This is a genomic window from Arenimonas oryziterrae DSM 21050 = YC6267, from assembly GCF_000420545.1.
In the GTDB taxonomy this organism is placed as follows: domain Bacteria; phylum Pseudomonadota; class Gammaproteobacteria; order Xanthomonadales; family Xanthomonadaceae; genus Arenimonas; species Arenimonas oryziterrae.
The window spans coordinates 562,811-787,227 of record NZ_ATVD01000001.1; the positions used below are offsets into that span (position 1 = coordinate 562,811).

At 65.8% G+C, this 224,417-nt stretch carries 213 protein-coding genes, 1 tRNA gene, 4 pseudogenes and 1 riboswitch (2 of these 219 running past the window's edge); of the genes and pseudogenes, 115 read left to right on the forward strand and 103 right to left on the reverse strand.

Going from position 1 to position 224,417, the window contains the following annotated elements; genetic code table 11:
* Positions 1-44, reverse strand: the 5' portion of a protein-coding gene (locus G467_RS0102880) for a Pycsar system effector family protein (protein WP_022968223.1). The gene continues 517 nt to the left of window position 1, outside the view; only the first 44 of its 561 coding nucleotides appear in the window; it begins with the start codon at positions 42-44; the stop codon falls past the left edge of the window.
* A 37-nt stretch (positions 45-81) separates the two neighbouring features.
* Here G467_RS0102880 and G467_RS0102885 point away from each other — a divergent pair, with 37 nt between their 5' ends.
* Entirely contained in the window at positions 82-954 is an 873-nt protein-coding gene (locus tag G467_RS0102885; RefSeq protein WP_022968224.1) for an alpha/beta hydrolase, read from the forward strand.
* A 69-nt stretch (positions 955-1,023) separates the two neighbouring features.
* On the opposite strand, the gene G467_RS0102890 is transcribed toward G467_RS0102885, so the two are convergent.
* The 3 genes from G467_RS0102890 to G467_RS0102900 all read right to left on the reverse strand — a co-directional run bounded on the left by G467_RS0102890 (position 1,024) and on the right by G467_RS0102900 (position 5,059).
* Positions 1,024-3,690, reverse strand: coding sequence for a M1 family metallopeptidase (locus G467_RS0102890; RefSeq protein ID WP_022968225.1), 2,667 nt, complete (start codon positions 3,688-3,690; stop codon positions 1,024-1,026).
* 72 nt (positions 3,691-3,762) lie between these two features.
* Positions 3,763-4,317 (reverse strand): alkylhydroperoxidase, AhpD family, encoded by a 555-nt coding sequence (gene ahpD, locus G467_RS0102895; RefSeq protein ID WP_022968226.1) that lies wholly within the window; start codon positions 4,315-4,317, stop codon positions 3,763-3,765.
* Between the two features lie 202 nt (positions 4,318-4,519).
* Entirely contained in the window at positions 4,520-5,059 is a 540-nt protein-coding gene (locus G467_RS0102900; RefSeq protein WP_022968227.1) for a peroxiredoxin, read from the reverse strand.
* Between the two features lie 146 nt (positions 5,060-5,205).
* Between G467_RS0102900 and oxyR the strand changes: the two genes are divergently transcribed.
* From oxyR to G467_RS15150, 5 genes are all read left to right on the forward strand, one after another.
* A complete protein-coding gene (gene oxyR / locus G467_RS15135) occupies positions 5,206-6,204 on the forward strand; it encodes a DNA-binding transcriptional regulator OxyR (RefSeq protein ID WP_022968228.1) in 999 nt (332 codons plus the stop codon).
* 90 nt (positions 6,205-6,294) lie between these two features.
* Positions 6,295-6,717: a nucleoside diphosphate kinase regulator gene (rnk, locus tag G467_RS0102910; RefSeq protein ID WP_022968229.1), complete on the forward strand. Its 423-nt coding sequence runs from the start codon at positions 6,295-6,297 to the stop codon at positions 6,715-6,717.
* A gap of 80 nt (positions 6,718-6,797) precedes the next feature.
* Positions 6,798-7,466: a hypothetical protein gene (locus G467_RS15140; protein WP_022968230.1), complete on the forward strand. Its 669-nt coding sequence runs from the start codon at positions 6,798-6,800 to the stop codon at positions 7,464-7,466.
* Positions 7,467-7,499: 33 nt separating this feature from the next.
* Entirely contained in the window at positions 7,500-9,488 is a 1,989-nt protein-coding gene (locus G467_RS15145; protein WP_022968231.1) for an O-linked N-acetylglucosamine transferase, SPINDLY family protein, read from the forward strand.
* Positions 9,489-9,576: 88 nt separating this feature from the next.
* A complete protein-coding gene (locus G467_RS15150) occupies positions 9,577-9,873 on the forward strand; it encodes a hypothetical protein (RefSeq protein ID WP_022968232.1) in 297 nt (98 codons plus the stop codon).
* Between the two features lie 3 nt (positions 9,874-9,876).
* Here the strand turns inward: G467_RS15150 and G467_RS0102930 are convergent, their stop codons facing one another.
* From G467_RS0102930 to G467_RS0102940, 3 genes are all read right to left on the reverse strand, one after another.
* Positions 9,877-10,527, reverse strand: a complete 651-nt coding sequence (locus G467_RS0102930) for a glutathione S-transferase family protein (RefSeq protein ID WP_022968233.1) — start codon at positions 10,525-10,527, stop codon at positions 9,877-9,879.
* 81 nt (positions 10,528-10,608) lie between these two features.
* Complete coding sequence (locus G467_RS0102935; RefSeq protein WP_022968234.1) at positions 10,609-12,822, reverse strand: sensor domain-containing diguanylate cyclase; 2,214 nt, start codon at positions 12,820-12,822, stop codon at positions 10,609-10,611.
* A gap of 57 nt (positions 12,823-12,879) precedes the next feature.
* The gene (locus G467_RS0102940) at positions 12,880-13,140 is read right to left on the reverse strand and encodes a putative signal transducing protein (protein WP_022968235.1); all 261 of its coding nucleotides are present in this window, start codon (positions 13,138-13,140) and stop codon (positions 12,880-12,882) included.
* 98 nt (positions 13,141-13,238) lie between these two features.
* Between G467_RS0102940 and G467_RS0102945 the strand changes: the two genes are divergently transcribed.
* The 6 genes from G467_RS0102945 to G467_RS0102970 are packed head-to-tail and all read left to right on the forward strand — an operon-like array spanning position 13,239 to position 17,799.
* A complete protein-coding gene (locus tag G467_RS0102945) occupies positions 13,239-14,987 on the forward strand; it encodes a glutamine--tRNA ligase/YqeY domain fusion protein (protein ID WP_022968236.1) in 1,749 nt (582 codons plus the stop codon).
* Entirely contained in the window at positions 14,987-15,394 is a 408-nt protein-coding gene (locus G467_RS0102950; protein ID WP_022968237.1) for a GFA family protein, read from the forward strand. Before G467_RS0102945 ends, G467_RS0102950 begins: the two co-directional genes overlap by 1 nt.
* Entirely contained in the window at positions 15,378-15,812 is a 435-nt protein-coding gene (locus tag G467_RS0102955) for a hypothetical protein (RefSeq protein ID WP_022968238.1), read from the forward strand. The genes G467_RS0102950 and G467_RS0102955 overlap by 17 nt, the downstream gene beginning before the upstream one ends.
* Positions 15,812-16,369, forward strand: coding sequence for a nucleoside deaminase (locus G467_RS0102960; protein ID WP_022968239.1), 558 nt, complete (start codon positions 15,812-15,814; stop codon positions 16,367-16,369). Before G467_RS0102955 ends, G467_RS0102960 begins: the two co-directional genes overlap by 1 nt.
* Positions 16,370-16,402: 33 nt before the next feature.
* Positions 16,403-17,473 (forward strand): 23S rRNA (cytidine(2498)-2'-O)-methyltransferase RlmM, encoded by a 1,071-nt coding sequence (rlmM, locus tag G467_RS0102965; protein WP_022968240.1) that lies wholly within the window; start codon positions 16,403-16,405, stop codon positions 17,471-17,473.
* Complete coding sequence (locus tag G467_RS0102970) at positions 17,473-17,799, forward strand: EF-hand domain-containing protein (RefSeq protein ID WP_022968241.1); 327 nt, start codon at positions 17,473-17,475, stop codon at positions 17,797-17,799. Before rlmM ends, G467_RS0102970 begins: the two co-directional genes overlap by 1 nt.
* A gap of 4 nt (positions 17,800-17,803) precedes the next feature.
* Here G467_RS0102970 and G467_RS0102975 read toward each other — a convergent pair whose 3' ends face one another.
* Together G467_RS0102975 and ubiH are read right to left on the reverse strand one after the other, a co-directional pair.
* On the reverse strand, positions 17,804-18,985 hold the full coding sequence (locus tag G467_RS0102975) for an FAD-dependent oxidoreductase (protein ID WP_022968242.1): 1,182 nt from the start codon (positions 18,983-18,985) through the stop codon (positions 17,804-17,806).
* A gap of 44 nt (positions 18,986-19,029) precedes the next feature.
* Complete coding sequence (ubiH, locus tag G467_RS0102980; protein ID WP_022968243.1) at positions 19,030-20,217, reverse strand: 2-octaprenyl-6-methoxyphenyl hydroxylase; 1,188 nt, start codon at positions 20,215-20,217, stop codon at positions 19,030-19,032.
* A gap of 85 nt (positions 20,218-20,302) precedes the next feature.
* Between ubiH and G467_RS0102985 the strand changes: the two genes are divergently transcribed.
* The 9 genes and pseudogenes from G467_RS0102985 to G467_RS15160 all read left to right on the forward strand — a co-directional run.
* Positions 20,303-20,902, forward strand: a complete 600-nt coding sequence (locus G467_RS0102985) for a hypothetical protein (RefSeq protein WP_022968244.1) — start codon at positions 20,303-20,305, stop codon at positions 20,900-20,902.
* A gap of 12 nt (positions 20,903-20,914) precedes the next feature.
* Positions 20,915-21,469, forward strand: coding sequence for a cob(I)yrinic acid a,c-diamide adenosyltransferase (locus G467_RS0102990; RefSeq protein ID WP_022968245.1), 555 nt, complete (start codon positions 20,915-20,917; stop codon positions 21,467-21,469).
* Positions 21,470-21,474: 5 nt separating this feature from the next.
* Positions 21,475-22,398: a histone deacetylase family protein gene (locus tag G467_RS0102995; protein ID WP_022968246.1), complete on the forward strand. Its 924-nt coding sequence runs from the start codon at positions 21,475-21,477 to the stop codon at positions 22,396-22,398.
* 89 nt (positions 22,399-22,487) lie between these two features.
* Positions 22,488-24,704 (forward strand): LPS assembly protein LptD, encoded by a 2,217-nt coding sequence (lptD, locus tag G467_RS15155; RefSeq protein ID WP_022968247.1) that lies wholly within the window; start codon positions 22,488-22,490, stop codon positions 24,702-24,704.
* 41 nt (positions 24,705-24,745) lie between these two features.
* Complete coding sequence (locus tag G467_RS0103005) at positions 24,746-26,038, forward strand: peptidylprolyl isomerase (protein WP_022968248.1); 1,293 nt, start codon at positions 24,746-24,748, stop codon at positions 26,036-26,038.
* Positions 26,039-26,044: 6 nt separating this feature from the next.
* Positions 26,045-27,016, forward strand: a complete 972-nt coding sequence (gene pdxA, locus G467_RS0103010) for a 4-hydroxythreonine-4-phosphate dehydrogenase PdxA (RefSeq protein WP_022968249.1) — start codon at positions 26,045-26,047, stop codon at positions 27,014-27,016.
* Positions 27,013-27,822: a 16S rRNA (adenine(1518)-N(6)/adenine(1519)-N(6))-dimethyltransferase RsmA gene (rsmA, locus tag G467_RS0103015; RefSeq protein WP_022968250.1), complete on the forward strand. Its 810-nt coding sequence runs from the start codon at positions 27,013-27,015 to the stop codon at positions 27,820-27,822. The genes pdxA and rsmA overlap by 4 nt, the downstream gene beginning before the upstream one ends.
* Positions 27,823-27,831: 9 nt before the next feature.
* Positions 27,832-28,212: a Co2+/Mg2+ efflux protein ApaG gene (gene apaG, locus G467_RS0103020; protein WP_022968251.1), complete on the forward strand. Its 381-nt coding sequence runs from the start codon at positions 27,832-27,834 to the stop codon at positions 28,210-28,212.
* Positions 28,212-29,027: pseudogene (locus G467_RS15160) on the forward strand (symmetrical bis(5'-nucleosyl)-tetraphosphatase); the annotation flags it as partial. The gene apaG and the pseudogene G467_RS15160, both read left to right, overlap by 1 nt.
* A 23-nt stretch (positions 29,028-29,050) precedes the next feature.
* Here G467_RS15160 and G467_RS15165 read toward each other — a convergent pair.
* The 4 genes from G467_RS15165 to lgt are packed head-to-tail and all read right to left on the reverse strand — an operon-like array spanning position 29,051 to position 31,895.
* The gene (locus G467_RS15165) at positions 29,051-29,590 is read right to left on the reverse strand and encodes a dihydrofolate reductase (RefSeq protein WP_022968253.1); all 540 of its coding nucleotides are present in this window, start codon (positions 29,588-29,590) and stop codon (positions 29,051-29,053) included.
* A 2-nt stretch (positions 29,591-29,592) separates the two neighbouring features.
* Positions 29,593-30,198 (reverse strand): hypothetical protein, encoded by a 606-nt coding sequence (locus G467_RS0103035; RefSeq protein ID WP_022968254.1) that lies wholly within the window; start codon positions 30,196-30,198, stop codon positions 29,593-29,595.
* Positions 30,199-30,217: 19 nt separating this feature from the next.
* On the reverse strand, positions 30,218-31,012 hold the full coding sequence (locus G467_RS0103040; protein ID WP_022968255.1) for a thymidylate synthase: 795 nt from the start codon (positions 31,010-31,012) through the stop codon (positions 30,218-30,220).
* Between the two features lies 1 nt (position 31,013).
* A complete protein-coding gene (gene lgt / locus G467_RS17280) occupies positions 31,014-31,895 on the reverse strand; it encodes a prolipoprotein diacylglyceryl transferase (RefSeq protein ID WP_022968256.1) in 882 nt (293 codons plus the stop codon).
* Positions 31,896-32,051: 156 nt separating this feature from the next.
* On the opposite strand from lgt, the gene G467_RS0103050 reads away from it, so the two are divergent.
* Positions 32,052-34,085 (forward strand): thioredoxin domain-containing protein, encoded by a 2,034-nt coding sequence (locus G467_RS0103050; RefSeq protein WP_022968257.1) that lies wholly within the window; start codon positions 32,052-32,054, stop codon positions 34,083-34,085.
* Positions 34,086-34,107: 22 nt separating this feature from the next.
* Here G467_RS0103050 and G467_RS17990 read toward each other — a convergent pair whose 3' ends face one another.
* From G467_RS17990 to G467_RS0103075, 6 genes are all read right to left on the reverse strand, one after another.
* Complete coding sequence (locus tag G467_RS17990) at positions 34,108-34,524, reverse strand: hypothetical protein (RefSeq protein WP_155844813.1); 417 nt, start codon at positions 34,522-34,524, stop codon at positions 34,108-34,110.
* A 101-nt stretch (positions 34,525-34,625) separates the two neighbouring features.
* Positions 34,626-35,120: a TPM domain-containing protein gene (locus G467_RS0103055; RefSeq protein ID WP_022968258.1), complete on the reverse strand. Its 495-nt coding sequence runs from the start codon at positions 35,118-35,120 to the stop codon at positions 34,626-34,628.
* Positions 35,120-35,968, reverse strand: coding sequence for a TPM domain-containing protein (locus tag G467_RS0103060; protein ID WP_022968259.1), 849 nt, complete (start codon positions 35,966-35,968; stop codon positions 35,120-35,122). The genes G467_RS0103055 and G467_RS0103060 overlap by 1 nt, the downstream gene beginning before the upstream one ends.
* Positions 35,969-35,975: 7 nt before the next feature.
* On the reverse strand, positions 35,976-36,602 hold the full coding sequence (locus G467_RS0103065; protein ID WP_022968260.1) for a LemA family protein: 627 nt from the start codon (positions 36,600-36,602) through the stop codon (positions 35,976-35,978).
* 94 nt (positions 36,603-36,696) lie between these two features.
* On the reverse strand, positions 36,697-37,428 hold the full coding sequence (locus tag G467_RS0103070) for a TerC family protein (protein WP_022968261.1): 732 nt from the start codon (positions 37,426-37,428) through the stop codon (positions 36,697-36,699).
* A gap of 12 nt (positions 37,429-37,440) precedes the next feature.
* Positions 37,441-37,827, reverse strand: coding sequence for a diacylglycerol kinase (locus G467_RS0103075; RefSeq protein ID WP_022968262.1), 387 nt, complete (start codon positions 37,825-37,827; stop codon positions 37,441-37,443).
* 160 nt (positions 37,828-37,987) lie between these two features.
* Here G467_RS0103075 and G467_RS17285 point away from each other — a divergent pair, with 160 nt between their 5' ends.
* The 3 genes from G467_RS17285 to G467_RS17290 are packed head-to-tail and all read left to right on the forward strand — an operon-like array spanning position 37,988 to position 40,254.
* The gene (locus G467_RS17285) at positions 37,988-38,593 is read left to right on the forward strand and encodes a DUF533 domain-containing protein (protein ID WP_051130372.1); all 606 of its coding nucleotides are present in this window, start codon (positions 37,988-37,990) and stop codon (positions 38,591-38,593) included.
* A gap of 47 nt (positions 38,594-38,640) precedes the next feature.
* Positions 38,641-39,657 carry a TIGR00266 family protein gene (locus G467_RS0103085; protein WP_022968264.1) on the forward strand — a complete coding sequence of 339 codons (1,017 nt, stop codon included), beginning with the start codon at positions 38,641-38,643 and terminating at the stop codon, positions 39,655-39,657.
* Positions 39,658-40,254: a hypothetical protein gene (locus tag G467_RS17290; RefSeq protein ID WP_022968265.1), complete on the forward strand. Its 597-nt coding sequence runs from the start codon at positions 39,658-39,660 to the stop codon at positions 40,252-40,254.
* A gap of 579 nt (positions 40,255-40,833) precedes the next feature.
* Here G467_RS17290 and G467_RS0103095 read toward each other — a convergent pair.
* From G467_RS0103095 to G467_RS0103115, 5 genes are all read right to left on the reverse strand, one after another.
* A complete protein-coding gene (locus G467_RS0103095) occupies positions 40,834-42,069 on the reverse strand; it encodes an ABC transporter permease (protein ID WP_022968266.1) in 1,236 nt (411 codons plus the stop codon).
* Positions 42,066-42,761, reverse strand: a complete 696-nt coding sequence (locus tag G467_RS0103100; protein WP_022968267.1) for an ABC transporter ATP-binding protein — start codon at positions 42,759-42,761, stop codon at positions 42,066-42,068. The genes G467_RS0103095 and G467_RS0103100 overlap by 4 nt, the downstream gene beginning before the upstream one ends.
* Positions 42,758-44,284: an efflux RND transporter periplasmic adaptor subunit gene (locus tag G467_RS0103105; RefSeq protein WP_022968268.1), complete on the reverse strand. Its 1,527-nt coding sequence runs from the start codon at positions 44,282-44,284 to the stop codon at positions 42,758-42,760. Before G467_RS0103105 ends, G467_RS0103100 begins: the two co-directional genes overlap by 4 nt.
* Before the next feature lie 101 nt (positions 44,285-44,385).
* A complete protein-coding gene (locus G467_RS0103110) occupies positions 44,386-45,675 on the reverse strand; it encodes a sensor histidine kinase (protein ID WP_022968269.1) in 1,290 nt (429 codons plus the stop codon).
* On the reverse strand, positions 45,672-46,385 hold the full coding sequence (locus tag G467_RS0103115) for a response regulator transcription factor (RefSeq protein WP_022968270.1): 714 nt from the start codon (positions 46,383-46,385) through the stop codon (positions 45,672-45,674). Before G467_RS0103115 ends, G467_RS0103110 begins: the two co-directional genes overlap by 4 nt.
* A gap of 139 nt (positions 46,386-46,524) precedes the next feature.
* Between G467_RS0103115 and G467_RS0103120 the strand changes: the two genes are divergently transcribed.
* The gene (locus G467_RS0103120; RefSeq protein ID WP_022968271.1) at positions 46,525-46,875 is read left to right on the forward strand and encodes a DMT family protein; all 351 of its coding nucleotides are present in this window, start codon (positions 46,525-46,527) and stop codon (positions 46,873-46,875) included.
* A 3-nt stretch (positions 46,876-46,878) separates the two neighbouring features.
* On the opposite strand, the gene G467_RS0103125 is transcribed toward G467_RS0103120, so the two are convergent.
* Positions 46,879-47,181, reverse strand: a complete 303-nt coding sequence (locus tag G467_RS0103125) for an Mpo1-like protein (RefSeq protein ID WP_022968272.1) — start codon at positions 47,179-47,181, stop codon at positions 46,879-46,881.
* Positions 47,182-47,327: 146 nt separating this feature from the next.
* On the opposite strand from G467_RS0103125, the gene G467_RS0103130 reads away from it, so the two are divergent.
* On the forward strand, positions 47,328-49,391 hold the full coding sequence (locus tag G467_RS0103130) for a carbon starvation CstA family protein (RefSeq protein ID WP_022968273.1): 2,064 nt from the start codon (positions 47,328-47,330) through the stop codon (positions 49,389-49,391).
* A gap of 1 nt (position 49,392) precedes the next feature.
* A complete protein-coding gene (locus G467_RS0103135; protein WP_022968274.1) occupies positions 49,393-49,587 on the forward strand; it encodes a YbdD/YjiX family protein in 195 nt (64 codons plus the stop codon).
* 3 nt (positions 49,588-49,590) lie between these two features.
* On the opposite strand, the gene mazG is transcribed toward G467_RS0103135, so the two are convergent.
* Genes mazG through nudE form a run of 3 tightly spaced genes read right to left on the reverse strand, consistent with a single transcriptional unit; the run spans position 49,591 to position 51,744 of the window.
* Positions 49,591-50,400, reverse strand: coding sequence for a nucleoside triphosphate pyrophosphohydrolase (mazG, locus tag G467_RS0103140; protein WP_022968275.1), 810 nt, complete (start codon positions 50,398-50,400; stop codon positions 49,591-49,593).
* Between the two features lie 13 nt (positions 50,401-50,413).
* Positions 50,414-51,202, reverse strand: coding sequence for a 3'(2'),5'-bisphosphate nucleotidase CysQ (cysQ, locus tag G467_RS0103145; protein ID WP_022968276.1), 789 nt, complete (start codon positions 51,200-51,202; stop codon positions 50,414-50,416).
* The gene (gene nudE / locus G467_RS0103150) at positions 51,199-51,744 is read right to left on the reverse strand and encodes an ADP compounds hydrolase NudE (protein WP_022968277.1); all 546 of its coding nucleotides are present in this window, start codon (positions 51,742-51,744) and stop codon (positions 51,199-51,201) included. The genes cysQ and nudE overlap by 4 nt, the downstream gene beginning before the upstream one ends.
* Before the next feature lie 83 nt (positions 51,745-51,827).
* Between nudE and G467_RS0103155 the strand changes: the two genes are divergently transcribed.
* On the forward strand, positions 51,828-53,177 hold the full coding sequence (locus G467_RS0103155; protein WP_245559026.1) for an adenosylmethionine--8-amino-7-oxononanoate transaminase: 1,350 nt from the start codon (positions 51,828-51,830) through the stop codon (positions 53,175-53,177).
* Complete coding sequence (locus tag G467_RS0103160) at positions 53,177-53,911, forward strand: 16S rRNA (uracil(1498)-N(3))-methyltransferase (RefSeq protein WP_026802310.1); 735 nt, start codon at positions 53,177-53,179, stop codon at positions 53,909-53,911. The genes G467_RS0103155 and G467_RS0103160 overlap by 1 nt, the downstream gene beginning before the upstream one ends.
* Positions 53,912-53,953: 42 nt before the next feature.
* On the opposite strand, the gene G467_RS0103165 is transcribed toward G467_RS0103160, so the two are convergent.
* The 7 genes and pseudogenes from G467_RS0103165 to pilG form a co-directional block, all read right to left on the reverse strand.
* Positions 53,954-54,424 (reverse strand): chemotaxis protein CheW, encoded by a 471-nt coding sequence (locus tag G467_RS0103165; RefSeq protein ID WP_022968279.1) that lies wholly within the window; start codon positions 54,422-54,424, stop codon positions 53,954-53,956.
* A 30-nt stretch (positions 54,425-54,454) separates the two neighbouring features.
* Entirely contained in the window at positions 54,455-56,332 is a 1,878-nt protein-coding gene (locus G467_RS17295; protein ID WP_022968280.1) for a chemotaxis protein CheB, read from the reverse strand.
* Positions 56,325-59,141 (reverse strand): annotated as a pseudogene (locus tag G467_RS18475) (response regulator); the annotation flags it as partial. The gene G467_RS17295 and the pseudogene G467_RS18475, both read right to left, overlap by 8 nt.
* 1,470 nt (positions 59,142-60,611) lie before the next feature.
* Positions 60,612-62,945 (reverse strand): annotated as a pseudogene (locus G467_RS18480) (FimL-related protein); the annotation flags it as partial.
* Between the two features lie 116 nt (positions 62,946-63,061).
* Positions 63,062-65,107, reverse strand: coding sequence for a methyl-accepting chemotaxis protein (locus G467_RS0103180; protein ID WP_022968282.1), 2,046 nt, complete (start codon positions 65,105-65,107; stop codon positions 63,062-63,064).
* Between the two features lie 41 nt (positions 65,108-65,148).
* A complete protein-coding gene (locus G467_RS0103185) occupies positions 65,149-65,703 on the reverse strand; it encodes a chemotaxis protein CheW (protein WP_022968283.1) in 555 nt (184 codons plus the stop codon).
* A gap of 7 nt (positions 65,704-65,710) precedes the next feature.
* Positions 65,711-66,112, reverse strand: a complete 402-nt coding sequence (gene pilG / locus G467_RS0103190; RefSeq protein WP_155844815.1) for a twitching motility response regulator PilG — start codon at positions 66,110-66,112, stop codon at positions 65,711-65,713.
* Between the two features lie 177 nt (positions 66,113-66,289).
* Between pilG and gshB the strand changes: the two genes are divergently transcribed.
* Both gshB and G467_RS0103200 read left to right on the forward strand, forming a co-directional pair.
* Positions 66,290-67,243 (forward strand): glutathione synthase, encoded by a 954-nt coding sequence (gene gshB, locus G467_RS0103195; RefSeq protein WP_022968285.1) that lies wholly within the window; start codon positions 66,290-66,292, stop codon positions 67,241-67,243.
* A gap of 45 nt (positions 67,244-67,288) precedes the next feature.
* Entirely contained in the window at positions 67,289-68,167 is an 879-nt protein-coding gene (locus G467_RS0103200) for an energy transducer TonB (RefSeq protein ID WP_051130393.1), read from the forward strand.
* Positions 68,168-68,173: 6 nt separating this feature from the next.
* Here G467_RS0103200 and G467_RS0103205 read toward each other — a convergent pair whose 3' ends face one another.
* The 3 genes from G467_RS0103205 to G467_RS0103215 are packed head-to-tail and all read right to left on the reverse strand — an operon-like array spanning position 68,174 to position 70,156.
* A complete protein-coding gene (locus G467_RS0103205) occupies positions 68,174-69,133 on the reverse strand; it encodes an aspartate carbamoyltransferase catalytic subunit (protein WP_022968287.1) in 960 nt (319 codons plus the stop codon).
* Between the two features lie 7 nt (positions 69,134-69,140).
* On the reverse strand, positions 69,141-69,596 hold the full coding sequence (gene ruvX, locus G467_RS0103210; RefSeq protein ID WP_022968288.1) for a Holliday junction resolvase RuvX: 456 nt from the start codon (positions 69,594-69,596) through the stop codon (positions 69,141-69,143).
* A complete protein-coding gene (locus tag G467_RS0103215; protein ID WP_022968289.1) occupies positions 69,593-70,156 on the reverse strand; it encodes a YqgE/AlgH family protein in 564 nt (187 codons plus the stop codon). Before G467_RS0103215 ends, ruvX begins: the two co-directional genes overlap by 4 nt.
* 80 nt (positions 70,157-70,236) lie before the next feature.
* Between G467_RS0103215 and G467_RS0103220 the strand changes: the two genes are divergently transcribed.
* Complete coding sequence (locus tag G467_RS0103220) at positions 70,237-71,925, forward strand: dipeptidyl-peptidase 3 family protein (RefSeq protein ID WP_022968290.1); 1,689 nt, start codon at positions 70,237-70,239, stop codon at positions 71,923-71,925.
* 72 nt (positions 71,926-71,997) lie between these two features.
* On the opposite strand, the gene G467_RS0103225 is transcribed toward G467_RS0103220, so the two are convergent.
* The 3 genes from G467_RS0103225 to G467_RS0103235 all read right to left on the reverse strand — a co-directional run bounded on the left by G467_RS0103225 (position 71,998) and on the right by G467_RS0103235 (position 75,204).
* The gene (locus G467_RS0103225; protein WP_022968291.1) at positions 71,998-72,756 is read right to left on the reverse strand and encodes an outer membrane protein; all 759 of its coding nucleotides are present in this window, start codon (positions 72,754-72,756) and stop codon (positions 71,998-72,000) included.
* A gap of 205 nt (positions 72,757-72,961) precedes the next feature.
* Positions 72,962-74,092, reverse strand: coding sequence for a PilT/PilU family type 4a pilus ATPase (locus G467_RS0103230; protein WP_022968292.1), 1,131 nt, complete (start codon positions 74,090-74,092; stop codon positions 72,962-72,964).
* 74 nt (positions 74,093-74,166) lie between these two features.
* Positions 74,167-75,204, reverse strand: coding sequence for a type IV pilus twitching motility protein PilT (locus G467_RS0103235; protein ID WP_022968293.1), 1,038 nt, complete (start codon positions 75,202-75,204; stop codon positions 74,167-74,169).
* An 89-nt stretch (positions 75,205-75,293) separates the two neighbouring features.
* Between G467_RS0103235 and G467_RS0103240 the strand changes: the two genes are divergently transcribed.
* From G467_RS0103240 to G467_RS0103265, 6 genes are all read left to right on the forward strand, one after another.
* On the forward strand, positions 75,294-75,971 hold the full coding sequence (locus G467_RS0103240) for a YggS family pyridoxal phosphate-dependent enzyme (RefSeq protein ID WP_022968294.1): 678 nt from the start codon (positions 75,294-75,296) through the stop codon (positions 75,969-75,971).
* A 69-nt stretch (positions 75,972-76,040) separates the two neighbouring features.
* Complete coding sequence (proC, locus tag G467_RS0103245; RefSeq protein WP_022968295.1) at positions 76,041-76,883, forward strand: pyrroline-5-carboxylate reductase; 843 nt, start codon at positions 76,041-76,043, stop codon at positions 76,881-76,883.
* A gap of 94 nt (positions 76,884-76,977) precedes the next feature.
* The gene (locus tag G467_RS0103250) at positions 76,978-77,418 is read left to right on the forward strand and encodes a DUF4426 domain-containing protein (RefSeq protein WP_022968296.1); all 441 of its coding nucleotides are present in this window, start codon (positions 76,978-76,980) and stop codon (positions 77,416-77,418) included.
* Positions 77,415-78,098: a histidine phosphatase family protein gene (locus G467_RS0103255; RefSeq protein ID WP_022968297.1), complete on the forward strand. Its 684-nt coding sequence runs from the start codon at positions 77,415-77,417 to the stop codon at positions 78,096-78,098. The genes G467_RS0103250 and G467_RS0103255 overlap by 4 nt, the downstream gene beginning before the upstream one ends.
* Before the next feature lie 38 nt (positions 78,099-78,136).
* Positions 78,137-79,342, forward strand: coding sequence for an acyl-CoA dehydrogenase family protein (locus tag G467_RS0103260; RefSeq protein WP_022968298.1), 1,206 nt, complete (start codon positions 78,137-78,139; stop codon positions 79,340-79,342).
* A 40-nt stretch (positions 79,343-79,382) separates the two neighbouring features.
* Positions 79,383-80,405 (forward strand): phosphotransferase family protein, encoded by a 1,023-nt coding sequence (locus tag G467_RS0103265; protein ID WP_022968299.1) that lies wholly within the window; start codon positions 79,383-79,385, stop codon positions 80,403-80,405.
* Here G467_RS0103265 and G467_RS0103270 read toward each other — a convergent pair.
* The 4 genes from G467_RS0103270 to pdxH form a co-directional block, all read right to left on the reverse strand.
* Positions 80,402-81,409, reverse strand: a complete 1,008-nt coding sequence (locus G467_RS0103270; protein WP_022968300.1) for a lipase secretion chaperone — start codon at positions 81,407-81,409, stop codon at positions 80,402-80,404. The two genes, G467_RS0103265 and G467_RS0103270, sit on opposite strands and share 4 nt — an antisense overlap.
* A complete protein-coding gene (locus G467_RS0103275; protein ID WP_022968301.1) occupies positions 81,409-82,341 on the reverse strand; it encodes an esterase/lipase family protein in 933 nt (310 codons plus the stop codon). The genes G467_RS0103270 and G467_RS0103275 overlap by 1 nt, the downstream gene beginning before the upstream one ends.
* 117 nt (positions 82,342-82,458) lie before the next feature.
* Positions 82,459-83,256 carry an ABC transporter substrate-binding protein gene (locus G467_RS0103280; protein ID WP_022968302.1) on the reverse strand — a complete coding sequence of 266 codons (798 nt, stop codon included), beginning with the start codon at positions 83,254-83,256 and terminating at the stop codon, positions 82,459-82,461.
* A complete protein-coding gene (gene pdxH, locus G467_RS0103285; RefSeq protein ID WP_022968303.1) occupies positions 83,256-83,855 on the reverse strand; it encodes a pyridoxamine 5'-phosphate oxidase in 600 nt (199 codons plus the stop codon). Before pdxH ends, G467_RS0103280 begins: the two co-directional genes overlap by 1 nt.
* 32 nt (positions 83,856-83,887) lie before the next feature.
* On the opposite strand from pdxH, the gene G467_RS0103290 reads away from it, so the two are divergent.
* Positions 83,888-84,715, forward strand: coding sequence for a D-glycerate 3-kinase (locus tag G467_RS0103290; protein ID WP_022968304.1), 828 nt, complete (start codon positions 83,888-83,890; stop codon positions 84,713-84,715).
* Positions 84,716-84,755: 40 nt separating this feature from the next.
* Here the strand turns inward: G467_RS0103290 and G467_RS0103295 are convergent, their stop codons facing one another.
* Positions 84,756-84,962, reverse strand: coding sequence for a dodecin family protein (locus G467_RS0103295; protein ID WP_022968305.1), 207 nt, complete (start codon positions 84,960-84,962; stop codon positions 84,756-84,758).
* A 59-nt stretch (positions 84,963-85,021) separates the two neighbouring features.
* Positions 85,022-85,831 (reverse strand): NAD-dependent epimerase/dehydratase family protein, encoded by an 810-nt coding sequence (locus tag G467_RS0103300; protein ID WP_022968306.1) that lies wholly within the window; start codon positions 85,829-85,831, stop codon positions 85,022-85,024.
* Between the two features lie 53 nt (positions 85,832-85,884).
* Between G467_RS0103300 and G467_RS0103305 the strand changes: the two genes are divergently transcribed.
* From G467_RS0103305 to hemE, 4 genes are all read left to right on the forward strand, one after another.
* The gene (locus tag G467_RS0103305) at positions 85,885-86,424 is read left to right on the forward strand and encodes a shikimate kinase (RefSeq protein ID WP_022968307.1); all 540 of its coding nucleotides are present in this window, start codon (positions 85,885-85,887) and stop codon (positions 86,422-86,424) included.
* Positions 86,424-87,491 carry a 3-dehydroquinate synthase gene (gene aroB / locus G467_RS0103310; RefSeq protein ID WP_022968308.1) on the forward strand — a complete coding sequence of 356 codons (1,068 nt, stop codon included), beginning with the start codon at positions 86,424-86,426 and terminating at the stop codon, positions 87,489-87,491. The genes G467_RS0103305 and aroB overlap by 1 nt, the downstream gene beginning before the upstream one ends.
* Positions 87,492-87,572: 81 nt before the next feature.
* Complete coding sequence (locus tag G467_RS0103315; RefSeq protein ID WP_022968309.1) at positions 87,573-87,827, forward strand: WGR domain-containing protein; 255 nt, start codon at positions 87,573-87,575, stop codon at positions 87,825-87,827.
* Positions 87,828-87,872: 45 nt separating this feature from the next.
* Positions 87,873-88,928, forward strand: coding sequence for a uroporphyrinogen decarboxylase (gene hemE / locus G467_RS0103320; protein ID WP_022968310.1), 1,056 nt, complete (start codon positions 87,873-87,875; stop codon positions 88,926-88,928).
* A 16-nt stretch (positions 88,929-88,944) separates the two neighbouring features.
* On the opposite strand, the gene G467_RS0103325 is transcribed toward hemE, so the two are convergent.
* Positions 88,945-92,526, reverse strand: coding sequence for a hybrid sensor histidine kinase/response regulator (locus tag G467_RS0103325; RefSeq protein WP_155844816.1), 3,582 nt, complete (start codon positions 92,524-92,526; stop codon positions 88,945-88,947).
* Positions 92,527-92,744: 218 nt separating this feature from the next.
* Between G467_RS0103325 and G467_RS15190 the strand changes: the two genes are divergently transcribed.
* Genes G467_RS15190 through G467_RS15200 form a run of 3 tightly spaced genes read left to right on the forward strand, consistent with a single transcriptional unit; the run spans position 92,745 to position 94,525 of the window.
* A complete protein-coding gene (locus tag G467_RS15190; RefSeq protein ID WP_033397296.1) occupies positions 92,745-93,368 on the forward strand; it encodes a YceI family protein in 624 nt (207 codons plus the stop codon).
* A complete protein-coding gene (locus G467_RS15195; RefSeq protein WP_022968313.1) occupies positions 93,355-93,951 on the forward strand; it encodes a cytochrome b in 597 nt (198 codons plus the stop codon). The genes G467_RS15190 and G467_RS15195 overlap by 14 nt, the downstream gene beginning before the upstream one ends.
* A gap of 1 nt (position 93,952) precedes the next feature.
* On the forward strand, positions 93,953-94,525 hold the full coding sequence (locus G467_RS15200; RefSeq protein ID WP_022968314.1) for a YceI family protein: 573 nt from the start codon (positions 93,953-93,955) through the stop codon (positions 94,523-94,525).
* Here G467_RS15200 and G467_RS0103345 read toward each other — a convergent pair.
* Complete coding sequence (locus G467_RS0103345; RefSeq protein WP_026802316.1) at positions 94,515-94,745, reverse strand: glutaredoxin family protein; 231 nt, start codon at positions 94,743-94,745, stop codon at positions 94,515-94,517. The genes G467_RS15200 and G467_RS0103345 overlap by 11 nt on opposite strands.
* 78 nt (positions 94,746-94,823) lie before the next feature.
* On the opposite strand from G467_RS0103345, the gene G467_RS0103350 reads away from it, so the two are divergent.
* The 7 genes from G467_RS0103350 to trhA all read left to right on the forward strand — a co-directional run bounded on the left by G467_RS0103350 (position 94,824) and on the right by trhA (position 103,303).
* The gene (locus G467_RS0103350) at positions 94,824-96,206 is read left to right on the forward strand and encodes an L-serine ammonia-lyase (protein ID WP_022968315.1); all 1,383 of its coding nucleotides are present in this window, start codon (positions 94,824-94,826) and stop codon (positions 96,204-96,206) included.
* A 156-nt stretch (positions 96,207-96,362) separates the two neighbouring features.
* A complete protein-coding gene (locus G467_RS17300) occupies positions 96,363-98,546 on the forward strand; it encodes a bifunctional diguanylate cyclase/phosphodiesterase (protein ID WP_155844817.1) in 2,184 nt (727 codons plus the stop codon).
* A complete protein-coding gene (locus tag G467_RS0103360) occupies positions 98,543-99,451 on the forward strand; it encodes a peptidoglycan DD-metalloendopeptidase family protein (protein WP_022968317.1) in 909 nt (302 codons plus the stop codon). The genes G467_RS17300 and G467_RS0103360 overlap by 4 nt, the downstream gene beginning before the upstream one ends.
* 100 nt (positions 99,452-99,551) lie before the next feature.
* Complete coding sequence (locus tag G467_RS0103365; protein WP_022968318.1) at positions 99,552-101,156, forward strand: peptide chain release factor 3; 1,605 nt, start codon at positions 99,552-99,554, stop codon at positions 101,154-101,156.
* Positions 101,157-101,223: 67 nt separating this feature from the next.
* The gene (locus G467_RS0103370) at positions 101,224-101,610 is read left to right on the forward strand and encodes a hypothetical protein (protein ID WP_211214041.1); all 387 of its coding nucleotides are present in this window, start codon (positions 101,224-101,226) and stop codon (positions 101,608-101,610) included.
* Between the two features lie 21 nt (positions 101,611-101,631).
* Positions 101,632-102,588, forward strand: a complete 957-nt coding sequence (locus G467_RS15210) for a CPBP family intramembrane glutamic endopeptidase (RefSeq protein WP_022968320.1) — start codon at positions 101,632-101,634, stop codon at positions 102,586-102,588.
* 67 nt (positions 102,589-102,655) lie between these two features.
* Positions 102,656-103,303 carry a PAQR family membrane homeostasis protein TrhA gene (gene trhA / locus G467_RS0103380; protein ID WP_022968321.1) on the forward strand — a complete coding sequence of 216 codons (648 nt, stop codon included), beginning with the start codon at positions 102,656-102,658 and terminating at the stop codon, positions 103,301-103,303.
* 51 nt (positions 103,304-103,354) lie between these two features.
* Here the strand turns inward: trhA and G467_RS0103385 are convergent, their stop codons facing one another.
* Positions 103,355-103,783, reverse strand: coding sequence for a CBS domain-containing protein (locus G467_RS0103385; RefSeq protein ID WP_022968322.1), 429 nt, complete (start codon positions 103,781-103,783; stop codon positions 103,355-103,357).
* A 67-nt stretch (positions 103,784-103,850) separates the two neighbouring features.
* Positions 103,851-104,789 (reverse strand): glycosyltransferase family 2 protein, encoded by a 939-nt coding sequence (locus G467_RS15215; RefSeq protein WP_022968323.1) that lies wholly within the window; start codon positions 104,787-104,789, stop codon positions 103,851-103,853.
* A 65-nt stretch (positions 104,790-104,854) separates the two neighbouring features.
* Between G467_RS15215 and G467_RS0103395 the strand changes: the two genes are divergently transcribed.
* The 4 genes from G467_RS0103395 to G467_RS0103410 are packed head-to-tail and all read left to right on the forward strand — an operon-like array spanning position 104,855 to position 106,784.
* Positions 104,855-105,193 (forward strand): ArsR/SmtB family transcription factor, encoded by a 339-nt coding sequence (locus G467_RS0103395; protein ID WP_022968324.1) that lies wholly within the window; start codon positions 104,855-104,857, stop codon positions 105,191-105,193.
* On the forward strand, positions 105,193-105,681 hold the full coding sequence (locus G467_RS0103400) for an ArsI/CadI family heavy metal resistance metalloenzyme (protein WP_022968325.1): 489 nt from the start codon (positions 105,193-105,195) through the stop codon (positions 105,679-105,681). Before G467_RS0103395 ends, G467_RS0103400 begins: the two co-directional genes overlap by 1 nt.
* 36 nt (positions 105,682-105,717) lie before the next feature.
* Positions 105,718-106,110 (forward strand): arsenate reductase ArsC, encoded by a 393-nt coding sequence (locus G467_RS0103405; protein ID WP_026802318.1) that lies wholly within the window; start codon positions 105,718-105,720, stop codon positions 106,108-106,110.
* Positions 106,107-106,784, forward strand: a complete 678-nt coding sequence (locus G467_RS0103410) for an aquaporin (protein WP_022968327.1) — start codon at positions 106,107-106,109, stop codon at positions 106,782-106,784. The genes G467_RS0103405 and G467_RS0103410 overlap by 4 nt, the downstream gene beginning before the upstream one ends.
* Here G467_RS0103410 and mtgA read toward each other — a convergent pair.
* Complete coding sequence (gene mtgA, locus G467_RS0103415; protein ID WP_022968328.1) at positions 106,739-107,515, reverse strand: monofunctional biosynthetic peptidoglycan transglycosylase; 777 nt, start codon at positions 107,513-107,515, stop codon at positions 106,739-106,741. The two genes, G467_RS0103410 and mtgA, sit on opposite strands and share 46 nt — an antisense overlap.
* Entirely contained in the window at positions 107,516-108,364 is an 849-nt protein-coding gene (locus tag G467_RS17305; RefSeq protein WP_022968329.1) for a YybH family protein, read from the reverse strand.
* Between the two features lie 83 nt (positions 108,365-108,447).
* Between G467_RS17305 and hslO the strand changes: the two genes are divergently transcribed.
* The 7 genes from hslO (at position 108,448) to G467_RS0103455 (ending at position 116,889) form a co-directional block, all read left to right on the forward strand.
* Positions 108,448-109,338, forward strand: a complete 891-nt coding sequence (gene hslO, locus G467_RS0103425; RefSeq protein WP_026802319.1) for an Hsp33 family molecular chaperone HslO — start codon at positions 108,448-108,450, stop codon at positions 109,336-109,338.
* A gap of 123 nt (positions 109,339-109,461) precedes the next feature.
* Positions 109,462-110,433, forward strand: coding sequence for an XOO1806 family protein (locus G467_RS0103430; protein WP_022968331.1), 972 nt, complete (start codon positions 109,462-109,464; stop codon positions 110,431-110,433).
* Between the two features lie 94 nt (positions 110,434-110,527).
* The gene (locus G467_RS0103435) at positions 110,528-112,330 is read left to right on the forward strand and encodes an acyl-CoA dehydrogenase family protein (protein WP_022968332.1); all 1,803 of its coding nucleotides are present in this window, start codon (positions 110,528-110,530) and stop codon (positions 112,328-112,330) included.
* Between the two features lie 12 nt (positions 112,331-112,342).
* Positions 112,343-113,131, forward strand: a complete 789-nt coding sequence (locus tag G467_RS0103440) for a crotonase/enoyl-CoA hydratase family protein (RefSeq protein ID WP_022968333.1) — start codon at positions 112,343-112,345, stop codon at positions 113,129-113,131.
* Positions 113,132-113,150: 19 nt separating this feature from the next.
* Positions 113,151-114,557 carry a wax ester/triacylglycerol synthase family O-acyltransferase gene (locus tag G467_RS15225; RefSeq protein ID WP_022968334.1) on the forward strand — a complete coding sequence of 469 codons (1,407 nt, stop codon included), beginning with the start codon at positions 113,151-113,153 and terminating at the stop codon, positions 114,555-114,557.
* A 44-nt stretch (positions 114,558-114,601) separates the two neighbouring features.
* Positions 114,602-115,375: an esterase/lipase family protein gene (locus G467_RS0103450; RefSeq protein ID WP_022968335.1), complete on the forward strand. Its 774-nt coding sequence runs from the start codon at positions 114,602-114,604 to the stop codon at positions 115,373-115,375.
* A gap of 98 nt (positions 115,376-115,473) precedes the next feature.
* Positions 115,474-116,889: a sensor domain-containing diguanylate cyclase gene (locus G467_RS0103455; protein WP_022968336.1), complete on the forward strand. Its 1,416-nt coding sequence runs from the start codon at positions 115,474-115,476 to the stop codon at positions 116,887-116,889.
* A gap of 51 nt (positions 116,890-116,940) precedes the next feature.
* Here the strand turns inward: G467_RS0103455 and G467_RS15230 are convergent, their stop codons facing one another.
* Positions 116,941-117,207 carry a hypothetical protein gene (locus G467_RS15230; protein WP_022968337.1) on the reverse strand — a complete coding sequence of 89 codons (267 nt, stop codon included), beginning with the start codon at positions 117,205-117,207 and terminating at the stop codon, positions 116,941-116,943.
* 163 nt (positions 117,208-117,370) lie between these two features.
* Positions 117,371-120,553 (reverse strand): bifunctional proline dehydrogenase/L-glutamate gamma-semialdehyde dehydrogenase PutA, encoded by a 3,183-nt coding sequence (gene putA / locus G467_RS0103465; RefSeq protein WP_245559027.1) that lies wholly within the window; start codon positions 120,551-120,553, stop codon positions 117,371-117,373.
* A 470-nt stretch (positions 120,554-121,023) separates the two neighbouring features.
* Here putA and coxB point away from each other — a divergent pair, with 470 nt between their 5' ends.
* The 5 genes from coxB (at position 121,024) to G467_RS0103495 (ending at position 125,364) form a co-directional block, all read left to right on the forward strand.
* On the forward strand, positions 121,024-121,986 hold the full coding sequence (coxB, locus tag G467_RS0103475) for a cytochrome c oxidase subunit II (RefSeq protein WP_022968340.1): 963 nt from the start codon (positions 121,024-121,026) through the stop codon (positions 121,984-121,986).
* A gap of 72 nt (positions 121,987-122,058) precedes the next feature.
* Positions 122,059-123,696 carry a cytochrome c oxidase subunit I gene (ctaD, locus tag G467_RS0103480; RefSeq protein ID WP_022968341.1) on the forward strand — a complete coding sequence of 546 codons (1,638 nt, stop codon included), beginning with the start codon at positions 122,059-122,061 and terminating at the stop codon, positions 123,694-123,696.
* A 49-nt stretch (positions 123,697-123,745) separates the two neighbouring features.
* Entirely contained in the window at positions 123,746-123,877 is a 132-nt protein-coding gene (locus G467_RS18395; protein ID WP_022968342.1) for a hypothetical protein, read from the forward strand.
* A complete protein-coding gene (locus tag G467_RS0103490) occupies positions 123,874-124,455 on the forward strand; it encodes a cytochrome c oxidase assembly protein (protein WP_022968343.1) in 582 nt (193 codons plus the stop codon). The genes G467_RS18395 and G467_RS0103490 overlap by 4 nt, the downstream gene beginning before the upstream one ends.
* A 33-nt stretch (positions 124,456-124,488) precedes the next feature.
* Entirely contained in the window at positions 124,489-125,364 is an 876-nt protein-coding gene (locus tag G467_RS0103495) for a cytochrome c oxidase subunit 3 (protein WP_022968344.1), read from the forward strand.
* An 83-nt stretch (positions 125,365-125,447) separates the two neighbouring features.
* On the opposite strand, the gene G467_RS0103500 is transcribed toward G467_RS0103495, so the two are convergent.
* Positions 125,448-125,654: a twin transmembrane helix small protein gene (locus G467_RS0103500; RefSeq protein ID WP_425386817.1), complete on the reverse strand. Its 207-nt coding sequence runs from the start codon at positions 125,652-125,654 to the stop codon at positions 125,448-125,450.
* A gap of 54 nt (positions 125,655-125,708) precedes the next feature.
* Between G467_RS0103500 and G467_RS0103505 the strand changes: the two genes are divergently transcribed.
* From G467_RS0103505 to cyoE, 4 genes are read left to right on the forward strand one after another with little or no spacing between them, the layout of a single operon-like run.
* The gene (locus tag G467_RS0103505) at positions 125,709-126,419 is read left to right on the forward strand and encodes an SURF1 family protein (protein WP_022968345.1); all 711 of its coding nucleotides are present in this window, start codon (positions 125,709-125,711) and stop codon (positions 126,417-126,419) included.
* Positions 126,416-126,976 carry a hypothetical protein gene (locus tag G467_RS0103510; protein ID WP_022968346.1) on the forward strand — a complete coding sequence of 187 codons (561 nt, stop codon included), beginning with the start codon at positions 126,416-126,418 and terminating at the stop codon, positions 126,974-126,976. Before G467_RS0103505 ends, G467_RS0103510 begins: the two co-directional genes overlap by 4 nt.
* 27 nt (positions 126,977-127,003) lie before the next feature.
* The gene (locus tag G467_RS0103515) at positions 127,004-128,137 is read left to right on the forward strand and encodes a COX15/CtaA family protein (RefSeq protein WP_022968347.1); all 1,134 of its coding nucleotides are present in this window, start codon (positions 127,004-127,006) and stop codon (positions 128,135-128,137) included.
* An 18-nt stretch (positions 128,138-128,155) separates the two neighbouring features.
* Complete coding sequence (gene cyoE, locus G467_RS0103520) at positions 128,156-129,091, forward strand: heme o synthase (protein WP_022968348.1); 936 nt, start codon at positions 128,156-128,158, stop codon at positions 129,089-129,091.
* A gap of 16 nt (positions 129,092-129,107) precedes the next feature.
* On the opposite strand, the gene G467_RS0103525 is transcribed toward cyoE, so the two are convergent.
* The 4 genes from G467_RS0103525 to rpsU all read right to left on the reverse strand — a co-directional run bounded on the left by G467_RS0103525 (position 129,108) and on the right by rpsU (position 132,822).
* On the reverse strand, positions 129,108-130,169 hold the full coding sequence (locus G467_RS0103525; RefSeq protein WP_022968349.1) for an OmpA family protein: 1,062 nt from the start codon (positions 130,167-130,169) through the stop codon (positions 129,108-129,110).
* An 84-nt stretch (positions 130,170-130,253) separates the two neighbouring features.
* Positions 130,254-131,984, reverse strand: coding sequence for a DNA primase (gene dnaG / locus G467_RS0103530; RefSeq protein ID WP_022968350.1), 1,731 nt, complete (start codon positions 131,982-131,984; stop codon positions 130,254-130,256).
* Between the two features lie 42 nt (positions 131,985-132,026).
* Positions 132,027-132,473 carry a GatB/YqeY domain-containing protein gene (locus tag G467_RS0103535; RefSeq protein ID WP_022968351.1) on the reverse strand — a complete coding sequence of 149 codons (447 nt, stop codon included), beginning with the start codon at positions 132,471-132,473 and terminating at the stop codon, positions 132,027-132,029.
* 133 nt (positions 132,474-132,606) lie between these two features.
* Positions 132,607-132,822: a 30S ribosomal protein S21 gene (gene rpsU / locus G467_RS0103540; protein ID WP_002808376.1), complete on the reverse strand. Its 216-nt coding sequence runs from the start codon at positions 132,820-132,822 to the stop codon at positions 132,607-132,609.
* A gap of 159 nt (positions 132,823-132,981) precedes the next feature.
* Between rpsU and tsaD the strand changes: the two genes are divergently transcribed.
* The 4 genes from tsaD to G467_RS0103560 all read left to right on the forward strand — a co-directional run bounded on the left by tsaD (position 132,982) and on the right by G467_RS0103560 (position 135,801).
* Positions 132,982-133,995: a tRNA (adenosine(37)-N6)-threonylcarbamoyltransferase complex transferase subunit TsaD gene (tsaD, locus tag G467_RS0103545; RefSeq protein WP_022968352.1), complete on the forward strand. Its 1,014-nt coding sequence runs from the start codon at positions 132,982-132,984 to the stop codon at positions 133,993-133,995.
* Between the two features lie 9 nt (positions 133,996-134,004).
* A complete protein-coding gene (gene folB, locus G467_RS0103550; RefSeq protein WP_022968353.1) occupies positions 134,005-134,361 on the forward strand; it encodes a dihydroneopterin aldolase in 357 nt (118 codons plus the stop codon).
* 31 nt (positions 134,362-134,392) lie between these two features.
* On the forward strand, positions 134,393-134,875 hold the full coding sequence (gene folK / locus G467_RS0103555) for a 2-amino-4-hydroxy-6-hydroxymethyldihydropteridine diphosphokinase (RefSeq protein ID WP_022968354.1): 483 nt from the start codon (positions 134,393-134,395) through the stop codon (positions 134,873-134,875).
* 92 nt (positions 134,876-134,967) lie between these two features.
* Positions 134,968-135,801, forward strand: a complete 834-nt coding sequence (locus G467_RS0103560; RefSeq protein ID WP_022968355.1) for a DUF6159 family protein — start codon at positions 134,968-134,970, stop codon at positions 135,799-135,801.
* 81 nt (positions 135,802-135,882) lie between these two features.
* Here the strand turns inward: G467_RS0103560 and G467_RS0103565 are convergent, their stop codons facing one another.
* Positions 135,883-136,623, reverse strand: a complete 741-nt coding sequence (locus G467_RS0103565) for a pteridine reductase (RefSeq protein ID WP_022968356.1) — start codon at positions 136,621-136,623, stop codon at positions 135,883-135,885.
* Between the two features lie 77 nt (positions 136,624-136,700).
* Here G467_RS0103565 and G467_RS0103570 point away from each other — a divergent pair, with 77 nt between their 5' ends.
* From G467_RS0103570 to G467_RS0103580, 3 genes are all read left to right on the forward strand, one after another.
* The gene (locus tag G467_RS0103570) at positions 136,701-137,888 is read left to right on the forward strand and encodes a class I SAM-dependent methyltransferase (protein WP_022968357.1); all 1,188 of its coding nucleotides are present in this window, start codon (positions 136,701-136,703) and stop codon (positions 137,886-137,888) included.
* Positions 137,888-138,274, forward strand: coding sequence for a VanZ family protein (locus G467_RS0103575; RefSeq protein WP_022968358.1), 387 nt, complete (start codon positions 137,888-137,890; stop codon positions 138,272-138,274). Before G467_RS0103570 ends, G467_RS0103575 begins: the two co-directional genes overlap by 1 nt.
* Before the next feature lie 245 nt (positions 138,275-138,519).
* Positions 138,520-141,003: a TonB-dependent receptor plug domain-containing protein gene (locus G467_RS0103580; RefSeq protein WP_022968359.1), complete on the forward strand. Its 2,484-nt coding sequence runs from the start codon at positions 138,520-138,522 to the stop codon at positions 141,001-141,003.
* 68 nt (positions 141,004-141,071) lie between these two features.
* Here the strand turns inward: G467_RS0103580 and G467_RS0103585 are convergent, their stop codons facing one another.
* From G467_RS0103585 to G467_RS0103595, 3 genes are read right to left on the reverse strand one after another with little or no spacing between them, the layout of a single operon-like run.
* Positions 141,072-142,298: a multifunctional CCA addition/repair protein gene (locus G467_RS0103585; protein WP_022968360.1), complete on the reverse strand. Its 1,227-nt coding sequence runs from the start codon at positions 142,296-142,298 to the stop codon at positions 141,072-141,074.
* Positions 142,299-142,300: 2 nt separating this feature from the next.
* On the reverse strand, positions 142,301-143,242 hold the full coding sequence (locus tag G467_RS0103590; protein ID WP_022968361.1) for a complex I NDUFA9 subunit family protein: 942 nt from the start codon (positions 143,240-143,242) through the stop codon (positions 142,301-142,303).
* Entirely contained in the window at positions 143,239-145,206 is a 1,968-nt protein-coding gene (locus G467_RS0103595; RefSeq protein WP_022968362.1) for a transglycosylase SLT domain-containing protein, read from the reverse strand. The genes G467_RS0103590 and G467_RS0103595 overlap by 4 nt, the downstream gene beginning before the upstream one ends.
* Before the next feature lie 74 nt (positions 145,207-145,280).
* Here G467_RS0103595 and G467_RS0103600 point away from each other — a divergent pair, with 74 nt between their 5' ends.
* Entirely contained in the window at positions 145,281-146,072 is a 792-nt protein-coding gene (locus G467_RS0103600) for a sulfite exporter TauE/SafE family protein (RefSeq protein WP_022968363.1), read from the forward strand.
* A 69-nt stretch (positions 146,073-146,141) separates the two neighbouring features.
* On the opposite strand, the gene G467_RS0103605 is transcribed toward G467_RS0103600, so the two are convergent.
* The 9 genes from G467_RS0103605 to G467_RS0103645 all read right to left on the reverse strand — a co-directional run bounded on the left by G467_RS0103605 (position 146,142) and on the right by G467_RS0103645 (position 158,025).
* Complete coding sequence (locus G467_RS0103605) at positions 146,142-147,050, reverse strand: DUF4097 family beta strand repeat-containing protein (protein ID WP_022968364.1); 909 nt, start codon at positions 147,048-147,050, stop codon at positions 146,142-146,144.
* Between the two features lie 22 nt (positions 147,051-147,072).
* Entirely contained in the window at positions 147,073-147,546 is a 474-nt protein-coding gene (locus G467_RS17310) for a hypothetical protein (protein WP_022968365.1), read from the reverse strand.
* Positions 147,533-148,132, reverse strand: coding sequence for an RNA polymerase sigma factor (locus tag G467_RS0103615; protein WP_022968366.1), 600 nt, complete (start codon positions 148,130-148,132; stop codon positions 147,533-147,535). The genes G467_RS17310 and G467_RS0103615 overlap by 14 nt, the downstream gene beginning before the upstream one ends.
* Before the next feature lie 57 nt (positions 148,133-148,189).
* Positions 148,190-149,749 carry a tetratricopeptide repeat-containing sulfotransferase family protein gene (locus G467_RS0103620; RefSeq protein ID WP_022968367.1) on the reverse strand — a complete coding sequence of 520 codons (1,560 nt, stop codon included), beginning with the start codon at positions 149,747-149,749 and terminating at the stop codon, positions 148,190-148,192.
* Positions 149,746-151,341: a tetratricopeptide repeat-containing sulfotransferase family protein gene (locus tag G467_RS15240; protein WP_022968368.1), complete on the reverse strand. Its 1,596-nt coding sequence runs from the start codon at positions 151,339-151,341 to the stop codon at positions 149,746-149,748. The genes G467_RS0103620 and G467_RS15240 overlap by 4 nt, the downstream gene beginning before the upstream one ends.
* 178 nt (positions 151,342-151,519) lie before the next feature.
* Entirely contained in the window at positions 151,520-154,483 is a 2,964-nt protein-coding gene (locus tag G467_RS0103630; protein WP_022968369.1) for a TonB-dependent receptor, read from the reverse strand.
* Between the two features lie 171 nt (positions 154,484-154,654).
* The gene (locus tag G467_RS0103635; protein ID WP_022968370.1) at positions 154,655-155,563 is read right to left on the reverse strand and encodes a histone deacetylase family protein; all 909 of its coding nucleotides are present in this window, start codon (positions 155,561-155,563) and stop codon (positions 154,655-154,657) included.
* Between the two features lie 79 nt (positions 155,564-155,642).
* Positions 155,643-157,391, reverse strand: coding sequence for a phosphoenolpyruvate carboxykinase (GTP) (locus G467_RS0103640; RefSeq protein ID WP_026802327.1), 1,749 nt, complete (start codon positions 157,389-157,391; stop codon positions 155,643-155,645).
* A 64-nt stretch (positions 157,392-157,455) separates the two neighbouring features.
* On the reverse strand, positions 157,456-158,025 hold the full coding sequence (locus G467_RS0103645) for a TetR/AcrR family transcriptional regulator (RefSeq protein WP_245559029.1): 570 nt from the start codon (positions 158,023-158,025) through the stop codon (positions 157,456-157,458).
* 124 nt (positions 158,026-158,149) lie between these two features.
* Here G467_RS0103645 and G467_RS0103650 point away from each other — a divergent pair, with 124 nt between their 5' ends.
* The 3 genes from G467_RS0103650 to G467_RS0103660 all read left to right on the forward strand — a co-directional run bounded on the left by G467_RS0103650 (position 158,150) and on the right by G467_RS0103660 (position 162,097).
* Positions 158,150-159,088, forward strand: a complete 939-nt coding sequence (locus G467_RS0103650; RefSeq protein WP_022968373.1) for an alpha/beta fold hydrolase — start codon at positions 158,150-158,152, stop codon at positions 159,086-159,088.
* Positions 159,085-161,550, forward strand: coding sequence for an acyl-CoA dehydrogenase (locus tag G467_RS0103655; protein ID WP_022968374.1), 2,466 nt, complete (start codon positions 159,085-159,087; stop codon positions 161,548-161,550). The genes G467_RS0103650 and G467_RS0103655 overlap by 4 nt, the downstream gene beginning before the upstream one ends.
* A 76-nt stretch (positions 161,551-161,626) precedes the next feature.
* On the forward strand, positions 161,627-162,097 hold the full coding sequence (locus G467_RS0103660) for a hotdog fold domain-containing protein (protein ID WP_022968375.1): 471 nt from the start codon (positions 161,627-161,629) through the stop codon (positions 162,095-162,097).
* A 21-nt stretch (positions 162,098-162,118) separates the two neighbouring features.
* Here the strand turns inward: G467_RS0103660 and G467_RS0103665 are convergent, their stop codons facing one another.
* The 5 genes from G467_RS0103665 to G467_RS0103685 form a co-directional block, all read right to left on the reverse strand.
* Positions 162,119-162,469, reverse strand: a complete 351-nt coding sequence (locus G467_RS0103665) for a hypothetical protein (protein ID WP_022968376.1) — start codon at positions 162,467-162,469, stop codon at positions 162,119-162,121.
* Positions 162,470-162,601: 132 nt separating this feature from the next.
* Positions 162,602-163,678 (reverse strand): META domain-containing protein, encoded by a 1,077-nt coding sequence (locus G467_RS17315; RefSeq protein WP_081644549.1) that lies wholly within the window; start codon positions 163,676-163,678, stop codon positions 162,602-162,604.
* A 72-nt stretch (positions 163,679-163,750) separates the two neighbouring features.
* Positions 163,751-164,146, reverse strand: a complete 396-nt coding sequence (locus G467_RS15250; protein WP_022968378.1) for a DUF5329 family protein — start codon at positions 164,144-164,146, stop codon at positions 163,751-163,753.
* Between the two features lie 29 nt (positions 164,147-164,175).
* Complete coding sequence (locus tag G467_RS15255) at positions 164,176-165,063, reverse strand: metallophosphoesterase (RefSeq protein WP_022968379.1); 888 nt, start codon at positions 165,061-165,063, stop codon at positions 164,176-164,178.
* Positions 165,060-166,391, reverse strand: coding sequence for an NTP/NDP exchange transporter (locus tag G467_RS0103685; RefSeq protein ID WP_022968380.1), 1,332 nt, complete (start codon positions 166,389-166,391; stop codon positions 165,060-165,062). The genes G467_RS15255 and G467_RS0103685 overlap by 4 nt, the downstream gene beginning before the upstream one ends.
* A 128-nt stretch (positions 166,392-166,519) precedes the next feature.
* Between G467_RS0103685 and G467_RS0103690 the strand changes: the two genes are divergently transcribed.
* Positions 166,520-168,106, forward strand: coding sequence for a GMC family oxidoreductase (locus tag G467_RS0103690; RefSeq protein ID WP_022968381.1), 1,587 nt, complete (start codon positions 166,520-166,522; stop codon positions 168,104-168,106).
* Positions 168,107-168,130: 24 nt separating this feature from the next.
* On the opposite strand, the gene G467_RS0103695 is transcribed toward G467_RS0103690, so the two are convergent.
* Both G467_RS0103695 and G467_RS0103700 read right to left on the reverse strand, forming a co-directional pair.
* Positions 168,131-170,059, reverse strand: coding sequence for a M48 family metallopeptidase (locus G467_RS0103695; protein ID WP_022968382.1), 1,929 nt, complete (start codon positions 170,057-170,059; stop codon positions 168,131-168,133).
* 70 nt (positions 170,060-170,129) lie between these two features.
* Positions 170,130-170,717 carry a LemA family protein gene (locus G467_RS0103700; RefSeq protein WP_022968383.1) on the reverse strand — a complete coding sequence of 196 codons (588 nt, stop codon included), beginning with the start codon at positions 170,715-170,717 and terminating at the stop codon, positions 170,130-170,132.
* A 77-nt stretch (positions 170,718-170,794) separates the two neighbouring features.
* On the opposite strand from G467_RS0103700, the gene G467_RS15260 reads away from it, so the two are divergent.
* Positions 170,795-172,057 (forward strand): serine hydrolase domain-containing protein, encoded by a 1,263-nt coding sequence (locus G467_RS15260; RefSeq protein WP_022968384.1) that lies wholly within the window; start codon positions 170,795-170,797, stop codon positions 172,055-172,057.
* Between the two features lie 204 nt (positions 172,058-172,261).
* Here G467_RS15260 and G467_RS18275 read toward each other — a convergent pair.
* From G467_RS18275 to G467_RS0103735, 5 genes and pseudogenes are all read right to left on the reverse strand, one after another.
* Positions 172,262-172,342 (reverse strand): annotated as a pseudogene (locus G467_RS18275) (histone-like protein 2); the annotation flags it as partial.
* A 1,149-nt stretch (positions 172,343-173,491) separates the two neighbouring features.
* Entirely contained in the window at positions 173,492-173,887 is a 396-nt protein-coding gene (gene gcvH, locus G467_RS0103720; protein WP_022968387.1) for a glycine cleavage system protein GcvH, read from the reverse strand.
* A gap of 98 nt (positions 173,888-173,985) precedes the next feature.
* A complete protein-coding gene (gcvT, locus tag G467_RS0103725) occupies positions 173,986-175,071 on the reverse strand; it encodes a glycine cleavage system aminomethyltransferase GcvT (RefSeq protein WP_022968388.1) in 1,086 nt (361 codons plus the stop codon).
* A gap of 133 nt (positions 175,072-175,204) precedes the next feature.
* On the reverse strand, positions 175,205-175,636 hold the full coding sequence (locus tag G467_RS0103730; RefSeq protein WP_022968389.1) for an NfeD family protein: 432 nt from the start codon (positions 175,634-175,636) through the stop codon (positions 175,205-175,207).
* Between the two features lies 1 nt (position 175,637).
* Positions 175,638-176,591 (reverse strand): SPFH domain-containing protein, encoded by a 954-nt coding sequence (locus G467_RS0103735; RefSeq protein WP_026802330.1) that lies wholly within the window; start codon positions 176,589-176,591, stop codon positions 175,638-175,640.
* A 137-nt stretch (positions 176,592-176,728) separates the two neighbouring features.
* Between G467_RS0103735 and G467_RS0103740 the strand changes: the two genes are divergently transcribed.
* The 8 genes from G467_RS0103740 to dusB all read left to right on the forward strand — a co-directional run bounded on the left by G467_RS0103740 (position 176,729) and on the right by dusB (position 184,375).
* Entirely contained in the window at positions 176,729-177,271 is a 543-nt protein-coding gene (locus tag G467_RS0103740; protein WP_245559030.1) for an RNA polymerase sigma factor, read from the forward strand.
* Entirely contained in the window at positions 177,264-177,809 is a 546-nt protein-coding gene (locus G467_RS18145; RefSeq protein ID WP_022968392.1) for a hypothetical protein, read from the forward strand. The genes G467_RS0103740 and G467_RS18145 overlap by 8 nt, the downstream gene beginning before the upstream one ends.
* 53 nt (positions 177,810-177,862) lie before the next feature.
* Positions 177,863-179,155: a PDZ domain-containing protein gene (locus tag G467_RS18235; RefSeq protein WP_022968393.1), complete on the forward strand. Its 1,293-nt coding sequence runs from the start codon at positions 177,863-177,865 to the stop codon at positions 179,153-179,155.
* Between the two features lie 88 nt (positions 179,156-179,243).
* A complete protein-coding gene (locus G467_RS0103755; protein WP_022968394.1) occupies positions 179,244-179,810 on the forward strand; it encodes a TMEM165/GDT1 family protein in 567 nt (188 codons plus the stop codon).
* 58 nt (positions 179,811-179,868) lie between these two features.
* Positions 179,869-180,999: a GGDEF domain-containing protein gene (locus G467_RS17320; RefSeq protein WP_022968395.1), complete on the forward strand. Its 1,131-nt coding sequence runs from the start codon at positions 179,869-179,871 to the stop codon at positions 180,997-180,999.
* Positions 181,000-181,096: 97 nt separating this feature from the next.
* Positions 181,097-182,422, forward strand: coding sequence for a NupC/NupG family nucleoside CNT transporter (locus tag G467_RS0103765; RefSeq protein ID WP_022968396.1), 1,326 nt, complete (start codon positions 181,097-181,099; stop codon positions 182,420-182,422).
* A 15-nt stretch (positions 182,423-182,437) separates the two neighbouring features.
* On the forward strand, positions 182,438-183,379 hold the full coding sequence (locus tag G467_RS0103770; RefSeq protein WP_022968397.1) for a ribokinase: 942 nt from the start codon (positions 182,438-182,440) through the stop codon (positions 183,377-183,379).
* Positions 183,380-183,388: 9 nt separating this feature from the next.
* The gene (gene dusB, locus G467_RS0103775) at positions 183,389-184,375 is read left to right on the forward strand and encodes a tRNA dihydrouridine synthase DusB (RefSeq protein ID WP_022968398.1); all 987 of its coding nucleotides are present in this window, start codon (positions 183,389-183,391) and stop codon (positions 184,373-184,375) included.
* 15 nt (positions 184,376-184,390) lie between these two features.
* Here dusB and G467_RS0103780 read toward each other — a convergent pair whose 3' ends face one another.
* From G467_RS0103780 to olsF, 4 genes are all read right to left on the reverse strand, one after another.
* The gene (locus G467_RS0103780) at positions 184,391-184,729 is read right to left on the reverse strand and encodes a hypothetical protein (protein WP_022968399.1); all 339 of its coding nucleotides are present in this window, start codon (positions 184,727-184,729) and stop codon (positions 184,391-184,393) included.
* Positions 184,730-184,776: 47 nt separating this feature from the next.
* Positions 184,777-185,778 (reverse strand): metal-dependent hydrolase, encoded by a 1,002-nt coding sequence (locus G467_RS15275; RefSeq protein WP_022968400.1) that lies wholly within the window; start codon positions 185,776-185,778, stop codon positions 184,777-184,779.
* Between the two features lie 66 nt (positions 185,779-185,844).
* Positions 185,845-186,660, reverse strand: coding sequence for a UDP-2,3-diacylglucosamine diphosphatase (locus tag G467_RS0103790; RefSeq protein WP_022968401.1), 816 nt, complete (start codon positions 186,658-186,660; stop codon positions 185,845-185,847).
* A complete protein-coding gene (olsF, locus tag G467_RS0103795; RefSeq protein ID WP_022968402.1) occupies positions 186,657-188,384 on the reverse strand; it encodes a bifunctional ornithine lipid synthase OlsF in 1,728 nt (575 codons plus the stop codon). The genes G467_RS0103790 and olsF overlap by 4 nt, the downstream gene beginning before the upstream one ends.
* 236 nt (positions 188,385-188,620) lie before the next feature.
* On the opposite strand from olsF, the gene metK reads away from it, so the two are divergent.
* A complete protein-coding gene (metK, locus tag G467_RS0103800) occupies positions 188,621-189,841 on the forward strand; it encodes a methionine adenosyltransferase (RefSeq protein ID WP_022968403.1) in 1,221 nt (406 codons plus the stop codon).
* 100 nt (positions 189,842-189,941) lie between these two features.
* Here metK and G467_RS0103805 read toward each other — a convergent pair whose 3' ends face one another.
* Both G467_RS0103805 and G467_RS0103810 read right to left on the reverse strand, forming a co-directional pair.
* Positions 189,942-190,985: a GSU2403 family nucleotidyltransferase fold protein gene (locus G467_RS0103805; RefSeq protein ID WP_022968404.1), complete on the reverse strand. Its 1,044-nt coding sequence runs from the start codon at positions 190,983-190,985 to the stop codon at positions 189,942-189,944.
* Positions 190,986-191,193: 208 nt separating this feature from the next.
* Positions 191,194-191,937 (reverse strand): SDR family NAD(P)-dependent oxidoreductase, encoded by a 744-nt coding sequence (locus tag G467_RS0103810; RefSeq protein ID WP_022968405.1) that lies wholly within the window; start codon positions 191,935-191,937, stop codon positions 191,194-191,196.
* Between the two features lie 92 nt (positions 191,938-192,029).
* Between G467_RS0103810 and G467_RS15280 the strand changes: the two genes are divergently transcribed.
* The 11 genes from G467_RS15280 (at position 192,030) to G467_RS0103865 (ending at position 205,618) form a co-directional block, all read left to right on the forward strand.
* Complete coding sequence (locus G467_RS15280; RefSeq protein WP_022968406.1) at positions 192,030-192,974, forward strand: AraC family transcriptional regulator; 945 nt, start codon at positions 192,030-192,032, stop codon at positions 192,972-192,974.
* Positions 192,975-193,077: 103 nt separating this feature from the next.
* Entirely contained in the window at positions 193,078-196,086 is a 3,009-nt protein-coding gene (locus G467_RS0103820; protein WP_022968407.1) for a type I restriction endonuclease subunit R, read from the forward strand.
* Entirely contained in the window at positions 196,076-197,395 is a 1,320-nt protein-coding gene (locus G467_RS0103825; RefSeq protein ID WP_022968408.1) for a restriction endonuclease subunit S, read from the forward strand. The genes G467_RS0103820 and G467_RS0103825 overlap by 11 nt, the downstream gene beginning before the upstream one ends.
* Positions 197,392-198,534, forward strand: a complete 1,143-nt coding sequence (locus G467_RS0103830) for an AAA family ATPase (protein WP_022968409.1) — start codon at positions 197,392-197,394, stop codon at positions 198,532-198,534. The genes G467_RS0103825 and G467_RS0103830 overlap by 4 nt, the downstream gene beginning before the upstream one ends.
* Positions 198,531-200,138, forward strand: a complete 1,608-nt coding sequence (locus G467_RS0103835) for a type I restriction-modification system subunit M (RefSeq protein WP_022968410.1) — start codon at positions 198,531-198,533, stop codon at positions 200,136-200,138. Before G467_RS0103830 ends, G467_RS0103835 begins: the two co-directional genes overlap by 4 nt.
* A 173-nt stretch (positions 200,139-200,311) precedes the next feature.
* Positions 200,312-200,398: riboswitch (S-adenosyl-L-homocysteine riboswitch) on the forward strand.
* Between the two features lie 37 nt (positions 200,399-200,435).
* Positions 200,436-201,860: an adenosylhomocysteinase gene (ahcY, locus tag G467_RS0103840; protein WP_022968411.1), complete on the forward strand. Its 1,425-nt coding sequence runs from the start codon at positions 200,436-200,438 to the stop codon at positions 201,858-201,860.
* 115 nt (positions 201,861-201,975) lie between these two features.
* A complete protein-coding gene (locus G467_RS15285; protein WP_022968412.1) occupies positions 201,976-202,287 on the forward strand; it encodes a TA system antitoxin ParD family protein in 312 nt (103 codons plus the stop codon).
* Positions 202,284-203,090: a hypothetical protein gene (locus tag G467_RS0103850; protein WP_022968413.1), complete on the forward strand. Its 807-nt coding sequence runs from the start codon at positions 202,284-202,286 to the stop codon at positions 203,088-203,090. Before G467_RS15285 ends, G467_RS0103850 begins: the two co-directional genes overlap by 4 nt.
* A gap of 82 nt (positions 203,091-203,172) precedes the next feature.
* Complete coding sequence (gene metF, locus G467_RS0103855) at positions 203,173-203,997, forward strand: methylenetetrahydrofolate reductase [NAD(P)H] (protein WP_022968414.1); 825 nt, start codon at positions 203,173-203,175, stop codon at positions 203,995-203,997.
* Between the two features lie 20 nt (positions 203,998-204,017).
* The gene (locus G467_RS17325; RefSeq protein ID WP_022968415.1) at positions 204,018-204,647 is read left to right on the forward strand and encodes a DUF4124 domain-containing protein; all 630 of its coding nucleotides are present in this window, start codon (positions 204,018-204,020) and stop codon (positions 204,645-204,647) included.
* 59 nt (positions 204,648-204,706) lie between these two features.
* Entirely contained in the window at positions 204,707-205,618 is a 912-nt protein-coding gene (locus tag G467_RS0103865) for a branched-chain amino acid transaminase (RefSeq protein ID WP_022968416.1), read from the forward strand.
* 41 nt (positions 205,619-205,659) lie between these two features.
* Here the strand turns inward: G467_RS0103865 and G467_RS0103870 are convergent, their stop codons facing one another.
* The 5 genes from G467_RS0103870 to G467_RS0103890 form a co-directional block, all read right to left on the reverse strand.
* Positions 205,660-206,937, reverse strand: a complete 1,278-nt coding sequence (locus G467_RS0103870; RefSeq protein ID WP_022968417.1) for a sensor histidine kinase — start codon at positions 206,935-206,937, stop codon at positions 205,660-205,662.
* Positions 206,938-206,942: 5 nt separating this feature from the next.
* On the reverse strand, positions 206,943-207,623 hold the full coding sequence (locus G467_RS0103875) for a response regulator transcription factor (RefSeq protein ID WP_022968418.1): 681 nt from the start codon (positions 207,621-207,623) through the stop codon (positions 206,943-206,945).
* Positions 207,624-207,905: 282 nt separating this feature from the next.
* On the reverse strand, positions 207,906-208,835 hold the full coding sequence (rimK, locus tag G467_RS15295) for a 30S ribosomal protein S6--L-glutamate ligase (protein WP_022968419.1): 930 nt from the start codon (positions 208,833-208,835) through the stop codon (positions 207,906-207,908).
* A complete protein-coding gene (locus tag G467_RS0103885; protein ID WP_022968420.1) occupies positions 208,832-209,287 on the reverse strand; it encodes a putative ATP-dependent zinc protease in 456 nt (151 codons plus the stop codon). The genes rimK and G467_RS0103885 overlap by 4 nt, the downstream gene beginning before the upstream one ends.
* 48 nt (positions 209,288-209,335) lie before the next feature.
* Positions 209,336-209,409, reverse strand: a tRNA-Gly gene (locus G467_RS0103890).
* A gap of 57 nt (positions 209,410-209,466) precedes the next feature.
* Between G467_RS0103890 and thiS the strand changes: the two genes are divergently transcribed.
* The 4 genes from thiS (at position 209,467) to G467_RS0103910 (ending at position 213,098) form a co-directional block, all read left to right on the forward strand.
* The gene (gene thiS, locus G467_RS0103895; protein ID WP_022968421.1) at positions 209,467-209,667 is read left to right on the forward strand and encodes a sulfur carrier protein ThiS; all 201 of its coding nucleotides are present in this window, start codon (positions 209,467-209,469) and stop codon (positions 209,665-209,667) included.
* 64 nt (positions 209,668-209,731) lie between these two features.
* The gene (locus G467_RS0103900) at positions 209,732-210,529 is read left to right on the forward strand and encodes a thiazole synthase (RefSeq protein ID WP_022968422.1); all 798 of its coding nucleotides are present in this window, start codon (positions 209,732-209,734) and stop codon (positions 210,527-210,529) included.
* Between the two features lies 1 nt (position 210,530).
* Positions 210,531-211,244: a tRNA (guanosine(46)-N7)-methyltransferase TrmB gene (trmB, locus tag G467_RS0103905; RefSeq protein WP_022968423.1), complete on the forward strand. Its 714-nt coding sequence runs from the start codon at positions 210,531-210,533 to the stop codon at positions 211,242-211,244.
* A 15-nt stretch (positions 211,245-211,259) separates the two neighbouring features.
* On the forward strand, positions 211,260-213,098 hold the full coding sequence (locus tag G467_RS0103910) for an SLC13 family permease (protein ID WP_022968424.1): 1,839 nt from the start codon (positions 211,260-211,262) through the stop codon (positions 213,096-213,098).
* Here the strand turns inward: G467_RS0103910 and G467_RS15300 are convergent.
* Positions 213,082-213,426, reverse strand: coding sequence for a Rieske (2Fe-2S) protein (locus G467_RS15300; RefSeq protein ID WP_022968425.1), 345 nt, complete (start codon positions 213,424-213,426; stop codon positions 213,082-213,084). The two genes, G467_RS0103910 and G467_RS15300, sit on opposite strands and share 17 nt — an antisense overlap.
* A 63-nt stretch (positions 213,427-213,489) precedes the next feature.
* Between G467_RS15300 and G467_RS15305 the strand changes: the two genes are divergently transcribed.
* The 4 genes from G467_RS15305 (at position 213,490) to G467_RS0103935 (ending at position 216,461) form a co-directional block, all read left to right on the forward strand.
* Positions 213,490-213,768 (forward strand): hypothetical protein, encoded by a 279-nt coding sequence (locus G467_RS15305; RefSeq protein WP_022968426.1) that lies wholly within the window; start codon positions 213,490-213,492, stop codon positions 213,766-213,768.
* 46 nt (positions 213,769-213,814) lie between these two features.
* The gene (locus G467_RS0103925; protein WP_022968427.1) at positions 213,815-214,510 is read left to right on the forward strand and encodes a fumarylacetoacetate hydrolase family protein; all 696 of its coding nucleotides are present in this window, start codon (positions 213,815-213,817) and stop codon (positions 214,508-214,510) included.
* Positions 214,511-214,573: 63 nt separating this feature from the next.
* Positions 214,574-214,993, forward strand: a complete 420-nt coding sequence (gene mscL, locus G467_RS0103930) for a large-conductance mechanosensitive channel protein MscL (RefSeq protein ID WP_022968428.1) — start codon at positions 214,574-214,576, stop codon at positions 214,991-214,993.
* Between the two features lie 67 nt (positions 214,994-215,060).
* The gene (locus G467_RS0103935; RefSeq protein WP_033397327.1) at positions 215,061-216,461 is read left to right on the forward strand and encodes a M28 family peptidase; all 1,401 of its coding nucleotides are present in this window, start codon (positions 215,061-215,063) and stop codon (positions 216,459-216,461) included.
* Positions 216,462-216,517: 56 nt separating this feature from the next.
* On the opposite strand, the gene G467_RS15310 is transcribed toward G467_RS0103935, so the two are convergent.
* The 6 genes from G467_RS15310 to G467_RS15315 form a co-directional block, all read right to left on the reverse strand.
* Positions 216,518-217,450 carry a TrmH family RNA methyltransferase gene (locus G467_RS15310; protein WP_022968430.1) on the reverse strand — a complete coding sequence of 311 codons (933 nt, stop codon included), beginning with the start codon at positions 217,448-217,450 and terminating at the stop codon, positions 216,518-216,520.
* A gap of 56 nt (positions 217,451-217,506) precedes the next feature.
* Positions 217,507-220,638, reverse strand: a complete 3,132-nt coding sequence (locus tag G467_RS0103945; RefSeq protein WP_022968431.1) for an efflux RND transporter permease subunit — start codon at positions 220,636-220,638, stop codon at positions 217,507-217,509.
* A 3-nt stretch (positions 220,639-220,641) separates the two neighbouring features.
* A complete protein-coding gene (locus G467_RS0103950; RefSeq protein ID WP_022968432.1) occupies positions 220,642-221,730 on the reverse strand; it encodes an efflux RND transporter periplasmic adaptor subunit in 1,089 nt (362 codons plus the stop codon).
* Positions 221,730-221,963, reverse strand: coding sequence for a CDGSH iron-sulfur domain-containing protein (locus G467_RS0103955; RefSeq protein ID WP_022968433.1), 234 nt, complete (start codon positions 221,961-221,963; stop codon positions 221,730-221,732). The genes G467_RS0103950 and G467_RS0103955 overlap by 1 nt, the downstream gene beginning before the upstream one ends.
* 87 nt (positions 221,964-222,050) lie before the next feature.
* Positions 222,051-223,571: a DHA2 family efflux MFS transporter permease subunit gene (locus tag G467_RS0103960; RefSeq protein ID WP_022968434.1), complete on the reverse strand. Its 1,521-nt coding sequence runs from the start codon at positions 223,569-223,571 to the stop codon at positions 222,051-222,053.
* 19 nt (positions 223,572-223,590) lie between these two features.
* Positions 223,591-224,417, reverse strand: partial view of an HlyD family secretion protein gene (locus tag G467_RS15315; protein ID WP_022968435.1) — the 3' portion only. It continues 262 nt past the right edge of the window; the window shows 827 of its 1,089 coding nt (coding positions 263-1,089); its start codon lies off the right edge, out of view — the gene reads right to left on this strand; it ends in the stop codon at positions 223,591-223,593.

Here is a 224,417-nt window from a genome sequence, read left to right on the forward strand (position 1 = left end):
GCGGCGTAGCGTTGCTGCAATTCGCCGGGGTCGTTCGCGGCCATGACGTTTTCCTGACGGGCAGGAGGCAATGATAGCCCCATGAAACCTCAATCGATCGTCGCCCCCCGGGGCTTTCGCGCGGCCGCGTTCGCCGTCGCGCTGCTGCTGGCCGGCTGCCAGGCGCCCTACTTCTGGGCACTCAATGCCGGCGTGCCGGACCGTCCGACGATGAGCGCGGTGTTCGACGCCAAGCACGATCTCTCGCTCGACATCTATCGCCCCCTCACCGCCAAGCCCCGGGCCATCGTGGTGTTCTTCTACGGCGGCAGCTGGCGTAACGGTTACCGTGCCGATTACCGCTTCGTCGGGTCCGCCCTCGCACAGCGCGGCCTGCTGGTGATCATTCCCGACTACCGCAAGGCGCCGGCCGACACCTTTCCCGCCTTCATGGACGACGCCGCCGCCGCAGTCGCCTGGACGAAGGCGCATGCGGCCGACTTCGGCGCCGATCCGGCGCAGATTTATCTGATGGGCCATTCCGCAGGCGCACACATCGTCGCCCTGCTGGGCACCGACGGCAGCTATCTGCAGCAGGTCGGCATGAAGCCACGCGATCTCAAGGGCGTGATCGGACTGGCCGGACCCTATGATTTCCTGCCGATCACCAACCGCGGTGTCAAACAGGTTTTCGGCGCCCCAGACACCTGGCCGCGTTCGCAGCCGGTGAATTTCGTCAATGGCGACGAACCGCCCTTCCTGCTGCTGCACGGCGCCGACGACGGCAAGGTCTTTCCGCGCAACAGCGAGAGCCTCGCGGAAAAACTGCGAGCCGCCGGCGAGCCGGTCAGCCTGAAGATCATTCCCGACGTCGGCCACATCGGCCTGGTCAACGGCTTCCGGTCGCCGCGCCTGTCGCCGGTGCTCGCCGATACCGTGCAATGGATCGAAGCGCAGGACACCGCGACTCGCTGAGCGGCGCGGGCAAATTCCGGGCAAAAAAAAGCCGCCGGCAACGAGGCCGGCGGCGGTCTAGGCAAGGGGTCAGGGCAGCTGGACGCCGGCCCGGCTCTGCTGCGTCTTCAACGACGCACACAGTTTCACTTCTTCGACGGCCTGCGCGAGCGCGCGCGGTCCGCCTTCCAGGGTACTCATGCGCTGGCCGAACTTCGGCACAACACTATCGGCCTCGGCCACGCTGCACATGCCGCCCACGTAACCGTTGATCAGGGACGCGCCGCCCGGATTGACCTTGGCTTCGAGCGCGGCGAAGTTCGCGTCCAGCCAGGCGCGCGAGGCCTGGCGTGCCGCGTCATCGTCGCGGCCGCCGTAGATGACGGTGCGCAGTTCGTTGCGACGCAGCTTGCCCGGCTCCAGCGCCAGCGCCCGGGCGCGGGCGGCGAGCGCCGGATCCTTGGCACTGCCCAGGGCACCGAGCAGCTGGCCGCGCAGCACCGGATCCTGGCTGCTCGACAAGTGCGCGAGCAGCACATCGAACACGGCCGCATCGCCCTCTTCCATCGCCATGCGCAGCGCCAGACCACGCTGGTCGGTGGCGATCGCATCCAGATGCAGGGCGCCATCGCCGCCGATGCCGAGCACCGCGCGGCCCTTCGCCGCGAGATCGGCACGCAGCGCGGGTTGTTTGGCCGTGCCGGCCATCGTCGCGATCAGCGAATTGCGCAGCAGGCGATCGTCGTCGCTCTCGCCGGCCTTCGGCACGGTGCCCATGCGGGCCAGACGCGGGCCATAAATCCGGCCGACGAAATCGCGCAGCGACTGTTTCTCGGCGTCGTTGCGCGCCAGGTGCTGGATCATCCAGCCGATCGTATCCAGCGGCGCGGTCGCCGTCTGACGCACCGGCGCGTTGGCCAGGCGCGCAGCGGCACCGAGGAAGGTGCGCGAGTCGATCGCACCGGCCGCGTAGGCGGCTTCGACCGAATCGGCGAACGAGCGCTGCTCGCGCTCATTGAGCTTGTCGAAATTCGCTTCGAGATTGGCCTGGTCCGCCGGCGACATTGCAAAACGGTAGTAGCCCGCGCCATTGGCATTGGGCATCACGAAGCTCGGGCAGGCGTCGGTCTGCAGCTCGACGGTCGCCGACTTTCCGCCGACCAGGCCGCATTGCTCGTGCAGGCCGTTCTTGTCGCCGTAACGCACGCACAGCGGCAGCAGCCATTCGCCTGCCTTCGGCGCAACCGAACCCACCGGCAGATAGCGTTCCTGTTCGACCAGCAACAGCGGCTTGGGTCCATCGCACTTCGCGCCGACATGCACGATCGGCACGCCCGGCTGGTCGATGAAGCCGTTGAAGGCGGCGCGCACGCCGGCCGGATCGTCGCTGACCTCGGCGATGGCATTGATCAGGTCGGCGCTGGTGGCGTTGCCGCGCGCATGCTTGCGCAGGTAGGCGCGGATCGCGTCGCGGAATTTCTCTTCGCCGACATAGCGCTCGAACATCGCGAGCACGGCGCCACCCTTGGAATAGGTGATGCCATCGAACGCCGATTCGATGTCGGTGAATTCGTTGATCGGTTCATGCACGCGGCGGGTCGAGGCCAGGCTGTCTTCGCCCATGGCGCCGAGCGCGCTTTCCATCAGGCCGCGATCGGTGTGAAAACCCGGCTGCAGCTGACCGACGATCTTGTTGCCCATCCAGGTGGCGAACGCTTCGTTGAGCCACAGGTCGTCCCACCAGGGCATCGTGACCAGATCGCCGAACCACTGGTGCGCAAGCTCGTGCGAATGCGTGCCCCAGTAACCCTGGCGCGCGCGGACTTCGGATTTTTCATCGGCGAACATCAGGCTGTCGCGATACACGATCAGGCCGGCGTTCTCCATCGCACCGGCGGAAAAATCCGGAGCCGCGACGAGGTCGAGCTTGTCGAACGGATACGGGATATCGAAGTACGCTTCCTGCGCAGCCACGATGACGCCGGTATTGGCCAGCGCGTATTTCATGCGCGCGCCCTGGCCCTTGGCGGCAATGCCGCGCAGCTTGACCGGATAGTTGCGCACGGCATTGGGCGGCAGATCGGGGCCATCGACGATGTCCCAGGGACCGACCGCGAACGCGATCAGATAGCTCGGCAGATTTTCGGTCGTCGCGAACACATGCCGGGTCCAGCCTTCGCCGGCCTTCTCGCTGCGCAGTTCGCGGGTGTTGGCGACGGCGTTCTGGCCGTTGGGCACCACCAGGCTGATGTCCCAGGGCTGCTTGAAGCCGGGTTCGTCGAACCCGGGGAAGGTGTTACGCGCGCCGAGCGCTTCCATCTGCGTGACGACGTAGTCGTTGCCATCGGGCTTCACGCGATACGCGCCCTGCAGCTGGCCGAACGGCGCGTCGTAGACGATTTCGATCAGCGCTTCGCCGGCCTGGATGGGCTTGGGCACGGTGAGCTTGAGCACGCCGGAGACATCGGCTTCGGCGACGGTGAAATCCTGATTCGCGCCATTGCGCGGCATGATGCGGGCGCGACTGATCTTCAGGTCGCGACCGTGCATCCAGACCACGCGCGTGGCTTCGGCGACCTGCACATGCATGCGCACGGTGCCGGAAAAACGCGTCTGCGCCGGATCGATCTTCAGCTCCACCGCGACCTTGTCGGGCACCACGGTGCGCGGCAAGCGCCCGACCGGGACCTGATCCGCGGCCTGGGCATGGGACAGGCAAAGCAATGCCGCGATCGCGGCAGTGAAGGTCAGGCGCATGGTCTGGCTCCGAAGATTACTCGTCGAGCATAGCCCAGCGCCCGGACCCTCAACCCATGACCAAAGTCATGCTCACGCGGCCTGGGCGAGACCAATCTGTGAAACCGATTCCAAAGTCACGGCGACGGCATGCACGACCGACGCGATGCGCACGGCGCTTTGCACACCCTGCGCGGACACGCCGTGTTCGCGGATGACTTTCTCGTGCGAATCCACGCAACGGCTGCAGCCGTTGATCGCCGACACCGCGAGCGACGCCAGCTCGAAGGCCTGCTTTTCGATGCCCGGATTGGCCATGACGTTCATGCGCAGGCTGGTGCGCAGCGTCTCGTATTCCTTGTTCTCGGCGTTGTGCGTGAAACGGTAGTAGACATTGGTCATCGCCATCATCGCGGCCGCGGCCTTGGTACCGGCGATCTGCGTGGCGTCGAGCTGTTCGGCCGCGAACGATTCCACGGCCGCCGTCAGCGCGGGATGGCGCGAAGCGATCGCCGACGCCAGCGCAACGGCGCGGATTTGCAGGTCGCTCAGGCCCGGCGCACCGGTGGTCGCGAGTACGCTGTCGAGATTCAGGCGCAGGTCTTTCGCATAGTCGGGCAAGGCCGACTTGATGTCGTTGAGGTTCATCTGAGATCTCCAAATGGATGAGCAAACCCTTCTCCCTCCGGGAGAAGGTGCCCGCAGGGCGGATGAGGGCAACTCAAGTTGCGTGAAGAAGATGCCCGCAGGGCGGATGAGGGTCTTTCAAATTGCGTTGAGACTGCGAAGCAAGAACAGCCCCTCACCCCAACCCTCTCCCCGCGATGCGGGGAGAGGGAGCGGCCAGGCCTTACGCGACCTTGATGACGTCTTCGCCCTGCTTCCAGTTGCACGGGCACAGTTCGTCGGTCTGCAGTGCGTCGAGAACGCGCAGCACTTCCGCCGGGTTACGGCCGACCGAGAGGTCGGTGACGTACACGAAGCGGATGATGCCCTGCGGATCGACGATGAAGGTCGCGCGCTGGGCGACGCCTTCGTTCTTGTCGAGGATGCCCAGGGCCGAGGTCAGCTCGCGCTTCACATCGGCGAGCATCGGGAACGGCAGGCGGTTGAGATCCTTGTGGTGCGTGCGCCAGGCGTGGTGCACGAATTCCGAATCGGTCGAACCGGTGAGGATCTGCGCATCGCGGTCGACGAACTGCTCGTTCACTTCGGCGAAGCCGGTGATCTCGGTCGGGCAGACGAAGGTGAAGTCCTTCGGGTAGAAGAACACCACGAGCCACTTGCCCTTGTAGGTGTTGTTGTCGATATCGACGAAGGCGGTGTTCAGGTCGTTGGAAACGGTGGCCTTGACCTTGAACTGGGGAAACTTCTCGCCAACGGAAAGCATGGGAACTCCTTGTAGGGGGATGATCGGCAGGGACTATCGGAATGCGGGCGAACGCCCGACCCCGACAATTATGGGGATGCCGGCTTGATTTTCAAAGCCAATTGTCCTTATATGTTTAATAGTTACTCCCTATCACGGGACCGCCCATGAATTTGCGCGACCTGCGTTACCTCATCGCCCTGGCCGACCTGCGCCATTTCGGGCGCGCGGCCGACGCCTGCCACGTCAGTCAGCCGACGCTGTCGACCCAGATCCGCAAACTCGAGGACGAACTCGGCGTCGCCCTGGTCGAACGCGCACCGCGCCAGGTCATGCTCACGCCGGCGGGCAAGGACATCGTCGAGCGCGCGCGCCGCGTGCTCGCCGAAGTCGAACAAATGCGCGAGACCGCGCGCCGCACCGCCGATCCGGAAGCAGGCAGCGTGCGTCTGGGCATGTTCCCCACGCTCGGTCCGTATTTGCTGCCGCATGTCGTGTCCGACATCCGCCTGCGTTTTCCGCGCCTGGAGCTGCTGCTGGTCGAAGAGAAGACCGAAGTGCTGCTGACCATGCTGCGCGCTGGTCGCCTCGATGCGGCCGTGCTGGCGCTGCCGCTGCACGACGACGGACTGGAAATCGACTACCTGTTCGAAGAACCGTTCGTGCTCGCCCTGCCCAACGCGCATCCGCTCGCGAATCGCCACAACCTGCGTCTGGCCGACCTGTCCGACCAGCATCTGCTCTTGCTCGAAGACGGCCATTGCCTGCGCGATCAGGCGCTGGAAGTGTGTCAACTCGCTGGCGCCGGCGAGAAGGATGGCTTCCGCGCCACGAGCCTGGAAACCTTGCGGCAAATGGTTGCCGCCGGCGTGGGCCTGACCTTGTTGCCGATGCTCGCGGTGAAACCGCCGGTGCCGGTGTCCGAAAACATCCGGCTGCTTAATTTCCGGGATCCGCCGCCCTCGCGTCGCCTGGCGATGGTCTGGCGACGCAGTTCGGCGATGACGCCGTTCCTGCGCGATCTCGCCCAGTTGCTGCGCGAACTGCCGCCAACCCTGTTGAAACTCGAGACGCCGGCGGACGCCGATGCCGATGCCGATGCCGACAAAATGAATGCCAGCAGCAAAAAAGCGCGAAAAAGCCCGGAAAAATCCCTGCGCACTTGATAAGCGCGGCAACGCGGGCTATGGTCCACGAACAACCTCATCACACGGGCGGCGCGTTTTCGCGTCGCCCGTTTGCTTTTGGAGAAGCGCATGCACGCCGTTCAATCCGTTCCGCCGATCACCCTGTCCAGTTTCGATGTCCTGCGCCTGGAGAAGTTGCTGCAGTCGCCGGCCCTGCGCCGCACGCCTTCCGCGCTGGCCCTGGTCGAAGAACTCGATCGCGCGCGCGTGCTCGCCCCGGAAAACATGCCCGGCGACGTGGTCACCATGAACTCCACCGTCCTGTGCATCGACGAAATCAGCGGCGAGCAGCACGAGCTCACGCTGGTATTCCCGCCGGACGCGGACGTGCTGACGCGAAAGGTGTCGGTGCTCGCACCGGTCGGCAGCGCCCTGCTGGGCCTGGCGATCGGCCAGGTCATCGATTGGCAGGCCCCGGGCGGACGCCCCTTGCGGGTGCGCGTCACCGGTATCCGCTACCAGCCCGAAGCGGCCGGACACCGGCATCGCTGAGTACTGCCCGGTCGCGCGAGTTCGCCATGGAGTGGGCTAGGATGCTCGCCATGACCTCGTTCCTTCCCGTTTTCTAAGCCATGCCGCGCTGGCTGATTCTCGCCTTGGGCCTCGCCGTCGGCGCGCTGTGCCTGTTCGCCTGGGCCACGCGCCCTTCGGCGCCAGCCACCGTTGCCACCGCCCTGCCGGCCGCAGGCGGCGGCGGACAAAGTCCGGTCGGCTGCGCCTTGCCGCCGGCGTTCACCGATCCCAACCAGCCCCTGCAAAGTCCGGTCGACGGCCGCATGTCGCCGTTCCGTTTCGGGCCGGCGACGATCACGCCCCTGGCCGGCATCAGCCTGCAGGCGCGCGTGCTGTCGCGCGAGGATTACGCGTTCGGCACCGAAGCCGACTACTCGCCGACCGACCTCGCACTGGGCTGGGGCCCGATGGCGAATCCCGCCGCGTCCGACCGCCTGGACATTTCGCAGGGTGGCCGCTGGTATCGCTATCGCTGGGGACCGGAAGGGCCACCAATTCCGGTCGGCGACATCGTGCGCAGCAGCGCCAACATGCACATGATTCCCGCCGATGACGCCGTCGCCAACGCGCTGGGGCAGGTCCGCGCCGGCAACACCGTGCGCGTCAACGGCTGGCTGGTGCGCATCGATCGCGACGACGGTTGGCATTGGCAGAGTTCGCTCACCCGCGAAGACAGCGGCGGCGGCGCCTGCGAACTGATCTACGTGTGCTCCATTTCCGGCTACTGACCGGCCGCGAACGCCGCCCGCCAAGGATTCCCGATGTCGCTGACTGACCTGCTCAAGTCCATGCTGCGCGCGCGCGTGCCCGACCATCCGCTCGCGGCTCCGACGGCGAGCGCCGCGCCGGCAAAATCCGAGGCCTCGCGACAGGAGGCCACCCGCCTGCTCGATGCGGGCAACGTCGCCGAGAACGGCGGCAATCCGCAGGAGGCCTTTCGCCTCTACGAAGCTGCGCTGGCGCTGGCGCCGGACTTTCCGCGCGCACATCTGAACCGCGCCAACGTCCTGATGGCGCGCGGGGAGCTGGCGGACGCGATCGCTGGCTATGCGACCGCGATCGATCTGGATCCGAGCTATTTCGCGGCCCATTTCAACCTGGGCCTGGCCAGTCTTCCTGCCGGCGATCCGCAGCAAGCGCTCGCCTCTTTCGACAGGACGATCGCGCTCAAACCCGACTTCGTCGATGCGCATATCGCACGCGGCAATCTGCTGGAAGAACTCGGCCAGGTCGATGAAGCGATCGCCAGCTACCGGCTGGCCTTGCGATTGCGTCCGGATTTCGCCGAAGCGCACAACAACCTCGGCATCGCGCTGCTGCGTGCCGGCCGGATCGAGGAAGCCGTGACGGCGGGACGCCGTGCCGTCGAACTGCGACCCGACTATGCCGAGGGCTACGGCAATCTGGCGAACGCGTTGAAGGCCCTGGGTCGCATGGACGAGTCGCTGGCGCAGTACGAGCGCGCGCTGGCGATCAATCCCGACTACATCGAAGCCCGGTCGGGACGCTTGTTCGGACACAACTATCTTTCCAACCGCCCTGTCGCGCAGTCGCTCGACGACGCGCGGCGCTATGGCGCGCTCGTCGCCGGCCTCGCCCAGCCCGCAACAGCGTGGCGCAACGATGCCGATCCCGAACGCGTGCTGCGCGTCGGTTTCGTTTCCGGCGATCTGTACGATCATCCGGTCGGCTATTTCTTCGAAGCGGTGCTGGCCGCCCTGCATGCGCGTACGCCGGCAATGCTGGAACTGCATGTCTACGCCAACAATCTTCGCGAGGACGCCACGACCGCGCGCCTGCGCGCGTCCTGCCATGCCTGGCACATGATCGCCGGTCATGCCGACGAACAGGTGGCCGGCGCAATCCGCGACGACGGCATCGACATCCTCATCGATCTCTCGGGCCATACCGGCCTCAATCGCCTGCCTGTCTTCGCCTGGAAGCCGGCCCCTGTACAGGTCACCTGGCTCGGCTATTTCTCCACCACCGGCGTCGCGGCAATCGACTATGTGATCGCCGATCCCTGGGCGGTTCCCGAGGGCGCCGAAACGGAATTCACCGAAACCGTCTGGCGTCTGCCGGAAACGCGTCTGTGTTTCACGCCGCCCGGCGATGCCGGCGAGGTCGCACCGCTGCCGGCGCTGAGCGAAGGCGCGATCACCTTCGGTTGCTTCAGTCATCTGACCAAGGTCAACGACGGCGTGATCGCGCTTTGGGCCCGCGTCCTCGCCGCCGTGCCCGACAGTCGCCTGCTTTTGAAGGCGCCGCAGCTGACATCCTCCTCGGTGCGCGCTGCGCTGCTCGCACGCTTCGACGCCCAGGGCATCGGTGCCGATCGCCTGATCCTCGAAGGCCCGTCGCCGCGCGCCGACTACCTCGCCGCGTACGAGGACGTCGACATCATGCTCGACACCTTCCCGTATCCCGGCGGCACCACGACGGCCGAAGCCGTGTGGATGGGCGTCCCGGTGCTGTCGATGACCGGCGACACCTTCCTGTCGCGCCAGGGCGTGTCCCTGCTGACCAATGCCGGCTTGCCCGACTGGATCGCCGTCGACGGCGACGACTTCGTTGCGCGTGCCGTCGCGCAGGCCGGGGATCGCGACCGCCTCGCCGCCCTGCGTCGCGACCTGCGCCGGCGCGTGCGGGCCTCGCCGCTGTTCGACGCGCCGCGCTTCGCGGCGCACTTCGAACAGGCCCTGCGCGCGATGTGGCGCATGGACTGCGAAAAACGGCGACCGGGCCGCTGACCGCGGAGAGCGAGTGCCCGGAAATCGGGCATCATCACCCCTGGCCGCACGGCGCTGGCCGGGACAGGACTGAAAGGGAGTGGCGGGCATGGCGATGAGTTGGTTCGATGCACGCGAGGCCGAAGCGTTCGGCGTCACCCTGGCGAAGTTCTTCAGCGATCGCGTGCCGCCCGACGCGACCGATGACAGCAAGAAATCCTCGGCCCGACACCAGCAGGCCGTGCAAGGCATGCTGCAGTTGCGCGATCACTTCAAGACCCACCACAAGCTCAACATCTACAAGAAGGCCAAGCTCGCCAACGCCTTCAAATGGACCTTGCGCGAAGCCGGCTACGACGATGCGCTGATCGATCGTCTGACCATGGACGTCACGGTCCAGCTCTGACGTCTAGAACGCGTCGGTCGCTGCCAGCGCTTCCGGTTCAGCGGCAGCCGCGGCCAACCATTCGCGCATCGCCGGCAAGGCATAGATCGCATCGCGATAGCGCTGCGCGACGGCTTCCATCGGCACGCGATACGCGGTGAAGCGCACGCAGACCGGCGCGAACATCGCGTCGACGATGCCGAAGTCGCCGCACAGGAATTCCCCGCCGCCGCCGAAGCGCGTGCGCAAGTCGCGCCATAGCGCTTGCACGCGGTCGATGTCCTTCTGCGCCGCCGCGTCACCGCGATAGCCGTTGTCGGGGCGGCGGCAGTTCATCGGCAATTGCGTGCGCAGCGCCGAAAATCCGGAATGCATCTCCGCACTGGCGCAGCGCGCGGCGGCGCGTGCCCGCGCGTCGGCCGGCCAGCCGCGGCCGCCAAGCCAGCGTTCGTTGGCGACCTCGCAGATCGCCAACGAATCCCAGATCGTTTCGTCCTCGATGCGCAGCACCGGCACGCGGGCCGTTGGCGAGTAGTCGCCGATGCGCTGGTAGAACTCCGGCGTGTCCAACGGCAGCCGCACTTCCTCGAAAGCCAGGCCCGATTGCCGGAAGAACAGCCAGGGACGCAGGGACCAGGAGGAATAATTCTTGTTGCCGATGACCAGGGTGGGCATGAGAACTCCGGTAGCACGAACGGCGTCGCAACGACGCCCGGGAAGAAAGAAAGACCGATGCCCGCAGGCACCGGAAAGCGCTCAGACGGTGCCGCTGCTGACCGCCTGCGCCTGATTGCCGCCGTATTGCCGGCCTTTGGCCACGGCCTTGGCCACGCGCTCCATGAGCATCTGCGGGCCGCGCTCGCCCGGCTGCGTCGCCGACAGGCCGATCGTCAACGTGAACTTGCCGTCGGACGAAGGCGCCGGATGCGTCATTTTCAAGACGAGCTGGCACAGCCGGTCGGCCAGTTCGCGCGCCACGCCCAGTTGCCGTCCCGGCATCAGCACGAGGAATTCGTCATTGCCGTAGCGACCGATCACGTCGCCGTAGTCGACTTCTTCGCGCAACAGATCGGCCAGTTCGTGCATGACGGGTGCGACCGATGCCGGTGCGAGCATGCCGAACTGGTCGAGACCCACACGCATCGCCACCATCGGCTTGTGTTGGAGGAACGCTGCCTCATGCAGACGCCGCAGCGACTGGTCGATCAGCTCGCGTTTGTACACGCCCGATTCGGCATCGATCTCGGTTGCCTGCCGCTGCGCCATCGCCGCCGCCGCTTCGTCGCCCGCCGTCGTCGCCAGCGCGGCGAATTCCGCGCACAGATCCAGTTCGTCGTCGCTATAGCTGACATCGGCGTGTCGCTCGATCAGCAACGCGCCCCAGCCGGGTTTCGGAATCGGCAACGGAATCACCGCGAGCTGGACCTGCTCGAGCGGGCCGTCCGGACCGTCGAAATCGATCGCGATCTGTTGCGGCGCTTTCGAGCGGCTGAGGTTTTTCATCAGCTGCGCACGCTGGTCGAGCAACAACTGGTAGCGCGCTTCGGCCGATTTGGGTTCGACCAGCATCAGGTCTTCGTGGTGGTAGTTCATCGCCACCACGGCCGAGGCCAGCTGCGGCAGGACCGGCTTGAGTCCTTCGAGCAGGCGCCGGTAGGCGATCCATTCCAAATCGCCTTCCGCGGCATTCATCAACGCCGACTGCAGGCCGAGCATGAGCTGCTCGCGTGCGATCGCGATTTTTTCCTCGGTACTCTTTTCCGGCACCACTGCGCGCTTGCGAGCCGCGCGTGCCTGCAGTTTCTGTCGGATCCAGGGCAGGACCAGGTACAGCGCCAGCAGCACCGCCAGCAGCAACTCGTAACCGCGCCGGATCATCAGGGTGATCGGCAGCACCTGCTTCAGCGCGAGGATCTGCGCGACCAGCGCGGCAATCACGCCCAGACACACGAGCATCGGCCCCCAGCGCGACTGGCGCGGATCCAGCGACAGACCGACCACGCAGGTGAGCATGACCAGGGCGATCAGCACGATGGTCGCCAGTTGCAGCTGCGGCAGATAGAACAGCGGCACGAAGATCGCCGCGACCGCCAACGCAAGGAACGCGCCGCCGGCCAGACTGAAAACACGCTGCAGATCCGGCGAGCTCTTGCCCAGACCGGCGTAATAACTGCTCGTCCACAACAGCGGCGCGCAGGCGAGCAGCCACAGCGCCGGCACGACCTTGGGACCGATGCCCGCCAGCGCCGATCCGAGCGGCAGGGCTGTCAGGTGACCGTTGTTGGCCATGCAAGCGAGACCGACCGCGAGCGTGGCGAAGACCACCTTGTCCGCGCCGGTACCCGGGCGCTGGAAATGCCGGAATATCGCTGCGAGAAACACCAGCACCAACAAGCCGTACAGCGCGCCGTACAGCCGCTGGCTGGGCCGATCGCGCGCTTCGAGTTCGTCGGCGGGAATCAGTTCCGGGTGCAGGTTGAGGAAGCCCTCGCCATCGACTTCCAGATACAGCGCGGTGGGGCCTTGCAATTCCGGGGGCACGGGCAGCAGGAAGGCATCGGGCCACTCGGGGTCAGGCTCCGCAGCTTTGCCGCGTCCAGTCTCGGCGACCATTTGCACCGGTGGGCCGGGCACATGCAGACGCAAGGACTCGATCGCCTGGCGGTCCAGACGCAGCCACAGCCGGCGGCCGTCGCTCGGCAATTCGACGCGAAGGCGCAGCCAGATCGTCGTGCCGGGCTGACCGCGCGTACCAATGCCGCTTTCGAGAATCGGGGTGAAGCCGGGCTGGGCGCGGCCGCTGAGGATGTCCTCCAGGGGCGTGCCGGTCGGCGTTTCCATGATTGCCAGGCCCGAGGGCGGCGTACGCGGCGCCTCGGCCGCAGGCGCAGCCGGCTGCGCACTGCTCGCCTGCGCGAACAGGGCCAGCAACAGACTCAGCGCCCACGATCCCCGTTTCGCCATCGTCATCGGTCTCCCTACCCCGCTGAAGTTTGCCGCAAATTGCCCGGACGGTGCACCCGTCCTTCAGGCGAGCAGACCGTCGATCGCCGGATCGTCCCGGTCTTCGTCGGTCGCCGAGATCAGGCCCAGCGCCAGCAGACAGTCCCTGGCCTCGGGCCAGGCCGCCGAGGGCACACAGACCTGGACCAGGCCGGTCATGGGCAATTCCCCCATCGCACCGGTGAGGTATTCGCCGCGAATGAAGGCGGGAATGCCCGCCTCGTCGAGCGCGTGCTTCACCAGATGGGCATCGACCGTATTGGCCGCGTCGTAGATCACGCGCATCCCTGCCTCCGGGGTTTGTTCGACTTATACCGCAGTGCGGCCGTCACGGGGACGGGCGACCCGCTAAACTAACGCCCTTTCCGTTGTCTCCGGTCCCCATGAGCACTCCTTCGCATTCCGCCCCGCCCGCCGGCTCGCCCGTCGAGAAGAACGACTTCATCCGGCAGATCATTCGCGAGGACCTCGCCAGCGGCAAACACGCGACCATCCATACGCGTTTCCCGCCCGAGCCCAATGGCTACCTGCACATCGGCCACGCCAAGAGCATCTGTCTGAACTTCGGCATCGGCCTGGAATTCGCCGGCCCGTGCAACCTGCGCTTCGATGACACCAATCCGAGCAAGGAAGACCTCGAATACGTCGCCGCCATCCAGGACGACATCCGCTGGCTGGGCTTCGAATGGTCCGAGCTGCGCCACGCCTCCGATTATTTCGAAGTGTTCTACCGGTCGGCGCTCAAGCTCATCCGCGACGGCAAGGCCTTCGTCTGCGACCTCGACGCCGATCAGGTGCGCGCCTATCGCGGCACGCTGACCGAGCCGGGCCGCAACTCGCCGTTCCGCGAACGCAGCGTCGAGGAAAACCTCGACCTGTTCCAGCGCATGCGCGCCGGCGAATTCCCCGACGGCGCCCGCACCCTGCGCGCGAAGATCGACATGGGCAGCGGCAACATCAATCTGCGCGACCCGGCGATCTACCGCATCCGCCACGTCCATCACCAAAACACCGGCGACGCCTGGCCGATCTATCCGATGTACGACTACGCGCACTGCATCTCCGACGCGCTCGAGGGCATCACGCACTCGCTTTGCACGCTGGAATTCGAGGACCACCGTCCGCTGTATGACTGGTGCATCGACCAGATCGACCTGGGCGGTCATCCCGAGCTGTGGCAGCCGCTGGTCGAGGCCGGACTGAAGACCACGATCAGCAAGCCACGCCAGATCGAATTTTCGCGCCTGAACATCAATTACACCGTGATGAGCAAGCGCAAGCTCATGGCACTGGTCAACGAAGGCCTGGTCGCGGGCTGGGACGATCCGCGCATGCCGACCCTGCAGGGTCTGCGCCGTCGCGGTTACACACCGGCCAGCCTGCGCCTGCTCGCCGATCGCGTCGGCATCAGCAAGCAGAATTCGCTGATCGATTTCTCCATACTGGAGGGCTGCGTGCGCGAGGACCTCGACGCGAACGCGCCGCGGCGCATGGCGGTCATCGATCCGCTGAAGGTGGTCATCGACAACCTTGAGCCGCATCACGAGGAGACGCTGACCTTCGCCAACCATCCCAAGAACGAGACGTTCGGAACGCGCAGCGTGCCGTTCTCGCGCGAACTGTGGATCGAACGCGAGGACTTCATGGAAACGCCGCCTAAAGGCTTCCACCGTCTCGTGCCCGGCGGCGAAGTGCGCCTGCGCGGCGTCGGCATCGTCAAATGCGTGGACGTGGTCAAGGACGGCGAGACGGTGATCGAAGTGCATTGCACGCTCGATCCGGAATCGCGCGCGGGCATGCCCGGCGCCGATCGCAAGATCAAGGGCACGATCCACTGGGTCAGCGCGCGCCATGCCGCGCCGGCGGAGATCCGTCTTTACGATCGCCTGTTCGGCGTCGCCGACCCGGACAACGACGAAGGCGGCCGCGACTATCACGAATGCATCAATCCCGATTCGGTCCGGCATGTGCGCGGCTATCTCGAACCCGCTGCCGCGGGTGCCGATGCCGAGCAGAACCTGCAGTTCGAACGCCTGGGCTATTTCGTCGCCGATCGCCGCGATCATCGCGACGGCCACCCGGTGTTCAACCGCACGGTGACCCTGCGCGACAGCTGGGCGAAACCCGCCTGATGTCCGCGCGCGCTTCGCAGGGCGGTGCCTGTCTGTGCGGTGGCATTCGCTACCGCCTCGATGCCCCGCTGACCGACATCGCGCATTGTCATTGCTCGATGTGCCGGCGCAACAGCGGCGGCATCGTCACCACCTGGGTAACGGTGCCGCGTGCTGCATTCGTGGTCACGCGCGGCGAACTGCGCAGCTACCAGTCCAGCCGCATCACCACCCGGCATTTCTGCTCCGATTGCGGGGCGCTGATTGCGCTGTTCACCGAACAGTCGCCGGAATCGGTGGACGTGACCGTCGCGACGCTGGATCATCCCGAGGACCATCCGCCGGGCCGCCACATCTGGTTCGCCGATCGCCTGCCCTGGCTCAACCTCGACACGGAGCTGCCCCATGAAGATGGCGAGACTTACTGACGCAGTCCTGGCGCTGTCGCTGACCCTGATGCTCGCCGGCTGCCCCGCGCCGGAAAATCCGCCGCCGACCACTTCTGCCACGACGCCGCCGACCGCGCAGGCCGACGCGCCGCCGCCGCTCGACATCGCCGCCGCGATCACCTCGCCGGAAAAAGTCTCGGCCGAACCCGGCCAGGTCGACACCACCTGCAAGACCGATGCCGACTGCGCGATCAAGGACGTGGGCAACTGCTGCGGCGCCTATCCGGCCTGCGTCAACAAGGACAGCCCGACCTTCCCCGCGCAAGTGAAAGCGCAGTGCCAGAAAGAGGGCACGATGGCCGTCTGCGGTTTTCCGTCGATCAACGGCTGCCAATGCGTGCAGGGCAAGTGTGCGCCGCAGAACGGCGCGGCCACCTCGTCGGATTCATTGAAATAATGCTGTACGCCCAGGTCCACCTGACCCTGCCGCCGTGGGTGCACGACGAAGTCGATGCCACGCGTCTGTACCCCGATGCCGCCAGTCGCATCGCGCTCGCGATCGACCTGTCGCGGCGCAATGTCACGCACCGCAGCGGCGGTCCGTTCGGCGCCGCGGTGTTCAATGCCGGCGGCCGGCTGATCGGCATCGGCGTCAATCGCGTCGTGCCGTCGAACTGCTCGGCGGCACATGCCGAAGTCATGGCCCTCGCCACCAGCCAGCAACGGACGCAGCGTTTTCGTCTCAATGAAGACGGCGAGCGCATCACCCTGGCGACGTCTTCGCAGCCCTGCGCGATGTGCTACGGCGCGCTGATCTGGGGCGGCATCGACGAACTGCTGATCGCCGCGCGCGCCGACGACGTGCAGACGCTCGCCGGTTTCGACGAAGGCCCGCTGCCGGCGGACTGGTCGGGCGAGCTGGAAAAACGCGGCATCGCGGTGCAGCGCGACCTGATGCGCGAACATGCCTGCGACGTCCTGCGCACTTACGGCGAGAGCGGCGTTGTCTACTGATTCCTCCCGCGCCCACCACCCCAAGGATTCGACATGACCGCCGACGGCTTGCTCTGCTATTGCCGCCCCGGCTTCGAACCCGAACTCGCCGCGGAGCTGTCCGAACGCGCCGCCGAGGCTGGTTTTCCTGGCTATGCGCGCACCGAACGCAACAGCGGATACGTGCAGTTCCTCGGCGCCGAAGGCCTCGGCCTGACCCAGGCCCTGCCGCTGCACACGCTGATTTTCGCGCGACAGAAACTACGCCTGATCGCCGACCTGACCGGCATGGATCCCAAAGACCGCATCGCGCCGATTTTCGACGCGCTCGCCGGAGGCGGACGCTACGGCGACCTGCTGGTCGAACATCCCGATTCCGACGAAGCCAAGCCGCTCGCGGGCCTCGCGCGCGCGTTCGGCAATGCACTGCGTCCGGCCTTGCGCCAGCGCGGCCTGCTCACCGCCAAGGAAGATCCGCGCCTGCCGCGTTTGCACGTGTGTTTCCTCGACGGCGACCACGCCCTGCTGGCCGCCGGCGATGTCCGCGATAGTTCGCCCTGGCCCTCGGGCGTGCCGCGCCTGCGGCAATCGAGCGAAGCGCCGAGCCGGTCGGCGCTCAAGCTCGAAGAAGCCCTGCTGACCCTGCTCACGCCCGACGAACGCGAGCGCCTGATCAAGCCGGGCATGAATGCCGCCGATCTCGGTGCCGCGCCCGGCGGCTGGAGCTGGGTGCTCGCGCGGCAACACATCCGCGTGCTCGCCATCGACAACGGCCCGCTCGCCGAATCGGCGCTTGCGACCGGCATCATCGAACACATCCGCGCCGACGGTTTTCTCTGGACGCCGCCCAAGCCGATGGACTGGATGGTCTGCGACATGGTCGAGTCGCCGCGTCGCGTGGCCACGCGCATGGCCGAGTGGTTCGCCAACGACGGCTGCCAGCACTCGGTGTTCAATCTCAAGCTGCCGATGAAAAAGCGCTGGGACGAAACCCGCATGTGCCTGGACCTGTTCGAGCGCAAGGCCGGCAAACCGCTGGTCATCCGCGCCAAGCAGCTGTATCACGACCGCGAGGAGATCACCGTGTTCGCGACCAATCCCGAAGCGCGGGCGCGCGCACTGTGATGAAGCCCGCCGCCCTCGCCCTGCTGATGCTCGCGCTGTCGTCGCCGGCGGGTGCGCAGTCGCAATCCTCGTATTTCGCGTCTGCCGATCTCGATCACGACGGCAAGCTGTCGCTGCCCGAATTCCAGGATTGGATGAGCTATGCGTTCAAGCGCATGGACAGCAATGGCGACAACGTGCTCGATCCGGGCGAACAACATCTGCCGCGCGCCACGCGCCTGACGCTGGCGGATCACCACGCCCGCCTGGCCGAACAGTTCCGCCGTCAGGACAAGAACAGGGACGGCTGGCTCAGCCAGCGCGAGTTCCTCGCCCCACCGGGCTAAGCTCCTACAAGCCCGCGGCGCGACGCATGAAAAAATTCGCCAGCGGCGGCAGGCGCCCGGCCAGGCCGAGGGCGTGGCCACGCAGCAGGGTCGGCAGCAGCGCTTCGTTCGAGAACACAACATTGATCGCCTCGAACGAATACGCCGCAAGCGCGTTCTCGCTGTAGCGTTGCCGCGCCCAACGCGCGAGGCGATGCGGACTGGCGAAATCGCGACCGTCCGCGGCGGCATCGCGCACCAGGTCGCGCAATGCGGCGACATCGCGCAGCCCCAGGTTCACGCCCTGGCCTGCGAGCGGATGCACCGCATGGGCCGCATCGCCGATGAGCACGACGCGTCCCGACATCATCTGCGTCGCCAGCTGACGACGCAGCGGAAACGCCGCGCGCGCGGACACTTCCGTGACCTCGCCCAGGCGCGCATCGAACGCACGCGTGAGTTCGCGACGGAAACTGTCGTCGTCGACGGCGAGAAGACGGGCGGCATCGGCCTCGGGCAAGGTCCATACGATGGAGCTGCGGCCGTCGCCGCAAGGCAGGAAGGCCAGCGGACCGCTCGGCAGAAAACGCTGCCAGGCGGTGTCTTCATGCGGGCGTTCGGTGCGCACGTAGGCGACGAGCCCCCGCTGACCGTAGTCGCGCTCGTCCACCGGCAGCTCGAGCAAGGTACGCACGCGCGACGTCGCGCCGTCGGCGCCAAGCACGAGGCGCGCGCGCAGCGTGACACCGCTGGCCAGGGTCAACCGGGCGCCGTCTTCGTCCTGACTGAGTTCCTGCAACTTGTCCGGGCAATGGCGCGCGATGTTCGGTTCCGTCGCCAGTGCCGCCCACAGCCGATCGACGAGCAGGCCGTGCTCGACGATGTGTCCCAGCTCGCCACGACCCAGCGCCTCGGCGTCGAAGCGCAATTCTTCGCCGCCCGCGGCGTCCCAGACGCGCATGCGGCGATAGGGCTGCGCGCGCGCAGCCGCGACCGCCGGCCAGACGTCGAGCGATTCGAGCAGGGCCTGCGAATCGGGCGCGAAAGCGTACACGCGCAAGTCCGGCGCATCGGCCGACCACGCCGGCGGCACATGCGCTTCGACGATCGCCACGCGCAAGCCAGCGCGCGCCAACATCAGGGCCGCCGCCGCGCCAACGACGCCGGCGCCGACGATGGCGACATCGAGAATTTCGCGGCGAGTCATCGTGTCCTGCCTTCGAATGAGGAAATCATCTCCGTCGCTCCGCGTCAGCGCGCAAGCCGCGGCACACGACCGCGAAAGCCCATCGCGCCCGACACGACCGGCGCCGACAGACCAGGCGCGTTGCCGATGGCGAGCAAGCCCAGGGAACGCAGAACATGCATCGGGAAACTGTCGTTGGCGGTGATGCGCGCCAGTCCGTCGCTGAAGGCCAGCGTGCGCTCGCGGTCTTCGCGGCGCGCGTCGACATAGGCCGACAACGCGGCGTCGGCGCCCGGATCGCCGCCGTCGAGCAACTCGGCCAACGACAGGGCATCGCGCAAGCCCAGATTGAAGCCCTGCGCGCCGATCGGATGAATCGTCTGCGCGGCATTGCCCATGATCAGCGCGCGCGGCGCGCTCAGGCGCTCGGCCAGCACACGCGCCAGGGGATAGGCACTGCGTTTTCCGACGCGACGGATGCGCCCCGCGCGCCAGCCGAACCGCTGCTGGAAATGCGTCGCGAAACCGTCGTCGTCGAGGGCCTGCACGCGTGCCGCGTCGTCGCGGGCGACGGCGCAGATCGCGCCGAAATCGCGGCCCATCGGCAGCAGGGCCACCGGGCCCTGGTCGGTGAAGCGCTCGTAGGCGGTGCCGTCGTTGTCGCGATCGGTGGCCAGGCTGCAGACGAACAGGGTTTGCGCGTAGTCGTGCTCGATCGTGCCGATGCCGAGCGCCTGGCGAGAGAACGAACGCGTGCCGTCGGCGGCGACCAGCAGGCGCGTGCGAATCGTGCGCGGCTGCTCGCCTTCGCGAAGCGTCACCGTGATTGCATCGGCCGCCGGCGTCAGCGCCGTGACCGTCGCGGGGCGGTGGCGTTCCAGCGCCGTCAACTCCGCCAGGCGCGCCTCCAGGGCCAGCCCCAGTTCCCGTGCGAGCACCACGCCACCGAAACCCTCGCGACCGAAGTCGGCGGCGGCCAGACGGACGGCGCCGAAATCGCCGGCCCGGCTCACATGCAGGCGCCGGATCGGCGTCGGCAAGGTCGCGAGTTTGGGCAGGACACCGAGCGCAGCCAGCGCGTTCAGGCTGGCCGCGGACAGGGCCAGCTTGCGCTCGTCGAATCCCGGCGGACCCGCGGCGGGCGCGGCGGCCTCGACCAGGGCGACGCGATAGTCCCGGCCCTGCAGTGCGCAGGCCAGACTGGCGCCGACCAGGCCCGCGCCGACGATGAGGATGTCGACTTGTTCGCTCATGCCGCGATGATACCCGCCCGCCCGGGTCTCCCGCGCGCGTGAGTTCCGCTAGAATGCCGCGATGACAACTCCGGAAGCTCCGTCCATGACCCTGTCCACCCGCCAGCGCGCCGGAATCCTGCTTACGCTCGCCCTCGTGATGATGGCCACGCGCATCAACCATTTCTCTGCGATCCCGGACGCGTCCTGGGCGCTGTTCTTCCTCGGCGGTTTCTATCTGCGCGACATGGGTCGCTGGGCGTTTCCGGCCCTGATGGTTCTTGCCGTCGCCGTCGACTGGTACGTGATCAGCGCCAGCGGCATCAGCTTCTGGAATCACTACTGCGTTTCCGTCGCCTACTGGTTCCTCGTGCCGGCCTACCTGAGCCTTTGGATGGGCGGTCTGCTGCTGCAGCGCGTCTATGCGGGCGTCAGCCTGCGCAGCGGCGCGTGGCTGCTGCTGAGCTTCCTCGTCTCGGTCAGCGCCTGCTACCTGATCTCGAACGGCAGCTTCTACTGGCTCAGCGACAGCGTGAGCAACGCCAGCTTCGCCGGATGGATGAAGAACCTGTCCGACTGGTACCTGCCCTATCTGTACACGGCTTCGATGTACGTGGCCGGTGCCGCTGTCCTGCACGTGGCGATCGCGCAGATCGCCCGTCACCTGCCGGCCCGCACGCCGGCGACCCAGCGCGCCTCGCGCTGATCCACGCGCCGTATGGGCAACCGCCTATCCAAGATCTACACGCGCACCGGCGACGACGGCTCGACCGGGCTCGGCGACGGCTCGCGCGTGGCGAAGGATTCGGCGCGCGTCACCGCCTACGGCACGGTCGATGAGGCGAATTCGGCGATCGGACTGATTCTTGCCGGCGATATTCCCGACGATGTCCGCCGCGTGCTTGTTTCGGTGCAGCACCAGTTGTTCGATCTCGGCGGCGAGCTGTGCATTCCCGGCCATTCGGCGATCAACGACGCCGACATCGACCGTCTGGAAAAACAGCTCGATGCCTTCAATGCCGATTTGCCGGCGCTGAAGGATTTCATCCTGCCCGGCGGCGGCATCACTGCCGCGCATTGCCATCTCGCGCGCACGATCTGCCGGCGCGCCGAGCGTGAAGTCGTCACCCTCTCGCACCACGACGCCGTGCGTCCGGAAGCGATCCGCTACCTCAACCGCCTGTCCGACCTGCTGTTCGTGGTCGCCCGCGTGCTTGCGCGCGCCAGCGGTCATGGCGAGGTGCTCTGGAATCACGAGCGCCGCAAGGGCTGAGGCCGATGCGGGTCTACAGCCATCCCGCCTGCCTGTCGCACGAACCCGGCCCCGGGCATCCGGAATGCTCCGCCCGCCTGGAAGCGGTGATTTCAGCCCTGCGCAGCGCCCTGCCCACGCTCGACTGGCAGCAGGCGCCGGCGGCGACGCGCGAGCAGATCGCGCGCGTACACACCGCCGACCATATCGCCACGATTCTCGACACGGTGGTGACTGAAACCCTGCGCCTCGACGCCGACACCGCCCTGTCCGCCAGCTCCGCCGAAGCGGCCCTGCGCGCGGCCGGCGCCGGCATCGCCGCGGTGGACTGGGTGCTGACAGGAAAAAATCGGCGCGCGTTCTGCGCCGTGCGTCCGCCGGGCCACCACGCCACGCATCGCACGCCGATGGGGTTTTGCCTGTTCAATTCGGTCGCCGTCGCCGCCGCGCATGCGCTCAAGGCACACGGACTGGAACGCGTGAGCATCGTCGATTTCGACGTGCATCACGGCAACGGCACGCAGGACATTTTCCAGCGCGACCTGCGCGTGCAATACCTGAGCTCGCACCAGATTCCGCTGTATCCCAACACCGGCCGGTCCGACGAACACGGCGTCGGCAACATCCACAATGCCGAACTGCCGCCGGGCAGCGGCGCACCGGTGTTCCGCTCGGTGTGGTCGAACACCTTGCTGCCGATCATCGATGCCTTCGAGCCGCAGCTCATCCTGATTTCCGCCGGCTTCGATGCGCACCGCCTCGATCCACTCGCCGACCTGCGCCTGGAAGCCGAGGACTACGCATGGATCAGCACCGAACTCGGCCGCCTCGCCGATGCCCATAGCCAGGGCCGTCTCGTGTCCCTGCTCGAGGGCGGCTACAGCCTGACGGCGCTGCGCGAATGCAGCGTCGCCCACGTGCGCGCCCTCGCCAGCCCCGCGTCGCCGTAGGAGCCGGCTCGCCGGCGACCCGGACCCAGCCCGGAATCGGCTCCGCTCGGGCTAGAATGGCCGCTGTTGAGCCTCTCCAGGACTGCCCGGTGCGTCGATCCCGACTGCGTTTGCTGCCGCTCTGCCTCGCGATTTCCGGCGCCGTGCACGCCCAGGAAACGGCACCGCCGCCGACCTGGTTGCTGTGCGCGAATCCGCAGACCCTGCCCTGGTTCGTCGAGCCCGCGCCCGCCGCGGTCGACCGCGACCAGGCGCCCTCGGATGTCGTCGGCGACAGCCTGGACCTGAAGAAGGACGAACAGACCGCCTTCACCGGCAATGTCGTGCTCACCCACGGCGACCAGTGGCTGCATACCGATCGCCTCACTTACACGCATCCGAGCGAAACCTTCGTCACCGAAGGACCGGTGCAGTATCAGGACCATGCCGTGCGCCTGACCGCGGATAAAGCGGCAGGCGACCAGAAGGCCGATACGGTCAGCCTCGATGGCGTGACCTATCAGTTCAACCAGCAGCTGGGCAACGGCACGGCCGGACGCGCGGTCATGGCCGGCGAAGTCGGCGAACTCAGCACGGCGACCTATTCGACCTGCCCGCCCGACCAGCAGCAATGGCAGTTCTCCGCGAGCCGCATCAAGATCAACAACGAAACCTCCACCGGCGTGGCGACCAACGTCACCCTGCGCCTGGGCGGCATTCCGGTGATCTGGCTGCCAGTGATCAGTTTCCCGACCGACAACAAGCGCCGCACCGGCGTGCTGTCGCCGACGATCGGCCGCGACGACCGCAACGGCCTGGACATCAAGCTGCCGGTGTATCTGAACCTGGCGCCGAACTACGACGCAACACTGACGCCGCGCTGGCTGTCCAAGCGCGGCCTGATGCTCGACAGCGAGTTCCGCTACCTGTTCCCGAACTCGCACGGCGTCTTCCAGGGCACCTACCTGCCCAATGACGATGTCAGCGGCGACGATCGCAGCTACCTCAGCCTCGACCACATCACCACGCTGAACCGACACTGGTACGCCAGCGCCAACCTGCATCACGTCAGCGACGTCGATTATTTCGCCGACTTCGGCGATTCCATCGCGAATACCTCGATCTCCCTGATCGAAAGCCAGGTCGGCATCTACGGACGCGGCAAATACTGGTCGGCGAGCCTGAACGCGCAGCAATGGCAAATCGCCAACGCGCTCATCGCCCCCGGCGATGAACCCTACCGCCGCTTGCCGCGCCTGCAGGCCAATGCCCATCGTCCGTTCACGCACTGGCTCGAAGCCGGGTTGTCGGCCGAGGCGGTGCGCTTCAACCACGGCAGCCGCGATGCCAGCGGCAATCGTATCGACCTGCGTCCCTACCTGCGTTTCCCGCTCGGCGGCAGCGCCTGGTACATCACGCCGGAACTGGCCTGGCGCTACACCGCGTATTCGGTCAGCGACACCCTCGCCGACAGCGCGGGCGACACCTCGTTCACGCGCAGCCTGCCGATCGTCAGCGTCGATGCTGGCGCGTATTTCGAGCGCAACTTCGACTGGGGCGGCAAGGGTTATGTGCAGACCCTCGAGCCGCGCCTGTACTACCTGCGTGTGCCCTACCGCGACCAGGACGATCTGCCGCTGTTCGACACCGCCGAACTGACCTATGGCTGGACCTCGCTGTTCCGCGACAACCGCTTCGGCGGTGCCGACCGCCAGGCCGATGCGAACCAGGCCACCCTGGCCCTGGGCACGCGCATCCTGAGCAGCAGCGACGGCCGCGAGCGCCTGAGCGCGAGCATCGGCCGCATCACCTATTTCGACACGCCGCGGGTCACCCTGCCGGGCTCCCTGCCCCTATCCGACAACGGCAGCGCCTGGATCGCCACGACCGACCTGGCCCTGACCGACGGCTGGAACGTGGGCTTCACGCAGCAATGGGACCCGGACACGCGCAAGACCGACCTGTCCTCGGTCCGCAGCCAGGTGCGCTTCCGCGGCGGCGGCGTATTCAATGCCGCCTACCGCTATCGCCGCGATCTGCTGGAACAAACGGACCTGAGTTTTGTCGTACCCGTGAACCGCAACTGGAGCGTCTACGGCCGATGGAACTATTCCCTGCGCGACAACCAGACCCTCGAGGCCCTCGCCGGCTTCGAGCGGCGCGGCTGCTGCGTGGCGGTACGCCTGCTGGGGCGCCAGTACATACGCAGTTTCAACAGCCGCCAGAACCTCGGCCTCTACCTTGAAATCGAACTTACCGGCCTCGGAAGCTTCGGGCGCGACACGGCCCGCCTGCTCGATAATGCTATTCTTGGCTATACCCGCTGACCTGCCGCGCCCCTCTGGCGCGCACCGGAGTGTCTGAAACGATGAAACCCTATTTGCCCCTGTTCCTCGCCGCCCTGTTCGTCGCCAGCCCGGCGCCGAGCCATGCCCAGGCCGCCTCCTCGCAGTCGCTCGACGGCATCGTCGCGATCGTCGACGAAGACGTGATCCTGCGCAGCGAACTCGACCGTGCCGTCGCCAACATCACCGCCCAGTACGCCAGCCAGCCGGGCCAGCTGCCGCCGCGCGAGATCCTCGAAAAGCAGGTGCTCGAGCGCCTGGTGATGGTCCGCCTGCAGGTCGCCCGCGCGGCCGATTCGGGCATCCGCATCAGCGACGCCGAACTGCAGCAGGCGATGAACTCGGTCGCCAACCAGAACCGCATGACCCTCGACCAGCTGCGCGCGCGCTTGGCCAGCGAAGGCCTGTCGTTCGACGAATTCCGCGAGAACCTGCGCGACGAAGTCACCATCCAGCGTCTGCGCCAGCGCTACATCCAGGCCAAGGTCCAGGTCAGCGAAGCGGAAATCGACCAGCTCATCGCGACCCAGCAGATCGGCGGTCCGGAAATGCGCCTGGCCAACCTGCAGATCAACCTGCCAGAAGGCGCCACGCCGGACGAAATCGCCCGCGGGCGCGAGAAGATCGAGCAGATCAAAGGTCTGATCGAACGCGGCGAAACCACGTTCAATGCTGCGGCGATCCGCTATTCGCAGGCGCAGAACGCGCTGGATGGCGGCGAGCTCGGCTGGCGCAGCTACGATTCCATCCCGCCGCTGTTCGCCAACGTGCTGCGCGCGATGAAGCCCGGCCAGATCACCGATCCGGTGCGCGGTCCGAGCGGCTTCCAGATCGTGCAGCTCGAGGAAGTCCGCGAGGCGTCCGCGCAGAAAGTCACGCAGTACCGCGCGTCCGACATCATGATCCGCACCTCCGACCTGGTCAGCGCCGAAGTCGCGCGCCAGAAGATCCAGGCCCTGCGCGATCGCATCGCCGGTGGTGAGGACTTCGCCAAGGTCGCCAAGGAAGCCTCCGACGACACGCTCACGCGCAACGCCGGCGGTGATATGGGTTGGTTCCAGGCCGACCAGTGGGGCACCGCGATCGGCGCCCAGGTTCAGCAGCTCGCCGATGGCGGTCTGTCGCCGATCTTCCAGAGCGATGTCGGCTTCCACCTGATCAAGCGCACCGGCATGCGCGAGCAGGACGTCACCGAAGACAACCGCCGCAACAAGGCGCGTGAAATCATCGGCAACCGCAAGGCCGACGAAGAATTCGAACGCTTCCTGCGCCAGATGCGCGCCGAGGCTTATTTCGAATCGCGGCTGGGTGCCTGAACCGCCATGCGCCCGCGGCTAGCCCTGGTTCCGGGCGAGCCTGCGGGCGTCGGGCCCGAACTGTGCGTTCGTCTGGCCCAGGCTGACCGCGCCGCCGACCTGGTGGTTCTCGCCGATCCCGATACCCTGCTCGCCGCGGCCGAGGCCTTGTCGGTTCCGCTGCGCCTGCGCGCTGCCGATGCCGACTGCGGTCCCGGCGAACTCGCGCTGATGCCCCTGCCGCAGGCACGCCCCGTGCGCTTCGGCCATCCCGATCCGGACAACGCGCGCGCGGTCATCGATGCCCTGCTCGCCGGCGGACGCGGCTGTCTCGACGGCCGCTTCCATGGGCTGGTTACCGGCCCGGTGCACAAGGCCAGCATCAATGCCGGCGGCATCGTCTACACCGGCACCACCGAACTGCTCGCCGACCAGGCCGGTCGCGACGTCGTCATGATGCTCGCCAACCCGACCCTGCGCGTCGCGCTCGCCACCACGCATCTGCCCCTGCGTGCGGTGCCGGCGGCGATCACGCGCGAGGGCCTGACGCGCACCCTGCGCATCCTGCAGGCGTCCCTGCAGCACGAATTCGGCATCGCTGCGCCGCGCATCGCGGTGCTGGGCCTGAATCCGCATGCCGGCGAACAGGGCGTGCTTGGCGACGAGGAAATTGCCACGATCTCCCCCGTCATCGAACAACTGCGCGCCGACGGCCTGCAACTGATCGGACCGCTGCCGGCCGACACCGCCTTCCTGCCGCAGAAACTGCTCGGCTTCGACGCGGTGCTCGCGATGTACCACGACCAGGGCCTGCCCGTGCTCAAGCACGCCGGTTTCGAGCGCGCGGTGAACATCACGCTGGGCCTGCCATATCCGCGCGTGGCCGTCGATCACGGCACCGCGCTCGAACTCGCCGGCCATGGCAACGCCGATCCCTCCAGCCTCCACGCCGCCGTCGAGTTGTGCACGCGACTGGCCGAACACAGGATCCGCGCATGAGCCATTTCAAGGATCCCCCCAAGAAGCAGTTGGGCCAGCATTTCCTCACCGACCGCAACGTCATCGACCAGATCGTGCGCGCGGTGAATCCGCAGCCGGGCGACACCCTGGTGGAAATCGGCCCCGGCCAGGGCGCGATCACCTTCCCGCTACTGAAAAAGCATGGCGCGTTGACGGTGATCGAATTCGACCGCGACCTGATCACGCCGCTGATGGAAGTGTCCGAAGGCCACGGCGACCTCACCATCGTCCACAAGGACGTGCTCAAGGTCGATTTCGGCAAGCTCGCCGGCGAGGAGCGCATCCGCCTGGTCGGCAACCTGCCCTACAACATCTCCACGCCGATCCTGTTCCATGTGCTCGAGCACGCCGAGTCCGTGCGCGACATGCATTTCATGCTGCAGAAGGAAGTCGTCGACCGCATGGCCGCCGATCCGGGCAGCAAGGTGTTCGGCCGCCTCAGCGTGATGCTGCAGGCGACCTGCGAGGTCACGCCGCTGTTCGACATCGGGCCGCTGGCCTTCCGGCCGCCGCCGAAGGTCGATTCGGCCGTCGTACGCCTGGTGCCGAAGCCGGCGGGATCAATCGGCATCGACGATCCCGCGCTGTTCGAGAGCCTCGTGCGCAACGCCTTCGGACAACGGCGCAAGACCTTGCGCAATGCGGTGCAGCAACTGTGCACCGGCGACGAGATTCTCGCGGCCGGTTTGCGCCCGGAAGCGCGCGCCGAGCAACTGGAGGTCGCGCAGTTCATCGCGCTGGCCAATTATCTGGCTTCACGCCCCGCCCCGGCCGCAAGTTTGTAAGATGTCCGCATGAACTCGCCGCTGCACGCCATCGCCGTGGACGTCGCCACCCGCTTTCTCGCCGACCAGTCGGCGCCCGAAGACGGCCGCTACGTGTTCGCCTACACCATCCGCATCAGCAATCGCGGACAGGTGCCGGCGCGACTGATCAGCCGGCATTGGCTCATCACCGACGACAACGGCAAGGTGCAGGAAGTGCGCGGCGAAGGCGTGGTCGGCGAACAGCCCTGGCTGCGCCCGGGCGATGATTTCGAATACACCTCGGGCGCGGTGCTGGAGACGGCGCTGGGCACGATGGAAGGCAGCTATCAGATGCTCGCCGACGACGGCACGCATTACGACGCGCCGATCGCGGCGTTCACGCTGTCCGTGCCGCGGACGCTGCACTGATGAGCACCTACGCGATCGGCGACATCCAGGGCTGCTACGACGCCTTGCAGCGCCTGCTGGAAAAGATCCGTTTCGATCCGGTCAAGGACCGCCTGTGGTTCTGCGGCGACCTGGTCAACCGCGGCGGACAATCCCTGGAAACCCTGCGCCTGGTGCATTCGCTGGCGATCCACAGCACGATTGTGCTCGGCAATCACGATCTGTCCCTGCTCGCGATCGCGCAACGCCAGGAAGCGGAGCAGCGCAAGGTCAATCCGGATCTGGGCCGCATCCTGTTCGCCGACGACCGCGATGTGCTTATCGACTGGCTGCGCCAGCAGAAACTCCTGCACGTCGACCGCACGCTCGGCTTCGCCATGGTGCACGCGGGCCTGGCGCCGAAGTGGTCGATCAAGATCGCCGAAGCGCGCGCGCGCGAAGTCGAGGAACTGCTGCGCGGCGAGAGCCACCGCAAGCTGCTGCGCAACATGTACGGCGACAAGCCGGCATGGACGCCCAAGCTCACCGGTCCGGAACGCTTCCGCGCGATCGTCAACGTATTCACGCGTATGCGCTATTGCACGCCGGCCGGGCGCATCGGTTTCGATGACAAGGGCCGTCCGGGCACGCAGAAAGCCGGCCTGTATCCGTGGTTCGAAGTGCCAGGCCACCTGCCGCGCGAATTGCCCGTGGTTTGCGGCCACTGGTCCACGCTCGGCCTGTTCATGGGCCTGGGCATCTACAGCATCGATACCGGCGCGGTCTGGGGCGGCAAGCTCACCGCGCTCGAACTGGGCCCGGAATTGCGCCTGCACCAGGTCGATGGCCGCAAGATGGCAAGCGGCGAAAAAGCCGGCGACTAGTCCGCAGCGTCTTTTGTGGGAGCGGACCTGGCCGCGATGCCCTTGCGCTCGTAATCGACAAACTCGAACGCGAACGCGTGTTTCGCATCGACCGCGTGCGCTTCCCGCCGGGTCACGCGCCAGCCCGCCGGATCGAACGCCGGGAAGAAGGCATGCGCATCGACGACCTCGGTCTCGACATGCGTCAGATACAGATGCGTGGCGATCGGCAGTAGCAGCGCGTAGATCTCACCGCCACCGATGACCATCAGATCCGCGTCGCCGGCAAACCGGCGCGCCTCATCGATGGATGCCACCGCCTCCATGCCCTCGAACGGCACCTGACCCGACCGCGTCAGCACGAGATTGCGTCGTCCGGGCAAGGCACGACCCAGCGACAGCGCCGTCTTGCGTCCCATCAACACCGGTTTGCCGAGCGTCAAGGCCTTGAAGCGCTTGAGATCATCGGGCAATCGCCAAGGCAAATCGTTGTCGCGGCCGATCGCCAAATTACGATCGACCGCAGCGATCAATGCGACGTTTCGCGCATCGGTCATCGTCAGCCGGCGTCCGTTGCGGCGGCAGGCGCGGCAGGCGGCGCCGTCGTGCCGTTCTTGCAGGTGAAATCCATGGCCTCCAGGGCAAGCATCATCTGCGCGCCGATCGGATCGCCTTTCGGATACACCAGCTCGACGGTCGCCCAGGACTGCGGCAGGGAAACGATCCACACGACTGCGTCGGCACCGACCTGCCTGCGGCTGTCGCCGGAATAACGCGTCGTCTTCACTCCGCCGAGGGTGACCTCATCGAAGCGGGTGACCGAGACGCCGCCCAGCGCCGAGGTCTTGAGCCCGACGCGCATCATGTCGTTCAAGCCCGGGAAATCGGGTCGGCATACTTCCGACACGACGGCGACGGCGCGGGTGCCGTCGCTCTCGCGCACCAGCTCGTGCACGGAATATCCGGCGCGACGGGGCGCTCCGGACGCGTTCTCGTCGCCCAGGCGCACGTCCGTCGGCAGACGGTACGCCCCCGTGGCGCCGTGGACTTCGACCGGAGCGGCGGGTGCGGTAGCCACCGTCGGTTCGGCCGCAAAACTGCCGGTCACGACCACGCTCGCTGCGAACATCATCCCGCACAGGCGGGCGGGCGAAAACCATTTCATGTCTTGATCCTCGCGCAGATCACACCGCCACCGGGGCCTTGATCGCGGGATGCGGGTCGTAGCCCTCGATCGCGATGTCGTCGAAACCGAAGGCGAACAGATCGGTGATCGCGGGGTTGAGCACCAGCGTCGGCAAGGGCCGGGTCGAACGCGACAACTGTTCGCGCGCCTGGTCGAAGTGGTTCGAGTACACGTGCGCATCGCCGAGCGTGTGCACGAAATCGCCGACGCGCAGGCCGCAGACCTGCGCGATCATGTGCGTGAGCAGCGCGTAACTCGCGATGTTGAACGGCACGCCGAGGAAGATGTCGGCCGAACGCTGGTACAGCTGGCAGCTGAGCTTGCCGTCGGCAACATAGAACTGGAACAGCGCGTGGCAGGGCATCAGCGCCATCTTCGGCAGATCGGCGACGTTCCAGGCATTGACGATCAGCCGGCGCGAATCGGGATTGCGCTTGATTTCCTCGACGACCCAACGAATCTGATCGACTTCCACGCCATCGGCGCCGGCCCAGCTGCGCCACTGTTTGCCGTAGACGGGACCAAGTTCGCCGCGCTCGTCGGCCCACTCGTCCCAGATACTGACCTTGTTCTCTTTGAGGTAGGCGATATTGGTCTCGCCTTTGAGGAACCACAGCAGCTCATGGATGATCGAGCGCAGATGCAGCTTCTTGGTCGTGACCAGCGGAAAGCCTGCGGCCAGATCGAAACGCATCTGCCAACCAAACACCGAACGCGTGCCCGTGCCGGTGCGGTCGGATTTTTCCGCGCCGTGCTCCAGCACGTGGTTCAGCAGGTCGAGATAGGCGCGCATGTCATTCCCTCACAGGCTGCAGCGTCGGCGAGGTGTGCGACAGCCACAGCAGGCCCAGGCCCAGCGCGATCAGCGGCAGAGACAGCAGCTGGCCCATCGTCAGCCAGTCGAACGCGAGGTAGCCGATCTGCGCATCGGGCACGCGCACGAACTCGACCGCGAAACGGAACAGGCCGTACAGCAGCGCGAACAAGCCCGACACCGCGTAACGCGGACGCGGCTGGCGCGAGAAGAAATACAGCAGCGCGAACATCACCAGACCTTCGAGAAACGCCTGGTACAACTGGGACGGATGCCGCGCATAGGCATCGAGCGCACCGCTGGCGTGCAGCTCGCGCAGCTTGTCCATCGCCTGACCGGTGTAGGGTCCGAGGTCGCTGTGCGGAAAGATCACGCCCCAGCTGCCATCGGTGGGCTTGCCGTACAACTCGCCGCCGATGAAATTGCCCAGGCGCCCGAAGCCCAGGCCCGGCGGCACCAGCGGCGCGATGAAATCCAACGTGTCGAACACGTGCAGCTTGCGCCGCCAGGACCACCACGCCACCGCGATCATCACGCCCAGCAGGCCGCCATGAAAACTCATGCCGCCTTCGTTGATCTTGAACAGGAACCACGGATTGGCGAGGAAGTCGGAGAACGCATAGAACAGCACGTAGCCGATGCGTCCGCCAAACACCACGCCGAGCATGCCGTAGAAAAGCAGATCGCCGTAGGCATCGACATTGACCCCGGGCAGACGGCCCGCGCGGACGCGACGTGCGCCGAGCCACCAGGCCACACCGAAACCGAGCAGGTACATGATCCCGTACCAGTGGATGCCATGCGGCCAGAACGGCAGCGGCAGGGCGATGGGATTGATGTCGTGCAGAAGAGGTCCGGGCATGGACCTATTTTGCCTGACCGGGGCACCCAGCCCAAGCGACTTTCGGCGCGATCGCGCACGGAAGGTGCATTATCCGCAGGGTCGGGATCCCCCTGCCCGCCCGATGCCGGAATCCAACCCGCCGGCCGCCCGACGAATCGAATACGGCAAGCCCCCATGCCCAACGCCCTCGCCCGCGAATCCAGCCTGTATCTGCGCCAGCACGCCGACAACCCGGTCGACTGGCGCGCCTGGAACACAAGCGCACTGACCGAGGCACGCCGGGCCGACAAGCCGATCCTGCTGTCGATCGGCTACTCGGCCTGCCACTGGTGCCATGTGATGGCGCACGAGAGCTTCGAAGACGAGGCCACCGGCCGCTTGATGAACGGCTTGTTCGTCAACATCAAGGTCGATCGCGAGGAACGGCCCGATCTCGATCGCATCTATCAACTCGCGCATCAGGCGCTGACGCGGCGCGGCGGCGGCTGGCCGCTGACCCTGTTCCTGGATCCGCTTACCCTGGTGCCATTCTACGCGGGCACTTATTTCCCGAAGACCGCGCGCTACGGCATGCCTGCCTTTTCCGAGGTGCTGCAGGGCGCGCGGCAATGGTGGGACGGTCAGCGCGACCAGGTGCAGCAGCAGAATCAGGCCCTGCAAGGTTTTCTCGCCGACTACGGACGCGAGACGGCGCATGCCGGCGACCTGTCGACGGCCCCGCGCGAGGCGGCACGCGAGAAGATCCTCGCCCATCACGATTCGGTCAACGGCGGTCATCGCGGCGCACCCAAGTTTCCGCACGCGGGAGAGGTCGAAAGCTTGCTGTCCTGGGCGCGGCAGAGCGACCTGCGCGCCGGCGAAGCCGCCGCGACCACGCTCGCGCGCATGGCCAGTCGCGGCTTGCACGACCAGCTCGCCGGCGGTTTCTTCCGTTATTGCGTCGACGAACACTGGGACATTCCGCACTTCGAAAAGATGCTCTACGACAACGCGCAGTTGCTGCCCGTGTATGCAGAAGCGGCGACGCAGTTCGAATCGCCGCAGTTCCAGCAGGCAGCCGGCGGCATCGTCACCTGGCTGCAGGCGGAGATGCGTGCGGACGGGGGCGGTTTCTGTTCGGCACTCGATGCCGATTCCGAGGGCGTCGAAGGCAAGTTCTACCTGTGGACGCGCGCACAGGTCGATGCTGCGCTCGACACCGACCTGCGCGAGATCGTTCACGCCCACTACGGCCTGGACCGCGCGCCGAACTTCGAGAACGAGGCCTGGCATCTGCACGCAGCCAAGACCCCGGCGGAAATCGCTGCGGCCTCAGGGTCGGATGCCGCGGAAATTTCCAGACGCCTCGCGCGCACGCGCAGCGTGCTGCTGGCCAAGCGCGCCGAACGCATTCCGCCGGCCCGCGACGACAAGCGTTTGACGGCGTGGAACGCCTTGCTCGTGACCGGACTCGCACGCGCCGGCAAGGCCTTGCAGCGCGAAGACTGGCTCGATGAAGCCGAAACGGTGCTCGACATGCTCATCGCCGCGATGGATGTGCGCGGTCGGCTCCCCGCCGTGCTCGGCAGCACCGGGCCGGGGTTTCTCGACGATCACGCGTTCACGCTGCAGGCCGCGCTAACCGTGCTCGAAGCGCGCTGGTCGGTGCGCGCCCTGCGCGCGGCGACGCAACTGGCCGAAACCCTGCTCAGCGATTTCATCGATCGCGCCGAAGGCGGCTTCTTCTTCACCGCGCGCGATCACGAAGCGCTTCCGCAGCGCCCCAAACCCTGGCTCGACGAATCGACGCCTTCCGGCAATGCGGTCGCTGCGCGCTCGTTGCTGACCTTGGGTTGGCTGCTTGCCGAACCGCGCTATCTGGACGCGGCGGAAGCGACCCTGCGCGCCGCCTGGACGCCGATCGCAGAATTGCCGCAGGCCGCACCCGCGATGCTCTCCGCGCTGGCCGAATGGCAGCAGCCGACGCCCCTGGTCGTCATCCGCGGCGAACCCGGCGCGCTCGCGCTGTGGCGCTACGAACTGCGCCGGCTCTGGCCGCACCCGCTGAACGTCTACGCATTTTCCGATCACGGCACCGAACTGCCACCCGGCCTCGCCGAAAAACCCGAAACCGCCGCCGGCCGCGCCACCCTATGCCAAGGCACGCAATGCCTGGCCGCCTGCGACAGCGTCGAGGCGCTGGTGGCGCAGTTGCAGCGCCTCGCTTGAATACGCGAAGCGCCTCTGCGACTCAATTTCTGAACGAGCGCTCGCGGTAGTAGCTGCTTTCATCCATCTGCGCAACGCGCACAAATCTTTTCCCATCGAAGATGGACAGAGTGCATGTCGATGACTTGCAACCTCTGATGGCGCAAGGCCGCCTGTCACCCGAGTCGCAAACACGGTCAAATGCGGGCAAATAGCCCTCGACCCTCGTCGTGGAGAAAATAGGCGCCGAGCCTTCCGCGCGAGATTTCACGACAAAGCGCCCGGCAACTGCACAAGCTCGCGCATCGCAACTCCAGACCTGACAATCGCCGCCTTTGCAGGTGGCGATCAGACAATTGGCCGTGCAGTCCACGGGATTGACTTCCGCCATCGCCTGACGCGAATAACTGAAAATCAGCAGTCCAATAATTACAAGCGCTGTTGCAAAAAACGATTTCATCCGCCGCTCCCTGCGACTCCGATTCATGGAGAACTATGAGCGAGACTATCGTCAAGAAATCGCAGATCAAGCCGCAGTGCAACACAAGCAAATAAACCAACTCACAACACCACCGGATCATCCGGAACTTCGCGCGGATTGTCCGCGCTGGCGGGGAAGTGTTCGCTCAGCAAGATGTTGATGCCGGCGATGCAGGTCAGCACGGCGGCTTCGGGGTCGCCGTCGGCGATGTCGGCGGCGAAACGATCGCAGATACGCTGCCATTGCGCCGGCGCGACGCGCGCGGCGATGCCGCGGTCGGCGATGATTTCCACGCGTCGTTCGGCCAGCTGCAGATACAGCAACACGCCGCTGTTGTCCTGCGTGTCCCATACGCGCAGCAACGAGAATGCCGTGGCGGCGCGCTGACGCGGCTGCAAGCCCGACAGCACCGACCAGATCGAATAGCGGGGTTCGACCGCGAAGCACAGTTCGCCGGCGTGACCGAGTTCGCCGCGCGCAATTGCATCGCGGATGCGGATCATCGTCGCGGCCGGGAACCAGCGCGACAGACGGAACCAGCCGGCGAACAGATTCAGCAGCAATCGTCGCAACATCACCAGCCCCCCGACGCGCCGCCGCCACCGAACGAACCGCCGCCGCCCGACCAGCCGCCGCCACCACTGCTGCTGCCGCCGGACCATCCGCCGGAGCCGTGGCCGGAACTGAAACGTCCGCCGCCGCTGCCGCCGAATCCACCGCCACCAAGAAATGCACCGAATCCTGCGAACAGCATCGTCACCGGCACTGTCCAGATAACCCAGGCCAGTGCGGCGGCCGCGATGATTCCGCCAACCACACCGACACCGCGGCGGCGAATGATCAGCGTCGCGATGATGCCCACGACGATACCCATGAACAGCGCAATGCCCGGATTCACCGAGCGCGACTCTTCGACCATCGGTGCCGGCATCGGCTCGCCGTCGATGAGCTTGCTCAGGACATCGACCGCGGCGTCGATGCCGCCGTAATAATCGCCGTCGCGGAAATGCGGCGCGAGGTATTCACGAATCACCCGGCTGGCGATCGCATCGGGCACCGCACCTTCCAGGCCGTAGCCGACTTCGATGCGCGCCTTGCGGTCGTCTTTCGCGATCAGCAACAGCAGGCCGTCGTCGACCTTCTCGCGACCCAGACGGTTCTTCTCGGCGATGGCGAGCGAATATTCCTCGATGGGTTGCGCCCCGGTCGTGGCAACGACCAGCACGGCGACCTGACTGCCCTTGCGCTGCTCGAGCGCCGACAGCTTGGTCTCGAGTTGCGCGATCTGTGCGGCATCCAGCGTGCCCGTCTGATCGACGACATGCTGCGCCAGCGTCGGCACGGCCACTTCCTGGGCCAACGCCCAGGGCGCGCAAAAACCTGCCAGCAGCGCGATCGCCGCGAGGAACGGGCCGCGTTTCACAGAGGAATCAATTCTGCGGCGGTGCCGGCGCCGGCGTCGGCGTTGCGGGCGCGAATTCCACCGTCGGCGGCCGGGAAATCGCCGCCTCGTTTTCCACGGTGAAATTCGGCTTGACCGCATAGCCGAACATCTTTGCCGTGAGGTTCACCGGGAACTGGCGGATGTGCGTGTTGTATTCCTGCACGCTGGCGATGTAGCGGTTGCGCGCGACGGTGATGCGGTTCTCGGTGCCTTCGAGCTGGGCCTGCAGCTCCAGGAAGTTCTGGTTGGACTTGAGGTCGGGATAGTTCTCCGACACCACCAGCAGGCGCGAGAGCGCGCCGGACAGTTCGCCCTGGGCTTTCTGGAATTCGGCGAGCTTGGCCGGATCGGCCGCCTGCTCGGCGGAAAGATTGATGCCGCCGACACGCGCGCGGGCATTGGTGACTTCGGTCAGCACGCGCTCTTCCTGCGCGGCGTAACCCTTGACCGTATTGACCAGGTTGGGCACGAGATCGGCGCGGCGCTGGTACTGGTTGAGCACTTCCGACCATTGCGCCTTGACGGCTTCGTCCTGCTGCTGGATGCGGTTGTAGCCGCAACCGGCGAGCATCGGCAGCATCAGGGCGAGAAGAATCCAGCGAATATGGCGCATGGGGGCGGCTCCGTGGCGGGTCAGCGCATTGGAGCATCGCCGCGCGCGGGTGGCAATGGCGTGAATCCCGCCCCTGGCGGGCAGGCTGTGGACCTTACTGCGAGTTGGTATGCCGGCGCGCGCGCCGGCGCGACAGCAGGTTCAGGCCTTCGACGACGGCCGAGAACGCCATCGCGAAATACAGCAGCTTGCGTTCGATGTGGATCTCGAACCCGTCCGCGATCAAGGCCACGCCAACCAGGATGATGAACGCGAGCGCCAGCATCTTGACGGTCGGATGCCGGTCGATGAAATCGCCGATCGGGTTGGACGCGAAAATCATCACCGCGACCGCGATGATGATCGCCGCCGCCATGACCCAGACATTGCTGACCATGCCGACCGCGGTGATGACCGAGTCGAGCGAGAACACGATGTCGATGACGGCGATCTGCGCGATCACGTAACCGAACACCGCCGAGGGTTTGGTGTCGATATCCTCTTCCTCGCCGCGGCCTTCGACCGAGTCGTGGATTTCCATCGTGCCTTTCACCAGCAGGAACAGGCCGCCGCCGATCAGCACGAGGTCGCGGATCGAGAAGTTCTGCCCGAACAGGCTGAACAGGTTGTTCTGCATGCGCGCCAGGAAGGCCAGCGACACCAGCAGCATGATCCGCGTGACGCAGGCGAGCGCCAGGCCCAGGCGGCGCGCCGCGGGGCGGCGTTCCGGCGGCAGCTTGCTGACCGCGATCGAGATGAACACCAGGTTGTCGACGCCGAGCACGATTTCCAGCGTCGCCAGGGTGAACAGGGCGATCCAGATTTCGCTGCTGAAAATCCAATCCATGCGTGTTGCGCCTCAGGCCAGGTAACGCGGGCCGAGGATCAGACCCCAGCAAATCAGGACATTCATGTCCGACAAAAATACTGCCGCCGAGCCCATGTCCTTGGCGCGGCCGGCCAGTTCATTGTGCTCGCTGCCCCAGCGGTCGACGACTGCCTCGACCGCGGAGTTGAGCACTTCGATGATCAGCACCAGCATCATCGAACCGATCAGGATCGCGCGCTCCACGCCGTCCGGCGTCGCCCACAGCGCCAACGCGACCAGCGGGACGAACAGATAGACCTCGAGACGGAACGAGGACTCCACGTCCCAGGTCGCACGCAGGCCCTGCATCGACCACACGAAGGCCTGCCAGGCCCGGAACGGGCTGCGCGGGGCGTGGCTACCGCTGCTATCGGCCATCAGGTCGCAACCGCTGGCGGGTGGAGGACAACATGGCGCGGGCTCGGGAGGCAAAAACAGGGCGCCATATTGCCACAGGGCCGCGTCCGGGCGGCGTGACCTCCGGCACACGGGGCCTTACCCTGTGTCGGTCAAGATGAAGCCACCACCGGAGATGTCCATGTTCGATGCACAAAAGCTCTTGGGTCACGTCCTGCAGGGCGCCCTGGGCGGCGGTTTGGGCGGGTCCCGCCGGCGCCGGTCGCGCCGCAGCTCGGTCACGGGCCTGCCCCGGGGGATCGAAACCAAGGTCGGCATGGGTCTGATCGCCCTGGCCGTGGCCGCCTACGAGCATTTCACCCAGGCCAAGCCGGCCGCCGCCAGCGCGCCCGTCGCGGCGTCGGCGATGCCGCCGCCGCCACCGCCGGGCGTGCCCGATGCCCAGGCGCAATCCCTGCATGTGCTGCGCGCGATGATCGCGGCGGCCAACGCCGACGGAAGCATCGATGCCGAAGAACGCGAAGGCATCCTCGCCAATGCGCGCGACGCCGGCCTGTCCGATGCCGACGTGGCCGCGCTCGACAGCGAGTTCCGCACGCCTCTGTCGCTCGAGCGTCTGATCGCCGGCACGCCGGCCGACCTGCGCGACGAGGTCTATGTCGCCGCGCTCATCGGCATGACCGCCGACACCGACAGCGAACAGCGCTTCCTCGACCAGCTCGCCGCGGGCCTGAAGCTCGACGCCGCCGAACAGCAGCGCATCCGCCAGCAAGTCGGCTTGGCCTAGTCCGCTCCTACAACAACGACAACAAGATCCAACCCCAGGAGTACGCCATGCACCAGTGGTTCCTCAGCTACAACGGCCAGCAGAGTGGTCCGTTCGACACCGCCGCCGCGATCGCGCAGGCCGCGAAAAATCCCAACGGCCATTGCTGGCGCCAGGGCTTTGCCGAATGGCTGCCGATTGCCAGCTGCAGCGAACTGCGCGGCGAGTCCGCGCCCGGCCAGATCGCCGCGCCACCGCCGCCGGTGCCCTCGGGCGGCCAGCGCAGCGATGTCATCGATTACCGCATCTTCGGCGAGGACATGCAGTTCGTCGAAGTCGAACTCGATCCCGGCGAAAGCGCGGTCGCCGAAGCCGGCTCGCTGATGTACAAGGATTCGGTCGTGAAAATGGAGACCGTGTTCGGCGACGCCAGCGCGGCCTCGAGCGGCGGCGGCTTTCTCGACAAGCTCGTCGGCGCGGGCAAGCGCCTGATCACCGGCGAAAGCCTGTTCACCACCGTGTTCTCGCACGGCGGTCCGAGCGGCAAGGCGCGTGTCGCGTTCGCTGCGCCGTATCCAGGCACGATCGTGCCGATGACCCTGTCCAACTACGGCGGCAAGATCATCTGCCAGAAAGACAGCTTCCTGTGCGCGGCGCGCGGCGTCTCGATCGGTCTGTTCTTCCAGAAGAAGATCATGACCGCGCTATTCGGCGGCGAAGGTTTCATCATGCAGAAGCTCGAAGGCGACGGCCTGGTGTTCATTCACGCCGGCGGCACGATCGTCGAACGCGACCTCACGCCGGGCGAGCGCATCGATGTCGACACCGGCTGCGTGGTCGCGATGACCTCGACGGTGAATTTCGATATCCAAAGCGTGGGCAGCGTGAAGTCGGCCTTGTTCGGCGGCGAAGGCGTGTTCCTCGCGACGCTGACCGGTCCGGGCAAGGTCTGGATCCAGTCCCTGCCGTTCTCGCGACTGGCAGGGCGCATGTTCAGCGCGATGCCGCGTCAGGGCGGCGGCCGCGACGAAGGCTCGATCCTCGGCGGTCTGGGCACGATCATTGGCGGCGACCGGAACTTCTGATTGAACGCCCCCGCACCCGCGCGCGAACCGGCGGTGATGCGTTTCGCGCGCTGGGTGTCGATCCTCGGCCATCCGTTCGTGATGGCAGTGGTCATGGCGGTGGTTGCTGGTCTGCACTTCAGCGATGGCATGGGCGGCGCTCCGACCGCCTTGCTGACGACATTGCCGATCCTGCCTGTTGCGTGGCTGATGCGCCGGCAGGTGCGCGCGGGTGCGTGGGAGCACGTAGACGCAAGCCGGCGCAGCGAGCGACCGGTGCTCTATCTCGTCGCCACAGTGTCGTTCGCGGTGGTTCTTTTCGGACTGTGGTGGTGGCAGCCGCAGTCGTATCTGCTGCGTGGCGTCGTCGGCGGTCTGGCGCTGGTGCTTGCGTGTGCGCTTGTCAACCGCTGGATAAAAGTGTCACTGCACATGGCATTTGCTGCGCTCGCGGCGACGGTGCTCAGTCTGCTGCCGTCCGTCGTTGGCTTCGTCTTGCTGGCGGCGTTGCCGCTGATTGCGTGGTCGCGGTTGCGGCTGGCGCGGCATACGGGCGTCGAGGTGGTGCTTGGCGTGGTGCTGGGGGCTGTTGCGGGGTTGGCGATTCGGTTTGCGTGATACACACGAACTCAAGTCAAGACACCGGGCTGCGTTCTCAACGGCAACTGTAATTCGGATGAACTCCGAATCTCAGTTGCTTGCCTACCCTGGTCTCAACTGATTTCGGGTCGCCGAATTGAGCGTAAGTAATAAACCCTTGCAGCGTCCCGCTCGGCTCGATCCGATACATTTCGCAGGGACCCACGCAACTTGTCGAGAACCTAGGCTCCATTGCGGGTATCCGCTCGTCGCCCACGATCAAGATTGCGCGAGCCGCCCCGCCCGAGATACTTCCATAGCCATCCGGCCGTTGGTCTTGCTCAATGCAGAAAGATCGCGAATCGTTGGACCTCAGCTCCAAATCAAATCGCTGCTGCGATATGTTGTCTTTGATCTCAAGCACATAACTTGGCTCGGAAGTCGGAGCGGCCGGCAAGTTCCCGCAAGAGGCCAAAAGCAGAGACGTAGCCACAAGAAGGGAACAAGCTCGCATTTGATTGCCTTTGGGAACCCGGGCTCAGAGTACCTTTTTCACAACAAAAAAGACCGCCACGAAGGCGGTCTTTGGTCTTCACGCGCCTGATGCGGGGACGCCCCTCACCCCTGATGCCGCAAGGCCTCAATCGGATCCAGCTGCGAGGCTTTCCGCGCGGGATAGAAACCGAAGAACAGGCCGGTGCTCACCGAGCAGATGACAGCAAGGGCCACGACCTTCCAGTCTAGCTGCACGGGCAATGACCCGAACTTGCTGACCGCGAGTGCGCCTAACGTGCCGATCGTCGTGCCGATCGCGCCGCCGCCGAAAGAGATGAGCATGGCTTCGGCGAGGAATTGGCGCTGGATGTCGCCAGGGCCAGCGCCGACCGACATGCGCAGGCCGATTTCGCGAATGCGCTCGGTCACCGAGACCAGCATGATGTTCATGATGCCGATGCCGCCGACGATCAGCGAGATGCCGGCAACCGCACCGAGCAACAGGGACATGATGCGTGTCGTCGCGGTACGCGTGGCGACGATCTCGGCGATGTTGCGCACGTTGAAATCGTCCTCGGCCCCCGGTGCGATCTTGTGGCGCTCGCGCATGAGCGCCGCGATTTCTTCCTGCACATAGGACAGATCCTCGGCGCGCGTCACGCCGACCGCGATCTGCTGCACGGCACCGGGCGGACGCGCGGTCGACCCCGACAACCGGCGTCGCGCAGTCTCCAGCGGAACGATGACGATGTCGTCCTGGTCCTGGCCGAAACCACCCTGCCCCTTCGCCGCGAGCACGCCGACGACAGTGAACGGTACCTTGCCGATGCGGATGCTCTGACCGAGCGCATCGCCTTCGCCGAACAGGTTTAGACGCACGGTCTCGCCGATCACGACCGATTTCGCGGCCGAGCTGTAGTCCTGCACGCCGAGGCCTTCGCCCTGCGCGAGTTTCCAGCCGTTGATGTCGAAGAAATCCGGCTGCACGCCCTGCCAGCTAGTCGACCAGTTGTTCTCCGCATACACCAGCTGGCTGCCGCCGCGGATGCCGGCGGCGACGTACTGCACTTCCGGGATCTGCGCGCGGATCGCGGCCGCATCGCCATCGGTCAGGGTCCACTGCTGGCCCGCACCGATGCGGATGCCGCCCTGGTTGCCGGCGCCAGAGCTGATGTCGAGCCGGTTCGAGCCCAAGCCCGACACCATCTTGTTGATTTCCGCCTGCGTGCCCTGTCCGACCGAGACCATGACGATAACCGCGGCGATGCCGATGATCACGCCCAGGGAGGTCAGCGCGCTGCGCAGCCAGTTGCCGCGCAGCGCGAAGACGGCGGTGCGCAGAGTGTCGTTGAGGGTCATGCGCTCGCTCCGGCTTCGTGCAGCTCGCCGTCGCGCATCACGCAGGTGCGGTCGGCGTGTTCGGCGACGTGCGCGTCGTGGGTGATCAGCACGATGGTGTGGCCTTCGGTCTTCAGGCGCTTGAACAGCGCGAGGATCTCTTCGCCGGTTTTGGAATCGAGCGCACCGGTGGGTTCGTCGGCAAGGATGATCGGCGGCTTGTTGATCAGCGCACGCGCAATCGCCACGCGCTGCTGCTGGCCGCCGGACAGTTCGCCCGGGATGTGGTTCGCGCGTCCACCCAGGCCGACGGCTTCGAGCGCGGCACGCGCAAGCGGCTCGCGTTCGGCCAGCGGTACGCCGGCATAGGCCAGCGGCATCATGACGTTGTGCACCGCGTCCATGCGCGAGAGCAGGTTGAAGCCCTGGAATACGAAGCCGAGCTTCTGCAACCGCAGCTTCGCCAACGCCTCGCGATCGAGCGTGGCGACATCGACGCCATCGCACAGATAGCGGCCCGCGGTGGGCTGGTCGAGACAGCCGATGAGATTCATCAGCGTCGACTTGCCCGAGCCCGAGGGGCCCATGATCGCGACGAATTCGCCGGGACCGATCTTCAGGTCAACTTTGTTCAAGGCCACCACCTCGGCTTCGCTGCCGGGGTGATAGACCTTGCTCAGTGCCTGGGTTTCGATGACCAGGGCGGGATTCATGGCGTGGCGGTCGGTCGCGCGTTGCCGATGATGACCAGGTCGCCCTCGACCAGTCCCTCGCCCATGATTTCGGTGCGCGTGCCATCGGAACTGCCGATGCGCACAGTGACTTTCTCGGGCTTGCCGTCGACGAGCTTGTACACCGGCGCGCGCTTGGCGGTCGCCAGCGTGAGCAGTTCGGCATCCCAGCGCGCCTGCTGCTCGGCGGTGAGCGTGGCGCGGAACGGTGCGAACGCCTGCTTCATGCGCTCGCCCATGCGACGCGAGGCATCGCCGCTGTTGCCATTGCCGCCACCGGGACGCTGTCCGCCCGGCGGACCGCCGAACGTGCGCGAGGCCTGGCCATTGGCGGACGCGGCCGCCATCGCACTGCGCATCGCTTCAGCGCGCTGGCGCATCGCGGCCACGGCCTCGTCGAACGCGGCGCGCTGCGTCGCATCGAGCTTGAGGCCGTCGGCGACCTTGACCAGGCTTTCGGAAATCATCGCGCCGCTGCGCGCCTGACCGGCGGCGCCGGCCGTCGGTTCGTCGGTGGCGTCGGCGGGCTTGAAGCGCAGCGCGGCGTTGGCGACGCTGAGCACGTTTTGACGATTGCTGATCTCGATCTCGGCATTCGCCGTCATGCCCGGCAGCAGGGTCTGGTCGTTGTTCTCGACCTTGACCACGACCGGATAGGTGATCACGTTCGAGGTGTTGGTCGCGGCCAGACGCACCTGCTTGACCTCGCCGCGGAAGTTGCGATCCGGGAATGCGTCGACGGTGAACTTCACCGGCAGACCGTCCTTGACCTGGCCGATATCGGCCTCGTCGATGGCGAGCACGATTTCCATCTGCGACAGGTCGCCGGCGATCTTGAACAGCACCGGCGTCTGCAGACTGGCCGCGACGGTCTGGCCCGGTTCGACGGCACGTTGCAGGATCACGCCATCGACCGGCGAGCGGATCACGGTCTTTTCCAGATCCAGACGCGCGCTGTCGACATTCGCGACCTGCTGCTGCACCTGCGCATTGGCCGACACGATGCGGGCACGCGCCTGGTCGCGCGCGGCGAGGGCGGCGTCGGCATCGGTGCGCGACACCAGCTGACGCTTGGCCAGGTCGGCCTTGCGCGCGTAGTCGGCTTCGGCATTGCGGGCGCTGGCCTGGGCTTCGTTGAGACTGGCGCGGGCGCTGGCAAGCGAAGCGGCGGCCTGGTCCAGGCGTGCCTGGAAGGTGCTCGGATCGATGCGCGCGATGACCTGGTCTTTCTTGACGGCGTCGTTGTAGTCCACTTCGACCGACTGCAGGATGCCCGACACCTGCGTGCCGACATCGACGGTCGCGGTCGCGCTGAGCGTGCCAGTCGCGGAGATCGCGGTGCGGATTTCGCCGCGTTCGACGGCCGCCGTGCGATAGCCCAGGCCATCGTCGCCCTTGCTCCTGCCGAAGAACCAGCCGCCCAGGACGAGGATGGCCACGAGAATGATCAGCGGCCAGAGCCAGCGGCGCGGCGTAGAGGCGGATTTGCGAGCTTGGGACGACATTCCAGATCCTCGGAAAGATTCAATCGGCGATTTTAGCCCAGCGCATCGGCCGGACGGTCACGGGTTGGACCGCCGGCGCGCGATGAGGTTCGGTACTGAGCTCAGGATGCCGCGGGGAAGCGAATGGTCGCAGTCGTTCCGTGACCGGGTTCACTTTCGATGACGACGGGCCAGCCGTAGCGCTCGGACAGACGGCGGACGATCGACAGGCCGATGCCCTGCCCGTCCTTGCGCCGGTCGCCGCCGCGATAGAAGGGTTCGAACACCTTCGCCAGTTCTTCGCGGCTCATGCCCACGCCGGTATCGCGCACTTCGATGCTGCCGCGCTTGACCGTGACCAACACCTTGCCGTGGTCGGTGTAGTGACAAGCATTGCGCAGCAGGTTGCCGAGCAGCACCGACAACACGCGCGAGGGCGCGTGCAATTCGAAATCGGCTTCCTGCACGTGCTCGAGCTCGATTTCCTTGCCAGAGAGCAGCGGACGTACCTTTTCGATCTCGTCGCGCACGACGTCGCTGACCGGGAAATCCTCGTCGGGCAGGCCGGTATCGCCCTCGCGCGCGAGGATCAGGAAACTCTCGATCAGGGCCTCCATGTCGCGGCCGGCATTCTGGATGCGGCCCAGCGACCGGCGCGACAGCGGCGACAGACCTTCGTCGCCGGACATCATGTCGCTGGCCACGCGGATCACGGTCAAGGGCGTGCGCAATTCGTGCGAGGCATCGCGGGTGAAATTGCGCTCGCGCTCGACGAAGCTGCCGATGCGCGAACCGAATTCGTGCAGGGACGAGGCCAGGGCCAGGGCCTCGCCTTCGACATCGCCGGGCAGATTCTCCGGCTTGATCGCATCGACATCGGGATGGTCCGGGTCCCATTGCTGCACCTGGCTCGCCAGCCAGATGACCGGCGACACCGCACGTTTGGAGGCGCGATAGGTCGACCACGCGATCACGTATACGACCGCCAGCACCAGGGCCAGCGGCGCCATGCCGAACCAGAACGCGAGCGAGTCCACCTGCTCTTGTTTGAACAGCAGATACAGGCGCTGATCGCCGCGATCCTCGACCAGCACGAGCGACCCGCCCTGCGCGCGCGGCAGGCTGTGGAAGCCCGGGTCAAGCCGACGCAGCTGCGCCGGCAACACCGCGACGTGCCCCGACTGCACGAGATAGCCAGTCATGTTGTAGGTGTCGGGCACCTCGGCCTGCGGATCGGCGACGCGCCGGTCCCAGAAATGCACGGCTTCTTCCTGCAGCGCGCGCTGGATCAGCACGTGCTTGAGCACGGCCGAGGCGCCATAAACGCCCAAGACCGCCGCGAAACTGATCGCGGCGGCCTGCAGGATGAAGGCGACCCATATCTTGCGGCGCAGGCCGCTGCGTTCGGTCATGTCGACGAGGGATGGTCGAGGTCGGCGATGCGGTAGCCGGCGGTCTGCACGGTATGCAGCAGCTGTTTTTCGAAGGGACGATCGATCGCCTTGCGCAGGTTGTACAGATGGCTGCGCAGCGTGTCGGAATCGGGCAGACCATCGCCCCAGATCTCGCGCTCGATGTCGCGGCGGGTGACCACGCGCGGCGATTCACGCATGAGGATGCTCAGCAGGCGCAGACCGATCGGCGACAGCTGCAGATCGCGGCCTTCGCGCGTGACCCGCAGGCTGGCGGTGTCGAGCACGAGGTCACCGACCTTGAGCACTTCGGCGCTGACCTGGCGACGATCGCGGCGGATCAGGGCGCGCACGCGCGCTTCGAGTTCCTGGATCGCGAAGGGTTTGACGAGATAGTCGTCGGCGCCGGCATCGAGACCATTGACCTTGTCCGACAGCGTGTCGCGCGCCGTGAGCATGAGCACGGGCGTGGATTTTTTCGCCTCGTTGCGCAGCTTGCGGCAGACCTCGAGACCATCGAGTCGCGGCAGCATCAGGTCGAGCACGATGACGTCGTAACTGTTGTCGGCCGCAAGCCGGTAACCGTCCATGCCGTCGCCGGCGTAGTCGACACCGAAGCCCTTGGACTCCAGGTATTCGCCGACCATTTCGGACAGGCTGCGGTTGTCTTCGACCAACAGAATCAGACCGGCAGGATCGTCGCGTCGCATGGCTCACCTCGGGTGACGTGAAGAAGATGTCTTCAGCTTTGTGAAGATTACACGTCGACCCAGGTGATTCCCTTGTGAACACCCGGTCCCCGGGGGCGGGCCGCTAGGATGGGCGCTTTCCCGGAACCGGACCCCGACCATGCCCGCCACCTTTTCCAGCTACTTCCTGCCCGTGTTGTTGCTCGTGGGTTCGAACGTCTTCATGACCCTGGCCTGGTACGGCCACCTGAAATTCACCGACCGGCCGATCTGGACCGTCATCGCGGTCAGCTGGGGCATCGCTTTCTTCGAATATTGCCTGCAGGTGCCGGCCAACCGCCTGGGCCATGTCGTCTACAGCGCGCCGCAGCTCAAAGGCCTGCAGGAAGTGATCACCTTGGTGGTGTTCGCGGGGTTTTCGGTCTGGTACCTGGGCGAGCCGCTGAAGTGGAACCACGTCGCGGGCTTCGTGCTGATCGTGGTGGCGGCGTTCCTGATCTTTCTCGACTGATCGCTAAAAGCGGATCTTGCCGATCAGCATGTCCTTGTACATCACCCAGTCGCCGGCAAAGGAATAGAACGGGTGCTTGAACGTCGCCGGCTTGTTCTTCTCGAAAAAGAAATGCCCGACCCAGGCGAACCCGTAGCCACATAGCAAGGCGTACAGCAGCCACCACGGACTGCCCGTGCGCACCAGCATCACCACGCAGCCCAACACCAGCGAGCTGCCGACGAAGTGCAGGCGGCGGCAGGTGCGATCGCTGTGCTCGGACAGGTAGTACGGATAGAAATCGCTGAAGTTCGCGAACTGGCTCATGGCAGCACCCCGTCGGTTGCGGCCATTGTTCGCGACTTGCCCGGCACCGGCAAGCGCCGGGCCACCGGGTCCGCGGCGAACGACATTGACCGCGCCGCCGCGGACAGCGACCCTAGGCCCCTCGCTGCTTCCCGGGGAGGGGAAACATGGGCAAGACCGCCGCTCGGACGGGCTGGATCGCATTCGCACTGCTGGGCGCCGTCTGCCTGGCGCAACTGGCCCTGCACCGCGGCGAAAGCATCAATGCCGTCTGGCTGGTGACCGCGGCGATTTCGGTGCTGGCGATCGGCTATCGCTTCTACAGCCGCTACATCGCCGATCGCGTGCTCGGCCTCGACGCCCTGCGCGCCACACCGGCGCTGCGTCGCAATGACGGACTGGACTACGTACCGACCGATCGCTGGGTGGTGTTCGGCCATCATTTCGCAGCGATCGCCGGCGCCGGCCCCCTGGTCGGGCCCGTGCTCGCGGCGCAGATGGGCTATCTGCCCGGCACCTTGTGGATCCTGGTCGGCGTCGTGCTCGCAGGCGCCGTGCAGGACATGCTCGTGCTGTTCTTCTCGGTGCGCCGCGACGGCCGCTCGCTCGGCGAGATGATCCGCAGCGAACTGGGCAATGCCGCCGGCGCGATCGCGATGATCGGCATCCTGATGATCGTGCTGATCCTGCTGGCGGTGCTCGCGCTCGTCGTCGTCAAGGCGCTGGCGGCGAGTCCCTGGGGCACGTTCACGGTCGCGATGACGATTCCGATCGCGGTGTTCATGGGCGTGTACCTGCGCTATCTGCGCCCGGGACGCATCCTGGAGATATCGGCGATCGGCGTAGTGCTGCTGCTCGCGGCGATCTGGCTGGGCGGCGTGGTCGCGGCCGACCCGGCCTGGGCGCCGGTGTTCACGCTGGAAGGAAAAACGCTCGCGTGGCTGCTGATCGGCTACGGCTTCATCGCCGCCGTGTTGCCGGTGTGGCTGTTGCTCGCGCCACGCGACTATCTGTCGACCTTCCTGAAGATCGGCACGGTCGTCCTGCTCGCATTCGCGGTGTTCGTGGCGATGCCGGAACTGAAGATGCCCGCGCTCACGACCTACATCGACGGCACCGGCCCGGTGTTCACCGGCTCGCTGTTTCCGTTCCTGTTCATCACGATTGCCTGCGGGTCGGTCTCGGGTTTCCATGCCCTGGTCGCTTCGGGCACGACGCCGAAACTGCTCGCCGACGAATCCCAGGTGCGCCTGGTCGGTTACGGCGGCATGCTCATGGAAGCCTTCGTCGCGATCACTGCCCTGGTCGCGGCCTGCGCGCTGGACCCGGGCCTGTATTTCGCGATGAATTCGCCCGCCGCCCTGATCGGCACCGACGTCACCCAGGCGGCCAGCACGATCAGCAGTTGGGGTTTCCTGATCACGCCCGATCAGCTCAACCTCGCCGCGCAACAGATCGGCGAAACCACCCTGCTCTCGCGCACCGGCGGCGCACCCACGCTTGCCGTGGGCATGGCGCAGATCCTGCACGGCCTGGTGCCCGGCCAGGGCATGCTCGCGTTCTGGTACCACTACGCGATCCTGTTCGAAGCGCTGTTCATCCTGACCACGGTCGATGCCGGCACGCGTGTGGCGCGTTTCATGATCCAGGACCTCGCCGGCATGGCGTATGCGCCGCTGCAGCGCACGGACTCCTGGGCAGCGAACCTGTTTGCCACGGCGATCGCGGTCACCGGCTGGGGCTATTTCCTGTACCAGGGCGTCACCGATCCCTTGGGCGGCATCAACTCGCTCTGGCCGCTATTCGGCATCGCCAACCAGATGCTCGCCGGCATCGCGCTGAGTTTCTGCTGCGTGGTGCTGGTGAAGATGAAACGCGAACGCTACCTGTGGGTGCCGCTGCTGCCGACCGCCTGGTTGCTGGTCTGCACGCTGACGGCCGGTTGGCAGAAGCTCTTCCACGACGATCCGCGCATCGGCTTTCTCGCCGCGACGCGGAAATTCGGCGACGCCGCTGCCCGCGGTGAAGTCCTGGCACCGGCGAAATCCCTGGCCGACATGCAGCGCGTGGTCACCAACAACCAGGTCGACGCGGTGCTGTGCGTGCTGTTCATCGTCGTGCTGTTGACGGTCGTGGTGCTGGGTCTGCGCGCTGCCTGGCGTGCGCGCAGCAGTGCGCAATCCTGTGCCTGCGAAACGCCGTACGTCAGTGTTGCGCAGGCGGGAGGCTGAGATGATTCCGACGATTCGCAGCCTCGGCAGGAAGCTTGCACAAACGGCCCGCCTGGCCTGCGGCGTGCCCGACTACGACGCGTATCTCAAGCATCAGCGCGAGAAGCACCCCGATGCCGCACCGATGAGTTACGAGGCGTTTTTCGCCGATCGCCTGCAGGCGAGATATCGCCGCGGCGCCTCGCGCTGCTGCTGACTCCTACGGCTGGCGGTTCTTTTCTTCGGCTTTGGCGCGATTCCAGTACGCATCCTGGTCGTCGAGCGACAGCGCGGGCAGATCGACGCCTTCCTGCTCGGCCAGCACTTCCATACGCCGGTAACGACGCTCGAATTTCGCGTTGGCGCGACGCAGGGCATTGCCGAAATCGACCTTGCCATGACGCGCCAGGTTGGCGACAACGAACAGCACATCGCCGATCTCGTCTTCGAGTGCCTCGTGACCGACGCCCTCGCGAAATTCCGCACGCACTTCCTCGATTTCCTCGTGCAGCTTGTCGAACACCGGCTCGACGCTGGGCCAGTCGAAACCGACTGCCGCCGCGCGTTTCTGCAGTTTGGTCGCGCGCTGCCACTCGGGCAGACCGCGCGCGATCCCGGCCAGCGCACTCGTGTCGCTGCCGTTACGGGCTTCGCGTTCGCGCTTTTTCCCCGCTTCCCACTCCGCCGTTTGCGCTTCCAGATCGGCGACGCTCGCGCCAGCGAAAACATGCGGATGCCGGCGCACCATCTTGTCGCAGATCGCCGCGACGACATCGCCGAAGGCGAAATGCCCGGCCTCCTCGGCCATGCGCGAGTGAAACACGACCTGCAACAGCAGATCGCCGAGTTCGTCCTGGAGGTCGGCCATGTCGCCGCGATCGATCGCATCGGCGACCTCGTAGGCCTCCTCGATCGTGTACGGCGCGATCGTCGCGAAATTCTGTTTCACATCCCAGGGACAGCCGCCGTCGGGATCGCGCAACCGGGCCATGATCGTCAACAGTTCGGAAATATCGGATGAGCGGCTCATGGATGGCTCGACCTCAGGCATCGATCCAGTTTCGCCACGCCAGCGCCGAATCGCCCAGGGCGATGAAATCGGGATTGAGCAGCGAATCCTTGGTGTTGTAGCTGAGCACGCTGCCGTCCAGGCGCAGCACCACGCCGCCCGCGGCTTCGAGCACGGCCTGTCCAGCGGCGGTATCCCATTCCGAGGTCGGACCAAAACGCGGATACACGTCCAGCCGTCCCTCGGCCAGGCGACAGAATTTCAGCGACGACCCCAGACCCAGCGGTTCGACATCGCCCATGCGCGCGATCGCCGCGGCGGTGCGTGTGTCCATGTGCGAACGGCTGGCGGCGACGCGCAGCGGTGCGACCGCCGGCTGCCGCGCGAGCACAGGAACGTCCTCGTCGCCGCTGCGCACGAAGGCGCCGACGCCGCGTTGGCCATGGAGCATTTCATCGAGCGCGGGCGCGTACACGACACCGAACACCGGCTCGCCGTTTTCGATCAGGGCGATGTTGACGGTGAATTCGCCGTTCTTCTTGACGAACTCGCGCGTGCCGTCGAGCGGATCGACCAACCAGTAACGCTGCCAGGTCCGGCGTACGTCCCAGGGCACCGACGCCGACTCTTCCGACAGCACGGGGATATCGGGCGTCATCGCTTCCAGGCCGGCGACGATCAACCGATGCGAAGCCAGATCAGCCGCCGTCAGCGGCGAGCGATCGTCCTTGTGGTCGACCGCGAAATCCTGGGCATAGATCGTCATGATCGCGGCGCCGGCGTCGGCCGCCAGACGGATGACGGCGGCAAAATCGAGGCTCATCGACGGCCCGCCAGCACTTCGCGCACGACCAGCAGACCGGCCAACGACCGGCCTTCGGAGCAGTCCTCGCGCAGGACCAATTCATGCAAGGCATCGAGTTTCCAGGGCACGACCTCGAGCTCCTCGGGTTCGTCGCCGGGCAGGCGCTCGGGATACAGATCTTCGGCGAGTACGAGCTGGATTTCGTGGGTCATGTAGGTCGGCGCAAGGGTGATCGCACGCAGGTGCGTGAGCTTGCGCGCGCCGAAGCCGGTTTCCTCCTTGAGCTCGCGGTTCGCCGCTTCCAGGATCGTCTCGCCCGCGTCCATGCGGCCCTTGGGCAGGCCCAGTTCGTAGCGGTGCATGCCGGCGGCGTACTCGCGGATCAGCAGGATCGTGCCGGGTTCGGAAATCGCCGCGATCATCACCGCGCCGTGGCCGCGACTCTTGAGGCGTTCGTAGCGGCGGCGTTCGCCGTTGGAAAATTCCAGATCGAGGGTTTCGCGCCGGTACGGGCCGGATTCGACTTCCTCACGCGCGTGGATGATCGGCAGTGTCGGCATCACGCCGGCCTCCGCAGCGCGCCGAGGCCGGTCCGGCCGCCGAAAACGTGGACAGGAAGGCGGCAGGTCGGGATCATGGGCGCATGGTGAAAAGTGAAATCGATGCCCGGATGCTAGCAGAGGCCGATGCCATGCGGGCGCGCGACCTGGCCGTGTTGTGGCATCCGTGCACGCAGATGGCCGAACACCCCGACACCCTGCCGCTGGTGCCGATCCGGCGCGGTCGCGGTGTCTGGCTCGAAGGCGTGGATGGCCGGCGCTATCTCGATGCCGTCAGCAGCTGGTGGACGAACCTGTTCGGCCATGGCGAACCGCGCATCGCCGCGGCGATCGGCCAGCAGGCGCTGGAGCTCGAGCACGTGATCTACGCCGGCTTCGCGCACGAGCCGGGCCTGCGCCTGGCCGAGCAGCTGCTGGCGCTCGCCCCGCCCGGCCTGGCGCGCGTGTTCTATGCCGACAACGGGTCGGCGGCGATCGAAGTCGCGCTGAAGATGAGCTTCCACAGCTTCCTCAATCGCGGCCAGTCGCAGCGCCGGAAATTCGTCGCGCTGCGCAACGGCTATCACGGCGAAACCATCGGCGCCTTGTCGATGGGCGACATCCCCCTGTATCGCCGCGTCTATGCGCCGCTGCTGCTGGAACCGCTGTTCGCGCCCTCCCCCGATGCATTCGACGCCGAGCCAGGCGAGTCCGCCGAGCAATGCGCCCTGCGCCGTGCCGACGAACTCGACGCGGTCTTCGCCGCGCACGAAGGCGAGATCTGCGCGCTGGTGCTCGAGCCGCTGGTGCAATGCGCGGGCAGCATGCGTATGCACCATCCCGCCTACCTGCGCCGCGCACGCGAGATCTGCAATGCCCACGGCGCGCACCTGATCGCCGACGAGATCGCGGTTGGATTCGGACGCACCGGCACGTTTTTCGCCTGCGAACAGGCGGGAATCTCCCCGGATTTCCTGTGCCTTTCCAAGGGACTGACCGGCGGCTTCCTGCCGATGTCGGCCGTGCTCACGACCGCGCATGTCTACGAGGCCTTTCTCGGCGACAGCCGCGAGCGGGCCTTCCTGCACTCGCACAGCTACACCGGCAATCCGCTCGGCTGCGCAGCGGCCCTGGCCTCGCTGGCGATTTTCGCCGAGGAACCAATCCTGGCTCGCAACCGCGATACCGCGCGCCGGATGGCCGAGCTCGCGGCGCCACTGGCCGCCCACCCGCAAGTTCGCGACGTGCGTCAGACCGGCATGATTCTCGCGATCGAAATGGCACCCGGCGAACGCCGCGGCCTGCGTGCATACCGCTCCGCGCTCGCCAACGGCGTCGTGTTGCGCCCGCTCGGCGACGTGCTGTACTGGATGCCGCCGTATTGCATCGGCGAGGACGAGCTGCAGCATCTCGCCCGCGCCACGTTCGCCGCCATCGAGGAGGCCACGACCTGATGCGCACGCACCGCAGTTTCATCGACACGCCGCTCGCCGTCGGCCAGCGCCTGGCCCTCTCCGAGGCCGTGAGCGCACACCTGGTGAAAGTGCTGCGCCTGGAGGCTGGCGCGATCTGCCAGTTGTTCAATGGCGACGGTTTCGACTACGAGGCGCGGCTGGTGTCGCTGGAAAAACGCAGCACACAGGTCGAAGTGCTGTCGCGTCGGGACGTCGGCAATGAATCGCCGCTCGCGATCACGCTGGCGCAAGGCATCGCGCGCGGCGACAAGATGGACTGGATCCTGCAGAAGGCGACCGAGCTGGGCGTGGCGCGGATCGCACCGGTGCTCACCGAGCGCACCGAGGTCAAACTCGATGCCGAACGATCGGAAAAGAAGTCGCAGCATTGGCGCGGCGTGCTCGCTGCGGCCTGCGAGCAGAGCGGACGTGCGGTACTGCCCGAATTGCTGGCGCCGCAAGCGCTGGTGAAATTCGCCGCGGCCGACGGCAATACGCATCGGCTCGTGCTCGATCCCGAGGCGGGACAGTCGCTGGCCACGTTGTCCGTCGCCGCCGGCGATTCGATCACCCTGGTGATCGGCCCGGAAGGCGGCTTGTCGGATCGCGATCTCGCGGCCCTGCGTGTCGCGGGCTATACCGGCCTGCGTCTGGGTCCGCGCATCCTGCGCACGGAAACGGCGGGTATCGCGACGCTCGCGGCCTTGAATGCCTTGTTTGGGGATTGGCGTTAGGGACGTGGGGGTCGCCAGCAAGCTGGCTCCTACGTCCTTGGGTCAGGCCGCCTGGTTCAGGGCCTTGTCGATCAGCAGTTCGAGACTAAGCAGATCGGGCACGACCGCCGCGTCGTCGTTGAGCGTCACGCGCGAGTGGATGCCGAGCGGCAGTTCCTTGATGTCATGCGCCTCCGCCAGCGCCGAACGCGCCACCGTGACCAGGCGCGGGAAGCCCTGGGACAGCACGGCGAAATACGGCAGCTTCGGGTTGCCGCCGAGCGCCTTGAGCACGGCGACCTTGGCGCCGAGCTGGCCGTCTTCCTTGGACCAACCGGCGAAACGTGAGAACGACAGCAGCGGCAAGCGCCAACCGCGCCAGCGAATGCGTCCGAGCAGCCACTCCGGAGCGTTCTCGACCGGTTCCGGCTCGGAATAGGTGATGACCTCGGCCACCGAGGCGTTCGGCAGCAACAGCCGGCCCTCGTTGACGGTGATCATGACGCCTCGGATATCGCGCTGCGGAGCGTTCATTGCGTAGTTCCCTGATTCTGTGCCGCCGGGTCAGACCGACCAGCGGGTTGCGATTTTCTGCGCGAGCCCCAGCGCCGGATACGAGGGCGCGCCTTGACGCGTCATCACCTGCGGCGCGGCGGGATCGAAGCAGCTGTCGGGATCCTGCGCCATCGCGATGCCGCCGGCGCTTTGCAGGCGCATCACGGCAGGCACGAGATCGACGTCGGCGCCACTGAGCAGCACGACCACGCTTTCGGCCGGACGCAGCACCGAGATGAGCTCGGTCAGCGGACCGCTGGTGAAACGCAGGGCACCGTGTTCGTTCACTGCCGACAGACCTGCGGGCAGCACCGAAACCTTGCCCGGCTGCGCCTGCGCACCTTCTTCCGCGAGAACGACCGGCAGCTTGCTGATCTTGCCCAGCTGGTCGACGAGACGCTCGTGCTTGCCCGCTTCGAGATGCTGATAGAGCAGGACCGGCACCGGCATTTTTTCCGGCAGGCTGGACAGCATCTGGCGCACGGCATCGGGACCGCCGAGACCGGCGATGATGACGACCGCGCCAGCGACATAATTCTGATAGCCCTCGGCCGAGGCATCCATCGCGACGAGTTCGAGATTGGCCACGGAGCCGAGCAGGGACGAAGACGCTTCCACCTTGGCCGGCGCCGCAGGCGTGCTGTGGTCTTCGTCTTCGCCGAGCAGGGAAAGATTGCCGAAATCCACTTTCGCAGCGAGCTGCGAGGCCGACGACGGTGCGCCGCGCGAGGTTTCCTGCGCCGCACCGGCACTGCGCGGCGGCGGGGCCGCTTCGGTGTCGAAGTTAAGCGAGAAATCGGGGTCTTTCACTTCGCGACGGGTATCGGTCTTTTCGAAGGCCTCAAGCTGCGCAGCCAGCGCGGCGACATCGTCGTCCATGCCGGTCGCGACCTGCGCCGAATGATCTTCGTCGAAATTGGAGAAGCGGACGGGTTCGCCGCCGACATCGAGGTCAGCGAGCAAGGGTTCGTCTTCGCTGCCGCCGCCAAGCGAGGAGGCCGGCGTGTCGTCGACGAAATCGAGATCGTCGGCCGCCGGAATGCTGGCCAGGGAAAATTCGTCGGCCTCACCGGCCGCCGGTGCGGCGTCGATGAATTCCTCGGAGGCCACGACGGGCGCCGCCGCCTCGATGAAGCTGTCACCGAGGGTCGGCGCGCTGTCCGCGCCGGTGTCGAATTCGAAACTGAAATCGTCCAGCGAAGTCGGCGCCGCCGCCACACTGTCTTGCTCGGCTTGCGGCAGCGGTGTGTCGCGCGCGACGGTCGGGGCGTCGATGCCCTGCAGGGCGAGTTCGATGTCGCCGATATCCAGGTCGAGGGAAATTTCCTCCGCCTCGGCGATTTCCGGCGCGGGGGCCGGTTCTTCCGCCTGCGCAGGCGTTTCGGTCAGCGACGGATTGGTCGGCACCCAGTCGGCGAGATCGGGCGCGTCCTGCGCGTAGTCCTCGAGCTTTTCGGAGTCCATGAGCTGCGCCGGCGTCGGCGGCAGGCCGGGCACGGGCGTCATATCGAGTTCGGGCAGCGGATCGGATCCACCGGGCACCGGCGGCAGCGTGTCGCTGCCGAGCAGCTTGGCCGCGAGATGCCGCGCCCAGCGATTGAGATCCCAACCGTCGAGATCGCGCGTGACTTCGGCGTCGTCGTACATGACCTCGATGCCGGGCGTCGACAGCAAGGCGTCGAAACGATCGAGCGCCGGTTCGATCGCCGGCTCCAGGCTGACCAGCACCAACGTTGGCGACTGGCCGACGACGGTGCCCGGATCGAGCTCGGACGGATCGCCCTCGGCGACCAGGATCGCACCGAGCTCGGTCAACGCACGGTGCAACTGGTCGCGGGCATTGCCCGGACGGGCAAGCAGCGCGACGCGGACGGCGGACTCAGCCATTCACCGGCTCCAGGCCCAGCATCTCGAAGACATTGCGCATCAGTTCCGGCTCCTGGTACGGCTTGCCCAGATAGCGGTTGACGCCGATGTCCATCGCGCGCTGGCGGTGTTTGTCGCCGGTACGCGAGGTGATCATGATGATCGGAACATCCTTGAGACGGGGATCGGAGCGCATGTTCTGCGCCACTTCGTAACCGTCCATGCGCGGCATTTCGATGTCGAGCAACACGAGGTCGGGAACGCGCTCGGCCATCTTCTCCACGGCATCGACGCCGTCTTTGGCGGTGAGCACTTCCATGTTGTGGCGTTCGAGCACGCGACCGGTGACCTTGCGCATGGTGATCGAGTCGTCGACCACCATGACCACGGGCACGCGGCGCGCGGCGACGACGGGCACCGGCGTGACCGGCAGGGCGTCGCGTGCGATCGCGCTGTGGCGACGCACGAGCGGCGCGACGTCGAGGATCACGACGACACGGCCGTCGCCCATGATCGTGGCACCAAAGATGCCGGGCACCGAGTTGACCTGCGGACCGACGGGCTTCACCACGATTTCGCGGCTGCCCAGCACCTGGTCGATGCTGATCGCGGCGCGCAGCTCGCCCGAGCGGGCCAGCAGCAGCGGCATCTGCAAGCTTTCCTGCGCCTTCGCGGGCGCATGGCCGATCAGATGACCCAGATCGTGGATCGCATAGTCCTCGCCGGCGTAACTGAAGACCGGATGTTCGGTCGCCAGCTGCTTGTCGAGTTCGGCGCGCGAGATGCGGCCGACGCCCTGCACCGACGCGATCGGCACCGCGAAGCTGGTGTCGCCGATCTTGACGAACACCGCTTGCGTGACCGCGAGGGTGAACGGCAGGCGGATGATGAATTCGCTGCCCTTGCCTTCGGTGGAGTGGATGCCCAGCGTGCCGCCGAGCTGGCGGATTTCGCTGTAGACCACGTCCATGCCGACGCCGCGGCCGGACAGGCGCGTGACGGTTTCGGCCGTGGAGAAACCGCCCTCGAGTATGAGCGCGTAGGTGGCCTCTTCGCTGAGTTCGGCATCGGCGGCGATCAGGCCCTTCTCGATCGCCTTGCGGCGGATCGCATCCTTGTTCAGGCCGCGACCATCGTCGCTGACCTTGAGCACGACTTCGGAACCTTCACGTTGCACCGCGATACGGACGATGCCTTCTTCGGCCTTCTTGGCCTTGCGGCGTTCGTCCGGCGTTTCCAGGCCGTGCGCCATCGAGTTGCGCAGCATGTGTTCGAGCGGCGCGGTCATGCGCTCGAGCACGTTGCGATCCATTTCGCCGGACGCACCGTCGACCTTGAGCTGCACCTGCTTGCCGGTGTCGCTCGCCGCCTGACGCAGCACGCGGCGCAGACGCGGAACGAGCGCATCGAACGGCACCATGCGCGTGCGCATGAGGCCTTCCTGCAGATCCGAGCTCACGCGCGACTGCTGCAGCAGCAGGGTTTCGTACTGGCGGGTCAGATCGTCGAGGACCGTCTGCAGGTTCACCAAGTCGTTCGCCGACTCGGCCAGACCACGCGACAGCTGCTGCTGGTTGGTGAAGCGGTCGAGCTCGAGTGGATCGAAGTGCTGTTCCTTCTCGTCCTGCTCGCGGGCATAACGGGCGGAGATCTGCGCTTCGGTTTCGATGTCCAGACGACGCAGCTGCTCGCGCAGACGGGTGGTCGTCTGGTTGAGTTCGCCGAGGTTGGAACGGAACGCGCCGAGCTGCTGTTCGAGGCGGGCGCGGTAGATGGCCACCTCGCCGGCGTAGTTGACGAGACGGTCGAGCAGGTCGGCACGGATACGCACCTGTTCCTGCGGCGCGCGGACGCTGGCGAGTTCTTCCTCGTCGGCGAGCGCATCGAGCGGCGCCGACAAGGGCTTGAGCGGCGCGGCGGGGGCCGCCGGTGCCGAACTCGCTGCCTTGGCTTCGGGTGTGGCGACGGTGCCGGTGTCGACGCCGTCGGCCGATTCGGCGGCCAGGGCCGCGAGCGACTGGCCTCGCGCCAGGGCTTCGACCTGGGCGATCAGACCGGCGGGCAAGGCGATCGCCTTGCGTTCGCCGATGCGCGCGACCATGCCGTGCAGGCGATCGAAACCGCGTTCGAGCACGACCACGCCGCTGTCGTCGAGCTTCTGACGACCCTCGGCCACGGCTTCGAGCAGCGATTCCATCGCGTGGCCCAGATCGCCGACCGCGAAGATGCCGGCCATGCGCGCACCGCCCTTGAGCGTATGCAGATCGCGCTGCAGGCCGGTGACCAGCTCGCGATCACTGGTGTGTTCGCGCAGGTTCGCCAGCAGGCCGTCGGAATGGTCGAGGATGTCGTTGCTTTCCTCGAGGAAGATATCGAGCAGCTCGACATCGAGATCCGAGGTATCGAGATCGGTTTCCGGATCTTCCGGATCGTCGGCGACCGGCACGGTCGGACGCGAGGCACGGATGACTTCGACGACGGGCTCGGGCGCCGGCACGACGGCCGCCGCAGCGAGTTCTTCCGGATCGTCGGCGAAGACTTCTTCGACGTCCATCGCTTCTTCAGCGGCGGGAGCATCGGCAATGGTTTCTTCAACCACCGCTTCGTCGAACGTGATTTCTTCGGCGACGGGCTCGGGCGCGGATTCCACGACCGGCTCGGCCGACGCGACCGCCGCGACGTCCGCTTCCGGTGACGTGAGCGCTTCGAGTTCTTCCAGACTCATGCCGTAGTTGTCGTCTTCGACCGCGGCGGTCGGAGCTTCGACGACGGGCGCCGCCGCTTCGATCTCGTCCGGCGTCGCGAAGGCGTCGGCGGCGAGTTCCTGCGCGGGCTCTTGCACGTCGCTGGTGACGACATGGTCTTCGAACGCGATTTCCTCGACCTCGAAACCTTCGTCCGCCTCGGCTTCCGCCGGCGTTTCGCTGGCGGCCGCTTCGATCTCGACATCGGTAATTTCGAAGCTCGCCGCTTCGGCGGCCGCCGGCGCAGCCGCCACCACGGGCGCTTCGAGGGCATATGCGGCAATCATGGCGGCGAGCGCATCGTCGGCTTCGACGCCTGCGGGCACGGCAGCTTCGGCTGCGACCGGGGCATCGGCTGCGAAGGCAGCGACCTCCACGGACGCGGCTTCGGGCTCGGGTGCGGCTTCGTCGAACGAGAATGCCGGTGCGGCGGCATCCGGAGCCGGCGCCAGGAAATCTTCCAGCGACAGCATTTCGGTTGCCGGCGCTTGCTCCAGGGCGGAGGTCGCGGGCTCGTCGACGGACGGCTCGACGGTATCGGCGAATTCGATCGTCTCGAACGACGGCAGATCGTCGGCGGCATCGACCACGAGCGGCTCGGCCGCGGCGGCTTCCTCGACCAAGGACGCTGTTTCGACCGGCGCTTCCGGCGCGACGTCGTCGAAACTGATTTCTTCGAACGACACTGCGTCGGCTGCCGGCGTTTCCGCCTCGGCCGCGTCTTCGATCACCGGTGCATCGAACTGCACGGCGTCGAACTGCGCGGTCTGGAACTCGGGAATCGCGGAGATATCCGGCGTCTCCAGCGTGACGGCGCTGGGGAAATGCCCGGTCTCTTCGACGTCGGCATGCGGACTGACGCTGGGCAGCAGCGAGTCGGGCAACTGGTCGCGCAACGCTTCCGCACGCGCGGCGAGATCATCGAAGGTCGGCAAGGCCTGACGCGGACGCTCGAGCGCGATGATGGTCTGGCGGATCGCGGCGGCGGTATCGGCAATGACCGACACGCCTTCGGCGCTCGGTGTCTTGTGATGGGCGAGCGAACGCTTGATGTAGCCTTCCAGCGGCGCGGTGACGTCGGTGATCACCGAGACTTCGGTCATCGCGAACGCGCCGTTCATCGTATGCACGGAACGCAGCAACGGATCGGTGACCGGCTGCGGGCCGCGGGCTGCGCAGGCCGCCAGCCAGGCATCGATCGTTTCGAGGTGACCGTCGACTTCGGGCTTGAGAATTTCGAACAGCACGGGGTCGATCGCGAACGCAGTGCTGCCACCGTCTTCGGCGAGTTCGACGACTTCTTCGGGCTCGGGGATCGCTTCGACCACCGGTTCGGCGGACATCGCCACCGCTTCGGGCGCTTCGACTTCCGACGCCGGGCGATCGGCCAGGCCTCCGACGGGGATATCGGCGGCGACCGCAGCCAGGGGCGACATCTGATACGTCGCTTCCTCACCGGCGGACAGACGATCGGCGACCGCCTGGATGCCTTCGAGATCGGCGTACACGGTTTCGCCCTGCAGCGCGGCGCGCAGCAGCGGCAGATTGGTGAACGCCAGTTCGATCAACGCGACCACCGCCGGCGAGGCGGGGCGCGAGTTGTCGAGCACGCGGTTGAGCATGCTCTCCACTTTCCAGCTGAATTCGCCGAGCGTCTTCGCACCGACCAGGCGGCCGCTGCCTTTGAGCGTGTGGAACACGCGACGGATCGGGCGCAGCAATTCGCCACTGTTCGGCGAGGCGCGCCACGGCGGCAGCAACTGGTCGAGATTGCCGATTTCTTCCTCGAATTCCTCGAGGAAGACTTCGCGGATTTCGTCGTCGATCTCTTCGCTGCTCGCACCGTCGAAACCGGGAATCGGCGCCAGACCATGCGGTGCAGCGGATGCCGCCGTGACAGCAGTAGCGGCGGGGATCGCCGCCGCGGCAGCTGCGGCAACGGCAGAAATCGCGGCAACGGGAGCAATGACTTCGATCGGCGGCGTGAACGGCACAGGCGCCGGTTCAACGGCGGCCGGTGCTTCGATGACGGCCTCTGCAGGTGCTTCGACCAGATCGGCGGCGACCGGCGCCGCTTCGATGACGGGCTCGACGACCGGCGCCGGTTTCGGCGCTTCCACGACGGGCGCCGGCGCGGGCTTGGCCGCTTCGACGATCGGCGCGGCGGCATCTTCCGCCGGCAACGGCCAGTAACCGAGCGATTCCAGGCTCTGGCGCGCGACGTCGATGATCTGGTCGCGGTTCGGACGGCGATCGCGCAGGGCTTCGAGGTAGTACTCGAGGCTGGCGAGCGCGTCGGCGAGGCGATCCATCTGCTGGCCATTGGGCACGCGATGACGACGCAGCAACTCGTTTTCGGTGAAGCGACGCACGGCCGTCAGATAGTCGGACGGCGCCTGGATGTCGAGAATGCGCAAGGCGCCGGAAACTTCCTCGAGCAGACGCGGCACGTCGGTGAGCTGGGCATGATCCCAGTGCGTTTCCACGAACGCGACGAAGCACTGGCGTGCCTGCGCGAAGTTCGTGATCGCTTCCTTGATCAGTACTTCGAGCAGCTTGCGCGATTCGTTGGTCGGCATCGCCGGCGCCTGGCCGGCGGCCTGCGATTCGGCTTCCGCCTCGCCCTGGCCCAGACGTGCGACCTGGTCGTCGAGACTGGCTTCGACATACAGCAGCGCACCGGCGATATCGAGCAGGGTCGATTCGTCGTTCTTGCGCTGACCGGTGGTGACATCGTGGATCGCGGTGCGCTGTTCCTGCACCACGCGGCGCGGCACGCCCAGACCGAGCATGCCCAAGGTATCGGCGACGCGGTCGAGCGCTTCGACCTGCGCATTGAGTTCGGACGCCGGCGCATCGGGCGTACGCAGATGCAGATCCAGCGAATCCTTGACGCGCAGCAGGTCTTCCTTGATCGCACCGGCGACGGTTTCGAGCAGGGCGCGGTTGTGACCGGTGAGGCTGCCGCGCGCATGCGCGAGTTCAGCTTCGCTCGGGCCGCTGCCGCTGAGACCGAACACCTGGCGGATTTCGCCGATGCGGCCTTCGTCGCTGCCTTCATGCGCAACGAAGTACAGCAGGCTCTTGGTCAGTTCGATCGGCGGATCGGTACGGAATGCCGCATCGCCGCCCTCGGCCAGGCGCTTGATTTCGCGCTCGACCTTGGCCAGCGCCTGCTTGAGCGGCGTGCTGACCGGGAAGGCATTCTTGCCCAACGCATCAAGCGTGCCGGCGGCCACCCAGAACAGGCGACGCGCGGGCTCGGCGGTGGTGATCGGCACCAGTTGTTCGCAGACATCGGTGAGGTCGCGAACCGTGTTGGTGCTGTTGTCGTCTTTGAGCCAGCGCAACAGCGCGCCCTGATACAGGCCGCGCAGGGTTTCGGCGCGACGGCGCAATTCATCGTTGGGCAGCGGTTCGGCCGGGCCGTGCGCGTTGGCCGGCAACGGCCGCGACAGGTCGGGCGAGAACAGCACGCTTTCGCTCAGGCCCTTCTCGCCGCGCGCGGCGCGCAGCTGGTTGAGCACGGGCAACAGCACGATCGGGATGTCGCGGTGACCGCTTTGCAGACGTTCCAGGTAGTCGGGCAGCTGCACGATGCCCTGCATCAGCACGCCGTACGCGTCCTCGCGGTTCTCGACTTTTTCGTCGATCAGCGCCTTGGACAACTGCTCCATTTCCTCGGCAACCATCGCCGCGCCGTAAAGCTCGACCATGCGCAGCGTGCCTTGCACCTGGTGCAGCAAGCTGGCGCAGGAGCGCAGCTCACCGACATCGCCGCCGTCTTCGACGTAGGCTTGCAGGGCGTCCCGGGCTTGCTTGAGCGTCTCATCGAGCTCGGGCTTGACCCAGGTCAGCGTGGTGAAATCGATATTTTCGTGCAGCCTCATGCCGAGGTCCTGTCTATACGCTGACGCCGTTGCCGACGTCCTCGCCAAGCCAATGCCAATGCCACCTGATTGAATCAGACCAGTGATTCAGACCCTTTGCAGCGAACCGTCCGGGATCAGACTGCCGGCAGCTTGAAGTCGGCGACCGAACGACGCAGGTCGGCAGCGAGCTGCGCCAGGTTGCCGATCGACTCGGCCGTCTGGCTCGCACCCTGCGAGGTCTGCGTGGTGATTTCCTGAATGACGGACATCGTCGCGGTGATGTTGGTCGCCGCGGTGGACTGCTGGCGCGCTGCCGCGGAGATGTTCTGAATGAGGTCGGCAAGGTCGTTCGAGACCTTTTCGATCTCGCCCAGCGCCAAGCCTGCGTCCTCGGCAAGTCGGGCACCGGCCACCACTTCCGCGGTGGTCTGTTCCATCGAGCTGACCGCTTCGTTGGTATCGGACTGAATCGTCTGGACCAGCGCTTCGATTCGCTTGGTCGCGTTCGATGCGCGTTCCGCGAGTCGCTGCACTTCGTCGGCCACGACCGCGAAGCCTCGGCCCGCTTCACCGGCGGAGGCCGCCTGAATAGCGGCGTTAAGCGCCAGGATGTTCGTCTGTTCGGAGATGTCGTTAATCAGTTCGACGATCGAGCCGATTTCCTGCGAGCTTTCGCCCAGTCGCTTGATTCGCTTCGAGGTTTCCTGAATCTGGTCACGGATGTTGTCCATGCCCTGAATCGTCTGGCGCACCACGTCGGCGCCCTTCGCGGCGATTTGCACGGAGCGCTGGGCCACGTCGGCCGACTCGGCCGAGTTCTTCGACACCTGGTCGATGCTCGATGCGATCTCGTTGATCTGCGCCGAGGCGGAGGTGATCTGCTGCGCTTGGTGTTCCGCGGCTTCGGCGAGGTGCATGGCAGTCGCCTGCGTTTCCTGGGCAGCGGCAGCGACTTGCACGGCGGTTTCGTTAATCGTCGACACCAGGGATCGCAGCGCTTCGACCGCGAAGTTGATGGAGTCGGCGATCGCGCCGGTGATGTCTTCGGTCACCGTCGCCTTTACGGTCAAGTCACCTTCGGCGAGCGAGCCCATTTCATCGAGCAGTCGCAGAATGGCTTCCTGGTTACGCTGATTCAGCTCTTGCGTGCTGGCCAGTCGGCGACGCTGGTCGCGGCTGACGGTCCAGAGCAGACCGGCGATTGCGAGGATGGCGATGATGCCGGAGACGAGACCGATGATGTTGTTCGGGAACACGCGGGCCAGACTCGAGCCGAACGTGTTGAACAGCGCCTGGCTGTCTTCGAGCAGGACGTTGGAATCGCCGGAGATCGCGGTTGCGGCCTGCTGCACTTCGAACAGATCGGTCGAGGCCTGCAGGATGCCGTCGATTTCCTTCTGCGAATCGGCGTAAAGCTTTTCCACCTGGTCGACGGCGGCGCGCGCGGCCGGGCTGCTCACGGCATTGACGCCCATGTCGGCGTTGCCCTGCTTGAGACCGGTGAGCACCTGTCCGAATACCGCGGAGTCGCGCGAGAGCGCGTCGGCGGCCGTCACGGCGCGATCGCCACCGGCCAGGATTTCCGTCACGCGACGCGACATTCGGTCAGCGAGCACCATCTGGCGATTGGCCAGGTAGGTCTGCGAGGCCGGGGCACCGCTGTCGGCCATCGCGCGCACGACTTCGTCGAGTCGGGCGGAGAGCTGCGGAATACGGCCGGTGAAGCTGTTGGTCGTGTCGGTGAGGTTGAGGATCTGCTGCTGGCTCTTGGCGATGCGCTCGGCGTCCTGCGACATCTTGGTCCAGATGTCCGTCACCTTCTTGAGTGCGACGCCGACACCCTGTTCGCGGACGTTGCCTTCATAGGCCTCCACGTTCTGGGTCACGCTGCCCTTGCGCAGGGTCAGCACGATTTCGTCGATGCGCTTCTTGGTGGCGGTGAACTCACCGAAGGAGTCGGCGTTTCCTTCGACGGCCTCCTTGGAGTATTTCGCCAGCTGCTGCGAGAGCACCTGCAGTTCGGCCGTGAGGCTTCGTGCGTTGTTTTCCTGTCGGGACAAGTACGTGGCGTAACCGAAGTTGGCCAAGAACAGGGCGACGGAAACGATCAGGATGAACAACCAGGTCCTGAGACCGAAGTTGCTGACCTTGTCGGAAAACGAGCTAGCGTTGGTGCTCATATCTGGACCTCACCCCAAGTAGTGCTTTTTATCGGTCGCTTTTAAGCGGTGGCTTGCCGGAACTCAGGCGTGCGCGTCAGCGTTGCCATGCTGAACACACCCCAGGATGTATCTGCCAGGCGGTAGACCTGGTTGACGAAGTGGGCGTAACGCCCCTCGTCCTCGCCGGACAGTTCGGCCCGGTGCGAATCATTGAATGTGCGTTGTCCGAACAACTCGTCGATGATCACGGCGACGTTGCCGCCGGCCTGACGCACGACGAGGCAACGCTGGCCTTCGTGCACGACCGTGCGTTCGCCTTCCAGGAACTGCTTGAGATCGACGACCGGCAGCAGGCTGCCGCGGACGTTGGCGACGCCGAGCATCCACGGCTGCGCGCCGGGCACGGCCGTGACCTGCGGCAGATGCAGGATCTCCATGATCTCGTCGAACGACGACACCATGCGTCGTTGGCCCAGACGGAAACCCACGCCGCGCCAATGTCCCGGCGCTTCAATCATTTCGGGTCGGCCGGCGACGTGCGCCAGCGAGCGATCCTCGTAATCGAGCAGGGTGTCGAAGGAACTGGTGCGGGCGTTGGTGGTGGGCTTGGCCATGGCGTGATCAGTTACCGGGCACGTACTTGCGGATCGCCGTCAGCAATTCGTCGCGGGTGAACGGCTTGGTCAGGTATTGCTCCGAACCGACGATGCGGCCGCGCGCCTTGTCGAACAGGCCGTCCTTGGACGAAAGCATGATCACCGGCGTGCCCTTGAACATCTGATTGTTCTTGATCAGGGCGCAGGTCTGGTACCCGTCCAGACGCGGCATCATGATGTCCACGAAGATGATCTGCGGCTGGTGGTCGGCGATCTTGGCCAGGGCCTCGAAACCGTCGGTGGCCGTGACCACTTCGCAGCCTTCCTTCTTGAGGAGGGTTTCCGCTGTCCGCCGGATGGTCTTCGAATCATCGATGACCATCACGCGCAAGCCGTTGAGATTGCTTTCTTCCATCTGACTCCCCATGACATGGCCTCTGGGCACACCATCCACTGGCGTTTGGCCACGTAGCTTATATCCCAGCGCGAGCCAAATGTGTCAAGCGCAGGCCTTGTTGGTGCTGGATTCCGTGACACCCTGCACGATAGCGGGGCGGCCCTGCTAGGCTAACGCGCAGCACACTCGCCCCAGCGGATTTTACGCATGACTTTGAACGTGGCCGTGGTGATGGACCCGATCGGTGCCATCAAGATCGCCAAGGACACCAGCTTCGCGATGCTGCTCGAAGCCCAGCGTCGCGGCCACCGTCTGCATTACGTGCTGCCCGGCGGCCTCGGCATCGCCCAGGGTCGTGCTGTCGCGCGCATGGCTGCCCTGACCGTGACCGAAGACCCCGCCGGCTGGTACCAGCTCGGCGAGCCGCAGGTGGCTCCTTTGGCCGGAATGGACGTGGTGCTCATGCGCACCGACCCGCCGGTCGATGCCGAATACCTGCACGACACCCACGTCCTGTCCTTGGCCCAGGCCGAGGGCGTGCTGATCGTCAACGACCCCCAGGGGCTGCGCGATCTCAATGAAAAACTCGCCGCCCTGCTCTTTCCGCAGTGCTGCCCGCCGACGCTAATTAGCCGCAACGCCGGCGAACTGCGTGCCTTCGTCGCCGAACAGGGCCACTGCGTGCTCAAACCGCTGGACGGCATGGGCGGCCGCTCGATCTTCCAGGCCCGCGACGGCGACCCCAATCTCAACGTGATCCTGGAGACCCTGTGCGACGGCGGTCGCCACCTGGCCCTGGCACAACGCTACCTGCCGGAGATCCGGGACGGGGACAAACGCATCCTGCTGGTCGACGGCGAGCCGGTGCCCTATTGCCTGGCCCGCATTCCCCAGGGCAACGAATTCCGCGGCAACCTCGCCGCCGGCGGCCGCGGCGAAGGCCGGCCGCTGTCGGACCGGGACCGCTGGATCGCGGCCCAGGTCGGCCCCGAGCTCAAGCGGCGGGGCATGATCTTCGTCGGCCTGGACGTCATCGGCGACTACCTGACCGAAGTCAACGTCACCAGCCCGACCTGCGTGCGCGAACTCGACAAGCAGTTCGGCCTGAACATCGCCGGCACCCTGTTCGACGCGATCGAGGCCAGGCGCGCGACCGCATGAGGGCCTGACGTGAGTTCGCCGGCAAACCCGCGCCCCGATACCGACCTGCCCGCACCGGGCCCGACCCAGGGCCCGACGATCGGTCCGAGCGAGCGTCTGTCGGCGACGCTCGCCTTGTCGCTGATCGCGTTCGGCGTGGTGATCCTGGGCATCGGCTTCGCCCGCGAGGACGCCGCGCCGGTCGTCCCGACTCTCGACGTCATCCTGACCCAGACCACCACCCCCGAGCCGCCCAAGCAGGCCGACTTCATCGCCCAGGCCAACAACCAGGGCGGCGGCGACCGCGACAAAGCGATGCGCCCGCGCGACCCGCAGATGGGCCTGGACCCGAAACCGCAGCCCGGCGTCGCCCCACAGCCGATGACGGCGCAGGCGCCGCCGCCCGCTCCGGAACCCGAACAACGCATGCTGACCACCACCGTGCGCAGCGACCGTGCCGTGCCCCTGCCCGAAGAACAGCCCAACAGCCCGCCGGCCCCCTTGCCCACCGGCCGCGAACTCGTGCAGCGCAGCCTGGAACGCGCGCGCCTGGCCGCCGAGATGGAGCGCCAGCAGGAGCTCTATGCCAAGCGACCGAAGCGCAAGTTCATCTCGGCCAGCACGCAGCAGTACGAATACGCGGCCTACATGCGTGCCTGGGTGGAAAAGGTCGAGCGCGTGGGCAATCTCAACTGCCCCGCGAACGTCTGCACGCCCGGCCTGGTCGGCAGCCTGATCATGACGGTGGTCCTGCGCCCGGACGGCACGATCGCCGAAATCACCATCACCACCCCCAGCGGCATCAAGGCGCTGGATCAGGCGGCGATCAAGGCGGTGCGACTGGCACAACCGTTCGCGCCGATCCCGAAGACCGCCGAGCGCGTCGACGAACTGTTCATCACGCGCACCTGGCTGCTCAATGACGGCAGCCTGGACACGAAGTAACGCGGCTCAGCTCGCGAGTACCGCACGCAGCACGGCCATGCGCACGGCGACGCCGTTGCTGACCTGATCGAGGATCACCGACGCGGGACCATCAGCGACAGTCGGTGCGATTTCGACGCCGCGGTTCATCGGGCCCGGATGCATGACGATTGCATCGGGCGAGGCACAGGCGACACGCTCGGGCGTCAGGCCGTATTCGCGGAAATACTGTTCGAGCGAAGGCACCAGGCCTTCCTCCATGCGTTCGCGCTGCAGTCGCAGCATCATGATCGCGTCGACATCTTCGAGGGCCGCGTCGAGATGACGCATCACGCGGCAACCACGCAAGGTGTCGTCTTCGGGCAGTAGCAGGCGCGGCCCGCAGACGCGGATCTCGCCGGCACCGAGCGCGCGCAGGGCATGGATGTCCGAGCGCGCAACACGCGAATGCTTCACGTCGCCTACGATCAGCACCTTGAGCTTCGAGAAATCCGCACCCTTGCGCTGGCGCAAGGTCAGCATGTCCAGCAGTCCCTGGGTCGGGTGCGCGCTGCGGCCATCGCCGGCATTGATGAAGCGCGTCGCCGGTCGCGCGCCGCCGGCGAGCGCAGCGACCGCGCCGTTGTCGGCATGACGCACGATGAAGCAGTCCACGCCCATCGCTTCGAGATTGCGCATCGTGTCGAGCTCGGTCTCGCCCTTTTTCGCCGACGAGGCCATCACGTCGAAGCCGAGGATGTCTGCACCCAGTCGCGTCGCAGCGAGCTGGAAACTGCTGCGCGTGCGCGTCGACGGTTCGAAAAACAGGGTGCAGACCGTGCGTCCGGCCAGGGCGTCGCGCAGACCGGTGCCGCCCAGCGCCTGCTCGCGCAGCCCCTGTGCCTCGTCGAGCAGGCGCGTGATCACGTCGGCGGGCAGCCCGTCGAGCGTGAGCAGGTGACGCAGTCGGCCATCGGCCTGGAGTTGCGGGACGGGAAGATCGGTCATGCCTGTCTCAGTCGGAAGCAAGGGGAATGCGGGAATCGGGTTCGATCAGCCAGCGCTCCAGGATCACCACGGCGGCGAGCGCATCGAGTTGCGCGGCCTGGCTGCGCCGGCGCTGGCCGCTCGCGCGCCCGGCGGCGAAACGCTGCGCGGCCTCGATCGAGCTGGTGCGTTCGTCGACCTGTTCGACCGGCAAGCGGTAACGCTCGCCGAGCGTGCGCGCGAAGGCGCGTGCGCGTTTGCGGCTGGGCTGTTCGCCGCCGTCGAGCGTCGCGGGATCGCCGACCACCAGACGCTGCGGACGCCATTCGCGCACCCAGCGATCGAGCGCCGGCCAGTCGGGGCCGGCGTCGAGAACCTGCAGCACGCCGACTTCGCGCGCGCTCAGCGAAATGGTGTTGCCGACAGCGACACCGATGCGGCGCGCGCCCACGTCGAAGCCCAGCAAGGTCACGGCGTCCGTCATGCGTGGCCCACGCCATCGGTGAGGAAGGACAGGTCCACGCCGATCGATCGCGCGGCAGCGCGCCAGCGATCTTCCAGGGGTGTGGAAAACAGGATCGCCTGGTCGGCGGGCACGGCCAGCCAGGCATTTTCGGCGAGCTCTTCCTCGAGCTGACCGGCGGTCCAGCCGGCGTAGCCGAGCGTGATGAGGCTGCGTTCCGGACCTTCGCCGCGCGCCATCGCCGCGAGGATTTCGCGCGAGGTCGTGACCGCCAGGTTCTTGCCGAAGCGCAGGGTCGATCCCCAGTCGCGCGGATCGTCGTGCAACACGAAACCGCGGTCGGTCTGCACCGGTCCGCCCATCAGCACCGGCAGGTCGCCGAGCGCGGGATTTTGCGTGGCGATGTCCATCTGCCGCAGCACTTCGCCAAGCCTGTAGTCGGACAGGCGGTTGACCAGCAAGCCCATCGCGCCGCTGTCGTCGTGCTGGCACAGCAGGGTGACGCCGCGAGCGAAATTCGGATCGGCCAGCGAAGGCATCGCGATCAGAAAATGGTCGACGAGGTAGCGCGAGGCGTGCATCCCGCCATTCTACCGCGCCGCACCGGCCACGACCGGGGCCGGGCGCGCTAACATCCGGCCTCCTTGCTCCGGAGCCCACCATGCGTCTTCGCCCCCTGTCCGCCCTGATTCCCGTCCTCATGCTCGGCCTGGCCGCCGGCTGCAACCGCGCGCCCGAGCCAGCCGCGACGCCGGCTGCCCCCGTGGTCGCGGCGCCGTCCTATGCGTCCGAGCATGCCAACGACTACGTCAGCGTGCCGCTGAAGGCCGATCTGTCGGCGTTCGATGAACAGGATCGGCAGATGATCGCCCTGCTCGTTCAGGCCAGCGAAGTCATGAACGACATCTATTGGCAGCAGAGCTGGGGCAACAAAGCCGAGCTGATGGCCAAGATCACCGATCCGCAAACCCGCGAACTGGCCGAAATCAACTTCGGCCCCTGGGATCGCCTCAACGCCGACACGCCCTTCGTCGCCGGCATCGGTGCGCGGCCGCCGGGTGCGCAGTTCTATCCCGCCGACATGACCAAGGCCGAATTCGAGGCGGCCGCCCTGCCCGACAAGACCAGCTGGTACACCTTGCTGCGTCGCGACGCTGCCGGCCAGCTCGGCACCGTGCCTTTCCACGTGGCCTACGAGGCCGATCTGGCCAAGGCCGCCAGTCTGTTGCGCGGCGCCGCCAAGCTCAGCCGCGACGAAAGCTTCGGAAACTACCTGCGCATGCGCGCCGACGCGCTCGGTACCGACGACTTCCAGCCCAGCGACCTGGCCTGGATGGACATGAAAACCAATCCGGTCGATATCGTGATCGGCCCGATCGAGACCTACGAAGACCAGGTGTTCGGCTACAAGGCGAGCTACGAAGGCCTGGTGCTGATCAAGGACAAGGCCTGGAGCGAGCGCCTGGCGCGCTTCGCGAAATTCCTGCCCGAACTGCAGCGCGGCTTGCCGGTCGACGCGAAGTACAAGGCGGAAACGCCCGGTTCGGCCGCCGATCTCAACGCCTACAGCGCGATCTACTACGGCGGCAACGCCAACGTCGGCGCCAAGACCATCGCGATCAACCTGCCCAACGACGAGCAGGTGCAGCTCAAAAAGGGCACGCGCCGCCTGCAGCTGGAAAACGTCATCCACGCGAAGTTCGATCACATCCTGCTGCCGATCGCCAAGGTGCTGGTCGCCGAGGACCAGGTGAAAAACGTCACCTTCGACGCGTTCTTCGAAGACACGATGTTCCATGAAGTCGCGCATGGCCTGGGCATCAAGAACACGCTCGACGGCAAGGGCACGGTCAGCGATGCACTCAAGGAATATTCGTCGAGCTTCGAGGAAGGCAAGGCAGACATCCTCGGCCTGTACCTGATCACGCAACTGGCCGAGAAGGGCGAGCTCGACAAGAGCAAGCTCATGGACAGCTACGTCACCTTCATGGCCGGCATCCTGCGTTCGGTGCGCTTCGGCGCGTCCGACGCGCACGCGAAGGCGAACATGCTGCGCTTCAACTTCTTCCAGCAGCAGGGCGCGTTCACCCGTGATCCGGCCACCGGTCGCTATCGCGTGGAGTTCGACAAGATGACGGCGGCGATGAATGCGCTGTCGGCGAAACTGCTGACCGTGCAGGGCGACGGCGACTATGCAACCGCCAAGCGGATGACCGACACGATGGGCGTGGTCTCGCCCGAACTCGCGGCCGACCTCAAGCGCCTGGACACCGCGCATATCCCGGTCGACGTGCGCTTCGAGCAGGGCCTGGGCGTGCTCGGACTGACGGCTCCGCCCGCCGCCCACTGACCTTCCTCGGGATCGGGCAAAGAAAAAGGCCGGCTGCGAAGCCGGCCTTTCTCGTTGTGCCGCGTCGCGGGATCAGAAGTGGTAGTTCAGACCGATGCGGAACGCGTTGTACTCGGTGTCGCGGGTGAAGGTTTCGGTTGCGCCCATCGAGGTGCCGGTGCGATCGGCGAGACCGTAGCTGAAGTCACCGAGGTTCGCGCGGACGTACTCGAACTTCGCCGACCAGCGCGGGTTGAAGCGATGCTCGACGCCCACGCCCCAGGTGAAACCATTGACCGTCTTTTCCGCTTCGCCGTATTTGGAATAGTTCGAGATCGGAATGAACAGGTCGGTCTGGCTCTTGACCTTCAGGTAGCTGACGCCGGCGGTCGCGTACAGCAGGGTCTTGTTGTCGTTGACCGTGAAGCCGATGCGCGGACGCAGGCTGTAGGACGCGCCGGTATCGAACGCGTGGGTCGCCTGCAGCTGCGCCGGCGCCGTCGTCATCTGCACGGGGCCGACGCGGTCGAGCGCGTTTACGTTGGTCGTGCCGTAGTCGAGCTCGATGCCGACCACGACGCGGTCGAACTGGTGGTTGTAACCGCCCTGGATACCGCCCTGGAAACCGTTGCCGTCCTGGTCGATGGACCAGATGCGCACGAGTTCGGCGCGGTTGCCGTCGTAGGTCGGCTGCAGCCAGGTGCCGCCCAAGGTCGGTTCGCTGGTGGAGTCGACATTGCCGCGGCCGACGTTGGCGCCCAGGTACCAGCCCGTCCAGCTCGAATCATCGGCAGCGAAGGCGGAAGACGACAGCAAGGCCAGGGCAACGGAAGCAAGAATTTTATGACGCATGAGAATTCCTCAATGGATAGGACGCCCGAGCATCGAATCGATTTCACTGCGCTTCGTGTCGGGGCAATGTCAGAAACGACATTCTTCGCCGCGTGGGGACACGCTTCGTCGTTCGCACCGAATCGCCAGAAAACAGGCAAAAGTCGCACAAACGAAAGGCCGGGCTAAGCCCGGCCTTCGTTGATCGTCGAGATACTGTTTCCGTTCAGCGTACTTCGGAAATCTCCACGCCATCCATGCCCTGCGACAGGCTGCGGGCATCGCCGCCTTGGGCGAGCTTGATCTTCAGGCGCACTTCGTTGGCCGAGTCGGCGTAACGCAGCGCATCTTCGTAGCTGATCTCGCCGGCCTGATAGAGCTCGAACAAGGCCTGGTCGAAAGTCTTCATGCCCAGGTTGGTCGATTCCTTCATGACCTCCTTGATCTTGTGGATCTCGCCGTCGCGGATGTAGTCCTGCACCAGCGGCGTGCCCAGCAGGATTTCCATCGCCACGCGGCGCGCCTTGCCATCCGGCGTCGGAATGAGCTGCTGCGCGACGATGCCCTTGAGGTTCATCGACAAGTCCATCAGCAGCTGGCTGCGGCGGTCTTCCGGGAAGAAGTTGATCATGCGGTCCAGCGCCTGGTTGGCGTTGTTGGCATGCAGGGTGCAAAGCACCAGGTGACCGGTTTCGGCGAACGCGATCGCGTGGTCCATGCCCTCGCGGGTACGGATTTCGCCGATCATGATCACGTCGGGGGCCTGGCGCAGCGTGTTCTTCAGCGCCGCTTCCCAGCTGTCGGTATCGATGCCGACTTCGCGCTGGGTGATGATGCAGCCCTCGTGCTTGTGCACGAACTCGATCGGGTCCTCGATCGTGATGATGTGGCCCGAGGAATTCATGTTGCGGTAGCCGATCATCGCCGCGAGCGAGGTCGACTTGCCCGTGCCGGTCGCGCCGACGAACAGGATGATGCCGCGCTTGGTCATCGCCAGCGTCTTGATGATCGCCGGCAGGCTGAGCTCTTCCACGGTCGGGATGCGCGTCTCGATGCGACGCAGCACCATGCCGACCTGGTTGCGCTGGTAGAAGCAGCTGACGCGGAAACGGCCGACGCCCGAAACGCCGATGGCGAAGTTGCACTCGTGCGTTTTTTCGAACTCCTCGCGCTGCGAGGGGCTCATGACGTTCAGCACCAGATCGCGGCTTTGCTGCGGCGTCAGTGGATTCTGGGTGATCGGCGACAGCTTGCCGTTGACCTTCATGGAAGGCGGAACGCCCGCCGTGACGAACAGGTCGGACGCCTTCTTGTGCGCCATCAGCTTCAGAAACGAGGTGAAGTCGATGCTGCTCATCCGTGAAATCTCCCGAAAACCCTAGTATTCGCCCGCCATCGTGCACCTTTCCAAGGCCGGCGGGCAAGCATGGATCAATCGAACAGGCGCTTGTCCTTGGAGTATTCCCGGGCCTGCTGCTTGGTGACGAGGCCGCGCTTGACGATATCCTGCAGATTCTGGTCCAGGGTCTGCATGCCGTATTGCTGGCCGGTCTGGATCGAGGAATACATCTGCGCGACCTTGTCCTCGCGGATCAGGTTACGGATCGCGGGAATGCCGACCATGATCTCGTGGGCCGCCATGCGGCCGCCGCCGACCTTCTTGAGCAGCGACTGCGAAACGACCGCGCGCAGGGACTCCGACAGCATCGAGCGCACCATCGGCTTCTCGCCCGCGGGGAACACGTCGATGATGCGGTCGATGGTCTTGGCCGCCGAGCTCGTGTGCAGGGTGCCGAACACGAGATGGCCCGTTTCCGCGGCGGTCAGCGCCAGACGGATGGTTTCCAGGTCGCGCAGCTCGCCGACCAGGATGTAGTCGGGGTCTTCGCGCAGCGCCGAACGCAGGGCCTCGTTGAAGCCGTGGGTGTCGCGGTGCACTTCGCGCTGGTTGATCAGGCACTTCTGCGAGGTGTGCACGAACTCGATCGGGTCCTCGACGGTGAGGATGTGGCCGAATTCGTTCTTGTTCACATGGTCGACCATCGCCGCGAGCGTGGTGGACTTGCCCGAACCGGTCGGGCCGGTCACCAGGATCAGGCCCTGCGGCTGCTCGATGAGCTCCTGGAAGATCTTCGGGCACTGCAGTTCCTCGAGGCTGAGGATCTGGCTGGGAATGGTACGGAACACGGCGCCGGCGCCGCGGTTCTGGTTGAAGGCATTGACGCGGAAACGCGCCAGGCCGGGAATTTCGAAGCTGAAGTCGACCTCGAGGAATTCTTCGTAGTCGCGGCGCTGCTTGTCCGACATGATGTCGTAGACCAGCGAGTGCACCTGCTTGTGATCGAGCGCCGGGATGTTGATGCGGCGAACGTCGCCGTCGACACGGATCATCGGCGGCAGGCCGGCCGAGAGGTGCAGGTCGGATGCCTTGTTCTTGACCGAAAACGCCAACAGTTCTGCGATATCCATGTCTTCTCTCCCCCTGGTGCGCGCAACGGTAGGCGCGCGCGGCCTCTCGGGGCAGTATAGCGCTCCCGTCGAGGTCAACAATCCCGGCCATGAATCCCCAAAGCCAGGCCTTAACAGCCGTCTTGCAGACCCTTGAGAACGCATCCCGGTTGAACCGACGGCCACCGGCACGTCTGCTGGCGGTGTCCAAGACCAAACCGGCCGAGGCGGTCGCCGCACTGGCGACGCTGGGGCAGCGCGCTTTCGGCGAAAACTACGTGCTTGAAGGCGTCGCCAAGGCCCAGGCGCTCGCCGCATTGGGACTGGAGTGGCATCTGATCGGTCATCTGCAGTCGAACAAGTGCCGGGAAGCGGCGGAAACCTTCGACTGGGTGCAATCGCTGGACCGGGAGAAGCTGATCGCGCCGCTGAACCGCTTTCGCCCCGAATCGCGCCCCAGACTGAACGTATTAATTCAGGTGAATGTGGATGGCGAAGCGAGCAAATCCGGCTGCGAACCCGCCGATGTCGCCGCACTCGCCGATGCCGTGGCCGCCGCGCCGCGACTCCAGTTGCGCGGCGTCATGGCGATTCCGGAGCCGAGTCCGGATTTCGGCCGCCGCCGCGACGCTTTTCAGCGTGTGCGAGCGATCTACGAGGCGATGCGCACGCAGCATCCTGGCGTCGACACGCTCTCGATGGGCATGAGCGAGGACTACCTGCTGGCGGTCGAGGAAGGCGCGACGATGGTGCGGGTGGGTTCGCTGCTGTTCGGAAAACGCGGCTGACGAGGCCGCCATCCGCCTCTCCGGAACGGGGCGCTATCATCGCTCCTCCGACCCCGCGCGAATTCCGCCATGACCTCTTCCGACGCTCGTCCCGCCTCGCCCCGCATCGCCTTCATCGGCGGCGGCAACATGGCGCGCAGCCTGATCGGCGGCCTGGTCGCTCGCGGGCAGGCGGCGGACACGATCCAGGTGTCCGAACCCGCCGAGGCCTTGCGCGAGGCGCTCGCCCGCGACTTCGGCGTGCGCACGCATACCGACAACGCGCAGGCAGGCGCGGAAGCGACCATCTGGGTGTTCGCGGTCAAGCCGCAGGTGTTGAAGTCGGTCTGTGAGGCCTTGGCGCCGTTGGCGCAGGAACGGCGCCCGCTGATCGTCTCGATCGCTGCGGGCATCACCGGCGCGCAGCTGTCGCGCTGGCTCGGCGGCGGGGTCGCGGTGGTGCGCACGATGCCCAACACGCCCGCCCTGCTCGGTGCCGGTGCAACCGGCCTGTATGCGAACGCCGAGGTCTCTCCGGCGCAACGCGACCAGGCCGACGCCTTGCTGCAGGCGACCGGACTCACGGTCTGGATCGACAGCGAGGCCCAGATGGATGCCGTGACCGCCCTGTCGGGCAGCGGTCCGGCCTACATCTTTCTGCTCGCCGAAGCGATGCAGGCAGCCGGCCAGGCGCAGGGCCTGCCGGAAGACGCGGCGCGGCGGCTGGCCTTGCAGACGATTTTCGGCGCGGCCCGCATGCTCACCGAATCGGGCGAACCAGCCGATGTGCTGCGCCAGCGCGTGACCTCGCCCGGCGGCACCACCCAGGCAGCGCTGGAAAGTTTTGAGGCCGGCGGATTCCGGCAACTGGTCGACACGGCGATCGCAGCCGCGACGCGCCGCGGCCGCGAGCTGTCCGCCGCCAACGACTGAGCGCATCGCGGGCCCGACACCGTACGGATGACAGCCGCCCGACGCGGCGCGATGATGCGTTTCCGCTCCGTCGTCCGCTTCCAGGAGGTTCGCCATGCGCACCGTCCGTTTGTTCCTGATCCTGCTCGTCGCGCTGCTTGGTCTGCCCACGCTGGCCGGGGCGCAATCGGTGAGTTCGGGCGACATCACCGTGCATTACAGCGCCATCCCGACGACCACGCTGACGCCGGCGGTCGCGCGGCAGTACGGCATCACCCGGTCGGCGAGCCGTGCACTGGTCAACATCGCCGTACGCAAGGGCAAGCCCGGAGCTGACGTCGCCGTGCCCTCGCGGGTGACCGCGACCGTCACCAACCTCAATGGCCAGCGCCAGGAAATGACGCTGCGCGAGGTCAAGGAAGGTGATGCGGTCTATTACCTGGGTGAAACCCGGATCAACGGCAACGAGACGCTGACGTTCGAGATCGAGGTGCGCCCGCAAGGTCGCAGCGAACCGATCCGGGCCAGCTTCCGTCAGGAGTTCTTCGTCCATTGAGCCTGTTGCTGGTACGCCATGGACAGGCCAGCGCCGGCACGTCCGACTACGACCGTCTGTCCGAGCGCGGCATCGCGCAATCGCGTCGCCTCGGCGACTGGCTGACGCAGACCGGACACGGTTTCGATGCCGTCGTCGTCGGCGGCATGCGGCGTCACCGGCAGACCTACGACGCGATCGCCGAGGCGTATGCGCGCGCCGGTCTGCCGTTGCCCGAGCCCTCGACCGACCCCGGACTCGCAGAATTCGATCACCACGCCGTGTTCGACGGCTTTGTCGCCAAACAACCCGACCACCCCGCCGTGCAGGCCAGTCGCCAGGGCGGCCTGCCCGCGCTCGGCGCGCTGATCCACGCCGCACTCGGCGCGTGGGCGGACGACGGCATCGACGACCTTCCGGAAAGCTGGAGCATGTTCGGCGAACGCGTGCAGGCGGCAGGCGCGCGCCTGGCCGCGCTGGCAGCAAAAGGCGATGTGCTGGTGCTGAGCTCCGGCGGCGTGATTTCGCGCCTGGCGCAGGCCAGCCTCGGCGCCGACAAGCGCACGGCAATCGATCTGAACCTGTCGCTGCGCAACAGCGGCCTGTGCGAGTTTCACTCCCGCCCCTACGGATTGGCGCTCGGCAGCTGGAACGCCCTGCCGCACTTGCACGACGCGCGCGATCTGTGGACCTATTACTGACCGTGCCCGCGCCCACGAACACTCTCCCAGGATTTCCGATGAGCCAGCTGTTTCCGATGTCCGATCGCGTGCGCGAGCTCGATGCCCGCCTCGCTGAATTCATGAGCGCGCACGTCTACCCCGCGGAAAAGGAATTCGCCGCCTGGGACCACGACACTGGCAAGCGCTGGACGATTCCGCCGCTGCTTGAATCGCTGAAGGAGAAAGCGCGCGCTGCGGGCTTGTGGAACCTGTTCCTGCCCAATGCCGAGCATGGCCATGGCCTGAGCAACCTCGAATACGCCCGGCTCGCCGAGCGCATGGGCCGGTCCCTGATCGCCTCGGAAATCTTCAACTGCTCCGCGCCCGATACCGGCAACATGGAAGTCCTGCACATGTTCGGCACCGCCGAACAGAAATCGCAGTGGCTTACGCCCCTGCTGGCCGGACAGATCCGCTCGGCGTTCGCGATGACCGAGCCCGAGGTCGCGTCCAGCGATGCGACCAACATCGGCCTGCCGATCGTGCGCGACGGCGACGACTTCGTGCTCAATGGCCGCAAGTGGTGGACAACCGGCGCCGGCGATCCGCGCTGCCGGATCCTCATCGTCATGGGCGTCACCAGTCCCGACGCACCCGCGCACCGGCGCCAGTCGATGGTGCTGGTGCCGATGGCGACGCCGGGCGTGCGCGTCGTGCGCCCGCTGCAGGTGTTCGGCTACGACGATGCCCCGCATGGTCACGTCGAAATGGCCTTCGACAATGTGCGCGTGCCGGTCGTCAACCTCATCCATGCCGAAGGCGCGGGTTTCGAAATCGCCCAGGCACGCCTTGGCCCGGGACGCATCCACCACTGCATGCGCTCGATCGGATTGGCGCAGCGCGCGCTGGACATGATGCTCGAGCGCGCGCGCGAACGCGTCGCCTTCGGTCGGCCGATCGGCGAACACGGTATGGCCCAGGAAGCGATCGCGCTGTCGCGTTGCGAGATCGAGCAGGCGCGCCTGCTGACGCTGCAGGCCGCGGCGACCCTCGATGCCGTCGGCAACAAGGGCGCGAAGGATCTCATCGGCATGATCAAGATCGTCGCCCCGCGCATGGCCTGCGCCGTGCTCGATCGCGCGATGCAGGTGCATGGCGCCGGCGGCTTGTCGCAGGACCACTTCCTTGCCCAGGCGTACGCCGGCGCGCGCTCGCTGCGCCTGGCCGATGGCCCGGACGAAGTGCATATCGCTTCGCTGGCGCGGTCGATGCTGAAGGCATGATCCGAACTACCTCAGTCACACGCTTACTCGTGAGCCTTGCATGACTTCCGACCGCCTCGCCCTGCCCGACACTGCCCTCGCCGCGTATCTGGAACAACATGTCGCGGGCTTTCGCGGGCCGCTGACGTCGAGCAAGTTCAAGGGCGGTCAATCCAATCCGACCTATCTGATCGAAGCGGCAAGCGGGAAATACGTCTTGCGGCGCAAACCGCCGGGACAACTGCTGGCGTCCGCGCATGCCGTGGATCGCGAATTCCGCGTGCTTGAAGCCCTGCGCGGCAGCGCCGTCCCGGTAGCTGCACCGCTGCATCTGTGCCGCGACGAGAATGTCATCGGCTCGATGTTCTACCTGATGCAGTTCGTGGACGGCCGCATCTTCTGGGATCCTTCGCTGCCCGAGGTCGCGGTCGGTGACCGTGCGGCGTACTTCGACGCGATCATCGCGACCCTCGCCGCGCTGCATACCGTCGACCCCGCCGCGGTAGGCCTGGGCGACTACGGCAAGCCCGGCAATTATTTCGCGCGCCAGATCGCGCGCTGGAGCGAGCAGTACCGCGCCAGCGAAACGCAGCCGATCCCGGCCATGGAAGCGCTGATCGAACGACTGCCGGCACGCTGTCCGGCCGACGACGGCCGCGTCGCGCTCGCGCACGGCGATTTCCGCATCGACAATCTGATGTTCGATCCCGCCACGCCGCGCGTGATCGCGATCGTCGACTGGGAGCTGTCCACGCTGGGCCATCCGCTCGCGGACCTCGGCTATTTCTGCATGGCGCTGCGGCTGCCGCGCAATCCTGCGTTGCCCGGCCTGGGCGGACTGGATCGCGCCGCGCTGGGCATTCCCGACGAAGCGACGATACTCGCGCGCTACACCGAGCTCACCGGCCAGGCGATGCCGGCCGATTGGCCATTCGTGCTCGCTTTCAGTTTTTTCCGTCTTGCCGCGATCGCACAGGGCGTCGCCAAACGCGCGCAACAGGGCAATGCCTCGAGCGAACAGGCGATGCAGGCCGGACAGATGACGGCATTGCTTGCGCAGTTGGGACTCAAGGTCCTGGGCTAGTGCGGTAGGCGGTCCAGCCGCGCCAGGGCTTCCACGCGCAGGCGCTCGTTGCCGTTGAAACTCGTCGCCAGCAGGGACTGCAAGGCCTGTGTCCGCGCCGTGTCGTCGAGCGCGCGATCGGCGAGCAGCCGCTGGCGACGCTGGTTGTAGGCCGCAAGCCGCGCCTGCCATTGCGCATGCTCGCGATCGAGCGCCGCCAGCCGTTGCGCGGCATCGTGACCGTAGAGCCGCTCGCGTTCGGCGAATCGTTCCGCGGGTGCGGTGTTCGCCGCCGCAAAGGCCTCGGTCTGCGCGAGGGCGGCCGCCATCGTGTCGGTCGGCGCGCGTGCCACGCGCTGTGCCGGGTCGAGTGTCGCATCGAGCGCGGCCAGTGCCGCCGCCCGCTCGGAAGCCGAGAGCGACGCATCGGACATCACCGCTTGGCGATCCAAGGTGTTCTGCAGATAGCGTTCTTCGTCGCCGTACCAGGCTTCGGCGATCGCATCGCCTAGGCGTTGCCGGCGCAAGGCCTGCAGGCGAGCGAAGTCCGCGCGGGAGTCGCCGGTCGGCGCGAGCGCCGCCAACTCGCGGGTCAGGGCGACATAGGCATCGAACTGATCCATGACTTCGGCGACGGCCTCCGGCGACAGCCGCGTCGACAACTGGGCAGAGACATGGCGGGACACGTCGGCGCGGATCGCGGGCAAGCCGCGTTCGCCGAGGCGGGTGAGGAAATAGTCGAACAGACGGCGCAGGTCGCGATCGATCCTCGGCCGACCAGCCGGCGACAGATTCACCGCGCCATCGACCTCGGTATCGCGCAGGGAATCGGTTCCGGCCACGGCCAGGGTTTCCGCTGCGTCCTTCGGTGCGACGCGTCCGCCTTCGTCACCCGCCGGCACGTCCGCCGGCCGGGGCGTGGGCGCAGACACGCGCGTGTCTGCCGACCGCGACACGCCGGCCCACCAGACGAAGCCGGCCGCCAGCGTACTGACGACCAGCACGAGCATCGACCAGCGACGCATCACAGTCCCGCGTTCTTCAGCCGGTTGGCATGCGCACGCAGCACGCTGGCCGGACTGGACGAGAACAGCTGCCGCAGACCGAAGGCCTGGTTGACCTCGTCGAGGTGATTCCACGAATAGTCATCGCGCAGGACCACGCCCAGGTGACTGGAGCAGCGTCCGACCAGACCATCGTTGGCCTCGAAACCGAAGAACAGCGCGCCCGCGCCGAGCAGCGGATCGGAGACGTCGAACAGGTTGGTGAGTACCGACGTGCCACCCATCGAGTAGTAACGCACGCCGCCCACGACCGCTGCGCCCTGACCGCAGGACGTCACCGGCATGCCCTGCGGATAGCGCGCATTGAAACGCGCGGCACCGGCGGAGTTCAGCGATTCAAGTGCGCCGAGCGAATCCTGCGGATCATTGTCGCCCGAGGCGAATTCCAGAAACGTGCCGAGCGCGTTGACGAAACCCGCGACCAGCGGCCGCAAGGGCGACCCCGGCGGCAGCGTCGTCGCCAGGCCATCGGCGACCTTGCTGCCGGTATGCGGCGCGCCGACGCTGGTGACCGATGCGACCAGATCCGGCCGCACCGACGCGACGTAGCGAATGGTCGGGCCGCCATGACTGTGGCCGATCAGGTTGAAGCGTTGTTTGCCGGTGATGGCGCGCAGGTGTTCGAGATAGGCGATCAACTGCTCGCCGCGCACCTCGCTGTAATTGCTGGACGAGACATTGGCGACGTAGACCTGCGCCCCGCCGGACTGCAGCTCCGACGGAATTCCGTACCAGTAGTCGTAGACGCCGAACAGCGAATCGAAACCGAGCAGGCCGTGCACCAGCACGATCGGCGCCTTGGTCTGGGTGTACCCCGATTGCGCAAACGCCGGGAAAACCGCACACAGGCATAGCAGGGCGCCGCAAAGGCGCCCGATCAGGAATCGCGACATGTCTCCCTCCCAGGATGCGTCGTAACTCATTGTCCCGGCCGGAATACGGACGGTCCGACGCTTGTATACCCTGGCGTATGGAGTGACAAGTTGCAGCGCAGCAGCGCTGCGGGCGGTTCAGCCCGGGCGCTGGGCCCAGGCATGGATGATCGCGGCGATCTCGCGGACGCCCTCGGTCAAGGCCGCCGGGCCGGGCTGCAGGATGATCGGCGACTTGATCTCGTGCAGTTCGCCGTCGCGCACGGCGGGCATGTCCTGCCAGCCCGGCCGCGCGGCGACCTTGCCCGGCTGGAATTTTTTGCCGCACCACGAACCGAACACGATATCGGGGGCCCGCGCGAGGATGTCCTCGTCGTTGGCGAGGATGCGGTTCTTGGCCAGCGATTCGCTCGCCCGCTCGGGAAAGATGTCGTCGCCGCCGGCGAGGCGCACGAGTTCAGCCACCCACTGGATGCCGGTGATGCGCGGTTCGTCCCATTCCTCGAAATAGACTTTCGGGCGTCGCGGCAGGCGCGCCGACGCGGCGGCGATGTCGTCGAGCCCGCGCTGCAATTCGTCCGCGTAGTGATTGGCGCGATCGCTGGCGCCGACCAGTGCACCGAGGCGACGCACGTAGTCGATGATGCCGGCCACGCTGCGGTGGTTGCTGATCCAGACCTCGATGCCTTGTTTGATCAGCGCCTGGGCGATGTCGGCCTGGATATCGGAGAACCCGATGACGAAATCGGGAGAGAGCTTGAGAATCTCGCCGATCTTGGCGCTGGTGAACGCGCTGACTTTCGGCTTTTCCTTGCGTGCCCGCGGCGGTCGCACGGTGAAGCCGGAAATTCCCACGATGCGCGCCTGCTCGCCGAGCGCATAAAGCGTCTCGGTCGGCTCTTCCGTGAGGCAGACGATGCGTTGCGGGCCGCGCATCAGGGATAGAGCATCCGGCGATTCCAGACGCCGTCCACGCGCTCGTAGCGCTGACGCTCGTGCAGCCGGAACTTCGCGCCGTACCAGAATTCGATGAGCTCGGGCACCACGCGGAATCCCGACCAGTGCGGCGGACGCGGCACATCCCGGCCCTCGTATTCGCGATCGAAGGACGCGCAGCGCGCCTCGAAGGTCTCGCGCGAGTCCAGCGTCTGCGATTGCAGCGAGGCCCAGGCGCCGATCTGGCTCGGCCGTGGACGCGAAGCGAAATACGCATCTGCTTCGGCCGCGCTGACCGGCTCGACCGTGCCCTCGATCTTGACCTGCACATGCTCCTTGCCGCGCAGGCCCTTCCACAGAAACAGCAGGGCCGCCTGCGGATTGATCGCGAGCTGGCGGCCCTTGCGGCTTTCGAAGTTGGTGTAGAACACGAAGCCGCGCGCATCGAAGGCCTTGAGCAGTACCGTGCGCGCCGATGGCCGTCCGTTGCGCGCGACGGTGGCGAGGGTCATCGCCGTCGGCTCGGGATCGCCGGCGGCTTTGGCTTCGGCGAGCAAGCTCGTGAACGTGGTCAGGGCTTCGGTGTGCAGATCGGTCATGAGGGTCTTCCGGTTTGTCGTATTGTCGCCCGATGCCCGGCCGACCGCACCTGACATCGATCAAGGGATTTCCGCCCGACCTGGTCGCCGGCTTGCTGGCCGAGGCGCTGGCGGTTCCCGGCCAGACGCCCGTACTGGGCATCAGCGGCTTGCCGGGTAGCGGCAAGTCGACCCTGGCACGACAACTGGTCGCACTCGCGCGAACCCGTGGCCTGCACGTCGTTGCGTTGTCGCTCGACGACTTCTATCGCACGCGGCGTGAACGCCTCGCCTTGGCTCGCGAGGTGCATCCGCTGCTGGCCACGCGCGGCCCTCCGGGCAGCCACGACCTCGCGCTCGCCGGCGCGACGATCGATGGCTTGCGCCGCCTGCGCGGGCAACAGGCGCAGACGATTCCCCGCTTCGACAAGCTGACCGATCGTCGTGTGTCACCCTCGCGCTGGCCCCGCGTCGTCGGGCGGCCCGATCTGATCGTGCTCGAAGGCTGGTGCCTGGGTGTGCCGCCGGACGACGAGGCAGCCTTGCGCAAGCCGGTCAACCGGCTGGAGGCAGACGAAGACCGCGATGGCGTTTGGCGCCGTCATTGCAATCGCGCCCTCGCCGACTATGCCCCGCTCTGGCGACGCCTCGATCGCCTGGTTTTTCTGCAGCCGCCGAGCATCGACATCGTGCCGCGCTGGCGCGGGCAGCAGGAGCGGCAGATGCAGGCCGCGCGCCCGCAGCAGCAGACGATGACCCGCGCGGAGATCGTGCGTTTCCTGCAGTTGTTCGAACGGGTGGGCCGACGCGCGCTGGCGACCTTGCCTGCCCTCGCGGACCGGATCATCGCGCTCGACGCGCGACGTCGGCCGCGGACATGAAAACGGCGGCCGCAGCCGCCGTTTTCAGAAGATCGTCGGGTCAGGAAACGAGGAAGCTCACTTTCAGATCGACACGCCACTCGTCGATGCTGCCGTCGTCGTTGGTCACGACCTTGATGCCGTTGACCCAGGCGCCCTTGATGTTCTTCACGCTCTTGGAGACTTTCTTCAGGCCTCCGGCCACCGCATCTTCCAGACCCTTCTTCGATGCGGCGTTGATCTCGATGACTTTCACGACCGTGCTCATGGGTGACTCCTTGGGATGGATGGCCCCGAGGCCTCTCGCGATCCTCGCGGGTCGCCCGACTATACGCCCGGCAAGCTGAGCGAAAGGTAGCCGGACCGGAAGTCGGAATGCTGCGGCGCCCAGCCGGTATCGCGCAGACGCCGGTTGCGCACGCGTCGCCCGCTTTCAGCGGCATCGGCGACGGACAGCGGCGGCAGGCCTTCGCGCGCGCGCAGCCAGTTCAGTATCTCCGGCTCCTGCGTCGGCCGATCGTCGCTACCCAGATAGCAGGTCGCGCTATCGCGCAGCTCGAGCAAGTGCGCCAGCGCCGCGGCCGCATCGTCCACATGCACGCGATTGCTCCAGTGCGGTCGCGCGATCGTGGCCTCGCGCGCGCGCCGCAACAGCATCGTGCGACCAGGCCCGTACAAGCCCGACAAGCGCAGCACGATACCGCCCGGGTGCGCGCCGAGCTCGTGCTCGGCGTCGAGCAAGACGCGACCGTTGAAAGCCGGGGGCATCGCCGGGGTCAGTTCGTCGATCCACTCGCCGGCGTCCTCGCCATAGACGGCGGTCGAGGAAACGAAAATCACCCGCGGCGTGTCCACGGCATCGAGGACCCGACGCAGGCCGTCGACGAACAGGCGTCGATACGCGGGTTCGTCGCGCGCATCGGGAGCCGCGCAGAAAACCACGGCATCGGGTCGTCGCGGCAGTTGCGCCAGGCCTTCGCCGCCCGCCAGGTCCACGCGCAGTCCGCGGATGCCGGCGGACGGCGGTTGTTCGCGACGGCGCAGGGCGATGACGTAGTCGCCACGACCGGCACACAGGGCGGCCAGACGCCCGCCGACATCGCCTGCACCGGCGATCACCACACTGCGTCGGGACATCGGGGGCACGGACGGCTCCGGAAATCGGAAGCAGAATGCTAGCATCCGGCCTCATGAACCCCGCACCCAACCTCGTGCTCGTCGGGCCGATGGGCGCCGGCAAGACCTCGATCGGAAAGCGCCTCGCCCAGCGCCTGGGCCTGGCCTTCGTCGACGCCGACCAGCGTCTGGAAGAGGTCACCGGTGCCGCGGTTCCGCTGATTTTCGAACATGAAGGCGAAGCCGGCTTCCGGGCCCGCGAAGCGCAATTGATCGCCGAACTCATGCTCGGCTCCGCGCAGTTGCTCGCGACCGGCGGCGGCGCCGTGCTCTCAGCCGACAATCGCCGCCATCTTCGCGAGCGAGGCTTCGTGGTCTACCTCACCGTCGGCATCGAACAGCAACTCGAACGCCTCGCGCGCGACCGCAGCCGTCCCCTGCTGGCCGACGGCGACCGGCGCAGCAAGCTCGAGGCGCTCGCGGAAGTGCGCGCGCCGCTCTATCGGGACATCGCCGACCTGGTCTTCGACTCGGATGGTTTGGCGGTAGCGACGGCGGTCGATCGCCTCGTTCTGCAATTGCAGTCGCAGTGGCAACGGGCGGAGGCGGCGTAGTGCGCGAAGTGAAGGTAGAACTCGGCGAACGCGCCTATCCGATCCGTATCGGCGCTGGCCTGCTGCAAGACGGTGCGGCGCTGTCGGCGCTGGTGACCGGGCAACATGTACTGATCGTCACCGACGGCAATGTCGCGCCGCACTATCTGGCGCAGGTGCAACAGGCCTTGGCGGGCAAGACCACGAACGCCGTGATCCTGCCGCCCGGCGAACAGGAAAAAACCCTCGCACGTTTCGGCGACATCCTGGCCGCGCTCGCCGCGCTTGGTGCGAGCCGCGATGCCACGGTCGTCGCCCTCGGCGGCGGCGTGGTCGGCGATCTGGCCGGTTTCGCGGCGGCGTGCTGGATGCGCGGGGTGCGCTTCGTGCAATTGCCGACCACCTTGCTGGCCATGGTCGATTCCTCGGTCGGCGGCAAGACGGCGGTCGATCTGCCCAGCGGCAAGAACCTGGTCGGCGCGTTTCATCAGCCCGCCGCCGTGATCGCGGACACGCGCACGCTCGACACCCTGCCGCTGCGCGAATTGCGCGCGGGGCTGGCGGAAGTCGTCAAGTACGGTGCGATCGCCGATGCCGAGTTTTTCGCGTGGCTCGAAGGCCATGCCGAAGCCTTGATCGCACGCGATCCGGAGGCCCTGGCCGAGGCGATCGCGGTGAGTTGCCGGCAGAAGGCCGGCGTGGTCGCCCGCGACGAAACCGAGCAGGGCGAGCGCATGCTGCTCAATTTCGGTCATACCTTCGGTCATGCGATCGAAACCGAACAGGGCTACGGCGGCCTGTTGCATGGCGAGGCGATCGCGGTCGGCATGGTGCTGGCGGCGAAACTCTCGACGCAATTGGGTCGCGCCCCGGCGGCGGATGCCGACCGCCTGGCCGCATTGCTTGTACGCCTGGGCTTGCCGATCGCGCTTCCGCCAGGCCTCGGCGCGCCGGCGCTGCTGCAGCGAATGCGCCTGGACAAGAAAGCCGTTTCCGGCGCGCTGCGACTGATCCTGTGGCGCGGCCTGGGCCAGGCCGATGTCGTGCGCGACGTGCCCGACACCGAGATCCTGTCCCTCCTGAGGTAGGAACCAGCTCGCTGGCGACCGCTCCCCCAAAACGAGAAAGCTTCCGGCAAGCGCAGCCTCACCGGCTACAATGGCGCCCTCATGCGCCTCCTGCTCCAGCAAAAACCCAGTGCCGGCGAAGCGCCGAAGTATGTCCAGCTGATCCTTCAGCAGGATCTGCTCGGCGGTTGGTCGCTGCTGCGTGAGACCGGACATATCGGCGGCAAGGCCCAACTCAAGCGCGAGCAGTTCCTCGACCAGGACACCGCGCTCGCTGCCTTCGAGAAAGCCCGCGACGCCCAGGTGCGACGCGGATTCCTGGTGATGTTCGCGCAGGGCGTCGACGCGCCGCGCTGATCGACTGCTCCCATTCACGTCAAACACTTCGCCTTGAGGATTCCCGTGACCGCAACCAACGACCGCTTCCTGCGCGCGCTCCGCCGCGAACCCGTGGACGCCACGCCGGTGTGGTTGATGCGCCAGGCCGGCCGCTATCTGCCCGAGTACCGCGCGACGCGCGCGAAAGCCGGCAGCTTCATGGGTCTGGCGACGAATCCGGAGCTCGCCTGTGAGGTCACCTTGCAGCCGCTGGAGCGTTTCGATCTCGACGCCGCGATCCTGTTCTCCGACATCCTCACCATTCCCGATGCCATGGGCCTGGGCCTGACCTTTGCCGAAGGCGAAGGTCCGCGCTTCGCGCGACCGGTACGCACGGCGGCCGATATCGCCCGGCTCGCTGTACCCGACATGGGCGCCGAACTGCGCTATGTCACCGATGCCGTCTCGTTGATCCGCCGCGAGTTGGGCGGGCGCGTGCCGCTGATCGGTTTTTCCGGCAGCCCGTGGACTCTGGCCTGCTACATGGTCGAGGGCGGCGGCAGCGACAATTTCTCCAAGGTCAAATCGCTCGCCTTCAGCGAACCGGCCTTGATGCACCAGTTGCTCGAGGTCGTCACCGATTCGGTGATCGCCTATCTGTCAGCCCAACGCGCCGCCGGCGCGCAGGCGCTGATGGTGTTCGACACCTGGGGCGGCGTGCTAGCGCCGCATCACTACCGCGAGTTCTCGCTGCGTTATCTCACGCGCATCGCGCAGGAATTCGCGCGCGGCGACGGCGCCGAGCGCACGCCGCTGATCCTGTTCGGCAAGGGCAATGCGCCGTATCTCGAGGAGCTCGCCGCGAGCGGTGCCGAGGGTGTCGGCGTGGACTGGCTGGTGTCGCTCGACGAGGCCCGCCGACGCATCGGCGGCAAGGTCGCGCTCCAGGGCAACCTCGATCCGGTGACATTGTACGCCTCGCCCGATGCGATTCGCGCCGAGGTCAAGCGCACGCTGGAGAGCTATGGTCCGCATCCGGGCCACGTTTTCAACCTCGGTCACGGCCTGTCGCCGGACATGAATCCCGAACACGTGAAAGTTCTCGTCAACGCCGTGCACGATTTCAGTCGCGCGCGCTGAGCGGTTCGACGCTGCACTAGACCATCGCTTCCTTGATTGCACCGGTGAGGATGTCGCCGGTGACCGGCTTGCGCACGAAACCGAGCATGCCCGCCGCACGTGCCAGCGGTTCGGCGTGGGCGTCGGCCCGCGCAGTCAGCGCGACCAGGGGCAGCGCATGGCCCTGCGCTTGCATCAGGCGCGCGAGTTCGAAGCCGTCCAGGCCGGGCAGATCCAGATCGACGAAGGCGAGGTCGTAGCGCGATTCCTGTACCTGGGCCAGCGCCGACAAGGCTTGCGGCGCATGCGTGACCTCGTGCCCGAGCGACGTGAGCAGGCCGACGATGACTTCGGCAACGGTGGTGTCGTCTTCGACCACGAGCAATCGAAGCGGCGACAACGGCGCCTGTGCCGTCGGCAGGTCGCGGCCGGCCAATTCGCTTGCAGGTGCCGCGGCCAAGGGAAGAACTACCCGGAAGGTCGCGCCCAGACCGGGAAGACTCTGCGCTTCGATGCGCCCGCCCATCGCGGCAGCGAGTTCCTGGCTGATTGCCAGACCCAGCCCGCTACCGCCGTAGCGCCGCGCGGTGCTCGCCCCTTCGGCCTGTTCGAATCGGCGAAACAAACGCGCCTGCTGCTCGGCGCTCATGCCCGGTCCGGTATCGCTGACCTCCAGCACCAGGCCTTCGCTGGCGCTGGGCGCGCTGCGCACCGCGACCTCGCCATGATCGGTGAACTTGATCGCATTGGTGCCCAGGTTAAGCAGGATCTGACGTACGCGTCCGGCATCGCCGCGCACGACCCGCGGCGTTCCCGGTCCGCGCTGCAGCGCGAACGTGAGGCGCTTGACCTCGGCCAAGGGACGCAACAGCGCCGCGACTTCATCGAGCAGCACGTGCAGATCGAAGGGTTCGTCCTGCAGGGTGAGCTTGCCCGATTCGATGCGCGCCAGATCCAGCGCATCGTTGACCAGCCGCAGCAGATGCTGGCCAGCGCGCTGGATCGCGAGCACGCGATGGCGTTGCGCACCGTCGAGTTCGCCACCGAGCAGAAGCTCCGACATGCCCAGCACGCCGGTCATGGGCGTCCGTATCTCGTGTCCGAGTGTTGCCAGAAACCGACTTTTGGCTTCGGAACCCTGTTCGGCGAATTGTCGCCGTTGCTCGTGCAGGGACGCCTCGTGGCGTTCGCGCAAGCGCGACTGGTACGCCCGCGCGGTCAGCCCGAGCCCCATGACGACGATCATCAGCGCTGCCGCGATGGCCGGGGTCGTGCGCCACCACGGGGGATTGACCACGAGACGGAAGCCGCGCGGCGACGACCACAATCCTTCGGCATTCGCGGCCACGACCTCCAACCGGTAATCGCCCGGATCCAGACGCGAGAACACACGCTCGCCGCGCTCATCGACATTGACCCAGTCGCGATCGTAGCCGTGCAGCCAAAACCGGTAGCGATGCGCCTTCGGGTCGACGAACGACAGCAGTCGCGCGTTGACGCGAAGGTCGCGGTCTTCCGGACCGAGGGTCACCAGGCCTTGGTTGGCCGGAAGATTCAACACCGTGTCTTGGCGACGCAAACTGATCGCATCGATGGACAGTTTGGGGGCGATGCCAGCGCCGCGGATGCGGGCGGGATCGAAAATCACCAGGCCTTCGGCACTGGACGCCAACCCGAGTCCTCCGGGCGTCATCAACGGGGCGATCGGTTCGAACTCCTGACTGGGCAGGCCGTCGCGTACGCCGAATTGCCGAAGTCGTCCAGCCACCGGGTCGTAGCGCAGTAGCCCGCGCAACGTCGTCAGCCAAAGCGCGCCATTGCGATCGACCGCGATGCCGCCGGAGGCGACGGCGGGCAGGCCTTGTTCCGAGGTCAGCTGTCGGAATCGCTGTAGCTTCTCGCCGTCCCAACGGTAGCCTTCGAGCGCTGCCATACGATGCAGCCAGACGGTGTCGGGCGGCACGAAGGCCATGCCAAAAATAGTTTCCGTCGGCGCCCCATCGACGTTGACCAATCGGGACCGCATCGTGTCCCAGCGCTGCAATCCTCCGGGTCCGGCAACCCAAAGCGCACGATCAGGACCGATAGCCAGTTGTTTCACCTCGGGCGCGAGCAGTCCTTGTCCATCGTTGGGCTGGAGAGTGTGGACAACGTGGCCCGCGTCATCGCGAGCTTGCAATCCGCTGCCGTAGGACGCCATCCACAAGAGCCCGTCGTCGGTTTCCAAAAAACGGTTGATAAGACCGGACATCGCCGGATCTTTTTCTTGCTCGATACTCCAACTCTGCACACTACGGTCCCGAGCGTCATATCGCATCAGACCTTTGTAGCCAATCCAAAGTCTCCCGTCTTTTGTCTCGTAAACAGACCTCAGATTGAACAGCCTCAGTTTGTCGGTCGCACCTGGACCGCGATCGACGATGCCTTCAGAAACAGAAATACTCTCTACGACACCACTTATTCCAACCAGCCAAACTTTCTCACTTGAGCTGGAAGCCATACCCCTTACAAGACGATTCTTTAAAGAGCGTCGATCCGGACCGCGACTTACCACGGAGAAATTTCGCCAGCCAGCAGGCAGCTGAAAAATTCCGTCATTTGCCGACGCAAACCAGATCCCTCCTTCAATGTCAGCGAGGGATTGATAAAACATGGGTCCTCGTACAGGAGTCCCCGGAAAGCTTTCAACAATTCCTCTTTGCTCCCGCACCATACCTCGCTGCGTGGCCATCCATAGTCCACCCTCATCGTCCCTCGATGCCGACAACACGCCACCCACAGGCAACTGGCTTTGCCATTCGGGCACTTCGACTTGACCGTCCTTCTTCCGATGATTCAGACCTTGAGGTGTACCAATCCACAAGCTTCCGTCACGATCCGGCGAGAGGCTGAGGATGGTCGATCCACTGAGCAGCTCATCTGGAATCTTCTGCCAGCCGCTCGGTGTCCATTGAACGACGCCCTTGGTGGTCCCGACCCACAACTTTCCGGCTTGGTCGACGGCAAGGGCATAGACATTCTCGTCGGGCAAACTATGCACATTCCCTGCTTCCGGCAGAAACCGCGTCAGCTGCTCTCCGGATTCGCCGCCGTGGCGCAGTCGATACAGCCCGCCGGCATAGGTCCCGAACCAGATCGCGTGGTCGGGGGTCTGCGTGATGGCGAAGATGTCGTTGCTGCGGATTAGCGGTCGATTGCCGCGATTGAAATGCTGGAAGCCGCGACGATCCACGTCCAATACGCTGACACCTTCGCCTTCGACGCTGACCCAGATGCGATTGCGGTCATCGACCAACACCGTTTGCACGAAATTCCCGGGCAGCGTCGTCGGGTCGCCGGGCACGTGGCGAAAAATGCGATAGCCGACGCCGTCGTAGCGAGCGAGGCCGTCGCGCGTGGCGATCCATAGATAGCCGTCGCGATCGAGCGCGAGTGCATTGATACCGATCGAGGGCAGTCCGTCGGCGACGCCGATTTGTCGGAATACCGGGGCCGGATCGATCGCGGCCGAGCAGGCTGCGGACAAGAACAGGCACAACCACGCGACAAAGCAACGCATGCATTCCCCCGAATCTCCAAACACGCCCCGGAAACCGGAGAACGCGCGGACAAGTGCCACCAACGGACCCGACGCGCTCCGCGCCAGGTCCACGAATGCCGTGAGCCGAAAGGCCCGACCGCCGCTCCCCGCAAGCGAAAACGCACGCGGACAGGAGTCCCCGACGCATCCTCGCAACGATGCGTTGCCTTCACAAGGCACGAAGAAGGACCGTCGCACACTACAATCGCCCCGTTACTTCAGACTGGAGCTGGCTCATGGGCCGACGGCTGCCGCAGATGCTTTCCTGGACAGGTTTGCTAACCAGTTTTGCCTTGGCCTGGTCGACGGGCGTGCTCGCGGCGAAGACGCCGGAGAACTACGCCCTCGACCCGGTGCACACACGCGTCGCTTTCCAGGTCAGTCATGCCGGCTTTTCCAATCCGGTCGGCAGTTTTTCCGGCAGCCATGGCCACCTCGCGTTTGATGCCGAAGACTGGTCGACCGCCACCGTCGACGTGACCGTCCCCGTAACCAGCCTGAACCTGGGCGATGCCGACTGGCAGAAAAGGATTCTCGATCGCACCTTCTTTGACGCGAAGAAATTTCCCGAAGCGCATTTCGTCTCCACGCGCGTGGAAAAAACCGGCGACCACACCGGCCAGGTGCACGGCGAGCTGACGCTGCACGGCATCACGCGTCCGGTCACTCTGGCCGTCACGCTCAACGCACTCAAACGCCACCCGCTGACCTTGCGCCGGACCGTCGGGTTCTCCGCGACGGCCACGATCCACCGCAAGGATTTCGGCATGGATGCCTGGCCTAATGTGGTCGGCGACGAGATCCGTCTTATCATCGAAGCCGAAGCGATCCGATCTGACCGCCGCGCCGACGACCAGGAGCCAGCTCATGCCGATCCGTAACAAACCCGACCAGTGGGGCGTGGTCAGCATCGGTCTGCATTGGCTGACGTTCCTGATGATTCTCGGCCTGGCCACCGTGGGCCTGCTGATGACCGATCTGCCGACCGGCAGTTTCAAGGTCCAGGTTTATGCGCTGCACAAGAGTTTTGGGCTGACGGTGCTGGCGCTCACCCTGCTGCGTCTGGTCTGGCGCCTGCTGGCGTCGGCGCCGGAAGCAGTCGCCGGCACGCCGCGCTGGCAGGACCGTATCGCTAAGCTCACGCATGGCGCGATGTATGTGCTGTTGCTGCTGATTCCGCTGTCGGGCTGGCTGTTCAATTCCGCAGCAGGTTTCCCGCTGCGCTGGTTCAATCTCTTCAAGGTGCCCAAGCTCGGCGCCGGCTACGATCCGGACATCAAGGCGTTCGCGCACGAAGCGCACGAACTGCTTTTCTATGCGCTCGCCCTGCTGCTCGTGGCCCATGCGGCGGCGGCCTTGTTCCATCACTACCGCCTGCATGACCGCACACTGATGCGCATGTTGCCCTTCCTGAAACCGGCCGCCGTCGCGCCGGTCGCGCCACCGCCTTCCGAGGAGTCCTGAGATGCGTCTCGTCGTCCTGCTGTGTTTGTTGGTTTCTTCGTTCTGCGCGTCCGCGGCCGACTGGACGATGCAGGCCGGCTCGTCCCTGGGCTTCACCGCCACCTACCAGGGCGAGGCTTTCGAGGGCCGCTTCGGCAAGTTCACGCCAGCGATCCGTTTCGATCCGGCCAAACTCGCCGGCAGCCGGTTCGACGTGCGCATCGCGCTGGCGACGGCCGACACGCGCAACAGCGAACGCGACGAAATGTTGCGCGGCTCGGAATTTTTCGACGCCGCCAAACTGCCGGAAGCGCGCTTCGTGGCGACGCGATTCCGCGCCTTGGGCGGCAACAAATTCGCCGCCGACGGTGCGCTGAGCCTGCATGGCGTCACGCGTCCGGTGACCCTGGCGTTCACCTGGGTCGCCGGCGCCAAACCGGTGCTCGATGGTCAGGCGACACTCAAGCGCCTGGACTTCAAGATCGGCCTCGGCGATTGGGAAGACACCGACCTGTTGCCCAACGAGGTCAAGGTGAAGACGCATCTGGTGCTGGCACCGGCCGTCGCGACCGCGACGACGCCCGTCAAGAAGTAGCCAGAAACTGCCGGACCGCATCGGCCGCAAACGGCCAGTCGAGCTCGGCTGCCGTGTCCTCGCGACGAAGGACCGGGATGCGCATGCCATAAAGCGCCTCGAGCGCGGCGTCGCCGTCGATCCACACCGGATCGAAATCCGGCACGCCCGCTGCGACCAGGACCTCGTAGGCCAGATCGCACAGATGGCAATGGTCGCGCTGGAACAGGGTGAGTCGCATCGGGCTCAATTCGGCGGCGTACTGCGGCCGGCCTGGCGCGCAGGCATAGAATAGCCGTCTCCCACGGAAGACCTCCACATGGCCGTCAGCGTTTTCGACTTGTTCAAGATCGGCATCGGGCCGTCGTCGTCACACACCGTCGGTCCGATGCGCGCGGCCGCGCGCTTCGCCGGGAAGTGGCTGGAGGAAAACGGTGTGCTCGAACAATGCACGCGCGTGCGTGCGGAAATGTTCGGCTCGCTCGCCCTCACCGGCCGTGGACACGGCACGGACAAAGCCGTGCTCATGGGCCTGGAAGGACAGATGCCCAACCGCATCGATCCCGACATCATTCCCGCAGCGCTTGAACGCATTCGCGGCGACAAGATCCTGCGGCTGCTCGGCAAGCACGAGATCCGCTTCGACGAGAAGCAGGATCTGATCATGAACAAGCGGCAGAAACTGCCCTTCCACACCAATGGCATGCGCTTCACTGCCTTCGATGCGCAAGGCCGGGAACTGGCTACGCGCGACTACTATTCGGTCGGCGGTGGCTTCGTGGTGAACCAGGACGAAGCGGCGGAAGACCGCATCGTCGCTGACACCACCGAACTGCCGCATCCCTTCCATTCCGGCGACCAGCTGCTCAAGCAGGCCGCAGACCATGGCCTGAGCATCGCGGCGCTGATGTTCGCCAACGAACATGCCTGGCGCAGCGGTACCGAGATCCGCGCCGGCCTGCGCGAAATCTGGCAAGCGATGCAGGACTGCGTCGCCCGCGGCATCCGCGCCAGCGGCACCCTGCCCGGCGGCTTGCATGTCGCACGGCGCGCCCCGAGCATGCATGCCGAGCTGTCTTCGAAACCGGAAGCAGCCATGCGCGATCCGCTGACCGTGCTTGATTGGGTCAATCTCTACGCCCTGGCGGTGAACGAGGAAAATGCCGCCGGTGGCCGCGTGGTCACCGCGCCGACCAATGGCGCCGCCGGCATCATTCCGTCCGTGCTGCACTACTACGACCGCTTCATCCCGGGCGCGAACGAACAGGGCATCTTCGACTTCCTGCTCACCGCCGGCGCGGTCGGCATCCTGTACAAGGAAAACGCGTCGATCTCCGGCGCCGAAGTCGGTTGCCAGGGCGAGGTGGGCGTCGCCTGCTCGATGGCTGCCGCCGGCCTGACCGCCGCGCTCGGCGGCAGCGCCGGACAGATCGAGAATGCGGCCGAGATCGGTATGGAGCACAACCTCGGCCTGACCTGCGATCCGATCGGCGGCCTGGTGCAGATTCCCTGCATCGAGCGCAATGCGATGGGTGCGGTGAAGGCGATCAATGCCTCGCGCATGGCGCTGCGTGGCGACGGCAAGCACAAGGTGTCGCTGGACAAGGTCATCAAGACCATGCGCGACACCGGCCGCGACATGCAGGACAAGTACAAGGAAACCTCGCGCGGCGGCCTGGCGGTCAACGTCATCGAGTGCTGAGCGCGCACGGACCTGCGCTGCGGAACGAGACCGGAGCATCCGCTCACCCTGTGCCGGTAGCCCCGAACCACAGCGTCGTGCGGAAACGCGGCCCCCGTCGCAATTCCATTCGTGTCCAGGCGTACACTGCCTGAGGGGACACGGGGGCGCGAAGTGTTGCGATTCATCCTTCTGACAGCGCTCTACCTGCTGGGTGCCTGGTACGCGGAGGCCTTCATTCGCGCGCCCGGGCAGGTCGCCCTGTTCTGGCCGGCCTCGGGCCTGGCCTATGCCGCGGTCATCCGCTATGGCCCGCGCTGGGCCCTGTTCATTCCCGCGCCGGTGCTGCTGATGCACTGGATGACCAGCCCGGTGCCGGTCTCGTTCCTGCCCTATTCCGTGCTCAGCAATCTGCTCGGCGTGCTCGCCGGTATCGGGGTCGTGCGCCTGACCACGACGCGCACACGCATCAGCGTCGCCAGCGGCTTCGGATTGCTGCGCGGAGCGATGGTCATGGTTGCCGTGTCCGGACTCATCGGCACGACCGGCCTGGTCACGTCGGGAATGATCACCTCCGACGCCTTTTGGCCGGCGCTGGCGAAATGGTCCATGGGCGACCTGCTCGGCATCGCCTGCGTTGCGCCGAGCTTTCTGATCCTCACGGCGCCGCCATCGACCAATCCCGATTTGCCGCCCTGGCAGGACTATTCGGGCGGACGGGAGAAATCGCTTTGGGCCGCAGGCATGCTGCTGTCGTTCGCGGTCGTCTATCTGGGTGGCAACCGCAACAACTTGTATGCGCTGGGCATGGTCGCCCTGCCACTGAGTCTGCTGCTGTGGAGCGCGATTCGCTTCCAGCCGGTATGGACCGTGCTCGGCACGAGCGCGGTGACCGTCTTCCTGACCTCGCTGACGGGCCTGGGACTGGCGGGCTTCACGCCACCGGAGAAGCCGCTCGACTCGGCCTTGCTGCTCGGCTTCATGTGCCTGTTTTCGTTGATTCCTTTGGTGCTGGTCGCGTCGATCTTCGAGCAGCGCCTGGCCACGCGCAAAGTGCTGCGCCGGGCGATGACCGATGCGCCGACCGGATTGCCCAACCGCGCCGCGTTCGAGGAAGCCACGCAACAGGCGCTTGAACGCAAGGGCGGCGTCTGCGCCCTGGCCTATCTGGATCTCGACCATTTCACGCTGATCAACGATACCGCCAGTCATGCGGCCGGCGACGCGCTGATCCATGGCATCGGCTCGCTGCTCAAGGCGCGCGTGCGCAACAGCGACCGCGTGTTCCGAATCGGCGGCGACGAATTCGCGCTGCTGCTCGATGGCGAAGGCGCCGGTTTCCAGGAACGCATGCAGGACCTGTTGCGCGCACTGGAGAACTACCGCGTCGGTTGGCGCGACCACGTGCTCAATATCACCGGCAGCATCGGCCTGGTGATCTTCGAGCCGGGGCAACTGGAATTCGCGCGCCTGCTGTCGCTGGCCGACGCCGCCTGCTTCACGGCCAAGGAACTGGGCGGCAACCGGGTCTGCCTCGCCAGCCGGGAACCGGGCGAAATGCAGGAACGCACCGAAGCCATGCGCTGGGCCGTGCGCATCCGCGAGGCCCTGGACCGCGGCCTGTTCGAACTCGACTGCCAGGCGATCACCTCGCTGCACGACCAGCCCACCGAAGGCCGGCACTTCGAGGTGTTGTTGCGCATGCGCGATCCGATGACCGGACAGCGTCTGGAACCGGGCCATTTCATTCCCGCTGCCGAACGTTTCCAGCTCGGCGTGGCCTTGGACCGGCATGTGGTTGAACTGACGCTGCGCTGGCTGGAAGCGCGACCGGACGCGGCCGCACAGGTGCATTCCTGCGCCATCAATCTCACGGCCGCGTCGCTGGTCGACGAGGGATTCCGGCAGTTCCTGTTCGATCGGGTGCGTAACAGCAAGATTCCCGCCAACAAACTGTGTTTCGAGATCACCGAGACCAGCGCCGTGCGCGACCTGGCACGGGCCCAGGGCCTGATCACGCAGATGCGCACGCTCGGCTGCGCCTTCTCGCTGGACGATTTCGGCACCGGATTCTGTTCATTTAACTACCTGCGCTCGCTCGACGTGGACTATTTCAAGATCGACGGCAGCTTCGTCCGCGACCTCGACAGCTCCTCGCTGTCGACCGCGGTGATACGCGCCATTACCGACATCGCCCACGTCCTGGACAAGCAGACGATCGCCGAACATACGGAAAACGAGGCGGTCTGTTCAGTTTTGCGAGAGCTCGGCGTGGACTTCGCGCAGGGCTACGGCATTCACAAACCCCAGCCAATTGAACAATACTTCGCACTGGCATCCTCCCGGCCGGCGTTTAGATGATCCTGCGACTCCTGATTTACCCCCTGCTCGCGCTCGCCATTGCCGCCGTTGCCCTTGCCGACGACACCGTCTATCGCTGGGTCGACGGCAAAGGCACGCTCCACTATGGCGACAATGCCCATGGCGCAGCGCGCGCGGCACCGGCACGGGCGCTGCCGGCGGATTCGAGCGGCATCGCCGACCTGCAGATGGTGCGCAACGGCGAAGCAACCGATGTCTATGTCGCCAATCGCCTCGGCGGACCGATCGAACTCGACTTGTCCTTCACCGCCGCGCACAACGTGCAGTCCCTGCCCTCGCTGCCGCTGCGGCAGGTGATCGCCGCGAACAAGCGCGTGCTGATCAGCCGCATCGAAGCGAGTGCGCCCGGGCTGCCCTCGAGCTATGCCGTCGGCCTGCTGGCGATGCCGGGCGACCCGCGCGCGATGCCGGACGACCGCACGTATTCGCTGCCGATCGACGAGAACAGCGACTGGGAGCTCGGGCAGCTTTTCCATGGCGGCTTCTCCCACACCGACGAACAGAACCTGTATGCCGTCGACCTGATCGTGCCGGTCGGTACGCCAGTGCTCGCCGCGCGCGACGGCGTAGTCATGCAGGTGATGTCGGGTTTCAACAGCGCCGGTCTCAATCAGGCGCAGTACGCCGAGCGCGCAAACATCATCCGTATCCTGCATGACGATGGCAGCATGGCGGTGTACGCGCATCTGCAGGAAAACGGCGCCCTGGTGAAGGTGGGTCAGCGCGTGACCGTCGGCGAGCAGATCGCCTTCAGCGGCAACACCGGCTATTCCAGTGGCCCGCACCTGCATTTCTGCCTGCAGGTCAATCGCGGCATGCGCTTGGTTTCGGTGCCTTTCCGCATGGTCGGACCCGAGGGCTTCCTGCCCCTGCCGGGAAGCTAGGGCGCTCGGACCCGCGTTCCGGCCGGAGGCTCGGCAGCCGGCTGGTATACTCGCCGCCCTTCTTCCGACCCCCGCCGCGGCCCGCCGTGGCGATCGCCCCATGTCCGAACACCTGCGTGAAACCCACCGCCGCCGCACCTTCGCCATCGTCTCGCACCCCGACGCCGGCAAGACCACGCTGACCGAGAAACTGCTGCTGTTCGGCGGCGCGATCCAGATGGCGGGCTCGGTCAAATCACGCAAGGCGGCACGCCACGCGACCTCCGACTGGATGGCGCTGGAAAAGGAACGCGGCATCTCGGTCACCTCGTCGGTGATGCAGTTCCCGTACGAGGATCGCATCGTCAACCTGCTCGACACGCCCGGCCATGCCGACTTCTCGGAAGACACCTATCGCGTGCTGACGGCGGTGGATTCGGCACTCATGGTCATCGACTGCGCAAAGGGCGTCGAGGAACGCACGATCAAGCTCATGGAAGTCTGCCGCCTGCGCGACACGCCGATCATGACCTTCATCAACAAGCTTGACCGCGAAGGCCGGTCGCCGATCGACCTGCTCGACGAAGTCGAATCCGTCCTGGGTATCCAGTGCGCGCCGGTCATCTGGCCGATCGGCATGGGCTCGCGTCTGAAGGGCGTCGTGCACCTGCTCTCGGGCGAAGTGCACCTGTTCGAAAGCGGCCGCAATTTCACCCGCCAGGATTCGACGATTTTCGCCTCGCTGGACGATCCGCAGCTGGAGGCGCGCATCGGCGCCGAGATGCTGCGCGAACTGCGCGACGAACTCGAACTCGTCGAAGGCGCGTCGCATCCCTTCGACAAGGCCAAATACCTCGCCGGCCAGCAGACGCCGGTGTTCTTCGGCTCGGCGGTCAACAACTTCGGCGTGCAGCTGCTGCTCGACTTCTTCGTCGAACACGCGCCGGCGCCGAAGCCGCGTGCGACGACCTCGCGGGAAATCGCGCCGGAGGAAGAAGCGTTCTCCGGTTTCGTCTTCAAGATCCAGGCCAATATGGATCCGCAGCATCGCGACCGCGTCGCGTTTCTGCGCGTGTGTTCCGGCCGTTTCGACGCGGGCATGAAGGCGTTCCACGTGCGCAGCGGCAAGGACCAGAAACTCGCGAACGCGCTGACCTTCATGGCCAGCGATCGCGAGATCGTCGAGACCGCCTATCCGGGCGACGTGATCGGCCTGCACAATCACGGCACCATCTCGATCGGCGACACGTTCACCAGCGGCGAGAAGCTTAGCTTCACCGGCATCCCGAACTTCGCGCCGGAGCTGTTCCGCCGCGCGCGCCTGCGCGACCCGCTCAAGCTCAAGCAGTTGCAGAAGGGCCTCGCGCAGCTGTCCGAAGAAGGCGCGACCCAGTTCTTCCGCCCGATGATGTCCAACGACCTGATTCTCGGCGCGGTCGGCACGCTGCAGTTCGACGTGGTCGCCTATCGCTTGAAGGACGAGTACAGCGTCGATGCGATCTTCGAGCCGGTCACGGTGTCGACCGCGCGCTGGGTGCGCGGCGGCACGGCGAAGAAGATGGAGGAGTTCCGCGAGAAGGCTGCCATGAACCTCGCCATCGACGCCGCCGGCGAGCTGGTCTACCTCGCCCCCACCCGCGTGAACCTGCAACTCACGCAGGAACGCTGGCCGGACCTGACCTTCGCGGCCACGCGCGAACATGCGCACGCGCTCGCCGTCGACTGAGCGCTCGCGTTGCAGCCCGCGACCTGATTAACTGCTGCCGGCCGCGCCGTGGCCGGCGACCCGGGTAATGGCTCCGATGGCGAAGAAAAAACCTTTCCTGCAGTTCGAGCGTCGACACGAAGCCCTGCTGGCCTGGCCGGCGTTTTTCCGGCGGCTCATGCTCAGCGCCGCGATCGGATTCGGCCTCATCCTCGTCTCGCTTGCGGTCGGCATGCTCGGCTACCACGGCACCGAAGGCCTGGATTGGCTCGACAGTTTCCTCAATGCCTCGATGATCCTGTCCGGCATGGGCCCGCTGTGGGATCCCCGCACCGACGGCGGCAAGATCTTCGCAGGTATCTACGCGCTGTATTCGGGACTGATGGTGCTGGCGATCGCCGGCGTCACCTTCGCGCCGATGATCCATCGCGTGCTGCACGCCTTCCACGCCGAAAGCGACAACGACCCTTCCTGACCCGGACCCGACGACGACGCCATGACCACTCAGACCGCGAAATCCGCCGCGCCGCTTTGGCTGCGCATCCTGCGCCATCCGATCGTGCGCATCGTGCTGTTCACCGTCATGTTGGTGCTGTTTAGCAAACTCATGAGCGCGCTGATTCCGCCCAAGGGGCTCACGCCGACGCAAAGCCTGCAGGTTTCCGGCGCCGACTTGTGGCTGGGCGCCCTGCGGTCGCTGGTGCCGGTATCGCTGGCGTACTGGCTGCTGGTGCGCGGCATCGAAGGCCGGAAAGTCGCCGAACTGGCACCGCGCAAACTGCTTCCGCAGGCGGGCATCGGCTGGTTGGTCGGCATGGGCATCATGCTTGCAACGGCAGCCCTGATGGCGGCGTTCGGCGCGTACCGGATCCATGGCGTGAACGACGCGGTGAATCTGCTCACGCCGCTGCTGGTGCTAGGCCTGCTGCCCGGCATCACCGAAGAAATCCTGTTCCGTGGCGTGCTGTTCCGCGTGGTCGAGGACGGCCTCGGCACCTGGATCGCGATCGCATTTTCCGGCCTGTTGTTCGGCGCCGCGCACCTGGCCAATCCCAACGCGACCTGGTGGAGTTCGCTGGCAATCGCCATCGAAGCCGGACTTCTGCTCGGCATGGCTTATGCGTGGACGCGCTCGCTGTGGTTCTGCATGGGCCTGCATGCGGCCTGGAACTTCACCCAGGGGCCCTTGCTCGGTATTCCGGTCTCGGGCATCGAGCTCAAGGGCTGGTTGAACGCGAGCACGCAGGGTCCGCTGCTCATCAGCGGCGGCGAATTCGGCGCCGAGGCCTCGTTGCTGACGGTCGTGCTGTGCGTATCGCTCGCGGTGTTCTTCACGCGCCAGGCCATGGCCCAGGGCAATATCCGGCCCCCGTTCTGGCGGCGACCGGCGCCGGTCGCGACACCCGATGCCGCCGACGTCGTCGCGCCAACCTCCATCACGAGCGCGGATTAGGTTGCCGGCTCGGCCCCGAGCCCTCAGGCTGAGGCCGACCCGGACGCTGCGTCCGGCAGGACCCGAGATGATCGACGACGACATCCACGACTGGCGCGAGGAAATCTGGAACGCGCTCACGCACGGTTTCGGATTCCTGCTCAGCCTCGTCGCGAGCGCCGTGCTGATCACGCTCGCCGCGCTGCGCGGCGATGGCTGGCAGCTGGCCGGTGCGATCGTGTTCGGCATTTCCCTGGTGCTGCTGTATTGCTCGTCGACGCTGTATCACGCCATCCCGCACCCGGTCGCCAAGGCGCGGCTGAAGGTGTTCGACCATTGCGCGATTTTCGTGCTGATCGCCGGCACCTACACGCCGTTCACCCTCATCGGTCTGCGCGGACACGGCGGCGAATGGCTGCTGGCCGCGGTATGGACGCTGGCGGTGCTGGGCGTGGTGTTCAAGCTGTTCTACACCGGGCGCTTCAAGGGCGTGTCCACGCTGATCTACATCGGCATGGGCTGGATGGTGGTGACGGCGATCAAGCCGTTTCTGCAGATGGTGCCGCTGTCGACGCTGCTGTGGCTGTTCGCCGGCGGCCTGGCCTACACCCTGGGCACGCTGTTCTACATGAGCAAGCGCGTGTACATGCACGCCGTCTGGCATGGCTTCGTCTTGATGGGCAGCATCTGTCATTTCGTCGCGGTGTCGATGCAGGTGCTGACGATTCCCGTCTAGCCCTGTTCTTTCGCCCGGCACTTCGGCGCGCGGGCGATTTGTCGCCGAACCTCAGCTCGTGATGTATTGCTGCAACTGGCTGATTTCGAGCTGCTGGTCTTCGATGACCGTGCGGACCAGATCGCCGATCGAGATCATGCCAACGATCTGCTCGCCGTCCTTCACCGGCAGATGTCGGATCTTGCGGTCGGTCATGATGCCCATGCAGGCCGGCACGCTGTCGTCGGGAGACACGCAGACAACCGGGCTGGACATGATCGCGCTGACCGGCGTGTCGGCCGAAGAACGGCCCTGCAGGATGACCTTGCGCGCGTAGTCGCGTTCGGTGGCGATGCCGATGACTTCCGGACCGCGCACCACCAGAACCGAGCCGATGTGGTGTTCGGCCATGAGGCGGATCACTTCGAGTACCGGCGCTTCCTGCGGCACCGAAACCACGCGGCTGCCCTTGGTTTCGAGGATGTGGCTGACCTTGCGCATGCCCCCTCCGATCACTGGATGTGCGTCCCAATCATAGTCCTTCCCGATGAGGGAATGAACATGGATTTCAGTCCCGCGGCCAGCGCTCGCGAACGAGGTAGAGCGGGCGCTGTTTGGCTTCCAGATACAGACGGCCGAGGTATTCGCCGATGATTCCCAGGGCGACCAGTTGCACGCCGCCGAGGAAGAGCATCACCGCCATCGTCGTCGGCCAGCCTTGCACCGGATCGCCCCATAGCAGGGTCTTGGCGATCACCCAGCCACCGTAGGCGAATGCGCTCAGTGCGGTCGCCAGCCCCAGGTACGTCGCCGCGCGCAGTGGCACGGTGGAGAATCCGGTGATGCCTTCCAGCGCGAGATTCCACAGGCGCCAGTAGTTGTACTTGCTGCCGCCGGCGATGCGCGGACCGCGCTCGTAGAGAATCGCCGCCTGCGGGTAGCCGACCCAGGCGAACAGCCCCTTCATGAAACGCTGGCGTTCGCGCAACTGCCGCAGTCCGTCGAGCGCGCGGCGCGACAGCAGGCGGAAGTCGCCGGTGTCGGTCGGGATCGGCGTGTCGGACAGACGGTTGATGACCCGATAGAACGCATTCGCCGTCGCCCGCTTGAGCCAGCTCTCGCCGGCGCGGGCGCTGCGAGTGCCATAGACGACATCGAAACCTTCGCGCCATTTCTCCACGAAGGCCGGAATCAGTTCCGGCGGATCCTGGCCATCGGCATCGAGCACGAGCGCGGCATCGGTCTCGACCAGATCCAGACCCGCGGTCAACGCCAGTTCCTTGCCGAAATTGCGCGACAGGCGCAGCAGGCTCACGCGCGGATCCGATTCGGCGAGGCGCTGCAGCGCGTCCCAGGTGCCGTCGCGGCTGCCGTCGTCGACGTACAGGATGCGCGCGTCGACGGGCGTGCCGGCCAGCGCCTGGACCAGGCGCGGATGCAGCAGCGGCAGGGCTTCGGACTCGTTGTAGGCCGCGATGACGACGGTCAGGCTGGGCGGGATAGGCATGCCGGGATAGTAGCGGCTCCGTTCCCCGGCTTGACACGATTCCATATTTCCGGAAATATGGAACTATGGAAACCGACCTCGCTCTCGAAGCTCTGCGCGCCCTCGGCCACGAGTCCCGGCTCGCGGCATTCCGGCAGCTCGTCCAGGCCGGTGCCGACGGCCTCTCCGTTGGCGAGTTGCGCGAACGCCTGCAACTGCCGCCCGCCACGCTGAGCGCACATCTGAACGTGTTGCGCGCCGCTGGCTTAGTCGGCGACGTGCGCGAGGGACGCGTGATCCGCGTGCGCGCCGACTACACGCGCATGAACGATCTGCTTGCCTATCTCACCGAGAACTGCTGTCAGGGCGCCGCCTGCGGCCCCGACCTGTCCTGCCCGCCACGAAAAACGCCCGGAGTGCGCTGATGAAACGTTTTCATGTCCATCTCAATGTCGCCGACCTGCCGACCAGCGTGCGCTTCTATTCCGCGTTGTTCGCCAGTTCGCCCGATGTACTCAAGCCCGACTACGCCAAATGGATGCTCGACGAGCCGCGAGTGAATTTCGCGATTTCCAACACCGGCCGGGCGCCGGGCATCGATCATCTCGGCATCCAGGCCGAATCGAGCGAAGAACTGGCCGAACTCGGTGTCCGGCTGGATGCCGCAGGCGGAAGCGTGGTACCGGAGGAAGCCGCTGTGTGTTGCTACGCGCGCTCGGACAAGGCCTGGACCGAAGACCCGCAGGGCACGCGCTGGGAGACCTTCCACACGCAGGGCGAAGCAACCACCTACTACGCCGGCGAAAAGGCCTGTGCCACCGACGGCGCCACCTGCACACCCGAGCCTCAAGCGATGAAGCCGCGCCTCGTCGCCGGTGCGTCCTGCTGCGCGCCGCAGTCGGGCTGCTGCTGAGCGCCTGGAATCCATCCGTACCAAAAGGGAATGATCGTGAGCGAGAAGAAACGCGTGCTGTTCGTCTGCGTGGAAAACGCCAACCGCAGCCAGATGGCGGAGGCGTTCGCGCATCTGCACGGCGGCGACGCGGTGGAAGCGCTTAGCGCCGGCTCGCGGCCCTCGGGCGTGATCAATCCGAAGGCGATCCGGTTCATGGCCGAAGTCGGCTATGACCTCGCGGCGCATGCGTCGAAATCCCTGGACGAGATCGACGGCGAATTCGATGCGGTCATCACGATGGGCTGTGGCGACAGCTGCCCCTGGGTGCCGGCGCGCCGCCGCGAGGACTGGGCCCTGCCCGACCCCAAGCACATGGACGACGCCGACTACCGACGCGTGCGCGACGAGATTTCCACGCGCGTGAAAACACTGCTGGCATCCCTATGATTTCGCTATCGCGCCGCCTGCTCGCCGAATTCCTTGGCACCGCCCTGTTGCTGTCCACCGTGGTCGGCTCGGGAATCATGGGCGTGGCGCTGTCGGATGGAAACGACGGCCTCGCCCTGCTCGCCAACGCCGCAGCGACGGCGGGCATGCTGTACGTGCTGATCGTGCTGCTCGGCCCGGTGTCCGGTGCGCACTTCAATCCGCTGGTGAGCTTGACGCTGCGTCTGCGCGGCGAGCTGTCATCGCGCGACCTGCTCGCTTATGTCGTCGTACAGATCGTCGCGGCCGGCGTCGGCGTCGTGCTCGCGCATGCGATGTTCGATCTGCCCTGGCTGCAACCGGGCACGCACGCGCGTCATGGCGGCGGACAATGGCTGAGTGAAGCAGTCGCCAGTTTCGGTTTGCTGTTGACGATCCTGCTCGGCGGCGAGCATCGCCCGAAAGCCATTCCGGCCCTGGTCGCGAGCTATATCTTCGCCGCGTACTGGTTCACGGCCAGCACCTCGTTCGCGAATCCGGCGGTGACGTTGGCTCGCGCGCTCACACAAACGTTCGCGGGCATCCGACCGCAGGACGTGACCGGCTTCGTCATGGCCCAGTTGCTCGGCACGGCCTTGGCCTGGATCGCCTACCGCTTGCTTTCTTCTTCCGCGACGACCGGCGCCGTCAAATAGGACGCCCCGCCCAGGTGGCGCACCTGGCGCTCGATCCAGCGCGCGCGCCGTTGCACATAGGTTCCCGGCTTGCGCACGCTGTATTTTTTCGGGTTAGGTAGCACCGCCGCCAACCGCGCGCTTTCCGACGGCGACAGGCGCGCGGCGGACTTGCCGAAAAAGGTTTTCGCCGCCGCTTCCGCACCGTACACGCCATCGCCGAATTCGGCGATGTTGGCGTAGACCTCGAGAATGCGCTGCTTGGGCCAGAACAATTCGATGAGCACGGTGTACCAGGCTTCCAAGCCCTTGCGCAGGTAGCTGCGCCCGCTCCACAGGAACAGGTTTTTCGCGACCTGCTGGCTGATCGTGCTCGCGCCGCGCACTTTCCGGCTGCGCTGGTTGTACGCGAGCGCCTTGTCGATCGCTTCGAAATCGAAGCCGCTGTGCTCGGGGAATTTCTGGTCTTCGGCGGCGACGAGCGCGATCGGCAGGTTGCTGGACAAATTTTCCCAGGCGCGCCATTCGTAGTGCGGCCGGTACGACCAGTCGCCCGCTGCGATGCCGTCGATCTGGCGACCGAGCATGAACGCGCTCGTGACCGGCGGCACCCAGCGCAGGATCAGCACCTGTCCGACGGTGATGACGACGAACCAGAACGGCAGCCAGAAAAATATCCGGCGCAGCCAGCGGCCCTTGCGACGGGAGGGGGCGGCGCCGCGCGCGGACGCCGTGACAGAAGCTGCGGACATTTATTCTTTCGGTGGCGGCGGGGGCGCGGCCCGACTGACGTCCACCGCAAGCCGCCATCCTAAACCAGGTGCATCGCCGGCCGTAGGCCGACGCCAGACCCGCAGCCAACTCGGATTGCCGGCGCCGCCGCCCCAGGTAACGGCCATATCGCCAGCCGGCGCGATGTATTGCCCGGCGTCGAGCCGGCCGCCGACCGTGAAATCGAACGCCGCGCCTTCCGAGCGTCCATCCGGCAGATGGCCGTCGCGCAGGCGCAGGAAATCGCCCGACACCATGCTCGCGGTCAACAGACCCGCCGGAGCGAGATCGGCCTTGCGCAACTCCGCCGCGCCCACCGGCCACAGCGGCGGCGCGCCTGCGCTCAAGCCGCCGCGGCGCTGCACGGTTTCGGCGAAGGGTGTCTGGACGTGGCGCACGCCGTGATCGGCAAGCACCTTCCACTTGCCGTCGGCTTGTTTGACCCAGACGGTGAAGTAATGACCGAACGCCACCGGCTTGTCCTCGCCTTCGGGGGTGTAGCGCCAGGGGCCGCCGGTATAGCCCATGTCGCCGCCTGCGCTGATCTCGGCGAATTCGGGCGTCCATTCGAGCTTGCCCTTGTCCTCGGGCTTGGCCAGCCAGGCCGCCTTGCCGGCGACCGGCCCGGGCTCGAAAACCACCGCGTCGTCGGCCAGCGAGGCGAGAAACGCCTCGCGTGTGCTGCGCGCGCTGGCGTCGGCGGCGAAGGCTTTTTCGGCGGCGACCAGATCGTCGAAGTCGCCGGCGATGGCGGGCACGGCCAGAAACTGCGATGCCCATAGGAGCATCGCGAAGATCGCTGCCTTGCGGATCGGGGCGGGCGTTACCATATCCATCTCCTCCAAGCCGGGCTTCCAGCATAGCCTCCCGGCTGCCCCGCATCCCCTTCGAGCCCCGCATGTCCGAAAGCCCGATCTCCGACCGCGACACGCTGACCCGTTTTCTGCTCGAACGCTCTGGCGTTCGCGGCGTCCTGGTGCATCTGGATGACGCCTGGCAGGCGGTCCGCGCCCGCACGTCCTATCCCGAGTCCGTGGCCGAGCGCCTGGGCGAGACCTGCGCCGCCGCCGCCCTGTTCACCGGCCATGTGAAGGTCGACGGCCGGCTCAGCGTGCAGATGCGTGGTACCGGCGCGCTGCGCACGCTGTTCGCCGAATGCACGTCTGAAGGCACCGTGCGCGGCATCGCCCACTATGCGGAACCGCTGCCGGTCCCCCTGACGCCACGTGCTTTCGGCGCCGGATCGGTGCTGGCGATCACGATCGAAAACCAGCCGGCGGGCGGCCAGGAAATGCAGCGCTACCAGGGCCTGGTCGATCTGGACGCCGACTACCTGTCGGAAGCCTTCGAGGGGTATTTCAGCCATTCCGAGCAATTGCCGACCCGCGTGCTGCTGGCGGCGAACGGCGATCGCGCCTCGGCGTTGATGCTGCAGCGGCTGCCGGAAGGCCCGGCCAGCGACCGGGAAAGCTGGGTGCGCTGCGGCGCCCTGTTCGACACGCTTAGCCCGGGCGAACTGCTGACGGTCTCGGTCGAAAGCCTGCTCTGGCGCTTGTTCCACGAGGAAGGAGTGCGGGTGCTCGGCCAGCGCCCCCTGAGCTTTGCCTGCTCCTGCTCGCAGGCACGGGTTGAGGACATGCTGCGCAGCCTGGGCGTCGAGGAGGCCCTGGCGGCCGCCGAGGCCGGCCAGGCCGAGATCCACTGCGACTTCTGCGGCCAGGGCTACGCCTTCAGCCCCGAGCAGATCCTGACCCTGTTCCAGGCCCCCCGCCCCAGTGCGCCGGGCTCGGAACGCCTGCAATAGGCCTTGGCGGGGCCGGGCGGGAGTGGTTAAATTCCCGTAAAGCGTTATAGTGACTCTGGGAACTTCGCCGGCTGTCCGGCGCTCTGTAACTGGCCCCCCGGCCCTTACAAAGGATCATCGACCGTGCAACTGCGCCTGACCGCCTGTCTCCTGCTCGCCTTCCTGGCGATGTCGGCGCATGCGCAAAACGCGCCGTACAAGCCCTTGGTCGATCAGAACCGCAATACGACGGTCTTGCCCGTGCTCGACAACGAGAACGGCCAGATCAAGGCGCTGCTGCTCATCGAACCTTCGTCGGTTCTGCCGCAATTGCCCTCGCAGCGCATCATCAAGCCCGCCAACGGCGCCGATCGCAGCCTGCTGCTGAACAACGGCCTGCAATTGCGTGCCGGCATTTCGCTCGATGCCAATCCGGGCGTGGGCGTGCTGTGCAATAGCCGCAGCGTGATCACGACGGTCGGTTCGCTGGCCGGCCACTGCCTGCTCGCCAACTTCAATTCCTCGTCCGACCTGGTCTTGCCCGGTCGGGGCTCGGTCAATGGCTCCCTGCAGGCGCGCCGCGGCGGCGCGCAGCTCACGGCCAGCCTGGGCATGGGACAGGACCTGCTCGACGGCAACGCCACCATGATCGGCGGCATTCCTGCGGATCGTCGCCTGCTGAGCTCCCTGCTCGGTCCGGGCAATGCCGGCATCGACGAACGCAACGCCAGCCTGGTCGGTCAGATCGCCGTCGGCGATCAGGGCTGGGTCCGCATCGGCGGCACGCTGGCCCGCGCGCGACTGATCCAAACCGCCGACCTTCCTGGCGGCCTGCCGCCCGAATGGCGGACGGGCAGCCTGAGTCTGGGTGGCGGCGTCGGCAGCATCGGCGGCGAAATCACCGGCCAGATGATCGAAGTTCCCGGCCAGCCGCAGCGCTTCAGCGCCCTGGGCGCGGGCGTGACCTGGCGGACGCCGTGGCGCGCCAAGCTGTCGGTCGGTGCCGAAAATATCGTCACGCGCGGCAAGAATCCGTTCGGCCTGCCCGATGCGCGCACCGACAGCGGCAGCGAAGAAGGCCGCGTGCCCTACGTCCGGTACCAGCAAGACCTGTAAACGCCTGCTCGGGAACAAATCTCCCGACTGCGACATCCCCACGCCGCGCCGCAGCCTGTAATGTCTGGGCTTCCCCTGCCTAGACCACGCGCGCATGAGTTCTCCGCTGATCGATTTCCGCCATCTGCGTTTCGTCACCGACGAGCTATGGCCGCTGTCCACCCTGCTGACCTACCCGCGCTACGCCGGTCACAGCCACGACACCTTCGCCGCGATCCTGGAGCAGTCGCACAAGCTGGCGATGGAAAAATTCGCGCCGCATAACCGACTTTCCGATGTGGATGAACCGCATCTGGTCGACGGCCGCGTGCACATCATTCCGGAAGTCAAAGTCGCCCTCGATGCGTATGCCGAGGCCGGTTTCATGGCCCTGCTCGGCGACGAGGAAGAAGGCGGGCTGCAGCTGCCCTACACCCTGGCCCTGCTCAGCGACGCGATGTTTCTTGCCGCCAACGTGTCGACCACGGGATACACCTTGCTCGCGCGCGGCGTCGCCAACCTGCTGCAGGCACACGGCACCGACGAGCAGAAGCGCCGCTATCGCCAGCCCATCCTCGAAGGGCGCTATTTCGGCACGATGTGCCTGAGCGAACCGCAGGCCGGTTCGTCCCTATCCGATATCGGCACGCGCGCCTACGTGCAGGCGGACGGCAGCTATCGTCTGGTCGGGCAGAAGATGTGGATTTCCGGCGGCGACCACGAACTGTCCGAAAACATCGTGCATCTGGTGCTCGCGAAAACCCCCGACGCGCCGCCCGGCGTCAAGGGCATCAGCCTGTTCATCGTGCCGCGCTTCCTGGTCAACGATGACGGCACGCTGGGCGCGCGCAACGACGTGCAACTCGCCGGCGTGAACCACAAACTCGGCCAGCGCGGCATCGTCAACACCTTCCTGAAATTCGGCGAGCGCGAGCAATGCGTCGGCTTCTTGGTCGGCACCGAACACCAGGGCCTCGCGCAGATGTTCCACATGATGAACGAGGCGCGCATCGGTGTAGGCATGGGCGCGATCATGCAAGGCATGGCCGGCTATCGGTATGCGCTGCAATACGCGAAAGAACGACGACAGGGCCGCCATCCCGAGCAGAAGGATCCGACGTCGAAGCCGGTTGCGCTGATCGAACATGCCGACGTCAAACGCATGTTGCTGCAGCAAAAATGCTACGTCGAAGGCGCGTTCGCGCTCGCGATCTACGGCGGCACGCTGATCGACCGGCAGGCACAGCACGCGGACGCCGCCGAGCGTCGCCTGGCTGCGCTCAAACTCGACCTGCTCACGCCGGTGATCAAGGCCTGGTCGGGCGAGTGGTGCACGAAAGCGAACGACCTGGCGATACAGGTGCTCGGCGGCTACGGCTACACGCGCGAATATCCGGTCGAACAGTTCTGGCGCGACAACCGGCTCAATCCGATCCACGAAGGCGCGAACGGCATCCAGGGCATCGACCTGCTTGGCCGCAAGGTCCTGATGGACGGCGGCGCGGCGCTGGAGGCGATACTCGCCGACTTGCTCGCGACCGCCGCGGAAGCGAAGACGCAGGCCGGTCTTGCCGAATACGCGCAGGCCTTGATGCGCACCGTCCAGCGCCTCGGCGAGACCACAAAAATCCTCGCCGCCTGCCTCAAGGAAGGGCGCGTACGTCTGGGCCTGGCCAATGCCTCGCACTATCTGACGGCGATGGGTCACACGCTCATTGCCTGGGTCTGGCTCAAGCAGGCGGTGATCGCGGCGAAGGCCTTGCCGCAGGCCACGGACGCGGACCGGGATTTCTACGAAGGAAAACTGTTCGCCTGCCGTTTTTTCTTCCGCCACGAGCTGCCCAGCGTCGAACCGCTGCTGACCTTGCTGCAAGCCCTCGACGACACGACCCTCGCGATGCGCAGCGAACACTTCTGACCGGGACACGCCATGACCGACACCAAACTCACTCTCGAACGCCGCGGCCACGTGCTGCTCATGGGCTTCAATCGCGCCGACAAGCGCAACGCGTTTGACGTCGACACTTATCGCGCGCTGGCCAGTGCCTATGGCGAACTGGACCGCGATCCGGATCTGCGCGTGGGCGTGCTGTTCGGCCATGGCGAACACTTCACCGCCGGTCTGGACCTGACGCAGTGGGCGCCGGTGTTGGCGCAGGGCCGGCTCGCCGAACTTCCCGAGGGCGGTATCGAGCCCTTCGGCCTCGACGAGGACCGGCGCTGCCGCAAGCCTGTCGTGGTCGCCGCCCAGGGCGTGAGTTTCACCGTGGCGATCGAACTGATGCTCGCCGCCGACATTCGTGTCGCCGCGACCGACGCGCGATTCGCGCAGATGGAAGTCCTGCGTGGCTTCTTTCCCTGCGGCGGCGCGACGGTACGGTTGATGCAGGAAATCGGCTGGGGCAATGCCCAGCGCTACATTCTGACCGGCGAAGAATTCGACGGGGCAGAGGCGTTCCGGCTCGGTCTGGTGCAGCAACTGGTGGCACCGGGGCAGCAGCTCGATGCCGCCGTGCAGATCGCGCAACGCATCGCCGCCGCCGCGCCGCTCGGTGTGCAGGCGGCGCTGGCGTCCTCACGCCTGGCACGCCGACAAGGCGAGCGTGCCGCCCTGGATGCGCTCATGCCCGCGTTGCCGGCCATGCTGCGGACCGAGGACATGCAGGAAGCCGTCCGCGCGTTCGGCGAACGCCGCCAGGCAGTATTCACGGGCCGCTGACCGGGAGTATCTTCGGTTCATGGCGAAACGACTCGCAGCGCTTTCCGGCCTCGATGCCGGCTTTCTCTATCTCGAGGCCGCGGGCACGCCGATGCAATTCGGCAGCGTGATGCTGATCGAACTGCCCAAGCGACGCGGCTACGATTTCCGCACTGCGCTCATTGCTCATCTGGCCGAACGCCTGCCGCGCGCGCCGGCGCTGCGCCGCGTGCTGCATGAGGCACCGCTAGATCTAGGCCATCCGATGTGGAGCGAAGCGCAGGACATCGACCTGCAGTCGCAGGTCAAACGCCGCAAGCTGCCTGGTACCGGCGGTCGCAAGAAGCTGATGTCCCTGGTCGGCAAATTGCATTCGGGCATGCTGCCGCGCGATCGGCCGATGTGGGAGTTCGTGGTCATCGACAATGTCGAGCCCGGCGTCGTCGCGCTGTATTCGCGCATCCACCACGCCCTGCTCGATGGCCAGGGCGGCATCGCGCTGGCACAGGCACTGCTCGACGTCGAAGCCAAACCTGCCGCACGACGCAAGAAGACGCCGGACGCGCCGACCCCGGCACGCCTGCGCAAACGCGATCTCGCGCGCGTCGCCACGCGGTCGACGGTGGGGCAATTCGCAAAGCTTCTGCGCGCCCTGCCCGCCACGCTCAAGCTCGCCGGCAGTGTCGGCCAGGCGGCCGGCATGCTCGGCAGCCTGCGCGAAAACCTGTTGCTGGCGCCGCGCACGGTGTTCAACCAGCAGATCGGACCGGATCGTAGCTACGCCGCCGTGTCCCTGCCGCTGGACGAGGTCAAGCGCGTCGCCCGCGGTTTCGGCGCAAGTCTCAACGACGTCGTGATGGCCGTGTGCGCCGGCGCCTTGCGCGACCTGCTGCTGTCATCGAAAAAACTGCCGGCGAAATCCCTGGTCGCGGCGATGCCGGTATCGCTGCGCGAGGCCGGCAACCAGGAGGTCAACAACCAGGTGTCGATGGTGCAGTGTTCGCTGGCGACGAACATCGCCGACCCGGTGGCGCGACTGCAGGCGATCCGCGCTTCGACCGCGCAGATCAAACAACGCGTCGCCGCCTTTAAGGACCTGATTCCGACCGACTTCCCTGGCCTTGCCGCACCGATCTGGGCCGCCGGGCTATCGCGATTGTGGGCGCGCGGCCGCATCGCCGAGCGCCTGCCGCCGCTGGCCAACGTGGCGATTTCCAACGTCCCCGGACCGCCGATTCCCTTGTATCTGGCCGGTGCGAAACTGAATCACTACTATCCGGTATCCATCGTCACGCACGGACTCGCGATCAACTTCACGGTTCAGAGCTATGCCGGCCAGCTAGAGTTTGGCCTGACCGCCTGCAAGGACATCGTGGCGCGGCCCGAACTCGTCGCCGACGCGATCGCTGACTCTTTCCACGAACTGTGCGAACGTCTGCCCGAATGAAAGCCAAACCCCCCGCGCGCAAGCGCCCCCGGACCCATCAACCGATGAAACCACCGTCGCCTCTGCTGCTCGCCATGGAAGGTCGTGCGATGTTCGAATGGGCTTCGTTCGCCCTTGCCTGGCCCTGGCTCAAGAACGCGCCCCGCGGCGATGGCCATCCGGTGCTCGTGCTGCCGGGCCTGGTTGCGGGAGACCACAGCACCTGGCCGTTGCGCCGGTTCCTGAGCCAGCTCGGCTACGCCGCCAGTCCCTGGGAACAGGGCCCGAATTTCGGGCCGCGCGATCACATCATCAAGGGACTCGTCGACAAGGTACGTTTTCTGCAGGACAAGCATGGCCAGAAAGTCAGTCTGGTCGGCTGGTCGCTCGGTGGCGCGATGGCCAATGCACTGGCCTTGCGCATGCCCGACCGCATCCGGCAAGTGGTCACGCTTGGCTCGCCGCTGACCGGACATCCCAAGGGCACCAATGTCTGGCGCATCTTCGAATTGGTCAGCGGATTCCGTCACGATGACCCGCGCTTGATGGAACTCGTCGACGGCAAACCCAGCGTGCCGACGACCTCGATCATGAGCAAGACCGATGGCATCGTGAACTGGCGCATGAGTCTGGCGCAGGAAACGCGCATCGCCGAGAACATCGAAGTGAGCGCGACTCACCTGGGCATGGGCGCGAACCCCGCCGTGCTCTGGGCGATCGCCGATCGCCTCGCGCAACCCGAAGGCAAGTGGAAACCCTTCGAGCGCAGCAGCGCCTGGCGGTCCCTGCTGTATCGCGATCCGCACGAATTCCGCCTCGCCGACCTGATCGCCCCCTGAAACCATCCCCGTCGATGACGGTCTGAAGTCTTCACTCCGTCTCTACGCCGCGGGCGTGTATTCAGAGTGAAGATAGAGACCATTCCACGAGGTTCCGCATGCGGCCTGCTGCCTTGCCGAGCAACGAAACCGACCGTCTGGCCGAACTCGACGAGCTGCGGCTGCTCGATACCTTGCCCGAGGCGGTTTACGACGACATCGCGCGCCTGGCCAGTGTGATCTGCGAAACGCCGATGGCGACGATCACCCTGGTCGATGCCGACCGCCAGTGGTTCAAGGCCAAACACGGCATCACCGACGACGAAACGCCGCGCAGCATGTCCTTCTGCGCGCATGCCATCCTGACGCCCGACGAGATCTTCGAAGTCCGCGATGCGCAGAGCGATCCGCGCTTTGCCGACTATCCCAACGTGACCGGCGATCCGCATATCCGCTACTACGCCGGCGTCCCGATCGTCACCGATGCCGGCAATGCCCTCGGCACGCTGTGCGTGATCGACCAGAAGCCGCGCATCCTGGCGCCCTGGCAACACGACATGCTGGACGTGTTGGCGCGGCAAGTACGCGCGCTGTTCGAACTTCACCGGCAACGTGCGACCGCCGAACGCGACCGCTATCGCCTGGAGCTGGCGCTGGACTCGGCCAGGATGGGCATGTGGGAGCACAACGTGCGCACCAACCGCGCCGAGCTCATGGGCAACTACGAAAAACTGCTCGGCTTTTCGATCGGCGAGTTCCCCGGCACCTTCGAATCGTTCCTGTCGCGCGTGCACGACGACGATCGCCAGATGGTGATGACCAAGCTGCAGCGTGCGATCGAACTCAACGACAACACGCCTTCCGAATTCCGCGTGGTCCGCTTTGGCGGCGAGATCGCCTGGATTCGCGCGACCAGCCGCCAGATCCTCGACGACTTCGGCAATGTCACGCACATCATCGGGCTCATCTCCGACTGCACGGAGCAGCGCATGGAGCAAGAGCGCCTGGCGACCTACCAGACCGAACTGCTGGACATGGCCACGCGCTACGAACAGCTGAGCCTGACCGACCCCCTGACCGGTCTGGGCAATCGCCGCGGACTCGACGAACAGATGGCCTCGCGCGTGGCGCATGCCGTGCGGCATCACGAAGCCGTCGCCGCCCTTGCGATCGATGTCGATCACTTCAAGAGCTACAACGACAGCTTTGGTCATGCCGCCGGCGACACTGCGCTCGAGCAGGTCGCCGCCTGCCTGCGCGAGTGCATACGCGGCGAGGACTACGCGGCGCGCCCCGGCGGCGAGGAATTCGTGGTGCTACTGTCGGACGTGGATGCCGAGGGCGCGCTCGCATTGGCCGAGCGCATCCGCCATGGCATCGAATCGGCGGCCTGGCCGCACCGCGCGGTGACCGCGAGCATCGGCGTGAGCGTGCTGACGGGCACGGCGGCGGAAGACGGTGATTTGCTGACGCTCGCCGATCAGGCGATGTATCGCGCCAAGGCCGATGGCCGCAATCGCGTCAGGACGCTCTGACGCATAAAAAAGCCCGGCCGAAGCCGGGCTTTCTACGCACGGTGGCTTCGATCAGGAAGTGGGCATCTGCTGCGCCGCCATCATGCCGGCGCCAGCACCCATGAAGATTCCCAGCACCATCACGACAATGCCCGCGATGCAGATGAGGAACGGCTTCTTGTTCTGTTCCCAATGCATGATCGCGAAGATCAGCGACACGAACGGAACGAACAGGGAGCCCAGGCCCCAGAGAATGCTCGTCTTGAAGGCATTGACCAGAATCCAGATGCCGCCGACGGCGGACAAGATGATGCCAATGAAATAAAGTGCGGTACCCATCGTTTTCCCCTTCCCCAGGTATGGCAATCGAGGGGCGCGGATGCGCCCGGACAGACAATAACCCGAGCTGTCCGTCGAGGGAATCCTGTCCCGGCCCGCCACGCCGGACCAAGCACTGGCGCGGCCCGGCAATGACACCCGCCGGGCCGTCCTGACGCGCGAATCAGTCGGCCAGGGTCAACAAGGACGCGTTGCCGCCGGCGGCCGTCGTGTTGACGGTGAGCGTGCGTTCGGAAGCGAACTTCAGCAGATAGTGCGGACCGCCGGCTTTCGGACCGGTGCCGCTGAGGCCTTCGCCGCCGAAAGGCTGCACGCCGACGACGGCGCCGATCTGGTTGCGATTCACGTAGCAATTGCCGACATGCACGTTGCGGGCGATGTGCTGCACGGTCGAGTCGATGCGCGAATGAATGCCCAGGGTCAGGCCGTAGCCGGTCGCATTGATCGCGGCGAGTACCTGGTCGAGTTCGTCGGCCTGGTAGCGGATCACGTGCAGCACCGGACCGAACACTTCGCGCGTCAGCTGCGACAGCGCGGTGAGTTCATACACGCGCGGCGCGAAGAAGCTGCCGTGCGCGCAAGCCGCGGGCAACGGGATTTCCTTGATGAGCTTGGCTTCCTTGGCCATGCGCTCGGCATGCGCAACCAGCAGAGCGCGCGCATCTTCGTCGATGACCGGACCGACGTCGGTCGACAGCAGCGCCGGATCGCCGACAACGAGTTCGTCCATCGCACCAGCGAGCATGTGGATGACCTTGTCGGCGATGTCGGCCTGCACGAACAGGATGCGCGCCGCCGAACAGCGCTGACCAGCCGAATCGAAGGCCGCGACCATCGCGTCCTTGACCAGTTGTTCGGGTAACGCGGACGAATCGGCGATGAGTGCGTTCTGGCCGCCGGTTTCGGCGATAAGCGTCGCGAGCGGCGCGTTGCGCGCGGCGAGCGCACGATTGATCGCCCAGGCGGTATCGGTCGAGCCGGTGAACACCACGCCGGCCACGCGCGGATCGCGGGTCAGCGCCGCACCGACGGTGGCGCCGTCGCCGGGCAGGAACTGCAGCACGTTTTCCGGCACGCCGGCTTCGTGCAACAGCTTCACCGCGAGATACGCGATCAGCGTGGTCTGCTCTGCAGGCTTGGCGATGACCGTATTGCCGGCGGCGAGCGCCGCGGCGATCTGGCCCATGAAAATCGCCAGCGGGAAATTCCACGGACTGATGCAGACGAAGACGCCGCGACCGTGCAACTGCAGTTCGTTCGATTCGCCGGTCGGTCCCGGCAGTTTCTCCGGCTGGCCGAACAGCTTGCGGCCCTGCACGGCGTAGTAGCGGCAGAAATCGACGGCTTCGCGTACTTCCGCGACCGAGGCCGACAGCGACTTGCCCGCTTCCTTCACGCACAGCGCGATCAACTCGGGCATACGCGCTTCCATGAGATCGGCAGCATGCTCGAGGATCTTCGCGCGGCTGGCGGCCGGGGTCAGATCCCAGCTGTTGAATGCGGCGCGGGCATTGATCAGCGCGCGCTCGACCTGCGCGGCATTGCTGGCCTGCCACTGGCCGACCTTGTCGCGGCGATCGGCCGGATTGGTAACGTCGTTCATCGCACCGCCGCCGCTTGCACCCGGCACCAGCGGCGCCGCGCTCCAGGACTTGATGGCCGCATTGATCCTGTCGGCGAGCGCCTGCAGGTCCTTGTCGTTGGCGAGATTGACGCCCATGGAATTCTTCCTCTCCTCGCCGAAGATGGCGAGTGGCTGCGGGATGCGGGGATGGGGTTTGCTGTCGAAAGCGGCGACGGTGGCGACCGGATCGGCGACGAGCTCTGACGGTGGCAAGGTCTCGTCGGTGATGCGGTTGACGAAGCTGGAGTTGGCGCCATTCTCGAGCAGGCGACGCACCAGGTAGGGCAACAGGTCTTCGTGCGAACCGACCGGCGCGTATACGCGGCAGGCGACGTCGAGCTGGTCCTTGCCGATCGTTTCGGCGTAAAGGTGATCGCCCATGCCATGCAGACGCTGGAATTCGAACGCCTTGCCCGCGCCCATGCGGTGGATTGCGGCGATGGTCTGCGCGTTGTGCGTGGCGAACATCGGATACAGCGCATCGCTGGCGGCAAGCATCTTGCGCGCACAGGCGAGATAGCTGACGTCGGTATTGGGCTTGCGCGTGAAGACCGGATAGCCGCCGAGGCCGTCCATCTGCGCTTTCTTGATTTCCGAATCCCAGTACGCGCCCTTGACCAGGCGCATCGGCATGCGCCGGCCAGCCTGGCGCGCGAGCGCGACCAGATAGTCGATCACGAACGGCGCGCGCTTCTGGTAAGCCTGCACGGCGAGGCCGTAGCCTTCCCAACCGTCGAGGGACGTGTCGAGGAAAGCGCCGCCGATGACGTCGAGCGACAGTTCCAGACGCTCCGATTCTTCGGCGTCGATCGTGAAGCCGATGCCCTGCGCCTTCGCCAGCTGCGCGAGTTCGAGCACGCGCGGCGTCAGTTCGGCCTGCACGCGGGCGCGCTTGGCCAGTTCGTAGCGCGGATGTAGCGCGGACAATTTCACCGAAATCGACGGCGCCGCGAACACGTCCGGATACGGGCCGCCGGAGCCGATCGCCTTGATCGCCTGACGGTAGGCTTCGAGGTAACGCGCGGCATCCTTGGCGGTGAACGCGCCTTCGCCGAGCATGTCGAAGGAATAGCGGTAGTGGGCGTTGTCGCCCTTGCGCGAGCGCTCCAGCGCTTCGCCGATGGTCCGGCCCATCACGAACTGATGGCCCATGATGCGCATCGCCTGACGCACGGCGAGCCGGATCGCGGGTTCGCCCATGCGGCCGATCAGGCGCTTGAAGGAACCGAACACGTCGCGCTGGATATCACCGGCCAGGTTGACCACGCGCCCGGTGAGCATCAGACCCCAGGTCGAGGCATTGACCAGCACCGAGCTCGACTGGCCGACATGCGAATCCCAGTCCGCATCGCCAAGCTTGTCGCGGATGAGCTTGTCGGCGGTCGCCTGGTCGGGAATGCGCAGCAGGGCCTCGGCCACGCACATCAGCAGCACGCCCTCTTCCGAACTCAGGTCGTATTCGCGCATGAAGGCTTCGACCATCGCCGGATCCGAGGCGCGCACCCGGGTGCGCTGCACCAGCGCGACGGCAGTGGCCTGCACGGCAGCCTGGTCGGCATCGGGGAGCCGGGCCTGCTCGAGCAATTCGGCCAGGTGCTCGGTCTCGTCGCGCAGATAGGCATCGGTGATGCGCTGCCGGAGCGGCGACACCGCCACGGGCAATTCGGGGCTGAGGATGGGCGTCACGGCGATCCCGTCGGAAGTGGGGCGGACGGCAGGCAAGGTCCGCGAAGCCGGTCATTCTAGTCGTCGGGGCGCAGGCCGGCAAAGCCGCGTCGCCTGCGCAGGACCGTCTGCCGGTGAAGACGAAACCCGCACCGTGAAGGCCGTACGTCGCCGTACTCGGCTTGCCCCGCAGCAGGGCCGGGGCGTAAAATTCGCGGGTTTCCGGCCATCGACATGCGCTTGGGGCCACTGCGACAGAGCCGCTCCCGTTGGCCCAGGCCGGCTGGACGTTCGGCTTCGCTGCGGCCCTGGCGTGCACGGAGCGTGCATCCGTCACGGGTGCGGCGGCCGCGGGGCAAGGAATCCGGACAGGCGCGAGGCGACACGCTCGCGTTGGGGAGGAGGTCGAAGTCGCGTCGTTCCTCGATCACGGGGAGCGCCAAGGCCTCGCCCATCGGTTGAAACAGTTGCTGGCCGGGGCCCGAGGGCACGACCAGCTTGCAGATCACAGCTTGAGGTAGGTTCCGATGAATGCAGCTTCGAAAGCCACACGCGCCCTGCGTTGCGCCATCGTCCTGATGGGCTTGTCCGCCCAGTCGGTACTGGCCGCCAGTACGGCGACCCACCCGACCGAGCCGCAGCGCTGGCAGCTAAACATGACGCCGGGCGTGACCCAGACGGCGCACAACGCCTACCAGGCGCACATGATCATGTTCTGGATCTGCGTGGTGATCGGCGTGATCGTGTTCGGCGCGATGGCCTACGCGATGTTCAAGTTCCGCCACTCCAAGGGCGCGGTGCCGGACAAGAACTTCACCCACAGCACGACGCTGGAATTGATCTGGACCACGATCCCCGTGCTGATCCTGATCGGCTCGGCGATCCCGGCGACCAAGCTGGTCATGGCCGAATACAACGCCAGCCACGATCCGACGCCGTCGGAAATGACCGTGAAGATCACCGGTTACCAGTGGATGTGGCGCTACGAATACGTCGACCAGGACGTGAGCTACATCAGCCGTCTCGACCGCGACTCCGACGCCCTGCGTCAGAACGCCGACGCGACCCAGGCCCAGATCGCCGCCAAGGACCACTACCTGCGCGACGTCGATCATCCGCTGGTGCTGCCGGCCGACACCCGCATCCGTTTCGTGATCACCGCCGACGACGTCATCCACGCCTGGTGGGTTCCGGCCCTCGGCTGGAAGCAGGACGCGATTCCGGGCGTGATCAACGAAGCCTGGACCGAAGTGAAGGAACCGGGCACTTACCGTGGCGTCTGCGCCGAGCTGTGCGGCAAGGACCATGGCTTCATGCCGATCGTGGTCAAGGTCGTGCCCAAGGCCGAATACCAGGCCTGGTTGGCCGCGCAGAAGCCGTCGCCGGCTCCCGCCGCCGCACCGGTCGCCGCGCCGGCCGAAACGCCTGCGGAAACCCCGGCCGCCGCGCCGGCGGCCGCCGACGCCGAGAAGGCCGCCAGCGCCGGCTGATGCCCGGCCGACGACGCGCTTTCGACGACCCGAACCGACACGACATACGAACGAACTACAGAGGCAAGCGACATGGCTAACCACAGCGCCGCCCACGACGACCACGGTCACGACCACGGTCACCAGCAGAGCTTCTTCCAGCGCTGGTTCAATTCCACCAACCACAAGGACATCGGCACGCTGTATCTGGTGTTCTCGCTGGTGATGTTCTTCATCGGCGGCGCGATGGCGATGCTGATCCGTGCCGAGCTGTTCCAGCCCGGCCTGCAGCTGATGTCGCCGGAATTCTTCAACCAGATGACGTCCACGCACGCGCTGGTGATGATCTTCGGCGCGGTCATGCCGGCCTTCGTCGGCCTGGCCAACTGGATGGTGCCGCTGATGATCGGCGCGCCCGACATGGCGCTGCCGCGCATGAACAACTGGTCCTTCTGGATCATGCCGTTCGCGTTCACCCTGCTGCTGATGCCGCTGATCCTCCAGGTCGCGTTCGGTATCGGCGGCGGCGGCCCGGCTGGCGGCTGGACGATGTACCCGCCGCTGTCGCTGCAGGGCGGCAACAACACCGCGTTCCTGATTTTCGCCGTGCATCTGATGGGTGTCAGCTCGATCATGGGCGCGATCAACATCATCGCGACCATCCTCAACATGCGCGCCCCGGGCGTGGACCTGCTGAAGATGCCGGTGTTCGTCTGGACCTGGCTGATCACCGCGTTCCTGCTGATCGCGGTCATGCCGGTGCTCGCCGGCGCGGTCACGATGCTGCTGACCGACAAGTTCTTTGGCACGAGCTTCTTCAATGCCGCCGGCGGCGGTGACCCGGTGATGTTCCAGCACATCTTCTGGTTCTTCGGTCACCCCGAGGTCTACATCATGATCCTGCCGGCGTTCGGCATCGTGTCGGAAATCATCCCGACCTTCGCTCGCAAGCCGCTGTTCGGCTACCAGGCCATGGTGTACGCGACCGCGTCGATCGCGTTCCTGTCCTTCATCGTCTGGGCGCACCACATGTTCACCGTCGGCATGCCGCTCGGCGGCGAGCTGTACTTCATGTACGCGACGATGCTGATCGCGGTGCCGACCGGCGTGAAGGTGTTCAACTGGGCGACCACGCTGTGGCGCGGCTCGATCAGCTTCGAAACGCCGATGCTGTTCGCGCTCGGCTTCGTGATCATGTTCACCATCGGCGGTTTCTCGGGCCTGATGCTGGCGATCGTGCCGGCCGACTTCCAGTACCACGACACCTATTTCGTCGTCGCGCACTTCCACTACGTGCTCGTCACCGGCGCGATCTTCGGCATCATGGCCGGCGTGTACTACTGGCTGCCGAAGTGGACCGGCCACATGTACAACGAGACGCTCGGCAAGTGGCACTTCTGGCTGAGCACGATCTTCGTGAACCTGCTGTTCTTCCCGCAGCACTTCCTGGGCCTGGCCGGCATGCAGCGTCGCGTGCCCGACTACAACCCGGCTTTCGCCGACTTCAACATGTGGTCGTCGATCGGCGGCTTCGGTTTCGGCATCAGCCAGTTGCTGTTCGCCTACATCGTCTGGAAGGCCGCTACCGGCGGCGTCAAGGCGGCCGACCGCTCCTGGGAAAATGCCCGCGGCCTGGAATGGACGGTGCCCTCGCCGGCTCCGCACCATACCTTCAGCACGCCGCCGGTTATCCGTGACGGCGATCTGGCCCACGGCGACATCACGCACTAAGCGAGCGCGCATCCCCGGTCCGCCGGGGATGCCTGCGTAAGGCCCCCGCATGAACGCCTCCCAATCTCCCGCCAACAACGATCCGCGCCGCAAGGCGATCCGCCGCACGGTGATGATCCTGATCGCCTGCGCGCTGACGTCCTACGGCGTTTTCCTGTTCTCTGTACTGAGCTCGAAATGACTCCCGAACTCGCCGGCACGCTCAAGCGCATCGCCTTGATCTCGGCGGGCTCGTTCGTGTTCGCGTTTTCGCTGGTGCCGCTCTACAACGTCGCCTGCGAAAAGGTGTTCGGCATCAAGCTCGAACGCGGCGCCGCCGGCCAGGAACAGCTGGCGGACGTGAAAATCGACGCTAATCGCACCGTGCGCGTGCAGTTCGACGGCACCGTGAATTCCAAGCTGCCCTGGGCCTTCCGTCCGCAGCTGTCGAGCATGGACGTGCATCCGGGCCAGCAGTACGAGGCCTTCTACGTCGCCCGCAATGAGTCGGCCGAGAACCTGGTCGGCAATGCTGCGCCTTCGATCGCGCCGGTGCAGGCATCGAGCTTCTTCAACAAGACCGAATGCTTCTGCTTCACCCAGCAGACCCTCAAGGCAGGCGAAGAACGTCTGATGCCGGTGCGTTTCATCGTCAATCCGTCCCTGCCCGGGGACGTTTCGACGATCACTCTGTCTTATACTTTCTACCTCAACGACACGGCCACGGCGCAGCTGAACGCGCCGGCGGCCCCGGTCGCGGCGGTCCGCACCGCGCCTTGACCGGCCAGACATCAGGAAACCCGGGGAATCCCCATGGCACAGACCCAGCACGACGCTAGCGCTTATTACGTTCCCCATCACAGTGGATGGCCCTTCCTGGGCTCGATCGCGCTGTTCACCACCATGATTGGCGTCGCCAACTGGATGAACGGTCACGACTGGGGCCAGAAGGTGTTCTTCGTCGGCATCGCGATGCTGCTGCTGGTGCTCGGCCGCTGGTTCGGCGACGTGATCGCGGAGTCGCTGCAGGGCAAGTACAACGCCCAGGTCGACACCTCGTTCCGCATGGGCATGATGTGGTTCATCTTTTCCGAGGTCATGTTCTTCGCGGCGTTCTTCGGTGCGCTGTTCTACGCCCGCCAGTTCGCGTTGCCGTGGCTTTCGGGCGTGGGCGACGGTGCGCTGACCAACGAATTCCTCTACAACGGCTACACCGCCGGCTGGCCGGCGAACGGCCCGGGCAACATCGGCGGCAGCTACGAGACGATTCCGGCCTGGGGCCTGCCCCTGCTCAACACGTTGATCCTGCTGACGTCGGGCGTGACGATCACGATGGCGCATCACGCGCTCAAGCAGGCGCACCGCAAGTCGCTGCTGGTCTGGCTGGGCGCGACGGTGCTGCTGGGCGCGCTGTTCCTGTACTTCCAGGCGACCGAATACCACGAGGCCTACACCGAGCTGAACCTGACCCTGGGTTCGGGCATCTACGGTTCGACCTTCTTCATGCTCACCGGTTTCCACGGCATGCACGTGACCCTGGGCGCGATCATGCTCGCGGTGATCTGGCTGCGCTGCGCGAAGGGCCATTTCAGCAACGACCACCATTTCGCGTTCGAAGCCGTGGCCTGGTACTGGCACTTCGTCGACGTGGTGTGGCTGGGCCTGTTCCTGTTCGTCTACGTTCTTTGACCGGACGCGCGGCGACGCGCGCGGTTCGATGGACAAGCAAAAGGCCGGCAATGCCGGCCTTTTGTTTCAATGCGAACGGATCGTTACTGGTAGATGCCGTGCGGCTTGATCCAACCCGTATAGATGCCCAGCGCCACCAGCAGGATGAGGCCGACGGACAGGCCGATGCGCCAGCTCAGCGATTTCACCGTGCGGTTGGTCGTGCCTTTGTCGACCATCATGTAATAGAGGCCTGCACCGAGGTTCCACAGGATCACGATCAGGAAAGCGATGATTAGCAACTTCTGCACGATGTTGTCCTGCCTTGCGACGATGCCGTCATTATCGGTGATATGGGGCCGCGGGTGAGGAAATCACCCGCCCTGCTGTGGCTGTTTGCGCTGGCTTTGATCGCCGGTTTCGCCCTGCTCGGCCGGTGGCAGCTGTCGCGTGCCGTGGAAAAGCAGGCGATGCTCGATGCCGTGAGCCGGGTGCTGGCCGAGCGTGCGGCGCAACCGCTCGCGGCGGCAAAAGACCTGCCCACAGACCAACCCTATGCCTGGACTCGCGGCAGCGGCCGCTTCCTGGAGGCCCCGGCCCTGCTGCTGGACAACCAGCGCCGCGGCGACGCCGTCGGCGTGCGGGTGTTCCGCGTGTTCCAGCCGCAGCCCGGGCAGGCCCTGCTGGTCGACCTGGGCTGGCTGCGCATGGACGGTCAGCGCGATCTGCCCGAGGTCTCGGCGATCCGGCAGTCCCTGGTCATCGAAGGCCTGCTGACGCCGCCGCCGGCCACCGGCCTGGCCCTGGGGCCGGCCTATGTCGAAGCGCAGCCTGATCGCTGGTTGCTGACCCGGGTGGATCTGCCGGCCCTGTCGAAGGCGCTGAAGGTCGAGCTGGCGCCGCGCGTGTTGCGCCTCGATCCGGAATTCCCGCTCGGCTACGCACGCGATCTCGACGTGCTGCCCAATACCCTGCCCCCGGAACGCCATCGCGGCTATGCCCTGCAATGGTTCGGCCTGGCTGCGGCCACTTTCGCTTTCGCCCTCTTCCTGAGCCTTCGTCGTCCCCGCCCATGAATCTTCCTGCTCCGACTTCCCAATGGCGTTCGCGCCTGACCTTGCTGCTCATCGTGGCGATGTTCTTCAGCTCGTTCGGCATCGCCGCCTTCCTGTTCTTCACCGGCTGGACGCCGGCGGGCAGCCGCAACTTCGGCGAACTGCTGCAACCGCCCAAACCCCTCGCCGGCATTCCGCTGCAGCGCGCCGACGGCCGTCCGTATGCCTGGGCGCCGGACAAACAACGCTGGCAGCTCGTGTTCGTGGCGCCGGCGAACTGCGGCGAGCCCTGCGCGCGCATGCTCGACACCCTGCATCGCGTCTGGTTCTCCGAAGGCCGCCAGGCGGACCGCATCGAACTGCTGTGGTTCGGCGAGGTGCCCGCGCAGAGCGAGCGCTTCCGCGCCCTGGTGCCGATGGCCGCGAATCCCGAGTTCGTCGCCGCCCTGCCCGATGTCGCGCGACCGGATTCGCTGCCGGTTTACCTGGTCGATCCCGACGGCTTCCTCGCCCTGCGCTATCCGCCCGGATTCAATCCGAGCGGCTTGCGCAAGGACTTGGGCCGCCTCCTGAAATAAACTGCCGCATTCCGCGCGGGACCGACGATGACCCCTACCTACCGCCATTTCCACCGCCTCGCCTGGGCGGCCGTGTTGCTGGCCTTCGCCATCGTGGTGTTCGGCGCTTTCGTGCGCCTGTCCAATGCCGGTCTGAGCTGCCCGGACTGGCCTACCTGCTACGGCCGCGCCACCTGGCCCGTGCACGAGCATGAGGTCGCGCAGGCGAATGCGGTATTCGATCGCGCCGTGGAATCGAGCAAGACCTGGCGCGAGCAGTTCCATCGCCATCTCGCGGCGACGCTCGGCCTGCTGATCCTGATCCTGAGCTTGATCGCGGCGCGACGCCGTCCGCAGGGCCTCGCGAGCATCGGCGTGGCCGCAGCGCTGGTCGCGATTTCCATCGTCGCCTACATCAAGCAGATGTACACACCGGCGGCCACGCTGGCGGTCAGCGGCGAGTTGATCCTGCTGATCAGCGCAATCCGCTGGTCGAACAACGACTATTCACGCCTGGCCACGGTCACGCTGATGGTGGTGATATTCCAGGCCATGCTCGGCATGTGGACGGTAACTTGGCTACTCAAGCCCGTCGTGGTCATGGCACATCTGCTCGGCGGCATGGCGACTTTCTCCCTGCTGACCTGGATGGCCTGGGGCTCGACGCCCGATACCGCCTTGGTGCAAGGCATCGCGCCCAAACTGCGGCGCCTGCTCTGGATCGGCCTGGCCCTGCTCGTGTTGCAGATCGCCCTCGGAGGCTGGACGAGTAGCAACTACGCCGCGCTCGCCTGCGGCAGCGAATTCCCGCGCTGCCTGGGGCAATGGTGGCCCGCGCACGATTTCCGCGAAGCCTTCGTGCTGTGGCGCGGTATCGGCGTGGACTACGAAGGCGGCGTGCTCGACGGTCCGGCGCGCGTGGCGATCCAGCTCGCGCACCGCGGCATGGCCGTGCTGGTGTTCGGACACCTGCTGATCGTGGCGATCCGCATGATCACCACGCACGGCCTGCGCTACTGGGGTGTCGTGCTCGCCGTGTTGCTGTGCGCCCAGGTCGCCCTCGGCATCAGCAACGTGATCTACAGCCTGCCCCTGTGGGTGGCGACGGCGCATACGGCGGGAGCGGCCCTGCTGCTGTTCGTCATCGTCGGCCTGCTCGCGCGCCTGCGTGCCCCCGAATGACCCCGGCCTCCTGACCTCATGACCATCGCATTCAGCCAGTACTGGCAACTGACCAAGCCGCGCGTTGTCGCGCTGATCGTGTTCACCGCGATCATCGGCATGTTTCTTGCCACGCCCGCGCCCGGCCTGCCCTCGTTCCTGCCGCCGTGGCGGGCGCTGGTGTTCGGCAGTCTCGGCATCTGGCTGGCGGCCGCGTCCGCAGCGGCGATCAATCACCTGCTCGACCAGCGCATCGATGCGCTCATGGCGCGCACCTCGCACCGGCCGTTGCCGACCGGCTCGCTGAGTTCGCGCCAGGTGCTGCTGTTCGCGATCGTGCTGGGCAGTGTGTCGATGCTGCTGCTGATCGTGTTCGTGAACGGCTTGTGCGCGCTGCTGACCTTCGCATCGTTGATTGGCTACGCAATCGTCTATACCGGCTGGCTCAAGCGCGCGACGCCGCAGAACATCGTCATCGGCGGTGCCGCCGGCGCGGCGCCGCCCGTGCTGGGCTGGGTCGCAGTGACGACGCATCACTACGAATACGCCCTGCTGCTGTTCCTGATCATCTTCGTGTGGACGCCGCCGCATTTCTGGGCGCTGGCGATTTTCCGGCGCGAAGACTACGCCCGCGCGATGATCCCGATGCTGCCGGTGACGCACGGCGTGCAATACACGCGCTGGCAGATCCTGTTCTACACCGTGCTGCTGGTGTTGGTGACCCTGCTGCCCTGGATCGCCGGCATGAGCGGCGTGTTCTATCTGGGCGGCGCGCTGGTACTCGGCGCGGTGTTTCTGTACTACGCGATCCGCCTGCTCAAGCCGCCGTCGGAAGCGTTCGCGATGCAGGTGTTCGGCTATTCAATCTGGTATCTGATGGCGCTGTTCGCTTTCCTGCTGGTCGACCACTGGCTGTTGCCGGGTCTGGCCGGGGCCGCGGCACCGGCCGGAATCGAATTCCAGCCGGTGCGCTGATCGCCGAAGCGCGCGACTACTTCTTCACCAGCTCCACGCGCCGGTTCTTGCCCCGGCCCGCGTCGTCGTCGTTGCTGGCGACGGGCGAGAGCATGCCGACACCGGCCGCTTCCATCTGGGCTCCACGCGCGCCGTACTGGCCAACGAGCGCCGCCACGACGGCGTTCGCGCGCCGCTTGGACAGGTCCAGATTCGCCGCCTGATTGCCGACGTTGTCGGTGTGGCCGACGATGTAGACCTTCAGCGCGGGATCGGATTTCAGCAGCGCGGCGATCTGTTCCAGCGCCGGGGTCGATTCGGGCTTGATATCGGTCTTGTTGGTGTCGAAGAAGATGCCGTACAGCGCGATGCGGCCGCTGGCGTTCAACGACTGCGCCATCTCCGCGGCACTGACGGTGACCATGCGCTGCTCGCGTGCCTTCGGTTCGATGACCACGACCATCGCGACGGTGTAGTTGTTGAGCGCCTTGCAGTACAGGTCGTCCTCGACCGAGTACACAAGCAGGGCGACATGCGCATCGCCGTTCGCGGTCGGCACCTTGAAGGCGACATAGCGCTGCTCGCTGATGTCCATGGTGCTGGCGCAATTGCCATTGGTGAAGTTCTGCGCCTTCACGCGCTCCTGCGGATACAGTTTCTCCAGCAGGCCCTGCGTGCCGCCGCCGTGATCATTGCCTTGCAGGTCGCCGCCGCAGTCGGTGTTCTTGCACGAATACAGCGCCGTGCCGCCGGCCGCGCGAATCTCGTCGACGTAATTGCGCACCACTTCCAGCGGCGAACGGCCGTCCGGCACGACGTACAGAAGTCGCGTGTAGCGGCCTTCGGCAACGACCTTCTTCTGCGGCTCGAGCACGCGGTTGTTCATGCGGTCGGTCTTGTCGGGCACCGGCTGCAACGTCGACAGCGGAATCACCAGCTGGTCGAAGGCCTTCTGTTCGTAGTTGACGATGAAGCTGCCCTCGTAGCGCTTGAGGAATGGCAGATCGCGCGCGCCGTCGACGTCCTTGTTCGGAACGGTCGCATCGGCCTGGGCCAGGACGGGCAAAAGGCAAAGCAGGGCAAACAGGAAACGACGCATGGCAGGGCTCCGGACAGTGACCCCGGAGACAACGGCAAGCCCGCGATGGGCCGGACACGTCCGGACGTCGTGAACCCACGGAAGCTAGCGGCGCGGGGAATGCAGTTCGCGCAGCTCGCTTTTTTCTGCGGGGGTCAGGCCGGTCATGCCGACCTCGTTGATGCGGGTCTTCAGTTCGTCCTCGCGCTGCTGGCGCGTCTGCCGGTCGAGCTGGGCCAGCGCGTCCAGGAATTCCTCGCGCCAGTGCGCCTCGTTGCCGGGCAGGGAGTGCACCGCGAGCTTCTGCAAAGCCGCCTGTTCTTCACGCCCGTCGAAATGATCGAGAATGCCGCCCGTGCCGATGTCCGGACGCTCGCGCACCAGGGCGATCAGTTCCACCAGCAGGGCCACGCCCGGCTGCCGCAGCACGCCGAACAGATACGGCGGTTCGATCGCCTGCGCCAGCGCCGGTTGCTGAAGCAACAGCGTGATCGCGGCACGGACGAGGCTTTGTTTGGGCGCCGGCGTCCCCCGGGAGGTGCGCGCCGGCGGCGGTGACGGTGTCGGCGCGGACGGTGCACGCGCGCCAACGCCGGTGATTTCGGTCAGGCGCTGCTGCATGAGATCGCGGAACGCGCCGTCGGGCACGTTCGCGAGATAGGGCTTCGCGCGTTCGGCCAGCCGCGCCTTGCCCTCGAGCGAATGCAGGTTCACGTCCTTGGACAGCTCGTTGAAGAAGAACTCGCTGAGCGAGGTCGCGTCATGCAGGCGTGCGTCGAAGCCCGCCGCCCCTTCGCTGCGTACGATCGTGTCGGGGTCTTCGCCGTCGGGCAGGAACAGGAAAAACGCCTGACGCCCGTCGCGCATGCGCGGCAGGATCGATTCGACCGCTTTCCAGGCCGCGCCACGGCCGGCCTTGTCGCCATCGAAACAGAAATACACATCGGCGGCATTACGAAACAGCAGCTCGGCATGATCGGGCGTCGTCGCCGTGCCCAAGGTCGCCACCGCCTGCGTCACGCCGTACTGGAACAGCGCGACCACATCCATGTAGCCCTCGACGACGATCAGTCGCGGGATCTTCGCGTGCGCCTGACGTACCTGCCACAGGCCATAGAGTTCGCGGCCCTTGTGGAACAGCGCGGTCTCGGGCGAATTGAGATACTTCGGGCCGTCGTCCTTTTCCAGCACGCGACCGCCGAATGCGATGACGCGGCCACGGCGATCGAAAATCGGGAACATGACGCGGTCGCGGAACTTGTCGTAGACCCGGCCGCTGTCGTTCTTGGACAGCATGCCGCTCTTGTCGAGCAGACGCAGGCGGCGCTCGTCGGTACCGAGCGCGTCCTTGAGGCCGTTGAATCCTTCCGGCGCATAGCCGATCGCGAAGCGCGCGCAATTCTCGGCATCGACGCCGCGACGCTCCAGATACGCCTGCGCCTTCGGATTCTGCGCCAGCTGCGTCTGGAAGAATTTCGCCGAGGCATCGAGCGCCGCGTACAGATCGCGGGATTCGCCGTCTTCGTTGCTCGCGCGCGTGTCACGCGGGACTTCGACGCCGACACGCTTGGCCAGTTCTTCGACGGCATCGAGAAACTCGAGCCGGTCGTAGTTCATCAGGAAGGAAATGGCGGTGCCGTGCGCGCCGCAACCGAAGCAGTGATAGAACTGCTTGGTCGGCGACACCGTGAAACTCGGCGAGCGTTCGTCGTGGAAGGGACAACGCGCGGAATACTCGCGCCCCTGGCGCTTGAGCGGCACGCGCGTGCCGATGATCTCGACGAGGTCGGTCCTCGCGAGCAGGTCATCGATGAAGGCGTCGGAGAGGCGGGCCATGGACGGCTAGGATGCCATGCAGCGGCGCCCCGACGGGAAACCTCAGCCGGCGAGCTTGGCCTTGACCAGGCCCGACAACGCGCCCATGTCGGCGCGACCGGCGACCTTCGGCTTGAGCACGGCCATGACCTTGCCCATGTCCTGCGGACCGGTGGCACCGGATTCGGCAATCGAGGCGACAACGGCGGCTTCGACTTCCGCCGTGCTCATCTGCGCCGGCAGATAGGCCTGGATGACGCTCAGCTCGTAGCGCTCGATGGCAGCGAGATCCTCGCGCGCGGCGGCTTCGAACTGCGAGATCGAATCCTTGCGCTGCTTGACCGCCTTTTCCAGGATCGCGAGCACGACCGCGTCGTCGGCCTCGATGCGCTCGTCGACTTCGCGCCGCTTGATGTCGGCCTGGACCAGGCGAATCACGCCCAGGCGATCCTTCTCGCCGGCCTTCATCGCGGTCTTCATGTCTTCAACGAGCTTGGCTTTCAGGGACATGATGGGATCTCCGGTGTTATTTGAAAGTCCGGCCAGGGATGGCCGGGCTCTTCAACAGGGACGTTGATACGCCCAGAAACACGAAAAGCCGGCGACGCTTGCGCGCGGCCGGCTTCTCGGCAAACGCAGCGGCTCAGTACAGGCGCTGGCGCTTGGTGACGTCGCGCGAGCTGCGACGCAGCTGACGCTTCACCGCGGCGGCGGCCTTGCGCTTGCGCTCTTGCGTCGGCTTCTCGTAGAACTCGCGCTTGCGGGTCTCGGCCAGAACACCGGCCTTCTCGCAGGTGCGCTTGAAGCGGCGCAGGGCAAACTCGAACGGCTCGTTTTCGCGGACTTTGACAGACGGCATGACAACTCCAAATCGCAGACTTTATTAGTTACAGCTGGCGCCTGGAACCGGACAAACCCGGACGGCGAGCCGCGTATGATACGCGTCTGACCCCGGCGACTGCAAGCCCGATCCACGATCGGCGGCAGGCCCGGAAACCGAGGGATTCCAAGGAGTTGCATGCGCGTCCTGGGCATCGAAACCAGCTGCGACGAGACCGGGGTGGCCGTTTACGACACCGAGACGGGCCTGCGCGCGCACGCGCTGTACAGCCAGATCGCCCTGCATGCCGAATACGGCGGTGTGGTGCCGGAACTGGCTAGCCGCGACCACGTACGCAAGCTGCTGCCCCTGATCCGCCAGACCTTGGGCGAAGCCGGGCTCGATATCGCAGACCTGGACGGCGTCGCCTACACGGCCGGCCCCGGCTTGGTCGGCGCCTTGATGGTAGGCGCGGCCGCCGGCCGGGCCCTGGCCTGGTCACTGGAGGTGCCAGCGATCGGCGTGCATCACATGGAAGGCCATCTGCTCGCCCCCCTGCTCGAAGATCCGTCGCTGCAGCCGCCCTTCGTGGCCCTGCTGGTGTCGGGCGGGCATACCCAGCTCGTGGCCGTCGAAGCGATCGGCGACTACCGCCTGCTCGGCGAAACCCTGGACGATGCCGCCGGCGAAGCCTTCGACAAGACCGCCAAACTCATGGGCCTGCCCTACCCCGGCGGCCCGGAGCTGGCGCGCCTGGCCGAATCGGGGCGTCCGGGCCTGTTCAAGTTCTCGCGGCCGATGACCGACCGCCCCGGCCTCGACTTCAGCTTTTCCGGACTCAAGACCCAGGTCTTGCTGGCCTGGCAGGCGTCCGATCGCAGCGATCAGACGCGTGCGGACATCGCGCGCGGTTTCGAGGACGCCGTCGTCGACACGCTCGCGATCAAATGCGAACGCGCGCTCAAGCAGTCCGGTGCGCGAACCCTGGTCATCGCCGGCGGCGTCGGCGCCAACCTGCGCCTGCGCGCGAAGCTTCAACAGATGACCGGCAAACTCGGCGGCCGCGCCTGTTTTCCGCGCCCGGCCTTCTGCACCGACAACGGCGCGATGATCGCCTTCGCCGGCGCCCTGCGCCTGCAGTCCGGGCAGCAGGCCGACGCGACCGTCACCGTGGCGCCACGCTGGGACATGGCAAGCTTGCCGCCGGTGTAAGGAGAATTCATGGACAAGGTTTTCATCGAGGCGCTGGAAATCGAATGCGTCATCGGCATCTACGACTGGGAGCGCAAGATCCGCCAGCCGATCGTGCTCGACATCGAGATGGATTCGGATAATCGCAAGCCGGCGGCCAGCGACAACATCGCCGACACGCTCGACTACAAGGCGATCAGCAAACGACTCATCGACTTCGTCGGACAATCGGAATTCGGATTGGTGGAAACGCTGGCGGAACGCTGCTGCGCGATCATCCTCGAGGAATTCGCGGTCACGCGCGTGCGCCTGAAGCTGAGCAAGGTCGGCGCGGTGCGCGGCGCGAAAGCCGTCGGCGTGATCCTCGAACGCACGCGCGCGGCCTGATCGCCGCCCAAGCCCGCCGAACGCCCGCCCGATGCCCCGCGCCTATCTCAGCCTCGGTTCGAACCAGGACGCCGCCCGCCATCTGCGCCGCGCCTTCGCCGAACTGCGCGAGCGCTTCGGCGTCGTACAGACGTCGCCGGTCTACCGGACGGCCGCGGTCGGATTCGACGGCGACGACTTCCTCAACGCCGCCGCGATCATCGAAACCGACCTGGCGCCGGCGACGCTGGACGCCTGGCTGCACGCGCTCGAGGATGCGCACGGACGACGTCGCGACGTGCCGCGTTTTTCCGACCGCCCGCTGGACATCGACATCGTTTTCTACGACGACCTGATCCTGCGCGGTCCCGGGCACCTGGAAATCCCGCGTCCGGAGCTGCAGCACGCATTCGTGCTCAAACCCCTGGCCGACCTCGCCCCGGACTTTCGCGATCCGCGTTCGGGCCGAAGCCTGGCCCAGCTGTGGGCCGAGCATCCGGCGCAGGCGTCGCCGCCGGTTGCCGTACCCGACTGAGCGTCTGCCGGCGCCGAGGTGACTTCCGGCGCTTGCCCCCGGCGGGACGATAGGCGGCATAATCGCGCCGTCATTCACCCGGAGTCGCCACGATGTTCGAGAAGTTCTCCCGCAGCTGGGAGCTGGTCAAGGCCAGCGCCGCCGTCCTGCGCTCCGACAAGGAGCTGATGCTGTTCCCGATCATCTCCAGCATCGCGACCTTGCTGGTGTTGGCGACCTTCGTGATTCCCGCTTTCGCGCTGCGTCTGTTCGACGGCGAAGGCACGCGCGTGTTCGGCATGATCTGGGGCTTCCTGTTCTATTTCTGCCAGTACGCCGTGATCATCTTCTTCAATTGCGCCCTGGTCGGCGCAGCGATGATCCGCCTCGACGGCGGCAACCCGACGCTGGCCGACGGCTTCGGCATCGCCAAATCGCGCATCGGCGCGATCCTCGGCTACGCGGCGATCGCCGCGACGGTCGGCATGCTGCTGCAGGCGATGAAAAACAAGGACAACAACTTCCTGGTCCGCCTGCTCGGCAGCGGTCTGGGTGCGGCCTGGACGCTGGCGACCTTCATGGTCGTGCCGGTGCTGGTCAGCCAGGAGATCGGTCCGATCGATGCGCTCAAGAAGAGCGTCTCCCTGCTCAAGCAGACCTGGGGCGAGAACGCCATCGGCAACATCGGCATCGGCGCCGCGTTCGGCGTGATCATGTTCGTGGTGATCCTGATCGGTGCGGTGCTCTCGGTCGGCGCGTTCTCGGTGTCGCCGACGCTGGGCATCATCGTCGCGGTGCTGGCGATCATCAGCGTGCTGATGCTCGGCGTGTACCAAGCGGCATTGAGCGGCATCTACTCAGCCGCGCTGTACCGTTACGCGACCGACGGCCAGGCTCCGGCCGGCTTCCAGGGCATCGCTCTGCAGAGCGCGTTCCGCGCGAACTGATCGCGTTCGGCAAACCCGGTCGTGGCGGCGGCGAGACGGCCCGCCACGACCCCATGAATCCGGGCACAAGGCGCCCGCGGCTCATATCGCCAGCACGCGCCCGCCGTCGACACGGATGATCTGTCCGGTGGTGTAGCGCGCATCGATCAACAACCAGCGAACCGCTTCGGCCACGTCGTCGGGACTGCCGCTGCGCTGCAAGGCGGTATTGGCGATCAGGGTTTGTTGATCGGCATAGGCCTTGCCTGCTTCAGGCCAGAGCACGGCGCCCGGCGCGACGCCGTTGACGCGCACCTCCGGCCCGAGCTCGCGCGCGAGCGACAAGGTCATCATCGCCAGGGCCGCCTTGGCCATGCAGTAGATCGTGTGTTCCTTCAGCGGACGCTCGGCATAGATATCGACGAGGTTGACGATGGCGCCGCCGGCCGCTTTCAGATGCGGCGCCGCCGCCTGCGAAAGAAAGAATGGCGCGCGGGCATTGGACGCAAACAGCGCATCCCACATCGCCGGCGTCGCCGTGCCCACGGGCGTGGGCGTGAACGCGCTCGCGTTGTTGACCAGGGCATCGAGGCGGCCGAAGCGGCCGATCACCTGCGCGATCATCTCGGGCAGGCGGTCGAAATGCGCCAGTTCCGCCTGCAGCACCAGGGTGCTGCCCGGGCGGGACAATTCCAGGTCGGCCTGCAATGCCGCGGCCTCGACCCCGGATTGGCGGTGATGGATCGCCAGGTCGTAGCCGGCGCCATGCAGGACGCGCGCGATGGTCGCGCCCACGCGCCGCGCAGCGCCGGTGACGAGGACAACGGGACGTGTTTCGGACATGCGGCCTCCCGGGCGGCACCTGCCGTGGACGACGGCAAAGCCGGTATCCTGCGCGTTGTCCGATCAAGATGTCATCCATGTCTGCGCACGTCCTTCCCGAGCCCGGCCCCGACGCCCAAGCCCACAGCGCTGCGCTGGTCAGCCTGATCCGGGCGCATATGCACCAGGCCGGCGGTGCGATTCCGTTCTCGCGTTTCATGGAGCTGGCCCTGTACGCGCCGGGCCTGGGCTACTACAGCGCAGGTTCGCGGAAATTCGGCGCCGAGGGCGATTTCGTCACCTCGCCGGAACTCGGCCCGACCTTCGCCGAATGCATCGCGCACGCGGTCGCGCCGGTCTTCGCGCAACTGGGCGACGATGCGGTGTTTTTCGAACTCGGTGGCGGCAGCGGCGCGTTTGCCGAGGCGGCGCTGCGCCATTTCGCGACCCTGGGCGTGCTGCCCACGCAGTACTGGTTGCTCGAACCCAGCGCCGACTTGCGCGAACGCCAGCAGGCGCGTCTGCGCGCGGCCTTGCCGGCGGCGCTGTTCGACCGCTGCGTGTGGCTCAACGCGCCGCCGGAAACCTCATGGCGCGGCGTGCTGTTCGCCAATGAAGTGCTCGATGCCCTGCCGACGCCGCGTTTCGTCATGCATGAGGGCGAGGTGTACGAGGAATGCGTGGTGCTCGATGCCGACGGCGAATTCCTGCGCGTGGACCAGCCCGCCGACGCCCTGCTGCGCGCCGCCGTGCGGCATATCGAACGCGATCTGGAAGTCCCTTTCCCGGACGGCTATCGCTCGGAAGTGTTGCCGCAACTGCCGTACTGGATCCAGGCGATCGGCGGCCTACTCGGCGAGGGCGCGATGCTGTTCGTCGACTACGGCTATCCGCGTCGCGAGTACTACCTGCCCGAGCGCAATGACGGCACGCTGGTCTGCCACTACCGTCATCACGCGCACGGCGACCCGTTTTTCCTGCCCGGACTGCAGGACCTCACCGCTTTCGTTGATTTCACCGCACTGGCCGAAGCCGGTATCCACGCTGGTTTCGACTTCGCCGGCTACTGCGCGCAAACCAGTTTCCTGATCAACAACGGCCTGACCGGACGACTCGAAGCCATCGAGGAGATCGGCGACGAGGTCGAGCGCTATCGCCGGCATCAGGAAGTGAAAAAGCTCACGCTGCCCGGCGAAATGGGCGAGCGCTTCCAGGTCATGGGCTTTCATCGGGGCGTGGACATCGGCGCGAGTTTCGCGATGGGCGATCTGAGGCGGAGGCTGTGATGCGGGAATTCTCCTGGCCGCGTCTGTGGCTTGGCGTCTGGATCTTCGGCTGGCTGCTGTGCATCACCTTGTCGCTGGTGCATCCGCCGCAAATGGATCTGGACCTGCCCGACAGCGACAAGATTGGCCACTGCCTGGCCTACGGCACGCTCTCGGCCTGGGCCGTGCTGATTTTCCGCACGCATCGCGCGCGCCTTGGCGCCGCGCTGTCTCTGATCGCCTTGGGCATCGCGATGGAATTCGCGCAGGGCCTGCTCACCGACTACCGCATGATGGATGCCCGCGATGCGCTCGCGAACACGCTCGGCGTGCTGCTGGGCCAGGCCCTGGCACTGACCTCGGCGCAGGATTGGCTGCAGCAATGGGACCGCCGCTGGGCGTCTTGAGCCCTCGCGGGTAAAAAGGTTAGCGCGGCTAACGTTTTGGCAACCGCCCGGTTTTTCCCGTGCCCGCCGCTGCATCGCAGCATCGTTGCGGCAATGGCAGAAACCCTGCCCCAGTGATTATCGATGTCATGGCGCGCGGGCATGTTGGCATGCCGCGAAATTCATTGCCGGGGCAAAAAAACTTTGTCATGTTCGGCCTTCGCCGTGGGGAGCGAAAACACCTTCCATCGCTTTGGGGATACCGCATGACCATTCGCAGCAACTCACTAGACGCGGCAAAACCGCGCAATCTTCTCGCCTTCGCCATTCTCGCCGCGCTCGCCGCCACACCGACCTACGCTCAGGACACCGCCGGGAAAGCGGAGACCGAGGTCAAGACGATCGATGCGATCAGTGTCATTGGCAGCCGCGCCAGCAGCCGCAGTGCGACCGAAACCGCGGTGCCGGTCGACATCATCACGCGTGAACAGATCGAAGCAACCGGCGCGACCGAAACCGGCCGCCTGCTGCAGAAGCTCGCGCCATCGTTCAACTTCCCGCAGAGCTTCGTCTCCGACGGTACCGACCTGATCTGGCCGGCCTCGCTGCGCGGCATGGGCCCGGACCAGGTGCTCGTGCTCGTCAACGGCAAGCGTCGTCACCAGCAGGCGCTGGTCAACGTGCAGCAGAGCATCGGCCGCGGTTCGGCCGGCACTGACATCAACTCGATTCCGGTCACTGCGATCGAGCGCATCGAGGTGCTGCGCGATGGCGCCTCGGCGCAATACGGTTCCGATGCGATCGCGGGCGTCATCAACATCATCCTCAAGAATCAGTCCGACGGCGGCTCGGTCAATGCCGAAATCGGCCAGACCTACGAGGGCGACGGCGAAACCTGGCGCGTGGGCGCCAATGCCGGCTTCAAGATCGGCGACGGTTTCCTGAACCTGACCGCCGAATATCTCGACCGCGGCGAAACCAACCGCGCCGGTCCCGACTCACTGCGTGTCTCGCCGCCGGCGGTGACCCAGCGTATCGGCGATGCCGATATGCAGAGCAAGGCGATCTGGTTCAACAGCGCCCTGCCCGTCGGCGCTGGCGAGCTGTACGCGTTCGGCGGCGTGTCGCGTCGCGACGCCAATTCTTCGGGCTTCTTCCGCACGCCCGGCGACGGCCGTACGATTCCGGCGCTGTATCCGCGCGGCTTCCTGCCAACGCTGCTGACCACCGCCGACGACTGGTCGCTGGCCGTCGGTCTGCGCGGCGACTTCAACGACAAGTGGAAATACGACGTCAGCGTCAACCACGGCTCGAGCAAGTTCAACTTCGGCTCGACCAACAGCGCCAACGTCAGCTGGTACTACGAACCGGCGCCGGGCGGCGGCATCTATGGCAGCACGCCGACCTCGGCGAACGACGGCACCCTGCGCTTCACCCAGACCACGTTCAATTTCGACGTGAAGGGCTCGGTGGACTGGGGCATCGGCAAGGAACCGCTGTATCTCGCCGCCGGCGTCGAGTGGCGCAGCGATGGGTTCGAAATCGAAGCCGGTGATCCGTGGTCGTATTCCTATGGCCGCACCAATAACCGCTCGGTCGTGATTCTCGACCAGAACGGCGGCGTCGCGGCGGCCGGCATCCAAGGCTTCCCGGGCTTCACGCCGGAAACCGCGATCGACGAAGACCGTCGCAGCTACGGTGTCTACGTCGACGGCGAGTCCTACCTGACCGACCGCTTCCTGCTCGGCGCCGCCTTGCGCTTCGAGCACTACAGCGATGCGGGCAGCAACACGACCGGCAAGCTCACGGCGCGTTTCAACTTCACCGATGATTTCGCGATTCGCGCTTCGGCCTCGACCGGTTTCCGCGCGCCGGGCATCCAGCAGGAAATGTTCAGCCAGGTGTCGACGACGCTCGGCGGCGCTGGCGTGCTGACCGACGTGGTCACCGCCCGCCAGGGCAGCGCGCTCGCGAATGCGTTCGGCATCCAGCCGCTGCAGGAAGAAACCTCGCGCAACTTCACCTTCGGTTTCGTCTATCACCCCGACAACGGCTTCAGCCTCACCGCCGACTGGTACCGCATCAACATCGAAGACCGCATCGTGTTCTCCAGCGAAATCGGTCCCGATGGCGCGCCCGGCTGCGTCAACCCGGCAGTCTGCCCGATTCGCGTGATCCTCGATTCGCAGAACGTCGGTGCCGCGACCTTCTTCACCAACGCCGCCGATACGCGGACCGAGGGCGTGGATATCGTCATGGGCTACACGACGGATCTGAGCAACGGCGCCGATTTCGGTTTCGATCTGGCCTACGGTTACAACAAGACCGAGGTCGATCGCATCAAGTCGCAGTCTTCGGTGATTCCGACCGACATGCTGTTCAGCGAAACCCAGGTCACCCTGATCGAGGAAGCGCTGCCCAACAGCCGCGTGTCCCTGGGCCTGAATTACAGCCAGAACAACTGGCGCGTCGGCCTGACCAACACCTACTACGGTTCGGTCAGCGGCCAGGGCTTTACCGGCGTCAAGCACAAGTGGCGCGGCAAGTGGCTGACGGACGTGAGCATCGGCTACAAGTTCAACGACAATTTCGATGTCTCGGTCGGCGGCAACAACGTGTTCGACGTGTATCCGGACGAATGGAAGAATGCGTTCCCGTTCCCGGAGCTGGGCTTCACCTACGGCTGGGAAACCCTGCCCTTCGGTTTGAACGGCGGTTACTACTACGCGCGCTTGAACTGGAAGTTCTGATCGGCAGTTCCGCGAAACAAAAAAAACCCCGGGTTTTCCCGGGGTTTTTCTTTGTGTCGATTCCGCTGCTACGACGCCGACAGCGCGTTCCTGATCGCGGCGATGCGTGCCTTGCGCAGCGCTTCGCCGATCTGCGGCCCGGCCAGACCGACGATGTCGATCTGCGCGACGGTCACGCCGAGCGCAACACGATGCAGGGCCACGAGTTTGGCCGCCTGCGGATAGACGCTGTCCTGCAGACCCAGGCGGCCGCGCTTGTCGGCTTCGCAAACCAAGGCAAGCTCGGCAATGACTTCAGGTTTCCGGAACCCATCGCAGCGCGCGATCAGGTCGTGCACCGTCTCGGGCCGCAATTCGTCGAGACGATGGACATTGAGATGTTCGCGGCAGGCCGTGAGCGCGAGGTCGCGGATGTCGTTGGGCAGTTTGTAGCGCGCGCAGACCGCCTGCACCGGCGCGAGGCCATGATGTTCGTGCATCAGGTGCTTGGGCAGCTGGTCGACCGGCGTCAGCGCCTTGCCCAGATCGTGGACCAACGCGGCGAAGCCGACCCGGACATTGCCCGGCGCCAGGCGCGCGGCCATGTCGCAGACCAGTTGCGTGTGGACACCGGTATCGATTTCGGGGTGATATTCGGCCCGTTGCGGAACGCCGAACAAGGCGTCTACTTCCGGCAACAGGCGCGCCAGGGCGCCGCAATCGCGCAACAGGCCGAGGAAGGCCGACGGTGTCGCTTCGGCGAGGGCGAGTTTCATTTCCTGCCACACGCGTTCGGGCACGAGGGCGTCGACTTCGCCGGCGTCGACCATCGCCCGCATCAGTGCCAGGGTTTCCGGCGCAATCGTGAAGCCCCAGGTTGCGAAGCGCGCGAGAAAGCGCGCGCCGCGCAGGATGCGCACCGGATCTTCGGCAAAGGCCGGAGACACGTGACGCAGGACGCGCCGTTCGATGTCGCCGGCGCCGTCGAACGGATCGATCAGGCGGCCGTCGTCGGCCTGCGCGATCGCGTTGATGGTGAAATCCCGGCGCGCCAGATCGTCTTCCAGCGTCACCGACGCATCGGCATGGAAAACGAAGCCGTGGTAACCCGGCGCGGTCTTGCGCTCGGTGCGCGCGAGCGCGTATTCCTCGCCGGTGGCTGGATGCAGGAACACCGGAAAATCCTTGCCGACCGGTTTGTAGCCGGCGGCCAGCATCGCCTCGGGTGTGGCGCCGACGACGACGAAATCGCGATCGCCGCCGCTGCGGCCGAGCAGCCGGTCTCGTACCGCGCCGCCGACCAGGTAGACCTGCATGCTCAGCGCATCGCCCGATAGCGATCCAGGCGCGCCTGGCGGTCTTCGCCATGGCCCAGGATGTCGGGCAGCACTTCCGACACGCGCGTGGGCTCGATGCCCAGGCGATGCAGGCCATCGATGCCGCCGACCGAATCGAGCAGCAGGGAACGATAGTTGTCGGAGGAGAACGGTTTGCCCGGTACGAAATCGCAGACCAGACCCTGCACGCGGCCGATCACGTCCGGCAAGGGCAGCACGAACCGGGTCAGGCCCATCTGCTTCGCGCTCAGGCGCACGATCTGCGCGAGCGAATACACCTCCGGCCCGTACAACTCATAGACCTCGCCGATCGTGCGCTTGTCGTCCAGGCTGCGTACGAAGGCTTCGACCACATCGCCGATATAGACGGGCGCGAACTTGCAGCGCGCACGCGCCAGAGGCACCACCGGCAGACGCTTGAGCAGCTGTCCGAAGCGCGTGAACAGGCCGTCGCCAACACCGAAGATCACCGACGGCTCGAAGATCGTCCATTGCAGGCCCGAGGCTTTCACCGCGGCCTCGGCGTCGCCGCGCGATTTCAGATAATGGCTGCTGCCGCGACCGGCATTGAGCGAACTCATCTGCAGCAGGCGCTTCACGCCAGTAGCCTGGCAGGCGGCGATCACGCGCTTGCTCAGGTCGACGTGCGCGCGCTGGAAACCGCGGCCGCTGTCGCCGGCTTCGTTGAGAATGCCGACCAGATTGATGACGGCATCGTTGCCTACGAAGGCGCTCTGCAGTTTGCCCTCGTCGTAGACATCGAGTTCGCGCAGACGCACGTTCGGCGGCACGAGGCGGTCGTAATGCGGACCGAGGTTGCGGCTGAGCAGGGTGATCTGATGACCGGCCTCGGCCAGACGTTTGACCAGGGCGCGACCGACGAAGCCGGTGCCGCCCAATACGGTGATGCGCAATTCGGTCATGGTCCGTTCGTCGTGATGGCGGTGGGGATGGGGCAGGCGAACGGACGCCGCTGGCGCGGGTCTTCGGCAAGGCGGCCGACGAGGCGGTCGCTGAGCGAAGCGGCGGTGCCGTTCAGGCGCCAATCGTAGACGACGCTGAAGGCGAGCACGCGCGCGACGTATTCGCGGGTTTCCTTGTACGGAATACTCTCCACGAAGAAATCCGGCTCCAGCTGCGGGCGCGCCTGCATCCAGCGCTGCACTGGCAGCGGTCCGGCGTTGTAGGCCGCGATCGCCAGGTACGGGAAACCGCTGAAGCGGTCGAGCATCTGGCGCATGTACGCCGTGCCCAGGGTGATGTTGGTGGTCGGCTCGTACAGGCTGTCGCCGCCCGCCCACGGCTGTCCGATGCGCTGCGCGGTCAACGCGCCGGTGCCGGGCAGCAACTGCATCAGCCCGCGGGCATCGGCGGAGGACCGCGCGCGCGGCATGAACGCGCTCTCGGCGCGCGTCTGGCCCGCGACCCAGGCCGGGTCGAGACCGTTGACGCGCGACTGCGCGCGGATGTCGGCTTCGTGGTGCAACGGGAATCGCAACGTGTAGTAACGCAGGTCTTCCGGCGTGCTGTTCATCGCGAACACTGCCCGGTCGTACCAGCCCTCGTCGATCGCGCGGCGCACGGCGAGACGGCGTTCGTCGTCGCTCATGGACTTGAGCGCGCTGCCCCATTCGCGCGCCGCGAGCGCCGGGCGTTCGATCGCGAACAGTTCCAGCGCGCGCTGGATGCCCGGATCGCCAGCCACGCGCTTGCGCAAGGCGACATCGGTCGGCGGTTCCAACGAGCACAGCGCATACGCTTGCTTGAGCCGGTCGGCCGCGAGCCATCCGTGGAAGCTCGCGCTCGCCGCGGCTTTTTGATACAGCGCACGCGCCGCGTCCGTCTGGCCCAGGCGTTCGCGCAGGCGCGCTTCGAAATATTGCCAGCGCGAATCGTTGCGCTGGGCATCGCCCATCTTCTCGATGCCGGCCAGCGCGGCCGCGTCGTCGCCGCGGCTGATCGCCTCGCGCACGCGCCACTCGTGCAGCTTTTCGTCGTAGGCCGCGGCCGGCACGGCATTGAGCCGCTCGGCCGAGGCCGGCAGATACGAGGCGACCGTCCACAACGCCGCTTCATACAAGACCTTGCCGCGCTGCGCCTCGTCCAGGCCGAGCGTCGGTGCCTGCTTGGCGACCAGGGCAGTCGCGCGATCGGGATCGCGTTTGGCCAGGCGCGCGAGCGCGGTGGCGACGACATTGCGGCTGCGCGCTGTCGTCGGCCAGCCCGCGGGCACTGTGTCGGTCGGCGCGTCGATGAAATTGGCGTAGGCCATCGCCAAGGCAGCTTCGCTAGCCGGCAGCGATTTGGCGACGGCGCGCATCACGCTGGTCTGCCCGGCAGCAGCGGCCAGGTCGATGCGCTGCCAGCGCAGGCCGTCGTCGAGTTTGCCCAGGGCCGACAAGCGTGAGAACGGCGCGTTGCAGGTATCGGGCAGCGAGGTCGCAGTCAGCCACAGCGATTGCGCATCGCCGACCCAGCGCGCATCGGTGCTGCTGGTGGCCAGACGGGCGGCGAGATCGGCGCAGCGCAGGCTCTTGTCGTCGCTGCCGCGATACGCGGCGCGAAAGCTGCTCCAGTCCTGGCGCTTGGCGAGCAGACCGAGCCAGGCTTCGCGCAGCCAGCGCGCGGCCGGCTGGTCGCCGTCGCGATCGAGCACGTCCTGCACCTGTGCGGGCGTGAGCACGTCGAGCTTCTTGCGGAGCACCGTAGCCCGCAGCCAGGGATACAAGGGATGATCGGCATAACGCGCCGCCTGCGCGGCATCGAGCTGACCGCGCTCGGCGGCATCGAACGCGGCCTGGATGCCGGCGCGCTGGTCGCGGATATCGGCCAACGCCGGACGGGTCGCCAGCAGGAGGGCGAGGAAGAGGATGTTCTTGATAGGCATGACGGGAGTTTATCCGATGGCAGGTAAAGCCAATGTGCTGCACGGGCCGACAGCGGTCCTCCAGGGGATAGCGCATGCCGATTGAATGGCTTCTGTACCCGCTGCTGGGCATCGTGGCGGGCGTTCTCGCCGGCCTGCTGGGCGTGGGCGGCGGACTGGTGCTGGTCGCCGCGCTCGCGTGGCTGCTGCCCTTGCAGGGCGTGCCCGAGGCGGCGGCCGTCCATGCGGCACTGGCGACGTCGCTGGCCAGCATCGTCCTGACGGCGGCCGCTTCGGCGCGGGCGCACCATGCCCGCGGCAGCGTGCTGTGGCCGACTGTCGCCTGGCTGCTGCCGGGTCTGTTGCTGGGCGGCTGGCTGGGCAGTGGCATCGCGACCACGATGAGCGGCGGCTTCCTGCGCTGGTTCGTGGTCGTGTACTGCCTGCTGGCGGCGATCCAGCTGACGATGGAATGGCCGCGGCCAGGGCCCGGAAAACCCGACAGCCCGCGCGGCCCCGGCCTCAGCGCCGCCGGCGTCGTGATCGGCGCGGTGTCGGCCCTGGTCGGCATTGGCGGCGGCTCGATGACGGTGCCGGTGCTGATCTGGCGGGGCGTGGTACCGGTGCGCGCCGTGGGAACCTCGAGTGCCTGCGGCATCGGCATCGGCTTGGCCAGCGCGAGCGGCTATGCCCTGCATGGCCCTGTCGCAGGCATGCCGGCAGGCAGCTGGGGCTATGTGTTCTTGCCGGCGGCGATCGGCATCGCCCTGGCTTCGGTGCTCGCAGCGCCCTACGGCACCCGGCTGGCGCATCGCATCAGTGGCCGCCGGCTCAAGCAGGTGTTCGCGAGCTTCCTGCTGCTCGTCGCGATCGCCATGGCTGTATAGAACATCGCCCCGAAAACGGGGCGATGGAAAAACCGAATCATTCGCACCGCAGGCGCGGTGCGCCAGACCTTATTTGACCTGCAACGTCACGTCGCCCGAGAACGACTCCAGCGAAATCCGACCCTGACCGCCGCCGAGGCGTGCGTTCAAGGATTTGCCCGGACCGAATTCCTCGGTCTGCACCGTGCCGACCGGACTGGTGATGTCGCCGCTGAAGGTTTCCACGTGCAGGTTGGCGGACGTTGCGGCCGGCAGCGTAAAGCCAAGATTGCCGCTGACGCTTTCGGCCTTGATCACGCCGGCATTCGCCAGCGCCAGCTGCAAGGTCGCGTCGCCGGACACCGTGCTGACGTCCAGGCGATTGAGGGCATTGGCGACCAGGCGCAGATTGCCCGACACCGATTCCATCGACACGTCGCCGCTCAGGCCGCCCTGCAGCGAGATGTCACCGCTGACGCTGTCCACACTCACCTTGTTGGTGGTGATGCGCAAGGTCGTGTCGCCGCTGACGTTTTCGAACGAGGCCTCGCCCGGCGAGGATGCCGTCACCACGACATTGCCGCTGACGCTGTCGACTGACAGCTTGCGACCGGCCATCTGCTGCACGTCGACATCAGCGCTGACCGAATCGATCTCCAGCGAGGCCCGCTGCGGCACCGTGACTTCGAGAATCGTCGGTTCGCTTTCGTCGCCGCGACCGCCCCAGCCGCCCCAGCCGTTCTTCTGTTCGGGATAGCGCACTTCGATGTGCAGCGACTGGCCGCTGCCTTCGACGACGAGCTTTTCAGCGCCCTTGCCGAGGGTGCCGGTGACGCGCACCTGCGGCTGCGCCCAGGTCCGCACGACGATGCGGCCCTTGATGTTTTCCACCGTCACCTGGCCGTCGGCGGACAGGGGACGGACTTCGTTGATCGGCGTGCCGGCGAAGGCCGGACCGGCGGCCATCAGGCCGAGGATGAGCAGAGTGCGGACAGACATGAGAGGTCTCCTTGAGTCGGGTTCAGCCGATCGCAGCGCGCTGGGTCAGCGCAAGGCGACGGGAATAGGTTTTGCGCAACTGCTGCAGCAGGTACACGGCATCGGGATCGCTGGCGATGGCATGGCGGATCTGCGCGGCACTGTGGTCGAGGGTGTGCAGATCGGCGCTGAGCGCCTCGGGCAGTGGCGCGCCATCGAACTGGCGCAGGGCCGATTCGTATTCGATCGTCATCGCCTGCGCTTCGCGCTTGACCAGGCTGGCGCGGAAATCCGGCGTCGGCGTCGCCGTCGTGCCGGGGGTCGGCGCGACGCGCCAGGCCAATCCGACCGCCAGCGCGAGCGATGCGGCGATCGCCAATCCGCTCAGCCAGCGCGGCGGCGTGGCGCGGCGGCGCGGCGCGGCGATGCGCTCGGCGATGCCGGGCCACAGGTCGTGGCTGGGTTCGATGTCGCGCGGCAATTGCCGCAGCTGCCAGCGCAGGTCAGTCTCGGTCATGATCTTCTCCCAATCTTGCGCGCAGCAACTTGCGCGCACGGTGCAACTGAGCTTTCGAACTTCCCACCGCCATGCCCAGCTCGGCGGAAATTTCTTCGTGTTTCCAACCTTCGATGTCGTGCAGCACGAGCACGGCGCGGGCGCGTTCGGGCAAGGTTGCCACGGCGCGTTCCAGATCGAGCTGTTCGCGCGTGCGCTGACCGGCGGTGTCGCGCGTCGGCACGAAATCGAGTGCCGCATCGTCGGTTTCCAGTTCTTCGGCACCGCTGCGGCTGCGGATCTCCATCAGCGCCGTATTCACCGCCAGGCGATGCAACCAGGTCGTGAAGGCGCTTTCGAAACGAAAATTGGGCAGGGCCTGCCAGGCGCGGACGAAGGCTTCCTGGACCAGATCCTCGGCGCGGGCCACTTGCCCGCCGCTCAAGCGCCAGACGACGCCGAAGACGCGTCGCGAATGCTTGCGGTACAGCGCCTCGAACGCCTTGGCATCGCCCAGACCCGCAGCGCGCACCAGCGCGTGATCACCGTCCGTCTCGAAGACAGGGTCGGCGGCGGCGGATTCGAGGGTCATGGCATGGCTGAGCATAGCGGCTCAGATGCCGGATCGGGGCCGCGGGGTTTAAAGCCGGACCAGGTTATCGGGTCAAATCAAGCCGTTTTCGGCCAACCGGGCCTGCAACCGCGTCAAATGCGGGGCGTAGCGACGCCAGGCCTCGACATTACGACGGTGGATCGGCTCGCGCACCTGCGCGCTGCTCGCCGTGTTGACCGCGCGCGTATTGCTGCCGACGTCGATGCAACCGGGCTGCCAGTCCAGTCCACAGAACGCCAGGATGCGCCGCGCCTGCCCTTCCGGATCGGCCGTGAGCTCTTCATAGGAGACATCGAGCACGTAGCCCGGCAGAGCCTGCTGCCAATGCGCGGTCAGCCGTCGGTACAACGAGAAATAATCGGCGAGCTCATCCTGGTCGTAGCTGTAGGCGCAGGCGTTCGAGAACAGTTCCTTGAGATTGGAGAAGCAGGTATCCATCGCATTGCGACGCATGTGCAGAATCTTTGCCTGCGGCAGCGCACGCTGCAGGTAGCCGGCGTTGATGAAATTCGAGGGCAGCTTGTCGACGAGGAAGGGCTTGCCGTTCGCGCGCCAGCGTACCTGGTCGAGATAGCGCTGACCGAGCGCGGGAAAATCGATGCTGTCGTACGCCTCGACGACCGCGATGTCGGACGGCCCGTTGAAATGCCGGCCGATCGCCCAGCGCAATTGCGCGGGGAAATCGTAGAGTTCGCCCGCCTCGGTCACTTCGCTGTGGTTGCCGAGGATGCGCTCGAGCAGGGTCGTGCCGGAACGGTGCATGCCGACGACGAAAATCGGTGTCGGGCCAGTCGTCGTCGGCAAAGCGAGCGCGAGGTCGGCACCGACGGGAAAGCGCGCGATCAATGCCTCGAACAAGACCCGCGAGTTGCCGGTGTCGTAGCTCAGGCTGCGGCGCTTGACCTCGCAGGCACGCGCCAAAGCGGTCCAGGCCTCGTCGACGCGATCGCGGCGGTCGAGATGATTGAACAAGGCGTACTGCAGGAAGGCTTCGTCGGGACTGTCGCGCAGCGGACCTTTCGCGAGCGCCTGGATCGCGGCGATATCCGCATCGGAGATGCTCGCTTTCGGCAATTTGCTCAGCGCCCAATGCGATTTCGCCACGCCCGGTTCCAGCTTCAGCGCCTGGCGCAGGTCGGCTTCGGCTTCGGCCATCTGTCCGCGATACAGACGCATCTGACTGCGGTTGTAGAGAACAGCACCATTGATGCCGGCCACGCGCGCGGCGCGATCGAGCAAAGCGCTGGCGATGGTCTGCTCGCCGACCATACTCACCAGGGCGGCGAGATCGGCTTCGGCGCCGACATGCCAGACCGGGCCCGCAAGCAGGCGTTTGGCCACGTCGACCAGAGCGCCGCTGAGATTGAAATACAGCAGTCGCTTGGCCAGTTCGATCAGTTCGCCCGGTTGCGCGGGCGGCCGTTTCGCCGCGTGCGCCGCTGTGCGTGCGGCATCCCGATAGCGGTCGAGCTTGAGGTACGCGGCGATCAGCAGCAGGTGTACCGCGAGCGGTGCCGGCCCGTTGCGCACGGCTTTTTCCGCGACGCGCGCGGCCTCGGCGACGTCGCCGCTGGCAAAGAGGGTCTGGACGCGACGCCATTCGTTGTTCATAGCCAGCCGCCGGCGCGCAGACGCGCCTCCAGCGGCGCCAAAGGCTGCGCGTAGTTGCGCCATTGCGAGACGGCACGCTGATGCACCGGTTCGCGCACCTGCACGCTGCTCGCCGTAGTGACCACACCGGTGCTGCCTTCGGTGCCGGCGCAGGCGGACTCCCAGGGCAAATCGCAGAATGCCAGCACCGAGCGCATCACGGCTTCGGGCTCGGCCACCAGCTGCTCGTAATGCACGTCCAGGATGCGTCCGGGCATCGCGCGCTGCCAATGCGCCATGAGCAGGCGGTAGTGCTCGTAGTAATCGGCGATGTCATCGAGCCGGTAGCTGTACGGATACATGCGCGTGAACAGCTCCTTGAGATTGGAGAAGCACGCGTCCATCGGCTCGCGCACCATGTGCACGATGCGCGCCTGCGGCAAGGCACGGTGGATGAACCCGATGTTGACGAAGTTCAGCGGCATCTTGTCGGTGAACCAGCGCCGGCCGCCGGCGCGCCAACGCGCGTGTTGCAGGTAGCGGTCGCCGAGTTCGGCGAAGTCCACGTTTTCCATCGCCGCGATCAGCGCCGGGTCCAGATAGCTGCGGGCGGGACGATTGGCGCACCAGCGCATCTGTGTGGCGAAATCGACCAGCTCTCCCGCTGCCGCCACGCCGGAATGACCGGCAAGCAGGCGTTCGAGCAAGGTCGTACCGGTGCGCGGCAAGCCGACGATGAAGATCGGCTGCGGACCCATGTCAGCGGACGCGGGCGGCGGCCTCGCATCCGATGAGAAGAAACCGGCGTCGGCAAGCTTGTGCAGGCGTGCGAACGCGGCGGCATCGTCCTGCGCGCGGTGCTCGAGCGTGGCGCGCTTGAGTTCGGCGCCGCGTTCGAGCGCACGCCAGGCGCGGCCGTGATCACCCAGGTCGTCGAGCTCCTTGAACAGAGCGAATTCCAGGTGGATGCGCTCCTCGTCCTGCGTAGCCTGAGTCAGTGCCGTCTGCAGGCGCTGGACGTGATCGTGCCCAGGGCGTTGCTGCCGCAGGCGCGACAGGGACCAATGTGCCTGCGCGAATTTTGGCGCGGTTGCCAGGCAACGCTCGTAGGCCAGCGTGGCTTCGTCGATGTCGCCACGAAAGGCGTGCACGGTGCCGCGCTGGTAGTAGGCCGTCGCCGTAACAGGCGCCAGGCGCGCCGCGCGGTCAAGGAAACGGAGGGCGAGATCCATGTCTTCGAGCAGGATCGCCAGCCCGGCCATTTCCTCCAGTCCCTGGATTTCCGGAAACGCATCGAACTCGGGGCGCGCGAGACAGCGCAGGGCCGCCTGGCTCTCGCCCTGGCGATGCAACAGGGACACCAGCAGGGCCAGCAGATACGGATCGGCCGGCGGCGTCTGCGCCAGGCTCAGGGCATGCATCGTCGCTTCGCGATAGCGGCCCTGGCTGCCGGCGATCGACGCCAGGCGCAGCCGCGCCAGCGGGTGCCGGGGTGCATCGGCCAGGATCGATTCGTAGGCGATGCGCGCGGCATCGGGATTGCGCTGCGCGAGATAGGCCTCCGCGCGGTTGAGGCGGCGCGCAAGGTGTTGGTCGCGCAAAGGGTCGGTCATTCGTCCAGCCTGTCGGGGAAGCATTGCGGCGTGCCGCAAGGGGGAGGCGCAGTTAAGCATCCGTCCTTCCCGCCCGCAATGCGTCCGCGCGCCGGACAAAAAAAACCGCCGGCACGAGGCCGGCGGTTCAAGCTTGCAAAGATCGGGCCGGAGGCCGGCCCGATCAGTCTGGAGCGACTTACTTGAAGTCGTATTCCAGGGTCAGACGGAACGAACGCGGCTGCTGAATCGACAGCGGCTGCTCGTAGTTCGGGCTGACGGTACCGGCAGCGCTTTCGCCACGCTCGTTGATCGAGGTGACCGTGCGCTCGTTGAACACGTTGAACACGTCCGCAGAGATACGCAGGCCTTCGGCCCAGGTCGGCTCATACGTGACCTGGAAGCTCAGCTCGCGGCTCCAATCCAGCGTGCCACGATCGCCACGCGAACCCAGAACGCGGTTGCAGTAGAACGAGCTCGCGCCGTAGCCGATGGCTTCCGGGTTGAACGTGCCGGAGTAGAAGCCCAGGCAGTTCTTCGGACGACCGGACTGCATGATGAAGTTACCACCAACGCGCCACTGGTCATTGATCTGGTACGCGCCGAAGACCTTCAGGCTGTGACGACGGTCGTTCGGCAGGTAGCCGTACGTGCCTTCGGTCAGACCCGGGTAGTCGAAGTCCTGCGTGATACCAGCGTCATCCTGGCCGATGTCCGACTTCACGTAACCTTCCGTGTTGCCGATGCTCTTGGCGAAGGTGTACGAACCCTGCATGTACCACTTGCCGTCCCACGCGCGCTCGAAGAAGAACTCGAGAGCCTTGTAGGTGCGCTTCGGATCCGGCAGGCCGAGGGCGGCCTTCGGGATCGTCACCGGGGTCAGCGTGCCCGAACCGAAGTCGACGTTGGCCGTCAGATCGGTACCCGGGTTCATCAGGAAGCAGTGATTGACCGTGCTCGCGATGGTGTCGGCATCAGCCGTGCTGTAACCCGCGCCGACCGCCCAGTTGTACGGGAAGTCGTAGGAGCAGTAGTCGTCCATGTTCGACTTGAGCGAACGGTAGATGGCGCGAACGCCAACCGCCCAGTCAGACGAAACCTGCTGCTGGAAGCCCAAGATGTATTCGTCCTGGAACAGCGGCTTCAGGTTCGGGTCGACGACGGTCAGCGGGTTCGGGGTCGAACCGTCGCTGGTCACGCGGACCGGACCCAGCTGCGCGCCGAGACCCGGACGCTGAGCGGCGTCACCAGCAAACGTACCGGTCCACTGGTAGTAGGTGGTGATGTCGGTCTCGGAGCCGGACAGACGGACGTTGGTGTTGGAGTACACCGGGATGTAGTAACGGCCAGCGGTACCGAAGATCTTGGTGCTGGAGTCACCGTGGACGTCCCACGAGAAGCCGAGGCGCGGAGCCCAGGTGTTCTTGATCTCGATGAACGGCAGACCGGCCGCATTGAGGTTGGTGAACGACTCGTTGCGGATACCCAGGTTGGCGATGAAGTTATCGGTCACCTGCCAGTTGTCTTCGATGTACCACGCCTTGTTCTCGGTGGAGAACGTGCCGCCGTTGTGGAACTCGCGAGCGTTCACGACAGCGATCGTCGAACCGCTGACGTTGGTGTAGCCGTTGGCCAGCGTGCCGCCGTTGGCGAGGTTGGTGATGATGTAACCGGTCTTCTCGGGACCCGAACGCTCCGTACCGTCGACCGAGTCGAAGGTTTCGTTGTCGAGACCGAAGCGGACGGTGTGGTCGCCAAGCGCCCACTCGCCATCGATTCGCCAGGCGGTACGCTTGTCGCCGGTGCCCTTCGGCACCCAGTTCGCGGCAACCCAGCAGCCGTAGCTCACGGCAACCGGAGCGCGCTGATCCTGCACAACCGGGCAGTCGTCACGGGCGCTGGTCGGATCCGGGGAGTCCTGACGGCTGTACTTGCCGACGCCGTAGAGGGCCGACAGGGTGAAGTTGTCGGTCAGGTAACCGGTCCACTTGCCGATGTAGTTCTCACCACCGCGGGTGTTGATGATGCCACCGACGCGGGTCGTGCGCGGGGTCTTGAAGGACTGCGGCGAACGATAGGTGGTGGTGACGGTTTCCGCTTCGTCGCTGAAGTAGGTCAGTTCGAAGTGGTGGCTGTCGGTGATGTTCCAGTCGATCTTGGCCAGGTACTGCGGCTGATCTTCGACGGCTTCGGTCTGCGTGGTGTTGCCGTAGGCCTTGGTCGTTGCATCCAGACCCTGGACGAGGGCGTAGAAGAACAGACGATCCTTCAGGATCGGACCGCTGGCGTAGATGTTGCCGATCGTGCGGTTCGCGTAGCCCGGGACCGGAACCAGGTTCCAGGTAGCGGTGCCGGCGTCGCGCAGCGAGCGCAGGGTCGGGGCGCGACCTTCATCCGGGGACCAGATGATGTTGCCGCCGAACTTCCAGTCGTTCGAGCCCTTCTTCGTGATGACGTTAGCAACGCCACCGAGCGAACGGCCGAACTCGGCGCCGTAGCCGCCGGTCTTGATCTGGATTTCCGAAACGGCTTCGAACGGCACTTCGTTGAAGGCCGTGCCGCTGAGGATGTTGGTGACGTTGAAGCCGTTGATGTAGTAGACGTTCTCGGCAACCGAGGCGCCACCGAACGAGGCCAGGGACTTCTCACCCATGCGGGCGTCGCCGCGGGTGGTACCCGGCGCCAGCAGCGCGAGGCTGGTGACGTTACGGCCGACCGGGATGCGGTCGATCTGGGCTTCGGTCAGGATCGTGTTCGACTCGACCGAGGACACGTCGATCGGGTTGACCGCGCCCGCACCGGACACTTCAACGGCGCCGATTTCGGTAGCGCTGTTGGCAGCGAAGTTCACCGGGGTGCCGGTGCCGACGTTGACAGCAACGTTGTCACGGGTGGAGGTCGTGCCGTCGGCGTGCTTGACGGTGACCTTGTAGGTACCGGTCGGCAGCGACGAAGCGCGGTAGCTGCCGTCGGAGCTGACGGAGATTTCGCGCTTGAAACCGGTCGAAGCGTTTTCGACGATGATGGTGTCGCCCGAAGTCGCCTGACCGAACACCGAACCATTGGTGTTGGACTGCGCCTGGACAGCACCCGCGAAGCACATACCGAGCGCGAGGCTCAGTGCGGTCCGCTTCAGACCCTTGTTAATGATCTTGGAAGCCATTTGTTAACCCTCGTTAGGGACAGTGGAACGGAAAAGAGACGTCAACGCACAGGGCATGACGGGCCGAATATAGCATGGAACGAATCTTTAACAATATAGAGTACGGTCACTAATTCCCTGTGTTTCCGGCTCTGCAGACGAGTTCACGTTTTCCTCGAAAAACCATATAAATCAGGTGGCTGCAAACGCCCCGGCAGCCAGTCTCACCGTGTTTGCGTGGATATCGACGATATCGGACACCTGGGCGGCATAGCCGCCGGCCATGCAGACGGCCACGGCGATGCCCTGTCGGCGGCAGGCCGCGAAAACCTGACGGTCGCGCTCGGCCAACCCGGCTTTTGTTAAGCGCAAGTGCCCCAGCCGGTCGCCCTCGAACGGGTCGGCGCCGGCCAGATAGATCACCGCGTCGGGCCGCGAGCGCGCGATGGCCTGCGGCAGGACGGCCGCGAGTGCGTCGAGGTACTCGGCATCGCCGGTCCCGTCGGCGAGCGCCACGTCGATATCCGACGCCGGCTTTACCGCCGGGTAATTGCGCGCCGCATGCAAGGACAGGGTGAAAACCGAATCGTCCCCGGCACAGAGCTCGGCAGTGCCATTGCCCTGATGCACGTCGAGATCGACCACGAGCAGCCGCTTTGCCAGGCCCCGATGCTGGACATGCCGAGCCGCAACCACCGCATCGTTGAACACGCAATAGCCGCCACCGCGATCGTAGCTGGCGTGATGCGTGCCGCCGGCGAGATTCACCGCCACGCCATCGCCGCTCAGCGCCGCGCTCAAGGCCGCCATCGTGGCACCCGAAGATCGCCGGGACCGTTCGACCATCTGCGCCGACCAGGGAAATCCGATGCGCCGCATTTCCGAGGCATCGGCCCGGCCCTCGCTCATGCGCTGCACATAGTCGGGGCAATGCGCCCGGCACAGATCCACGTCGCTGGCCGCCTCGGGCTCGATCAGCTCGATGCCCCAGGCGGCCGCGTTCTCGACGACCCGCTCGTGCAACAGCCGATATTTCGCCATCGGGAAGGAATGGCCTTCGGGCAAGGGCAGGACGAAGTGGTGGCAGCTGTAGGCCTTCATGCCGCCGTGCCCGCCGGCGCAAACGCAACGGGCCGGCAAAGGCCGGCCCGCGCACTGCTTATATATAGAGAGAGGCCGATCAGGACAGCGAGGCCGCGATACGCTGCTGTTCGGCCGCCAGCGGCGCCGGCGTGCGCTCGCCATAGCCGGCGAAGTACTCGCCGATTGCCTGCATCTCGGCCTGCCAACCGGCGCGATCGACCGCGAGCAGCTGGTCGAGGACGGCCGCCGGCAGATCCAGTCCTGCCGTATTGAGGTCGTCGGCCTTGGGTATGTGGCCGATCGGCGTTTCCACCGCACCGGCATCGCCGCCGACGCGCTTGAGCATCCACTCGAGCACGCGCAGGTTGTCGCCGAAGCCCGGCCACAGGAATTTGCCGTCGCTGCCCTTGCGGAACCAGTTGACGTGGAAAACCTTCGGCAATTTCGCGCCCGGTTTGTCGAACGACAGCCAGTGATTGAAGTAGTCGCCGAAGTTGTAGCCGGCGAACGGCTTCATCGCCATCGAGTCGCGCCGCACCACGCCGACCGCACCGGTCGCGGCAGCGGTGGTCTCCGATGCCATCGCCGCGCCGACGAGCACGCCGTGCGTCCAGTCGCGCGCTTCGAACACCAGCGGCACCAGCGATTCGCGCCGGCCACCGAACACGATCGCCGACAGCGGCACGCCCTGCGCATCTTCGGCGTGCGCGGTGTAACTCGGGCAATTCACCGCCGACACCGTGAAACGCGAATTGGGATGCGCTGCCGGGCCATTGGCCTTGTCGTAATCGCGGCCCTGCCAATCCTTGACCGGCACGCCTTCGGGAAGACCTTCCCACCAGGGCTGGTTGTCGGCGGTGACGCCGACATTGGTGAAGATTGCATCCTTGTTGAGCATCGCCAACGCATTGGGATTGGTCTTGGCGCTCGTGCCCGGCGCGACGCCGAAATAGCCCGCCTCCGGATTGATGGCGTACAGACGGCCGTCGCTGCCCGGACGCATCCAGCAGATGTCGTCACCGACCGTCCACACTTTCCAGCCGTCGCGACGATAGCCTTCCGGCGGAATCAGCATCGCCAGATTGGTCTTGCCGCAGGCACTCGGGAAAGCCGCGGCGACGTAATGGGTTTCGCCCTTCGGATTCTCGATGCCGACGATGAGCATGTGCTCAGCCAACCAGCCCTCGTTGCGTGCCTGATAGGACGCGATGCGCAGCGCATGGCATTTCTTGCCGAGCAGGGCGTTGCCGCCGTAGCCGGAACCGAAACTCTGGATCGCCAGCTCTTCCGGGAAATGCATGATGAAGCGGCGATCGGGATTGAGATCGCCGATCGAATGCAGGCCGCGCACGAAATTGGCCTCGCGCTCGATGCGCGCCAGCGCCGGTGCGCCCATGCGCGTCATGATGCGCATGTTGGCGACGACGTACGGAGAGTCGGTGATTTCAACGCCGCAACGCGCCAGCGGCGAATCGATCGGCCCCATGCAATACGGAACGACGTACATCGTGCGACCGCGCATGCAGCCGGCGTACAGCGCATCCATCTTCGCGTGCGCATCGGCAGGCGACATCCAGTGGTTGTTCGGACCGGCATCGACTTCCTTCGAGGTGCACACGAAGGTGAGATGTTCGACGCGCGCGACATCCGACGGGCTCGAACGGTGCAGATAGCAGTTGGGATGCGTTTTTTCGTTGAGCTTGATCAGGTCGCCGGTGGCGAGCATGAGGTCGATGAGCTTGGCGTTTTCGGCGTCGGAACCGTCGCACCAATGAATGGCCTGTGGCTGGGTCAGTCCGGCAACGGACTCGACCCACTGTTTGAGTGCGGCAAGCTGGGTGGGCATGGCATGGCTCGGGAAGGGAAAATGGCTCGCGCGCAAGTCGCGTGGAATGAGGCGATTCCGGAACTCACTCCGGAATCAGGGTCGTCATCACGTGGTTGACGTAGGCGTCGAACTCGTCGTGATGCAGGCGCGGCTGTCCCAACTGCAGCGACAGCTGCAGGAACCCGACATAGGCGGCATACAGGAGCCGGGCGCGGTTCTGCGCGTCGATGCGGCCGAGGCCGGCCTGGCGGAAACTCGCAGTGAGATAGTCCAGGCGGCGTTCCGACACGCGGCTCAGCACCGGCTTGACCACCGGATGATCGAGCGCCTTGAGCAACTCGCTATAGATGACGTGCGGCTTGAGCTCGTGCGCGACCAATTGGAATAGCGCGCGCAGACGCGCACGCGGCTCGGGAATGGCTTCGAGCTGACCGAACACGGTTTCCTGCTCGGTCTTTTCCCAACGCTCCAGCGCCGCGACCAGCAGGGCTTCACGGGACGGGAAATGCCAGTAGAAACTGCCCTTGGTCACGCCCAGTCGGCGCGCGAGCGGCTCGACGGCCACGGCCGCGAGCCCCTGTTCGGCGATCACGTCCAGGGCCGCAAGCGCCCAGTCTTCGGCACTGAGCCGGGTTTTTTCGAGTTTTTGCACGATGGCGACCATACGGTGGCGAGTTTAACGGTGATGACCGACGGATGAAACGTTGACCGGAAACCATGATGCACCATACGGGCAGGTATTGACAGCCATGGCCCCAGAAAACATACTATCGCGTATGGTCTCAGCCTGCTCTCCTTCCCGCCCCGCCAGTGCGCGCATCGCCTTTGTCGGCGATGCCGGCCTGCCCCTGCTCGGCGAGCGTCACCCCGGTGATCGCGCGCCGGTACTGCTGGCGCATGGCTTCGGCCAGACCCGGCAAAGCTGGTCCGCGACGCAGCGCGTTCTGGCCGAGCGCGGTCACGGCAGCTTCGCCTGGGACATGCGCGGCCATGGCGAATCGGGTCGCAACGACGCGCTGGACCGCTACCGCGCCGAGCAGTTTGTCGGCGACGTAGTTGCGGCGGCGGCGCAGCTGCCGGCCCTGCCCGTCCTGGTCGGTGCCTCCATGGGCGGTTTGACCGGGCTGATGGCCCAGGCCCTGCACCGGCCGTTTTCCGCTCTCGTGCTGGTGGATGTCACGCCACGCTGGGAGTCGGCGGGCATGCAGCGCATCTACGATTTCATGACCGCGTTTCCGGCCGGCTTCGATTCCTTCGAACACGCCGCCGATGCGATCTCCGACTACCTGCCGCATCGGCGCGAACGCAAGACGCCGGCGCAGCTCGCCAACCTGTTGCGCGCAGACGCCGACGGACGCCTGCAATGGCATTGGGATCCGCGTCTGCTCGGCGAATTCGTCAGCGGCAGCGAGCATCTGCAGGACACCGTTTCCGAGGCCGCGCGCGGCGTCGACGTGCCCGTGCTCCTGGTCAGCGGCGGCCGCAGCGACCTGGTGTCGGAAAAAACGGTGGCGCATTTTCTCGATTGCGTCCCGCATGCGCGCCACGTGCAGTTGCCCGAAGCCACCCACATGGTCGCCGGCGACGACAACGACGCGTTCTCCGACACGTTGCTCGAGTTTTTGAGCGCACAATTCCCCTCCTCGGCCGCCGCCGCCGCGACGCCAGCGTCTTCTTATCCCCACGTCCCTGCTGTTTCCGGAGCACCTCGATGAGCATCCTGCTTCCCATCTTCGCCCTGCTGATCGTAGTCGGCGTCTGTGCCTATCACCGCTTCTCGCTGGCGGTATTCGCCGCCCTGGCGGCGAGCGTGCTGGTCGCGGTCGGATTGGCCGGCGCCAACTTCACCGCCACGGTCGTCTGCGCGGTGATCCTGGCGCTGTTCACGCTACCGCTGCTGATCACGCCGCTGCGCCAGAAGCTGATCACCACGCCGCTGCTGAAGTTCTACACGAAGATCCTGCCGCCGCTCTCGGACACGGAGAAGGTCGCGCTCGAAGCAGGCACGGTCGGTTTCGAAGGCGAGCTGTTCTCGGGCCGTCCGCAGTGGGACGTGCTGCTGAGCCAGCCCAAGCCGGTGCTGACGGCCGAAGAACAGGCCTTCATCGACGGCCCGGTCGAAGAGGTCTGCAAGATGACCAACGACTGGGAAACCACGCATGTGCGTGCGGACCTGGCGCCGGAGATCTGGGAATTCGTCAAGAAGCACAAGTTCTTCGGCATGATCATTCCCAAGGAATACGGCGGCCTGGGTTTCTCGGCGTATGCGCATTCGCGCGTGATCATGAAACTCGCGTCGGTCTCGGCCACGCTGAGTTCCACCGTCGGCGTGCCGAACTCGCTCGGCCCGGGCGAACTGCTGCTGCATTACGGCACCGATGAGCAGAAAAACTACTATCTTCCGCGCCTCGCCGACGGCCGCGAAATCCCCTGCTTCGGCCTGACCGGCCCCACTGCCGGTTCGGATGCGACATCCATTCCCGATTTCGGCATCGTCTGCCAGGGTGAGTGGAACGGCGCGCGCGTGGTCGGCGTGCGCCTGAATTTCGATAAGCGCTATATCACGCTCGCGCCGGTCGCGACGATCATCGGTCTGGCGTTCCGTCTTTACGATCCGGATGGCCTGCTCGGTCCGAAGAAGGACCACGGCATCACGCTCGCGCTGGTGCCGCGCGGCACGCCGGGCATGGATATCGGTCGTCGCCACTTCCCGCTCAACTGCGTGTTCCAGAACGGCCCGATCCACGGCAAGGACGTGTTCCTGCCGCTGTCGCAACTGATCGGCGGCGAAGATTACATCGGCCACGGCTGGCGCATGCTCGTGGAGTGCCTGTCGATCGGTCGCTCGATCACCCTGCCCTCCACGTCCAGCGGCGCGTCCAAGCTGGCGGCGGTGGTCACCGGCGCCTATTCGCGCATCCGCAAGCAGTTCGGCCTGTCGATTGGCCGCTTCGAAGGCGTGGAAGAAGCGCTCGCGCGTATCGCCGGCAATACTTATGCGATGACCGCGCTGTCGCAGGCGACCGCCGCGGCGGTCGATCGTGGCGAAAAACCGGCGGTGCCCTCGGCGATCGCGAAATACCACTGCACGGAAATGGCGCGCGAAGTGGCGCGTGACGCGATGGACATCCATGGCGGCAAGGGCGTCATCCTCGGACCGAAGAACTATCTCGGCCGCGGCTGGCAGGCAGCGCCGATTTCGATCACGGTCGAAGGCGCCAACATCATGACGCGCAGCCTGATGATCTTCGGTCAGGGTGCGATCCGCTGCCATCCGTGGGTGCTCAAGGAGATGCAGGCGGCGCAGAACCCCGATCCGGTCGCGCGCCTGCGCGACTTCGATACGAACCTGTTCGGCCATATCGGTTTTGCGATTTCCAATGCCGTGCGCAGCTGGTTCTTCGGCCTGACCGCGAGCAAGATCGGCGCCGCGCCGGGCGACGCCTACACGCGCCGCTACTACCGCAAGCTCAACCGCTATTCGGCGAACCTCGCCCTGCTGGCCGATACCTCGATGCTGCTGCTCGGCGGCAAGCTCAAGTTCAAGGAAAAACTGTCGGGCCGCCTCGGCGACGTACTCAGCCAGCTCTACCTCGCCAGCGCGATGCTCAAGCGTTACGAGGACGACGGACGTCCGGCGACCGAACAGCCGCTGCTGGCATGGGCCTTCCATGATTCCGCGCACAAGATCGAGCTGGCGATGTCGGGCGTGCTGCGCAACTTCCCGATCCGCCCGGCCGCCTGGCTGCTGTGGATGCTGGTGTTCCCGATCGGTCGTCGCGCGCAGGCGCCGTCGGATCGTCTGGGTCGCCGCGCAGCTGCCTTGCTGATGTCGCCTTCTGATGCCCGCGACCGTCTCGCCGACGGCGTGTTCCTCACGCCCTGCGAGAACAATCCGGCCGGCCGCATCAATGCCGCGCTGGCCAAGGTCATTCTTGCCGAGCCGGTGGAACGCAAGTTCCTCAAGGCGCTTAAGAACAGCGACATCGAAGCGCTGACCTTCCCCGAGCAGCTCGCTGAAGGCGTGCGCGAAGGCTGGATCACCGCCGAAGAAAAGGCGCAGCTCGAGGAATTGCGCGAGCTGACCTGGGATGCGATCTCGGTCGACGACTTCGACTCGGCCGATCTCGAAGCCGCGTCATTGCATCGCCAGCAACACATGCATCGCGCCGCCTGAGTTCGCGGCCGACTGCCCGTTCCGTCGCCCCGGTGCCACGCCGGGGCGACGGAAGTCTCTTTCCGGAGTCGTACCCATGACGCCCCTGCTCGCGCTGTACCACAAGCTCACGCGACTGCCGTTCGGCCACTGGCTGTTCACGCGCGCCGTCTGTTTCAAGGCGCCGTATTTCGGCAGCATCGGACCGCGCTTCACCCTGCTCGAGAACGGACGTTGCGAGGCCATCGTCCGCGACCGCCGCAAGGTGCATAACCACATCGGCACCGTGCACGCGATCGCGCTATGCAATCTGGCCGAGCTCACCGCCGGCGTCATGACCGATGCCAGTCTGCCCAAGGGCATGCGCTGGATTCCCAAGGGCATGACCGTGTCCTATCTCAAGAAGGCCAGCGGTACGGTACGCGGCGTAGCGACGCCGAACATCCCGCTCGTGGTCAGCACAACCGGTTACGAGCTGCCGGTGAATGTCGACGTTTTCGATCCCGCCGGCGACCGAGTGTTCAACGCCGAAATCCGCATGTGGCTCAGTCCCGTTCCGACGCGCTGAGCCATCGACGACCGTACGCGGTCAGCGCACGCTGAAACTCCATTCGCAGGGCGCCAGCAGCTGCCCGTCCTCGCCGCGAAACCCGGCATCGGTGCCGGCGTTCAAGCGCAGCCGATAGCGCGCGCGTGGCGCCAACATCACCGGAATCACCAGTACGTCGCGGGCATCGTTCCAGGTCGGCGGGCCGAGCACTTCGGGCATGTCGCCGAAGATATGGATCGTCGGCGCCATCGGCCGGTTGAAGTGGATTTCCAGCACGGTCCGGCCCGGTGCGCACGCGGTCTGGCAATGCGACGGGCGCAGGCAATGAACCTGGACATCGGCGATGACCTTGGCCGCGGGCGAACTCGTCGACGATGACAGCAGATGCAAGCCGGACCCCTTCGGTGTCGGTCGCGACCCGAAGGGACGCGGCAGGCATGGGATGCCTGCGGAAGATTGAAGGTTTAGATGCTCGCGAGGGCGCTTGCGTCGCGCGCCGTCGGTCCTGCCTTGGCCGGCCGCTCAGTCGGCGGGAATGGCTTCGAACCGCGCCAGGACGCCACCCTCGGCGTCGAAGAAACGCATCTGCTGGCCATCGACGACCGCCCGCACGGTCTTGCCGAGCACGGCGACGAAGGCCGATTCCTGCGCCATCGCCGAGGCCGGGCAGGCCATGCGCGTGATCATTGCCGGGCCGATGGTCAGTACGCCATCGATGAGCTTGTACGTCGCGTTGACGCGATTGCATCCGGTCGAACCGCCGAGCATGCCGCCGCCGGCGTCGAAGGTGATCGCCGCCACTTGCGGCGCGGTCTCGGGCACGACCGCCTCGCCTGCGAGTTCGGCGAGTTTCCAGCGCGTGCCTTCGAACGCCGCATCGACGTAGCGCGGACCGCAGGTTTCACCGGGCCACAGCTTGCGGAACCGGTCGACAACGACCGCTTCCTGCGTTCCCGAACCCACGCCGATCGCGCGCCGCACGATGCGTCCTTCCACGGTGGCCAGCACCGATCGACCGGAAGCGTTCTCGACCGTCGCATAGGCATTGGCCAACGACGCGTAGTCCGCCTCCGGTGCGAGCGGCAGATCGCGACCGGTCAGGCATTCCTTGAACCGGGTTTCGCCGTCGCGGCGCGTGACCAGGCCGCGCAGCGGAATGCGTGGCTCGAGGGTACGGAACTCGCTGTCGCGCGCCAAGCGATAGTTGAACGCCGAGGGCACCGGATTGCCCTCGCTGTCGAGCAGCAACAAGGCGCCGTCATCGCTACGCTGGAAACGCAGGGGCGATTCGCGTCCGCCGCGCAGTTGCCACTGTCCACCGTCGGCCGAGACGCTCCAGCGGCCGACATCGTCGAACACATTCTCGCGCTCGGGTTTGCCCAGATAGGTTTCGCGCAAGAAGTACACGCCGTCATCGAACAGGTTCAGTTCGGTCCGGATGCCCTCGCAATCGGCACAGGGCAAGGTGCCGACGAAGCTGGCGGGATAGGCGCGCACTTCGCTCCCCGCGGGAGCCGCGACCGGCTCGGGCACGGAGCGGCAAGCGCCGAGCATCGACATTCCGAGCAGAAGGAAAAGAACGCGAAGACGGGGAGACATGTCAGCTCCGGGGCGACGAGAAAGACCCGAGTCTACTCCGGCCGCCGCGGTGTTCCAGAGTCGCGCGGTTTTCTAGCGGGTTGCCGGTCGTGCGGTGGCGGGTGCGCCGCGCAGCTCCTTCAGTCGCGCACGCAGGAATACCGCGCTGTCGACTGTTTTGCCGTCGACGAGCCGGATGCGGTACGTCTCGCCGCTCATCGACGACCGGGTCGCGCAATAGTCGATGAACTGCTCGGCGGTCTTGACGCGGCTGCCGGCGTTTTTCCATTTCAGTCGCAGGTGCTCGGCGGCTTTCACCGCCGTGTACTCGGAGCCATTGCGCAGGAAGGTCGCGCCCTGCAGATGCGCGACAGTCTGGATCAGCGCTTCGATGTCGCGGGCTTCGTTGCGCACTTCGGTCGCGGCCTGCGTCTGCACACCGAACCCGGCCAGCAGGAGAAATAGACAGAGTTTCAGGAACGGGTTCAAGGGAGGCTTCCGAAGAGGGCGGGAATGATTCAAGGCGAAACAGGGACCGTCGTTTCGACCGATTCGTTCCCCGCCGACAGGATCAGCAGGGAGATTTCCGGCGGAACGCCGAAGCGCACCGGCAGGATGCTCGTGCCCAGGCCGGGCGTCACGAACAGATGCCGGCCCTGTTCGACGACATGGCCGATCGCATAGCGCTGGCCGTACGCGGACGGTACGACTGGTCGCCCCAATCCCGGCAGAACCACTTGTCCGCCATGGGTGTGCCCGGCCACGAGCAGGGAGATCCGCGCCGGCGCATACGGAAAAATGTCCGGGTTGTGGGTCATCGCCAGGACCGCGCGGTCCGGCGCAATGCCTGCCAGCGCCTGGCCGATGTCGTGCAGGCCCTCGGTCGCGTCGCTGATACCGGCCAGGGCGAAACGACATTCGCCGATGGCGAGCGGGACCGAGCGGTCTTCGAGCACGGGGATCCCTGCGGCTTCGAGCGCGCCGCGTACGCGCACGGCATCGAGCCACCAGTCGTGATTGCCCAGCACCGCATACACCGGAACGCTTTTCGCCAGGGGTTGCAGATGGGTGGCGAGGGTTTCCGGCGGCACGAAATGGCCCCCGAGCACCCCGTCGACGACGAAGTCGCCGGGCAGCAGCACGAGATCGGGCTTCAGCGACTGGATCGTCGCGACGACACGATCGAGTTTCTCCAGGCCGTAGTAAGGCGAGCCGACGTGCAGGTCGGAGGCGACCGCCACGCGCAATCCCGAACAGGCCGGCGGCCAGCGCGGAATCGCCAGCGCCTGCGTGCGCGTGGTCAACCGGGACGGTTCGTAGGCGAAAGCCCAAAGGGCCAACGAAGCGAGCACGGCCCAGGTCGCCGCCAGAATCCATCGCCGACCACGCGGGCCCGGCCACTTCATTGTTTTTCTACAGGCAGCCTGGCCTGTTCGCGGATGACCCGCCAGGCACTGAAGCTCATGCCAGCGGCCACCAGCAGGCCGACGCCGAACACGACCGAGGACCCGAAGGCCAGCAGTCCCTTGTGCACCCAGGCGAAGGTCAGGTCGCCGCCGCGATAGATGACCGTGTCGATCGCCGCTTTCGCCTTGTAGCGCGACTCGCGGTCGACGCGCGTGTAGATCGTCTCGCGCGCGGGCTTGCCCAGGGAGAATTCACCCGCGCGCGTGAGGATCTGCACCACGGCGATGACGATCGGCAGCGGCGACATCGTCAGCACGCCGAAACCGAACAGGATCGCGAACGCAGGAATCATCAGCGCCGGCGCGACGCCGAAACGCGTGAGCAGCTTGCGCGTCACGAATACCTGCACGATCAGCACCAGCAGGTTGATCCACAGATCGATATTGGAATAGAACGCCGTGCGGAACGCGTCTTCGGGCAACAGCTGCGCGATCTCGCGTTGCTGGTTGTAGAGCAGCGTGCCGACGCCCACACCGAAGAACATCAGCATCGCCAGGGCGCGCAAGAGGGGATCGCGGGCGATCAGGCGCAGGCCCTCGAGCACGCGCCCGCCCATCGCGTCGTCGCCCGACACCGAACCGCGCAATTGCTCGGCGCGCTTGGCCCACGGCGCCAGGCGCACGATGCAGTAGACGCAGATCAACAGGAACGCGACCGACACCAGCATCATGTTCGCTACGCCGATGTGCACGACGAGCGTCTTGGTCAGGGCCGGCCCGGTCAGTCCGCCCAGCGTGCCGCCCGCGCCGATGTAGCCGTAGAGCCGCTTCGCTTCTTCGTTGGCGAAGATGTCGGCCATGTAACTCCAGAACACCGACACCGCGAACAGGTTGAACACAGCCACCCAGATGAAAAACGCCGCACCGCGTCCGGGCATCTCGCGGGTGAAGGCGACATAGAACCCGAACAGGCAGCCGACGAACACCAGATAGACCACGGGCAGGAAGACCCGACGCGGGAACCGGCTGACCAGCAACCCGTACAAGGGCTGCAACAGCACCATGCCAATGAACGTGCCGGTGAACAGCGCCTGCAGGGTGAATTCGCCCAGGTCCATGCCGCGCGCGGTAAACCACTGGATCATCGCGTGCGGGAACACGGCCTCGACGTCCGCAGACGCGCCCATGGCGTCGCGCACGGGACGCAGCACGTAGTAGCCGGTCAGCAGGCAGAAGAAGTACAGGAACGACCACAGCAGCGGCGGATAGTCGCGCAGGGCCGTGCGGAGCCGGACGATTCGCTGCGAGAGGGCCATCGACTCGGTCATGGGCTAGCCGTCGGGTGGAGCGCGCACCTTAAAGCATGGCCCGACCCGCCCGCCAGCCGCGCCCACCTAAAGCATTTACTCTAAGCCACGGGCCTAGCCTCGCCCGGTTACCGAAGAAAGACAGTCCTGTGTACGACTACATCATCGTGGGTGCCGGTTCTGCCGGCTGCGTTCTCGCCAACCGGCTGAGTGAAGATCCCTCCGTGCGCGTCCTGTTGCTCGAGGCCGGCCCCAGCGATTGGCATCCGTTCGTGCACATGCCCGCCGGCCTGGCGAAGCTGGTCGGACAAAAAGGCGTGAACTGGGACTACACCACCGCCCCCGATCCCAATCTGGGCAATCGCCAGCTGTGGTGGCCGCGCGGCAAGGTGCTCGGCGGGTCGAGCTCGATCAATGCGATGTGCTACATCCGCGGCCACGCCCGCGACTACGACGAATGGGCCGCCGAAGGCGCCGAAGGCTGGAACTGGGACGCGGTCCTGCCCTATTTCAAGCGCAGCGAAGGCAATACCCGCGGCGCCAGCAAGTACCACGGCGGCGACGGTCCGCTCGGCGTGTCCGATCACACGCATGAAAATCCGCTGTCGCCGGTCTTCGTGAAAGCCGCCGAACAGGCCGGCTTCCCGCTCACCGACGATTTCAACGGTGCCGAGCAGCAGGGTTTCGGCTGGTACCAGACGACGACGCGCAAGGGCTCGCGCAGCTCCAGCGCCGAGGCCTATCTCAAGCCCGTGCGCTCGCGGCCCAACCTCACCGTGCTGACCGGCGCGACCGTCAGCCGCGTCACCTTCGACGGCGATCGCGCCAACGGCGTCGTCTATTCGATTTCCGGCAAGGGCTACAGCGAAGGCGCCAGCCGCGAAGTGATCCTGTCCGGCGGCGCGCTCAATTCTCCGCAGTTGCTGATGCTCTCGGGCATCGGCCCGGCCGCACAACTGCGACAACACGGCATCGACGTGCGCGTCGACCTGCCCGGCGTCGGCGGCAACCTGCAAGACCACCTGGATGCCTGCACGATGCAGCGCTGCACCCAGAAGGTCACCTACGACCAGACCAGCGACGTGCTGGTCGGGCTGCAGTACTACCTGTTCAAGCAAGGCCCGGGCACGAGCAACATCGCCGAGACCGGCGGCTTCCTGCGCTCGACCCTGGCCGAGGACGAGCGCCCCGATCTGCAGTTCCATTTCGTGCCCGCGCAGCTCGACGATCACGGTCGCAACCGCATGCCCGGCTACGGCTACACGGTGCATGCCTGCTTCCTGCGTCCCAAGAGCCGCGGCCGCCTATATCTGGTCAGCGCCAACGCCGCCGACAAAGTGCGCATCGAACCGGGCTATCTCAACGACCCCGACGGTTTCGACCTGAAGGTCATGGTCGAGGCCGTGCGCACCTCGCGCCGGATCTTCGCGCAGGACGCGTTCGCGCCGTTCCGCGGCGAGGAGCTGTTCCCGGGCGAGGCGGTCCAAAGCGACGCGCAGATCGCCGACTTCATCCGCCGCAAAGCGGAATCGATCTACCACCCGATCGGCACCTGCAAGATGGGTGCCGCCGACGATGCCGACGCCGTCGTCGACCCGCAGCTGCGTGTGCGTGGTGTGCAGGGCCTGCGCGTGGTCGATGCCTCGGTCATGCCCAAGCTGATCGGCGGCAACACCAATGCGCCGACGATGATGATCGCCGAACGCGCATCGGACCTGATCCTCGGCAAGATTTGAGTCGATGCTCCGGCAGGAGCCCGCTCAGGACAGGCGCGACTCGACCTGTTCGAGCATCGGCGGCAGCGGGCAATGCAGCGACGCGCAGATCGTGCGCAACAGCTCGGCCTCGGCGACGGTCACGCGACCGTCGCTGCTGATCGCCGCCACCAGACCTTCGAGCAGCAGCTCCTTGCCGGTCGGTTCGATGGCATCGAGCACCGGCCACACCGATTCCAGCGCATCGATGCCCTGCGTGGGCGGCGCGTAAGGCGCGTTCACGCGCGGGAACACGCGCAGCAAGCCGGCGTTGTACGCGCGTTGCGCGTCGGCGGGATTGTCGTGACCGGCCTTGGCCAAGGCCGTCAGCAAGGTGATCACCGCCGCCGTGGCGTCGGCCAGACGCTTGCGCCCGGGCACCCAGGCCCGCGACGGATCCAGCGCCTCCAACACCTGCGTATGCAGCAGGCGGCCCAGGCAGTACTCGAACAGCGACACCTGGCCGTCGGCATGCACCAATGCATATACCGTGTCGAGAAACTGCTGGAGCTCGCTGCGCGGCCGCCGGCGCAGCAACGGAAACGCGAGCGACGCCAGCGGCAGGCGCAGCAGCGGGTGCAGGCCTTCCAGACGATCGGCGTAGTCGAGCGATTGCTGCGCGATGCGTTTGTCCTGGCGCGCGGTGAGCTCGTATTGCTGGCGATCGCGGACCCGGCCGGCCGGCGCGTGCAGCAGACCGAACAACAGCGGCATGACTTCCTCGTGGTCGCGCACCGCGCGCTGCAGCACTTCGGGAATGGCGTCGTTGATCGCCCCGGCGCGACGGTAGTCGTCCGATTGCGGCGCACCGACCTGGGCGACCACGTTCGGCGGCGTCACGGTGACTTCGACCTGTTCACCGGGCAGCGGCGGCGGCGTGCTGGCGTTGAAACCCAGTGCCGTGTCCTCGTCCAGCCCGATCGGCGGATGCGCGCTCCAGCGCGCGCTGAGGTCGCGCAGATGATCGCTGCGGAAGTTGGGTTCCAGCGCCTTGATGCGCTCGAGCAGCGGCGGGTGCGTGGCCATCATCGCCGAGTAACCGACGCCGTCGCCGAACAGCATGTGCGCGACTTCCTCTTTCTCGCTGCTGCCCAGCCGGGAACCCTCGGACAGGCCGGCGATCTTCTTGAGCGCACCGGCGATGCCGGTCGACTGGCGCGTGAACTGCACGGCCGAGGCGTCGGCCAGGTATTCGCGTTGCCGGCTGATGCCGGCCTTGATCCAGCGCGCGCAGAACTGGCCGAGGTAGCCGATGACCAGCAAGCCGAGCGCGACGCCGAGAATGGCGCCGGCATCCTTGCTGCGACCGCGGCCGCCGGCGTTCTCGAGAATCTTGCGGCCGATGATGGCCAACACCAGGATGCCGAACAACAGCCCCATCAGCCGGATGTTCAGCCGCATGTCGCCGTTGAGGATATGGCTGAACTCGTGCGCGATGACGCCCTGCAATTCATCGCGGTTGAGCCGGGTGAGGGCGCCGCGGGTCACCGCGACGGCGGCATCGCTGGGCGAATAGCCGGCCGCGAAGGCGTTGATGCCCGCCTCGTCCTCGAGCACGTAAATCTGCGGCACCTGCACGCCGGACGCGATCGCGATCTCCTCGACCACGTTGCGCAGGCGGCGAAGATTGAAATCGGTGGTGTTTTCCGGCACCGGGGTGCCGCCGAATTCGCTGGCGACCGCACTGCCGCCCTTGCGCAGGCTGGCGATGCGGAACAACGTCGCGCAACCGATCACCGCCAGGGTCATCACCGTCGACACGACCAGCCCGGCAAGCAGACTCCCGCCTCCGCCGTCCTCCTCGCGACCCAGGCCGAGGACAACGAGCAAAACGAGGTCGACGGCGCCGACGATCAGCAACACCGCCAGGGCGAACAGCACCATCAGGCGCTTGGACTGACGTCGGGCGACGTCCTGGCGTTCGAAGAAGTTCATCGTGTCGCGCTCCGCGCACCCTCGACCGTCCCCTCGCCCGCGGGCAGAGGCGGCGGGCGAAGGCGGGCTTTCAGAACGAGACCTTCGGCGCGTCGCGCTTGGCCGGCTCGGTGATCTCCAGCAAGGCCGCGGCGACGAAGTTGAACATGCCGGCGATGACGCTCGACGGGAACACTTCGCGCTTGTTGTTGAAGGCCATGACGGAGTCGTTGTAAGCCTGGCGCGCGAACGCGACGCGGTTCTCGGTCGAGGTCAGTTCCTCGGAGAGCTGCATCATGTTCTGGTTCGCTTTCAGGTCCGGATACTGCTCGCTGACCACCATGAGGCGGCTGAGCGCGCCACCGAGGCCTTGCTCGGCGCTCGCCAGCTGGCCCATCGCGGCGGCGTCGCCGGGATTGGCCTTGGCCGCGGCGAGGCCGCTGACGGCGGCAGCGCGGGCCTTGATCACGGCTTCGAGGGTTTCCCGCTCGTGCGCCATGTAGCCCTTGGCGACTTCCACCAGGTTCGGAATCAGGTCGTAACGGCGCGTGAGCTGCACGTCGATCTGGGCGAAGGCATTCTTGTAGGCGTTGCGTGCGGTGATCAGACCGTTGTAGATGCCCACGGCCCAGAGGGCGCCGACCACCACGAGGGCGATGAGTACGAGCAGGACAATCATGATGCTCTCCGTCGTTCAGGCCGGTACGCGAAGCGCACGCTAGAATGGGCCTTCGGCGCAAGCATACGTTGGACCCGATGCACAAGAAAGTCGCCCTCGCCGCGCTGCTCTCCCTGCCCCTGGCCCTGTTGCCGGGCGCCCCGCTGCACGGCGACCTCGCCGCCGCTGATCGTGCACCGGCCGCCGCCGCGCCGGTCGTCGTGCCCCTGCGTCACCCCGTCGCCGACATCACGCCGAAAGCGCGCGAAGTCGAACGCCTCGCCGAACAGGTCGTGCTGCAGAAGAACCTGCCCGGCCTGGCGATGGCCATCGTGCAGAACGGGCGCGTGGTCTCGATGCGCACCTTCGGCGTGACCGAAGTGGGCAGCAACCAGCCGGTCACCAGCGACACAGTGTTCCGCCTGGCGTCCCTGTCGAAGGCCTTCGCCGCCACGATCAGCGCGCAGCTGGTCGCCGAAGACGCGATGAGCTGGGACGCGCCGATCATCAACCAGCTGCCGGCCTTCAAGCTGCGCGACTACGCCGGCGCGCAGAAGGTGTCGGTGCGCGACATCCTCAGCCACCGCGTTGGCCTGGCCCGGAACACCTTCGATCGCGACCTCGAGCGTGACTCGCCGTACGAGCTGCTCGCCGAGCGGCTGTCCGACGCGCCGATGGCCTGCACGCCCGGCGACTGCTACGCCTACCAGAACATCGCCTTCAGCCTGATCGGCGACATGGTGTTCGCCGACACGGGCGACTTCTATTCGCACCAGGTCGAGAAGCGCATCTTCCACCCGCTGGGCATGTACAACAGCACCTACGGCCGCGAAGCCCTCGAGGCGAGCGCGAGCTGGGCGCGTCCGCACGTGCGCCGCGGCAGCGGCTGGGCGGCGGAACGACCGAAGGAAAACTATTACCGGGTGCCGCCGGCAGCGGGCGTCAACGCCAGCATCCACGACATGTCGCAATGGCTGATCGCCCAGATGGGCCACCGGCCCGACGTGCTGCCGCCGGCCCTGCTCAACGAGATCCACACGCCGCAGGTGAACACCCCCGGCGAGCTCAACGGCTCGCCCTGGCGGCGCGAACGCCTGCTCAATGCCTATTACGCGATGGGCTGGCGGGTGTACGACTACTCCGGCCACACCCTGATCTTTCACGGCGGCGCGGTGCGTGGTTACCGCGCGTTGATCGGCTTCCTGCCCGACGAGGACGTCGGCATCGTGGTGCTCTGGAACAGCGAGAGCGCCGCGCCGTCGGGGCTGCTGCCCAGCCTGATGGATCGGGTCACCGGCATGCCGCCGCGCGACTGGCTCGGCGTGGCCGACCCGGAAAGCGGCGAAGAAGCCCACGACTGACCCGGGCGCGTCCGCGCCCGTCCGTCGCCCGATCCCCCAAAGAAAAAAGCGCCTTTCGGCGCTTTTAACTTTCGGTACTTTCCGTGCCCGGGAAAGTCTCTCTCCCCGCCTGGGCTACACGGGGAGAGAGTCGAGATTACAGCTATCGGGTTTTCCGGATTACATCGCCGGAGCGACAGGCGCCGCCGGCATCGCCGGAGCAGCCTTTTTCTTAGCAGCAGGCTTCTTGGCCGCCTTTTTCTTAGCCGGCTTTTTGGCAGCCTTCTTGGCAGCCTTTTTCTTAGCCGGCTTCTTGGCTACCTTCTTGGCAGCCTTCTTGGCGGTTTTCTTGACGGCCTTCTTGGCGGTTTTCTTCGCCGACTTCTTGGCAGCCTTCTTAGCCGGCTTCTTGGCTACCTTCTTGGCGGCCTTCTTGGCAGTCTTCTTGACGGCCTTCTTAGCTACCTTCTTCTTGGCAGCCTTCTTCACGGTCTTCTTGACGGCCTTCTTGGCAGTCTTCTTTACAGCTTTCTTAGCGGCCTTCTTGGCCGGTTTTTTCGCAGCTTTCTTGGTAGCCATGGTCAACTCCTCGTCAGTTGGCTTTTGGACGCCCAGTCTCAAAGGCACCGCTGCGGGACGATTCCCGCAGCGCACCGCCGCCAGGCCGAAGCCAGGTGACGGATGGGGTTGCGGCGCGTCGGCGCCGCGAATGAAAACGCCCGGACCTGCGAGGGTCCGGGCGTCGAAATCGGGGTGTCGCGGTGTGTCCGCGATGTTTTTTTAAAGGAAGCGAAGCCTGTGCCCACCGTGCCGATGTTCTGGGCGGAGGTCATGTTGGCGGTGCATGTTGTCGACTGTTTGCTTATCACTCGCTTCCGCAGGTGTGGGTCTGCTGGGGCGAAAGCTAATCACGTGTTTTTACGATGTCAACAACTTTGCAGAATTATTTTCCCGGGGGCGCCGGCGCGGCAATGACCGGAATCGGGTCGATCGTGGCGTCGGCGTCGCCCGTCGGCGCGGCGAATTTTCCCGCGATGAAAAAAAAACGCGGATTTTTGCCGCTTTCCTTGCACGCGAATAATTCCCGGCGACGAATGCGCGCGTCGCGACGCGGCGAACCGGACGCCCGCAATCGGTCTTCCGGAGGCGATTTTTCTCTTCGCCCCCGCGGTCGGAAAAAACCCGTTCGAGGAGCGATTTGCGCGAAAGTGCGCAAAACTTTTCCGGCCGCGACGAGCGCGGAAAAGAAAATCCGGACCCGGAATCGACCTCGCCGCACCGCACGACGCCATCGCCGCGAGCAGCACCGACGCACCGGCGAGAGCACGCCCGGCGAGCGCCGCTTCCGTCTTCACCCGGCACATACGAACGGCGCACGCGGCCCACGATCGCGGGCCGGAAAAAGTTCCGGCCGCACAGGGCGGCCGGAACAGGGGTCACGCGGGCGGGCCGTGTTTAGTGGCCTTCGTCCTCGAGCAGCTCGGCGTAGTCGTCGGGCGACAGCAGCTCGTTGAGCTGGTCCGGTTCGTCGGGCGCGACGACCAAGATCCAGCCTTCGCCGTAAGCGTCTTCGTTGATGGTCTCGGGCTTGTCCGACAGCGCCGAGTTCACCGCGACGACCTTGCCCGACACCGGGCTGTAAACGTCCGACGCCGCCTTGACCGACTCGACGACGGCGACCGCGTTGCCCAGCGTGATGGTGTCGCCGATGTTGGGAAGCTCGACGTACACGAGGTCGCCGAGCAGGCCCTGTGCGTGGTCGGAGATGCCGACGGTGACCTGGCCGTTGTCCTCGACGCGGGCCCACTCGTGGGACTTGAGGAATTTCAGATCGCCGGGAATCTCACTCATGGCCATGGCCTCGGGGCTGGTGTTGGGGGGAGGAAACGCGGAGATAGTCTAGCCGTTCAAAGCGCGCATGACAGCCTTGTCAGCGCGCCCCGATTCGGTCAGACGCCGGGCTGGGCGGCGCCGTCGCGGACGAAGGGATATTTCACCACGCGCACCGGCACGCGCTTGCCGCGGATGTCGATTTCGACGCTGCCCAATTCGCCGCTCGGCACCCGTGCCAAGGCGATCGCCTTGCCCAGCGTCGGCGAGAACGTGCCCGACAGGATCTCGCCCTCGCCTGCAGCGGTGAACGCCGTCTGGCCGTGGCGCAGGACGCCCTTGTCGTCCATGACGATGCCGATCATCTGCCGCGGCACGCCGGCGGCTTTCTGCGTCTCGAGTGCGGCGCGGCCGATGTAGTCGCGACCTTCGTCGAAGGCCACCGTCCAGGCCAGCCCTGCTTCAAGCGGACTGACCGACTCGTCCATGTCCTGACCGTACAAGGCCATGCCCGCTTCCAGTCGCAAGGTATCGCGGGCGCCGAGACCGGCCGGCTTCACGCCGGCGGCGAGCAGGCGATTCCAGAAATCCACAGCCTGCGTCTCCGGCACCATGATCTCGAAGCCATCCTCGCCCGTGTAGCCAGTGCGTGCGACGAACATGCCGTCCGCCTCGGTCGCCACGAACTTGCCGAGCTTGCCGGCCGCCTTCGCCGCGTCGGCCGACAGCAGGCCGAGGACTTTCTCGCGCGCGTTCGGTCCCTGCACCGCGACCATGGCCAGGTCGCGGCGCTCGGTGATGTCGATCGCGAACGGCGCGGCCTGTTGGCGGATCCAGGCGACGTCCTTGTCGCGCGTCGCGGCATTGACCACGACCCGGAAGAAGGTCTCGCCCATGTAATAGATGATGAGGTCGTCGATGACGCCGCCGTTCTCGTCGAGCATGCACGAGTACAGCGCCTTGCCCGGCTTGGTCAGCTTGGTCACGGAATTGGCGACGAGCTTTTCCAGGAATGCGCGCACGTTCGCGCCATGCATGTCGAGCACGGTCATGTGCGAGACGTCGAACATGCCGGCGTCGCGGCGCACCTGGTGGTGCTCCTCGATCTGCGAGCCGTAGTGAATCGGCATGTCCCAGCCGCCGAAGTCCACCATCTTGGCGCCGAGCGCGCGGTGGGTCTCGTTGTAGATCGTCTTCTGGGTCATGGTCGGTTCCGGACGGCGGGAAAGACGCTGATTATCGCAGAGCCGGAAAGTCGACGGGGCGCCGCAGCGCCCCGTTTTTCTGTACTCGCCGGTACGGATCGGCGCTCCGATCGCGCGACCGCGGCGTGGGCCCTCAGTCGGCCGGATCGACCTTCAGCGTCATGCTGTCGACGGCGATCACGCGCACGCGCGTGCCGGCCGGCAGGTCGGGACCTTGCACCGTCCAGAACGCGTCGCCGATCTTCACCCGCCCCTGGCCGTTGACGATCGCCGACTCCAGCGGCAAGGCCTGGCCGATCAGCTGTTGGCCGCGACGGTTGAGCAACGGCTGGTCGCTGGGTTTTTCCTTGCCGCGGAAGAACTGCAGGTAGACGCCGACGGAAACGAAGCTGAGCACGACGAAGGCGACCGCCTGCCAGATCGGCGCCAGCGGCAATACCGAGACCAGCACGAAGGTGCCGGCCGCCGCGAAGCCGAGCCAGAGCATGAAAGCGCCGGGCGCGAAGGTCTCGGCGGCCATCAGCAGCAAGGCCGCGCAAGCCCAGAAGATCATTTCCCGGCTCATGTCAGGCTCCCGGCAGACGCGGCGGCTTGGCCGGACCGCCCGCAGCCGCCTGCATGCCGAAACTTTCCCGCGCCAGTTCGGCGATGCCGCCGAGCGAGCTGATGATGCCGGTCGACTCCATCGGCATCATCACGAACTTCTGGTTCGGCGCTTCGGCCAGCGCCTTGAACGCTTCGATGTACTTCTGCGCGACGAAGTAGTTGATCGCTTGCACGTTGCCGTTGGCGATCGCGTTGCTGACCAGGGAGGTCGCCTTCGCTTCGGCTTCGGCCAGGCGCTCGCGCGCCTCGGCTTCGCGGTACGCGGCTTCGCGCTTGCCTTCCGCGGCGAGGATGGTGCTCTGCTTCTCGCCTTCGGCCTTGAGGATCTCGGCTTGGCGGAAACCCTCGGCCTCGAGGATGTTCGCGCGCTTCTCGCGCTCGGCCTTCATCTGACGCGCCATCGAGTCGACGAGGTCGCGCGGCGGCTGGATGTCCTTGAGCTCGATGCGGTTGACCTTGATGCCCCAGGGATGGGTCGCTGTGTCGACGACGTGCAACAGCTTGGCGTTGATCTCGTCGCGCTTGGACAGGGACTCGTCCAGGTCCATCGAACCGATCGCGGTACGGATATTGGTCATGACCAGGGCGATGGACGCCTGCTCGAGGTTGGAGACTTCATAGGCGGCCTTCGCGGCGTCGAGCACCTGGAAGAACACCACGCCGTCGACCTTGACCACGGCGTTGTCCTTGGTGATCACGTCCTGCGACGGAATCTCCAGCACCTGCTCCATCATGTTCACCTTGCGGCCGACGCCCTGCATGATCGGCACGAGCATGTGCAGGCCCGGCTCCATGGTGTGGGTGTAGCGGCCGAAACGCTCGACCGTCCACTGGAAGCCCTGCGGCACCATGCGCACCGCTTTCGCGACCAGAATCACGCCTACCAGCAACAAAATGACGACCAAGATGCCCATGGTTCCCCTCCCGACGAATGTGGGGTCCAGTATAGGCGGTATAGGCGGAACCGGCCCGGCGCGGCCGGGCTGCGACCCTTTTTCCCCTGCCGGCATCACTGACTGATGTGAGCCCACCCTCGTCCTTCGCGATCGATGTGCCCGACTCCCTCCTTGCCCGCGCCAAGCGCGGCGAGGCGACGGCGTTCGAGCAGTTGTACCGCTGGTTCGAGCGGCCGGTGTTCACCCTGGCGTTGCGCCTGACCGGGCAGCGCGAGGAAGCCCAGGACGTATTGCAGGACACCATGCTCAAACTGTTCGACCGGCTCGGCGATTTCCGCGGCGACTCCCCGTTCTGGGGCTGGCTGCGACAGATCGCGGTGAACGAAGCGCTGATGCGCCTGCGCAAACGCAACCGCATGAGCATCGACGACGAGGCGAGCGAAGCCGAGCTCGAATCGCAGGACACGTTGCTGCCGCCGACGGCCGCCGACACCGCCCTGCTCGGCCGCGCGATGGCCGCGCTGCCCGACGTCACCCGCAGCGTGCTGTGGCTCTACCACGCCGAAGGTTTCACCCACGACGAGATCGCCACCAGCATGGGCAAGACGATTTCGTTCTCCAAATCCCAGCTCGCGCGCGGCACCCGCAAATTGCGCGCGCAGCTCCAGATCGATACCGAGGTCACCGTCCATGGCTGATGTCCGTTCCCACGAAGCCCCGCTTCCGATCGCCGAGGCGTTCGCCCGCCTGCCCTTGGAAAGTCCCGACGCGAGCGCCTGGCCGCTGCTGTCGGCCCGGTTGGCGAAACAGCAGCGCAAGCCGCGCTGGCAGGTTGCGGCCGCGGCCGCCGTGCTGATCGGCCTGGGATGGATGTTGTTCCCGCGCGGCGAAGCGCCGACCCAGATCGCCGGCACCGACACCTCGGCCAGCGGCACGAGCAGCACGCCCGACCTCGCCGGTCTGATGGCGGAATCGGCGCGTCTGGAACGCCTGGTCGCTGCCGCCAGCGACGACGGAGCGAGCAGCGCCAATACCGCCGCCCTGGGTCTGGCGCTGGAAGACAGTCTGCGTTCGCTCGACAGCGAACTGGCCGTCGCCAGCGATCCCGCAGCGCAACTGGCCTTGTGGCAACAGCGCGTCGAGGTGCTGCGCGATGTTGCCAGTCTGGAAACCTCGCGCCACTACCTCGCTTCCCAGGGCCAGAGCCTCGATGTCGCTCTGGTCGCTGCATACTGATCCGTTCCGACCGCACCCGCAAGAACCCCGCAAGAAACCCGAAGGAGATCCCGATGAAAACCCGAATCCTGTCCCTGATGATCGGCGCCGCGCTGTGCGCCGGCGTCGCCTCCGCCAGCGAACCGGCCAAGGCGCCCGCCGCACCGACCGCGCAGCAGCAGGCCGCGCGCGCCGAAATCGAACGACTGACCCAGCGCATCGAAGAACTGTCCAAGCAGACCGGCGACGACACCCGCGTGCGCGTGATCGTGCGCCGCAGCGACGATGCGCCGCGCGCGATGCAAGGTCGCGATGGCGATGTGCAGCGCATCGAACAGCGCTGGCGCATGCCGCCCGAGGCGATGCAGGGCCGCCCCGGTCTCGGCATCGTGATGGCACCGAACCCCGCCGCCAGCGGCGTGCGCATCGCCGCGGTCACGCCGGAAAGCCCGGCTGCCAAGGCCGGCCTGCGTACCGGTGACGTGCTGCTCTCGGTCGACGGCAAGAAGATCGCCGGCAACGGCACCGCCGCTGTCGAGAGTGCGCGCGGCCTGCTCGGCGATCTCAAGCAGGACCAGACCGTGCGTCTGTCCTATGCCCGGGAAGGCAAGACCTTCGATGCGAGCGTGAAAGCCGACGCGATCCGCCGCGTGATGGTGTTCAACCGCGAAGGCGGCGACATGCCGATGCGCGGCCCCGGCCGCGGTGGCGACCACATGATGGTGCTGTCGCCGCAGGTGGAAATGGACATCGAGCGCATGGGCGGACCGATGCGCCATTGCGAATCGGGCAAGGAAGACTGCCATCTGCCGGCGATGATGCAGGCGTTCCGCTGGCAGGGTCTGAACCTCGCATCGGTCGATGCCTCGCTCGGCCGTTATTTCGGTACCAGCAAGGGCGTGCTCGTGGTCAGCAGCGGCCCCGAACTCAAGGGCCTGCAATCGGGCGACGTGATCCAGCGCGTGGCGGGCAGCGATGTCGCGTCGCCGCGCGATGTGATGCGCGCGCTGCGCGAGCGCAAGGAAGGCGAGCAGGTCAAGGTCGACGTCCTGCGCGACCACAAGGCCGCCGCCGTGACGCTGACCGTGCCGAAAGCACGCGCCTTGCCGTTCATGGCACCGCCTCCGCCGCCGCCGGCCCCGCCGGCACCGCCTGCCGTTCCGCGCACCCCGGGTGTGGCGCCGCCTCCGCCGCCGGCCCCGCCCGCCGCTCCGGCGCCGCCCAATGGCGCGCCGGTGGCCTGGGTGTCCGATGGCGAGATGGAGATCTACAGCCTGGCCGTCAACGACGTGCAGATCATTGATGACGGCGACGACGGTGATGACGGCGAACAGATCGAAATGGTGATCGTTCCGGCGGCCCGATAACCGGTCGCGCTATGCTTGCACTGGCCGGTGCGGACCCCGCGAGCGGGAGTCCGCACCGGTTTTTTTTGTTCTCTTGATCCGGTAACGCATGCAAGCCCTGCTGATCGCCACCCTGACCGTCGCCCTCGCCGAAATCGGCGACAAGACGCAGTTGCTCGCCCTGCTGCTGGCGGCACGCTATCGCAAACCCTGGCCGATCATCTTCGGCATTCTCGCCGCGACCCTGGTCAACCACGCGGTCTCCGCCTGGCTCGGTGCCTGGGCCGCCGGCCTGGTGTCGCCGCAGGTCCTGCGCTGGATCGTGGTCGCCTGCTTCCTCGCCGTCGCCGCGTGGGCCCTGGTGCCCGACAAGCTCGAGGACGAGGAAGTGAAGCCGCCGCGCTTCGGCGCCTTCGTTGCCACGTTCATCGCTTTCTTTCTTGTCGAGATCGGCGACAAGACCCAGATCGCCACCGTCGTGCTCGCCGCGAAATACACGCCGCTGTGGCAGGTCATCACCGGCACGACCGTGGGCATGATGCTGGCCAACGTCCCGGTGGTGCTGCTGGGCGCGAAGTTCGCGCATCGCCTGCCGCTCAAGGCCGCACGCTTTACCGCGGCCGGCGTGTTCGCCGCGCTGGGCCTGTGGGTGGCCTGGTTCGGACTCGCGTCCTGACACCGTCGGCGGCAGCGGCTATGCTCGGGCCACCCCCCGATGCGATCCCGAGCCACGCTTGAGCACGCTCCGCGAATCCCTGCACGACCTGCGCCGCTCGCTGCAAGAGCCGCCCGACGAGATCATGCTTGAAGTCGGCGCCGGCGGAGAGACCCTGCTGGCGCGACTGCGTCTGGCGATCGCCCTGCTGTTGCTGCTGCTGCCGCTCATCAACTATTGGGGTGGCGGCGACAGCACCGAATCCTTGATCGGCCTGTCCGGCGTCGGCGGCGTGTTCCTGCTCAGCCTGCTCTGGCTGAGCCTGGCCAAACGCCATCGCCGGCATCGCTGGCTGCCGCTCGTGTCCTCGCTCGGCGACGTCACCATCATCAGCCTGGTATTGGCCGTGCTCGCGCTGCGCTCGCCGGCGTCGGGACTCAACAGCGTGGTGGTCTGGTGCATCTATCCGCTGTCGGTGTTCGCGACCGCATTGCGCAACGATGCCCGCGTCACCCTGATCACCGGCCTGGTCGCCGTCGCGCAATTCCTGCTGATCTCGGCGGCGTTCCTGACTACCGCGGACGGGCCGCTGATTTCCGCCGAATACGGCACCGTGCAATGGTCGACGCAGTTGCAGCGCGCTTTCCTGCTGGCGCTCTCGACGCTGATCACCGCGATCATCGTCTTCCGCATGCAGCGGCTGGTGCAGTTGTCGGGCACCGACGGCCTGACCGGATTGCCCAATCGCACCTATCTCAACCACCGGGTGCCGCAGATCCTCGCCGAAGCGCGCCGCGAGGGGCAGACGCTGTGCCTGGCCCTGATCGATCTCGACTATTTCCGCCGCATCAACGAAGACCTCGGCCATCTCGCCGGCGACCGCGCCCTGCGCCATGCCGTGACCACGCTGCGCCTGGAGCTGGGCCGCGACGAGCCGCTGATGCGCGTGGGCGGTGAGGAATTCGTGCTGATCCTGCGGCAGCCGCTGGGTTCGGCCTGGGAACGCATGGACAGCCTGCGTCGCCGCCTGGAGAGCACGCCCTTCGTGCCCGACGACGGCTACGAGCCGCGACCGATGACCTTCAGCGCGGGCATCGCCTGCAGTCCGCAGGACGCGATCGACGTCTCGGGCCTGATGCGCATGGCCGATCTGCGCCTGAACGCGGCCAAGCAGGCCGGACGCAACCGCGTCATGGCACGGGACCACTGACCCGGTCACCAAGCCGCGTACCCGCCGCTCCGCCGCCTTGCCCGAACCGGGGGGCTGCACTACCCTGCCCCATCGCTCAGGGGATCACCACCGCATCATGAATGGAATTTTGTTCGGCCTGTTTGGCCTCGCCGTCCTGCTGGGCATTGCCTGGTCGTTTTCCAACAACAAGAAAGCGGTTGACTGGAGGCTGGTGGCCACCGGCGTCGCGCTGCAGATCGCCTTCGCTGCCTTCGTCCTGCTCACCAGCATCGGCAGCACGGTGTTCGGCGCGCTGGGCCAGGTGTTCGTCACCCTGATCGGCTTCACCAATGAGGGATCGAAGATGATCCTCGGCGGCTTCGCCGATCAGGACAAGTACGGCTTTGTGTTCATATTCCATGCCTTGCCGACGGTGATCTTCTTCGCCTCGTTCATGGCCATCCTCTATCACCTGGGAGTGATGCAAAAGGTCGTGCAGGGCATGGCCTGGGCGATCACCAAGGTCATGCGCGTGTCCGGCGCGGAAACGACCAGCGTCTGCGCCAGCGTCTTCATTGGCCAGACCGAAGCGCCGCTGACCGTGCGTCCCTACATCAGCAAGATGACGGACTCGGAACTGCTGACCATGATGATCGGCGGCATGGCGCATATCGCCGGCGGCGTCATGGCGGTGTACATCGGCATGCTGGCCGGTACCGACCCGGCAATGCAGCAGATGTATGCCAAGCACTTCCTCGCCGCGTCCATCATGGCCGCGCCGGCAACGCTGCTGATTGCCAAGATCCTCATCCCCGAAACCGGTCGCCCGCTGACCGGCGGCACGGTGACCGTGCATGTCGAGCGGGACAGCAAGAACGTCATCGACGCCGCTGCCGGCGGTGCGTCCGACGGCATGAAGCTGGCGATCAACATCGCCGCGATGCTGCTCGCCTTTGTCGCCCTCATCGCCATGCTCAACGCGATCATCGGCTGGGTCGGCGACTGGCACCTTGGCGGTTACGAAAGTCTCAACATGATGCTCAACCACGGACTTGCCGCAGGCGCCACGCCAGTTCGCCTTAACCTCGGCCTGATTCTGGGTTACGTGCTCGCCCCGATCGCCTGGGTCATCGGCATCGACTGGAAGGATGCCGTCGTCGCCGGCGGCCTGATCGGCCAGAAAGTCGTGCTGAACGAGTTCATCGCCTACCTGCAATTGGCGGCAACGCCGCAGGGCACGGGCGTGGGCGCGATCAGCGAACATTCGCGCCTGATCCTGACGTACGCTTTGTGCGGCTTCGCCAACTTCAGCTCGATCGCCATCCAGATCGGCGGCATCGGCGGCATCGCTCCAGACCGTCGCGCCGATCTCGCCCGCTTCGGCCTGCGCGCGGTGCTCGGCGGCACGTTGGCAACCCTCATGACCGCGACGATCGCCGGCGTCCTACTGGGTCTGCAGTAAGCGCGGCCGACGACGATGTCTGGGTCCGTGGTCGTCGTCGGTTCGTTCAATCTCGACCATGTCTGGTCGACGTCGCGCTTCCCGGTGCCGGGCGAAACCCGACTCGGCAGCTTCACCTGCGGTCCCGGCGGCAAAGGCTTCAACCAGGCGATCGCGTCGGTGCGCCAGGGTGCGCCGACGCATTTCATCGCCGCGATCGGCAGCGATGCGATCGGCGACGGCGCCGCGGCGCTCGCGACAACAGAAGGACTGCAGGCGCACTGGCAGCGCTGCCCCACGCAGGCGACCGGCACGGCGGCGATCGTGCTCGATGGCCAGGGCCAGAATCTGATCGTCGTCGGCCCGGGCGCGAACGCCGCCTTGTCGGTCGAACACGTGCAGGCGCAGGCCGCTGTGCTGCGCGGTGCGCGTGTCCTGCTCACGCAGCACGAAGTTGATCCGCTAGCGACACGTTGTGCGCACGCGCTGGCGCGTGCCGCCGGTGTGCTGGTCATCCACAACCCGGCACCGCCCGTGGACGCGACCGCGCAACCGGCGCTCGACGGCATCGACCTGATCACGCCAAACGAAACCGAGTTCGCGCAGCTGCTGCGCGACCATGCCGGCCACGATATCGCGGCCGCGTATCTGGTCCAGCAGGAAGAACCGATCCTGCACCGCCTGTGCCGCGACCTCGGCGTGCCGACCGTGATCGTCACGCTCGGTGCCGATGGCGTGTTTGTTTCCCAGGCCAATGGCTACACGCGCATCGCGGCCGAAGCTGTGAACGTGCGCGATACGACCGGCGCCGGCGACGCCTTCAACGGCGCGCTCGCCGCCGCGCTGGCCGGTGGCCAGCCCCTGCTCGACGCCGTGGCCCAGGCCAACCGCGTGGCGGGATTGAAAGTCGAACGCCACGGCGCCGCCCTAGCGATGCCGACGCGCGCCGAGGTCCGCGAGCGCTTCGCCACGGCCTAGACTGTCGCCATGCAAATCGGCCCCTACCGCCTGGATCCGCCCGTCGTGCTCGCGCCCATGGCCGGCGTCACCGACAAGCCGTTCCGGATGCTGTGCAAGCGTCTGGGCGCGGGCCTGTGCGTGTCGGAAATGACCACGAGCGATCCGCGCCTGTGGCAGACCAGCAAATCCCTGCACCGCATGGACCACGCCGGCGAACCCGCGCCGATCAGCGTGCAGATCGCGGGCACCGATCCAACCATCCTCGCCGACGCCGCGCGCTACAACGTCGATCACGGTGCCCAGCTCATCGACATCAACATGGGCTGCCCCGCGAAGAAAGTCTGCAATGTCTGGGCCGGTTCGGCCTTGATGCGCGACGAAACGCTGGTCGCGCGCATTCTCGACGCGGTCGTGAAAGCGAGCTCGGCGCCAGTGACCCTGAAAATCCGCACCGGCTGGGACCGCGAGAACCGCAACGGCCTGCGCATCGCGCGCATCGCGCAGGACAGCGGCATCGCCGCGCTCGCCGTGCACGGTCGCACGCGCGCCGATCTGTATCTGGGCGAGGCCGAATACGACACGATCGCGCAGATCAAGGCCGCGTTGACGATTCCGGTCATCGCCAACGGCGACATCACCTCGCCGGAGAAAGCGCGGCAGGTGCTCGCCGCGACCGGCGTGGATGCCGTCATGGTCGGGCGCGCGGCGCAGGGCCGGCCGTGGATCTTTCGCGAAATCGCCCACTACCTGGCGACCGGCGAGACGCTGCCGGAACCGTCCTTGCTGGAAATCCGCGACATCCTGCTCGGACATCTCGAGCACCTGCATGCCTTCTACGGTGAAGTGGCCGGCGTGCGCATCGCGCGCAAACACCTGGGCTGGTACGCCAAGGATCGCCCGGAGAACGCGGCGTTCCGCGCCGTGGTCAATCAGGCGGAAACCGCGCGCGCGCAGATCGACCTGACCCGCGACTACTTCGATGCCCTCGCCGCCGGCGTGGCGCTCGCGGCCTGATTCGCGAACCGGCGATCAGGTCAAGGCGAGATAGACCGCCAGCCCCAGCGCCGACAGGATCAACAGCCGCAGCACCAGGGTCGAGCCGCCGTCGCCGGGCTGGATGGTCTGGTTGTAGTGACCGACGACATCCTTGCGCGGCGCGATGCGCGCCGGCGCATGCGCGGACACCGCCGCGGATTTCGCAACCGTCTCCGCGCCCTCGAGCAGCCGCTGACGCAGCTCGGGCGGCATCTTGTCCAGCTGCGCCTGCACCTGCGCGCGCATCGGCTCGGGCAACTGCGAGATATCCAGACGTTTGCCCGCACGCAGCGCCTGCATCAGCAGCTTGATGTGATCGGTGTTCTGGCTCATGCGCGTCCCCTCGTGGGGCGAGTGTAGAACGAAGCCGCCCGCCGGTCTCAGGGCGCGTGCCAGATGCGTCGCCACATGCCCGGCAGGCGTTCGCGCGCATTCCACGGCCAGGTCAGCTGTTCGACCGGGAGTTCGCGCCAGCCCTCGCCGTCCCGCGCCGCGACGACGAAACGGAAGCTGTAGTCGGGTTCGGCGCCCATGCGCAGATCCGACAACACCACGCGATCATCCTGAACCTGCGCCTTGAGAAAGCCGTGGCTGAACCAGGCCAGCTTCCGGGTCGCCGGATAGGCCGCCACCGCTGCCATCGCCTGCGTGTCGCTGGCATGCGCCTGGAACTGCATCGGCCCCCGATCTGCAACCAGGGAGCGTTCGCCTTCGACGAAACCGTCCGGCGTCATCACCACGACGCGCCACAGCAGCGTATTGAACGGCATCGGCGCGGAGAAGCGCGGCGCGTCCTGCAGGCCCAGGCTCGCGAGCGCGGCATCGGCAGCGGCCTCGACGCGTGTCTTGGCGATCCACGACCAACCCAGGTACGCGCCGCTCAGCACCAGCCCGGTGAGCAAGGCGACCCGCGCTGCCCGCTCGCGCAACAGCCAGCCGAAGAAACACGCCAGCACCAGCGGCAAGGTGAACATCGGATCGATGATGAACAGGCTCGACCACATCGCCGTCGGCACCGGTAGCGGCCAGAACAGCTGCGTGCCGTAGGACGTGAACGCGTCGATCAGTGGATGCGCGAGCAAGGTGATCAGCACGAGCCAGAACCAGCGCCGCGGCTCCTCGCGCACTGGCGTCCACCACGATCTCAGCCACGCCGACAACAAGGCCGCGACCAGCGGCAGCACCAGCAGGGAATGGGTGACGCTGCGATGCCAGGTCATGTTGACGATGGGATCGTCGGCGAACAGCGCGAGCGGGATCACGTCCAGATCCGGCAGGGAATTGATGACCGCGCCGGCCAGCAGGGCGATGCGCCGATGTTTTGCCGGGGCGATTGCCGCTGCGATCGCGCCGCCGAGAAACAGATGCGTCAGGGAATCCATGAAGTTTTCCGGCCAGGCCAGCGCGCAGACTAGCCAGAAGCCCGCGCCTTGTCGCGCGTGATCGCGTCAGGCCGCGCGCGGCAGCACGTGCAGCGACGGCCGGCGCGAATGCAGGCGCACGCTTTCGCGGCCACCGGCCTCGAGCAGGCACAGGTTGCCCTCGGCATCCTCGGCGACCGCGCTCAGGCTCTCGACCCAGTCGCCGTCGTTGGCATAGATCAGACCATCGACGGTGCGCAGGTCGGCACGATGGATATGCCCGCAGACGATGCCGTCGAGTCCGCGTCGGCGGACGTCGTCCAGACCCGCGCGCACGAAACGTTCGATGTAGCGCTCGGCGGCGGCGCTTTGCCGCTTGAGAAAATCCGCCAGCGACCAGTAGCGCAGCCCGAGTCTGCGGCGCAGCGCATTGGTCAGGCGATTGCTGTGCAGGATGACGTAATACAGCCAATCGCCGAATGCTTCCTGGAAGCCGCCGAACTGCGTCTGCGCATCGTAGTCGTCGCCATGCGTGACCAGCAGGCGGCGACCATCGAACAGGGTGTGGATCACGCGCCGGCGCACGCTCATGCGCGGCAGCATGAGGCCGCAGAAGCGTCGGATCGGCCGGTCGTGGTTGCCCGGCACATAGATCAGTTCGGTGCCGCGCTTGGCCAGACCATGCAGGGCTTCGACGACGCGATGCTGCGCCGCGCCCCAGACCGCGCGACGTTGCGACAGCCACCACAGGTCGACGATATCGCCGACCAAGTACAGGCGGCGGCAGTTCAAGGCACCCAGGAACGTCGCCAACTCCTCAGCATGACAATGCCGCGACCCCAGGTGAACATCGGAAATGAACACCGCGCGCAACATCGCCTCGCCATCGCGCGCGACGGTCATGCCGCCGCCGGACAGTCGGTGGGCAAGGCCGTCGCGGGGCCGCCGAGGTAGCGGTCGCGTTTCCGCGGCCGGATGCGCGCGAGATCGACTTCGATCAGGCCGTCGACGGCGTTGTTGAATGCCGGATCCACGCCGAAGGCGAGAAAGCGCGCACCGCCGGGTTCGCACAGCTCGGTGTATTGCTTGTACAGCGTCGGCACGCGGCTGCCGAGCGCATCGAGATTGGCTTTCAGCAGTCGGAAACTCGCGTCCGCGTCGAGTTCGCCGAAACTCGGCGGACTTGCCAGATAGCGGAACGGACGATGCGCGGCGACATCCCGCTCCTCGCTGCCGAAATAGCGCGAGTAGTACGCCACGAGCTGCTCGCGCGCGGCGATCGGCAGATCGGCGCTTATCGACACCGGGCCAAACAGATAGCGCACCTGCGGATGTGCGCGCAGGTAGGCACCGATGCCCAGCCACAGATAGTCGAGGCTGCGCGTGCCCCAGTATTTCGGGGCCACGAAGCTGCGACCGAGCTCCATGCCCTGCGCCAGCCGCGGCAACAGCTGACAGGGATAGCGGAACAGCGACGCGGTGTAGAAACCTTCGATCCCGCGCTCAGCGAGCACCGGCTCGCCGCGCGCGACGCGATACGCGCCGGCGATTTCCAGCGCCTCGCTGTCCCACAGCACGATGTGTTCGTACCAGGCATCGTAAGCATCGATGTCCAGGCGTTTGCCGGTGCCCTCGCCGACCGCGCGGAAACTCAGTTCGCGCAGGCGGCCGATCTCGCGCAGCAGCGGCGAGTCGGCCGCCAGCGAACCGGCGTAGATGCGTTTGCCATCCGGCGTCTGGCCGAGCAACGGCAATTTGCCGAACTCGCGCAGCAGCGCGGCGCGGTCGACGGCATGCACGAGCGGCAACGGTCCCTGCGGCACGGATTCGCGGCGCGAGCCGATCGCGTACAAGGCCTGGCGAATCGACGCGAGTGCGGACGCATCGTCGCGCTGCACCGGCAAGGCCATCGGCAGGCCGACGCGCAGGTCCACGCGTGCGCCCTTGCGCGCCAGGACTTCGCGCGGCAGCAAGGCCGTGCCCGCGGGCTTGTACAAGGCCGAGGCGCCATAGAACAGGACCGAATTGCGCACGCCGATCTTCACCGGCAGCACCGGCGCGTCGGCCACGCGCGCGAAGCGCAGGAAGCCGCGGCGCCAGTGCGTATCGCGGATGCCGCGCCAGCCCAGGCGCGAGACTTCGCCAGCCGGAAAGACGATGACGCAGTGTTCTTCGCCCAAGGCGCGCTCGATCTGCGCCAGGCTTTCGGCGCTCGGTCGCCCGCCGAGGATGCGCAGGGGCAAGAGCAGCTCGCGGAGGCCGGGGATGTCGCAGAGGAAATCGTTGGCGACGATTTTCACGTCGCGGCGGATCGTCGAGACGAAGTGCAGCAGCGCCAGCGCATCGATCGCGCCCGCCGGATGATTGGCGACGAGCACCACGCGACCGGTCTGCGGGATGCGCTCGCGCTCGACCTGGTCGACGGTGTAGCGCACCTGCAGAAACTCCAGCGCCGCTTCGACGAAGGCGAAGCCGGCGGTGTCGCGGTGCGCTTCGAGGAAGGCGTTAGCTTCCGCCAGCCGCGAGAACTTGCCCAGGCCGCGCAACAGCGGCCGCGAGATCAGCCCCCGGGGGCCGGCGAACCAGCCCGGGTAGCGTTCGCTGAGGCTCTTTTCCAGATCGATCATCGGCGCCGCCGGTAGCCACGTTCCGCGCAGCCTAGGCAGCGATGACGACAGGGCGGTGGCGGTTCGGGGTCAGTCCGGTGACAGCGCGTCCGCGCCGACGACGCCCCCAACACCCGCGGAATTCCTTAACATCCAGCAAACGCCGCGGCGGCCAAGATGCACTGCCTGGCCGCGGCGTGTATCATGCGCCACCCCAAATCCATCCTTTCATCCGAATCAAGGGATATAACCCGCCGATGAGCAGCTACCTCTTCACCTCCGAATCCGTTTCCGAAGGTCACCCGGACAAGATCGCCGATCAGATCTCCGACGCCGTCCTCGACGCCATCCTGGCGCAGGACAAGCGCGCGCGCGTGGCCTGCGAAACCATGGTGAAGACCGGCGCGGCAATCGTCGCCGGCGAAGTCACGACCTCGGCCTGGGTCGACATCGAGTCGCTGGCGCGCAAGGTCATCAACGACATCGGCTACGACAATTCCAAGGTCGGCTTCGACGGCCACACCTGCGCGATCATCAACATGCTCGGCAAGCAGTCGCCGGACATCAACCAGGGCGTGGACCGCAAGAAGCCGGAAGAACAGGGCGCGGGCGACCAGGGCCTGATGTTCGGCTTCGCCTGCAACGAAGCCCCGGAATTCATGCCGGCGCCGCTGTACTACTCGCATCGTCTGGTCGAGCAGCAGGCCAAGGTGCGCAAGTCCGGCAAGCTCAAGTGGCTGCGTCCGGACGCGAAGTCGCAGGTCACCCTGCGCTACGAGGACGGCACCAACAAGATTCTCGGCCTCGACGCCGTGGTGCTGTCGACCCAGCACGATGAAGACATCAAGCAGAAGGCGCTGGTCGAGGCCGTGCACGAGCACATCCTCAAGCCCGTGCTGCCGAAGGCATGGCTGAAGGATCTGCCGAAGTCGAAGATCCACATCAACCCGACCGGCAAGTTCGTCATCGGTGGCCCGGTCGGCGATTGCGGCCTGACCGGCCGCAAGATCATCGTCGACAGCTACGGCGGCATGGCCCGTCACGGCGGCGGCGCGTTCTCGGGCAAGGATCCGTCCAAGGTCGACCGTTCGGCGGCTTACGCGGCGCGTTACGTCGCCAAGAACCTCGTGGCCGCCGGCCTGGCCGACCGCTGCGAAGTGCAGGTGTCGTACGCGATCGGCGTCGCTGAGCCGACCAGCATCTCGGTCACCACCTTCGGCACCGGCAAGATCAGCGACGAGAAGATCGAGAAGCTGATCCGCCGCCACTTCGACCTGCGCCCGTACGGCATCACCAAGATGCTCGACCTGCTGCACCCGATCTACCAGCCGACCGCGAGTTACGGCCACTTCGGCCGCAAGCCGCACGAGATCAGCTACCTCGACGGCGCCGGCAAGAAGCACACCGCGACTGCGTTCTCGTGGGAAAAAACCGATCGCGCCGACGCGCTGCGCAAAGACGCCGGTCTCAAGAAGTAACGCGCCGAACTCCCTCTCCCGCGTGCGGGAGAGGGCCGGGGTGAGGGCAACCGGGCCGCGCAAGCGGCCCGTTTTCATTCAGCCTCGCGCCACTCTTGCACTAGAAGCGCAACCACCCCACCACATCCAACTCAGGCGCCACACGCGCCAGCGCCGCATACCCTTGTTGCAATCGCGACAACCAGCCCGGTCCGCGATTCCGGATATCGGCCCAGGCATCCTGCACCTGCCCCTCGGCCTGCTCCTTGAGCAACGACAATAGAGCCGCCGATTGCTGAATGTCCTTGTTCGACTTCGCGATGCGCGACGCCGGTCGCTCGCCGGCAACCAACAACTTGTGCAGCGCATAACGCGCCGGGTGCGGAACGTTGACCACCGCCACGCCGCTGCCGGCAAAAGCCACGGCCTGCTGGATATCCTGAAGCAGGTATTCCATGAACTTGAGTGGCTGCAAGGTGATGCCCAGTTGCGGGTGTCGGAAAGGCTTCATCCCGTCGCGATGCAACGGCGTCAGGAAATCGATCTGGAACTCCGGATCCTTCGGATCGAGATACGTCCCGCCGATGCCGCCATCAGAACGCTCGATGGGCAGCAGGCCCATCCGCAACGAGTCCAGTGCGGCATGCACGTCGATCTCGACATCGGCAGGCAATGCAATCGCCAGTGCCTTGCCGGCGTGCGCGAAATCCACGTCCTGCGTGCGCTGACCATCCGTCCAGCGCACCCCCAGCATGTTGCCGAATGCGAGAAATGCATGCGTCCCGATCAACACCCCACCCGCACGGAAAAAACCGTAGTCCGACAGTCGCTGCATCACCTTGAAATGCTTGGGCAACATCGGCGCGTTGCCCAGGGCGACCGCCGATTGCGCCAACGCCTGCAGTGCCGGTTTCGCCCCACCCTCGGCACGCGTGGCGATCAGGGCCAACACCCGTTCGTTTTCTGGCCCAACGTAGACCTGCCGTTGTTTGCCCGAGACATCCAAGTACTGGTAGTACCAGTACGGACGACCCTTGACCTGCTTGCGTGCGAACGTGCCCGGCAAGTCGGCCACGGTTCGCATCAGCTCAGCCGCATGGGACGCGTCCAGCAACTGGGCGTATGCCGTCTGGGCGGACGAGGACAGGGGCGTGAATCGGGGCATGGGCGGGGCTCGCACAAGGGCCTGGGGGAACTCTACATCCGAGGTTATACGTAATCAACAATAAATTACGTATAACCTTCTCGACCATCGGGAGTTGCCCGAAAATCCTATCCGGAATGCCCTCGCACGGTTACACCACCGAGATTGATCCGGGTGGTATAACTTTCCCAGGATCAAAAGCCGGGCCGCGCGAGCGGCCCGTTTTATTTCACCTCGCCTGCGCCAACGCCACCGCATCCGCCCCCGCCGCAAACCGCAACTGCCCCGTGCCATCCTGCACCGCGCGCCACACCGCCTCCGCGACATCGGTTTCCTGCGTCGTCATCGTCACATTCGCAAACCCCGCAAACACCTTCTCCGCGAACGCCGCATACTCCGGCGGCACCAGCCCCTGCATGCGCTCGCCACCATTGGCCGCAAACGCCGTCGTCGGGCCATAGCCCGGCATCACCAGCTTCGTGCGGATGCCGAACGGTTCCAGCTCGAACGCCAGCGACGCGGTAAACGCATCCACCGCCGCCTTGCTCGCCGCATACGCCGCCGCCAGCGGCATGCGCGCCAGCGTCACGCTGGAAGTGACGTTGACCAGCACGCCACCGCCACGCACGCGCAGTCGCGGGATCGCCGCCTGGCAAACCGCCATCGCGCCGAAGGTGTTGGTGGCGAACACGTCGTCCACGGTGGCCATTGGCGTGGCCTCGAACGCGCCGACCACACCGATGCCGGCATTGTTGACGATCGCGTCCAGGTCGCCGGCGGCATCGAACGCGGCGCGGATGCTGGCCACGTCGGTGACGTCGAGCGCCAGCAGCTGCAGGTTCGGCGAGACCGGGAACAGCTCGGGCCGCGGCGTGCGCATCGTCGCGACGACGCGCCAGCCCTGGGCGAGGAAGTGGCGGGCGGTGGCCAGGCCGTAGCCGGACGAGGTACCGGTGATGAGGATCGACTTCATGGCGGAACTCCTTGGTTGGGGAGTCCAGCTTGCCGGCCGCCATCCGGACGGACTACGCTCCATGATCCGGTTTTTGTTTGCGAGCGTCCGGAATGGCCGATCCCCTGTCCGAAGTGATCCAGCGCCTGCAGCCCCGAGCCGTGTTCTCGCGAACCATCGAGGGCGCCGGCGACTGGGCCGTGCGCTACGGCGCCTTCGGCCAGCCCGCTTTCACCGTGATCCTGGCCGGCCAGGCCCGCTTGGCCGTCGACGGGCATGCGCCGCTCGACTTGCAAGCGGGGGACTTCGTACTGCTGCCGGCGACACCTGGCTTCACCCTGTCCGGCGGCGCCCCGATCCCGCCAGTGCGACTGGACCCGCAAGCCGGCGCCGTCGTGGTCGACGACAAACCACTCCGGCACGGTCGCCTGGGCGGCGATGCCGATTTTGTCTCGCTAGGCGGTTGGTTCGAATTCGCCACCCCCGACGCCGGTCTGTTGGTGTCCCTACTGCCCGGCCAGGTCCACGTGCGCGGCGTCGACCGCCTGACGCGCCTGGTGCACTTGCTGCGCGAAGAAGCAAACGACGCGCGACCTGGCCGAGAACTGATGCAAGCCCGACTCGTGGATGCGCTGCTGATCGAGGCCCTGCGCAGCCATGCCGACGCGGCCCACGCCACGCCCGGCTTGCTGCGCGGGCTGGCAGATCCGCGGATAGCGGTGGCGTTGCAACGGATGCATGCGCAGGTGGGACGCGCGTGGACGATGGCGGCGCTGGCGAAGGAGGCGGCGCTGTCGCGGTCGGTGTTTTTTGAGCGGTTTACGAAAGCGGTGGGGGTGCCGCCGATTGCGTATTTGTTGGGGTGGAGGATGGCGGTGGCGAAGGAGTTGTTGCGGCGGGGTGGGCTTACGATCGATGAGGTGGCGGAACGCGTGGGGTATCGGTCGGCGAGTACGTTCAGTACCGCGTTTCGGCGGCAGGTCGGTGAAGCGCCTGGGCGGGCCCGCGCAACACCCTCGGCGCAAGCAAGACCAGCGGCAACAAGGTCGGGAGCCTGATTTGCCGTTGTCTCGACCTGTGGCCGTTCGGCTCAACTGGCTCCCATTCCCAGCTTCCCTCCCGAGTCAAGTATCCTTCTCCGATGAACGAATCTTGGTGGCCATGAAAGTCTCCGAACGCAACCTTGAAGACGAACTCATTGAAAAGCTTGAGGGCTTGAAGTACGTCTACCGCGCAGATATTTGTGATCGCTATTCGCTGGAGCAGAATTTCCGCGAAAAATTCGAGGCTCTCAACCGCGTCAGCCTCACCGATAGCGAATTCCCGCGCCTGCTGGAAGAAATCGTCTCCCCCGATGTTTTTACCGCAGCCCGCACGCTCCGCGAGCGCAACAGCTTCACCCGCGATGACGGCACGCCACTGAACTACACGTTGGTCAACCTCAAGGACTGGTGCAAGAACACTTTCGAGGTCGTCAACCAGCTCCGCATCAACACCGACTACAGCCACCACCGCTACGACGTTCTCCTGCTCATCAACGGCGTCCCTTGCGTGCAGATCGAGCTCAAGACCCTCGGCATCAGTCCACGCCGGGCCATGGAGCAGATCGTCGAATACAAAAACGACCCTGGCAACGGCTATACCAAAACACTGCTTTGCTTCCTCCAGCTTTTCATAGTCAGTAATCGCGACAGCACTTACTACTTCGCCAACAACAACGCCCGCCATTTCGCTTTCAATCAGGATGAGCGCTTCCTGCCCGTCTATCAGTTCGCCGCCGAGGACAACAAAAAGATCACCCACCTCGTCAGCTTTGCCGAAACCTTTCTCGCCAAGTGCACGCTCGGCCAGACCATCAATCGCTACATGGTGCTCATCGCCAGCGAGCAAAAGCTCATGATGATGCGTCCGTATCAGGTCTATGCCGTGAAGCACATCGTGGACTGCATACACCAGAACTGCGGCAACGGCTATATCTGGCACACCACCGGTAGCGGTAAGACGCTCACTTCCTTCAAAGCATCCACGCTGCTCAAGGACAATCCGGACATAGAGAAATGCCTGTTTGTCGTGGACCGCAAAGACCTCGACCGGCAGACCCGCGAGGAATTCAACAAATTCCAAGAAGGCTGCGTCGAGGAAAACACCAACACCGGTGCCTTGGTGCGCCGCCTCCTCTCAGATGACTACGCCGACAAGGTCATCGTCACCACCATCCAGAAGCTCGGCCTCGCGCTGGATGAAAACAGCAAGCGCAACAAGCAGCGGAAAAATAACGACCTGCAGACCTACAAGGAGCAGCTCGAGCCGCTCCGCGACAAACGCATAGTCTTCATTTTCGACGAATGCCATCGCTCCCAGTTCGGCGAGAACCATAAGGCCATCAAGGAATTCTTCCCCCAGGCCCAGCTCTTCGGCTTCACGGGCACGCCAATATTTGAGGAGAACGCCAGCCGCGTGAAGATCGAGGACCAGCAGGCCTCGATGCAGACCACCGAGGAGCTGTTCCAAAAGCAACTTCACGCCTACACGATCACCCACGCCATCGAAGACGGGAACGTCCTACGCTTCCACGTCGATTATTTCAAGCCGAAAGGCGACAAGCCGCCTAAGCCCGGCGAGGCCATCGCCAAGCGCGCCGTCATCGAGGCCATCCTCACCAAGCACAATGCCGCCACCGGCCAGCGCCGATTCAATGCCCTGCTTGCCACCGCATCCATCAACGATGCCATCGAATATCACGCGCTGTTCAAGACCATGCAGGTGGAAAAGCAGGCCGCCGAGCCCGACTTCCAGCCGCTGAATATCGCCTGCGTCTTCTCCCCGCCCGCCGAGGGCGATGCCGATGTGAAGCAGATCCAGGAAGACCTGCCGCAGGAAAAGGAAGACAACGCCGTCGAGCCCGAGAAGAAGAAAGCCGCCCTCAAGTCCATCCTCGCCGACTACAACGCCCGCTACGGCGGAAACCACACCCTCGGCGAGTTCGACCTCTACTATCAGGATGTGCAAAAGCGCATCAAAGACCAGCAATGGCCCAATGCAGATTTTCCGCACGCGCAGAAAATCGACATCACCATCGTGGTGGACATGCTGCTCACCGGCTTCGATTCCAAATTTCTAAATACGCTTTACGTGGACAAGAACCTCAAGCACCACGGCTTGATTCAGGCTTTCTCGCGCACCAACCGCGTGCTCAACGGCACAAAGCCCTATGGCAATATTCTGGACTTTCGCCAGCAGCGGGATGCGGTAGATGCCGCCATCGCCCTGTTCTCTGGCGGGCAAGCCGGCGAGAAAGCCCGCGAAATCTGGCTCGTCGACAAGGCCCCCGTCGTTATCCAGAAATTAGATGCCGCCGTGCAAAAGCTAGATGCCTTTATGAAATCCCAGGGCCTGGCCACGGCCCCGGAGGCGGTACCCAACCTCAAGGGCGACGACGCCCGCGCCGCCTTCATCAACCACTTCAAGGAAGTGCAGCGCCTCAAGACCCAGCTCGACCAATACACCGACCTCACCGAAGATAACGCCGCCACCATCGAGCACATCCTGCCCAAGGAAAACCTTCTCGGCTTCCGCGGCGCCTATCTGGAGACCGCCCAGCGCCTCAAGGCCCAGCAGGGCAAAGGCAGCGACAAGCGCGCGCCGCACGACGTGGACCAGCTCGATTTCGAGTTCGTTCTGTTTGCCTCCGCCCTCATTGACTACGACTACATCATGGGCCTCATTTCCCGCTTCTCCCAGCAGACGCCGGGCAAGCAGAAGATGAGCCGCGAGCAGCTCATCGGCCTCATCCAGTCCGATGCCAAGTTCATGAACGAGCGCGAAGACATCGCCGCCTACATCGCCACCCTGAAAGCCGGCGAAGGCCTCAGCGAAAAAGCCATCCGCGACGGCTACACCCGCTTCAAGGCGGAAAAAGACGCCGCCGAACTGGCCGCCATCGCCGCCGAGCACAACCTCGCCACCGCCGCTCTGCAAAGCTTCGTGGACGGCATCCTGCAACGCATGATTTTCGATGGCGAGCAATTGAGCGACCTCATGGCCCCACTGGAGCTGGGCTGGAAAGCCCGTACTCAGGCCGAACTTGCCCTCATGGAAGACCTGCACCCGCTGCTCACCAAACGCGCCCAAGGCCGCGACATCTCAGGACTCAGCGCGTATGAGCAGTAAGACGAAAACCGGCGCCATGAAGGAAGTGGCAACGTCCGCGCTGGTTCCGAAGTTGCGCTTTCCGGAGTTTCGGGAGGCGGACGCGTGGGAACCAACGACAATCGGAGCCTTAGGGCACTTCTATTACGGCAAGAGTGCCCCAAAATGGTCCTTGGCAGAGGATGCTCCAACCCCTTGTGTCCGATACGGTGAGCTATACACCAAGTTTGGTCCGGTCATCACCGAGACCTACTCTCGGACCAATACGGCCCCGGAGATTTTGCGGTTCAGCAAAGGTGGAGAAATACTGATCCCGCGTGTCGGCGAGAAGCCAGAGGATTTTGGGAAGTGCTGTGCCTACTTGCCTCTGAAAGACATTGCCATTGGGGAAATGATCAGCGTTCTCGAGACCAAACAACACCCTCTGTTCTACACGTACTATTTCCGGGGCTTGTATAAGCAGTTCGCAAAGGTTGTTGAAGGACAGAACGTCAAGAACCTTTACTTTTCCGAATTGCAGCAGCTTCCAATTCATTGCCCGTCGTTTCCTGAACAACAAAAAATCGCCGAGTGCCTGAGCTCCGTGGACGAGCTGCTGGCTGGCCAAGCCCGGAAACTGGACGCGCTCAAGACCCATAAAAAAGGGCTGATGCAGCAGCTTTTCCCCCGCGAAGGCGAAACCCAACCCCGCCTTCGCTTCGCCGAATTCATAGCTGCTGGGGAGTGGGGCGACGGAGACCTGGGCTCAAGGACGGCCAAGGTTGGAAGCGGAATAACCCCCAACGGTGGCGACAAGAACTACAAACAAACGGGTCGCCCTTTCGTGCGCAGCCAGAATGTCGGTTGGGGCGAACTGATTTTGGACGACGTTGCATTCATTGATGAGGAAACCCACAGTTCGTTTAGCTCGACTGAAATACAGGTCTTCGACGTCCTCCTCAACATCACGGGAGCATCTATCGGGCGGAGTGCGGTTTCCGATGGAAGGATCGCGGGTGGCAATGTGAATCAGCACGTTTGCATTATTCGCGTCAAAGCAGCTGAACTGAATCACTTCTATCTAAACCAGTATCTTATTTCTCCGGAGGGCCAAAAGCAGATCGACAGCTTCCAAGCTGGAGGCAATCGGCAAGGGCTCAACTTTGCGCAAATAAGGTCATTCACCATTCCGCTGCCTCCCAAAGTATCCGAACAACAACGCATCGCCGACTGCCTCACCAGCCTTGATGACCTGATCGCCGCGCAAGCCCAGCAGCTCGCGGCCGTCAAGTCACACAAGCTAGGGCTGATGCAGCAGCTTTTCCCCTTCCCGGAAGCGGTCGAGGCATGAGCGCAACCCCCTTTGTCGATCTGGAAGCTTTAGCCGTCCACTTACGCCAGGAATTGGCGGCCAAGAAATTCATTCTGCTTTATGCCTACAACGGCACGGGCAAGACGCGCCTGTCCGCAGCCTTCAAGGACCTCGGAAGGAATGGCGACGAGCGCGACACGCTCTACTTCAATGCCTTTACCGAAGACTTATTTACGTGGGACAACGATCTGGAAAACGACCGCGAGCGAGCCCTCAAGATCAACAAGGATTCCCGCTTTTTCGCCGGGCTCGTCGAGTTGGAAATGGATAACCGCATCCGACCGCTGCTGAGCCGCTACGCCGACTTCGATTTCAGGATTGACACGGTCGAGTGGAAAGTAAGCTTCTCTCGAATTGTTACTTCGGGCGAAGGCGAAGACGCGAAGACCGAAACCGTTGACGACATAAAGGTTTCCCGGGGCGAGGAGAGCATCTTCATCTGGTGCTTCTTCCTCGCCATTGTCCAGCTCGCGATGGACGGAGCCGAGGCCTACAAATGGGTCAAATACATCTACATAGATGATCCGGTTTCATCATTGGATGAACACAACGCCATTACGGTGGCAAATCATCTGGCCCAACTGCTCAAGAAGCCGGGCAGTCCCCTCAAGGCCGTCATCTCGACCCACCACACGCTCTTTTTCAACGTTCTCTATAATGAAATCAGGGAGGAGAGCAGAAACAAGAAGGCGCTCCAGTATTTCCTGAGCCGGGACAAGCAACCGGGCGGCTACGTTATTCGGGAAACCGGAGAGACTCCATTTTTCCACCATGTCGCCGCGCTAGCTGAGTTATACGAGGCGGAGCGGAGTGGTCGGCTATTTACACATCATTTCAATATGCTGCGTACCGTCCTGGAAAAGACAGCGAGCTTTCATGGCTATCGGCATTTTGCCGCTTGCATCAAACAGGATGCCAACGACGAGGAAGGCCTTCTGCATCAGCGCCTCGTCAACATCCTAAGCCACGGCGGCTATTCACTGTATGAGCCGCAGGAGATGCTGGAGGAGAACAAGAACTATTTTCGGAAAATCCTCCACGATTTCATCAACCGCTACCCGTTCAACCCGGCTTTGTTCCCCAGCGCGCCCGTAACTCAGGAAACACCCGCAGCATGAATGCTCAAGACCAAAAGCAGCTGGGCAAGACCCTCTGGAACATCGCCGACCAACTGCGCGGGGCGATGAACGCGGACGATTTCCGCGACTACATGCTGTCGTTCCTCTTCCTGCGCTACCTCTCGGACAATTACGAAACGGCAGCGAAGAAGGAGCTGGGCAAAGACTATCCCACGCTCGCCGCGGACGACCGCCGCGTGCCGTTGTCCCTCTGGTATGCCAACAACCCGGACGACGTCACCGAATTCGAGAAACAGATGCGCCGCAAGGTGCATTACGTCATCCAGCCGGCGCACCTGTGGAACAGCATCGCCAACCTGGCCCGCACCCAGAATGGCGAACTGCTCAATACCCTGCAGGCAGGGTTCAAATACATCGAAAACGAATCCTTCGAGAGCACCTTCAACGGACTGTTCTCCGAGATCAACCTTGGCTCGGACAAGCTCGGCCGCAAGTATGAAGACCGCAACGCCACGCTCTGCCGCATCATCGCGGAGATTGCCAAAGGACTGGCGGAATTCTCCTCCGACATCGATGCCCTGGGCGATGCCTACGAATACCTGATTGGCCAGTTTGCCGCCGGGTCGGGCAAGAAAGCGGGCGAGTTCTACACGCCGCAGCAGATCTCCGACATCCTTTCCACGATCGTCACCCTCGACAGCCAGGAACCCGCCACCGGCAAGAAAGAGCGTCTCGCCAGCGTGCTCGACTTCGCTTGCGGCTCCGGCTCCTTGCTGCTCAATGTGCGCAAGCGCATGGGCCCGCACGGTATCGGCAAGATTTACGGGCAGGAAAAGAACATCACCACCTACAACCTGGCGCGCATGAACATGCTGCTGCACGGGGTGAAGGACACGGAGTTCGAGATTTACCACGGCGATACCCTAACCAACGATTGGGACATGCTGCGCGAGCTGAACCCCGCCAAGAAACCCGCGTTCGATGCCGTCGTCGCCAATCCACCCTTCAGCTACCGCTGGGACCTGACGGATGCGATGGGTGAAGACGTGCGCTTCAAGAACCACGGCCTGGCCCCCAAATCCGCCGCCGATTTCGCATTCCTGCTGCACGGCTTTCATTTCCTCAAAGACGAGGGCGTGATGGCCATCATCCTGCCCCACGGCGTGCTTTTCCGTGGCGGTGCCGAAGAACGCATCCGCACCAAGCTGCTCAAAGACGGCCACATCGACACCGTCATCGGCCTGCCGGCAAACCTCTTCTACTCGACCGGTATCCCGGTCTGCATCCTTGTGCTCAAGAAGTGCAAGAAGCCCGATGATGTGCTCTTCATCAACGCCGCCGAACACTTCGTGAAGGGAAAACGCCAGAACCAACTGACGGACGCGCACATCGCCAAGATTATCGACACCTACCAATTCCGAAAGGAAGAGGACCGCTATTCGAAGCGGATCTCGATGGAGCGGATCGCTGAGGAAGGCTACAACCTTAATATCTCGCGCTACATCAGCACGACCATTTCCGAGACAGAGATCGATCTGGGGGCGACTCACAGCGAGCTGGTCAAGATCGAGGGTGAGATCCGCAAGGCGACGGCAAAGCACAACGAGTTTCTGAAAGAACTTGGCTTGCCTTTACTGCCGTAGCTCTTGCGCCAATTGGCTTTACCAAGGGCCTTACCTCGGGCCTGAGCCGGAGCTTGGCACTCTTTCATTCCTCCATCGCGAGGAAGCGATATACTGCGCGCCGGCCCTGAGGGGCCGCCCTCATCCCGGCCCTCTCCCGCGGGGCGGGAGAGGGAGCAAAGCAAGAACACCCTCCTGCCGAGGGGCGCTGCAAACCCGGCCATCGCATGGCAAGGGAACAGGCTCGGTACGGAGTGCAACTGCAACGGCGCCCGGAATTTGCGAATCCCTCGCAAGTCATCATCCGGAGGTTTCACCATGAATGCCGTCACCAACCTGACCCCCAACTACAAAGTCGCCGACATCACGCTCGCCGACTGGGGCCGCAAGGAACTCGATATCGCCGAGCACGAGATGCCGGGCCTGATGTCGATCCGCAAGAAATATTCCGCTGCCAAGCCGCTCAAGGGCGTGCGTGTCACCGGCTCGCTGCACATGACCATCCAGACGGCCGTGCTCATCGAGACGCTCAAGGACATTGGCGCCGACGTGCGCTGGGCCTCGTGCAACATCTTCTCGACGCAGGACCACGCGGCCGCCGCGATCGCCAAGACCGGCACGCCGGTGTTCGCGTGGAAAGGCGAGACGCTGGAAGAATATTGGGACTGCACGCTCGACGCGGTCACCTTCCCGGGCGGCAAGGGTCCGCAGCTCGTCGTTGACGACGGCGGCGACGTCACCCTGCTGATCCACAAGGGCTATGAGCTCGAGAAGGGTTCGGACTGGGTCAACACCCCGTCGGGCTCGCACGAAGAGCAGATCATCAAGAACCTGCTCAAGCGCGTCGCGAAAGAGCGCCCCGGTTTCTGGACCAATGTGGTCAAGGACTGGAAGGGCGTGTCGGAAGAAACGACGACCGGCGTGCACCGCCTGTACCAGATGGTCGAGGCCGGCAACCTGCTGGTCCCGGCGATCAACGTCAACGACTCGGTCACCAAGTCCAAGTTCGACAACCTCTACGGCTGCCGCGAGTCGCTGGCCGACGGCCTCAAGCGCGCGATGGACGTGATGCTGGCCGGCAAGGTCGCTGTGGTTTGCGGTTACGGCGACGTCGGCAAGGGCTCGGCGCATTCGCTGCGCGCGTACGGCGCCCGCGTCGTGGTCACCGAAATCGATCCGATCAACGCGCTGCAGGCGTCGATGGAAGGCTTCGAGGTCAACACCGTCGAAAGCACGCTCGGCCGCGGCGACATCTACGTCACCACGACCGGCAACAAGGACGTGCTGACCGTCGCGCACATGCAGGCGATGAAGGACCAGGCGATCGTCTGCAACATCGGCCACTTCGACAACGAGATCCAGGTCGATGCGCTCAACAACCTCGCCGGCGTGACCAAGCTCAACATCAAGCCGCAGGTCGACAAGTACACCTTCCCCGGCGGCAACGCGATCTACCTGCTGGCCGAAGGCCGCCTGGTGAACCTGGGCTGCGCCACCGGCCACCCGAGCTTCGTGATGTCGAACTCGTTCTCGAACCAGACGCTCGCGCAGATCGACCTGTGGGCGAACAAGGACAAGTACGAAGCCAAGGTCTACATCCTGCCCAAGAAGCTCGACGAGGAAGTCGCGCGCCTGCACCTGGAAAAGATCGGCGTGAAGCTGACCACGCTGACCGCCGACCAGGCCGCGTACCTCGGCGTGGACGTGGAAGGCCCGTACAAGCCCGACCATTACCGCTACTGAGCCTGCGAGAGGGCGGCGCCTGCCGCCACCCGACGCGACAGCCGGCCCGCGGAGCGATCCGCGGGCTTTTTCTTGCCTGAATTGCATTTTGTGGCAATTTGCCACAAAATGTGGCATGGCCAAGAACATCCGCATCTCCGACGATTTTTATGCCCTCGCCCAACTGGAGTCCCAGTTGGAGAACCGAAGCATTGCCCAGCAACTGGAGTACTGGGCCAAACTGGGCATGGCGGTGGCGTCGGCACGAACGCCTGCCAGCGAGCTGGGCGCGGTAAAAGCCTCGATCGAAGCCACTCGCCGACTCGACGCGCTGGACGTGCGCCGCGGTACCCGCGACGCCAGCTATTTCCATTTCATTCCGGCGTCGGCGGCCCGAGACAGCACGGTTGTCTTTCCGTCGTTTTCCCGGGAAAAGGTTGAATCTTGAGTCGAGACGGCGAAGCCTACATCCCTCGCGAGCTTGTCGATCGCGTGATCGATAGCGCCTCGTCGGACGTCGTTTTGGTCGGGGGGCAGGCCCTGGCGTACTGGATGGACTACTACCGGATAGCGCACCCGACGAATCTGCCGGCGATCTCGCGTGACGTGGATTTCTTCACTCGCGACCCTGCCAATGCCGCGCCACTGACACGGTTTGCGCGTGCGATCCGCGGTCGCAAAGAAGTCCTGCCTGCCAGTGCAATCTCGGCGCTTGTAGGCAGCGCGATCGCGCCGGCAGGGGACGAACGCATCTACAACGTCGACTTGCTGCATTCGGTCGTCGGTATCGAGCGCGCGGACGTCGAGGCAAAAGCCGTCGACGTTACTCTGCCCGGCGGCAAGGCCATTCGCATCATGCATCCCCTCCATGTCTTGCAAAGCCGCAACGCAAACCTGCACAAACTTGTCGAAAAGCAGGACGACATGGGCCAGCTGCAATTTTCCCTGGCGATCGGCGTCGCGCGTGCGTTCCTCGAGCAACAGCTCGATCGTCTCGCCCACGATGCGAGCCTGCCGGCGAAAGAGCGCGACCGCGCAGAGCTCGACCTGATCGGCGTCGTTGTCGACTATGCGTCGGACGATGCCGCGCGCAAGAACGCCGAGCGCTACGGCATTTTCCTTGCCGACGCGATCCCGGCCTGGCGCATCGGGAGTCCGGCATTCTGGAAAAAACAATGGCCGCATCTGCGTCAGCGCATGTCTCCGGACTACGCCCTGGAATGCGAACGCCTGGCCAAGGTTTCGGGCTGAGGCCCCTCTTGCGCCAACATTATCGCTTCATCCGGAAATAGAGATATATTAGGCCCAGAGCCATCCTTCTCGCGTCCGACCCATGCCCAAGTTCAGCTTCGAGTTCTACCCGCCCAAGACCGACGAGCAACGCACCCAGCTCGACCGCACCGTGCGCAAGCTCAAGGCCTATTCGCCCGAGTTCGTGTCGGTCACCTTCGGCGCTGGCGGCTCGACGCTGTCGTACACGCCCGAAACGGTCCGCGAACTCCGGCAGAAGCACAAACTCAACGGCGTCCCGCATCTGAGCTGCATGGGCGGCACGCGCGAGGAGATTCGCGAATTGCTGAGCCTGTACAAGGCGCTCGGCTGCACGCGCCTGGTGGCGCTGCGCGGCGACCTGCCCTCGGGCATGGCGCGCATGGGCGACCTGCGTTATGCCTCCGACCTGGTGCGTTTCATCCGCGAAGAACACGGCGACCACTTCCGCATCGAAGTCGGCGCGTATCCGGAAATGCATCCGCAGGCCGACGACGCGCTCGTGGACCTGCAGCACTTCAAGGCCAAGATGGACGCCGGCGCGGATTCGGCGATCACCCAGTATTTTTTCAACGCCGATGCGTATTTCCGCTTCGTCGACGATGTGCGCAAGCTCGGTGTCACCGCGCCGATCGTGCCGGGCATCATGCCGATCTCCAATTTCTCGCAGCTCAAGCGCTTCTCCGACGCCTGCGGCGCCGAGATTCCGCGCTGGATCGGCAAGCGCATGCAGGCCTACGGCGACGACGCCGACAGCATCCGCGAACTGGCCGCCGACCTGGTCGCCGGCATGTGCCGTCGCCTGCTCGACGCCGGCGTGCCCGAGCTGCATTTCTACACGCTGAACCTGGCCCGCCCGACCGAGGCCGTGCTCTCGCGTCTGGGCTGAGCAAGCGCTACGCTCGCGCGATGAAACGCGCCGCGAGCCTCACCGCCGCCTGTCTGCTGCTGCTCGTGCCCGTGCACGGGCAGGAGGCGCGCGCGCAGGGTGGCATCCACCGCTGCGTGGGCGCCGACGGCCGCTCGATCTTCACCGACCGCCGCTGCGAGGACATGCAGGGCACCGAGCAGGTCACCGCGCCCGCCGGCGCGGTCGGCGCCAGCGCCCATGTCGCCGTGCGCAGCTGCGCGCGCACCCGCGACGACCTGCTGTTCGGCGTGCGCTCCGCGCTCGAGTCGCAGGACGTGAACCGCTTCGCCGCGTACTACCACTGGACCGGCATGGGCACGACCGAGGCCTACCGGCTGATGGACCGCCTGAGCGTGTTCAGCGAGCGGCCGCTGGTCGACGCGCAGCTGGTGTCGAGCATGGATTTCCGCGACCAGGAAGCGCCGGCCGCGCCCGCGGAATTCGTCGACGGCCCGACCTCGGCCGAACTGAGCCTGGGCTTGGAGGCGCCGCCGGCGCCCCCGCCCCCGGGGCCACCGGCGCCGGACCTGATTCGCGTCGACCAGATGAGCAGCCGCAGCGACGCCGGCTCGCAGACGACCTATTTCCACCTGCAGGCGAACGCCGGTTGCTGGTGGATACGCTACTGAACTGACGGCCGCCGGGGCCGGCAAGTTAGAATTGCCGCTTGCCCACAGGAACCCCGGCCATGACCCAGCGTTACCCCGATTTCATCTGGCACAACGGCGAGATCAAACGCTGGCAGGACGCGACCGTGCACGTCATGGCGCACGGCCTGCACTACGGCTCGTCGGTGTTCGAAGGCATCCGCAGCTACGACACCAACCACGGTCCGAAAATCTTCCGCCTCAGCGACCACAACCGTCGCCTGTTCGCGTCGGCGAAGATCTACGAGATGCCGATTCCGTACACCGTCGACCAGCTCAACCAGGCCTGCCGCGATGTGCTCGCGGCCAATAAGATGGGCCAGGGCTATTTGCGTCCGATCGCGTATCGCGATCTGGGCGGTTTCGGTCTTTCCGCCGACTGCCCGACCTCGGTCGCGGTCGCGTGCTGGGACATGGGCCGCTATCTCGGCGCCGACGTGATCGATCGCGGCATCGACGCCTGCGTGTCGAGCTGGCAGCGCTTCGCGCCGAACACGATTCCCGCGGGCGCGAAGGCCGGCGGCAATTATCTTTCCGGCCAGCTGGTCGCGCGCGAAGCGCGTCGTCTGGGCTTCGGCGAGGGCATCGCGCTCGCATCGACCGGCCTGCTCTCGGAAGGCGCCGGCGAGAACCTGTTCCTGGTGTTCGAAGGCGCATTGCACACGCCGCCGGTCAGCGCCGCATTGCTCAACGGCATCACGCGCAACACCATCATCACGCTCGCGCGCTCGGTCGGCATCGACGTGGTCGAACGCGACATCCCGCGCGAATACCTCTATCTGTGCGACGAACTGTTCATGTGCGGCACGGCGGCGGAAATCACGCCGATCCGCTCGGTCGACGGCCGCGATGTCGGCACCGGCAAGCCCGGTCCGGTCACGCGCAAGATCCAGGAAATGTTCTTTGGCTTGTTTAACGGCACGACGCCGGATACGCACGGCTGGCTCGAGTAAGGAACGTTTGCGGTCGCCAGCAAGCTGGCGACCCACCTCAATCAAGCGAAAATCAACACCGCCTCGGCGCCGCGTTCGGCCCGCGGCGCGATGCTCACGCCCCAGCCGTACAACTCGCACAGACGACGCACGATCGACAGGCCGATGCCGCCGCCGGTCGTACCACCCGCGCCCGAACCGCGGTAACCGCGCTCGAACAGGCGCACCGCATCCTCCGCGCTCAGACCCGGGCCCGTGTCCTCGATGCGCACGCGATCGCTCTCGACGATGAGGCGCACCTCGCCCTCGGCGGTGTACTTGCAGGCATTGCCGAGCAGATTGCCGATCGCGACCGACAGCACCGCTTCGGGCGCGTTGACGAACACGTCGTTCGACCCTTCCACCACGATGGTCACCGGCTTGACGCCGAGCTGGGCGCGGTTGGCCTCGGCCAGCGCCAGGCACAGCTTATGCATGTCGGTGTGGCCGTTGCCGCGCTCGTTGCGCGAGAGCATCAGCAGGGCCGTGGTCAGGTCGGTGCATTGCAGCGCGGCGCGATCGATGCGCTGCAGGCGCTGCCGGGTCTTGTCGGGTAAGTCGGGATTGCCCATGAGCAATTCGACCGCGCCGCGGATCACCGCGAGCGGCGTGCGCAGTTCATGGCTCACGTCGGAATTGAATTCGCGATCGCGCTTGACCAGCGCGGTCATGCGTTCGGCGTAGTCGTCCAGCGCCGACGCGAGCTCGCCGACTTCGTCGTCGGGGAAATGCGGCGCGAGCGATTCGGGCTGGTCGCGTCCGGACAGATCGCCGACGCGCCGCGCGAGATCGGTCAGCGGACTGATCACGCGCGAGGACGACCACAGGCCGATCAGCCAGGCCAGGCCGGTGAACAGGAACACCGCCACGCCGAGCGTGATCAGCATCTGCTGCTGGGTCAGCGCTTCCTGGGTGTAGTCGTAGCGCAGGTAGCCGACGATGTCGGGCTGGCGTTCGACGGCGAGCTTGTACTTGCGCAGGCGACCGGCAGCATCGTATTCCTCCAGGTCGTACACGCCCGTCTGCAGGTCCTTCCACGCGAACGGAATGCTCGGGCGATCGGGCCGGTAAGCCGAGGCCTCGATCTGCCGCGAAAAGGTGAAGTTGGCTTCCGGCTGCGGATTCGCGCGCTTGAACTGCACGAAGTTGTTGGCCTCGCTCTGCAGCCACGACTCGACCAGCGAGCCTTCCAGCCGCGCGCGCAGGGCGATGGTCGCGAACGCGAACATCGCCGTCAGCCCGAAACCGAGCAGCAGGAACGAAACGATGATTCGACTGCGCAGCCGGCGCCGGTAAAGCATGCGTCTCAGCTCGCTTCGGGATCAGCGATCCGATAGCCGATGCCGTGGCGCGTCTGGATCAGCGCCTTGTCGAAGGGCTTGTCGACCGCCGCACGCAGGCCGTGGATGTGCACGCGCAGGCTGTCGGAATCGGGCAGTTCTTCGCCCCAGACGCGGGTTTCCAGATCCAGGCGCGGCACCACGGCCGGCGAGGCTTCCATCAGCGACTGCAGGATCTTCAGCGCGGTCGGGTTGAGCTGCAGCAGCTTGCCGCCGCGATGTACCTCGAGCGTGTCGAGGTTGTATTCGAGATCGGCGACGACCAGCACGCGCGGCTGCGCGGCCTTGCCGCGGCGGGCGAGCACGGCCAGACGCGCTTCGACTTCCTGCAGGGCGAAGGGCTTGACCAGATAGTCGTCGGCGCCGGAATCGAAACCGGCGAGCTTGTGATCGAGCGAGTCGCGCGCGGTCAGCATCAGCACCGGCGTCTGCTTGCGGCCTTCGGCGCGCAGCTTGCGGCAGACCTCCAGGCCATCCATGCCGGGCAGGTTGAGGTCGAGCACGATCGCGTCGAAGTCGTTGACCACCGCCAGGTGCAGGCCAGTGATGCCGTCGGCGGCGTAGTCCACGGTGTGGCCACGGTCTTCGAGATAGTCGCCGAGGTTGGCGGCGATGTCGCGGTTGTCTTCGACAACGAGGATGCGCATGGGGGGCAGGAACTCCAGAAGTGATCGGTTTTGATTCTGCCAGAGCACGGCAGGTTCCGGGCGCGGTCGCGCACGCAGCGTCGATCAAGCCACCGATCGTCGGGCGTCAGACAAAAATGACCCGGGAAGGCGCCATTGGGGAGACGCCTTGCCCGGGTCCAAAGTTTGCGATGCCCCGATTGCCGTAATCCGCTGGATCCACGAGGAGGACCGTTGGCTTATGGCCCAACCAGCCTAGGGGCCGCGAGATTAAAAATCCGTTAAATCGGTGCGAGTCTTTGGTTATTTTTTGCCCCGGGACCGCCCGCGGGGGGTCCCACCCGACCGGCGGCGGGCCGGAGCGGCCCGGGAGACCACATGGTCGATGATGGCCCCGGCCACGTCGGCCCGGCTGACCCCCTCGATTCCCTCCAGTCCGGGCGAGGAATTGACCTCCAGGACCAGGGGTCCCTTCTTCGAGCGCAGCAGGTCGACGCCGGCCACTTCCAGGCCGACGACGCGCGCGGCCAGCAGGGCGGTCTCACGCTCGGCGGCGCTCAGGCGGATCTTGCTCGCATGCCCGCCGCGATGCAGGTTGGAGCGGAACTCGCCCGGCTCGGCCTGGCGGCGCATCGCTGCGACGACCTCGTCGCCGACCACGAAGCAGCGGATGTCGGCGCCGTCGGCTTCGGCGATGAATTCCTGCACGAGGAAATTCGCGTACAGACCGCGCAACGCCTCGATGACGCTGCGCGAGGCCGACAGGCGTTCGGCGAGGATCACGCCGGCGCCCTGCGAGCCTTCATTGAGCTTGATCACGTGCGGCGGCTTGCCCAGCAGCGACAGCAGGTCGCCGGTGTCGTCGGGATTGTCGCCGAACACTGTCGTCGGCAGGCCGATGCCCTCGCCCGCGAGCAGCTGGTGACAGCGCAATTTGTCGCGCGCACGCAGGATCGCGTCGGAGCTGTTGGGCGTGAACACGCCCATCAACTCGAACTGGCGCAGCACCGCCGTGCCATAACGCGTGATCGAGGCGCCGATGCGCGGAATGACCGCGTCGATGCCGGTCAGGCGCTTGCCCTTGTAGTTCAGCTGGAACTGGCCCGGCGCGATTTTCAGATAGCAGCGCAGGGGATCGAGCACGCGCACGGTGTGGCCGCGTTCGCGCGCAGCCTGCACTAGGCGCTGGGTCGAATAGAGCTTGGCGTTGCGGGAAAGAATCGCGATTTTCATGAGGTCGGCCCGGGTCCGGATGACGCGCCGAGCAGGAACGAGCGCGCGGGTTCCACCAGGCAGCGTCCGCGCAAGGCGGTCCGGCCCAGCAGCATGGGGAAGAGCATGTTGCGGCGTTGTGTCAGGTTGATTTCGACCGGCCAGTGACGGTGCTCGTCCAGGCGCAGGCGGGTGCGGATGAAGATCCGTTCGCCGCGATGGCCGCCGGAGTCGGTGACCATGCGCCGGTCGCTGACCCGGGCTTCGGCCTGGTGCGTGCGTGCGCCGGAGCCGTCGAGGTCGACGCTGAAGCGCACGAACTCGACGCCGTCGCGCGCGAAGCATTCCTGGTCCTCGACATGCAGGGCCGAGCTGCGCGCGCCGGTGTCGATCTTGGCGCGGATGCCGACGATGCCCAGTTCCGGCAGCGACAACCACTCCCGCCAGCCGAGGACGATGCGCTCTCTGGACACCAGGCATCTCCGCGGGTGAAGGCCGGACGGCGCGAGCCGTCGGAGGAATGGAGCGGGTGAAGGGAATCGAACCCTCGTCAGTTGCTTGGGAAGCAACAGCTCTACCATTGAGCTACACCCGCGGACGGCCCGGATTATGACCCTCGCCTCCGGAGGTCGCAACGCAATAAACTGAGCGCATGAACATCCAACTCAACGGCGAGAGCCGCGAATTGCCCGAGGCCGCCACCGTCGCCGCCATGCTCGTGCACCTGGGTTACGGCACGCGTCGCGTCGCGGTCGAAGTCAATCGCGAAGTCGTGCCCAAGAGCCGCCATGGCGAACAGGTGCTCGTCGAGGGCGACCGCGTCGAGATCATCCAGGCCATCGGCGGCGGCTAGCCCGCAGGCAATTCCGCACGCGCAAAGGGTTATCAGGCCGGGGCATTCGCGCCATAATCACGGCATGAGCGCAGCCCCCTCCTACGACGACCCGCTGATCATCGCGGGCAAGTCCTATCGTTCCCGCCTGTTGACCGGCACCGGCAAGTTCACTGATTTCGAGCAGACCCGCCTGGCCACCGAAGCCGCCGGCGCCGAAATCGTCACCGTCGCCCTGCGACGCATGAATCTGGGCCAGAACCCGAACGAGCCCAACCTGCTCGACGTCCTGCCGCCCGACCGCTACACGCTGCTGCCCAATACCGCCGGCTGCTACACCGCCGACGACGCCGTGCGCACCTGCCAGCTCGCACGCGAGCTGCTTGACGGTCACGCGCTGGTGAAGCTCGAAGTGCTCGGCGATCCCAAGACCCTGTTTCCGGATGTGGTGCAGACGCTGGCCGCTGCCGAGATCCTGGTCCGCGACGGATTCCAGGTCATGGTCTACACCTCCGACGATCCGATCGTCGCCCGCCGCCTCGAAGAAATGGGCTGCGTCGCGGTGATGCCGCTGGCCGCGCCGATCGGCTCGGGCCTGGGTGTGCAGAACCGCTGGAACCTGCTGGAGATCATCGAGAACGCCAAGGTGCCGATTCTCGTCGACGCCGGCGTCGGCACCGCGTCCGATGCGGCGATCGCGATGGAGCTCGGCTGCGACGGCGTGCTGATGAACACTGCGATCGCGGGTGCGCGCGATCCGATCCTCATGGCGCACGCGATGCGCAAGGCGATCGAAGCGGGCCGCGACGCGTTCCGCGCCGGCCGCATTCCGCGCAAGCGCAACGCCAACGCCTCCTCGCCGATCGACGGACTGTTTTTCTGAGATGAGCGAACACGCTCCCGGCCCGAACGACACTGCCTCGCTGCGCCAGCGCGCGATCCGCAGTTTCGTGTTGCGCCAGGGTCGGGTCACCGATGCGCAGAAGCGCGCGTTCGTCGAGCATTGGCCGACCTATGGCGTGGATTATTCCGGCCAGCCGCGCGACTTCGATGCGCTGTTCGGTCGCCAGGCCGAACGCATCCTCGAAATCGGTTTCGGCAATGGCGAGCAGGTGTTGTTCGCCGCCGAGCATGAGCCGCAGCGCGATCTCATCGCCATCGAAGTGCATGGCCCGGGGGTCGGCCGCTGCCTCAACGGCCTGGCGGCGCTGAACGCGCGCAACGTGCGCCTGTACCAGCACGACGCGGTGGAAGTCCTCAAGGACGAGGTCGCCGACGGCTCGCTGGACGAAGTGCGTATCTATTTTCCCGATCCCTGGCACAAGAAGCGCCATCACAAGCGCCGCCTGATCAATGCCGAGTTCACCGCCCTGCTGTGCGCCAAGCTCAAGTCCGGCGGTCGCCTGCACCTGGCGACGGATTGGGAAAACTATGCCGAACACATGTGGGACGTACTCGATGCCGAACCGCTGTTGCAAAACCTCGCCGGTCCGCGAGGCGCGATGCCGCGCCCCGACTGGCGGCGCCAGACCCATTTCGAGACCCGCGGCCTGAAGCTCGGTCACGGAGTCTGGGACCTGATCTACTCCCGGCGCTGAGACGACAACGACACGATGGGCACCGACCTCACCCTCACGCACGACATGATGCTGGTGCTCGGGCTGGTGGTGTTCACGGTGTCGATGTTCATGTTCGAACGCATCCGCTCCGATGCCACCGCGCTCGTCGTGCTGGTCATCCTGGGCTTCACCGGCCTGGTGCCGGTCTCGCAGCTGTTCACCGGGTTTTCCGGCAACGCGGCGATCTCGATCATCGCCACGATGATCCTTGGCGCGGGCCTGGACCGCACCGGCGCGCTCAATCGCCTCGCCGGCTGGCTGCTGCGACGGTCCAAGGGCATGGAAGAACGCCTGATCATGATCACCTCGGCGGTCGCCGGCCTGATGTCGGGCTTCATGCAGAACCCGTCGGTGACTTCGCTGTTCCTGCCGGTGGTGTCGCGGCTCGCGGGCCGCACCGGCATCCTGCTGCCGCGCCTGCTGATCCCGGTCGCGGCCGCGATCATCATGGGCGATGCGCTGACGATGGTCGGCAACTCACCGATGATCATGCTCAACGACCTGCTGATCTCGGCCAACCGCAACCTGCCCTCGGGCGCGGCGACGATGACGCCGCTGCCGATGTTCCGGCCGCTGCCGATCGGTCTGCTGCTGCTTGGTGCCGGCCTGGTGTATTTCCGCACGGTGGGCCGCAAGAAACTCGCGGGCGCCGAAGACAAGAACGTCACGCCCGGCCGCACCGAAAGCTATTTCGCGCAGGCCTATGGCATCGAAGGCGAAGTATTCGAACTCACCGTCGGCGCCGACAGCCCGCTGGTCGGTCTGTCGGTCGGCGAGGCCGAGGCGGAAATCGGCGCGCCGCTGTTTCTCGCGCTGATGACCGGCGCCGATGCGCGCCTGTCGCCGTCGGCGGACCAGATGATCTGGGTCGGCAGCGTGATCGGCGTGATGGGCAAGCGCGAGGTCGTCGCGGAATACGCCGGCTCGCGGCAGCTGAAACTGTCGCAGCGTCTGCGCAATTTCGCCGATCTGTTCGATCCCAATCGCGCCGGCATTTCCGAGGCGGTGATTCCGCCGACCTCGCGTTTCATCGGCCACACCCAGGCCGACCTGCAGCTGCGCAAGCGCTTCGGCATCAGCCTGCTGGCGGTCAACCGCGACAAGAAGATCCATCGCCAGGACATCCGCAAGATGCCGCTGCGCGCCGGCGACATGCTGGTCTTCCACAGCATCTGGACCGATCTGGCGCAGGGCGGCGAGAACCGCGATTTCGTCGTGATCACCGACTACCCCAAGGTCGAACAGCGCCCGCACAAGCTGTGGCTCGCGCTGGGCCTGTTCGTGCTGTCGATGGGCCTGGCGCTGAGCACGCTCGTACCGATTTCGATCGCGCTGATGGGCGGCGCCGCCGCGATGATCGTCACCGGCGTGCTGAACATGGACGAGGCCTATGCCGCGATCAGCTGGAAGTCGGTGTTCCTGCTCGCCTGTCTGTTGCCCTTGGGCTGGGCGATGGATTCGACCGGCACCGCCAACTGGATCGCGCAGCAGGTGCTCGAACACGTGGGACCGAACATGCCGATCTGGGTGTTCCAGCTCGCGATCTGCCTGCTGACGACCGCGTTCGGCCTGGTCATCGGCAATGTCGGCGCGACCGTGGTCATGGTGCCGATGGCGATCAACGTCGGCCTGGCGGCGGACGGCAATCCGACCGCGTTCGCATTGCTGGTCGCACTGTCGGCGACCAACAACTTCCTCAGCCATTCCAATCCGGTGATGTCGATGATCAGCGGCCCGGCCGGCTACCGGCCGCGCGACCTGTGGCGCACGGGCCTGCCGCTGACGGCGATCTATCTGCTGATCGCCCTGCTCACGGTCAACCTGATGATGTGACGTCGTCGGGCTCGCCGGCCCAGGCGAGCTCGCCCGCGTCACCGACGATCAGCGGCACCGCGCGCAGATGCGCACCTCGGCAGGGACCGGCGAGGCATTCGCCCGATTCCAGGTCGAAACTGGCGCCGTGCGCGGCGCAGACCAGCCGCCCTTCGTCGCGCAGGAACCGGCCCGGCGCGTAGTCCAGCCGGCGCCCCGCATGGGGGCAGACATTGAGCCAGGCGTGCACGGCATCGTCCTTGCGATAGAGCATGATCGACTCGTTTTCGCCGTCGATGACTGCATCAACCAGGGAGATGTCGTCATTGGGGAGTTCGGATCGCCGCATTAACGATCTGCTTACACTTTCATTTTGAGCCATCGCCATACTCCCTCTCCCTGACAGTTTGCCATGAGCTTCATGCCGATCTTCATGCATCGCCTGTTCTCGTTCCGCCCCGGCAAACCCCGGCATCCGCTGCTGCGCCTGGCCCTGGGCCTGCTCGGTATCGCGCTGCTGGCCCTGCTGGTGGTGTTTGGCCTGTTCATCGGCCTGGGCATGCTGCTGTTCGCCGCGGTGCGCCGTTTCACCCGTCCGCAGCCGGTGATCGTCCCGGCCGCCGCCGAAGGTGCTCTCGACGGCGAATACTCGGTCGTCCACAAGCACGAAGCCACGCTCAGCCTGCGCTGAGCCCCGTCCCGCGGATAAACTGGCCGTCTTTCGCCGGAAAGACGCCATGACCGATTACGCCCTGCCGCCTCCGCCCGTCGCCAGCCTGCGCATCGCCGGCCAGGACGCGCGTTTTCCCGTGCATCGCATCTACTGCGTGGGCCGCAACTTCGCCGAGCATGCGAAGGAAATGGGCGCCGAGGTGCCGCCGCGCGGCACGCCGGTGTTCTTCATGAAGCCTGCCGATGCGCTGGTGCCTGATGGCGGCGATGTGCCCTATCCGAGCGCGACGACGGACCTGCATCACGAGGTCGAACTGATCGTGGCTCTGGGCCGCGACGCCGCCGGCGTTGTCCCGGTCGAAGACGCGTTGGACCTCGTGTTCGGCTACGGCGTCGGCCTGGACCTCACGCGCCGCGACCTGCAGGCGCAGGCCAAGGAAAAACGCCTGCCCTGGGATATCTCCAAGGGCTTCGACCATTCCGCGCCGGCCAGTGCACTGGTGCCGGTCGCGCAGGCCGGCCGCCTCGACACGCAGCGCCTGTGGCTGGAAGTGAACGGCGCGCCGCGTCAGCAGGCCGCGCTGTCGGACATGGTGTTCGGTGTCGCCGAGATCGTGCACGAGCTGTCGAAGCTGTTCGCGCTCAAGGCCGGCGACCTGATCTTCATGGGCACGCCGGCAGGCGTGGCCGCCCTGCAACGCGGCGACGGTTTTCGCGCGGGTGTCGACGGCCTGACCGAGTTCTCCGGCCGTATCGTCTGAGCTGGCGTCCCGGTGTACATTCCGGTCGTGGCACTTGGCGGTTCAATTCAACGGGAGACAGACATGGGCATGCTGACGGAATTCAAAGAGTTCGCGATGCGCGGCAATGTGGTCGATCTGGCGGTCGGTGTGATCATCGGCGGCGCATTCGGCAAAATCGTCAGCTCCCTGGTCAACGACCTGATCATGCCGGTCATCGGCAACCTGCTCGGCGGCGTGAATTTCTCCGCCCTCGCCTACCAGCTGCAGCCGGCGGTGATCGGCCCGGACGGCAAGGAAACTGCGGCGGCCGTGCTGGTCAAATACGGCGCGTTTTTCCAGAGCATCATCGACTTCCTGATCATCGCCTTCGCGATTTTCATGGCGATCAAGGTCATGAACGCACTCAAGCGCAAGGAAGAAGCCGCGCCGCCCGCACCGGCCGAACCCAGCGACGAGGTCAAGCTGCTGACCGAGATTCGCGACGCGCTCAAGAAAGGCTAAGCTCGCATCCTGCACCGCGACGCCGGCCTTGAGCCGGCGTCTTCTTTTGGAGATTCCGATGCCCACGATCCGCCCGCTCGTCTTCGCCCTTTCCGTGCTCCTGTCCGCCTCCGCGGGCGCTGCCGATTTCGACGCCCGCGCCTTGCGCGACGCCGAACAGCTGCGCGCTGGCAACGAACGCGGCACCGACGCCTACGCCATCGTCGAATCGCTGACCACCGAGGTTGGCCCGCGCATGGCCGGCACCCCGGCCTACGATCGCGCCGTGGCCTGGGCCCAGGCGAAATTCAAGGCGCTCGGCTACGACCGCGTCTATCTCGAGCCGGTGAGCTTCCCGGTCTGGGAGCGTCGCCATGAAAGCGCCGAAGTGCTTGCGCCGTATCCGCAGCGTTTGCTGATCACCGCACTCGGCGGCAGCGTCGGCACCGGCGGCAAGGTACTGGAAGCGGAAGTCGTCGAATTCGCGAATCTCGAAGCGCTCAAGGCCGCGCCCGCCGACTCGCTCAAGGGCAAGATCGCCTACATCTCCAACCGCATGGAACGATTCAAGGACGGCCATGGCTACGGCCCGGCGGTGTCCGCGCGCGGCGGCGGCGCGAGCGAAGCGTCGAAGAAAGGTGCGGTCGGCTACCTGCTGCGTTCGATCGGCACCGATTCCGCGCGCATGCCGCATACCGGCACGATGCGTTATGCCGAGGGCGTCACCAAGATTCCCGCAGCCGCATTGTCCAATCCCGACGCCGACCTGCTGTCGAACATGCTCCGTCGCGGCAAGCCGGTGACGCTGCGTCTGGACATCGACGCGGGCATGAACGGCACCAAGACCTCGTACAACGTGATCGGCGAAATTCGCGGTCGCAGCAAGCCCGACGAAGTCGTCGTGATCGGCGGCCATCTCGATTCCTGGGATCTGGGCACGGGCGCGATCGACGATGGCGCCGGCGTGGCGATCACGATGTCGGCCGGAGCGATGATCGGCCGGCTCGATCGCGCGCCGCGACGCACGATCCGCGTGATCGCGTTCGCGAACGAGGAACAGGGTCTGTTCGGCGGTCGCGCCTATGCCGACGCGCACCTCGCACAAGTCGATGCGCACCAGGTCGGCGCGGAAAGCGATTTCGGCGCGGGCCGCGTGTATGCATTCCGTGCCGGCACGGCGCCGGAAGCGCAGCCGGTGATCGCGAAGATCGGCGAGATGCTCGCGCCGCTCGGCATCGTCTACGAGCCCGGCCGCGGCGGTCCCGGTCCGGACGTGGGTCCGCTCGCCGGGAAGGGCATGCCCTGGGCGCAACTGGCGCAGGACGGCACGGACTATTTCGACTACCACCACACCGCCAACGACACGCTCGACAAGATCGACACCAAGGCCATGGACCAGCAGGCGGCGGCGTATGCCGTGATGGCCTATCTCTCGGCGGAAACGGATGTGGACTTCGGCAAGTCCCCGCCCCTGACCGGCGAAGAATAATTCCAGGAATCCCGCTGCCTTTGTGGGAGCGGGCGAATTGCGCGGGGATGTGGTTTTTAGGGCGACTTTTTTGCGGTGGCGACGTTCTGCCGCCACCACTCGCCGAGCACGACCGAGGTCGCGGACGCGACGTTGAGGCTTTCGACGGCGCCGCTGCCGGGGATGGCGAGCTTGAACGAACTCGCCTGCGCAAGCGCAGGATCGACGCCGGCCTGTTCGGCGCCCATCAGCAGGACGAGGCGCTCGGGTAACGTCGTCGCGTACAACGACTGACCGCCACGCACGACGGTCGCGGCCACGGCAAACCCGGCCGAGGCCAGTTGCGCGAGGGAATTGTCGCTGCGGCCCAGACGCACCATCGGCACGGCCTCCGCGCCGCCCTCGGCGACGCGTGCGGCGGCGCCGGACAGATGCAGCGTCGAATCCTTTGGCAACAGCAGCGCCGACACGCCGAAATGCGCCGCGCTGCGCAGGATTGCGCCGAGATTGTGCGGATTGCCGACGCCATCCAGCCAGATCGCGATCGCCGGACCTTTCGGCAGGTCGCGCAGCCAGTGGGAGAGGTTCTGTTCGTCGGACGGCATCGCACCGAACACCACGCCTTCGTGGTGCGCACTGCCGGAAAGTTTTTCCAGGTCCTCGTTCTCGACGATCGTGTAGCCCAGGCGCTGTTTCACGCAGTACGCGAGCACGGCCTTGAGCTTGGGAATGCGCGATTCGAGCAGCCACACCTTGCGCAGCGATTCGGGCCGCTGGGCGAACAGCGCCAGGCAGGCGTTGAGACCGTAGATGCGTTGCTCCTGCGGCACGCGCGGCGCGGCATCGGCGGTGGCTTCGACGCGCTCGCGCAGCGGCGGGCGACGATCGGCGGGCGCGGTGGCGGCGGGTGCACGGCCCTGCCGGTCGCGTTCGCGTTCGCGCTTGTCGCGGGGTTTGCCGGCGGGACCGCGATAAAGGGATTCGCCGCCGGGAGGTTTGCGTTCGCTCATGGGTCACTTCCTGCGCCACGACCGGGGCACCGAGGCCGCCAGTGTAACCAACCCGGTCAACCGCCGTGGCTGACGTCCACGGAGGCGACACGGGCTTCCAGGCCCTCGAGCATGCGCGCGCGCTCTTCCGGCGCATGCGTGTAGCGCGCGAGCAGCAGGTAGAACGCCGGCACCACAAACAGCGACAGGAAGGTCGATAGCAGCACGCCGAACACCACGACCACGCCGATCGCCTGGCGGCTGGCCGAGCCGGCACCGCTCGACAGCACCAGGGGCAAGGCGCCGGTCACGGTCGCCACGGAGGTCATCAGGATCGGGCGCAGACGCGTCGCCGCAGCATCGAGGATGGCCTCGCGGATGCCGAGGCCGTCGTTGCGGCGCTGGTTCGCAAATTCGACGATGAGGATGCCGTTCTTCGCCGCCAGGCCGACCAGCATGACCACGCCGATCTGGCTGAACAGGTTGAGGCTGTTGCCGGTCAGGTTCAGGCCCAACAAGGCGCCGAGCACTGCCAGCGGCACGGTGAGCATGATCACCAGCGGGTGCACGAAACTCTCGAACTGCGCCGCCAGCACCAGGAACACGATCAGCAAGGCCATGCCGAAGGTGAACAGCGCCGCGCTGCCGGACGCGAGGTATTCGCGCGACTGGCCGGCGAAATCGGTCTGCGCGGTTTCCGGCAGTTCTTCGGCGGCGGCCTCGCGCGCGAAATCGATCGCCTCGCCCAAGCTGTAACCCGGCGCGAGGCGCGCGGAAATCGTGATCGCACGCAGGCGATTGAAACGGTTGAGCGTGCCCGGCTCGGCGATTTCGGTGACGGTGACCACGCTCGCCAGCGGCACGAGCTGGTTGTCACGCGCGCGCACGTAGAGATTCTCCAGGTCGGCGACGCTTTCGCGCTGGGCGCGATCGGCCTGCACGAGCACGTCGTATTCCTTGCCCTCGTCGACGAAGGTGGTCACGCGCGACGAACCGAACATCGTCTGCAGGGTGTTGCCGACATCGGTGACCGCGACCCCCAGATCGGCGGCGCGCGCACGATTGATGACCACGCGCAGCTGCGGCCGGGTTTCCTTGTAGTCGGAATCCACGCCCGACAGGCCGGGATTCTCTTCCATGCGCGCCTGCAGACGGTCGCGCCAATCCACGAGCTGGGCGTAGTCCGGACCCTGCAGCACGAGCTGCAAGGGTTGACCGCCGCCGCGCACGAGGCCTTGGCGCACGTTCGGAATCGCGCGCACGCCGGGAATTTTCGCCAGGTCGCGCGTGACCTGCTCGACGACGTCGCCGGTGGTCTGCGCGCGATCGTTCCAGTGCTTGAGGATGACGATCGCCTGGCCGTTCTGCATTTCGCCGCCACCACCGAAGCCGCCCGGCACGCGCGAATTGATCATGACCACGGGCTTGTCGCCGCCCTCGTACTTCATCAGCGTGTTTTCGACCTGGGCCATCTGTTTGACGGTGTAGTCGTAGCCGCCGCCCTCGGGACCGTTGGCCATGACGAAGAACGCGCCGCGGTCTTCGGTCGGCGCGAGTTCGCGCGGCGTCATCTCGAACAGGCCCGCGCTCAGCGCAAGGGCGCCGAGCATCAGGCCGCCGAACAGCCAGCCCTTGCCGACGTGGCGACCGAGCAGGTGCCGATAGCCATCGGACAAGGCACCGAGCCGGCGATCGACCCAGGCATTGAGACCGGTCGTCTGCGTGCGGTCGTGCGGCTGCAGCAACAGCGAGCACATCATTGGCGTCAGCGTCAGCGCCACAAAAGCCGAGATCGCTACCGCGCCGGCGAGCGCCACGGCGAGCTCGCGGAACAGGCGGCCGTTATTGCCTTCCTGGAACGCCATCGGCACGAACACCGCGATCAGCACCGCCGTCGTCGCGATGACCGCGAATGCGACCTGACGCGTGCCGCGCAGGGCCGCCAGCGGCACCGGCTCGCCGAGATCGGCGCGACGCTGCGCGTTTTCCAGCACGACGATCGCATCGTCGACGACCAGGCCGATCGACAGCACCAGGGCGAGCAGGGTCAGCAGATTGATCGAGAAACCGAACGCCCAGAGCGCGATGAAGGCGGCGATCACGCACACCGGCACCGTTACGGCGGGAATCACGGCGGCGCGCATGCTGCCCAGGAACAGCCAGATCACCGCGAGCACCAGGATCACCGCTTCGATCAGCGTCTTGTAGACCTCGTCGACGGCGACGTCGATGTATTCGGTCGAGTCGTAGGTGATGCCCATCGTCATGCCCTGCGGCAACGTGGGATTGATGCGTGCGATTTCTTCCTTGACCAGGCGGGCGACTTCCAGGCTGTTGGAGGTCGAGGTCTTGACGATGCCCAGGCCCAGCATCGGCTTGCCGTTGCCGCGGAAATAGCTGCGGCGTTCGGCGGAATCGAGCGCGACGCGCGCAACCTCGCCCAGGCGTACGACATGGCCGTCGGCGCCGCGCGACAGCGGTAGCTGCGCGAACTGTTCGGCCGAGGTGAAGCCGCGTTCGACGCGCACGGTGAAGTCGCGGTCGGTGGATTCGACGGTGCCGCCCGGAAGTTCGACGTTTTCACGACGCAGCGCCGCCTGCACGTCGGCGACGGTCAGACCACGCGCCGCGAGCGCCGCGGCGTTGGGCCACACGCGCATCGCATACGATTGGCCACCGCCGAGGTTGACCTGGGCGACGCCGTCGATGCTCGACAGGCGATCGACCAGATAGCGGTCGGCGTAGTCGGTCAACGCGAGCACGTCGAGCTTGGGACCGGTGAGATTGGTCCACAGGATCACGTCGGAATCGGAATCGGCCTTGGCGACCTGCGGCGGATCGACATCGTCGGGCAGATTGCCGGCCGCGCGGCTGACCGCGTCGCGCACGTCGTTGGCCGCACTTTCGATGTCGCGGTTGACCGAGAACTCGATATTGATGCTCGAGCGGCCGTTGCGGCTGCTCGAGGTCAGCAGGTCGACGCCTTCGATGCCGCTGACCGCATCTTCCAGAATCTGGGTGATGCGTGTTTCCACGACCGCGGCCGAGGCGCCGGTGTAGGTCGTATTGATCGACACCACCGGCGGATCGATATCGGGCAGCTCGCGCAGCGGCAATTGCGTGAACGCGAAGGCGCCGAGCACGATCAACAGCAGGCTGATGACCGTCGCGAGGACCGGGCGGCGGATCGAGAGATCGGACAGCAGCATGGCTTACGCGCCGCCGCGCTTGTCGGCGGTGGTGTCGGCCGGTTTGCCATCGGCGGCCGCCGCGGCGCCCGCTTCGACGATCTTGCTGCCACCCTTGAGCTTGACCGTGCCTTCGACGACGACGCGGTCGCCGGCTTTCACGCCCTCGAGAATTTCGACCCAGCCCGGACGACGCGCGCCGATCTTCACCGGCACCTGTTCGACCTTGTCTTCGGCGCCGACACGGAACAGAAACGCCTCCTGGCCGACCTGCTGCAGCGACAGTTCCGGCACTTGCAGGGTGTCGCGCGCAGCGCGCTGCACGCTGACTTCCAGCAGCATGCCCGGGCGCAGCTTGTGCGCGGGATTGTCGAACTCGGCGCGCACCGCGAGCGAGCGCGTGACCGCGTCCACGCGCGAGCCGACCGAAGTGATCGTGCCGGTGAACTGTTCGCCGGGATACGCATCGCTGCGCGCGTGCACGGTCTGGCCATTGGCAAGTGCGGCGAGGCTGCGCTCGGGCACGGAGAAATCGAGCTTGATGCGCGAGACATCGTCGAGCGTGGCGATGACCGTGCCCGGCGTCACCAGCGAGCCGGGACTGACCTGGCGCACACCGAGCACGCCGGCGAACGGCGCACTGATCACGCGGTCGGACACCTGCGAGCGCACCTGGTCCAGGCGGGCCTTGGCGGCATCGCGCACCGCGCGCTGCGCATCGAACTGGCTGGCGGCGATGAGTTGGCGTTTGGCCAGGTCCTGCTGGCGCTCGAACAGGGTCTGCGCCTCGCGATAATCCGCCGCCGCTTCGTTGAGTCCGGCGACCGTGGCGCGATCAGACAAGGTCACCAGCACGTCGCCGGCGCGGACTTCGTCGCCGCTGTCGAAATGCACCTGCGACACCGTTTCGCTGACCTTCGCGGTGAGGCTGACCGATTCGCGGGCCGTGGCCGTGCCGAGCGCATCGATCGTGTCGGTCCAGGCACTCGGCGCGAGCACGGTCGTGGTCACGACGGCCGGCGGATTGCCGCCGCCGCGTCCCTCGGTTTTGCTCCCGCAGGCGGCCAGACACAGGGACACGAGGATCAGGGACAGGACGCGAACGATCGACATCAGACGGATTCCTTGCTTGCCTTGTGGCTGCCGTCGCAGAACGGCGGCCGGGCGGTGGTCTTGCAGCCGCACAGCCAAACGATCTCGCTGCGCTCGGCGGTGAATGTCAGGGGAGTGATGGCCGAACCACGATGTGACCCGTCGCAATAAGGCTGCCGCGCGCTCTTGCCGCAGGCGCACCACCGGTAATTTTTGCCTGCCTCGATTTCCACCGCATGTGCCGGATGGCGCATATCGCTACCCCGCCACCGGGAAGCGGGGCGCCGAGGGCCCGAGTCTAAGCGCTGGCGATGTCGTCGGCATGTCGACGCCCGGGCCGCTCAGTGGTCCAGCACCGGCGCCGGCGCGGGACCCGCCGCCGCGTCGACCTTCAGCAGCCACACCAGCGGCAGGGCCGCGAGCGTGAGCACCATGAGCAGCCAGAAATCGTTGACGTAGGCGATGACGGCCGCCTGGCGGCTGATCTCGGCATTGAGCGCCATCACGCCCGACGCCGTCGCCGTGTCCCAGGCGGCCGGAAGCAACGAAGTTTCGACGCCAAAGGACGGCACGCGCGCAGCGATCTCGGCATGGTTGACCTGGGCCGAGCGCGCCAGGATCGTCATCACCGCCGAGATACCCACGCTCGATCCGATGTTGCGCACGAGACTGAAAAGACTCGCGGCCTCAGTACGTTTTTCCGGCGCGAGCGTGGCGTAAGCGACGCTGGAGATCGGCACGAACACCAGGCCCAGGCCCAGGCCCTGCATCACGCCGATCCACACGACATCGAAACGCGCGACCTGCAGGCCGAAGGCCGTCATGAAATACAGCGAGCCCGCCGTGAGCAGCATGCCCACCAGGATCGGCCAGCGCGCATCGACGCGGCCGATCAGGCGACCGACCAGCATCATGCCGAACATGGTGCCGATGCCACGCGGCGCCAGCAGCAGACCGATGTCGAGGACCGGATAGTGCATGAGCTGGCTCAGGTACGGCGGCAGCAGCGCGAGCGTGGAAAACAGCACGATGCCGATCACGAAAATCAGCAGGCACGCGACCGCGAAATTCTTGTTCCGCCACAGGCCCAGATCGAGCAGGCTGTGCTGGCGACTGCGCCAGTGCATGACGTACAGGTACAGACCCAGGAACGCGAGCGCGGCTTCGATCTGGATTTCCAGCGAACCGAACCAGTCCAGCGACTGGCCGCGATCGAGGAACAACTGCAGGCCGCCGATACCCAGCGCCAGCAGAACCAGTCCGGTCCAATCCAGCGGACGCGAGACCGCGCGATCCTTCGGCACGCTCGCCATGATGCCCAGCAGCGCGAGCGCGCCGACTGGAACATTGATCAGGAACACCCAGCGCCAGCTGTAGTACTCGGTCAGCCAGCCGCCGAGCGGCGGCCCGAGAATCGGACCGACCATGATGCCCATGCCCCACAGCGCCATCGCGGCGCCGTGTTTTTCTTTCGGGAAGACATCGAGCAGCAGCGACTGCGAAATCGGCACCAGCGCGGCGCCGAACACGCCCTGCAGGATGCGGAAGAACACCATCTCGCCGATGCCGGTGGCGATGCCGCACAGCACCGACGCGGCAGTGAAGCCGGCCACTGCCATGATCAGCAGGCGGCGGCGACCCATCGCGCCGGCGAGCCAGCCGGTGACCGGCGTCATGATCGCGGCGGCGACGATGTAGGAGGTCAGCACCCACGCGGCTTGGTCCTGCGTCGCCGACAGCGAGCCCTGCATTTCCGGCAGGGCCACGTTGGCGATCGTGGTGTCGATCGCCTGCATCAGCGTCGCCAGCATGACCGAGCCGACGATCAGGCTGCGCTTGGCGACCGCAGGCGTGTTGCTCACGGCAAAGCGTTCCGTGGACTCAGCGCGCAGCCGTACGCGCCGGTGCCGGCGCGTCGGCGTCGTCGGCGATGTCGACGGTGACGTCGGCGCTCATGCCGGCGCGCAGCACGGGCGCATTCTGGGCGACGTCGACGAGCGACAGCTTCACCGGAATGCGCTGAACGACCTTGACCCAGTTGCCGGTCGCGTTCTGCGCCGGCAGCACGCTGAACTCGCTGCCCGACGCCGGGCTGATCGAAGCGACCTGCGCATGCCAGCGCACGCCCGGATAGCTGTCGATGCGAATCTCGGCTTTCTGACCCACACGCATGCGCGCCAGATCGGTTTCCTTGAAATTGGCTTCGATCCAGACCGGATGGGTCGCGACCAGCGGCATCGCCACCTGACCGACCGTGAGGTATTCGCCCGGCTGCAGGTCATGATTGCCGATGATGCCGTCCACCGGCGCATAGACATCGACATGCTCGAGATCCAGGCGCGCGCGGTCACGCAAGGCCAGGGCTTCGCGGTAGTCGGGCAACTGCTCCAGCGTCGAACCGGGCTTGCCGCCCAGGGTGAGCCGAGCCTTGTCGCGCGCAGCAACGGCGCTGTCGCGGCTAGCCTGCGCTTCGGACATCGCATGGCGCGCGTCGTCGACGGCTTTCTGCGCGACCAGATGGCGCGCGAGCAACTGTTGCTGGCGCGAAAGCTCCTGCTTCGCCCAAGCCAGGGTTTCTTCCGACGAACGTACCGAGGCATCGCTTTCGCGCACGCCGGCACGGCTGGCGCCGGCATCGTCGGCGACCTTGGCCAGACGCGCTTCGGCTTCGGCCAGGGCGATCTTCAGCGGCGCCGGATCGATGCGGT

What these genes read in the sequence shown, in the direction of transcription:
- cysQ (WP_022968276.1), bottom strand. Translation starts at nt 51,202, where the DNA reads ATGAGCCTCGATTTTGCCGCCGTCATCCGTCTGGCGGCCGACGCCGGC.
- G467_RS0103900 (WP_022968422.1), top strand. Translation starts at nt 209,732, where the DNA reads ATGAGCGCAGCCCCCTCCTACGACGACCCGCTGATCATCGCGGGCAAG.
- G467_RS0103005 (WP_022968248.1), top strand. Translation starts at nt 24,746, where the DNA reads ATGAAACCCTATTTGCCCCTGTTCCTCGCCGCCCTGTTCGTCGCCAGC.
- ahpD (WP_022968226.1), bottom strand. Translation starts at nt 4,317, where the DNA reads ATGAACCTCAACGACATCAAGTCGGCCTTGCCCGACTATGCGAAAGAC.
- G467_RS0102975 (WP_022968242.1), bottom strand. Translation starts at nt 18,985, where the DNA reads ATGACTCGCCGCGAAATTCTCGATGTCGCCATCGTCGGCGCCGGCGTC.
- ahcY (WP_022968411.1), top strand. Translation starts at nt 200,436, where the DNA reads ATGAATGCCGTCACCAACCTGACCCCCAACTACAAAGTCGCCGACATC.
- G467_RS15145 (WP_022968231.1), top strand. Translation starts at nt 7,500, where the DNA reads ATGTCGCTGACTGACCTGCTCAAGTCCATGCTGCGCGCGCGCGTGCCC.
- G467_RS0103685 (WP_022968380.1), bottom strand. Translation starts at nt 166,391, where the DNA reads ATGACCGAGTCGATGGCCCTCTCGCAGCGAATCGTCCGGCTCCGCACG.
- G467_RS0103950 (WP_022968432.1), bottom strand. Translation starts at nt 221,730, where the DNA reads ATGTCGATCGTTCGCGTCCTGTCCCTGATCCTCGTGTCCCTGTGTCTG.
- folK (WP_022968354.1), top strand. Translation starts at nt 134,393, where the DNA reads ATGCCCCGCGCCTATCTCAGCCTCGGTTCGAACCAGGACGCCGCCCGC.
- G467_RS0103600 (WP_022968363.1), top strand. Translation starts at nt 145,281, where the DNA reads ATGCCGATTGAATGGCTTCTGTACCCGCTGCTGGGCATCGTGGCGGGC.
- G467_RS17315 (WP_081644549.1), bottom strand. Translation starts at nt 163,678, where the DNA reads ATGTCTCCCCGTCTTCGCGTTCTTTTCCTTCTGCTCGGAATGTCGATG.
- G467_RS18395 (WP_022968342.1), top strand. Translation starts at nt 123,746, where the DNA reads ATGAACGCCTCCCAATCTCCCGCCAACAACGATCCGCGCCGCAAGGCG.
- G467_RS15275 (WP_022968400.1), bottom strand. Translation starts at nt 185,778, where the DNA reads ATGGATTCCCTGACGCATCTGTTTCTCGGCGGCGCGATCGCAGCGGCA.
- G467_RS15260 (WP_022968384.1), top strand. Translation starts at nt 170,795, where the DNA reads ATGCACAAGAAAGTCGCCCTCGCCGCGCTGCTCTCCCTGCCCCTGGCC.
- mscL (WP_022968428.1), top strand. Translation starts at nt 214,574, where the DNA reads ATGGGCATGCTGACGGAATTCAAAGAGTTCGCGATGCGCGGCAATGTG.
- G467_RS0102960 (WP_022968239.1), top strand. Translation starts at nt 15,812, where the DNA reads ATGCTGTACGCCCAGGTCCACCTGACCCTGCCGCCGTGGGTGCACGAC.
- mtgA (WP_022968328.1), bottom strand. Translation starts at nt 107,515, where the DNA reads ATGTCCGCAGCTTCTGTCACGGCGTCCGCGCGCGGCGCCGCCCCCTCC.
- G467_RS0103050 (WP_022968257.1), top strand. Translation starts at nt 32,052, where the DNA reads ATGCCCAACGCCCTCGCCCGCGAATCCAGCCTGTATCTGCGCCAGCAC.
- lgt (WP_022968256.1), bottom strand. Translation starts at nt 31,895, where the DNA reads ATGCCCGGACCTCTTCTGCACGACATCAATCCCATCGCCCTGCCGCTG.
- rimK (WP_022968419.1), bottom strand. Translation starts at nt 208,835, where the DNA reads ATGAAAATCGCGATTCTTTCCCGCAACGCCAAGCTCTATTCGACCCAG.
- G467_RS0103620 (WP_022968367.1), bottom strand. Translation starts at nt 149,749, where the DNA reads ATGAACAACGAATGGCGTCGCGTCCAGACCCTCTTTGCCAGCGGCGAC.
- G467_RS17285 (WP_051130372.1), top strand. Translation starts at nt 37,988, where the DNA reads ATGTTCGATGCACAAAAGCTCTTGGGTCACGTCCTGCAGGGCGCCCTG.
- G467_RS0103365 (WP_022968318.1), top strand. Translation starts at nt 99,552, where the DNA reads ATGTCCGAACACCTGCGTGAAACCCACCGCCGCCGCACCTTCGCCATC.
- G467_RS0103495 (WP_022968344.1), top strand. Translation starts at nt 124,489, where the DNA reads ATGGCACAGACCCAGCACGACGCTAGCGCTTATTACGTTCCCCATCAC.
- coxB (WP_022968340.1), top strand. Translation starts at nt 121,024, where the DNA reads ATGAATGCAGCTTCGAAAGCCACACGCGCCCTGCGTTGCGCCATCGTC.
- gcvT (WP_022968388.1), bottom strand. Translation starts at nt 175,071, where the DNA reads ATGACCCAGAAGACGATCTACAACGAGACCCACCGCGCGCTCGGCGCC.
- G467_RS0103300 (WP_022968306.1), bottom strand. Translation starts at nt 85,831, where the DNA reads ATGTCCCGACGCAGTGTGGTGATCGCCGGTGCAGGCGATGTCGGCGGG.
- G467_RS0103595 (WP_022968362.1), bottom strand. Translation starts at nt 145,206, where the DNA reads ATGCCTATCAAGAACATCCTCTTCCTCGCCCTCCTGCTGGCGACCCGT.
- G467_RS15300 (WP_022968425.1), bottom strand. Translation starts at nt 213,426, where the DNA reads ATGCGGCGATCCGAACTCCCCAATGACGACATCTCCCTGGTTGATGCA.
- G467_RS15230 (WP_022968337.1), bottom strand. Translation starts at nt 117,207, where the DNA reads ATGGGTACCGCACTTTATTTCATTGGCATCATCTTGTCCGCCGTCGGC.
- G467_RS0103395 (WP_022968324.1), top strand. Translation starts at nt 104,855, where the DNA reads ATGGAAACCGACCTCGCTCTCGAAGCTCTGCGCGCCCTCGGCCACGAG.
- G467_RS0102970 (WP_022968241.1), top strand. Translation starts at nt 17,473, where the DNA reads ATGAAGCCCGCCGCCCTCGCCCTGCTGATGCTCGCGCTGTCGTCGCCG.
- G467_RS0102890 (WP_022968225.1), bottom strand. Translation starts at nt 3,690, where the DNA reads ATGCGCCTGACCTTCACTGCCGCGATCGCGGCATTGCTTTGCCTGTCC.
- G467_RS0103070 (WP_022968261.1), bottom strand. Translation starts at nt 37,428, where the DNA reads ATGGATTGGATTTTCAGCAGCGAAATCTGGATCGCCCTGTTCACCCTG.
- tsaD (WP_022968352.1), top strand. Translation starts at nt 132,982, where the DNA reads ATGCGCGTCCTGGGCATCGAAACCAGCTGCGACGAGACCGGGGTGGCC.
- G467_RS0103290 (WP_022968304.1), top strand. Translation starts at nt 83,888, where the DNA reads ATGCCCGGCCGACCGCACCTGACATCGATCAAGGGATTTCCGCCCGAC.
- G467_RS0103270 (WP_022968300.1), bottom strand. Translation starts at nt 81,409, where the DNA reads ATGCGTCGCTGGTCGATGCTCGTGCTGGTCGTCAGTACGCTGGCGGCC.
- G467_RS0102945 (WP_022968236.1), top strand. Translation starts at nt 13,239, where the DNA reads ATGAGCACTCCTTCGCATTCCGCCCCGCCCGCCGGCTCGCCCGTCGAG.
- G467_RS0103830 (WP_022968409.1), top strand. Translation starts at nt 197,392, where the DNA reads ATGAGCGCAACCCCCTTTGTCGATCTGGAAGCTTTAGCCGTCCACTTA.
- dnaG (WP_022968350.1), bottom strand. Translation starts at nt 131,984, where the DNA reads ATGGCCCGCCTCTCCGACGCCTTCATCGATGACCTGCTCGCGAGGACC.
- G467_RS0103925 (WP_022968427.1), top strand. Translation starts at nt 213,815, where the DNA reads ATGACCGATTACGCCCTGCCGCCTCCGCCCGTCGCCAGCCTGCGCATC.
- G467_RS0102900 (WP_022968227.1), bottom strand. Translation starts at nt 5,059, where the DNA reads ATGCTTTCCGTTGGCGAGAAGTTTCCCCAGTTCAAGGTCAAGGCCACC.
- G467_RS0103115 (WP_022968270.1), bottom strand. Translation starts at nt 46,385, where the DNA reads ATGCGACGCGACGATCCTGCCGGTCTGATTCTGTTGGTCGAAGACAAC.
- gshB (WP_022968285.1), top strand. Translation starts at nt 66,290, where the DNA reads ATGACTTTGAACGTGGCCGTGGTGATGGACCCGATCGGTGCCATCAAG.
- G467_RS0103560 (WP_022968355.1), top strand. Translation starts at nt 134,968, where the DNA reads ATGTTCGAGAAGTTCTCCCGCAGCTGGGAGCTGGTCAAGGCCAGCGCC.
- G467_RS0103490 (WP_022968343.1), top strand. Translation starts at nt 123,874, where the DNA reads ATGACTCCCGAACTCGCCGGCACGCTCAAGCGCATCGCCTTGATCTCG.
- G467_RS0103075 (WP_022968262.1), bottom strand. Translation starts at nt 37,827, where the DNA reads ATGGCCGATAGCAGCGGTAGCCACGCCCCGCGCAGCCCGTTCCGGGCC.
- G467_RS18145 (WP_022968392.1), top strand. Translation starts at nt 177,264, where the DNA reads ATGGCTGATGTCCGTTCCCACGAAGCCCCGCTTCCGATCGCCGAGGCG.
- G467_RS0103570 (WP_022968357.1), top strand. Translation starts at nt 136,701, where the DNA reads ATGTCTGCGCACGTCCTTCCCGAGCCCGGCCCCGACGCCCAAGCCCAC.
- G467_RS0103635 (WP_022968370.1), bottom strand. Translation starts at nt 155,563, where the DNA reads ATGAAGGCCTACAGCTGCCACCACTTCGTCCTGCCCTTGCCCGAAGGC.
- G467_RS15280 (WP_022968406.1), top strand. Translation starts at nt 192,030, where the DNA reads ATGGCCGATCCCCTGTCCGAAGTGATCCAGCGCCTGCAGCCCCGAGCC.
- G467_RS0103875 (WP_022968418.1), bottom strand. Translation starts at nt 207,623, where the DNA reads ATGCGCATCCTCGTTGTCGAAGACAACCGCGACATCGCCGCCAACCTC.
- G467_RS0103655 (WP_022968374.1), top strand. Translation starts at nt 159,085, where the DNA reads ATGAGCATCCTGCTTCCCATCTTCGCCCTGCTGATCGTAGTCGGCGTC.
- G467_RS0103410 (WP_022968327.1), top strand. Translation starts at nt 106,107, where the DNA reads ATGATTTCGCTATCGCGCCGCCTGCTCGCCGAATTCCTTGGCACCGCC.
- G467_RS0103835 (WP_022968410.1), top strand. Translation starts at nt 198,531, where the DNA reads ATGAATGCTCAAGACCAAAAGCAGCTGGGCAAGACCCTCTGGAACATC.
- apaG (WP_022968251.1), top strand. Translation starts at nt 27,832, where the DNA reads ATGAACTCGCCGCTGCACGCCATCGCCGTGGACGTCGCCACCCGCTTT.
- G467_RS0103535 (WP_022968351.1), bottom strand. Translation starts at nt 132,473, where the DNA reads ATGTCCCTGAAAGCCAAGCTCGTTGAAGACATGAAGACCGCGATGAAG.
- G467_RS0103525 (WP_022968349.1), bottom strand. Translation starts at nt 130,169, where the DNA reads ATGCGTCGTTTCCTGTTTGCCCTGCTTTGCCTTTTGCCCGTCCTGGCC.
- G467_RS0103040 (WP_022968255.1), bottom strand. Translation starts at nt 31,012, where the DNA reads ATGCGCGCCTATCTCGACCTGCTGAACCACGTGCTGGAGCACGGCGCG.
- G467_RS0102955 (WP_022968238.1), top strand. Translation starts at nt 15,378, where the DNA reads ATGGCGAGACTTACTGACGCAGTCCTGGCGCTGTCGCTGACCCTGATG.
- G467_RS0103630 (WP_022968369.1), bottom strand. Translation starts at nt 154,483, where the DNA reads ATGGCTTCCAAGATCATTAACAAGGGTCTGAAGCGGACCGCACTGAGC.
- folB (WP_022968353.1), top strand. Translation starts at nt 134,005, where the DNA reads ATGGACAAGGTTTTCATCGAGGCGCTGGAAATCGAATGCGTCATCGGC.
- G467_RS0102985 (WP_022968244.1), top strand. Translation starts at nt 20,303, where the DNA reads ATGACCCTGTCCACCCGCCAGCGCGCCGGAATCCTGCTTACGCTCGCC.
- G467_RS0103755 (WP_022968394.1), top strand. Translation starts at nt 179,244, where the DNA reads ATGCAAGCCCTGCTGATCGCCACCCTGACCGTCGCCCTCGCCGAAATC.
- G467_RS0103450 (WP_022968335.1), top strand. Translation starts at nt 114,602, where the DNA reads ATGAAACCACCGTCGCCTCTGCTGCTCGCCATGGAAGGTCGTGCGATG.
- G467_RS0103130 (WP_022968273.1), top strand. Translation starts at nt 47,328, where the DNA reads ATGGGCAAGACCGCCGCTCGGACGGGCTGGATCGCATTCGCACTGCTG.
- G467_RS0103580 (WP_022968359.1), top strand. Translation starts at nt 138,520, where the DNA reads ATGACCATTCGCAGCAACTCACTAGACGCGGCAAAACCGCGCAATCTT.
- rlmM (WP_022968240.1), top strand. Translation starts at nt 16,403, where the DNA reads ATGACCGCCGACGGCTTGCTCTGCTATTGCCGCCCCGGCTTCGAACCC.
- G467_RS0103565 (WP_022968356.1), bottom strand. Translation starts at nt 136,623, where the DNA reads ATGTCCGAAACACGTCCCGTTGTCCTCGTCACCGGCGCTGCGCGGCGC.
- G467_RS0103585 (WP_022968360.1), bottom strand. Translation starts at nt 142,298, where the DNA reads ATGCAGGTCTACCTGGTCGGCGGCGCGGTACGAGACCGGCTGCTCGGC.
- G467_RS0103650 (WP_022968373.1), top strand. Translation starts at nt 158,150, where the DNA reads ATGGTCTCAGCCTGCTCTCCTTCCCGCCCCGCCAGTGCGCGCATCGCC.
- G467_RS0103780 (WP_022968399.1), bottom strand. Translation starts at nt 184,729, where the DNA reads ATGAGCCAGAACACCGATCACATCAAGCTGCTGATGCAGGCGCTGCGT.
- G467_RS0103360 (WP_022968317.1), top strand. Translation starts at nt 98,543, where the DNA reads ATGATCCTGCGACTCCTGATTTACCCCCTGCTCGCGCTCGCCATTGCC.
- rpsU (WP_002808376.1), bottom strand. Translation starts at nt 132,822, where the DNA reads ATGCCGTCTGTCAAAGTCCGCGAAAACGAGCCGTTCGAGTTTGCCCTG.
- pdxA (WP_022968249.1), top strand. Translation starts at nt 26,045, where the DNA reads ATGCGCCCGCGGCTAGCCCTGGTTCCGGGCGAGCCTGCGGGCGTCGGG.
- G467_RS0103265 (WP_022968299.1), top strand. Translation starts at nt 79,383, where the DNA reads ATGACTTCCGACCGCCTCGCCCTGCCCGACACTGCCCTCGCCGCGTAT.
- G467_RS0103165 (WP_022968279.1), bottom strand. Translation starts at nt 54,424, where the DNA reads ATGAACGCTCCGCAGCGCGATATCCGAGGCGTCATGATCACCGTCAAC.
- G467_RS15215 (WP_022968323.1), bottom strand. Translation starts at nt 104,789, where the DNA reads ATGCCTATCCCGCCCAGCCTGACCGTCGTCATCGCGGCCTACAACGAG.
- G467_RS0103350 (WP_022968315.1), top strand. Translation starts at nt 94,824, where the DNA reads ATGGCCGTCAGCGTTTTCGACTTGTTCAAGATCGGCATCGGGCCGTCG.
- G467_RS0103790 (WP_022968401.1), bottom strand. Translation starts at nt 186,660, where the DNA reads ATGACCGTCGCGCGCGATGGCGAGGCGATGTTGCGCGCGGTGTTCATT.
- G467_RS0103235 (WP_022968293.1), bottom strand. Translation starts at nt 75,204, where the DNA reads ATGGATATCGCAGAACTGTTGGCGTTTTCGGTCAAGAACAAGGCATCC.
- G467_RS0103100 (WP_022968267.1), bottom strand. Translation starts at nt 42,761, where the DNA reads ATGAATCCCGCCCTGGTCATCGAAACCCAGGCACTGAGCAAGGTCTAT.
- G467_RS0103955 (WP_022968433.1), bottom strand. Translation starts at nt 221,963, where the DNA reads ATGCGCCATCCGGCACATGCGGTGGAAATCGAGGCAGGCAAAAATTAC.
- G467_RS0102885 (WP_022968224.1), top strand. Translation starts at nt 82, where the DNA reads ATGAAACCTCAATCGATCGTCGCCCCCCGGGGCTTTCGCGCGGCCGCG.
- G467_RS0103730 (WP_022968389.1), bottom strand. Translation starts at nt 175,636, where the DNA reads ATGAGCCGGGAAATGATCTTCTGGGCTTGCGCGGCCTTGCTGCTGATG.
- G467_RS0103590 (WP_022968361.1), bottom strand. Translation starts at nt 143,242, where the DNA reads ATGACCGAATTGCGCATCACCGTATTGGGCGGCACCGGCTTCGTCGGT.
- rsmA (WP_022968250.1), top strand. Translation starts at nt 27,013, where the DNA reads ATGAGCCATTTCAAGGATCCCCCCAAGAAGCAGTTGGGCCAGCATTTC.
- G467_RS0103385 (WP_022968322.1), bottom strand. Translation starts at nt 103,783, where the DNA reads ATGCGCAAGGTCAGCCACATCCTCGAAACCAAGGGCAGCCGCGTGGTT.
- G467_RS15305 (WP_022968426.1), top strand. Translation starts at nt 213,490, where the DNA reads ATGAGCTTCATGCCGATCTTCATGCATCGCCTGTTCTCGTTCCGCCCC.
- G467_RS0103825 (WP_022968408.1), top strand. Translation starts at nt 196,076, where the DNA reads ATGAGCAGTAAGACGAAAACCGGCGCCATGAAGGAAGTGGCAACGTCC.
- trhA (WP_022968321.1), top strand. Translation starts at nt 102,656, where the DNA reads ATGATCGACGACGACATCCACGACTGGCGCGAGGAAATCTGGAACGCG.
- G467_RS15140 (WP_022968230.1), top strand. Translation starts at nt 6,798, where the DNA reads ATGCCGCGCTGGCTGATTCTCGCCTTGGGCCTCGCCGTCGGCGCGCTG.
- G467_RS15200 (WP_022968314.1), top strand. Translation starts at nt 93,953, where the DNA reads ATGCGTCTCGTCGTCCTGCTGTGTTTGTTGGTTTCTTCGTTCTGCGCG.
- G467_RS0103185 (WP_022968283.1), bottom strand. Translation starts at nt 65,703, where the DNA reads ATGGCCAAGCCCACCACCAACGCCCGCACCAGTTCCTTCGACACCCTG.
- ruvX (WP_022968288.1), bottom strand. Translation starts at nt 69,596, where the DNA reads ATGACGGACGCCGTGACCTTGCTGGGCTTCGACGTGGGCGCGCGCCGC.
- G467_RS0102990 (WP_022968245.1), top strand. Translation starts at nt 20,915, where the DNA reads ATGGGCAACCGCCTATCCAAGATCTACACGCGCACCGGCGACGACGGC.
- G467_RS15240 (WP_022968368.1), bottom strand. Translation starts at nt 151,341, where the DNA reads ATGACCGACCCTTTGCGCGACCAACACCTTGCGCGCCGCCTCAACCGC.
- oxyR (WP_022968228.1), top strand. Translation starts at nt 5,206, where the DNA reads ATGAATTTGCGCGACCTGCGTTACCTCATCGCCCTGGCCGACCTGCGC.
- G467_RS17305 (WP_022968329.1), bottom strand. Translation starts at nt 108,364, where the DNA reads ATGGTAACGCCCGCCCCGATCCGCAAGGCAGCGATCTTCGCGATGCTC.
- G467_RS0103315 (WP_022968309.1), top strand. Translation starts at nt 87,573, where the DNA reads ATGCGCCTCCTGCTCCAGCAAAAACCCAGTGCCGGCGAAGCGCCGAAG.
- G467_RS15310 (WP_022968430.1), bottom strand. Translation starts at nt 217,450, where the DNA reads ATGAGCGAACGCAAACCTCCCGGCGGCGAATCCCTTTATCGCGGTCCC.
- G467_RS0103135 (WP_022968274.1), top strand. Translation starts at nt 49,393, where the DNA reads ATGATTCCGACGATTCGCAGCCTCGGCAGGAAGCTTGCACAAACGGCC.
- G467_RS0103220 (WP_022968290.1), top strand. Translation starts at nt 70,237, where the DNA reads ATGCGTCTTCGCCCCCTGTCCGCCCTGATTCCCGTCCTCATGCTCGGC.
- G467_RS0103295 (WP_022968305.1), bottom strand. Translation starts at nt 84,962, where the DNA reads ATGAGCACGGTCGTGAAAGTCATCGAGATCAACGCCGCATCGAAGAAG.
- G467_RS0102995 (WP_022968246.1), top strand. Translation starts at nt 21,475, where the DNA reads ATGCGGGTCTACAGCCATCCCGCCTGCCTGTCGCACGAACCCGGCCCC.
- G467_RS15165 (WP_022968253.1), bottom strand. Translation starts at nt 29,590, where the DNA reads ATGACCGATGCGCGAAACGTCGCATTGATCGCTGCGGTCGATCGTAAT.
- G467_RS15225 (WP_022968334.1), top strand. Translation starts at nt 113,151, where the DNA reads ATGGCGAAACGACTCGCAGCGCTTTCCGGCCTCGATGCCGGCTTTCTC.
- G467_RS0103085 (WP_022968264.1), top strand. Translation starts at nt 38,641, where the DNA reads ATGCACCAGTGGTTCCTCAGCTACAACGGCCAGCAGAGTGGTCCGTTC.
- G467_RS0103055 (WP_022968258.1), bottom strand. Translation starts at nt 35,120, where the DNA reads ATGTTGCGACGATTGCTGCTGAATCTGTTCGCCGGCTGGTTCCGTCTG.
- G467_RS0103435 (WP_022968332.1), top strand. Translation starts at nt 110,528, where the DNA reads ATGAGTTCTCCGCTGATCGATTTCCGCCATCTGCGTTTCGTCACCGAC.
- rnk (WP_022968229.1), top strand. Translation starts at nt 6,295, where the DNA reads ATGCACGCCGTTCAATCCGTTCCGCCGATCACCCTGTCCAGTTTCGAT.
- G467_RS15285 (WP_022968412.1), top strand. Translation starts at nt 201,976, where the DNA reads ATGGCCAAGAACATCCGCATCTCCGACGATTTTTATGCCCTCGCCCAA.
- G467_RS0103345 (WP_026802316.1), bottom strand. Translation starts at nt 94,745, where the DNA reads ATGCGACTCACCCTGTTCCAGCGCGACCATTGCCATCTGTGCGATCTG.
- G467_RS0103660 (WP_022968375.1), top strand. Translation starts at nt 161,627, where the DNA reads ATGACGCCCCTGCTCGCGCTGTACCACAAGCTCACGCGACTGCCGTTC.
- G467_RS0103260 (WP_022968298.1), top strand. Translation starts at nt 78,137, where the DNA reads ATGAGCCAGCTGTTTCCGATGTCCGATCGCGTGCGCGAGCTCGATGCC.
- dusB (WP_022968398.1), top strand. Translation starts at nt 183,389, where the DNA reads ATGCAAATCGGCCCCTACCGCCTGGATCCGCCCGTCGTGCTCGCGCCC.
- thiS (WP_022968421.1), top strand. Translation starts at nt 209,467, where the DNA reads ATGAACATCCAACTCAACGGCGAGAGCCGCGAATTGCCCGAGGCCGCC.
- pdxH (WP_022968303.1), bottom strand. Translation starts at nt 83,855, where the DNA reads ATGACCGATCTGCACACCGAAGCCCTGACCACGTTCACGAGCTTGCTC.
- G467_RS0103230 (WP_022968292.1), bottom strand. Translation starts at nt 74,092, where the DNA reads ATGAGCAGCATCGACTTCACCTCGTTTCTGAAGCTGATGGCGCACAAG.
- G467_RS0103640 (WP_026802327.1), bottom strand. Translation starts at nt 157,391, where the DNA reads ATGCCCACCCAGCTTGCCGCACTCAAACAGTGGGTCGAGTCCGTTGCC.
- G467_RS0103095 (WP_022968266.1), bottom strand. Translation starts at nt 42,069, where the DNA reads ATGACCCTCAACGACACTCTGCGCACCGCCGTCTTCGCGCTGCGCGGC.
- G467_RS0103205 (WP_022968287.1), bottom strand. Translation starts at nt 69,133, where the DNA reads ATGACCGATCTTCCCGTCCCGCAACTCCAGGCCGATGGCCGACTGCGT.
- gcvH (WP_022968387.1), bottom strand. Translation starts at nt 173,887, where the DNA reads ATGAGTGAGATTCCCGGCGATCTGAAATTCCTCAAGTCCCACGAGTGG.
- G467_RS0103240 (WP_022968294.1), top strand. Translation starts at nt 75,294, where the DNA reads ATGAATCCCCAAAGCCAGGCCTTAACAGCCGTCTTGCAGACCCTTGAG.
- G467_RS15210 (WP_022968320.1), top strand. Translation starts at nt 101,632, where the DNA reads ATGACCACTCAGACCGCGAAATCCGCCGCGCCGCTTTGGCTGCGCATC.
- G467_RS0103615 (WP_022968366.1), bottom strand. Translation starts at nt 148,132, where the DNA reads ATGCTCAGCCATGCCATGACCCTCGAATCCGCCGCCGCCGACCCTGTC.
- G467_RS17990 (WP_155844813.1), bottom strand. Translation starts at nt 34,524, where the DNA reads ATGAAATCGTTTTTTGCAACAGCGCTTGTAATTATTGGACTGCTGATT.
- G467_RS0103225 (WP_022968291.1), bottom strand. Translation starts at nt 72,756, where the DNA reads ATGCGTCATAAAATTCTTGCTTCCGTTGCCCTGGCCTTGCTGTCGTCT.
- pilG (WP_155844815.1), bottom strand. Translation starts at nt 66,112, where the DNA reads ATGGGGAGTCAGATGGAAGAAAGCAATCTCAACGGCTTGCGCGTGATG.
- G467_RS17310 (WP_022968365.1), bottom strand. Translation starts at nt 147,546, where the DNA reads ATGACCGAGACTGACCTGCGCTGGCAGCTGCGGCAATTGCCGCGCGAC.
- G467_RS0103810 (WP_022968405.1), bottom strand. Translation starts at nt 191,937, where the DNA reads ATGAAGTCGATCCTCATCACCGGTACCTCGTCCGGCTACGGCCTGGCC.
- olsF (WP_022968402.1), bottom strand. Translation starts at nt 188,384, where the DNA reads ATGATCGATCTGGAAAAGAGCCTCAGCGAACGCTACCCGGGCTGGTTC.
- G467_RS17325 (WP_022968415.1), top strand. Translation starts at nt 204,018, where the DNA reads ATGAAACGCGCCGCGAGCCTCACCGCCGCCTGTCTGCTGCTGCTCGTG.
- G467_RS0103305 (WP_022968307.1), top strand. Translation starts at nt 85,885, where the DNA reads ATGAACCCCGCACCCAACCTCGTGCTCGTCGGGCCGATGGGCGCCGGC.
- G467_RS15195 (WP_022968313.1), top strand. Translation starts at nt 93,355, where the DNA reads ATGCCGATCCGTAACAAACCCGACCAGTGGGGCGTGGTCAGCATCGGT.
- metF (WP_022968414.1), top strand. Translation starts at nt 203,173, where the DNA reads ATGCCCAAGTTCAGCTTCGAGTTCTACCCGCCCAAGACCGACGAGCAA.
- G467_RS0103275 (WP_022968301.1), bottom strand. Translation starts at nt 82,341, where the DNA reads ATGTCGCGATTCCTGATCGGGCGCCTTTGCGGCGCCCTGCTATGCCTG.
- mazG (WP_022968275.1), bottom strand. Translation starts at nt 50,400, where the DNA reads ATGAGCCGCTCATCCGATATTTCCGAACTGTTGACGATCATGGCCCGG.
- G467_RS0102940 (WP_022968235.1), bottom strand. Translation starts at nt 13,140, where the DNA reads ATGCGCGTGATCTACGACGCGGCCAATACGGTCGATGCCCATCTGGTG.
- G467_RS0103035 (WP_022968254.1), bottom strand. Translation starts at nt 30,198, where the DNA reads ATGAAATGGTTTTCGCCCGCCCGCCTGTGCGGGATGATGTTCGCAGCG.
- G467_RS0103110 (WP_022968269.1), bottom strand. Translation starts at nt 45,675, where the DNA reads ATGACCGAACGCAGCGGCCTGCGCCGCAAGATATGGGTCGCCTTCATC.
- G467_RS0103105 (WP_022968268.1), bottom strand. Translation starts at nt 44,284, where the DNA reads ATGTCGTCCCAAGCTCGCAAATCCGCCTCTACGCCGCGCCGCTGGCTC.
- G467_RS0102935 (WP_022968234.1), bottom strand. Translation starts at nt 12,822, where the DNA reads ATGACGATGGCGAAACGGGGATCGTGGGCGCTGAGTCTGTTGCTGGCC.
- G467_RS0103765 (WP_022968396.1), top strand. Translation starts at nt 181,097, where the DNA reads ATGAATGGAATTTTGTTCGGCCTGTTTGGCCTCGCCGTCCTGCTGGGC.
- G467_RS0102950 (WP_022968237.1), top strand. Translation starts at nt 14,987, where the DNA reads ATGTCCGCGCGCGCTTCGCAGGGCGGTGCCTGTCTGTGCGGTGGCATT.
- G467_RS0103455 (WP_022968336.1), top strand. Translation starts at nt 115,474, where the DNA reads ATGCGGCCTGCTGCCTTGCCGAGCAACGAAACCGACCGTCTGGCCGAA.
- G467_RS0103695 (WP_022968382.1), bottom strand. Translation starts at nt 170,059, where the DNA reads ATGAACTTCTTCGAACGCCAGGACGTCGCCCGACGTCAGTCCAAGCGC.
- G467_RS0103700 (WP_022968383.1), bottom strand. Translation starts at nt 170,717, where the DNA reads ATGATTGTCCTGCTCGTACTCATCGCCCTCGTGGTGGTCGGCGCCCTC.
- G467_RS0103515 (WP_022968347.1), top strand. Translation starts at nt 127,004, where the DNA reads ATGACCCCTACCTACCGCCATTTCCACCGCCTCGCCTGGGCGGCCGTG.
- G467_RS0103805 (WP_022968404.1), bottom strand. Translation starts at nt 190,985, where the DNA reads ATGCCCCGATTCACGCCCCTGTCCTCGTCCGCCCAGACGGCATACGCC.
- metK (WP_022968403.1), top strand. Translation starts at nt 188,621, where the DNA reads ATGAGCAGCTACCTCTTCACCTCCGAATCCGTTTCCGAAGGTCACCCG.
- G467_RS0103575 (WP_022968358.1), top strand. Translation starts at nt 137,888, where the DNA reads ATGCGGGAATTCTCCTGGCCGCGTCTGTGGCTTGGCGTCTGGATCTTC.
- G467_RS0103250 (WP_022968296.1), top strand. Translation starts at nt 76,978, where the DNA reads ATGCGCACCGTCCGTTTGTTCCTGATCCTGCTCGTCGCGCTGCTTGGT.
- G467_RS0103865 (WP_022968416.1), top strand. Translation starts at nt 204,707, where the DNA reads ATGACCCAGCGTTACCCCGATTTCATCTGGCACAACGGCGAGATCAAA.
- G467_RS0103370 (WP_211214041.1), top strand. Translation starts at nt 101,224, where the DNA reads ATGGCTCCGATGGCGAAGAAAAAACCTTTCCTGCAGTTCGAGCGTCGA.
- G467_RS0103160 (WP_026802310.1), top strand. Translation starts at nt 53,177, where the DNA reads ATGCGCACGCACCGCAGTTTCATCGACACGCCGCTCGCCGTCGGCCAG.
- G467_RS0103605 (WP_022968364.1), bottom strand. Translation starts at nt 147,050, where the DNA reads ATGTCTGTCCGCACTCTGCTCATCCTCGGCCTGATGGCCGCCGGTCCG.
- proC (WP_022968295.1), top strand. Translation starts at nt 76,041, where the DNA reads ATGACCTCTTCCGACGCTCGTCCCGCCTCGCCCCGCATCGCCTTCATC.
- trmB (WP_022968423.1), top strand. Translation starts at nt 210,531, where the DNA reads ATGAGCGAACACGCTCCCGGCCCGAACGACACTGCCTCGCTGCGCCAG.
- G467_RS0103125 (WP_022968272.1), bottom strand. Translation starts at nt 47,181, where the DNA reads ATGAGCCAGTTCGCGAACTTCAGCGATTTCTATCCGTACTACCTGTCC.
- G467_RS0103215 (WP_022968289.1), bottom strand. Translation starts at nt 70,156, where the DNA reads ATGCACGCCTCGCGCTACCTCGTCGACCATTTTCTGATCGCGATGCCT.
- G467_RS0103120 (WP_022968271.1), top strand. Translation starts at nt 46,525, where the DNA reads ATGCCCGCCACCTTTTCCAGCTACTTCCTGCCCGTGTTGTTGCTCGTG.
- G467_RS15255 (WP_022968379.1), bottom strand. Translation starts at nt 165,063, where the DNA reads ATGAAGTGGCCGGGCCCGCGTGGTCGGCGATGGATTCTGGCGGCGACC.
- G467_RS17295 (WP_022968280.1), bottom strand. Translation starts at nt 56,332, where the DNA reads ATGGCTGAGTCCGCCGTCCGCGTCGCGCTGCTTGCCCGTCCGGGCAAT.
- ubiH (WP_022968243.1), bottom strand. Translation starts at nt 20,217, where the DNA reads ATGAGCGAACAAGTCGACATCCTCATCGTCGGCGCGGGCCTGGTCGGC.
- G467_RS0103735 (WP_026802330.1), bottom strand. Translation starts at nt 176,591, where the DNA reads ATGGGCATCTTGGTCGTCATTTTGTTGCTGGTAGGCGTGATTCTGGTC.
- G467_RS0103770 (WP_022968397.1), top strand. Translation starts at nt 182,438, where the DNA reads ATGTCTGGGTCCGTGGTCGTCGTCGGTTCGTTCAATCTCGACCATGTC.
- G467_RS15150 (WP_022968232.1), top strand. Translation starts at nt 9,577, where the DNA reads ATGGCGATGAGTTGGTTCGATGCACGCGAGGCCGAAGCGTTCGGCGTC.
- ctaD (WP_022968341.1), top strand. Translation starts at nt 122,059, where the DNA reads ATGGCTAACCACAGCGCCGCCCACGACGACCACGGTCACGACCACGGT.
- G467_RS0103820 (WP_022968407.1), top strand. Translation starts at nt 193,078, where the DNA reads ATGAAAGTCTCCGAACGCAACCTTGAAGACGAACTCATTGAAAAGCTT.
- G467_RS15190 (WP_033397296.1), top strand. Translation starts at nt 92,745, where the DNA reads ATGCTTTCCTGGACAGGTTTGCTAACCAGTTTTGCCTTGGCCTGGTCG.
- G467_RS0103065 (WP_022968260.1), bottom strand. Translation starts at nt 36,602, where the DNA reads ATGCGCCATATTCGCTGGATTCTTCTCGCCCTGATGCTGCCGATGCTC.
- G467_RS0103945 (WP_022968431.1), bottom strand. Translation starts at nt 220,638, where the DNA reads ATGCTGCTGTCCGATCTCTCGATCCGCCGCCCGGTCCTCGCGACGGTC.
- G467_RS0103155 (WP_245559026.1), top strand. Translation starts at nt 51,828, where the DNA reads ATGGTGAAAAGTGAAATCGATGCCCGGATGCTAGCAGAGGCCGATGCC.
- G467_RS0103180 (WP_022968282.1), bottom strand. Translation starts at nt 65,107, where the DNA reads ATGAGCACCAACGCTAGCTCGTTTTCCGACAAGGTCAGCAACTTCGGT.
- nudE (WP_022968277.1), bottom strand. Translation starts at nt 51,744, where the DNA reads ATGCCGACACTGCCGATCATCCACGCGCGTGAGGAAGTCGAATCCGGC.
- G467_RS0102930 (WP_022968233.1), bottom strand. Translation starts at nt 10,527, where the DNA reads ATGCCCACCCTGGTCATCGGCAACAAGAATTATTCCTCCTGGTCCCTG.
- G467_RS0103510 (WP_022968346.1), top strand. Translation starts at nt 126,416, where the DNA reads ATGAATCTTCCTGCTCCGACTTCCCAATGGCGTTCGCGCCTGACCTTG.
- cyoE (WP_022968348.1), top strand. Translation starts at nt 128,156, where the DNA reads ATGACCATCGCATTCAGCCAGTACTGGCAACTGACCAAGCCGCGCGTT.
- G467_RS0103400 (WP_022968325.1), top strand. Translation starts at nt 105,193, where the DNA reads ATGAAACGTTTTCATGTCCATCTCAATGTCGCCGACCTGCCGACCAGC.
- G467_RS0103870 (WP_022968417.1), bottom strand. Translation starts at nt 206,937, where the DNA reads ATGCTTTACCGGCGCCGGCTGCGCAGTCGAATCATCGTTTCGTTCCTG.
- G467_RS0103280 (WP_022968302.1), bottom strand. Translation starts at nt 83,256, where the DNA reads ATGCGCGGCCCGCAACGCATCGTCTGCCTCACGGAAGAGCCGACCGAG.
- G467_RS18235 (WP_022968393.1), top strand. Translation starts at nt 177,863, where the DNA reads ATGAAAACCCGAATCCTGTCCCTGATGATCGGCGCCGCGCTGTGCGCC.
- G467_RS0103910 (WP_022968424.1), top strand. Translation starts at nt 211,260, where the DNA reads ATGGGCACCGACCTCACCCTCACGCACGACATGATGCTGGTGCTCGGG.
- G467_RS0103440 (WP_022968333.1), top strand. Translation starts at nt 112,343, where the DNA reads ATGACCGACACCAAACTCACTCTCGAACGCCGCGGCCACGTGCTGCTC.